A 230047-nucleotide genomic window follows, 5' to 3' on the forward strand; every position below is an offset into this window, starting at 1 on the left:
CCAATTCACCGCCTTCCAGCTGAACCAGTTCCAAAACCGCTTCCTGATTTCCAAATAATTCTTTCAATTGCTCTATAGACATAGTTCCTTCCTCCATGTGCACCATGGTGGCAAAGGCATGAGCGCTTTGCATTGCTTAGACTATTATATATCGGGATAAAATCTGCGAATTCAAGAGCCGCGCATCGGCTTAAAATTCGACCATCTCATTGCGGAAGCCGTCAATCAGCTGAGTCAGCGCGCGGTGCCACTCGCGCAGGATTTTGGTATCCGGCAGCCAGGCCTGAGGCGTTTGCGTCACTTTAATAATCAGGCTTGAAGAAGTTTCGTCTTCCGGCTCCGGCGCGCTCGGTTCCGGCGCATACTGGCACATGCGGTAAGCGCGCTTCAGTTCAGCGATGAAGCCGCGCTGCGCCAGCTGCTGCATCACCGCGACTTCAGGCGACACCTGACCTTTGGCCGCCATGCTGTCCTCAATTGACTTCAGGGTCGGCGCAGCGTCATTCAGGCGGTAGTAGCGCACCAGTTCCTGCAGAAAGGCCAGAACAGCGCCCTGCAAATGAAATACTGCAGATTCGCGCAGCGCCTGCGCCTGCTGCACATGCTCTGACTGCTCAGCCTGCTGGCAGGCAAGGCGGGCAAAATACAGCTTCTGATTGGTGCGGTCAGCATGAAAACGGGCAACACGGGACATGAATAGATTTCCTAAATTTTGGCTTTTAGTGCGTTATTTAGCTTAAACGCAATTCTCAGAAAATCACAATGAATATTATGGATGAGCGATTTCAATAAAATAAATCTTCCGCTTGGCCATCACCGCAGCCGGCGGATTGATCGGCCGGACATTGCTGATTTCCCAGGCAAAATAGCCTTCAGCCCAATAGCCTGCGCAAGCCGCCTCAAGCTCATCCTTGCGCCATGGATGCACTGCGAGAATATCGGCAATTGCCACCGCCAATCCCGGCTCTTCATCGCCGTCCTGAGTCAGATAATTCTGATTCTCTACAATCACAATATCCTTCAAGGGCAGCTGTTCAGGCTGCCAAGAGCGGACTTCCAGTGTTTTTCTGCCTTGCGCAATGCGAGTGCCGTTTGGCGCCACAATGGAGAGGGCAATATAGGGCTGATTCATAGCGTGCATTAAAAAGTTTCAGGCCTGCTGCCCTGCAAATTGAATGTGCATAAAAAAAGGAGCAGTCACTGCTCCTTTCCATTATTCCGCCGGCTTGTCTTCAGCCTGCTTTACGCGGATGCCGTGGCCATGCAGGCGCAGGGTGTTCAAGCCCTTAATCGCTTTGACCGCTTCACGGGCATGCGGCATTTCAACAAAGGCGAAGCCTTTGGATTTGCCTGTTGATGCGTCAAGCACCAGCTTGCATGACTCGACCGTGCCGTATGCCTGAAACAATTCAAGCAATTCAGCTTCAGTCACGGTGCGTTCCAAACTACGAACTAAAATTTTCATCTTACAACCTTAAAATAGGCAAAATCATCAAAAAGCGCTTGCCTGCCCTGCTTTTTGAACTTCGCAATCAATATACAATTGCTATAGTTTAATCGAGATCGATGCCAAAATCTAAATTAATCGACTGGCGCTCAATCAATGCGCTTTTCACGGTCTGCTCGCGCTGCCGGTAATGGGTTTCTGACGCGCACAGATTGCGGGTTAAATCGCTCAAGAAATAGCTTTCCACTTTGCGCCCCTGCTCATCCACCGTGTCGCGCGCCCACATATTCAGATTCTGCTTGGTCAAAATCAGTTCATTTTTGGCGCGGGTTAAAGCCACGTACAGCACGCGGCGCTCTTCTTCCACCTCATCAAAATTGCCCTGCGCGCGCGCATGCGGGTACTGCCCGGCAGAAACATTCGCCACGTAGCAGACCTTCTGCTCTGTGCCTTTGGCCGAATGAATGGTGATCAGCGTCACCACATCATCTTCAGACTGGCGTTCAATTTCGCTGATGGAAACCGGATCAAGCACATATTCTTCAAGGAATTCGCTGAGCTGGCCATGCTTCGACGCCAGCTGCTTGACCAGCTCAAAATCGCCCTGGCGGCGCTGCCAGTCTTTCTTGTAGTTTTCCGCCAGCTGCTCTTCAATGGCTTGCACCGCAAGGCTGACGCAGGCCTGCACTTCATGGCGGATCAGGGCCATCTGCTTCAGCAGCAGAATCGCCTGCTCCGGCACTTTGCCGAATTTTTCCAGCTTGGCGGCGATTGCATCCATTTCAGGCTCCAGCAGCAGCTGATGCGACAGCTTGCTGGCGCCGGCATCGCCGACGCCATTCCACAGCGTCAGAAAGCGCATCCAGGCAATATCATCCAGCGGATTGGCCGCCACGCGCAGCAGGCTGAGCAGGTCTTTGACATGCGCGGTTTCCAGCAGCTTCATGCCGCCGATAAAGCGGTACGGCACATTGGCCGCTATGCAGGCCGCTTCAATATGGCGGGCGGCGAAGCTGGAGCGCACCAGCACCATATGCTCATTCCATTTGGCGCCGCCAATGTAATGGCGCTCCTTGATGTCGATGGCAATCCATTTCGCCTCATCAAATTCATTCGGAAAAATATGCATTTTCGGCTTCGCGCCTGCGCCACGGTAAGCCTGCAGATGCTTATCATATTTGATCGGGCTTTGCTCCAGCAGCCAATTCGACAGGTCGAGAATTTCCTGCGTGGAGCGGTAGTTTTTTTCCAGCTTGAAAATCCGCGCATCCGGCACGCGTTCTTTAAAATGGTGGATATTCTCAAAGTCGGCGCCGCGGAAGCCGTAAATCGACTGCGCATCATCGCCCACGCAGAATAAGTGCACGCGGTCTGTTAAAGGCTCCAGCAGCGCCCACTGCAAAGGGTTGGTATCCTGCATTTCATCCACCAGCATGTGCCGGCAGATTGAGGCGACATAATCCGCCAGGCCTTCAGACTGCACCAGAGCGGAAGCCACCACCGCCAGAATATCGTCATAGTCCAGAAAGCTGCGGGCGCGCTTGCGGTTTTCATATTCCTTCATGATCTCCGCAATTTCATCTTTCATGTCCAGAAATTCAGGCAGCTGCTTTTCCAGCGCCAGGCTGAGCTTTTGCCGGGTATTGCGCGCAAAAGAATACAGGTCGCACAGCTCTTTCGGCTTCGGCAGCTGATTGGGGTTTTTCTTGTCGTCTTTGCCGCGAATCAGCCTGAACAGCATCATCTGATCATCGCGGTCAATAATTGAAAACTGCTCCAAGCCAAACGCATTGGGAATGCGGCGCAGCAGGTACATGCAGAAGGTATGAAAGGTCGATGCGCGCAGGCCTTTGGCTTGAGCGCCCAGCGCCAGTTCCACCCGCGCCACAATTTCACTGGCCGCGCGGCGGGTAAAGGTTAAAATCTGAATTTGATTGGCCGGCACGCCCTGATCAATCAGGTAAGCCGCCCGCGCCACGATGGTTTTGGTTTTGCCGCAGCCCGCGCCCGCCAGCACCAGACTGTGCTTGCTTTCAGTGGTGGCGGCTTGTTTCTGCTGAGGATTTAATTCATCAATCAGGCTGGCTAAACTCATCTCTACTCATCATTTTTTGAATGACGCTAGTTTAGCAGAGCTGACTGCAGAAAACTTGATATGAAGCTCCCCGAAGGCATTCAGATGCCGCCGCTATTCAGTGATGCATGGACGCATCACTGGCGAGGGTTTCTTGCAAAGTTTTCACTTTTCACAGGCCCGGTCAAAGCAGCACGCCGCCTGCGCACAGGCATGCATCGCTTATCTTCATGCTGCGGCAGCGGAAATCCATATTTTAAAATTAATCATGACCGGCTAAATCATCAATGAATGCTGCCGCGGTATTTTCCAAATGCATCTCCGCATTGTTCAGCGCATCTTGCAAAGCGCAGCCGGGCGGGTTAATGCCGATAATCCGGGTAAATCCTAAGGCATATAATTCTTCAATGCCTTCACCAACCAAACCAGCAAAAGCAATCACTGGCTTATTCAGCTTGGCCGCCGCCTGCGCCACACCGAACGGCGTTTTGCCGAATTTGGTTTGAAAATCTATTTTGCCTTCGCCGGTAAAGACATAATCCGCCTGCGCAATTTTCTCAGCAAGCCGGCACTGCGCAATGACCAGCTCCACGCCCGACTGGATTTTTGCGCCGGCAAAGGCCATCAGGCCAAAGCCCAGCCCGCCGGCCGCGCCTGCGCCAGCAATATGCCGGTAGGAATGGCTGGCGGCCTTTTCAACAACATCGGCAAAATGGCTCAGGTTCTGATCTAAAATTTGCACCATCCCTGCATCTGCGCCTTTTTGCGGGCCAAAGACCGCAGATGCGCCATTGGCGCCGCAGAGCGGATTATTGACATCTGAAGCAATCAGGATCTCTGCGGACTTTAAGCGCGGATCCAAGGCGCTTAAATCAATGCTCTGAATGCGCCCCAGCTGCCCGCCGCAGCCCTGCACTGCATTTCCGGCAGCGTCATAAAATTGCGCCCCCAGCGCCTGCGCCATGCCCGCGCCAGCGTCATTGGTCACGCTGCCGCCTAAACCCAGAATGATTTTATTCACGCCCAGGTCCAAAGCATGGCGGATCATCTCGCCTGTGCCGAAGGTGCAGGTTAATAAAGGATTGCGCTGCGGTTTTTCCAGCAGATGGATGCCGCTGGCTTTGGCCATTTCAATCACAGCCGTTTTGCCCTCATCAATCAGGCCGAAATAGGTCTGGATTTTCTGCGCAGGCAAAGGCCCGGTCACTTCGCACTCAATGCGCCGGCCCTGCAGCGCGGCAATCAGCGCATCTACGGTGCCCTCGCCGCCGTCCGCCATCGGCACATGAATGCACCGCGCATCAGGCATGGCTTTTTCAATGCCGCGCTGCATGGCAAAACAGGCCTGCTCAGCGCTCATGCTTTCTTTGAATGAATCTGGCGCTAAAACAAAAATCTTCGGCATCGGCTTCAGCCCTCCATAGCTGCGCGGCTTCTTCCGGCTCCGCTTCCGGCATGCAGCATGAAACACAGCGCGGAAGCTGATTCAGTGAAAATAAAAAACAAATCGTGTACTTTTCTATTCATTTTAAAATGCCTTGCATCAGTACTGCCCTGTTTCAGGCATCCGCCGAGCTTTTCGGCACTTCGCGCTTAATATAGGACGCCAAGGTCAGATAGTTAATGCCCTGGAATAAGATATCCACCGCCAGGAACAGGCCCAGCACCCAGAACGGCGCATCCGGCGACATTAAAATCATCACCCCGGCAGCCAAAGTCAGCAGCCCGGAGAATAGCGTCCAGCCCCAGCCCTGAAAGGCGCGGAACAGAAGCGCGCTGAAAATGCGGATCAGCCCGGCAATGATCAGGATGACGGCTAAGATGCTGGTCAGCACCACCGCGGTTTTAACCGGCGCGGTAAACGCATAATAGCCCGCAGCGGTATACAGCAGCCCGAACAGCGCCCAAAGCCAGCGGAAGCCGCCGTCAAATATTTTAAAGGCGGCGATGAAGTGCAGCGCACCGCCCAGCATCATCAGCCCGCCGAACATAAACACTACGGATAAGGTGGCGAAGGGCAAAGCGGCCAGCAGCAGCAGGCCAAAAGCGCTCAGCAGCAGGCCTAAGCCTAAATACCATTTGCGGTTTTCATGCAGTTGATGGCGGACTAAATCATTTCCTACTGTTTTCATGTTTTTTCTCAAGTGTCATATAGGCATAGCTTATTTTTAGCATGATCCGCCGCCCAGCTGAAGCCTAAATTTATTTACAGGGCCTATTCAGCTGCGGATAAGTTTTGAGTTATCCGCACAGCAGCGCCTCCGAATTATTTAATCCAGCCCAGCTCTCTGGCGGTCAGCTCATTGATTAAAGTCTGTTCCAAATGGTTCGGCATTTTGCTTTTGGCTGCAGACAGCGGAATATGCCCGGCCATCAGCTCAGCCTTGGCCTGCGGAAATAAGGGCTGCTGATTGGGGAATGCATAGCCGATAGGATAAACCGGCTGGCCTGTGGCGAAGTCATATTTGTCCGTAGCGCCGAAGGCATGCAGCAGCTCATGCACCAGCACGATCTTGTTCTGCACAGCCTGCTTTTTGGAAGCGAATAAATTCACCGAACCGATGCGCCCGTTTTCCAGCGCGGTGGAATGCTTCAGCACTCTGCTGCTTTGCGGGTCATAATAATTCAGGAACAGCGTCACGCTAGGCGCGCCGTCTGCGCCTTGATGCTGGCGCCATGCATAAAAGCGGAATTTCAAGCTCCATAAAACCACCTGCAGCATATTGGCCTGTTCAGGCACTTTAGGCGGAGGCTGGCGCAGTTCACGGCCCAGATTGAAATAAAAATAGCTGGGCTTGCCGCGGTACTGTTGCGCATAGGCCTGCAGATACTGCTGCGCGCCCTGCAGGTCCTGCGCGGTCAGCTGCTGAATATACTGCTGCGTCGCAGGCAGGCCATCAGCATTGATGGGATGCAGCAGCACAAAGACCGGCTTGCTCCAATCCTGATTTTTATCTTTCCATGCATTGACTGCGACAATCAGCAAAATCATCAGCAGGCACAGAATCCGTATTTTTTTCCACATTTGTTTCAACAATTATCAGAAATTTAATTTAAGCCATAACTTTGTTTACTTTTACAAATTTTTTCTTACCAACAAGCTTAAATTCAAGCCATCCTGAATGAATGGATTCAATAGCTTCCTCATAGTTTCGAACATTCAAATCTGTTTTTTCTAAATATTTCATTATATCTTGAATATTGACCCAATCATTTTGATCCGAATGTGAATATATAGCCTTTTGTACAAGTTTTATAAATGAACTAAAACTACTCTTTCTTAAATACATTTGGCTTCCTTGCAATTTAGTTTCAAATACCCCTAATGCTTTCACCAATCCCGATAATTTATCATGTCCATAGTTACGGGTATCAAAGTCAGGTTTCACTGCATTAATATATGCCCCAACCAAACCCAAATATGCCCATCCGCTATCATCTGAATTATCTTTAACTGCTTTATAAATTAGGTTTAAGGTTGCTTTATCAATCTGCTGTTTAGATAAGTCTTTTTCAATAACTTCACCTTTTATTATTTCCTTTACATCAAGCGTTTTCTCGTCAGAGAAATTCTGTTTTGATTCGTCTTTTTCTTCAACTACCAAATTTTCAATAGAAATGAATTTATCACATGCTTTTTTAAATGGTTCAGGAGTCGTTTTTCGCCCAAAGCCATAAACTATTAAGCCATTTTCGCGAATCCGAGATGCCAAAGGCGTAAAGTCACTATCACTAGACACAATACAGAAACCATCTAATGCCCCTGCATACAATAGATCCATGGCATCAATAATTAAGATCATATCTGTAGCATCTTTACCTTTCGTATAAGCAAATTGCTGTACAGGAGTAATCGCATGTGGAAGCAATACTTCTCTCCATCTCTTTAGTGCTTCACTGCTCCAATCCCCATAAACTCTTTTTACACTTGCTATTCCATATTTGGCAACTTCTTCCAATACGGAAGAAATTGCATGAATAGATGAATTATCTGCGTCAATTAATACGGCAAATTTTTTAGTTTGAATTTCCACTACCACCCCAAATAATTTTATTTTTCAACATTATTCTGACATAAAAAATGCCGGCTTACGCCAGCATTTTCTCAGTTTATTTTCTACAAATCAAAGCTTAAGCTTCAACCCATTTGCCGTCCTGATACACCAGCGACCATTTGGTCTGCTTGCCTTCAGGGGTTTCCGAGCCAATATATTGCGCCTGATTCTTGCGGCTGAATTTCACCAGCGTTGGATTGCCTTCAGGGTCAGCATCCGGCGCCTGCAGGATAAACTGATATTTAGGGTCCAGCTGATCCGCCACAGTGCGCAGTTCCGCGACTTTCGGCGCGCGGGTTTCACGGATTTTCGGGAACTTGCTGGCCGCCAGGAACAAGCCGGCAGCGCCGTCACGCAGCACAAAGAAATCATCATGCTTGGCCGAGCGCAGATGCTCCATTTTAATTGGATCGACCCGCGGCGGCGCAGGCTGGCCGCTCTTCAGAACTTTGCGGGTATTGCTGCAGCTGGTGCAGGCGAAGTACGGGCCAAAGCGCCCAGTTTTCAGCTGCATTTCGCCATCGCACTTATCGCATGGAATGGTCGGGCCGTCATAGCCTTTGATCTTAAACTCGCCTTCTTCCAGCTCAAAGCCGCTGCAGTCCGGATTGTTGCCGCAGATATGCAGCTTGCGCCCGCCGTCAATCACGTAGCTGTCCATTGCCGTGCCGCAAACTGGGCAGCGCTTTTTCGACATCAGGTCTGCAGTTTCAGCAGCTGCGTCATCGGATAAAGCCGCCAAAGATTCGACCGGCGTCAAATTCAGCGTGCCTTTGCAGCGCTCTTTCGGCGGCAGGTTATAGCCTGAACAGCCGAGGAATACGCCGGTTGTGCCGGTGCGGATCTGCATCGGGCGGTCGCATTCCTTGCAATGCACGGCCGCGACTTCCACCGGCAAATTGCGGCGCATGCCGCTTTCGCCCTGCGCCGTGGTTAAGCGCTGTTTGAAATCGCCGTAAAAATTGTCCAGCAGCTCTTTCCAGTTGCGCTCGCCGTCCGCGACTTTATCCAGCTGGCCTTCAAGGTCTGCGGTAAAGTCATAGTTCATCAGGTTATTGAAGCTTTCATCGAGGCGGTCGGTGACGATTTCACCCATCTTTTCCGCATACAGGCGGCGGTTTTCCAGCTTCACATAGCCGCGGTCCTGAATGGTGGAAATAATGGCGGCGTAAGTCGAAGGGCGGCCTATGCCGCGCTTTTCCAGCTCTTTCACCAGTGAGGCTTCGGTAAAGCGCGCTGGCGGCTTGGTAAAGTGCTGCGACGGATCCAGCTTTTCCAGCTTGAGGATTTCGCCGGTTTTGACTGCAGGCAGTAGCACATCATCATCAGATTTGTTCTGGCCGCGCACTTTGGTAAAGCCGTCAAAGACCAGGGTGCGGCCTTTGGCTTTCAGCTCTACGCCATTGGCATCGACTAAAATCGTTGAGGACAGATATTCCGCCGGCGTCATCTGGCAGGCGACAAACTGGCGCCAAATCAGGTCATACAGGCGCTGCGCATCGCGCTCTGCGCCCGCAAGCTGATCGCCTTTCAGCGCGACATTGGACGGCCGGATCGCTTCATGCGCTTCCTGCGCGCCGGCTTTGCTGCCGTAACGGTTCGGCTTGGCCGGCAGGTATTTTCCGCCGAATTCAGTTTCGATATGCTGGCGCACCATATTGACCGCATCATCGCTCAGGAAGGTGGAGTCGGTACGCATATAGGTGATGAAGCCGGCTTCATACAGGCGCTGCGCCAGCATCATGGTTTTCTTCACCGAGAAGCCCAGGCGGGTGCTGGCCGCCTGCTGCAGCGTTGAAGTGATATACGGCGCGCTTGGGTTGACCTTGGTCGGCTTGTCTTCACGCGCCGACACTTTGTATTCCGCATCCTTAATCAGGTCCAATAAAGCGTCTGTTTCCGCCTTATTGCGCAGCTTGAGGGTTTTGCCCGCCTGCTTGACCGCTTCCAGGCGGATGTCATCTTTTTTAGACTTGGTGTCGGCAAAAACCTGCCAGTATTCTTCCGGCACAAATTTGCGGATATCGCGCTCGCGCTCCACCACCAGCTTGACCGCAACGGACTGCACGCGGCCGGCCGACAAGCCGCGGGCAATTTTTTCCCACAGCAAAGGCGAAATCATAAAGCCGACAACCCGGTCCAGAAAGCGGCGCGCCTGCTGCGCATTGACTTTATTGGTATCCAGCCGTGACGGATGCTTAAACGCTTCCTGAATGGCATTTTTGGTAATTTCGTTGAACACCACGCGCTGATAGCGTGAATCATCGCCGCCGATCACTTCTTTTAAATGCCAGGCAATCGCTTCCCCTTCACGGTCCAAATCCGTTGCGAGGTAGACTTCATCGACCTGCGATGCCAGCTTTTTCAGTTCTGCAACAACATTTTCCTTGCCCGGAAGCACTTCATAATGCGCTTTCCAGCCATGCTCAGGGTCTACTCCCATGCGGTTGACTAAAGCGGACTGGGCCTTTTCGGCCTTCTGCGCTTCAGTCAGCTTCGCGCGGGAGGCTGGCTTTTTTTCTGCGGTTTTAGACGAGCCGCCCGTGGGCAAGTCACGGACATGGCCGACCGACGATTTTACAATGTAGTCTGAACCGAGGTATTTGTTGATTGTTTTCGCTTTTGCAGGCGACTCCACAATCACTAGGGCACGTTTTTTCCCAGCATCAGAAGATTTTGCTGCCGCGCTTTTGGATGTGGACCGAGGAGCGTTCGCCATAATTAACCGTTAATCCTGTTTTTTAATGGGTATAAAATTAAAGTTCAGCCAAAGAATGCAAGCAGGCTTTGATCTCTTCCAACTGAGCAGCTCTTAAATCAGATTCTTCGTCCCAATAGAGTCCTACACAGTTTGCCTGCATATCAATAGCATAAATGCCCTTTAATGCAATGGGAAAATCTTTAAACTTGTCATCGCCATGTACAAGCTGTAATTTCTGATCAGCCACGCGGGCGCGCATTAAAGGCAGGCGGGCGTCCGGAAGCAGTACGCTGTAGTAAGCCACCATGCTGGCGCGCTTTTCAGAGGCCATCGGAATTTTTGTCCAGTCCGGCGCAGCCACTAAGCGCGGATGCAGCCCCATCTTGCGGGCTTTGTCACGCATGATTCCCAGCGCTTTTTCTCTTGGGCTTACACGCAGTCCCAAAATAGAGCCCAGCACAAATACAATAATGATGACTGCAACCCAAATTCCAGTATTTTCCATAGTCCAACCTTTATGTTCCTTTATTAGAGTTGCATAAGCGCAATATAAAAGGCAAGTTGCGCCGATAAAAATTAATTCAGAAACATTTCATGGCTGTACAGCACTTCATGGCCATTCCAGTAAATATAGCCTTTATCAATCAGCTCTTTCAGCAGCAGGCGGATGTCGGATTTCGGAAACAGCTGTTCCAGCAAGTCGCGCAGGGCATAAATATCTTTAGGCTTTTTCTGTTTTAATTCATGCAGTTTTTTAATCACTTCCAGCTGCACCGGATCAATCTGATGAAAATCGGCATATAAGCCCTGCTGCGGATTCTGCGCCGCCGCATCCGCCTGCGCAGCGCTGTCTTGCGGCGCATTCAGCTGCGCCAAGGCATCCTGCATATTTTGCGCCAAAGGCGCGGCGTCTTCATCCAGGCACAGCTGCACCCACTGCTTCAGCACCTTTTTGCGGAAATTCACCTGATCATCGCAGCGCTTCACAATCTTCAAATTGATCAGCATGCCGACCACATGCTGCGCTTTTTCAGGCGCCAGCTGCAGGATATTCGCCACTGAATTCTTCAGCGATTCAACGCTATGCGGCTTGCCTGCCATTTTGGCCAAGGCATCGCAGTATTTTTTCACCATCAGCAGGTAAGGCGCGGCTTTAATTTTTTCCAGGCTGGGAATTCTATATTTCGGCCGGCAGGCTTCCGCCTCAGGCTGAATCTGTATCAGGCTGCAGCTGATGCCGGAGCCCCGCATCAATTCCAGCAGCATTTCACAGCCGGGCATGGCTGAAATAACTTCTACATGCGCGCCCGCTTCCAGCAGCGCCAACAGCTGTCCCGCCACCACGGCGTATTCAAATTCTTTCTGCTCGGTTTCCGGAATGTCTAAAATCACCACCTGCCCGCTGCTGATCCAGCCGGAAAGTTCCGTTAAGTCTTCCAGCGAATATTCAAAACGGCCTTGGCAGTTAAACAGATACAGCGCAGGATAGTGTCCGACGATATCCCGCAGCAACTGCGCTGTCGGCATATTATTTTCAAGATCGAGCAGTACGGCTTTGGCAATCATAAATTCTGAGTATTCGGCAGGTCAGCGGGATGCTGTGCATTACAGCGGGAACAGGGCGAAAGGTCAATACAGAAAAGGGCTTTCAGCGCATGGCTGTCCCGCTGCCGCCTTAAATCAGCTTCAGATATGCGGGCGCGGCAGGAATGCCGCACGCTGCCCATGCACGGCGTCTTTGCCGTGAGGGACAGCAAAAGGCTTGCCTGTTTTTAAGCAGCGGGGCTTTTCAAAGCAGGGCCTTGCCTGCGCAAAGGCATTTAAGCCTTTAAATGCCGAAAGAGGCATTACAGGCTCTGAAACCGAAGGGAATATGAACCATCCGCCTGTTCAGCGCAGACTTTTACTGCAAAGTCAGCGCGCGCAGGAAATCTCAAGCCGGCCGGCGCAAAAGCGGGAAAAGCATTAATAATGTGGCGGGCGGTTGGTCAGCGGGTCAAACTCGGCAATTCCTTCAGATAAATCAGACGCGTCCACGCGGCGGTACAGCAGCTGCATTTGCTTCTTTAAATCAGTAATTTCCGCGTTCTGCAGCGCAACCTGATTATTCAGCTGCTCAACTAATTCATCTAAAAATGCAATTCGCACTTGCAAATCTTCAATGAGTGCGGACAATGACCCCTGATCATCAATATTTTGCTGTTTAGTCACTTTAAGTCCTCATTTAAGATTTTTCTGGAAACATTATGGCCTACATTACCTTAAGGGATGTCCAACTCGCGTTTGGCGGACCTTCCCTGCTCGACGGCGCGAATTTCAACTTAGAACGCGGTGAACGGGTATGTTTGATTGGCCGCAATGGTGAAGGCAAGTCTACTTTACTTAAACTGATCGAGGGAAGCCTCTTGCCGGATTCCGGCGAAGTATCGCTGCAGAACGGCATCACCATTTCCATGCTGGCGCAGGATGTGCCGATGGACTCAGGCAAAGTCGCTGACATCGTCGCTGACGGCGCAGGTGAAGCAGCTGAAGTACTCAGAGCCTATCATGAAGCCAGTGATGCCTGCGTACTGGGCGATATGGAAGCCTGCGACCGCATGGGCAACCTGCAGCATAAAATGGATATGCTGGACGGCTGGGCCTTAGAAACCAAAGTCAACTCGATTTTAAGCAAAATGGGCCTGGACCCGGAAGCCGATTTGGCCGATTTATCCGGCGGGCGCAAGCGCCGCGTGCTTTTGGCGCGCGCGCTGCTGACCCAGCCAGACGTGCTGCTGCTGGACGAGCCGACCAACCATCTGGACGTTGAAAGCATTGAATGGCTGGAAAAATTCCTGCTCGATCAGAATAATTTAACCTTATTGTTTATTTCGCATGACCGTTCATTTGTCGACAGCATCGCCACCCGCATTGTAGAGCTTGACCGCGGCATTTTGCGCAGCTATGAAGGCAACTATTCGCGCTACCTCGAACTGAAAGCGATGCAGATGGAAGCGGAAGAAAAGCAGAATGCGCTGTTTGATAAGCGCTTAGCTGAAGAAGAAGTCTGGATCCGCCAAGGCATTAAAGCCCGCCGCACCCGCAACGAAGGCCGTGTCCGCGCCCTAAAAGAGCTGCGTGAACAATCTAAAGCGCGCCGTTCACAGCAGGGCAAAGTCAGCATGGCAACACAAGATGCCAACCGCTCCGGCAAGCTGGTGTTCGATATTGAGCATCTCAGCGTGGCTTTCGGCAATCAAGAACCGATTATCAAAGACTTCTCTGCATTGGTGCTGCGCGGCGACCGGATTGGCCTGGTCGGTGACAACGGTGTCGGCAAAACCACGCTCATCAAAGCCATTTTAGGCGAGATTGAGCATGGCGGATCGGTTAAAACCGGCACGCAGCTTGAAGTGGCGTATTTTGACCAGTTGCGCAATGCGCTTGATCTTGAAAAATCGGTAAAAGACAACGTATCTGAAGGTTCAGATTTTGTCGATGTCAATGGCGGCCGCCGCCACATCTACAGCTACCTGCAGGACTTCCTGTTCTCGCCGGAACGCGCGCGCACCCCGGTAAAGGCATTGTCGGGCGGCGAGCGAAACCGCATCCTGCTTGCGAAATTATTGCTGAAGCCATCAAATTTAATTGTGATGGATGAGCCGACCAATGACCTGGATATGGTGACGCTGGAGCTGCTGGAAGAAATGCTCGGCGGCTACAAAGGCACATTGCTGCTGATTTCGCATGACCGCGCCTTTATGGACAACGTGGTGACATCAACATGGGTGTTTGACGGCAAAGGCAACATTGACGAATACATTGGCGGCTATCAAGACTATCTGGAACAGCGTCCAGATCAAACTGCTGTAGATCAGAAAAGCGATGTGAAAAAAGCCTTGGCTAAAGCTGAAGCAGCGGCTGCCGCCTCAGCACCGAAAAAAGTCAAGCTCAGCTATAAGGATCAGCGCGCTTTAGAGCAGCTGCCGGCTGAAATGGAAGCGCTGGAAAAAGAGCAGGCGGATATTAATGCGCAGCTGGCCGATGGCTCCCTGTTCATTTCCGATGCCGATAAAGCCATGAAGCTTTCCAGCCGCTTAAATGAAATTGACGAGCTGCTGCTGGAAAAGCTGGAGCGCTGGGAAGAGCTGGAAAACCTGGCTAAAGGCTAAGCGCCCCCGCAAATTAAATGCCGTATTCCGATACGGCATTTTTTATGCCTGATTTGCAGCTTCCGGCTGCCGAATCAGCAGGCGATCCTTGCTGGCGAAAAATCGGATCGGCGGCGGCCTTCACAGGCTAACGGTAGACGCCGCGTTACCAGCATCATACAGGCTGAACTTTCTCTTTCAATTCAGCTTCATGCTAAACTGAGCGCTATTTTTCAGTATTTGATTTAGCCCTTATGAGTCAAAAGCCAGATTATCAGCCCGGTGTCTTTCAATGGTCATTTCTGCTGCCGCAGTACTGGGGCATCGGGATTGGCATTGCATTTCTGATGATTCTGGCGGTTTTGCCGTGGGCTGTTCAGCGCCGCCTGGCCGCGTTTTTAGGCAATGCGGCATTTAAATATTTAAAATCCCGGCGCAAAACCGCCGTGCGCAATCTGGAAGTCTGCTTTCCCGAATGGCCGGCCGAACAGGTGCAGGACAAGGCGCGCCAGGTTTTTATCGACCAGATGATCGGCATCTTTGAAACCCTGAATGCATGGTACTGCCCGCAGTGGTTTAAAGACCGCGTCAGCATCGAAGGCCTGGAGCATCTGCAAAAGGCGCAGGCCGACGGCGCAGGCGTGCTGCTGCTCGGCACGCACTCCACCCTGCTGGATGCCGGCGGCTACCTCTGCTCCCGCTATTTTGCGCTGGGCGCAGTCTACCGCCCGCAGAACAACCCCTTGCTGGACCTGCTGATTTACCGCTGCCGCGATGCCATTTACAGCTGCCAGATTGATCATGACGACATGCGCGGCCTGATCCGCCAGCTGAAAGACGGCCAGGCCATCTGGTACAGCCCGGATCAGGACTTTGGCCTGAAGCAGGGCGTAATGGCGCCGTTCTTCGGCGTACCGGCAGCCACAGTCACCGCGCACCGGCGCCTGATGAAAATTTCCAAAGCCGCTGCAGTGCCGCTGTATTTTTACCGCAGCGGCGATATCCGCGACCCGCGCTACCATGTGCTGCTTGAGCCGGCTTTAGACAATTTCCCCAGCGCAGATGAGGCCGCCGACGCTGCCCGGGTCAATAAAATCATTGAAAATCAGCTGCGGATTGCCCCGACGCAGTACATGTGGTTTCACCGGCGCTTTAAGACCCGCCCGGAAGGCTATGAAGACATTTATTAAGCCCCATACAACTGAATAAGAAAGAGAATTTTAATGAAAGTCATGCAGCTTTTACCCGAATTGAACAGCGGCGGCGTGGAACGCGGAACCCTGGAGATTGCCCGCGCGCTGATTGCCAATGGCGATGAATCGCTGGTGGTGTCAAATGGCGGCCGTCTGGTGGCGCAGCTGGAAGCGGAAGGCTCAACGCATTTAACCCTGCCGGTGCATAAAAAATCGCTGTCCAGCCTGTGGCAGATCCGCCCGCTCCGAAAGCTGATTCAGCAGCATCGGCCGGATATTCTGCATGTGCGCTCGCGGGTGCCGGCATGGCTGGCGCATTTTGCGCTGCGGGGCATGCCGGCAGGCCAGCGCCCGCATCTGATCAGCACGGTGCATGGCTTTTATTCCGTCAACCGCTACAGCCAGATCATGACGCAGGCGGAAAAAGTCATTGCGGTGTCGGACAGCGTGGTGAAATACATCACCGATCACTATAAAAACTGCCCGCCGCAGGATATCGTGCGCATTTACCGCGGCATTGACCCGCAGGCCTTTCCGCACGGCTACCAGCCTTCGGCGCAATGGCTGAATCAGACCTTTAAGGACTTTCCTGAACTGGAAAATAAATTTGTGCTGTGCCTGCCGGGCCGCATCACCCGCCTGAAAGGCCATGAAACCCTGATCGCGCTGGTGCAGCAGCTGCAGCAGCAGTATCCGCAGCTGCATGCGGTGGTCGTCGGCGGCGCAGATCCGAAAAAAGCCGCCTATTTAAAAGAGATGCAGAACAGCATTCAAGCCAAGGGCCTGAGTGAAAAAATCACTTTTGCCGGCCACCGCGCGGATATCCGCGAATGGCTGGCGTTCAGCGATGCCGTGCTGTCGCTGTCCAATCAGGCGGAAACTTTCGGCCGCACGGCTCTGGAAGCGCTGTCTGTCGGCACGCCGGTGATCGGCTGGAACCGCGGCGGCGTGGCGGAAATTCTGTCCAACATCTATCCGCAGGGCCTCATTGAGGCTGATGATCAAACCGCATTATTGAATGCGGTGAAAAAGCATATTGATGCGCCGCAGCCGGTTGCGCCTGTCACGATGTTCAGCTTGAAGGATATGTGCGATCAGACCCTGAGCCTATACCGGCAGGTTGCGCAGCAGTAGCGCCCCTGTTTTGCGCGGAAACTGCGGCTTGATTCTGCGCAGCCTCAGCAGTTCAGGCCTGAGTTTTTTAGTTTTCCGCGGCTGAATAAAGCCCAGCCCGGATTCTGCATCCTGCAAAATCCGGGCCGATGAGGTTTGTGCTTTCACAAGTCTTATTATTCTTTTCGGTGGCTTTCCTTCGCCGCATCATATCCATGATGATTCCTGCCGGCGCCGTCTTCCTTAATGGGATATTCCGTTCCCTGCTCCATGCGCCGATGAAGCTAGGATAGGCGGTTTCCTCAAGCCTGGCTATGCGCCATCAGCCGAAATCGCTGTAAGCCATTTCTTACACTTTTCCCTTAAATCCGCATCGGGCTGCGGCATTAGTCCGCCGCCCATGCAATCCTGCGCAGTTTCATCCGCCACAGTTTTCAGCCGGCAAGCCAGCGCCACAATAAGCTCCGCCAAAATGATTTCAGTGGCAGGCATCCCACGGCGGCGGCCAAAGCAGCAGCGCAACTCCAATAAAATCAAGAATTAAAACCTGCAAGCGCAGCAGCGCCGTTCACCGCGCGCAAGCAAAGCCCGGAATGTCAGCCGGATAAGCATGCCAGACAGAGCCTTAATCCCAATCATTCTGCCCTTCCCGCTTTATATTCTTAATTTTTGATTGATTCATAAATTTATATCAATTTTTCATCTAACATAAACAAGATATATTGCACAATATAAATGCTGTTTTCATTCTGCAGCGCTTGCAGTTATGCGCTCTTTTGATACACTCGAACCCCCTTTTTATTTTTTAACGCACCGAGGCAAAGTGACATGAAAGTAGGTCTGGTCGGTTGGCGCGGGATGGTTGGTTCCGTCCTTATGCAACGTATGGTTGAAGAGAATGATTTCGCTCATTTTGAGCCATTCTATTTTTCTACCAGCAACGCAGGCGGTGAAGCGCCTGCGTTTGGCGGCAAGACCGCCCCAGCACTTATGGATGCATCAGACATTAGCAGTCTGAAGCAGATGAATGTCATTATTACCTGCCAGGGCGGCGACTACACCTCTGCAGTGTTCCCGCAGCTGAAGGCCGAAGGCTGGAACGGCTACTGGATTGACGCGGCGTCTACGCTGCGCATGGACGATGAAGCGATCATCGTGCTTGATCCGGTCAATATGCATGTGATTAAAGACGGCTTAGTCAAAGGCACAAAAACATTTGTCGGCGGCAACTGCACGGTTTCCCTGATGCTGATGGGCTTAGGCGGCTTATTCCAGAACAATCTGGTGGAATGGGCCACCTCCATGACCTATCAGGCGGCTTCCGGCGCGGGCGCGCAGAACATGCGCGAACTGATCAGCGGCATGGGCTACCTGTACAACAACACCAAAGAACTGCTGGATGACCCTAAATCGCCGATTTTAGACATCGACTCTAAAATTGCTGAATTGCAGCGCGGCGAAGGCTTCCCTGCGGCCAACTTTGGCGTGCCTTTAGCCGGTTCACTGATTCCGTACATTGACAAGCAGCTGGAAAGCGGCCAGTCAAAAGAGGAATGGAAAGGCCAGGTTGAAACCAACAAAATTCTGGGCAACCAGCAGATTGTTCCGATTGACGGCCACTGCGTGCGCATCGGCGCGATGCGCTGCCATTCTCAGGCGCTGACGCTGAAACTGAAAAAAGATGTGCCGCTGCACGAAATTGAAGACATGCTCCGCGCTTCAAATCCGTGGGCGAAAGTGGTGCCGAATACCCGCGAAGCGTCAATGACTGACCTGACGCCGGTAGCGGTAACCGGCACACTGTCGGTGCCGGTCGGGCGCCTGCGCAAGCTGAACATGGGCAAGGAATACCTGGGCGCATTCACTGTCGGCGACCAGCTGCTGTGGGGCGCGGCCGAGCCTCTGCGCCGCATGCTGCGCATCCTGATTGACTATAAAAATGCCTGAAGCCATGCAGATGGCCTGAAGTGTTAAAAAAAGCCGGTCTTCATTGATCGGCTTTTTTGTGTAGTATTCTTGTTTATATTTTACTATTCTTAAACATGCCGTTAATCTATCATTTCCGCTATGCGGCATCGCCTGAGCTATAAAGATTAAGATGAATGTATATAAAAAATTAAAGATCGCCATTCTTGCCATTCTTGCCTCGCAGAACATTCATGCGATTACGCTTGACCCTATTCAAATTCAGTCAGCGCCCGGGGAGCTGCTGTATGCGGAAATCAATTTCCGCAATTCAGACCCGAATTCAGCCCTGCAGGCCGGCCTCGCCTCTGCAGAAGACTTAATCGCCATCGGGACAGGCCATCAGCCCCCCGGCCATTTGAATTTCTTTACCCGCAGGGACGGTTCCGGCAATGGGGTGATTACCATTACTTCATCCCGCCCGATCACCGATGCCGAACTCAACATTATTGTCAAAATTACCGAAGGCAATGCCGCCCGCCTGCAGCAGGTGAAAATACCGCTGAAGCGCAGCCCTGCCGCCGGCAGAATCACGGCCGCGCGCAATGAGCGCCCGCTGGCGCCGATGCGGATTGTCAATGAAAAAGATATTGCGCTGAACCTGCCGGTCAGCACGCTGTACGCAGCTGCCCCGCCTGCCGGAGCAGCCAAAGCCGGCGAACTGCCGCTGTCCATCAGCCGGTCTGCGCCGCCGGGCTTAATCAAAAGCAGCCCAGCCGCGCCGGCCATTGCCGCCACAGCCTTAAGGCCGCAGCCGCTTGCGGTCTCTGTTCCAGCGCAGCCGCCGGCCAAAGCTGCAGCTGCCGTTCAGGCAAAAGCAGCAGCGCCTCAGCCAGAAACGGCCAAGGCCCAGCCTGCGCCGCAGCGCGCCAAAGCAGCGCCGGCACCGCCTGCCGCGCCAAACGGCATTTCCAGCGATCCGCTGGCCAAAAAATTCGCAGCGGAAATGGCAGCGCAAAAAGCGCAAGCGCTTGCCCCTAAAGCGCAGCAGGCAGCGGTCAAAGCGCCGGCGCAAAGCCAGGCGCCAGGCAGCCAAACGGCAGCAGCGCAGCAGTATGTAGTGCAGTCTAATGAAACGCTTTGGGGCATTGCTTCACGCATGGCGGCGCAGCAAAACAGCCCGGTCAGTGAAGTCATGAAGCAGATCAAGGCCAGCAATCAGCACGCCTTCATTCAGGGCGACGCCAACCGCCTGCGCCGCGGCGTAGCGCTGAATTTAGGCCCAGCAGCGCCGGCTAAACAGCCAGTGCGGATGCCGGCCGCGGAACTGGCGAAAATGCCGTCTGCGCAGTCCGGGAAAACCAAATACCGCCTGAATCAGGCGGAAATGAGCCTGGTGGCAGAGAAAGCGCAAGATTCAGCCCGCGCTTCTGCAAACGAGGCCACAGAAAAAAATCAAACTTCGAACGAGTTATCATTAAAAGTTATGACATCTCGTGAAAAAACCGTTAAATTACAGAGAAACGTAACCCAATTAGAGTTGGCGCTAAATCAGAAGGATCATAGAATTCAATTATTAAATGCTCGGCTTGCACAGCTGCAGCAGCAGCTGAAGGCGCGGCAGGCAGAGAAAAAGCCAATCAACTAAAAAGTTACATATGATGATTTAAAAAGGATGAGCGGATCCTAGCAACGCTCTATCCTCAAGGGGTAATAACATGCTGATTTATGTGATTCCATTTGTGATACTGCTGATTGTTCTGGTGGTGCTGAAAAAGCGCCAGGACGCGCAGGGATCAGATAAAGCAACCGCTGCAACACCGAAAGCCAAGGCAAAAAAAGCCGGCTCATCGGCTAGAGCTGCCCCGAATAAAACCCAGCCTGTTAAAGACACGGCGCCGGAAAAAAAGCAGACCACGCCTTTATCTGATGATGTGCGCAGCAAAATTGAGTCACTGACGCAAGAGCGCAATTTCTTTTCGGCGGAAGCGCAGATCAATCAGGCGCTGAAAAAAGACAATACGCAGCATGAGCTTTATCTTTACCTTTTAGATATTCATATCCTGCAGAAAGATGAATTCGCCATCAGCCAGCTGCTGAACCATTTGCGCTCGCTGGAGCTAGACAGTATTCTGCAGCAGGCCGAAGCGAAAAAAGCCGATTTTGACAAATCGCAGAATGCAGCGGATGAAGCGATTGCCTTTACCCGCACTTCTTTCAGCCCTGAACCGGTTCCAGAAGCCCCGAAAGCGCAGAATAATGCCGATTTTGACGCATTGATGGCGGGCGCTCCTGCTGCTGAAACCAAAGCCGGCTTGGCCTTTGACCAGCTGCATCTAGACCCTGCGCCGCAAAAAGCGCAGCCTGCACAGACGGCAAAAACCGCGGAAGAAATCAAGCCGCTGGATTTTGACTTGTCTTTTGACGCTGCGCCGAAAGCTGAAGCGCCTGCGCCGGAACAGGCAAAGCCGCTGGATTTCGGCTCATTTTCTCTGGAAAATGCGCAGCCTGAAATTAAGGCGGAAGCGCCTGAACCGGCAGCGCCGGCCGAAATTCAGCCTTTAGACTTCGCTTTGGATTTCGCGCCTGCAGCCAAAGCTGAAGAAGCGCCTGCTCCTGCAGCAGCGGCAGAGATCAAGCCTTTGGACTTCTCCCTGGATTTCGCGCCTGAAGCCAAAGCTGAAGCGCCGGCAGCCGAAGAAATCAAGCCGCTGGATTTTTCTTTCGCAGTCGATGCGCCTGAACCAGCGGAAGCGCCGCAGGCCGCTGCGCCGCTGAGCTTTGACTTGGTGGCTCCTTCAGAAGAGGCGCCTGCACAGGCTGCGCCAGCTGCTGAAGCGCCTGCAGCCCCGGCTGGCGTCAGCTTTGACCTCAGCGCTGCTTCTGCGCCGGCCACTCCGGCTGCCGGCAAGAGCGACCCGCTGCTTCAGTCTTTCCCGGAACTGGCTGAAGTCAATGAAATCTCCTTGAATTTAGAGCTTGCGCAGCAGTATATTGAGCTGGGCTCATTTGAGGCGGCCCGTGAATTGCTGGCTGAAAAAGAAGCTGAGTATTCACCGGAACAGCACCAGCAGGCAGATCTGCTGCTGAATCAAATCGCTTCTTAAGCAAATTCGATTTAAACTAAAGCAGTCATCCTTGACTGCTTTTTTTATGATGAAAAGAATAGCCTTGATTTATATGGGCGGCACTTTCGGCTGCGTCGGCGAACCCTTAAGCCCGATGCCTGCTGAACAGTTTATCCCCAAGCTGAAGCACCTGCTGCCGGTGCATTTTGCAATTGAATGCTTTACCGCGCCGGCCATCCGCGACAGCAGCGCCTGCACCGCCAGCGACTGGCTGCTGCTGCTGGAGCAGATTCAGCAGCTTCAGCTGCAGCAGTACCGGCATTTTGTCATTATCCACGGCACAGACACGCTCAGCTATGCCGGCGCCGTGCTCGCCCGCTTTATGGCGCAAACCGCGCATGTTGTGCTGACCGGCAGCCAGTATCCGCTGCTGAATGTGCAGGGCACAGACAGCCGCGAATTTACCGATGCCATTGATAATCTGAATTTTGCGCTGGAATCTGCGGCGGCTGCGCCCGCCGGCGTCTATCTGGCTTTCCACCGGCAGCTGATTCACGCCTCATCAGCGCTTAAAATGCATACCACGGCGCTGGATGCCTTTGCCGGCACAGCAGCCGCCGAGCCGCTGGCGCATGATCCGCACCCGCTGATTGTGCATGAGCAGCACATCGAAAAGGCGCGCAGCTTCAACTGCGTCAGCCTGATGCTGCAGCCGGCGGCGCCCGCCCTGCTGCTGGCAAACCTGCAGGCCATTGCGGAACAGCCGCCGCACGCCTTGATCATTCAAGGCTTCGGCACAGGCAATTTGGCAGTCAATGACGCCATCATTGAGCTGTTTCAGGCGCTGCAGCAGCGCGGATGCGCCGTCATCATCACCACGCAAGTGCCTTTCGGCGGCGTTGACCAGCGCTATGCCGTCAGCCAGTGGATTCAGGATGCGAAAATTCTGGTCAGCCATTGCCACAGCCATGCAGATCTTTATGCAAAAGCCCTTAAAATGTATTTACAATACGACGCTGCAGGCCAATGGCAGATGCATTGGCAAGACTGAAATCCAAACTGAGGTGAATATGCAGCGTTTTGCAATCGGTATAGAGTTCTGCGGCGTCAGCTACAAAGGCTGGCAGGCGCAGCAGCCTGGCGTGCCAAGCGTGCAGGAAACCCTTGAAAAAGTCCTGAGCAAAATTGCCAATGAGCCGGTGGCTGTGCATGGCGCCGGACGCACCGATGCCGGCGTGCATGCCACCAATATGGTCGCGCATTTCGACACCAGCGCCATCCGCCCAATCCGCGGCTGGCTGATGGGCGCCAACAGCACCCTGCCGAAGGATATATCCATACAGTGGATTAAGGAAATGGATGAAGGCTTCCATGCCCGCTTTAAGGCGCAGGCGCGGCGCTACCGCTATGTAGTCTACAATAATCCGCAGCGCCCGGCCCTGCTGCACAAGCAGGTCACGCATGCCTACTATCCGCTGGATGCGGATAAGATGATTGAAGCCGCCAGGAAATTTGAAGGCACGCATAATTTTGAAAGCTTCCGCGCGGCCGCCTGCCAGTCCAATCAGCCGGTGCGCCATGTCAGCCACTGCCGGCTGATCCGCCACGGCTGCTATTTAGTGCTGGATATTCAGGCGGACGGCTTCCTGCACCATATGGTGCGCAACATCATGGGCTGCCTGCTGGAAATCGGCCAAGGCATGCATGAAATTGACCATATTGACAAAATCTTCGCTGCCGAAGACCGCAAGGCGGCCGGCGTCACTGCCCCGCCGGATGGCCTGTATTTCATTCAGGCGCATTACCCGGAGCATTTTGATTTGCCGAAAGTCCCGCTGGGGCCGCACTGGCTGAACATGCCGGAATGATTTCTGCTTTCAGCGGCTAAGCCCAGGCAAAACGCGCTGACTTTGGAGTGAAGTGAATTGAAGCTTCACTCCATTCTTTGCCCTTTAAGATTGTTTCAATGCATTGGATGGGATACAGATAGTCAGCTGGCTCAAACTGCTCGTCTTCTGATTCCGCTTCAAGCTTGACCAAATAGCTTGTCTGAACAGTTTTCCGGCCTTGCTCATCTGCCGCCGGCTCACATGAACAGATTATTTTCGCTTCAAAAAAATCATCCGCTAATCCCTCCAGCATGCAGCCGACCGCCCAAGTGATCAGCTGATCATCCGAATAGTCTTCCTGCTGGGGTTCATTCTGTTCCTGCTGCCCCAAAAGCCGCTTTAATGTATTGAAAAATGTTTTCATGCGATTCCAATTATCCTATTTTTTTCATTCATTATTCAGCTCAGCGGCATTTGTATAAGGCAGCATTTCATCTTTGCTTGCGCTTTCTGTACTCCACCGGCGTTTCATTGGTCCAGCGCTTAAAGGCGCGGTAAAAGGTGCTAGGCTCTGAAAAGCCGGTCAAATATACAATCCGCTCGACGCTTTCAGCGGTATTGGCCAGCAGCTTTTTCGCCAGGCGGCAGCGGTAATCCGACAGGATCTGCTGAAAGCTGGTATTGGCCTCGGACAGCTGGGTGCGCAGGCGGCGCGGGGTAATATTCAGCTGCGCCGCCACCGTTTCCAAAGTGGTTTCGCCGCTTTCCAGCGTAGAGCCGATGGCGCGGCGCACCTCGCCGACTAAATCATAGCGCGCCAGCTCCTGCAGTTTTTCAATCGCCAGCTGCTCATGCAGCTGCAGCAGCTCAGGCTCCGCCTGCCACAGCGGATGCTCCAGAATGGCCGGATCAAAATACAGGCGGGTTTCCCTCTGGCCTAAGCTGACCGGGCATTCATAGACCCGGAAATACTCATCATCCGGCGCGCCCTGGCTGAAGTTGAAGTCGATGTAAATCGGCTGAAAGCGCCCTTCGGTAATGAATTTAAAGAAGCGCAGCACGCCGGACATCGCGCACTCGGAAAAATGCCGGTTGACCAGATTTTCCGCCCACGGCTGCACGCCATTGGTCAGATAGCAGCGGCCGTCTTCCAGGATCAGCTTGGCATGAAAGGCGTCGCTGATCAGGCGCTGATAGGCCAGTGCCCGCTTCAGGCCTTCACCGAAGTTTTCAGATGAAACAAACAGATGCTCTATCACCTGCCCGCGGTATAAAGGCAGATGCTCGCCCAGATGCAGGCCAATATCTGAGTCCTTGCTGACCTCTTCAGCCGCCACCCAAAAAGCGTACTGCGCATTCAATGGCGTACGCTCATTGGTTTCGACCTGCCCCAAAGCCACGCCAGCTTTTGTTAAAATTTCTTCCGTTGGCAAACCGGCGCGACGAATCGCCTGGTAACCCAACCGCAGTACTACGGATGCATCGGTTAGCTGACCCACTCAAGAACCTTCCTTGTATGTACTTCATTTATACCCAAAAAGATTAAAATTAGATTAACTGCGATTGACCGAACTGACAACAGGCCGCGCCACTTTTTTACAGAAAAATTTAGCCTGCGTGTTCGCTTATTTTACTGGCAGATGGTTATTCTGACGGCCATTTCATCTTGTTTTTAGCAAAAAAATTGACTATAATTTGCGCCTTTCCAATTTAATCATTCAGGTAGGCTATGGCCAATAAAGAGGAACTCATCGAGTTCGAAGGCGTTGTCACCGAGACGCTTCCTAATACTATGTTCCGTGTGCGCCTAGAAAACGGCCACGAAGTAATTGCCCACATCTCCGGCAAAATGCGCAAACACTATATCCGCATTTTGACTGGCGACAGTGTGAAAGTTGAGATGACTCCTTACGATTTGACTAAGGGCCGTATCACTTACCGCGCACGCTAAGTTTTAACGGAAGCAAAAAAAGCCGCATATTCTGCGGCTTTTTTTATTGCTTGCCGTTTGCCATTGACGGCAATAGCAAATCCGCTGCGGCAGCTGCGCCGTGTATCAGAACACTACAATCCCGCTGCAGAGTTCCGCCTACACTGAATTTATTTGCTGGAGCAAGCTGATGAAACTTCAGTTACCTTTTCTGCTGCTGGCGGCGCTTTCTGCGCTGTATGGATGCGCAGCCTCCCCTTCCATGAATGCCATGCAGCGCGAAGCCTATTTGCAGCAGTTTATCGGCAAATCCAGCGATGACATCCGCGCGCAGCTGGATTTAAAGCGCCTCGGCTATCAGCAGCTCAGGGCGCCTGAGCTTAGGGGCAATGCATTAATCTATACCGCAGCCCGCGCCATCAGCATTCCCGTGCCTATGGCGCAGAATCCTGCGCTGGGCATGGGCGCCGGAAGCGCAGTGCCGGTTCCGGGCACGGCGGCCAATAGCTATGATGTGAATTTAAGCTGCCAAATCCGCTTTCAGCTGGAACAGAATATCGCCAAAGCAGTGCATCTGACAGGGCGCACCTGCTGAGCCGTGCCTTGCTGCGCGCTGACAGAAAGCTTCATTGAGCTGCAGCCATGCAGCTCAGACTTATGTATTAAGAATAAAGTGCTTTTGGGTATATTTCAGCCGCCAAGTTATTGCTAATATATTCAAAAGCATCAACACATTATAACAATGAACCCGATACAGCATGCCCGCATTTCACAAAAGCGCCGCGGTGGCGAACTTGAAGACTATTTAGGCATTCATGCCTTAATTGACAGCACAAAAATGCTCTGCACCGACAATCGGCATCGAATTCTACATACCTTTTGGGGCGTGCAGGAAGTCATTCTGCCGATCTTCGGGCATCACTTTCAGAACAGCGCAGGTCAAAGCATTGAAGTCAAAGACCTCTGTGAAAAAGACCATCTTCTCGTCGATTTCCATCACCGCTTTATTCCAACACTCGCCGACTTTGTCAGCGCCATGCAGGATATTCCGGCCCAAGGCTTAGCCAAGCGCCTGGAACAGTTTCATGCCGATGTAATTGATGATCCCCGGCTCTCCGCAACCCTGCTTTCCCCTTTAGCGGTCACTGGACAGTTGAAATCGCTGCTCATTACGCATAACAGCTGGTTCATTAACAGCATTTTACCCATGATGGGCAAAGCGGATGCCAAATTCATTGAATTTGACATTACGCCTGCCATGTTCTTCAACCCGATGCGTTTTGAACTGTGGATGGACAATGGCGCTGTTTTCCCGCCAAGCGCACAGAAACTGCAGCACATGCAAAGCTTTGCGGAGTAGGCCATGCCAGCGGAAAAGCTCTATGTAATCCGTGTCTTATCGTATTGGTACACGGACGAGCATTATACCCATCTCTACGGCGCTGACTGCCACTTCGGCCATATGCAGTCAATTTTTGCAGATAAGGCTGCAGCTGCCGCGCAGTGGAAACAGCTCGAATACGATTTTTGCCATCATGCCGCTATTCAGTTCAATCATCTGATCCATTCCCCTTGCTCAGCTGCTGATCCTCATGCTGCAAACCGGGAATTTCTAAAATCATTGCCGGCGGATGCTTTATTTGAGCAATTGCAGCAGCTCGGTCAATGCATGTATGCCCTGTATGAGTACCCAAAACATCAATCACTCTGCGCACTTCAGCATTTGCCGATAACCGATGCGCAAATGGAAGAGGATTTCCGGCAGAACAAGTTTCTTGAATACTATTTCACTGCCGAATGCAATGCCGCAGATGGATTGAATCCGCCCGTCAGCCATGACCGCTATATTGAAAATGCCAGCCATGTTTTACACGGCGATTTGGCGGACTTAAGCGAGGCGCCCCGCCTATTGCAAAACTTCATTGCACAGCAGCCGCAGCTGCGTTATGACGCAGAGCGGAAACAGCTCCATCTCCTGCTTCAACCTGATTTGGTCACCGCACTGAATGCCTTGCTGAAACACCCTATTGAATTGGCGCAGCTCAGCCTGATGGATGTATTCCAGCTCGAGCAGCGCGCCAATCAAGCGCAGTAACAGATGACCAATCAAGCCTATATCATCCGCCAGCAGCGCTTTGCCTATAACGATGAGTTTTATCTCAGGGATGAAGCGTATGTAACGCAGATTCATGCGGTTTATGCCGACCGCGGAAGCGCCCATCAGGCCTGCAAGCAGCTCAATTTAGAGGTTTTGCCGCGTGAAATTCTCGGCAATTATTTTGCGCCTGAGTATCAGCAAGCAGATATTGAACTGCTTCAGCAGCTGAACCGATTTTGCTTAGAGCGCTGCGGTCAGTCACTGCTTGATGAACGCGGCCGGCATGAAGATTATATTCCGGCCGCCTTAAGCCCTGATGATTATTTTGAGTTTGCTCAGCGCGCAAATATGCTGCGCTATGTCGTGATTGAAGTGAGCAGTGACTGCCTGTTTTATTTGCTCTGGATGAATGAGGAACAGGCCTATTTTGACGGCTTGCAAGGCGATTTGATTGAAAGCAGGCATCCTGACTTTCCAGAATATGACTGGTCAGAATTAATTTATGCCTTTGAACTATTACTTGAAGACACGCTGCGCCTGCATGCTCCTGAAATGCTGACCAGTCAGCCCAAATTATGGGAGGCATTATTCAGCAGCATCAGCGCATTTGAATTCGATACTCAGCGCCGCATTGCCGCCATTGACATAGGGCAGCTGAGTTTTACCCAGCTTTCAGCCATCAACAGCCTGCTGAAAACGCCGATCTTTGAAATACGCGCGTTAAGCCTTCAGCAGCTTCAGGAGATTTACAGCGCATGAACCATTACATCATCCGCAAAAAACTATTCGACTATGACAATGAATACTACGATGTAAAACAATTCCAGCTCGGTGAAATTGCCGGCGTTTATGATGACTTGACTGCAGCTGAACAGGCGCTGCAGCAGCTCACCATCACAGCAGTGCGCGATCAGGATTTGTATATTTACAATGTGCCTGCCTATACCCCAGCCGAAGTGATTGAAGCGGTGCATCAGCGGATTTTAGACCATAGCGGCATTGCGCTTTATCAGGACGGCTGCTTAAGCGATGTTGTTCCCGATGCGTTGAGTGATGAAGACACCCTGCATCTTGCTGAACAGTTCGGGATTTTGCCTTATCAGCTGGAATGCCTGAATGATGAAAATTATGTGATTTGGGATGCAGAAAACCAAGCCTATTTGCGTTTGCCAGACCCTTATGGCAATCCTGATGAAGAAGATGACTTTTGCGGTGAATTAATCTGGGGCACATCCGCCAATTTTCCAGAAACACATCCGCGCGCTGAAGCCTTTATCCAGCATTTGCTGCAGCAGATTTTCCCCTCTTATGCGCGCCGCCGCGGCAGTATCGAAGAGCTGAGCGCCTCGCCTGCAGAATTTGAGCAGCAATTGGCGCAAAGCCAGGCAGCCTGGGCTTATCAAGAGCATAAGCTCAGTCCGAAAAGCTGCGTCAGCGTCCGGGATTTTGCCGCCCTGAAAGCTGTGAATGATTTACTCTAGCAGCCCTTTTTCGAGATTCATCAAATTGATTTTCATGCTTTAAAAGCATTGATTGAGCTCGAGGAAACCCGAGAAGTCCGCTAACCCTGAAACTGCAGCAAGAAGGAATAATATGAGCAGCAAATTTGTCATTCGCCGTGTTGACTTTGGTTATAACGATGAATATTTCCAGACCCATTATGCGCATCAAGGCGCAATCCAGCAGATTTATGCAGATAAAGCTGAAGCTGAGCAGGCCTATAAAAACCTGATCATTGATGAATTGCAAAACATTGATTTAGAAAGCTATGACTTCGGCTACGGTGAAGCTGATGAAGAAGCCTACGAGGCTGTTGAAGCCCTGGTTTTAGAGAAAACCGGGGAAGCCTATGACAAAGATGACGGCATTCCCAAGCTGGAGCCTGATGATTTATTTGAGTTCGCCAAGCTCACCAAAATCATGCATTATCAATTGCTGGAAGTTGATGACACGCAAAAAAACTATGTGATTTGGCTTAATCAGCAAGATGAATATATGACGGACTATGATACCGGCAGCATTATATATGGCCATAAGGAAAACTTTATTGCGCAGCATCACTTCAACTGGCACTTCCTAGATTATTTGTCCATGAGCCTGCAAGGCAACTTAGCGGATTTAAGCGATGCGCCAAGCCTGCTTGAACAAGTGATTCAAAAAAACAATGGGCTTCACTATGATGCAGACAAGCAAAACTTAAGCATTGAAGGCAGCCATGCCGGTTACGATGCTGTCACTGAATTGAACGCCCTGCTCAAGCAGCCATTATTTGAAATACAAGAGCTAAGCCTTGATGAATTGCAGGCCTTAAGCCAGTAAGTCAGGCAATAAAAAAACCGGGCGCTTAGCGCCCGGTTTTTTTATTGGAACAGCAATCAGCCCAAGGCAGCGACAACCGCCTGGCCCATTTCCGCTGTGCCGACTTTCTTCATGCCTTCAGACATGATATCCGCTGTGCGCAGGCCCTGATCCAGCACATTGCCGACTGCATCTTCAATGGCTTGAGCGGCCGCTTCCTCACGGAAGGTATAGCGCAGCATCATCGCCACAGACAGCACTGTCGCCAATGGATTCGCGATGTTCTGGCCGGCAATGTCAGGCGCAGAGCCGTGGCAAGGCTCATACATGCCTTTGCCGTTTTCATCCAGAGAAGCCGACGGCAGCATGCCGATGGAGCCGGTCAGCATGGCTGCTTCATCAGACAGGATGTCGCCGAACAGGTTGCCGGTGACAATCACGTCAAACTGCTTCGGCGCGCGCACCAGCTGCATGGCGGCGTTGTCGACATACATATGCGATAAATTAATTTCTGGATACTGCGCTTCTTTCAGCGCGGTCACGGTCTGCTTCCACAGCTCGGTCACTTCCAGCACGTTGGCTTTGTCTACCGAGCAGACTTTGCCGCCGCGCAGGCCAGCCAGCTCAAACGCCACTTTGGCAATGCGCTTGATTTCAGATTCCGAATAAACGTCTGTGTTGTAGCCCTGCTTTTCGCCGTTTTCCAGCTCACGGATGCCGCGCGGCTGGCCGAAATAAATCCCGCCGGTCAATTCGCGCACAATCAGAATATCCAGGCCGGCGACAATTTCCGGCTTTAAGCTGGATGCATCCGCCAATTGCGGATAAAGGATGGCCGGGCGCAGGTTGGCGAACAGGTTCAGCTCAGAGCGGATTTTCAATAAGCCGCGTTCCGGGCGGATGGAGCGCTCAATCGCATCCCATTTAGGGCCGCCGACAGCGCCAAGCAAAATGGCATCGGCTTTTTCCGCCTGCGCCGCGGTCACTGCCGGATACGGTTCGCCATGCGCATCAATGGCCGTGCCGCCCAATAAGCCCTGTTCCCATGTCAAACCCAAATTGAATTTTTCATTTACGCGCGCCAGCACCTGTTCGGCCGCTTTTACAATTTCCGGACCAATGCCGTCGCCAGCTAAAATCAAGATTTGTTTTGACATGAGGGTTTCCATTTTATGAAGTCAGTTGTTGAGCCAACAGGATTTTTACAATTTTTTTTCCGCAAACTCGCCCAGCCCATTCAGGACATTGTACGGCTTGCAGAAACGCCGAATAGTTTTCTGCTCCTGCATCAGGTCCACACAGAGCGGATCCGGCGCAGAAACATTCAGCAGGCTGCCCTGCTGCTTGCTGCGGTTGCGGTACATCTTAAAGGTATAGCGCTGGTGGGCATTAAACTGATGAATCACATGCAGGCGTTCCGCTTTATCCCTGGAAATCGGATAAAAGCGGATCACCACTTCATGCTGGCCGGGAGGAACGGAAAGGTACACGGCATTCGGCTCGCGGACTGATTTGGCCTGCAGGCGCAGAATTCCGGCATGCAGCGCCGACCTGTCCAGCTGCCGATTGTCAGCATCGACGATGCGGATCTTATCCAGGCGCTCAAATTCGCAGTCTTCGGTTCCCGCGCAGTAAATCAAGGCATTGCGCTTCGCGCTGGCGCCTTCACTGGCATGCTTAAGGCGCGCGGCATCCATGCTCTGGCATGCCGCCAGTGACGCTGCTAAAGCTCCGAGTAAAGCAAATCGTCCAAACAGCTTATCCATGACCCAAACCCAGCCTGACAAAATCCGGCAATATCTGACTATAATTATGCCCCGATATTAGCAAGTCTTATGCATGGTGACTATAGCTTAATGCGCGAATTTACTTAGGCTTTTAACTCAGTAAACACCCACGGGCGCGCCGCTTTGGCCCGCTCTTCATAAGCGCGGATATCGTCCGCCGCCTGCAAAGTCAAGCCAATGTCATCCAGGCCATTCAGCAGGCAATGCTTGCGGAACGGGTCAACTTCAAATTTGAATGCCTCGCCGCTTGGCGTGCGCACTTCCTGCGCTGCCAAATCAACAGTCAGCTGATAGCCTTCGGCAGCTGCGCATTCCTTAAACAGCTGATCGACCGCCTCTTCAGGCAGAATGACCGGCAGCATGCCGTTTTTAAAGCTGTTATTGAAGAAAATGTCGGCATAGCTTGGCGCAATCACGGTGCGGAAGCCGTACTCATCCAAGGCCCACGGCGCATGCTCGCGGCTTGAACCGCAGCCGAAATTGGCGCGGGCCAGCAATACCGATGCGCCCTGGTAGCGCGGCTGGTTCAAGATGAAATCCGGATTTTTCGGGCGCTTGGCATTGTCCTGCCCCGGATAGCCTTCATCCAGATAGCGCAATTCATCAAATAAGTTTTCGCCGAAACCGGTGCGCTTGATGGATTTCAAAAACTGCTTGGGAATAATCAAGTCTGTATCGACATTGGCACGGTCTAATGGCGCAACGATACCCTGTTCTACGGTATAAGCTTTCATGTTTTGCTCCCGGTTAACCGATTAAAATGAACGAACATCAACGAAGTGGCCGGCAATCGCGGCGGCGGCAGCCATCGCCGGGCTCACCAAGTGCGTCCGGCCGCCGTTGCCCTGACGGCCTTCAAAGTTGCGGTTGGAGGTCGATGCGCAATGCTCGCCCGGCTGCAATTTATCCGCATTCATTGCCAGGCACATGGAGCAGCCCGGCTCGCGCCATTCAAAACCGGCTTCCACCAAGATTTTGTCCAAGCCTTCAGCTTCCGCCTGCTGCTTCACTAAGCCGGAACCCGGCACCACCATCGCCTGCTTAATGCTCGGCGCCACTTTGCGGCCTTTGACGACTTCCGCAGCCGCGCGGATATCTTCAATGCGCGAGTTGGTGCAGGAGCCGATAAACACGCGGTCCAGCTGAATGTCCGCCAAAGCTTGGCCGGCGTTTAAACCCATGTACTGATAAGCGCGGGTCCAGTCGCTGCGCTGCACGTCATCCTTGGCCTGTTCCAAAGTCGGAACAGCCTGGGAAACCGGAATCACCATTTCCGGCGAAGTGCCCCAGGACACTTGCGGCTCAATGTCTTCGCCCTGCAGAACCACGACAGTGTCAAAATGCGCACCGGCATCTGAATGCAGGGTATTCCAGTAGGCAACGGCTGCATCCCACTGCCCGCCTTTAGGCGCGTAGCTGCGGCCTTTGACGTATTCAACGGTTTTGTCATCCACCGCCACCATGCCTACGCGCGCGCCGGCTTCAATCGCCATGTTGCAGACCGTCATGCGGCCTTCAATCGACATGTCGCGGAACACCTGTCCGCCGAATTCAATGGCATGGCCGGTGCCGCCGGCTGTGCCGATTTTGCCGATAATCGCCAACACCACGTCTTTAGAGGTCACGCCCTGGCCCAGCTGGCCGTCAACGCGCACCAGCATGTTTTTCATCTTCTTTTGAACCAGGCATTGGGTGGCCAAAACGTGCTCAACTTCAGAGGTGCCGATGCCGTGCGCCAGACAGCCGAATGCGCCATGCGTTGCGGTATGCGAATCGCCGCACACCACAGTCATGCCCGGCAAAGTCAGGCCCTGCTCCGGCCCGACCACATGCGCAATGCCCTGGCGGATGTCATTGATGTCGAACTGCACCACATTAAAGGCTTTGCAGTTGTCATCCAAAGTCTGCACCTGAATGCGCGATGTATCATCTTCAATGCCGGCGATCCCTTCAGAGCGCTCTTTGGCTGAGGTCGGAACGTTATGGTCTGGCGTGGCAATGTTCGCGCTTAAGCGCCAAGGCTTGCGCCCAGCCAGCTGCAAGCCTTCAAAGGCCTGCGGAGAAGTCACTTCATGCAGCAAATGGCGGTCGATATACAGCAAAGCGGAGCCGTCATCGCGCTGCTTAACCAAATGGTCATCCCATAATTTGTCATACAGGGTTTTTGCATCTGCGCTGCTGTCATTTTTTGCTTTTTGGGTTTCGCCTGCCATGTCGATTTGCTCCACTGGACTGGGTAATTCTGTCATTAAATTGATTATAGCCACGATTTTACATAAATCTAATTTATCATTTTTATTAGTTTGAAAACTTTTTGGAATTAAAAATCCTTAAAATCGCCTGCCGCAGCGCTAAGGATATTCAGCGCTGAATATTTACTGTGAATCAGTCATTTAACACCTTCACATTCCATCCTGCCCGCCCCGCAGCCAGGCAGCTCAAATCAGCTATTTTTCGACAGCCCATTCATGCCGGTGATCTTTTTATACTCATCGCCATATTTTGAAAAATCCGGCTGTATTTTATCGTCCAGGAAATCCTGCATCAGCTTTTCGCACTTTGCAGCGATGGCTTTATTTTTTTCATGCAAAGCCTGCATAATGATTTCCGAATTTGGATTCAGCCTTGAGAAATAAGTCAATTGATTGTCTTGAGACAAGGCTTCCTTAACATCCCTGCTGTCCGCGCCAAAATATTCAGCAGCAGCTAAACGCGCAGGCAATAAGTTCAGCTGAAAGTGCGCATTATCCGCCTGCTGCCGCAGTTCAGGCGCAGCAAGATACTGATCTTGATAATCGCGCAGATAGCGCCGGACTTTTTTATTAAATGCCCGCGTCTGATTTTCATAATAGCTGTAAGCCCTTCCAAGTTCACGCTGGAACGCGATGGCTTCCATTTTAGATCCCATTTCCTGCGGCGCATAGGCATGGCAAATTTGCATCTTCAAGGTCATTTCACTTTCGATGCGCTGTGAGCTGATGGCAGCTTCAAGCAAATCATTCTCAGGAAAATCCTTTAATAAAGGGCTTTCCCCGCATCCGATCATCCCGAATGACGCCAACAAAGCAAATATTTTAGTTTTCAAACAGCCCTCTAAAAACTATTAAAAATTATAATCTTAGATTAAAACAAAAGCTCAAAAAAATACAAGATTAATTTTTCCGATGATCAAATTTAAAATATCCGCTTGTACATCATAGATGATAATAATTATTATTTACATCTTAGGCTTCAATTGAGGAACATTAACATGGCAAACATCCAAAAATTTGTAGAAACCAACCGGCGCATGTTTAAAAAAACCTTAAGCTACTACATCATGCACATTACGGTAGCGATGCTGGTTGGCTATTTCGTCACCGGCAGCCTGAGCATGGCCATCGCTTTAAGCTTATTGGAACCGACCGTGCAGGCGGTGGCGTTCTTTTTCCACGAAAAAGCCTGGGAAAAGAAAACTGCGCAGCAGAATGAGAAAGTCGCCGTTTAAAATTTTCTGCCAATGTTCCTCAAAACCGCCCGCCGGCGGTTAATGTTTTTCTGAAGCTGATTCTTTTTCTGAAAAAAGTATTCAGCGCTTTTTAGCGCGCTGCCGTGCAGGCCATGAAGATTTCAGCTTGCTCTGCGCCTGATCAAGTCCGCCGCCCCCTGCGCTTCAGGCGGCCAAACGCCTTTTCTTCCATAAATCAGCTCCAAAGGCTTGGCGATCCGCAGCGCGGATTTCTGCATGAATCTTCAGCTTTAAGTCAAATAATGCAACTTTCCTTTGATTAATTCTTAAAACTTCTAAATAATAAAATTACCATAAAAAATCTTTATAGGTAATTTAAGATGAATCTCGCAGCCTTTGAAGCCTTTGTTAAAGTCATGGAAACTGGATCGATTTCTCTGGCCGCCGATCAGCTTTTCATTACCCAGCCCGCAGTCACCAAGCGCATTCACAGCCTGGAAGACTATTTCGGTGTCAAGCTGTTTGAATCTGCCGGGCGCGGCATTCAGGCGACCCATGCCGCCCATTCACTGCTGCCTAAAGTAAAAAACTGGCTGAATGAGCTGGGCGATATTCACAATACCCTGAGCCATGAGCAGGGCCAGGTGCAGGGCAAGCTGAAAATCGGCACCAGCCATCACATTGGCCTGCATCATCTGCCGAATCATTTGCGCCGCTATGTGCAGAATTTTCCCGAAGTGACTCTGGATGTGCATTTTGTCGATTCCGAGCAGGCGCATGAACAGGTGCTGGCCGGCGATCTGGAGCTGGCGTTTTTAACCTTGCCGCCGCAAGGCGACAGCCGCCTCAACTATGTCACGATCTGGGATGACCCTTTGGTCTTTGCGGCGGCGCCGTTCCATCCTTTGGCGCAAAAGCGCAATCTCAGCCTGAAAGATTTAATTGAATACCCGAGCCTGCTGCCGGCTTCGCAAACCTATACCAGCCAAATCACCTTAGCCGAGTTTGAAAAGCAGGGCGTCAAGCCGAAAATCACCATGAGCAACAATCCGCTGGAATCCATCCGCATGCTGGTGTCGATTGGGCTGGGCTGGTCAGTCCTGCCCAAAACCCTGCTGAATCAGGACTTGAAGCAGCTGGATGTTCTGATGGAAATGACCCGCAAGCTGGGCATGGTCTGGCACCCCGGCCGCACCCAGTCCAAGGCGGCTGAAGCGCTGGTGCAGTATATGAAGCAGCAGTAAGGCAGCCATGCACGCATTGCGGCCTCATTGCTGAGTAAAATAAACTTCGGATAATGCGTGCGGCAGGAATGCCGCAGGCTGCCGCAAAGGCCTTGAAAGCTTTAAAGCAAAAACGAGGCAGTGCAGCTAAAAAGTGCGGGACAGCGCTGACCATGCCCTGCCTTTTTCAGCTTTCAAAGCGCTTAAATGGTCATGGAAAAAATCCGGCTTTCCGGCACTTTGCGCTTCAAGTGCAGGTCAAAGGCCATGCAGATATTGCGCACAAAGGGCTTGCCCCGCTCGGTCACGCGGATGCCGTGATCATGCAGCTGCAGCAGGCCGTCCTGCTGCATTTCCTGCAGCTGCGCCAGCACCTGCGGCAGTTCCGGAAAAGACTGCGCCGGGTTTTCCCACGATGCCTCAAAGCTGCACATTAAATTTAAAATATGCCTGCGGATAATCAGGTCTTCCTGCGACAGCACATGGCCGCGGTACACAGGAATTTCATCCTGCTCCAGGCGCGCATAGTAGTCTTCCAGCTTCTTTTCATTCTGCGCAAAGCTGTACCAGCTGTCACTGATGGAAGACAGGCCCAAGCCGATCATCAGCTGGGTTTTAGAGGCGGTATAGCCCATGAAGTTGCGGTGCAGCGCGCCCTGCTGAAAGGCCCGGTGCATGCCGTCGGACGGCAGGGCGAAATGATCCATGCCGATTTCATGATAGCCCTGCGCCAGCAGCTGCTTTTTGCCTTCTTCATAGCAGCGGCGCTTCATCTCATCTTTCGGCACATCGGCATCTTTAAAGCCGCGCTGGCCGTTGCCTTTAATCCACGGCACATGCGCATAGCTGTAAAACGCCAGGCGGTCAGGCATCAGGCGGGTGGTCTGCTGAATGGTGTGCAGCACATCATCCAGGCTTTGAAACGGCAGGCCAAACACCAGATCATGCGAAATGGAGGTGTAGCCGATTTCACGCGCCCACAGGGTTGCGCGCTCGACATGCGCATAGGGCTGAATGCGGTGAATGGCTTTCTGCACGGCTTCATTATAGTCCTGCACGCCATAGCTGACCCGGCGGAAGCCCAGATCATACAGCGCCTGCAGATGCTCGCGCGTGGTGTTGTTCGGATGGCCTTCAAAACTGAATTCATGCTGCGGCGCCACTTCTGCTTTATCAAGAATGCCTTGAATCAGCTGGGTTAAATGCTCCGGCGAGAAAAAAGTCGGCGTGCCGCCGCCCAAATGGATTTCCTTAATCAGCGGCCTGCCTTCAAGCAGCCGGCAGTACAAGTCCCATTCCTTCAGCACCGCCTGAATATAAGGCTGTTCCACCTCATGGCGCCTAGTCACCTTTTTATGGCAGCCGCAGAAGGTGCACAGGCTTTCGCAGAACGGCAAATGAATATACAGGCTGATGCCTTCGCTGCGGTTTGACTCATCAAAAGAGCTCTTTAAAGTCCGCTTCCACGCCTCCAGCGAAAAGGACTGCTCATCCCAGTACGGCACGGTAGGATAGCTGGTATAGCGCGGCCCCGGCACATTGTATTTCTGAATTAAAGAATCCGCCTGCTTTATCAACGCTGTCCCCATTTGAACTGATCATATTCACCTAAGGCATATTCTGCTGAGCTTAGGCGGGGATTTCAACCTAGGCTTTTGGTCGGAATAAGCCTGCGCGTCATCCGCCTTTGGCAATCCCGCGCCGGCGGAAAAAGCCCTTAATCTTTTCAGCATTTTATGCTTTGATGTAGGCAGTTTTGATTTTCCCCATGAGGGCCCTGATGCAGCATCCAACTTCAGCAGACATCCAGCGTGTCCGCGACTTTCTCACTGATTTGCAGGCCCGCATCTGCGCTGCCTTAGAGCAGCAGGAACGCGCCGGCGGCGGCACGGCGGAATTCATTATTGATGACTGGCAGCGCCCCGAAGGCGGCGGCGGGCGCTCGCGCGTGCTGCAGAATGGCGCGGTGATTGAAAAAGGCGGGGTCATGTTCTCGCATATCAATATTTCCCAGCTGCCGGCCTCCGCTACAGGACGCCATCCCGGCATTGCCGGCGCCAAAGCGCAGGCCATGGGCGTGTCTTTGGTGATTCATCCGAAAAACCCGAATGTGCCGACCTCGCATGCCAATGTGCGCCTATTTGTGGCGGAGCCGGAAGGCCAGGACCCGGTCTGGTGGTTTGGCGGCGGTTTTGACCTGACGCCTTTTTATCCCAATGATGAAGATGTGCTGGCATGGCACCAAACCGCGCATGACCTGTGCGCGCCATTCGGCGCTGAAGTGTATGCTGAGCATAAAAAATGGTGCGATGACTATTTTTGCCTCAAGCACCGCGATGAGCAGCGCGGCGTCGGCGGCTTATTCTTTGATGATTTGAACCAGTGGGATTTTGAAACCTGCTTTAAATACATGCAGGCGGTCGGCAATGGCTATCTGAACGCTATCCTGCCGATTTTCCAGCGCAATCAGCACAAGCCTTATACTGAAGCGCAGCGCGAATTCCAGCTCTACCGCCGCGGGCGCTATGTGGAATACAACCTGGTGTATGACCGCGGCACGCTGTTCGGCCTGCAGACCGGCGGGCGGATTGAGTCGATTCTGGTCAGCATGCCTCCGCTTGCCGGCTGGTCGTACCGCCCGGAATGGGAGGCAGATTCGGCGGAGAACAAACTCACCGACTACTATTTAAAGCCGCAGGACTGGCTGAAGCTGTCCGGCTGATTTTTTACCGATGAACCGCAAAAGCCTTCACCCGCTGAAGGCTTTTTTCATTCAGATGCAAACGGCCGCATGAATCCGCTATTTTCCAGCCCGGCAGCATAAGCTCATGCAAGGCGGCAGCCGACATTTTAATGACATAAACATCCGCTACATTAAATTCTTTACTGCTGAGGTCAAGCCCGATGCGCACCCTGAAAATCAGCGCAAACGCCTTGCGCTTCTGGAGCTTCATGCTGGCGCTTTTCAGCTCAGTCAGCACTGCCGTTTTTTCTGAAAGCGCTTTTCACGACAATTTTGCATTAGCCGTGATGGCCATTGCGCTGGCCGGCATGATTGTCAGCGCGGCTTTCTTAATGCTCGATGCGGTTTTAGCTGTCTGCAACCCTTAAACGGGCGCTTTCAGCGCAGGGGAAATTGCAGTTAGCGCTTTAGAGCGCGGAAAATTTGCCGTATATTGATGCACATTTCTCCACATGGATCCTGTGCGATGAGCAAGCAATTTGCCGTGATCGGCAACCCGATTGAACAGTCCCGCTCGCCGGAACTGCACCACGCCTTTGCCGCCAAAACCGGCGTGCAGCTGAACTACGCCAAGCGTCTGGCGCCTTTGGACGGCTTCAGCGCCAGCATTCATGACTTCTTCAGCCAAGGCGGCGCCGGCATGAACGTCACCGTGCCATTTAAGGAGCAGGCTTTTGCTGAATGCGCCGTGCTGACCGAGCGCGCCAAAATCGCCAAAGCCGTCAATACGCTGTGGATGCAGGACGGCCAGCTGCATGGCGACAATACCGATGGCCAAGGCCTGGTCGAAGCGATTAAAGCGCTGGGCTGGACACTTGAAAATGCCGAGCTGCTGATTATCGGCGCAGGCGGCGCCACCCGCGGCGTGATTTATCCGCTGGTGCAGGCCGGCGTGAAAAAAATTGTCATCGCCAACCGCACCTTGGCCCGCGCAGAGCAGCTGATTGCCGATCTCAAGCAGGCGGTGCCGCAGGCGGAACTGTCCGCAGTCAGCCTGGACAATCTGGCGGGGAACTTCGATATCGCCATTAATGCCACCTCGGCCAGCCTCAGCGGCGATGCCCTGCTTTTGCCGCAAGCGCTGCAGTTCAAGCAGGCCTATGAAATGGCTTACGGCAAGCCGTCGAGTTTTTTAGATCAGGCCAAAGCGCGCGGCGTGCCGGCATCTGAAGGCTTCGGCATGCTGGTCGGGCAAGCCATTGAATCTTTCCGGATCTGGAATGGCGTTAAGCCCAACCTGAAAGATTTCCTGTAGGCAAAAAAAGAACCTCATCTGAGGTTCTTTTTCATTTCAAGCTGCCGTTATTTCGGCATATGCTTGAGCACGCCTTGATAGGCTGTGCGGTAAATGGCATCGTCAAATAAATCCGCGCCATCTTCCGGCAGCTTCTGCAGCGACTTTTCTGAAAGCTTGCCTTTCAGGTCGTCGGCGAAGGCCTGCGCAAACACCTGTGAAGCTTTCGGCAGCAGGCGTTTCTGCTCATCGCTGAGCGAGTATTCCTGCTCAAAAGTTTCCGCATAGTACTGGGCAAAAACCGCCTGCCGGGTTTTGTGCTGCTTGATCCGCTTGGCCCACTGCTGCTGCGCCTGATAGTCATTGACCGCTTCACTCACCTTGCGGCTGACGGCATAGCCAATCGCATCAAAGCTGTCTGAATGCTTCAATTGATGCTTGGCAATCAGCTTATTCAGGCGGGCAAGCGCTGCGCCCTGCGGCTTAGGCAGGTTCTGATTGAAATGATAGGCATACACTTCCGCCATTTCATTCAGCTCAGCAGTGCTGTAATGCCGGCTCAAATCTGACTGGCTGATCGGCGCGTACAGCACAAAAACCGCCTGATAGGCCTTCAGCCAAGAACCTGTGCGCTTGTATGTGTCCAGCGCGATTTTATTCAAATACTCGTCAGCGCTTTGTTCATCTTCAGATGCCTGCGCTGCGGCTGCGTCCGGCCCTAAAGCGCGCAGGAAGCCTTTGGAAACTTTTTCCAGCAGAGAGCCTTTGGTTACTTCTTCAATGGACTTGGCTTCTTTTAAAAGCTCGCGGTCAATCGGCTTGGCTTTGCCGTAATTTGAAATCTGGTTGGTGCTGATGAAGCGGAACTGGCCTAATTTTTCATCTTTCTTCTGCACATCATAGCTAAAAGTCTGCAGGCGCCCGGCCTTGTCCAGTCCAATATCCATGATAAGCGGCGTTGGGCTGGACTGCTCCGCTTTTAAAGCCTGCTGAATTTCAGCATCATGCTTCTGCCAGAGCTGCTTAAAGCCCTGCACATCGGTCAGCTGCTCAGACTGGTATGCAATGAACACCGGCGTCAGCTGCTCCAGCGCGGACGGCTGCGCGGCGGATTCGCCGCCATCTTTTCCTGCAGCCGGCTCAAACAGATCCAGGCCGTACCATTCGCGGCACAGGGTAAACTGGCCGGCCGGCACTTTGGCCGCATTGATTAAGGCTTCGCAGGCTTCCTCAGACAAGGCGGAAGCTTCGTCCTCAGCGGATTCCGGCGCATCTGAGTCTTCCTTCAGCGTAGCGGAGGCTGCATCGCATGCATCGTCGGATCTGCAGGCTGCATCCGCTGCCATTTCCGCGTTATCCTCTGCCCCTTCCTGCTCAGCATCGGCAGCTTCATGCTCATGCTCAGCGCCATGCTCATGCTCAGCGCCATGCGCCTGAGCCTGCACCAGCTCGCTGACCCGCTCTGCGGAATTGTAAGCGTCGACCTCCAGCAGACTTTCAACGGACGCATCTTCAGCTTCGGCAATATCCGCAGCTTCAGCTGTAGGCGCAGCGGCTTCTTCGGCTTGCAGCGCCTGCTTCTGCCCGGCAACTTGTGCGCTGTAGTACGGCGTATTCACCAGTTCAAATAAACTCATCTGCAGCATCAGGCCTTCCAGCGTGCCTTGATAGCGGATTTTACTGTGCACGCCCAGCTGCTTGTCCTGTTCGGTTAAAGCAGCCGCGCTCACCTGCTGCGGTTCAGCCAAGGCATACGGTAAAGCATTCATCTGCTTCAGGTAATTCGCCAGCTGCTTGAAGTCGATCTGATTGAAATCATCTTTATATTTGGAAAAATCAATATAGGCGAAAGAGGCCTGGCTTTCGCGGTTCACCATAAACGGCATGAAGGCAAAATAGTTGGCATACAGCCTGAAATTGTTGAAATCCACAACCATCGGCAGCTGCGCCTGCACCAGCAGGGTCGGTTTCTGATATTTCAGGTTCAAATTCAGGGCGGCCATTTTCTGGCGGTAATGCACCGAGGCATCGTAGCTGAACTGCAAGTCATTCAGCAGATTGGCCATGCTGTCGGCCATGCCGGCTTTTGCGTCCGCGTGGAGCCCTGCTTCAGGATGATGCTGCCTGGCGATGGCGGCATACAGCTGGCTTTTTTCTTTGGCGCTGAGCTGAATTTTCTGCGCCTTAATGGCCTGATCCAGCTGCTTTTTCACTTCAGGATCCAGCGCCGGCGGCTGGCCGGCAGCTGCAGAGGCGCCTTTGGCCGCCTTGCTGTTCGGCTGGATTTGAATGGAAAGCTGTCCCTGCATATCGTAGCTGGAGGTTTCAAACACCGCGTTGAGGGCGCTGGAGGCGCGTTCACCTAAAGGCTGCTGCTGGCCGGCAGTGGACTTAATGACATGCTGGCTGCAGGCGCTCAAGCTCAGGCCCAAGACGCAGAGAGTTAAATATTTCAAACGCATAAAATTCTTTTTAATACCCGATTTAGTTATACTTTAATTGTAAAGACTGACCAAAGGATCAGCGCGTACTTTAGCAGAAACAGCAGAAAACCCTGATAGCCTTAACTGCCAAATTCGCATTTCTGACAATTTTATCAGTCTGCGGCATCAATGCAATTTCACCATTATTGTGAATAATAAAATCATCGATTCGGACAGGGTTTGCCGGCAAGCCGCCGCCGCAAGCATAGAAGAATTGCCGACAGCCCCTTATCCAAAACTATTTTCAAATTAGGATTAACGCCATGCCTGCTTATAAAGCTCCTTTGCACGACATCCGCTTTTTGATGAATGAAGTGCTTGACTACCCTGCACACTATCAGACTTTGTCCAACGGCGAAATCGCCGATGCCGATACGGTAGACATGATTCTTGAAGGCGCAGCCGATTTCTGTGAAAACGTGCTGTCTCCGCTGAACCAGTCCGGCGACGCTGAAGGCTGCCATTTTGAGAACGGCGAAGTAAAAACCCCTAAAGGCTTCAAAGAAGCCTACGACCAGTTTGTGCAGGGCGGCTGGCAAGGCCTGTCTTTCCCGGAAGAGTTCGGCGGCCAGAACCTGCCTCAGTCGCTGAACCTGATTAAATCTGAAATGATGGGCACGGCAAACTGGTCATTCCAGATGTACCCGGGCCTGAGCATCGGCTGCATCAACACCATCATGCAGTTCGGCACAGATGAGCAAAAAAGCATCTACCTGCCGCATCTGGTTGCCGGCACCTGGTCGGGCACCATGTGCCTGACCGAGCCGCAGTGCGGAACCGACTTAGGCCAGGTCAAGTCCAAAGCGGAACCGCTGGCTGACGGCTCTTATGCAATTTCCGGCACGAAAATCTTCATCTCTGCCGGCGAGCATGACCTAACCGACAACATTGTGCATATTGTGCTGGCGCGCCTGCCGGATGCGCCTGCAGGCACCAAAGGCATTTCACTGTTCATTGTGCCTAAATTCCTGGTAAATGCCGACGGCACCGCCGGCGAGCGCAACCCGGTGACTTGCGGCTCCATTGAGCACAAGATGGGCATCCGCGCATCGGCAACTGCGGTGCTGAACTTTGACAACGCTGTGGGCTACCTGATCGGTGAGCCGAACAAAGGCCTGCACGCCATGTTCACCTTCATGAACACCGCGCGCATCGGCACGGCCATTCAGGGCATTGCGCATGCTGAACTGGCATTCCAAGGCGCTTTGCCTTATGCCAAAGAGCGCATGTCCATGCGCGCGCTGTCCGGCAAGAAAGATCCTGAAAAAGCCGCTGACGCCATCATTCACCATGCCGATGTGCGCCGCATGCTGCTGACCCAGAAAGCCATTGCCGAAGGCGGCCGCGCCATGATTTATTACGCGGCCCAGCTGGCGGATAAAATGGCCGATGCCCTCACCCGCGGCGATACCGCAGCCTTTGAAGCGCATGACGACCATTTGGGCTTCTATACCCCGATCCTGAAAGGCTTCCTGACCGAACTGGGCTATGAAGCAGCCAACCACGGCATGCAGGTATACGGCGGCCACGGCTATATTAAAGAATGGGGCATGGAGCAGATTGTCCGCGACTCGCGCATTTCCACGCTGTACGAAGGCACAACCGGCGTGCAGGCGCTGGACCTGATCGGGCGCAAAGTGCTGCTGACCTCCAAAGGCAAGGTGATCCGCGACTATACCGCTGAAATCCTGAAATTCTGCGGCCAGCATGCGCGCAATAAATACATGCGCCGTTTCGCCTGGGACTTAACCAAGCTTTGCGCGCAGTGGAATGCGCTGACTGTCCGCATTATGCTGGCAGCCCGCAAAGACCGCGATATCGTGTCTTCCGCTTCGGTCGATTTCCTGATGTTCTCCGGCTATGTGATGATGGCGTATTTCTGGGCGCAGCAGGCTGCTGTCGCTTCCGCCAAACTGGCGTCCGGCGAAGGCCAGGAAGTTCCTGAGTTCTATAAAGCCAAAATCAAGGTGGCGGACTTCTACTTTGAGCGCATGCTGCCGCGCACGCAGGGCCATGCCGAAGCGATGGTGAATCCGTCGAAGACCATGACCTCTTTGGCTGCTGAACATTTCAGCTTCGATTACTGAGTTTTAAACTCTAAGTCAGAAAAAGAGCGCTCCGGCGCTCTTTTTTACAGCAGATACTTCACTTTTTTATTCAGCTGCACCAGAAGCAGCCCGGCGAAAATAGAGCACAGCAGAACCGCAATGCTGAGTAATGTCTGCTGGCCCGGGAAATAATGCTTCAGATGATGAATAAACAAGGGATGAATTAAAAATATCGCCGTAGACAGGCTCGCAATATTTTTGCTTTCTCCGATGATTTTCCGGTTCAAGGCGTACCAGAAAATGACAGGGGCCGCGAAAAACAGCGAAAACATTTGATCCAGGCTTTCGGTTTTGCTGACAAAAAAATAATTCAGCAGGGATTCAGCAAGCACAAGGCCGATCAGCAGGCCGACATGGCGCAGCTTTATTTCCATATGTCTGAAAACAGCGCCGTCCAGCTTGTTTAATAAAAAGCCCAGCGTCAAAAATGGAAAGCTGACCAGCAGAAAATTGCGGTGCGTGGTATAGCTGTTGAATTTCCAGTCCAGATAGCCGTCCAGCAGATGCAGATTTCCGATCTGCTGAATCAGCGTGCCGAGGGCAAATAAAACAGCCACAGTGGCGAAGAGCTTTTTTTCACCAATATTCCTCAGCAGATAAAGCAGGGAGCCGCCCAGCAGCACGCCGATGATGTACCAGAGCACAAAATAGCCGTTATAGATCACCGAAAACTTATAGGCTGCGTCCGCAGCCCACCAGACCGGCAGGTAAAATACCATCCAGACCGCATAGAGAATGAAAATCCGCGTCAGCCAGCGCTTGAATTTTTCCAGCGTATCGATATAGAAAAAATAGTATCCGGTGATGACCAGGAAGACCGGAACCGCGAGGCGGAATACGCCCTGAACCAGGCTGTGCCCCAGCAGCGCTGAAAAGTCATAGAAAATATGCGTATGCAAGAATACGACAGATACCGCCAGCAGCAGTTTCAGCAGATCAATTGAAATATTTCGCTGCATTGGATTCCTGAAGGGAAATTTTTGCTTAATTTTACAGGATTGCAGTCCCCTGCGCGCCGGCTTTTTAAAATATCCGCCGGCTGCAGGCGCGGAGCTTTCTCCCGCCGGCAGCGGCTGCCGGGCTATTCAGCCAGATTTTTATAAATCAGCCCATCCTTCATAATCACCAGCAGATTTTTCGACGGGTTCGCAATCAGCTGAATATCCGCGATGGGGTCGCCGTCAACCAGCAGCATATCTGCAAGCGCGCCTTGCTCAATCACGCCGAGCTTGCCTTTATAAGGGCTCCTTTCTCCAGAAAGGCTGAGCAGTTCGGCATTTGAAGATGTGGCCATTTTCAGGACTTCTGCCGGGCTGTACCAGCGCGTCATCGTGGTCAGAAGCGCGCCCTGATTCCTGGTCATTTTCGGGTTGAACAGAATATCGGTGCCCCATGCGACTTTCAGCTTGTATTTGCTGGCCCATTTGAACGATTCATCTGTTCCGGCCTGAACCTGCTTCTGCTTTGCCCGGTTTTCTCCAGCTTGCGGGTTGGCATATTCATTATCAATAAACGCCTGCGAACTCAGCCATGCGCCTTTTTTTGCCATCATTTTAGCGGTGTCTTCATCCAGCAGCTGGCCGTGCTCAATGACTTTCACCCCGCCCTTTAAAGCCGTCTGTATGGATTTCGGCGTATATGCATGCACCGCAACATAGGTTCCCCAGTTGTCCGCCGCGCTGACCGCGGCGCGGAATTCATCTTCCGTATACTGCGCGACATCAATCGGGTCATAATGCGAGGATACGCCCCCGCCCGCCGCCAGCTTAATCTGCGAAGCGCCGAGCATCAGCTGTTCCCGCGTCCGCTTCAGCACTTCATTGGTTCCGTCAGCGACAATTCCCCCGCCAATGGCTTCGCCGCGGCTCAGCGCGGCATTGCCCGAAGACGGAATATCGTAGGTCATGCGGAAATCTGCATGGCCGCCGGTCTGAGAAATGATTGAGCCGGAAGGCCAGATTCTTGGGCCATTCACCATATTGGCGTCAATCGCCCGCTTTAATGCAAAAACCGGCCCGCCTAAATCGCGGACGCTGGTAAAGCCGCGCATCAGCGTATTGTTCGCTTCCTGCGCGGCGATGAAATTCAGGTCTGCGACTTCCGCCGTCATCATCCGCGCCGGAGGCAGCGCAGCCATCATTGCATGCCAGTGCGCGTCAATCAGGCCCGGCATCAGCACTTTTTGCCGGCCGTGAATAATCTGCGCGCCCGTGGCCGTCCGGATCGGGCTGGCTGAAATTTCCTGAATTGTATTGCCGCGGACCAGCACATTGACCGGAGCGCTGATGCTTGAAGATTTACCGTCAAATACCCGGACATTCTGAAACAGCACTTCATCCGGCGCCTGAGGCGCATTGGCTGCAGCGTCGGCCTGAGGCGGAGAATGGGCGGATGCGCTTGAAATAATGCCAAAAAATATGAATGAGCCATTCCGAAGATGCCTGATAATTTCCATTATAGTTTTCTCTCAGCCTGCTGAAATCAGTTTAGTTATTCGCCATCCAGTATTTTATAGTTAATTAATTTAAAAAAATCAATAATTAAGATTTAGCAAACGGTAATCTTCCCTGCAGCGGGCGCTTCCGCGCTGCGCATAATGCAAAAAGCTGAATATCAAATTCAGCTTCTTGCTTGGCCTGATGCCGTGAATTGGGCAAGTGACGCAAATGCCTGATTAACGGCTTGAATCCAAGGCTTCCTGCAGGCAGGGAAGATTTGCGCCGGCTTCGGCTTTAGGCGCATGCTGCCACGGGCAAGGCACATAAAAAATCATGCTGAAACATAATAAAAAAACCTTCATATCTCGATCAAATCAAGATTGCTAATTCATAAATTTTCTACCTATTATGTATGAATAATAAACTTGAATAGAGGGCAATTAGAATGGAAATTATCATCTTAATTATTATTGGTTTAATTTGTTTAGCTTTAGGATTCTTTATTGCTAAGGCTGTGCTTAGCAAAGAGACCGTCACACTCCAAGTAAAAGTTGAAAGCTTTGAAAAAAATATAACAGAAAAGGCTGCTGAGATATCTTCACTAAAACAGAAATTTGAAGATATTCAGGCGCAGCAGCATCAGAAAGATATTAATCAGCAAAGAATTACAACTGAACTGAATGAAAGGGATAAATCTCTAGTTAATTTAAATAATGAACTGCAGCGAGTTTCTAATGAAAAATTAGCAATAGAAAATCTTAAAAATAAAAATGAACAAGAATTTAGCGGTTTAAACGCTGCGTTTGAAGAAATAAAAAAATCTCATAATAAACAGCTGGAAAGCTTAAATACACAGCATTATGAAAAGCATCAAGATTTATTAACTCAGCATAATGAATTAAAAATCCAGCTTAAAACTCAAAAAGAGCATTTGGATGAAAAATCTCAACAGTATTTAGATTTGTCTAATAATTTCTCTAAGCTCAAAACATCATTAGAAGAAAGGGAAAAGAATTTTTCAGAACAAATAGCTAATTTTGATAAACAAAAAATGGAACTGAGCAATCAGTTTAAAGCATTGGCAAATGACATTTTAGATGCCAAGACTATTTCATTACAAGAAACGAGTAAAGTTGGCATCTCAGCAGTTATTAATCCATTCCAGCAGTCCATAGATAACTTTAAGAAAGAAGTGCAGGATATTCATCATAGAGAAACGAAGCAACAAGGAGAACTGCGCCAAGAGCTTGCGCAGTTAAAAGAGCTGAACCAAAAAATCACCTTAGAAGCGCATCAATTAGCAACGGCATTAAAAGGTCAAAAGAAAACTCAAGGGAATTGGGGCGAGCTAATTTTAGAAAATGTTTTGGAACGATCCGGGCTTCAATTAGGCACAGACTTTAAGCGCGAGGTTTCTGTCACTATGGAAGATGGCCGGCTTAGACCTGATGTTGTTGTATATCTCCCGCAAAATAAACATTTAATTATCGACTCAAAAGTATCATTAAATTCTTATACTAAATATATTAATTCTGACAATGAGCATGACAGAAAAGTTGCATTAATCGAGCATGTGAAAGCGGTTTCAGACAGAATAAATGAATTATCGGTGGTGTATCAAAAAGTATGCTAAAAAAAAGCAGGTTGAATTTTGATAAAATAGAGAAATGCAAATAACTCTAGAAATCAAATGTCCAACCTGCCTCAGTGACAGTATAAAGAAAAATGGCATCAAAGTAGATGGGAAACAAAACTACCAATGCAAAGACTGCAAACGTCAGTTTATTGGTGACCATGCTCTGAGCTATCTAGGATGTAATTCTGGCATTACTCGTAAAATATTACAGTTAATGGTCAGAGGCAGCGGTATACGAGATATCGCTGAAGTTGAGCGCATTAGTATCGGTAAAGTCTTACGGACTTTAACTGAATCGGCCTATCAAATTCAGCCTAAACAAAGTCATTATGAATCTCTCGAAGTAGATGAATTCTGGACTTTTGTTGGAAATAAAAATAATAAACAATGGCTTATTTACGCCTACCATCGAGAAACAGGTGAGATTGTTGCTTATGTTTGGGGTAAGAGAGATTTAGCTACAGTCCAAAGGTTGAAGACAAAGCTTAAACAATTAGGTATTCACTACACCCGAATTGCAAGTGATCATTGGGACAGTTTCATCACTGCTTTTAAAAACTGCAAGCAAAGTATTGGTAAGTTGTTTACTGTAGGAATTGAAGGTAATAATTGCAAAATAAGGCATCGAATAAGGCGTGGTTTTAGAAGAAGTTGCAATTTCTCCAAAAAGCTTGAAAACCATTTTAAAGCCTTCGACTTAACCTTCTTTTACATCAATAATGGCTTCATTTAATGTCAGCATACTTTTTAAAACACCACCGAATTATCTTCTAAGGAGTATCATAAGATTAAAGGCATTAACTCTCCTGAAATTATATTTATGTTTATTCCGATAGAATCTGCTTTTGTTGAAGCGCTAAAAGCAGATGAAAGTATTTTTCAAAAAGCGCTGGAAAAAAATGTTCTTGTCGCAACGCCTACTACGCTATTAACCAGCTTGAATATTGTGCGTCAATTATGGCGGTTCGAAGAGCAGAATAAACATACCGCGGCCTTAGCCAGCAAAGCGGATGATGTCTTTCAAAAATTACGCGTCTTTCTTGATAGTTTTAAAGATATTAGAAAACATTTAGATAAAGCAATGGAAACCTATCAAAAATCTGAAAATCAATTGGTCAGCGGCCGGGGAAATCTTGTGAAACAGGTGAATGATTTTAAAATCCTAGCTCCGGCCATTCAAGGCAGCCTTGCTGCAGATTTGGTTGAAAAAGCAAACTTAGAAATAGAATATGCAAAAATATCTGACTAAGCAATTTCTAGAATTATCCTGAATTAATAAGACTTACAGAGATAGGTATTTAAGGCCTTTATCCAGCAGATTAAACTGTCCGCTAAGAAAACTTATAGAATAAGCGCTCTAAAAGCGGACTTTTTACCTTCTTAGATTAACAATGCAGAAAAATTTATTGAAATAAAATAAAAAGCCCAGTTTCTGAACTGGGCTTTTCCTTAAATATCCTGCCGCATGCATTCATCCGCTGAAATGCTTCAAGGTAAAGCCCTTCAGCATCACAGAAACTCTTCCAGCACCGAATTTAAAAACACATGCCCCTGCTCCGTGCAGGCTAAGCGGCTGTGATCCGCCGCCATCCATTTGCGCGCGCGCAGTGAAGCCAGCAGCTCATCCAGACTGTCCAGGCTCAGGCCGGTGCGCTCGGCATAAAGCCCGGCATCCACGCCTTCATTCAGGCGCAGGGCATTCATCATAAATTCAAAAGGCAGCTCTGCATCATCAATGCGCTTCAGCTGCAGATGCTCTGCCGGCACTTTGGCTAAATAATCCTTCGGCAGGCGGGTTTTCTGAAAGCGGTACACGCCATCCGGCCGGGTGACTTTGCCGTGCGCGCCCGCGCCGATCGCCAAATAATCGCCGAACTGCCAGTAATTTAAGTTATGCGCAGACGGCCGCTCCTTGCGCCAGGCCGACACTTCATAATTCACAAAGCCGCTGGCTTTTAAATAGGCTTCGCCCTGCTCCTGAATGTCTTCCAGAACCTCATCCCGCGGCAAAACCGGCTGGGTGCGGAAGAACACCGTATTCGGCTCAATGGTCAGCTGATACCATGACACATGGGTTGCGCCGCTTTCCACCGCCAGCTTTAAATCCAGCAGCGCCTGCGCCAAAGTCTGTTCCGGCAAGCCATGCATCAGGTCCACATTGATCCGTTCAAAGCCGGCTTCTTTGGCCAGCTGAATGGCGGACACTGCGTCCGTATTGGAATGAATGCGCCCGAGCTTTTTCAGATGTTCAGTATTGAAGCTCTGCACGCCTATCGATAAGCGGTTAATCCCCGCCTCTAAATAGCCGGCAAAGGGGTCATGCTCTACCGTTCCGGGGTTGGCTTCCAAGGTGATTTCACAGTTTTCGTCAAAAGGAATCAGCGCTTTCAGCTGCGCAAACAGCCATTGATAGCCCTGGGCGGAAATTAAAGACGGCGTGCCGCCGCCGATAAATACGCTGTGAATGGCGCGGCCCTGGGCAAAATCAATCTGGGTTTTAAAGTCTTCCACCAAAGCCTGCAGGTATTCCCGCTCCAAATCCAAAGACAGCTTGCCGTCTGGAACGGCATGCGAATTGAAGTCACAGTACGGGCATTTGCGCACGCACCACGGCATGTGAATGTATAAAGACAAAGGAACCAGTGCAGGATTTAATTCAGCCAAGGAAGATGCTCAAAATAAAAAAAGAGGAGTACCGGCGCATTTTAACATGAGTGCATCAAGACGCTTATGCATTCTGCGCGCCAATCCGCTAAACTCAATAAAATCAGACCGGATTGAGGCGCAGGCAGAATGAAAATAAGTTCTCAGCTCCTGATGCTGATGCCGCTGGCCATGGGCATCGGCATTGCCATGACTTTTCAGACCGCAATCAACAGCCAATTGCGCGAATATCTGTATTCGCCGCTGCAAGCCGCCCTTTTATCCTTTTTGGTTGGTACAATAGCGCTGGCTGCCATGGTGTTTTTTCAGCCTGCAGAAAAGCCGAATCTGGATACGCTCCAGCAAATTCCCTGGTTTTTATGGCTGGGCGGATGCCTCGGAGGCTATGCCATCAGCGTCAGCATCTATACGGCGCCGAAACTGGGCTTTCTGACTTTATCTGGACTGATCATTTTTGGACAGATTGTAACCTCGATGATTGTTGACCAGTACGGCCTGCTGGGCACTGAAAAAACGCCGGTCAACTGGCAGCGCCTTTTAGGCGGCGTGGTGATTTTTACCGGTGTGCTTCTCACCCTACAGCGCTAAACCGTTTTCCGAAGCACCGGATGAAATAGGTATTTTTGTGCAGAATGCTGCGTATGCAACAACCAACCGTTATGAAATAAAAAAACTGCTGCACCTGATGCTGCCAATTCTGGTCACTCAGTTTGCCCAAGCCGGCTTCGGCCTGATTGACACGGTGATGGCCGGGCATTTATCCGCCAATGACCTGGCCGCCATTGCAGTCGGGGTCGGACTGTGGATTCCGATCATGCTGCTGTTCAGCGGCATCATGATTGCCGCCACTCCGCTGGTGGCCGAAGCCAACGGCGCGCGCGCGCCTGAAAAAATTGCCGTGATTGCGCGCCAGTCGCTGTGGGTTGCATTGATTTTAGGCATCATTGCCTGCCTGATTCTGCAGATTGCGCCCTTGCTGCTGCCGGTTTTAGGCGTGCCTGAAGCCCTGCTGCCGAAAGCCAGCCTGTTCCTGCATGCCATTGGCTTCGGCATGCCGGCCGTCACCATGTATGCGGCGCTGCGCGGCTATTCCGAAGCGCTGGGTTTTCCGCGCCCTGTGACCGCAATCAGCCTGATTGCCCTGCTGCTGCTGATTCCGCTGAACTTTGTTTTCATGTACGGCTTAGGGCCAATTCCTGAACTGGGTTCCGCCGGCTGCGGCTTCTCCACGGCGATTCTGCAGTGGCTGATGTTCTTCGCCTTGGCCAGCTATATCTTTAAAGGCAGCGCCTATCAGAAGACCCAGCCCTTTGCCGTGTTTGAAAAAATTGACGGCTACTGGGTCAAGCGCATCTTAAAGCTCGGCCTGCCGATTGGCCTGGCGATTTTCTTTGAAGTCAGCATTTTCAGCACCGCGGCCATTATCCTCAGCCCGCTGGGTGAAATTACCGTAGCGGCCCATCAGATTGCGATTTCCATTACCTCGCAGCTGTTTATGATTCCCATGTCCCTGGCGATTGCCCTGACCATCCGCGTCGGCACCTATTACGGCGAAAAGAATCTGCCGGCCATGCGCAAAGTGCAGTTTATCGGGCTGATGACGGCAACCGTTTTGGCTTTCATTTCCATGACGCTGCTCTGGCTGCTGCGCTATGAAATTGTCGCACTGTATACCAGTGACTATGATGTCGCGGTGGTGGCTGTGTATCTGGTGCTGTTTGCGATTGCCTACCAGCTGATGGATGCATGGCAGGTCAGCGCCGCCGGCTGCCTGCGCGGCATGCAGGACACCAAAGGCCCGATGTGGATTACCATGATTGCCTACTGGATTATCGCTTTCCCGGTCGGCATTTACCTTGCGCGCTTTACCGCAATGGGCGCTGCCGGCGTCTGGGTCGGGCTGATTGTCGGGCTTACGGTCGCCTGCATCCTGCTGCTGACGCGGCTGTTTATGAACAATCAGCGCCTGCGCAATGGAGCCGCATCCTGAATCAGCTGCATCTAAGCCCTGCTCCGGCGCGATGCTGAAGCCAGAAAAAAGCCTTTCAAAACTGTTTTTGAAAGGCTTTTTTCTTTAAAGGCGCCGGCAAAGCGCTTTGCCTGAACGAATAAAACTGATCCTACTGCAAATTGCCGATGGCCTTTTTCAGGCCTTCCGGCATTTCCGACTCATCTGCCGCTTCCTTGGTAATCACCTGCCCAACAATCACATCGGCGCCGTTAAAGGTCATGGTCGGCGCGCCATACAGCTCATAGCCTTCATTCAAGGCCTTGGTCACGCGGGCGCAGAAATTCACATCATCTTTGCCGGTTAAATATCTGTAAATTTTCATGAAAAATCCGCTTTAATGCTGCTCTTCAGCTTATCTTAAGCCGGTTCGGGAAAAATGTAACGGCAGAATAAGGCCGGAAAACTGATTTTATGCAAAAGAATCAAATAGAAACAAAGATTTAACATTTTAAAGTAGGCAGTGTTGCAATAAGCGCCTATGATCAGAAGCATATTTAAAAAACGAACCTGAGGCATATCACATGGCAAAAACGGCAAGCACGCCAGGCCGCCGCTTTATGAAGCTTGCCGGCATGACCGCAAGCATTGCAAGCAAAACAGTTTCCAATTCAATTAAAAATTTAACTGCCGATGAAGAGCAGAAAAATGCCTCCCGCAGCAAATTATTTCAGGATATTGGCCTGCAGATTGCCGACACACTGGGCGAAATGAAAGGCGCAGTGATGAAAGTCGGGCAGATTGCCTCGCAGTACAAAGATATTTTCCCGCCCGAAGTGGCCAGAGCCATCAGCAAGCTGCAGCGCCAGGCGCCCGCCATGCCGTTCTCGGAAATCAAGGCGCAGGTTGAAAAAGCGCTGGGCAAGCCTCTGCTCAGCATTTTTAAAAGTTTTGACGAAACGCCTTTCGCCGCCGCCTCTATCGGTCAGGTGCATAAGGCGGTGCTGCCGGATGGCCGGCAGGTGGTGGTGAAAGTGCAGTATCCCGGCGTCGATGAAGCCTGTGAAAGCGATCTGAAGCAGGTGCGCCTGGCGCTGCGCCTGATGGGCGTGCTGAAAGTCGACCGCAAGCTGCAGGAACGCCTGTTTAAAGAAATTCAGGAAAGCCTGGACAATGAGCTGAACTATCAGGTTGAAGCGCAGAATTTAGAAGTGGCCCGCGCCTTTCATGAAAAGCTCGACAGCAAAATTGTTATTCCCAAAGTCTTTCCCGAATATTCTTCGCGCCATGTGCTGACCCTGAGCTTTGAGCAGGGCGAAAGCATTGAAACCGCCAGCGCCTGGCCTTTAGAAGTGCGCAATGCATTGGGCCGGCGGCTGTTCCGCGCCATGGGGCAGGAAATTTTCTACCTGAAGCGCTTTCACTGCGACCCGCATCCCGGCAACTTCGCTTTCCGTGAAGACGGCACAGTGATTATTTATGACTTTGGCGGGGTGAAAACCCTGTCCAGCGAAATTGTGCATCATTTCAAGCAGCTGATTCATGCCTCGCGCGAGCGCAATGTGGCTGAAATTGAAGATCAGCTGGATGCCCTGCATGCGCTGGCGGAAAAAGGCAAGTTCCCTGCCGGGCTGTATCAGCAGTGGCTGGACGTGCTGATGCGCCCGCTGACCACCCATTACGATTTTGCCGAAAACTCCGCGCACCATGACGGCGTGGAACTGGTGAAAGCCTCATTGAAATACTGGGATGTCTTCAAGCCCTCGCCGGACACGCTGATGGTCAACCGCACCGTTTCAGGCCATTACTGGAACATGATTCATTTAAAAGTGCATGATGACTTGTCCGATGTATTTGAGGAGCTGGTGCCTCCCCGCAGCGCCTAAGGTCCGGAATGCCCGGCCAGCTGTTCCGGCTGGGCATGCTTTGTTTTGCGCTGTTTGATGGCCGTATTTGCATTTTTAATTGTTATGTTATAACATTTATATTAATTATTTTACATTGATGCGGAGAAAAACCATGCGCGCCAACATCCATCCCGAATACCGTGAAGTGCTGTTTCATGACACCAATGCTGACGCGTTTTTTGTCATCGGCAGCACCTTAAACACCGCGCAAAGCCGCGAATATCAAGGCAAGACTTATCCTTATGTAAGCCTGGATATTTCCAGCGCTTCGCACCCGTTCTACACCGGCGAACAGCGCCAGGCCAGCAACGAAGGCCGTGTAGCCAGCTTCAACAAGCGCTTCGCACGTTTCAAACGCTCACAATAAGTTCATATTCAGTTAAGCTTTGACTTTTAAAGTCTAACTATTCAGAAGCCTAAGCCCCTATCCTCCAGCTTAGGCTTCTTTTTTTTGCCTGATGCTTTCAGCCTGTGCGTTCCGGCTGATTAATGCTTCAGCAGAGCCTGCAGCAGATAAAAGCCGGCAGCCAGCACCGCCACGCCCATAATCAGGCTGGAAAATGCATAGCCGAAGGCCAAACCGCTGTGGCCCTGCTTCAGCAGCTGAAACGTTTCCAGGCCAAAACTGGAAAATGTGGTGAATCCTCCTAAAATGCCCACCATGAACAGCAGGCGCGCTTCCTGCTGCAGCACGGGATATTTCTGGCTGAAGGCAAAGAACGCGCCGGCGAGAAAGCAGCCCAGCAGATTGACCGACCAGGTTGTCCACGGAAACAGGCCGCCCGGCTTCACCAGCCAAATGCTGGCGCTGTAGCGCAGGCTTGCTCCAATTGCGCCGCCTAAGGCGACCAAAAGCCAATTCATCTTGATTCCAGAGATTTAAATTTCAAAAAAATTGCCTGCAGGGCGCAGGCAGCGGATTTACTATAGCGCATAAATTCATAGAAATTCTAATGAAGCGGGGCGCTGAAACTTGCTATATTGGCCCAGTTTTCATTTATTTTTTATGCATTGAGGATCTTATGGCTCAACAGTTATTAGCCCGTCTGCAGGCAGGCGAAGCGGAATTTTCCGATGTCATCGCGTTCATTGAAGCGCGCTATGCGCATACGCCCACCGCATTTCAAAACGGCCAGCAGGCCAATGGCGCCCATGAAAATCAGGGCAGCGCCAAAGTCTTTTCCTTCGCGCAATTAAATGGCCTGGATCAGGCGCAAACCTTAAGCCTGTTTGCCGAACATTACGCTGCCGTGCTGGCTACGCCTGAAGGCGCAGACCATCAGAATATCCGCCAGTTTATGCAAAATGGCTGGGATGGCATGCAGTTTGCAGGCCAGGCTTTAACTGCAAAATAAATTGCAGCGCTTCATGCGGTTAAACAATGCATTTATTGAACATTAGCTTGCATAAAATCACATGACGCCGGCAGGGATGCCGGCCGTTTTTCTGTACTGCAGGGATGCAGCATCAGAAAAATACAGGGCTTTTGTTGCTTTTGGCTCAGTCAAAAGTAAAAAGCGCCTGCTCAAAGCAGATTGAACCCTTAATGCAAAGCGGGGCTGTGCCGTTCCGGCGGCAAGCATGCCAATTTAAGAAATCCGCACCCTGCATACCCACTCATCAACCGGCTGCTTTTCCCAAGCCCGCGCATGCTTCAAATGCAGCACACCCTCACCGGCCTGAAGCGCAGTAAAGTGGTAGGTTTTCTTTCCGCCCGCGCCTACTATCGGCGCATCGGACGGCTGCCGGTCAGGCTGATAAGTTTCTTCCACCTTAAACAGCTGCGGATTTTCCGCCAATGACCATGCATAGCCTGTGCTTGGATTCTCATCCAGCATCAGCTGCAGCGTTTGGCCGCGCTCCATTTCCAGCAAGGCCGGACAGGACTGCTGGCCGCTGAATACATGGGTTTTGCCGTCAATGGTTGAGCTCATGCTGGCGCAGCCGCTGAAGCCCAGGCCTAAAATTGTCGCCAGCCCAAACGCTTGTATCTTCATTCTTTCAGCCTTTTCTCTGTTCTTAACTCTATCGCCGCATGCTGCCTTCAGCTTTTCACCCGCTCAATCCACTGGATTGAGCTGACGCGGAACACTTCGCAGGCGCCGTCACCGCTGTCTGTGGGGGTCAGCGAAGACGTCCACACCAGATCCTTATCTTTAATTTCAACCAGCTCGCCTTTCAGGCGCACCAAATCGCCACGCTTGACGGTTTTAATCTTTTTGGCGATTTCCGGACTGGAAGGAATGATGTGCATATTCGACACCATCATCATCGCCTGCTTTGCCGGCACCGGCACTTTGTCCATTTTCCAGTTCAAATAGCGGTCGTATTGATTGACGCTGATATGGCGGGCGATTTCCGGCTCCGCAAACAGGCCCCAGCTCACCGCATAGTCAATCGGCGAAAACTTGGCCTGCTCATCATCGGTATAAATTTTTGAGCCCAAAATGCGGAAGTCGCCGTTGAAAGGCTGCAGCACCGAAACCAACTGCCCTTTCGCAGCCGGCGCCAGGCCTTTGGCGATGTTGTAGTCTGCCGATGCATGCACTCCTGCATTCAGCAGCATGGCCGCGGCAGCACTGAATAAAATACGCTTGATCATCGGTTTGCCTCTTTAATGTTGTCCTGCATCCGCCTGCGCTTCAGCCTTGATCAAAGGCTGTTGATCAGTTTCGCCCGGCAGGCTGAAATGCAGCTTAAATTCACGGGTTGATGCTTAAACTGTAAGCCTATATTACGCAAGAAGCCTGAAGAAACTTTAGCAACTTGGTAACAATGCCGCATTCCGCGCCAAGCCTGCGCTTAAACTCAGGCCAAACTTCGGCTAAGCTGGGGAAAACCGCAATAGAAACAGGGCAATAATGATCTACAAATTTTACCGGCAGCGCATTTTTCCGCATCTGCTCAATCAGGTCATGCAGACCGCCAGCCTGATGGACAAGCGCCGCGAGCTGCTGCTGCCGGTTGCCGGCGAAGTGCTGGAGATCGGTTTCGGCACCGGCCTGAACCTGCCGTTTTACCAGCAGGTCGATACGCTGTATGCCTTGGAACCGAACCCCGATATTTACCGCCTGGCCGCGCAGCGGGTGCATGAAGCGCCCTTTGAAGTGCAGCATATTCAAGCCAGCGCGGAAAAGCTGCCCTTTGCCAGCGCCAGCCTGGATCATATTGTCAGCACATGGACGCTGTGCAGCATTGCCAGCCTTGAACAGGCGCTGGCTGAAATTTGCCGCGTGCTGAAGCCCGGCGGCGCCCTGCATTTAGTTGAACATGTGCTGCACAGCGACAGCCGCAAGATTCAGTACCTGCAGCAGGCGCTGACCCCGGTTCAAAAGCGTATTGCCGATGGCTGCCACTTAAACCGCAATATTGAGCGCGCCCTGAAAGGCGCCGGGCTGGAGCTGGCGGAATGCCGGTATTTTGATGCGGAAGGTATTCCAAAAATTGCGCAGCGCATGCTGCTGGCGCGCGCGGTGCGGCCTTAATTCAGCGCCTGAATGGAAGTCACTTTCACAATTGCGCAGCTCGGCCTAGGACGCGGAATGCTCATGCCGACAATAAAAGGCTGCTGCGATTTGCGCAGCGTCACGGCAGCATATTTGCCCTGAATCCGCACAGTTTTCCCGGCTTTCAGCCTGCGCAGCTGGTCCGCGGCCTGCGCACTGCCGGCAACCGCGCTGATGCTTAAGCTGTCTGCGCGGATGGCCTCATCCGTCAGTCCGGCGCCGGGTTCTGCTGTGAACTGATAGCAGCGCATTTTCTGATCAAAATCAATTTTCTTGGCCAGATACGGATTCTTCAGCTGCCCCTGCCCCAGCAGCAGGTCAATGCTGCTGGCATAGGCGAGATCATTGAATTTTCCGCTCCGAGGCGAAGTGGCGTATAAAGCTGTGCGCGGCGGCCCGTAATAGCGCTTGCCCAGCACCCTGAACTCGCCGGAAAAATCGGCCTGCTCCTCAACCTGAAAATTTTTCACCACGCCGGCCTGCTCCAGATGCGGGATTTCGCGGAAATATTCCGCCCACACCCAGATCATGGCCGCCAGCGCGGCCAATGCGCCAAGCAGCTGCTTCATTGCCCTCTCCCCCGCTCGCCATCCGCTAATCGTTAAAGTCTATCCGCACCGTTTCAAAGCGGATCCGCCCTGCGTCGATGGCTTTGGCGATTGCCTGCTGCCCTTTGCTCAGGCGCGCCCCGCCGCTTTTAATATCAATCAGCACCACTTCAATGTCTTCAGGAGATCCATCACCGTCACGCAGGTCAGTGTAGCCGTCAAAGACAATATAATCGACCGGATCGCCTAAAAACTTGGCGTCGCTGGGCAGGTACTGGAATTCCGGCAGCATCGGCGCCAGCTGCTCGGCCATTTTGCCTTTCAGCACGGCGCGGCTGGTATTGACGCTGCGCTTCTGCGCCTGCGCCAGCGCCTGCTGATGCTCCAGCTCCAGCTCCGCGATGTATTGCTCATACTCCGCCCGGATGCGCCCATTGCGGGTATTGCTTAAAATCAGCGTGGCCAGCGCCACGCCGATGCAGGCGCCGATCAGCATTGCCATCCATACCGACATTTTATTTTCCTAATCTAAAATCCAGCTTAAGCTGCATTCGCGCTGCGACTTTTGTCATGCGCGCTATTCAGCGCAGAAAAGAATGATATGCTAGGGGCGAGCAGAATAAAATCATTTATAGGGTCATGAAAACAATCTTAGTTGCCAATCAGAAAGGCGGATGCGGAAAAACCATTACAGCCATCAGCCTTGCTTCCGCTTTAGCGCAAAAAGGCTATAAAGTCGCCCTGGCCGATGCCGACAATCAGAAATCCGCCTTGCAGTGGCTGAAGCAGCGCCCTGAAAGCTCAGCCCCGATCCAAAGCCTGGACTGGCGCCATGAAAAGTCGATTGGCGACGCCCCGAAAAGCATCGAATATTTGATTATTGACGCGCCGGGCGCGCTGTCTGGCGAGCATGCCGAACAGCTGATCAGCGAAGCGCACGCGATTATCACCCCGCTGCAGCCCTCATTTTTTGATATTGATTCGACCCGGCGCTTCCTCAAGCATCTGCAGGATATTAAGCGCATCCGCAAAGGCAAGGTGCAGATTCTGCTGCTGGCGAACCGGGTCAAGCCGAACTCCGCCAGCTCCAAGGACATTCAGGAATTCTTCAATAAAATTGAGCAGGAGCCTGCCGTCTGGATTTCCGAGCGCGCAGCCTACGGCCAGCTGGCGATGCAGGGCCTGAGCATTTTTGATAAAAGCCAGAAAAACTATTTGAGCATGCAGGCGCAGTGGCAGCCGCTGCTGAATGCGGTAATTGATGATCCAAGCAATTGGTTTTAATTTAAAATCATATGTTTAAGCATTCAATGGCAATAATTGCCCAATACTTGGCGGGCGCGCGTTCTCGCGCGCCGGTTTTTCAGTTAATATGGGTTTCCGACCCTCGCCAGTGATCATGAATTCAGTGCAACAGTACGCGCCTACCTTACAGAAAGTCTTATTGTTCGGGCTGTTTTTCGCCCTGATCTTCCTGAGCTTCAGTGTGCTTAAGTACTTTATTGTCCCTGTGGTGTGGGCTTCCATTATTGCCTACATGACCTGGCCACTGTATCAGTCGGTGCAGCGCTTTTGCGGCAGCCGCCCGACCCTGAGCGCCACGCTGATGATCCTGCTGGTGATGCTGGTGGTCGGCCTGCCGGTAATTTTCGCGATTTTCCTGCTGCAGCACGAAGGGCGCAATTTATACTATGAACTGCAAAAGCAGGTCTTTTCCGGCCACCTGAATGTGCCGGAATTCATCCGCCAGCTGCCGTTTATCGGCAAAGAAGTTTCACGCACCCTGCGCGAGCTGAACAATGACCCGAACAGCATGATTCAGTCGGTGCAGCTGTGGATTCAGGGCCATTTAAACTACGGCAAAGTGCTGCTGAATGAAGTCAGCAAAAACATCTTCAAGCTGTGCTTTGCCATCATGTCGCTGTTTTTCTTCTACCGCGACGGCCCAATGATTTTAGGCCAGGTAAGCAGGGCGCTGGAAATGGTGATTGGCCCGCGCGTGCATCATTATCTGGCCACCATTTCAGACACCACCCGCGCGGTGGTCTACGGCATCGGCCTGACGGCAATAGCGCAGGCCATTCTGGCCGGCATCAGCTATTTTGTCGCGGGCGTGCCGAACCCGATGGTGCTGACCATTATCACCTTCCTGCTGGCGCTGATTCCTTTTGGCCCGCCAGTCGCCTATACCTCCGTCGCGCTGTGGCTGTTTTCGCAAGGCCAGACCATTGAAGCGGTTGGCGTAATGGCCTGGGGCGTCTGCATTGTCAGCACCGCAGACAACGTGATCCGCCCTTTGGTGATTTCCGGCGCAACGCAGATTCCGTTCCTGCTGATCATGTTCGGCGTGCTCGGCGGCATTGCCAGCTTTGGGCTGGTGGGCCTGTTTATCGGCCCGGTGATTCTGGCGGTGCTGCTGGCGATCTGGCGCGAATGGCTGCATGAAGCCAGCATTGAACCGCTGATGATGCCGAAAGCCACCTTGGCGCATGATCTGGATGAGCCAGACGGCGGCGCCCCGAAATAAGCCGGGCCGGCGCTGAAGCGGCGCGGCAGGCTTTACAATCAAACACTGAATTTCCTTGGCATTGCGGTTAGGGGTCTGCTTCAATGGTTCAGACTTATAAAAACCGATAGGATGCCATGATGTCCCCGTTATTTAAGCTGTTTAGGCTCAGCGCTGCCGGCGCGCTGACTGCTGTTCTGGCCGCCGGATGCGCCACCACAGCGCAGCTTCCGGCTGCAGCCAGCCAGCAGGTTGTAGCCATCAATGCGGTCAGCGCGCAAGGCATCGGCGAGAAAATCGGCACCGTGGCGCTGCGCGACAGCACCGCCGGCTTAGTTATTACAGCCGATCTGAGCCATCTGCCGCCCGGCCCGCACGGCTTCCATATTCATGAAAAAGGCTCCTGCGCGCCGGCTGAAAAAGACGGTAAAATGGGCGCAGCCTTAGCCGCAGGCAGCCACTACAACCCGGCTCAGGCGCCGCACCACGGCAACCCGCTGACCGGGCATCTGGGCGATTTGCCGCTGCTGAACGCAGCTGCCGACGGCACAGCCAGAGCCGCCATGCTGGCGCCGCGCCTTAAAGTGGCGGATATTCAAAACCTCGCAATTATGGTGCATGCCAGCGGCGACAACTATTCAGACAGCCCGAAACCGCTGGGCGGCGGCGGTGAGCGGATTGCCTGCGGGGTGATTAAATAATCCGGCAGGCCATTTTCAAGCGGAACTGCGGATAAGCTGCGGGAAATTAAAATGCTGAACGCTCGCAGGAAGATCTGTCCAGCCATCTGCAGCTGGTGCTGAAGCAGATCAGCCTGCTGCCGGAAACCTTGCCCGGGCTGCGGCAGCCCGGGACGGAGCCGCTGCTTCAGGAAATTAAGCCGCAGAGCATTCGGGCCATAGCCTGCCCCGCCCAGCAGCCTTTGCTAATATCTGATTCCTATCATTTTATAATCAATCTTTCAGTTCATTTTCAGCGCAATCTTCAGTACACTCAAGATTCATTCTCATTAATTTAATACGTGACCATGAATATTCAAACTCTACGCGCTGTCGGATTTCTGGAAGGAATGTCTTTCCTGCTTCTGCTGTTTATCGCTATGCCGATGAAATACATGATGGGCAATCCAATTTTAGTGAAATATGTCGGCATGGGGCACGGCGTATTGTTTATTGTGTTTTTAGTGGTGCTGTTTGCGGTATGCGAAAAGCAGAAATGGTCGCTGAAAGTTTTCATACTGGGTTTAATCGCTTCCATCCTGCCTTTTGGGCCATTTGTTTTTGACCGCAAAATTAAGCATTTAGAGCAGCCGGAAGCCGGGGCTTAAAGCCTTCGAAACGCTCCTTGCACAGCATTGCTGTCCCATAGTTTATTTCAATTATCGGACAGCAAGCGGCTTAGGAGCGATTTATTAATAAGCAAGAATGCACTTGCGCATCACCGGGGCAATTGCACAGGCCTTAAAACTGCCCTTCCGCCTTCCGCTGCTGCAGCACCTTGTTCAGCATGGCCCGCGGGAAACTGAACCACAGCGCGATCAAGGCAAAGCAGGACACGCCGTACGCCCAAATATGCAAGTATTCATACAGCACGCGCACCAGCTCAATCACAAAGAAAAAGCTGAACATCATCAGCACCGAAACTGAAGCCGCCACCGTGCCTTTCGACACCTCAGAGGACATCAGGGCAAAGCGGTACAGCACTGAAAAGCTGATGCCTTCGCCAAAACTGACCAGCGTCATGCCTAAAATAACGCAGTGCAGGAAATACTGCGGGAAGATCAGGCCGGCGACGACAACCGCGGTGCCTGCAAGCATCAGCGGCAGGCCGATCAGCACAGTTTTGCCCAAAGGCAGCTTGTCGATGATTTTAATCAGCACAATATTGCCCAGAATCAGGCCGCCCAGCACCGGGAACTGCGCCAAGCCGTACTGCAGGCTGCTCAGGCCCAGCTCTTCCACCAGCATCACCGGCGACAGCGCAATCCACAGCATCAGCGGCATCGCCACCATCGGCAAGCCAATGGTCAAGCCAAGAAAGCGCTTATTTTTAAAGACCCGCTTAAAATCATCAAAAATATGGCTGAAAGGCTGCTTCGGCAGGCTGGCCTGCTGCTGCGGCATTTTGGCTTTCAGGCCGAACCAGCTGAGAAAGGACAGCAGCGCAATGCCGATAAAGCCCCAATGCCAAGATACATGGTCAATTAAAAAGGCGCCCAGCACAGGGCCAAGCAGCGGCGCAAGCAGGGAAATATTCGCCATCAGCGCCATGACTTTAATGGCATCGCGCTCTTCAAAGGTTTCCTGAACGGCCGCATATCCCACAGCGGAAATCACCGACAGCCCAAAGCCCTGCAGAAAACGCAGGGCCAGAAAGCTTTCAATATTATGGGTCAGTAAAATCAGCAGGCAGCAGATAGTGAAAAACGCCACGCCGCCGAGCAGCACTTTTTTGCGGCCCAGGCGGTCTGACAATGGCCCCAGCAGCCAAGCCACGCAGGCGCCGCCCAGCAGATAGAAGGACATGGATGATGGCGCCCACGCGCTGCTGACGCCAAAGTCTTTGGTAATGGCCAGCATGGCGGGCTGGACCAGATCGTTGCCGATATAGACAGAGAATTCAAATAATACCAGCGCCAATGGAAACATCAGCGTGGCGCGGCTGAGAACCGCAGTTTGTACCTTTTGCATTGTTATCTACATATATGATTGCGTACAGGATTGGGCACGGTCTAATTTCGGGGAGAGACGCGTCGGCCCAATGACAAGCACTGTAAAAAATAATTAAAATTTTCAGAAAATCGCGAGGCATTCGCGCAGTTTTTACGCCGTATTCACAGGGCGCTTATAAAGGCATACAGATGTTTTGGGTGAGTTCAATACACTTAAGCCTGTACACCCGCAGGTTTAAGTACGTGCATTTTAGCAGTGTTTGGCGCAATTGTGTTGCTGATTTTTGATGCGTTATTCTGCAATGGCTTAAGCTGGGGCCAGCTCAGCATTTCAAGCTGCGGTGCGGATGCCCGCCTGCACTTTTAGGCAATGCAGCGGATTTTAAATATTCGGGCCGATGCGGTTGAGCAATAAAAATGCTGAAATGGCATTTCCTGATTAATGGGAAATGCCGGGATTGATGGCGCAAAGCCACCTGTAGCCACACATGTATTTTCTAAGTGAATAAAAGCAAGGGATTTCATTTTATTCTGCTTATCATTTGAATAATTTAATCATAGCCTAGCAAACAACTCTGTTCGCTAGGCTAGATAAGTTGCAGTGTTTTAAATTTAGGATGCTTTAGCAATGATTTTAGGTAAATCGACAGGTTTTATACCATTAATTTCAGCAATGTCAGGATTTTTCTCAAATTTGAGCCAGCCTTTTTTCATCCATAATTCAACTTTTTCTTTTCCTAAAATGTGAAGCAAATTACATAAGTGATCAAAATATGCTTGCTGGCTAAAAGAATAAATAACGATTTCAAAATTCTTATGTTTTTCAAAGTTTACTGAAAAAATTTCTTTTATGTAATTTTCATCAGAAATATCTAAAGAATGCCCCCATATGTATATACATCCTTTTATTTCCTTAAGTTCATTTCTTAATAAATGTATAGTGTGTTGATCACTTGATATTTGTTCAGAATTTTTCCATGTATCTGCAATAGTTGAATTACTCCAAAATTCTATATTTTCTATAATTTCATTAATTTTAGCCAAGTTTTCATATAAAAATTTGTAATTTGTATTTTTGAAAATTTTTTGATGATATTTAGTAAAACCATAGGCCTTTAATTTTTTTAAATACTCATTTTTTAAATCTGAAATACCTAAAACAATATTTTGTGTTAAACCAGACTTTCCATGCAAAAATTGACTGTCAGTTAAATCATAAAATCTACCAAATGTATTAGTATAATTAAATGAATATACTTTATCTATCAGAATAGGAAGCTTACAAAACTTTACATCCAACTCCATTATATCGATTAAAATTATATACTTATTAAATATCTCAATAAAACTAGCCAATTCATCATTCAGTCTTTCAAGTGCCTTATTTTGATCATATACATCATAATTAGTAAACTTTTTTACATTTTCATTGACTATAAAATATGTAAAAAAATTAGAATTATCGTCATCAAAACTATAATCTCCTTTTTTTATATTATCTTTTTTCTTATGGATTAAATTAAGTAGACATAATAATTGACACACTCTTTCACTCAATGAAATAACCTCTCCGAAGAATTTTTGTTTCTTAAAATTTATTGGAGAAACCTCACAACTCAATACATCATGACCTAAATAATAGTCAGATATCTGTTGAAATAATTCAGAAACACTATCCAATGCGTCCTCAATTTTATTTTCAAAATCAATCCAAGTTTTAACTTCTCTAACATGATCTGAAAAGTACTGATACCAAACATTTTCTTTTAATTGTGCTTTCAATTCTTTAACTTGATCAACTGATATTTTTATCTCATCAGTTTTATACATTGCTTTTGTATGTTGAAAAAAACTGTTTTGCCATTCCTCACCTGTTTTATCATTTTTGTGCCAATAATCTTTCCCAAAAAGATCATCAAATCTCATATCACCTTGAGATTCATCCCAATTTTCTATCGCATCCATTGCTACCATAAAATGATCATACTTCGTCGGCAAATAATGCGACAAATCAAACCCGTTCCCAACAATCAAAATATTCATTTTTATAAAGCCTCAAAAGCAAAAAAGCGCATCCACCGATACGCTTTCCATGAGGCCTCACAGCTTAATTTTCAACCATAAATCAAATATTTATTAAGGGCACAGCGCTGTTTGAAAAGCCTTGGTATTTTTGCCGCGCTGGCACTGATATTCCTTCTGCGTGCTGGTGCGCTCCCAGTCACCCTCTACATTCTTAAAGCGGTAAATGGTGCGGACTGAACGTACAGAATCATCCAGCAAGCCTGTTTCAGTCACTTTCACTTCAGCAGCTGTCGGCGACTCCACGCGGTTGAAATACTGGCGGATTTCTACCGTCGCCAATTCCTTGCGCAAATCCGGGCGCTCTTTCAGCACCTGCGCAAGCGGCGTATCGGAACCGCCGGCTTTATTTACAATTTTCTGCGTCGCTGCGCAGCCGGACAAAACGCTCAGGCACAGCGCAGAAACCGCCAATAGTCGCAACATCATCTTTTTCCCCAATTTCCATTTTCCCGGCTCATCATGCCGTTTTAATCCGCATTACACTATAAGCCAAATGTAAGCCTGTTTTTATGGCATAAAAAAGCGCATCTTCCGATGCGCCCTTAAGTTCAATCTTAAAAATTAAAGATCAAACAATTTGCCCGGGTTCATAATGCCCTTCGGGTCAAATACTTGCTTCAGCGCCTTCATGTATTCAATTTCCTCAGCTGAACGCGAGTATTCCAAATACGGCTTTTTGGTCATGCCCACGCCGTGTTCCGCAGAAATTGAACCGTCATATTTTTTCACGGTATCAAACACGTATTTATTCACCACTTGGCATTTGGCAAAGAATTCGTCTTTGCTTAAGTCTACAGGCTTCAGAATATTCAAGTGCAGGTTGCCGTCGCCGATATGGCCGAACCAGCAGATTTCAAAGTCCGGATAATTGGATGCCACAATTTCATCAATTTCTTTAATAAATGCAGGCACATGAGTAATCAGCACAGAAATGTCGTTTTTGTACGGCGTAAACGGCGCAATCGACTCGGAAATGTCTTCGCGCAGGCGCCATAAGCTTTCAACCTGATCCAGGCTTTGGCTCAGCACGCCATCCAGCACCCAGCCCTGCTCCATGCAGTGCTCAAAAATTTCCATCGCCTTGTCCATGATCGGCTCAAACGGCGCTTCAAATTCCAGCAGGACATAGAATAGGCATTCGGTTTCAAACGGGCGCTGCACATGGCCATTCGCCAAGACTTTCTGCATCGCCAATTCGCCAAAGAACTCAAAGGCGGTCAGATCAATTTTGGCCTGGAAGGCATGCAGCACCGGCATCACCGCCTCAAAATCCGGCACGCCCAAGACCATCACCTGCAGATCCTGCGGCTGGCGCTCCAGCTTGATTTCAGCTTCAGTCACCAGACCCAAAGTGCCTTCACCGCCAATGAATAAATGCTGCAGCGCATAGCCGGTGGCATTTTTAATCATGCCTTTGTTCAGGCGCAGCACATCGCCTTTGCCTGTTACCACAGTCAGGCCCAGCACCCAGTTGCGGGTCATGCCGTATTTAATCACTTTAATGCCGCCGGCATTGGTGCCGATGTTGCCGCCGATTTGCGATGAGCCTGCAGAGGCGAAATCCACCGGATAATACATGCCCTGCTCTTCAGCATAATTCTGCAGCTGTTCCGTCACCACGCCCGCCTGCACGCGCACCATGCGGTCGGCCGGGAAAAATTCCAGAATCTGGTTCATCTTGTCCATGCTGACCACGATTTCGCCATTGGCCGCGACCGCGCCGGCAGACAGGCCTGTGCGGCCGCCGCTTGGGGTAATGGCCACGCTGAACTGGTTCGCCAGCTTGACAATCGCCTGCACTTGTTCTGTTGAGGAAGGAAAAACGATGACTGACGGGTTCGGGTCGAAGTGCTTGGTATGGTCACGGCCCCAATTTTCGAGGCTGTCCGCATCGGTTTTAATGCGGTTTTCACCCACAATAGCGGTCAATTGGGTCAATAACTCTGGGGTTAAAGCGACTGGAGCGTTCATCGTTTTCAGACCTTGCAAGAAGTAAAACAAGTTGTAAATGGTCTATAAATCATTCAGTTGTGCAAGCATGACTACTGAACAAGACTTAGACAACCGTGAGGATTAAAGGCGCGCTGGGCTGGAAACCTTTTTTCACGAATGCGCATTATAAGGCATTTTTCAGCAAATCCTGCAGAAATTACGGCTTTTGCAATGTCGCCTTTGAAATTACAGGCTTAATTAGACCGCACGCGACAAGTTTTGACACATATTCCGCCAAAATACCCGGCGCGCCCGCCATAAAGGAAATGTATATCGGGCATAGTCCTATGCTATTATACCGCCACTAAATTTGGCCTTTGTAGCGGAGCCGTAATGAGCCAACATCTTTCCCTGCCTAAAGATAAAATTCGTTTCTTGCTGTTAGAAGGCGTTCATCAAAACGCCATCGACACTTTAAATGCTGCCGGATACACCAACATCGATTACCGCAAAACTGCGCTTGAAGGCGAAGCGCTGAAAGAAGCGGTAAAAGATGCGCACTTCATCGGCATTCGTTCGCGCACTCAATTGACTGAAGAAGTTTTTGAAGCGGCGAATAAGCTGATTGCCGTGGGCTGTTTCTGCATCGGCACCAACCAAGTGAACTTAAATGCCGCCATGATCCGCGGCATTCCAGTATTTAACGCGCCGTATTCCAATACCCGTTCAGTAGCTGAACTGGTCTTGGCGGAAGCGATCCTCCTTCTGCGCCGCGTGCCTGAAAAATCGACAGATACGCATGCAGGCGGCTGGAACAAGTCAGCTGTCGGTTCATTTGAAACACGCGGCAAAACTTTAGGCATCGTGGGTTACGGCTCAATCGGTTCGCAGCTTTCTGTACTTGCTGAAAGCTTGGGCATGAAAGTCATCTACTTTGACACAGTGACCAAATTGCCTTTAGGCAATGCGCGTCAAGTCGGCAGCCTAAACGAACTTTTAGCAAATGCTGACGTGGTTTCTTTGCATGTGCCTGATGTTCCGTCTACACGCAACTTCATGACCAAAGAAAAATTTGCGCAAATGAAAGAAGGCGCAATCTTCATCAATGCTGCCCGCGGCACCTGCGTAGTGATTGAAGACTTAGCTGATGCCTTGAAATCAGGTCATGTTGCCGGCGCTGCGGTAGACGTATTCCCGAAAGAGCCGAAAGCCAATGGCGAAGAATTCATTTCTCCGCTGCGCAATTTGCCAAACGTGATTTTGACCCCGCACGTTGGCGGTTCAACCATGGAAGCGCAAGCCAACATCGGCCTTGAAGTGGCTGAAAAATTCGTGGCTTACTCAGACAAAGGCATGACCCTGTCTGCGGTGAACTTCCCGGAAATCGCGCTGCCATTGACCGAAGGCAAGCACCGCCTGCTGCACATTCACCGCAACGTGCCGGGCGTCCTGTCTAAAATCAACAACCTGTTTGCTGAACACGGCATCAACATCTCCGGCCAGTCGCTTATGACTAAAGGCGATGTCGGCTATTTAGTGATGGACGTTGATGCGACGGCCTCTAAAGAAGCGCTGGATACCTTAAACGAAGTTGAAGGCACAATCCGCGTCCGCGTATTGTTCTAATTCAATCCGTATTGAAAGCCACAGTCTTTGGACTGTGGCTTTTTTATTTTAAAGCTTTTATTTCTCCCCTTCCGCTCCCTGAGAAATCAAAACCAAATTTAGACTATGCCAAATTTTAACACTAGGCCGCATGCGCAGGCGCTGATTCTGCTGTTTATCGCCATGATCAGCATGCAGGGCAGCGGCTCGCTTGCCAAAATCCTGTTCGGCCAGTTTTCGGTGCTGACTGTATCAGTCATGCGCCTGCTGTTAGGCGCGCTGATTCTGGCGCTGCTGTTTAAAATCTGGCAGATTAATTTTAAGCAGGTGAACTGGAAAGCCATTATCAGCTACGGCGGCGCCTTAGCCGGCATGAATGCGCTGTTTTACCTGTCGCTTGACCGCCTGCCGCTCGGCATTGCGGTTTCTTTTGAATTTATCGGGCCATTAAGCGTTGCGCTGTACCACGCGCGGCAAAAGTTTGATTTTGTCTGGGTGGGCCTGGCTGTTGCAGGCCTGGCGCTGCTGTTTCCTTTTGATCAGGCTGCCCAGTCGCTTGACCCGCTGGGCATTCTGTTTGCGCTAAGCGCGGGCGCCTGCTGGGCGCTGTATATTATTTCCGGGCAGAAGCCTTCCGGCGTTTCCGGCAACCATACGGTATGCCTGGGCATGTTCGTCGGCATGCTGTGCCTGATGCCGGTTGCGCTGTTTTCCGGCATGACCGCTGCGGTTTTTGAGCCTGAAAATTTAGCCTATTTCCTGGCGCTGGCTGTTATTGCCAGCGCCCTACCTTTCTCTTTGGAAATGATCGCGCTGCGCAGCCTATCGCCGCTGATTTTCGGCACACTGACCAGCCTTGAACCGGCAATTGCCGCGCTTTCAGGCTTTGTTTTCCTGAATGAGCAGCTGCTCTGGACGCAATGGCTGGCTTTGGCTGTGATCATCAGCGCATCCATCGGCTGCACCTTTACCACACAGCGGGCCAAGAAGCTGGCGGAAGAAAAGCTGCGCCAGTAAAAAACCGCGCGGATGCGCGGTTTTTTTACTAGCCTAATTCATTAGGCAGGCTGCTGGCAAAAATACGCTGGATCATTCGATGGCGTTCCGCCGCCCCAAAGCCTTATCAGGAACATTGGCTGCTCATCATGGGAAAACCCCTCACTGCTATTAGCGCTGCCACAATAAACACCCTTCAGCATACGGCCCTCGACAAAAAAATACGAAATATCGCCTTCGCCTAACCACGCGAAGCCGCTATACTGATTTGGCAATGCAATCAGCTTTTTCTCGCCATAAGCTGCCGTAAACCTCAGCAGGTCTGGCTGTTCTTTATTCTCCATATGCACTTCAATTTGAATTTCGCACGGCTGAGCTTTCAATTCTGCATTCTCTGTATCCCATGTACCCGAATTGTAGTCATAATCAGCAACACACTGGACAAAAAATCTTAACCCCTTATCCGAAGCAATCACTTCCTTATCTTTTAAAATAATTGTAACTGCGGAATTTGAATCAGAAATAGCCGTTCCTGTATAGCGCACCCACTGATCATTAACTAAGATAGCTGCTGTATGCGCAGACCAATTCAGCTGATTATTGTCTGCCTGCAGCCCAGTCAGCATCCGCGCGCCGCTCTTATCGGCAGTAAACTCTGCCGTTTTCTCATCACCCTGCACTTGCGCAGCAAACGAGCCGCTGCAGGCTGCTGGTGTTCCATCTTCCAGTTCACATTTAACAAAGTTATTGGTTTTAGGCGTGCCCAAATCAATAACGACTGTTCCTGAAGTTCCTGATACTTCGGAACCGATCAGCGTGCCTGTACTGTCTTTTGCGCTCCAGTGAATTGCCCCTTTAGACGGCATGTTCACAATCTTTGTGCCTTCCGCCGGAATTGAATTTACTTTGGTTAAGCCGGAACCGTCTTCCAGTTCAACTTTTGCCGTAATGTGGCACGGCACAGGCTGGGCGGCAGCCTTGCACTGTACTGTTACAGAACCTGGATTATCAAATTTAAAATCCCAGTTCCACGTGGAAAAATGCGAAACCTGAGCATGAACCGCAAAGCCGGTTGCAGAACTTGAATCTGCAACAACCGTTCCCGCGCCCTGTTCTTCCCATAGGCCTTTGGCTTCATTGAAATGCCACATTGGAATGGATGCGCCAACCGCCATCGCCTGATTATTGATGCTGCTCAGCGGAAGGTGCATTTGAATATCGGCTGTTTTACCTTGAGCCAGCTGCAGCCGATTGCCCGCCTCATCGGTAAAGATGGCTGTAATCATGCCGGCGCTGATCAGGCTGGCCGGATTGCCCTGCGCATCCACCGCTGCGCCGTTGGCCGGCATTGCATTCAGGTCACTGCCGGTAATGTCCCACGGCGTGAACTTCACCCAGGCTTTTCCTGCTGCCGGCTGGCCGTTTGGCAATACAAAAGCCCCTGCAGGAATGCTGATGCTCGCCCCTAAAAAGGCCGACTGAATCACCTGCTCTTCTTCAATTCTGCTGACCTCAATTGTTTGCTTTACCGCAAGCAAATTGGCCGCCACGCGCGCAAGGCTGGCAGCGTCATAAACCATCGACTGAGTGATAAAATCTTCTTTTTCAAAGCTGACCACGACATTTTTAGCGGATTGCGGCAGGCTGACCCTAAAAGAAGCTGCTCCATGCTCATCTGTCACCGCAGACTGGCCAGCAACCGTTACTTTAGCGCCTTTCAGCGCAGTGCCATCCGCAGCCTGAATCAATGCTGAGACTGATCTTTCAACCATAACTTCCTGATTTTGCGTGCTGGAAGTTGAATCATTATCCGATCCGCATCCCGCAAGAGAGGCGCCCAAAACACAAGCCGCAAACAGCGCCCGAAATTGTAATTTTGATGTCATTATTCTTTCCCAATGTTCAAATTGAACAAAAAAAGTGCAATATATTATTAATTTAATTTGCCGGGTTTTCAATTTAATAGCACTTTTCACATGAATTCATCTTGGTATCAGAGCGCGCAGATGATCTTTTTATTCCGCAATTGCTGCTATAATCCAGTGACTCCTCTGCCCAGCCTGAACTGCCGACCGTCCTATGCCAAATGCCCAATTCATAGCCGTGCTGTACATGGTGCTGTCAATGATCTCCTATCAAATCAGCGCATCTTTCGCCAAGCAGCTGTTTAGCGTGATGGACCCGCTGAGCGTCACGATTTTAAGGCTGTGCTTCGCCGCGGTCATTGTCTGCGTGATGTTCCGTTCATGGCAGGTTTTCAAGCGCCTGCCGTTTTTAAAATGGCGCGATTTGCTGTGCTACAGCGCAGCGCTGTGCGTAATGAATGTGCTGTTCTATATGTCGCTGGGCAAACTGCCGCAAGGCATTGCAGTGGGGCTGGAATTTATTGGCCCCTTAGGCTTGGCGCTGCTGTCCATTCAGCGCCGCAGCGATTATGTCTGGGTGCTGCTGGCGATTGCCGGCATTGCCTTAATGGTGCCGTGGGGGCAGGCGGCAGGCGCAGATTTTTCTATTTTTGGCGCGGCCTGCGCCTTAGGCGCGGGGCTGTGCTGGGCTTTTTACATTTATTTCGGCCAGAAAGTCGTGCATCAGAATATCGGCATGCATGCGCTGACCATCGCCATCTGCCTCTCCGCCCTGATTCTGCTGCCGATTGGCTTATACCGCAATGCGCCCGCCCTGCTGGAAACCCAGTACTGGGGCAAGGCTCTGGCGATTGCGGTATTGGCCACAGCAATTCCCTACGCTCTGGATTTAAAAGCCTTGAAGCAGCTGAATAAGCTCAGCTACGGCACGCTTTCCAGCCTCTCTCCGGCTTTAGCCGCCTTAGCCGGGCTGCTGCTGCTGGGTGAAAGAATCGGCGCATTGCAGTGGCTGGCGCTGCTGTGCGTCATGGCCGCCTCTGTGGGCGTGACACTCAGGTCATCATCCGGCAAGGCCGCTGAATCCGCATAAAGCAGAACAGCGCCCTTGCTCCAGCCGCATGCCTGTTTTAATGCCTTCGATGGCAGTATCCGCCTGTACAATGCGGTTCAGGCTTGGCCGGTCAGCGTCTGATAGCCCAAGCGCACAATCAGCACGCTGACCAGAATCAGGAACAGGATGCGGATAAAGCCGCTGCCGTATTTCAGCGCAGCCCGCACGCCGACGATGGAACCCAAAACGTTTGCTATGGCCATCATGCCGCCAACCGCAAATAGCACATGCCCCGTCGGCGCAAAGAAGCTCAGCGCTGCGACGTTGGTGGTTAAATTGGCGATTTTAGACAGCGCCGATGCATGCAGAAAGTCGGCTTTCAGATAGCGGATGAAAAAGAAAATAAAAAAGCTGCCGGTGCCCGGGCCGAAAATCCCGTCATAAAAGCCAATCGCCAAACTGCCGGCGGCGGCCAGCAGCAGAATCTTAGGCGTCAGCTCCTGATGGGTATGCACCTGCCCGAACTGCTTTTTCATAAAGGTATAGATGGCTATTACAATCAGCATCACCAGCACAAAGGGGCGCAGCACTTCTTTCGGAATCATGGAAACGCAGGCCGCGCCGGCAAAGGAGCTGACAAATGCGCAGCCGGCAATCACCGCCAGCAGTTTCCAGCGCAGCCTGACTTTGCGCAGGAATGAATAGGCCGCCGAGGCCGTGCCGCAAATAGACGACAGCTTATTGGTGCCGAACACGGTTGCAGGCGCCAGCTGCGGCATGGCATTCATAATCGCCGGAATTTGAATCAGCCCGCCGCCGCCTACCGCAGCATCAATTGCTCCGGCAAAAAATGCAAAGAACAGCAGGCTTAAGATTATTTCAATTTCCACAGTTTTGGCCTTAAAGATAAATAAGCAGGTCTTGCGGGCTGCAGATTACAGGTTCAGCACCCGTTTCGGCACAAGGCGCTTGCGTTCGGTGATTTCCGCCAGCCCTAAGCATTTGCCGCCGTCAAACACCAGCGCTTCAGGCGCAGCTTCATGTTCAATATTGCTTTCCATGCCGCGGCTGAAATATTCCGCGCGCCCTTCCGGCACCTGCACTTTCGGCAAATGCTCAACCGGCGCATAGGCCGGCAGCAGCAGCGCTTCACGCTCGGCTTCGCTCAGGCTTTCCAGATATTCAATGGTATAGCTTGGAATCAAGGCAAAATGCCCGGTCTGAATGCGGTGCAGATAGGTCAAATGGCCCTGCGTGCCCAGCGCCTTGGCGATATCCTCGCCCAGCACGCGGATATAAGTACCCTTGGAGCAGGTGACATCCAAAGTGATGCTGTTTGCAGTAAACGCAAGCAGCTGAATAGCTTCAATCGTCACCGGGCGCGCTTCGCGCTCAATTTCAATGCCCTTGCGCGCCAGCTCATACAGCGGGCGGCCTTCTTTTTTCAGCGCCGAATACATCGGCGGCACTTGCATAATCCCGCCGGTGAACTGCTGCAGCGCCTGCAGCACTTTTTCTTCGCTCAATTCAGGCACGGCCTGCTCCAGCAGCGTTTCGCCTTCAGTATCGCCGGTGGTGGTGCTGCGCCCTAAAAACACTGTGGTCTGATAGCGCTTGACCGAGTCCAGCAGGTAATGCGAGAACTTGGTCGCCTCGCCTAAGCAGATAGGAAGCAGGCCGGAAGCCAGCGGGTCTAATGCGCCAGTATGCCCCGCTTTTTGCGCGCGGTACAGCCAGCGGACCCGCTGCAGGGCCGCATTCGAGCTGATGCCCAGCGGCTTGTTGAGCAGAAAAACACCGCTGATATGACGGCGCTGAATTTTAGGGGAAGATGATTTCATGGCAGAAAATAAGCGAGAGGAAACAGCGCAATGGTAACTGAATCTTTACAACATTTCTGTGATTTTGTGCTTCATTTATGGCATATTCAGACCCATTGCATGAATTATAAAACCAATAAAACAGAAAAAAGGTGCATGAGGATATGCCGAAATATAAGTTATGGATAAGCGCCGCAGCGGCTGTTCTGATCATTGGCGCATTGGTATTTTGGCTGATGCCGCAGGATGGGCAAGCCTCCGCCGCGCAAAACGCAGGCCAGCCGGCCGCGGCCGGAAACAACCATGCCATGCAGGCGCGCAATCCGGATGGCGCGCCCTATTTCAGCCCCAGCCAGCAGGATACGGAAATCAACTGCCAGATCAGGCTCGACGGCGCACAGCGCCTGATTGTAAATGAGCAGACCCGCAACTGTTTCGAGTATTTCATTACCCAGTACGGCGAAAAATCCATTGATCAGATCAAGCAGGACTTTGGCGCCTACATCCGGCAAAGCTATAAGGAGCCTGCGCTGACGCAGATTTTAGCGCTGTGGTCGCGCTATATCGATTACCGCGAGCGCCTGGGCGGCCTGCAAGCGCCGGATCTCAGCCAGGACGACCCGCAGTATTACCGCGCCATTTACGCCGGCATGCAGAACCTGCGCAAGCAGTTTTTCTCCGGCTATGAAATAGAAGGCCTGTTCGGCGCCGAAAACACCTACCATGAATATACCCTCAAGCGCATGGAGGTGATGAATGACAAAACGCTCAATGAAGGCGAAAAAGCCGGCCAGCTGAAGGCGCTGTTTGATGAGCTGCCGCAGGACTGGAAAGAAAATCTGGAGCAGCTGAACAAGCTGGAAGACCTGCGCAAGCTGACTGCAGATATTAAAGCCCGCGGCGGTTCGGCCGAGGAAATCCGGCAAATGCGCACCAGCCTGGCCGGCCCGGAAGCCGCGCAGCGCCTTGAAGCGCTGGACATGCAGCGCGCCGATTGGAAAAACAAGGTCAATGGCTATCTGGCGGAGCGCGACAGCATCATGCAAAGCGGCATGAGCGATGACGCCAAGCGGAAAGCCGTACAGCAGCTGCGCGGTCAGCATTTCCAGACCAGAGAAGAGCAGCTGCGGGCCAGCACTTTTGAATCCGTTCATGACCAGGGAGGAAAACTGCCGTACGGCGAATAGTAAGCATTAAAAAAACATTTCCAATAATTTTGATTCAGGATGAAATCAATGAAGAATAAAAATACCCTGCTGGGCGCAGCCCTGCTGGCCGGCGCCGGTTTAATCGGCCTGCAGTCCGCTCAGGCAGCTGAAGGCCTGCAGCATGTCACCGTCAGCGCAAAATCGGACTATGCCAAAACCAAATACCCGATTCTGTTTACCCACGGCATGTTCGGCTTTACCCGCGTCGGCTTCGACAGTTTCGGCATGGACTACTTTTACCAGATTCTGCCGGATTTGGCCCGCAATGGCGCAAACACCTTTGCGGCCCAAGTCTCTCCGCTGGAGTCCACTGAAGTGCGCGGCGAGCAGCTGCTGGCTCAGGTTGAAGAAGTCCGCGCCCTGACCGGGCTGGATAAAGTCAATTTAATCGGCCACTCGCACGGCGGCCCGACCGTCCGCTATGTGGCTGCAGTCAAGCCGCAGTATGTCGCGTCAGTGACCGGCGTGGCGGGAACTTTCCGCGGTTCGCTGGTTGCGGATAAAATTCAGGACAGCAAAGGGCTGAATTCCATCTTCGGAGTACTCGGCGGCCAGCTGCTGGGGCCTGTCATCACCTGGGCGGAAGGCAATTCCACGCTTCCGGTCAATATGGATGCTTCGCTGGCGTCAATCAGCGAAAAAGGCGCGGCGGCCTTTAATCAGAAATTCCCAACCGCGGCCTTGGCCTCCAGCTGCAGCAGCTCTGGCGCGGCGCTTGAAAAAGGCGTCCGCTATTATTCATGGACCGGCACCGCGCAAACCACCAACCTGCTGGACGTTCTGGACACCATGATCAGCCAGCTGGCGCCCCTTGCTTACGGCAATACCGACAATGACGGGCTGGTCTCGCGCTGCAGCGCGCATCTGGGCCAAGTCATCCGCGACAACTACAGGCACAACCATCTGGATGAAGTGAATATGGTGTTTGGCCTGCGCAGCATTTTCTCGCCGGACCCGGTGGCGCTGTACCGCCAGCATGCCAACCGGCTCCGCCTGCAGGGCCTCTAAGGCGCATGAAGGCCAGTAAAGGGCGCAGCAGCGCCCTTTATTTTTTGCCGGCAGCGCAAGCCCTCCTCCCCACTTCTCCTTTCTCAAACAATCAGCAGCCTGCGCCGCTGAAGCGCGCCGGCGCCTTAAAATATGACATCTGCGCGCATTTCCTGACCTGAATTGACATGGAATTAATTCAATGCCATGAAAAAATAGCCTGGCGCCCGCTTCATTGAATTAACAGGCGGCAATAACAATAACAATAACAGCAGATAAAGGAATGCAGGATTTTCAGGTGCAAGCCGATAAGGCAGGCCACATCACTTATCTCAAACTTAAAATAAAAACTGAGGATTGTTTATGAAATATGGATTTCTGCTTGCAGGCCTGCTGTCCGCAGCCGGCATGAATACCGCAATCGCGTCGCAGGCGGTGCAGGCCGCTGCGGGCCAGGTCAGCTCAAGCTACGCCAAGACCAAATATCCGCTGGTGTTCAGCCACGGCATGGCCGGCTTCATTACCGTTGGAGCCGATCCGCTCGGCCTGGATTACTGGTATCAGATTCTGCCGGATTTGGCGCGCAACGGCGCCAGCGCCTGGGCGACCCGCGTTTCGCCTTTCAACTCGACCGAAGTGCGCGGCGAACAGCTGCTGCTGCAGGTGCTGGAAATCCGCGCCATCAGCGGGGCAGCCAAGGTCAATCTGATCGGCCATTCGCATGGCGGGCCAACCATCCGCTATGTTGCCGGCGTGCGCCCGGATGTGGTCGCGTCCCTGACCAGCATCGCCGGCCCGCATAAGGGCTCGCCGGTGGCGGATCTGGTAATGAAAGCCGAAGGCACGCCTGCTGAAGCACCTTTGGCCGGCGCGGTGAACCTGTTCTCCAAAGCCATTACATGGGCGCAAGGCCTGGACCCGGACAGCTATCCGCATGACGCCTTGGCCGGAGGCAAAAGCCTGACGCTGGCCGGCGCAGCCCAGTTCAACGCCAAATTCTCCTTAGGCATGCCGGCAGCCGCCTGCGCGGACGGCAAGCTGCTGGATCAGGGCGTTTACAGCTATTCATTTGCAGGCGCGGGCACCGTGACCAATCTGCTGGACCCGGACTCCGTCCTCAAGCTTACCAGCCTGCTGATTGACGGCGGCAAAGATAACGATGGCTTAGTCTCCAAATGCAGCGCTAAATTCGGCAAAACCGTCCGCGATGACTACAACTGGAATCATTTGGATGAAGTCAATCAGGTGCTGGGATTAAAAGCGCTGTTTGCGCCCGACCCTGTGGATGTTTACCGCCAGCATGCCAGCCGCCTGAAGCTGCAGGGACTGTAAAAATAGAACTGCAAATATAAAAAATGCGCCAAAAGGCGCATTTTTTAACTCGAGCAAAAACTTAAAATTAAGCTTTAACTTTGCGAGCTGGCAATTTTTCACGAATACGTGCAGCTTTACCAGACAGTTCGCGCAGGTAGTACAGCTTAGCACGGCGAACGTCACCGCGGCGTTTCACTTCGATGCCGGCAACGATTGGCGAGTGAGTTTGGAATACACGCTCAACGCCAACACCGCTAGAAATTTTACGCACTGTGAACGCAGAGTTCAAGCCGCGGTTTTTCTTCGCGATTACAACGCCTTCAAAAGCCTGAAGACGCTCACGCTCACCTTCTTTTACTTTTACTTGAACGATTACTGTATCGCCTGGCGCAAAAGCTGGAATATCTTGTTTCAGCTGTGCATTTTCAACAGCTTGTACTAAAGGATGCTTACCGCTCATGGGGTATCTCCAATATGTGCGGGTCAGAAGAGGTCTGAGATCCGCTGGGCATAGAGGCTAAAGCGCATAGACCCGATTATCTTTCCCTTTATGCCTGACCACTTCAATGCATAAAGAGCCTATTAAAAGGATACTTTTATTGGGTATCCAAATCTTTTAGCCATTTTTTTTGCTGCTTCGTCAACTCAACATTGTCCGCCAGCTCAGGCCGGCGTTCTTTGGTTCGCTGATAACGCTGCAAAAACCGCCATTTTTCAATATTGGCATGGTGTCCTGACTTTAAAACGTCTGGAACATCCAAACCTTCAAAATGGTCTGGCTTGGTATATTGCGGACAGTCCAAAAGGCCGTCCACAAATGAGTCCTGCACATGAGACTGCTCATCAGACATCGCGCCCGGAAGCCTCCGGATAATGCTGTCCAATAAAACCATCGCAGGAAGTTCACCGCCGGATAAAACGTAGTCTCCAATTGACCATTCCTGATCAACATATTTCTGGATCAAACGCTCATCGACCCCTTCATAGCGCCCGCACAGCACAATCAGTCCGTCATATTCGGCAAACTGCTGCACTGCAGGCTCATTCAAGGTTTTTCCTTGCGGCGACATATACACCACAGGAACATGAACCGCTCCCGCTTGCTCTGCAAGCTGTTTGGCATGCTGGATCGCTTTCGCCAGAGGCTCAGCCATCATCACCATGCCGGGGCCGCCGCCAAACGGGCGTTCATCCACCCGCTTGTAGCTACCCTCAGCAAATTCCCGCGGATTGATGCAATGAACTTGCACAATCTCACGCTTCGCTGCGCGCCCGCTGATACCGTAGGCTGTAATCGCTTCAAACATTTCAGGAAAAAGCGTTATGACTGCAAAAAACACCGCAGACTCCTCTATTTTCCTGCTGCGTCAATCCTTAAAGGATTAATAATCTACGCCCCAATTCACGTAGATGCGACCAGCTTCGAGATCAACCCGCTGCACCACATCTTTATGCCATGGAATCATGCGCTCTTCGCCGTCAACGCTGTCAGGTGTTGCGCGAACCACCATCACATCGTTAGCGCCTGTTTCAAACAGTTCATGGATTTGACCGAGATTGACTTCCTGCTCTTCTTCGTCCAGGCCCAACACGGTTAAGCCCTTCAAATCTGACCAGTAATACTCATCCACGCCCGCCTGAGGCAGCTGCGATTTTGATATCCAGACATTTGCGCCAACCAGATTATCCGCTGCCGTGCGGTCAGCCACACCTTTCAGCGAAACAACCAGGCCTTTGCCATGCGGTTTCCAGCGTTTTACATCTGCTGTTTGCCAACCCGCTTTGGTTTCTATGTACCAAGGCAGGTAGTCAAAGATGTTGCTCATAGGTTCTGTATTGGAATAGACCCAGAGCCACCCATTTAATCCATATGCTGAACGCAGCTGTCCAATCTGAATTCGATCTTCGGGCACATTCTGTGTTGGTGTCATGGGCTTGCCTGCTACGTTAATTTGCAAAAATTATGCAGCAGCTGCAGCTTTTTTAGCTTGAGCAGCTAAAGAAGCAACGCGTTCTGAAGGTTGAGCGCCTTGAGCAACCCAGTGAGCAAAACGGTCAGCGTCTAAACGGAGTTTTTCTGCTTTACCTTGAGCTGTCGGGTTGAAGAAGCCAATACGTTCGATGAAACGGCCGTCACGCGCATTGCGGCTATCAGTTACAATAACTTGATAGAACGGACGTTTTTTAGCACCACCGCGTGCTAGGCGAATAACTACCATGATACAACCTTATAGTTTTTACGGATTATCCCTGCCCCGACCACCGGAACACTTCAAACCCCTTTCATAGAGGGCAATATTTTACGTTATCTTTACAACGAAAGAAAGATCAAAATTTGTTTATCCACAATTTTGAATTTGGGCTCAGCGGCCGTCCCAGTTTGTTGTGGCTGATGGTGTACAGCTGGAAGCGCCTTTCGTCCAGCATCTTTCACCGCGGGAATTCAATACAATTGCGCCATCAGGTGCCTGCATTGTATTTGTTTTAGGTTTCGCTTCCAGCAGCCAAGACCCAGCAGTTACATTTTTCAGCTCAATATCGTAAAGTTGCTGGCCTGATATAGGATAAGCGCTTGCAACACCAATATCGCTCAGCGTAATAGCTGTCGTTGTTCCTGGCTTAAAAAATGTAAAATTGGCAATTCTATATTTTTGCATTTTTGCCGCAGTATCCAGCAATTGCGACTGCATGTCTGCGCGCTTAGACTTCCGGACAGACTCCTGATAGGAGGGATAAGCTATGGCCGCCAATATTCCGATAATAGCTACAACGATCATTACTTCAATTAAAGTAAAGCCTTTCATTACCATTTCTCCGAATCTGCGCCTGTACCGCAATTGCTGTAAGTGACATTAGCCGCCGTTTTGCTTTTGCACCGGAAACCTGTACTGACCATTAAATAAGTATAGTTCTTAGGGTTTTTAGATTCAGCCCGAATCACCCACTCTTGCCCCAAAGCAGCAGCATCAGTCAATTTAAGGCTTGTACTAGTACCGTCACGTACGGTTATTTCATACTTCACATTATTTCCAGAGCTGTTCACAGGCAATACCATCGGATCTGGCGTCAATGCAAAACCTCGGAAGTTGAAATTTCGAGTTTTGTGCTTATTAAGATTCATAGCCAAATCCTGTATTGCCTGCTCTGCACTCGATGCACTCGCTCTGAGTGCATAGCTTTGATAGCTGGGTATAGCTATTGCAAGAATAATGCCCAAGATTACTATGACAAACATCAGTTCAATTAAGCTAAATCCCTTATTAAACACAAACGTTTTTGTATTATTCATAAGTATTTACCTTATTTATATTTTTCGTACCAGCGCTGAGCCACCAGCTTCATGCCAGTATCATAGCGTGCGCCTGTAATTGCAGAACCACCTGTCAGTCCTGCTGTATCTGTATTGACAACGATTAATCGTGCTGTGCCTTTCTCACCGGCTCCCACAGAACCGCCTGTTATGCCTGCGCCAATATTCAGTTTATATGCACCGGCTTGGCCAGCTTGAGCGCATTGGCCAAACGGCATGCAGAATTTTGTCAAAAAGCTTTCCCCTTTCACCCCAGCGCCGCAATCACCGGATAAGCCAGGCTTGCTTCCATCAAATGTTGTTACATACATATCATTATTAATAACAATTGGCGTTGCATAGACTTTTTCGCTTTGCAATAGATTTGACTTAAATTGATAATACCAGCCGCTTGATGAATAAGGAGCTATTAAATTTACATACTTTGATACGCTAAAACGGTTGGTATCCACAATAGCCTTTAAGCCTGTGGACAAATTTAAATCAATATCCTTTGTGACAAACTTGTTATCAGTCATTGTATACAGTTCGGGATTAGTTACATCCTTATCATAAATATTGTAAATTGCATCATAATCCCGGCCCGAAGCTCCTACGGTATATTCCTGCAATGGAGCACTTCTGTTTCCGCTGCCAATAGAAATCACAGCAAAAGTTTTTCCTTCCACATCATAAATGGAAAATGCTGGCGCTTCATAAAAGCGTGGCGCTTTCCCATCTGTTTGAGATAAGTTAAAAATGCGGTGAGATCTTGCAAAGCCTCCTTGAGCAGCCGCTTTATTATTAATATCAATACGGAAAACTTGCCCGCCTAAATCACCAAAATATAGGTGATCTATTAAGCCATCAGAATCTCGGTCTGCTGTAGTAATTTCACTAACCACACTGTATTTCATATTGGAGTCTTTCAGACCAATTGTTCCTGAATCAGCAGTACTGTCACTTGTTGCAGCTTTACTGCTTGCCCACCACAAATGCTCACCGGTCAGTGCATCAAACATATAGACACCTGCCCCGCGGCCATTAGTTCCCTGATTGTAGCCATCCCCCTCATAGCCAGCATAAGTACCTTTTACACCATTAGATCCTTTTGCATTGCCATCAACGCCGCCAGCGTCATAACCGCCTCCAACAAACATAACCAATCTTTTGGTTTTCCCCCATTTAACCCAGCCAATTGCTGGCTTAGACCAGCTTTGCCCCATATAGCTTAAAGGCCCGCTGCTGGCTCCATCTGGATTAATATTAAACAATAATTTTGGCGAATCCATATTGCTTAAATCAAGCGCATAATAGCCACGGCCGCCCATACGCAATCCGCCGTAAACATTTTGCGCGCCTTTCTCAGAATTCAGTCCAGTGCCCACAGTTAGCTTGCCAGAATTATCCAGCACATATTCAGAATAGACAGTCCATGGTGCATCAATTCCATAGAACATGCTTCCAAGCCCTGCCGAACCCATCTCCGGCTTTAAAAATGCAAGCTTTTGATTTTCAATAATCTCATTCGGAACAAATGCAAATTTTTCTATGCCAGTATCCGCATCTACCGCATGCAGAACTCCCTGCGTAGTGCCAAATACAACATAATCATTGCGCTGTTCTGAGCCCAGTTCGCCTGTTGAATCGTTATACGTAATTTTTCCCTGGCTGGTCAGCAACAAAGGGGAAGAGTGCATGACTGCTCCAACCTGCCTTAATTCAGCAGGCTGCGCTGCAGCGGAGAGCTTCGCTTTTGTAATATTCGCTAACCCTGCTGGTGTTGTAGGATCAACATCATAGCCAAGCAATGCCATTAAATGACCGCGGGCCGGATCTAAAGCAGCAGTCGTTAAATAATCCAGCGTAATGGCTTGCAGCTGGGTATTGCCTGAAACAAAACCAGCTCCAGAGGAAATACGGTTAGTCAGCAGTTTACGGTTAACTGTCGTGCCTGTTGCTCTTAATAACAGCTGTGATTTAACCCCTCCCATAAAGCGGTTTAATTTACTGCCTTTAGTGCTTATATCCCCCTCCGCCACAGAAGCATCTAATGCCGGCGCCCACAGATCCACACGCTCAGCCAGAATTTCGCCTTTACTGCTTACAATCAAATCCTTATTGCTGTCTGTTAAGCGGCCTGAGCTATTGACGTTGTATTTTTTCAAGTTCCCCAGCCACAGCTGGTAAGTTTGACCTGGTGTAGGCTGAAATTGCGGATAATAAGCAAATTTTTGAAGGATGGAAGGATTTAACTCATCATTAGGAATAGTCGGAGTTCCTGTCGTAACTGAGGGAATATCTTTGCCTAAATTACTGATAAAGTCATTTACACTGTTAACAACATCTTCAGAATTATTGCCAGAATACCAGCCACCTTGCCCGATAATCCCCCAATAGGCTGCTCTCTTAACATCAGTATTTATACTCCCTAAAGCATTAATGTTCTCTTCCTGAGTTTTATTTTTGTCATAAGAGGCGACATTATTAAAATCTTTACCAAAACCGACTACTGCTGTTTTAAATTTCAACTGCTGAGGATTCGCTGTCGGATCCAGTAAAGCCTGGCTCATATTATGCGTACAGTTCCATCCAGAATCGCTATCCGAGCAAGCAAAAAGACTCCCTTTAGTTCCTAAAGCTGCTTTCATAAGGCCTGAACTAGAACTATTATTATTGGGTTCACCATCTGTCAATACATAAACCCCTTGCCCGCTGCACTTCTGCTGATCCGCTGTTTGCGCCAAACTCGCTGGGGCTATATAGTTATTAGCATCTTTAGTTTCACTCCAAGAATAGCTATAACCATTTCCTGTCTTGCCTTTTGTGTTAGTTCCCATTAAGTAGGATACAACTTCAGCATATGATCTTGCTGTTGGAGTAGCAGTATTTGCACTCAAGCCGCTGATTGCATTTAGCAGGATTTGACGCTGAGTCGCTTCTCCTACTTTTTCATCCAGCCGCCTGGCTGGAACCAATATAGCCCCTGTATTTGCTGTATTATTATAACAATATCCATAATAATCACACTTCTGATAAACAGCTCCTAAGGTTGACAGTCCAATGATTTTATCATCGCTTATCCTTGTGATCCCTGCGGCTGCATTCCCTGCCAGCAAATCCTGCATTGCCGTCTTAACACGGTTAATTCTCGTTATCTTCCCCCCGTCTTTATTTTCCATACTTCCGGAAATATCCAACATAAACATCAAAGTAATATCGCCAGACTTTGCTGTCTGGTACACATCAACATCACTGGCCTGAGCAATGCCGGATGCCAATCCCCCTGTCAAAATAGCACTTACTGAGGCTGCCAATATTTTTTGGCGTAAAGCTGACAAGTCTAATTTTTCTCTCATCTTTTTCATTGTCTTTATCCTAATCAGTTAAATGCTTGAACAATGGTATATTCGGCAACTTGCGTGGTAAAAGGCACATTTAAGCGCGTTAAGCAGGCAGTCACACTCTCCCTGCTGGAAGCCGGAATAGTGGCAGCAGCGTCATCAGGCTCACTGACTTCATTCATTTGCATCGATAGGCAACCATTAATTTTGCTAGCCGAAGCAGAGCTTAAATTTGGCATAAGAGAAACCGAATAAACATTCACTTTTTCGGTCTCCTCAACTTTTGCAGTTTTGGCATATGTACCCCGCGCGGAATGCTGGAAAGGCTTTTCACTTGGCAATGAACTGTATTTGACTGAAACTTGCGTCATCACCACCTTGCGCCCGCTGGTAAAAAAGTTAGCGGAACTGTCTGCTGCTTTGCAGAAACCGTCTCCGCCTAAAGCCGTATTTCTGGGCGCAAGCTGCCCTGGAACCCAGTCCACAAGGCTTGCGCGCTGAATTTTAAAAAAATCTTTTTTTCCCTGATCCGCCCGATAGCAGAAAACCAATTCCTTATTTTTATTATTCACACCGCGTAAATATCCAAACATTCCGTCTCGCGCCATGTTGCGGATCACACTTTTCTGATCTTCCACCCTAAATAATGCAGCATCCGAGTTTTGCACCAAAAGCTGCTGCACCTGAGCATTTGTTGCAACATTTAACGAGACCATGCCTTGACGGATGGCCATGGTTCCAATAATGGTAATGATCACCAATAAAACCAGCACAACCATTAAAGTTGCGCCTTTTTGTGAAAACCTGCTCATGAACCGCGCCCTCCCAAAGCATTCCTCAAGGCTACTTCTTGAGATACAACCTGACGAACATATTTATTCTTATTTGCAGCTGATTTGACTTTAACTGCCTTATCCAATACTTGAAACTCCTGATCATTTTTTATAAGTTGATCAACGCCAACATTTGCATTTGAACGCACCAGCATGCCGATTTGCACCGCCATAATGCGGGGGCCTGTTGAAGCAAAGCCTGAAGTACCATCCAGATAATCTTTTACGGAAAGATAGCGGAATGTTCCATCAGCATTTTCAACACCTAAAAGAAAACGCAAATAATCCACCCGCTTCATGATGATTTCCCCAGCATCCCCATAACTACTGACCGCCACAGGACTGCCGGCAATTGGATAAAATCCCGCATCGCAGGCCAATGCTAAAGCCTTATTCGGTTCGCCAGAATCTTTATTAGCATCTTCCCTTAAAAAATAACGCTGAACAATAACTTGATTTGTTGTCGTAATTTCACGCCCTTCACAGTCAAAACCGCCGGCCTCTACTGGACGGTATTGAATCACTAGCTGATCACTGGCTAAATCTGCACCATTTGCCTGAACATTGCTTGCGCCACTCCAAGCCGGCGCTGTGCCTGCTGCCTGTCCAGAACTTCTGCTCAGCAAATTAACTTCAACACTTGGCCCAATTAATTTTTCATCTAAATTACTGAAAATATTCAATGTTCCAGTGCTATCAGTAATGCGCGCCGAAAATGAAGATGAAGTTAAAACCACCCCGCCTATATAAGATCGGTCATTTAAAACTGCATCCACAGCATCTAAATTTGCCAGCCGCACATCTTTAACTATATAGTCCAAACCGAAATTTGCATTGTCCTGAATATCTCCCGATCCCTGCTGAAGCATGTAGCTTTTTTGCCCAGTAATAAACAGCATACTGGCAGCAGCAACAATAATAAGCCCCAACATTAAAGAAATCATTAACTCGAGTAAGGTAAAACCTGCTTGCAGCTGCTTCATCAGTAAGACTCCATCACAATACAAGTTGAAGCTGCAACATAGCTTGTTCCGGTAGTGCAATTACCCTGACCATTGCCATCAGTTGCTGCTGTTTCTCCCCAAGCAACATAAATGCAATTTCGCGCATCACTGTTGCCTTCACAGGTGCGCATATTAATGCTCATCCCAACACTTGAAGCTTTTTTATACACCTGCTCCACATCAAAGTCCGCCAGTTCAACTTTACTGCAATTTTGCGTATAGCAATTTTTGGCGGAAACTTTCTGCTTGGCCGCATCTGAAGTTTCAGTTTGATATGTATCCGCCTGATCACGGTTCACACGAACCCTTTCAGATAGATCGCGCGCTAAATTCATAGCCTGCACCCGGTAAACAGCCTCCGTTGTTGCCTCAATTGACCTATACTGAAGCGCGACAAAGCCTAAAATCCCTACAGCCAGCAGCAAGAGTGCAACCAGCACTTCCATTAACCCCAGCCCTCTCTGACTTCCATATGAAGAATTCATGTGCAGCTCCCCTCGGCAACCAGCTGAATCGTGCCCATTCTTGTAATCGTAACTTTTTTAGAAGTATTGCCAGAAGCTTGATTGCAAATTTCAAATGTCATGTCAGCAGCAGAATTTACTAAACCATTTGGCCTAAATTCCACAGTATTGAGCGCAACGTTTTTTAGAACGGCTTTATCAGAAGGCTGCCAGCAATCTGGCTGATCTTCTGGAGCACACTTTGTTTTCAGCTTAACCGTAACGATTCTTCTCTCAAGAACCGCTTTAGCTTTCGCCTCTGTAAAGGTAGCAATCAAATCTCGGGCGCTTTTATTCATATTCTGCTTTATAAGCATATTGTTAAATGATGGAGCCGCCATCATCACAACAACCGCCATCACCGCCATCGTCACCATCAGCTCGATTAAAGTAAATCCCCCGCTTTTATGCATATGCCCCCCCAAAAACGCCAGCAAACTTTCACCCTATTGAAAATAATATCTATTAATTTTACAAAACAAACACAAATAAGGATGAAAGGTATAAAAAAACAGATCATTGCCAAAAAGCAATGATCTGTCAATTTTTTAAAAATATCAGAATGTTAAATACACTGCACTTTAGGCCTGAGTTATAGGAATGCGCAACTCTTTCGGCAAACTGAAGGTGATATTTTCTTCACGCCCGGACAGCTCCTGCGATGCAGATGCGCCCCAGTCCTGCAGGCGCTGAATCACCTGCTTAATCAGAATTTCCGGCGCTGACGCGCCCGCGGTTACGCCAATTTTTGCATTTTCCGCAAACCATTCCCGCTGCAGCTGATCAGCGTTATCGACCAAATAGGCATGCCTGCCCATGCGCTCCGCCAGCTCGCGCAGGCGGTTGGAATTTGATGAATTCGGCGAGCCCACCACTAAAACCACATCGCATTGCGCCGCCAAGTCGCGCACCGCATCCTGGCGGTTCTGAGTCGCATAGCAAATGTCATCTTTGCGCGGGCCTTGAATATGCGGGAATTTCTGACGCAAGGCGTCAATCACTTTGGCTGTATCATCAATTGACAAAGTAGTTTGGGTGACAAAGGCGACTTTTTCAGGATCGCGCACATTCAGCTCCGCCACATCCTGCTCATCTTCCACCAAATAAATAGAGCCGCCCTGCTTGACATCATACTGCCCCATGGTGCCTTCCACTTCAGGATGCCCTTCATGGCCAATCAGAATCGCTTCCACGCCTTCACGGGCATATTTAGTGACTTCAATATGCACCTTGGTCACCAGCGGGCAGGTCGCATCAAACACTTTCAGGCCGCGCCGCTCCGCCTCCAGCTGCACCGCTTTGGACACGCCGTGCGCGCTGAAAATCACAATATTGCCGTCCGGCACTTCATCCAGCTCATCGACAAAAACCGCTCCGCGCTGGCGCAAATCATCCACCACAAACTTGTTGTGCACCACTTCATGGCGCACATAAATCGGCGGATTGAAACACTCAAGGGCGCGGTTCACAATCGCAATGGCGCGGTCTACCCCTGCACAAAAACCACGCGGATTGGCCAATACAATTTCCATAGAACCCTCAATGTTCAATTCAATGCGGCAGACGGATGCAAAATAAATGCAAACAAAAGGACGCTTGGCTATTTTGTTTGCCGGCCGTCTGCTCTAAAATAGAGAAGATATTTTATCATATCAGGAAAAATATCATGTCGGGTCTCTTGTTTGTCGTTTCCGCTGCGTCGGGAACAGGCAAAACATCCCTCGTTAAAGCCCTACTTGAACGTGTCAACAATTTGCATGTTTCAGTTTCCCACACAACGCGCGGCCAGCGCCCTGGCGAACTCGACGGCGTCCATTATCATTTTTCCCAAAAAGAAGACTTTCTGGCTTTGGTCCAAGAAGGCGGATTTATTGAATATGCTGAAGTTTTCGGCAACTATTACGGCACGGCGCAGCGCACGGTAAAGGAACAGCTGGCCAAAGGCCATGACGTGCTGCTGGAAATTGACTGGCAGGGCGCTGAGCAGGTGCGCAGGCTTTTTCCTGAATCAAAGCAGATTTTCATTCTGCCGCCCAGCCAGTTTGACTTGCGCCAGCGCCTGTCCAACCGCGGCACAGACTCCGTAGAAGTTATTGAGCGCCGCCTGAGCTGCGCGGTTGAAGACATGCAGCAGTATGTCAATTTTGATTTCGTGATCATCAATGATGATTTCAACAAAGCCCTGCATGACCTGGAAGCGGTGATTATCGCCAACCGCCTGACGCTGAAGCAGCAGGCTGAGCGCCATCATGAGCTGATTCAGAAGCTGATTACCCCGGCCAGCGTTTTGTGATTAAAACTTGAGTCTGCAGGCAAAGCCTTTTATACTGCACAGTCTGTTAAAATTTACTGTTCAAACGAGAATTCTTATGGCACGCGTAACCGTTGAAGATTGTTTAGACCATGTAGACAACCGCTTTGAGCTTGTACTGGTGGCAAGCAAGCGCGCGCGTCAATTGGCACGTCAGGGCATTGAGCCGACTGTAGAGTGGGATAACGACAAGCCTACAGTTGTTGCGCTGCGTGAAATTGCTGAAGGCCATGTATCTAAAGATATTTTGAAACAGCGCGATCAGGACTACCAAGCTTCCAGCCTGGATCTTGCGCTTTCTGCAAATAACCTGAATTTAGACGGCTTTTCTTTCCAGTAAAATTGGCCGCCTCAAAAAGCCTAGTTTCAAACTAGGCTTTTTTTATTGCCCCGCCTTTTATATTTGCGCCGGAACAGTTATAAAGTAAGTCTAAAATGGTTTTCCTTTCCAACTTTTTTCACTTTTTTAAATGAAAAAATTGACAAGCTGTGCAATATGCATTTCATTAGAGGATTAGCTATTTCATTTGTAAAACTCAGCAGTAAAAGGTGTTCTATGCCAGGCCCAGAGGTCAGTCAAGCCAAGCAGCAGCTCAAAATGATTATCGGCGCTTATCTTTCTGAAAGCGAGGCCGATCGCGTGCTCGAAGCTTGCAGCTATGCCGATGCGGCGCATGACGGCGTCACCCGCAAAAGCGGCGAACCCTATATCCTGCACCCGATTGCGGTCAGCTGCATTCTGGCGCATATGCGCCTGGACGCTGAAACGCTGATGGCTGCGCTGCTGCATGATGTGATTGAAGATACCGATTTCAATAAAGACGACATCGCCGCCAAATTCGGCAAAACCGTTGCTGAACTGGTGGATGGCGTCACCAAGCTGAGCCACTCCAGCGACAAGGAATACAATAAGGCTGCCTCCTTCCGCAAAATCCTGCAGGCCACCCTGCAGGACCCGCGGGTGATCATCATCAAGCTGGCTGACCGCTACCACAACATGACCACGCTGGATGCCCTGCGCCCGGATAAGCGCGCCCGCATCGCCAAAGAAACCTTTGAAATTTTTGTGCCTATGGCGCGCCTGGTCGGCATGAATGAAATGGCCGATAACCTTGAGCACCTGTGCTATCAGAATCTTGATTTGGATATGTACAATAATGTTCAGGACGCCCTGCTGCAGACCAAGCCCAAACGCTGCGAATACCAGACCAAATGGGAAAATAACCTCGCCGCGCTGCTGCAGCAGCACCGCATTGCCGGCAGGATTAAAAAGAAAAACAACAATATTGAGCTGCTCCGGCACTTTGTGAAAAACGACATTGACCTGCAGGAACTGACCCACAGCCACGCCTTTGAAATCATCCTGCAGAGCATTGCCGACTGCGACCGGCTGGCGGATATTCTGCGCGGCAGCTTTCAGGTGCTGCATTACGAAGACCACATCCGCCGGCCGCTGCCGGGCGGCAACCAGTCCTTAATGATGCGCCTGAAAGGCGAAGAAACCACGCTGTCGCTGACTATTCAAACCGAATTGATGCGCAAGGCCGCCCGCTTTGGCGTGGTGCTGGGCGAAAATGCGCCGCAGGCCTGCCGCTCAGCCATTCAGGCCTCCATGCAGAATCTGAATGTGCTGGCGGGCGGCGAATGCGCCAAAACCACCTTCAATGAGCTGCTGGATTACCTGCATCAGGAAAAAATCTGGGTCTATACTCCGCATGGCCACCTGCATGAGCTGCCGCAGGGCGCGACAGCCGTGGATTTCGCCTATTCCGCCAGCCTGTTCCTCGGCAACCATGCCGTCGGCGCGAAAATCAACGGCGAAACCAAGCCGTTGTCCACCCCCCTGCAAAGCGGACAGGTCGTCGAAATCATTACCGATGTCCTGGCCACGCCCAATCCGGACTGGCTCAGCTTCATCAACACCCAGAAAGCCCGGCGCGCGCTGCAGAACATTCTGCGCGATCAGGACATTGACGAGCAGCGCCTGGTGGGCCAGCAGGCGCTGAACAGAGCGCTGAAGCTGTTCAACCGCTCAGTGAAGGATCTGACCGCTGCCGACTGGAAAAATCTGCTGGAATGGCGCCATCTGGACAATCCGGACCGCCTGTATGAGCAGATTGCGGTGGGCGACCTGCTGCCTCAGCTGGTGGCCAACCACCTATTCGCGCAGGATGCACCGCAGCAGCCGGCAGATTCTGACCGCCTGATTCAGGGTACGGAAGGCATTGACGTCAAGTATGCGCACTGCTGCAATCCTGTGCTGGGCGACCAGATTCAGGGCCATTTATCGCGGCGCGGCCTGATTGTGCACCGCACCCGCTGCCGCAACCTGCTGCATGAGCAGCACCTGCATCCTGAAAATATCATGCCGCTGCAGTGGAATTCGGAAGATATTGACGATATCAGCTTCAGCGCCTATCTCAGCATCAATATCCATATGAATGACGAGCAGATTTCCGAGCTGATCTACCAGTGCCGCAAGGAAAAAGTCGGCGTGGAATCGGTGCGCGCGCATGAGGACAAAACCTATGTCAATATTGTGGTGCATGACCGCAAGCAGATTGCCGAAGTCATCCGCAATTTGCGCATGCATTTCGGCTTTCCGCGCGTCACCCGCCTTGCGCAGCCCCTGAACGCTGCCGAAACCCCTATAGCCAGTTGATTATTCCGATTAAGCAGGCGCATCGCCTGCCGATCGGGTATGATATCTGAAGAGAATATAAGGAGAAATCAATGTCCCGCCAAGTTATCCATACTGAAAATGCGCCCGCTGCGATCGGCACGTATTCCCAGGCCATCCTCGCCGGCAATACCCTGTATCTTTCCGGCCAGATTGGCTTAGACCCGTACAGCATGGAACTGGTGGAAGGCATTGAAGCGCAGATCCGGCGCGTATTTGACAATTTAAAAGCGGTCTGCGAAGCAGCCGGCGGCGCCTTGGCGGACATCGCCAAGCTGAATATTTTCCTGACCGACCTTTCGCACTTCCAGCTGGTCAACCAGATTATGGGCGAATACTTTGCGCAGCCTTACCCTGCCCGCGCTGCGCTGGGCGTGGCCAGCCTGCCTAAGGGCGCGCTGGTGGAAATGGACGGCATCGTTATTATCAATCAATAACTTAAGCCATGCACAAAAATACCGCCGATCAGGCGGTGTTTTTTTATTCAAAATCCCAATCGCGCTGATGGATTTTTAAAATGATTTTTATTGACAAACGATAACAATTATCAATAATATTACTTATCCTATTTAATCATTGTGGCTGTGTATCCATGTACGTTTGCCTGTGCCGCGGTATTACCGATCAAGACATTAAAGACGCTGTTGCCAATGGCGCAGAGAGCTACCGCGAAGTGCGCGATATGCTTGACCTAGGCACCTGCTGCGGGCGCTGCGCGCCGGAAGCGCGGGCAATCATCAGCGATGAAGTTTCCCAAATCGCCGCGCGCCTGGCGGTTGCAGCCTGATTCTATAATCATCATGATAAATTCAATGATCTGATGATCATCCTTTCTTTCCCGCTCCAAACCGCTTTATATTCTCCTGCCCTCCCGTTGCACCTCAACCGCCTTGCAAAGCTATGGTTTTGATTGCGATTTTCATTTGCTGTTCAATAAATTACTCGCCATCAGCGCTGATCTTGTTTAAGATTATTCCAATACAGTTTTGATTGCCTTAGACTTTTAAGGCAAAGTGTCTGATGGAGCAAGTCAATGAAAGGCAATCGCGATGTAATCAATCAGTTGAATCAGGTGCTTTACCATCATTTAACTGCAATCAACCAGTATTTTCTGCATTCGCGCATGTTTAATGACTGGGGCATTGAGCAGCTCGGTTCAGCGGAATACAAGGAATCGATCCGCCAGATGAAGCATGCGGATAAAATCATTGAGCGCATTTTATTTTTAGAAGGCCTGCCGAACCTGCAGCATTTGGGTAAGCTGTATATTGGCCAGCACACGCTGGAAGTTCTGAATTGCGATGTGCGCAAAGTCAAAGAGAACATCGACGCTATTCAAAAAGCTGTGGCTTTGGCTGAACAGACGCTGGATTATGTGACCCGTGATCTGGTTCAGGAAATTTTAGAAAAAGAAGAAGAGTATCTGGACTGGACCACAACGCAGCTGGATTTAGCGGAGACTGTGGGGATTGAGAATTATATTCAGAGCAGAATTTAAGCCGATATAAAAAATGCCAGATCGGTCATCTGGCATTTTTATGCATAAAGCTCAATTCCACGGCCTTAAATCAACAATCTTTATAACCTCTGCATTTTCTTTATTTATTAATACAACCATATCCGTATCTACTGCAGAAAGTGGCAACCAAGCATTGGCCTGAGGATATTGAATTAAAATATTATTAACCTCTTCTTCCTTATTAAACTTATTTAATATTGATAACTCTTGCGCCCCCTTAATTAAACGATCTTTTTCATTCTTCAGTGCAGTATATCTTTCTGGACGATATGAAGCGGATATACCTGTTTCCAGTTCTTCAAATAAATATTTATTTTGTTCTTCCACTGTCTTACCTGATACCGCTGCCACAAACTGAGGGGTAAACCAAGATGGAGCTTTATAATCAGATTTTATATTCCGATCAGAATTAATATCATTATTTCTGACTAACTCAAAACGGTCTCCCGTCTGAACAAGCCATACGGGCCGTGCCTGTGTGATATTGTATAGACCATACATTAGCGCTACAATTTGTACAATTATAATAATTGCCAAATCCATTTTTAAAGTCTTCTTGCCTTCTTTATAAACAATAAAACCCAAAACTGGCCCAAGAATTACATCAATAACTAATAGCATAAAAAAAATATGCGTCACTCCAACTGCTTTTGCAAGTGGAGTCGGATACCATATAAAAAAAACACATAAAACAATAAGCAATGCAATAGCAGAAGATACTAGAAGATGTGACAAAAAAAACTTTAAGCGCTTTGACATGAGATAAAAAACATCACAAAAAACTTTAAATAGAATAATATACTGAACTGCGTAAATTTTTAAATACAATCTATAGGTTTAAAGCGATTTTCTACGTTAGCTGAAGTTCTGCATTGCCACACACCAGCAGCATCTCTATTCAAATATACAACCCCGCCACTCAATATTGGTGCTACATTTTTAAGTTCACAAACCAACGCCTGATCAGCATTACCTAAATTATTAGGTGCATTCACTGCATATTTACACCTATGTGATTGCTGATCAGAGAAAAACATATTTGGAACTGTAAAATTACTGCTTCCAGATGCAGAACTATTATTAATAATTAATTCATATTGCGGTTTTGCTCCATTCAGTTCTGCAACAGCAGCCATCACTTGAGATTTAGCAATATAATTCTGATAAATTGGTACAGCTATAGCCGCAAGAATACCAATGACTGCGATTACAATCATTAATTCTATAAATGTAAAGCCCTTATTCATCTTAGAACTCAACCAGAAGCTATTTAGTTAAACTAACAAAGCAAATAGTATGCCTAAAAAAATTTTATAAAAAAAACAAATATTTAAAAAATAAAGAATCTAAACCTTATATAAGTCCTAACAATTTTACGCACATAGTGCCAATAATTATTCTTCAGCGCGACTCTAGCTAAATATTTTATAAAAATGCTTCTCTAATAAATTTTCATCATAACCATGATCATACAAAGACGAACCATTACCAACCCAGACAATCACTTCATTATTTTGAGTTATCATGGCCAAAGACGTAACTGCAGGCAATCCCCCATTCCTAAAATATAAAACAGGTGCTTTCTTACTGGCACGATACTGCCACATAGCATAACCATTGCATGATTTGAATAGATAAATATTGCAGTCAGCTAAAGTTTGTGAATCTATAGAAAGTAGATTAAACGGTTTATTATGCAACATCTCACTCATTAGAAGTGCTAATTGTTTAGCACTTCCCGATAAACCAGCAGATGAGGAAAGTGCCTTAAAATCAAAATTATTATCATCTGATTCCATCCAAAAATCATTATTTCTGAAATCATATTGCACTTCATCTAGAAAATAGGCCCCATCAACAAACTTAATATTTCTAGCATTAAGCGCGTAATGCTGATTTATGTAACTGCGATAATCCTGTTTCACTGTGCGCTCAAGCACCACCCCTAAAAGGCAATAATTCCTATTATCATAAGCATACCGTTGCTTTGGCTCAAAATCCAGTTTCAACGTCGCTAATTCAGCTAATCTATAAGGGCACCATGATCTTTTATTCTGGGAAAAAACTACATCTTCACTGCGCATCCGATCAAATCCAGAACGGTGTTCCAATAAATCAGCTATGGTGATCTGCTGAATTCGCGGATCCCTAAATACTTGGTATTTTAATTCAGGAAAAAAATCAATCATTTTGTCAGTAAGTTTAAGCTGTCCCTCATTTATCAACTGTAATATCGCATTACTCGTGACAATCTTAGTAAGGCTTGCGTACCGAAAACGATTATTTTCTGAAAGGTATTCAGAAAATAAAGCTGTTTTTTTCCAACCGCTTTGACAAGCATGAAGTTGATTATTTTGATCTATATATGCCAGCTGATTTGATAAATTCTTCTGATTTATAATAATATATTCAAGGCTATTGAACATCCATTCTGGCGCCTTCCTATCGCAACTAATACTATATACAGCTAACCGTGCTTGAAATGGATAAATCAATCGCCAAAATCCTACACGATCAATAAGAGTGAAGTGTGCTGTTAAAAATACAGCTATAATTAAAATTACAACAACAGTTGCTTTTTTTAAGACTTCAGATAAAAGACATCTATTCATAATCTGCACTAAAAGACTAAACAGACTTAAACTTTAAATATTTTCGAACATTAGGATTATCCCCTCTCCACATTACACTATCTATAAAATAATGATGTATATTTATAAAAAAAATAAATGATATCAAAAATAAATTAGGTGTAATATTAGGCGCCAAAGGTAAAAATTTATCTAGAGCACTTGGTATAAATTCAAAAAATAATGCACCAAGAATGAATGCCCCCCCCCACCACGACAACCAGCCTTTTAGTCCTGATTGATCTTTTTCAATTTTATTCTTTGTATAAGCTCCTGAAAATAAAAAATATTGCAATGAATGAAAAAAAGGAATCATATAAAAATATATTTCATTCCAAAAAACTGGAGAGAGCCAGACAAATATAACAATAATAGGAGTTAAAGCAATTATATTTGGAAGTGCTTTTTTTGAAAAATAACGATACCCCATTAATCCTAAAAAGGCCATAATACCCAGCAAAGAGAGCCATTTCATTAGCGTTGCAAATGGTAATAAAATTGGGAAAAAATGATACTCCAACCCCCAGTAATTTTTAAATTCTCCAGATGTAAATAACTTCAAAAATGAAAAGAACCATAATGGATATAATGAGTATTTTATAATATTTTTCTCAGTTTCACTGTAATATAAATTATTACCTGCAGAATACACAATAAAACATCCATATGCCTGCTTAATATAATGCCATCCAACTAAAAAAAACATAGTAAATAGCATAAATAAAAAAGAAATTTTACTAGAAAAAATAAAACCATATATCAAAATAAAAAATAAAAATACAGGAACAACAATTCCAGCAAATAAAAATTTATCGGGTTTTAATATATTAATTTCTGCAGAACTATAAAATAACTCATAACTTATCATAAAATGTGGTGAGTTTACAAAAAAAGCCAAAACAAACACCCAAAATACAATATCAAATGTAGCAGGAATATCTAATAATAAAGTTAGAAAATATGCAAATAATGCTCCGCCACCTATAAGAAAAAAATCAATTTTAGGCGAAATCAAAAAATATTTTTTCATAGATTTTAAATTCCCAAATAGAGAAAAAGCAGTCTAAAAGACTGCTTTTTCTCTATTTAAATAACTGCTTCTATTTTTAAGAAGTCGGAGCAGCAGCAGTACCGCTACAGCCAGCTGGCTTATATTTAGCATCAACATCTGTCGTACAAGTCCAAGTCCCTGTTGCACCAGCTCTGGTCCATGTTAACTTTTTAGTTTTAATTGCTTGTGCTGCATTAGCACCAAAAGTTGCAACAAGCGTCGAATCCGCTGCTGCAGTAGCACCGAATGTAGCCACTAAGCCAGTTTGCAGTGTTTTCGCACCCAACAAGTTACTACTTGTCCAACCAAATTCACAAGCATTGTCAGCAATACCGTCATTAATGCAAGTTTCAGCAGCTGTCTTCATTGCCCCCACTTCAGACATCACACGGCTAACTTGAGATTTAGCGATATAGTTTTGGTATTGAGGAATCGCAATTGCAGCAAGAATACCGATAATCGCAACAACGATCATTAATTCAATAAGAGTGAAACCCTTTTGAGCGTTCATAACATTCTCCACAAATGTTTATATTTAATTATTAAGCTTAAAAAAGCATGTTAGCTTGTTTTATAAAAAGCACTATTCATGCCAAGAATGATTATAAATAAATTATCAAAAAAAACAGCACTTTAAAAAAATATTTTTCTTTTTATAGCTTTTTTGTTGTTTTATGTGTTTAAAAGTGACAACGAATGTCACTATTTACCCAATATTAACACTCATCTTAGAATAATCGGCGAATCTGACAGCTCATTTTTCTGATCCGGAACTGCATGCTGATAAAACTCAGCCAGTACTTTGCCGATTTCAAACACCCCCTGCACCATGGCCTTGCGGTACTGCTGCTGCTTCATCTGCTCAACCACTATAAAACAGATGCCATCCCAGACCGGCTGCTGCGTGGCTTTTTGGATGCCCCGGTCAATCACTATTTCCACTTTGCGCTCGCATAGGTTCAGATACAGCAGCACGCCGCTGTTCAGCTCAGTATCCCAGACACCCAGTTCAGCAAACAGCTGCTCCGCGCGCCCCCGCACATCCTGATAATAGGCCTGATGCGCAGGAATATGCCCTTCAATCACCACCTGAATTTCGCCAATATGGCCCTGTTCCGCCTGCTCGACTGCATGCGCAATAGCATGCTGATCCTGCTTGCTGAAATAGCGCTTGGCTGCAGGCATATACATGAAGTGCCTGAACCAGCGCTTGAAGCTGGGCCTGCTTACTTCCTCAGCCTTCGGCTGCGTGACAACCGCTGTTGTTTCTGATTTGGTTACCATGAGCCCGATGCGCCTCCTCCGCCAAAACCGCCGCCCCCGCCGCGGTAGCCTCCGCCGCCGCCAAATCCGCCACCCGAACCGCCGCCGCGGCCTCCGCCGGAAGCCAAAACTGCCTGAAAGATGACTTGCGCAAGCGCAGTAATCAATAAAAAGAATATTCCGCCGCCAATCAGCAGGCTGGTGAGCAGGCCAGCGCCATTGACCAGTCCGGCAGTCACGCCGGCAACCGCAGCCGTGGCTGCGCTCAGGCGCCTGCCGAAAATATATGAGCCGATAATGCCGGCTATCAGAATGAACAGCGCGGTGCTGAAGGTTTTTTCTCTGGCCTGCTGCTCATGCAGCACCTGCTCCTGACGCTCTTTCAGCGCCTGAGCCGCTTGGGCCGCCACCTCAGGGTCCATATTCAGGATTTTTTCAATTTCATCCAGCCCGGACTGAATGCCTTGCGCATACTGATTCTGCTTAAAATACGGCGTGATCTGATTGCGGATGATCCGGCTGAGCACAATATCCGGCAGCACGCCTTCCAGGCCGTAACCGGATAAAATCTGCATGCGGCGGTCATTGACCGCAACCGCCATCAGCAGGCCATTGTCCTGCTTGGCCGAACCGAGCTGCCACTGTTCAGCAGCCCGCATGGCAAAGCCGAAGATGTCTTCCTGCCCTGTCGTTGGAACAATAATAATGCCGACCTGCGCTTTGCCTGATTCATGCAGCTGCAGAATTTTCCGGCTGATCGCCTGCTTTTCCGCAGCCGACAGCAGATTGGCCTGATCAATAACCGGCTCATTCAGGGTCGGCAAAGCGCGGATGGATTGCCCATCCGCCATATCATCAGCAATTTCAGGTGAAGAAGCCACTGCAGCCGGATTGGCCGGCGCTGGCTGCGCGTTCTTGCCCTGCTGCGCTTGAATGACTGCTCCGGCAGCTGCAGTTTCAGCCGCGCCATCCGCGGCCGCGGTTTCACTCCAGGCAGAACCGCTCAGGCTCAGCAGGCAGGCTGCAAAGATCAACTGTAGCCCGGTTGCCCTGCTGCGCAGCTTCAATCCTTCAAGCATCAGCATTCCTCATGATGGGATCAATCAGTCAAATGAAACCTTCGGCGCATTCTGCGCGCCCTGCTCCGCGCTGAAGTTCGGCTTGGTGTCCATGCCGATGACTTTAGCCGTCATCACTTGCGGGAACTGGCGCGCATAGGAGTTGAAATCCTGCACTGTGGCGATATAGCGGTTGCGCGCGACCGCAATCCGGTTCTCGGTGCCTTCCAGCTGGGCCTGCAGGTCCCTGAACTGCTCATTGGCTTTTAGATCCGGATAATTTTCAGAAACAGCAATCAGGCGCGACAGCGCGCTGGTCATCTGCGCCTGCGCTTCCTGATATTTCTGGAATAAGGCCGGATCTTCCAGCACCTGCTTATCGACCTTCAAGCCGGCAACATTGGCGCGGGCCTGCGTCACTTCCGTCAGCACCTGCTCCTCATGCTTGGCATAGCCTTTGACCACATTGACCAGATTCGGCACCAGATCGGCGCGGCGCTGATACTGGTTCTGCACCTCAGACCAGGCCGCCGTCACCGCTTCATCTTTGACCTGCAGCGTGTTGTAGCCGCAGCCGCTCAATGTCAGCGTGCCAGCCAATGCAATGGCCAATGCACTGTTTTTTATTAAGTTCATCTGCCTTTTTCCTCGAGCATTTATTTGTATTTGTTTGAGTATTTTTCCATTCTAGCGCTATTTCCTGCAGATGCTGTTTCTTTTTTTTAATGGCTTTTCATTGAATTGGCCCCAAATATCCTGCTTCAGCCGCATGGCGCAGGCCTCAGCTCCTGCTGAAAGCTTTCGAGCTGATAATCATCCGCCAGCCGTGCTTTCCAGTACTGCAGAATTTTGCCGTAATCAATTTCAGCCGGGTGAAAGCCTTTTTTATAATAGGCCAGATATTCAGGCATCAGCTGAATCAGCATTTTTGCCAGAAAATAACCGCCAAAAAGATTGCCGCCGATTTTCGGCAGGCTGTTGCGCTTATCCTGCATGAATAATCTGGCAGCCGAATACAGCGCGAGGCTGGCAAAGCCGGTGGTAACGCGGCGCATCATCCGCCGGCGGATCTGATCATCGCCATACACCGCCTGATAGACATCAAATGCGACCGCGCGGTGCTCAATTTCTTCAATCGCGTGCCAGATCCAGAGCTTGGCCGCCTCATGATCCAGTGCGTGCAGCGCATCCGGATGGCGCAGGATATAGCCGCCCAGCAGCGCGGTGAAATGCTCAAAGGCGCAGGTAATGGCCAGCTGAATTTCAGGAGGCAGGCTTTTCACGTAGCGGTCTTTGCGCGCCAGCCATGCCTGAAAGCGGTCTAAATTGTAGTCATCGCTGCGCCACGCCGCATTAAATTCCGCATGCGCTTTGGAATGCATAGCTTCCTGGCCGATAAAGGCCGCGATTTGCGCCTGCAGCTGCTGATCCTGCACCTGGGCGCGCACGTTGCGCACGCTGTGCACAAAAAACTGCTCGCCAACCGGAAAGGTCGAGGACAATGCGGTAAAAAAATGCGACAGCAGCGGCGAGTTGGCAAAATAATGCCGCCGGATCGCTTTGGGATTGAAGCGCAGCCGGCGCACGCTGATGCCGATGGCGCTGGGGCGGTTTTGATAGGGTTTTCGCGCTGCTTCAGTCATCTGCTGATTCCTGAATTTAAATCCGGATGCCCAGTATGCGTCCGGGCTGCGGCTTAAGATATGGCGGAAGCGCTTGCCGGATTAGCGGAAAAGCTCAAAAAGCCCCATTAAAAAAACCCGCCGAAGCGGGTTTTTATTGAAGGCTGGAAATCCGGATCAGAGATCCAGGTAATCCAGAATGCCTTCAGCAGCCTGGCGGCCTTCCCAGATGGCTGTCACCACCAAGTCTGAACCGCGCACCATATCGCCGCCGGCAAAGATTTTCGGATTGGAAGTCTGGAACTTGAATTCCTGCTGTTCGGCAGCCACAACACGGCCCGAACCATCCAGATTCACCTTCACATCGGCAAACCAGTCCGCTGGGCTGGTGCGGAAACCGAAGGCCAAAAGCACCGCATCCGCAGGCAGAATTTCTTCTGAACCCGGAATCGGCTCCGGGCTGCGGCGGCCGCGGCTGTCCGGCTCACTCAGCTGCGTAGTGACAAATTTAACTCCGGTCACTTTGCCGTTTTCGCCGACAATTTCGATAGGCTGACGGTTAAAGAGGAAATTCACCCCTTCTTCATAGGCATTTTTTACTTCACGCGCGGAACCCGGCATATTGTTCTGATCGCGGCGGTATGCGCAAGTGACTTCCCGCGCACCCTGGCGCAATGAAGTGCGGTTGCAGTCCATTGCGGTATCGCCGCCGCCGAGAACAACAACTTTTTTGCCATCGACACTGATGTATTCGCTTGGGTCTTTCTCCCAGCCTTGGCAGCGGTTGACGTTGGCGATCAGGAAATCCAGAGCGTCATAGACGCCGTCCAGATCTTCGCCCGGGAAACCGCCTTTCATGTAGGTGTAGGTTCCCATCCCCATGAACACGGCATCGTATTCCGCCAGCAATTGCTCGATGGTGACATCTGCGCCGATTTCAGTATTCAAGCGGAATTCAATGCCCATGCCGGTGAAAATTTCACGGCGGCGCTTCATCACGTCTTTTTCCATTTTAAATTCAGGAATGCCGAAAGTCAGCAGGCCGCCAATTTCAGGGCGCTTGTCAAATACCACCGGCTTAACCCCGTTGCGCACCAAAATATCCGCACAGCCCAGGCCGGCCGGGCCGGCGCCGATAATCGCAACCTTTTTATCGCTCCATTTCACCGCAGACATATCTGGACGCCAGCCCAAAGCAAAGGCGGTGTCGTTGATGTATTTTTCCGCATTGCCGATGGTCACTGCGCCAAAGCCGTCATTCAGGGTGCAGGCGCCTTCACATAAGCGGTCCTGCGGGCAAACGCGGCCGCAGACTTCCGGCAGAGTATTGGTTTGATGGCAAAGTTCCGCAGCCTGGAAAATCCGGCCTTCCGCAATCAGCTTCAGCCAGTTCGGAATATAGTTATGCACCGGGCATTTCCATTCACAGTACGGGTTGCCGCAGCCCAAACAGCGGTGGGTCTGATTGGCGGCGATTTCCGCGGTAAATGGCTTGTAGATCTCCACAAACTCTGCTTTGCGGACAGTAATATCTTTTTTCTCTGGATCTTGGCGTGCTACATCCAGGAATTGAAAGTCATTGTTTAGGCGTTCTGCCATGTCTCTCTCCGTGGGTAGGCGCAGGCATTTTCTGCTCTGCCCGCGCCTGCCTATGTTTCTGCAGTAGTGGAATTATTGCGGATCAGCTTGAGTTGTTTTCAGCAAAGTCTGCAAATTGGCAGCTTTCGGCTTCACCAGCCAGAACTTGCGGCCGTAGAAATCAAACTCATGGCGGATCTTATACGCCCAAGCACTACCTGTTTCTTTAATATGCTCATCCAGGATGCGGCACAGGAACTCTTTGTGTTCTTCCATCGCTTCTGTAGAGATGCGGTTCAGCTCGATCAGCTCATGGTTGTAATGATCTACAAAGTCATTATCCAAATCAAGAACATATGCAAAACCGCCGGTCATGCCCGCACCGAAGTTGTGGCCCACTTTACCAAGAACGGTCACAATGCCGCCAGTCATATATTCACAGCAGTGGTCGCCCGCGCCTTCAATCACCGCAAATGCGCCGGAGTTGCGCACCGCAAAGCGCTCGCCCGCAGTGCCGGCTGCGAATAATTTGCCGCCGGTTGCGCCATACAGGCAGGTATTGCCGATGATTGCGGTATTCTGCGTCTGGAAAGGCGAACCTTTAGGCGGGAAGATTGAGATGCGGCCGCCAGCCATGCCTTTGCCGACATAGTCGTTGGCATCGCCTTCCAGGCGGATATGCAGGCCGCCCGCGTTCCACACGCCCAGCGACTGGCCGGCCGTGCCGGTCAAGTTCACTTTAACCGGATGCGCTTCCATGCTCAGGTTGCCGTAACGCTTGGCGATTTCACCGGAAATGCGCGCGCCGATTGAACGGTCGCAGTTGCCGATCCTGAAGCTGTATTCGCCGCTGGCGCCCGCTTCAATCGCCGGCAGCATTTCCGCCACCATCTGCTCTGCCAGCAGGCCTTTATCGAACGGCGCATTGCCTTCAACCTGGCAATACTGCGCTTTGCCGGCAGCTGCGGGATGAGATTCCAGCAGCGCGCTGAGATCAAGGTGCGCATGCTTTTCAGTTTCACCCGGCAGCACTTCCAGCAAATCGGTGCGGCCAATCAGGTCTTTCAGGCTGGATACGCCTAACGCCGCCAGCCATTCACGGGTTTCTTCCGCAATGAAGTGGAAGAAGTTAATCAGCATTTCCGGCTCGCCGATGTAATGCTCCTGGCGCAGATGATCCTGCTGCGTTGCAACACCGGTTGCGCAGTTGTTCAAATGGCAGATGCGCAGGTATTTGCAGCCCAGCGCGATCATTGGCGTGGAGCCGAAGCCGAAGCTTTCCGCGCCCAGAATCGCCGCTTTCACCACATCCAGGCCGGTTTTCAAGCCGCCGTCGGTTTGCACACGCACTTTGCCGCGCAGGTCATTCACCCGCAGCGCCTGATGCGCTTCAGAAAGGCCCAGCTCCCAAGGCGAACCGGCATGATGAATGGAGGAAAGCGGAGAAGCCGCTGTGCCGCCGTCATAGCCTGAAATGGTAATGAAGTCAGCGTAGGCTTTCGCCACGCCGGCTGCAATTGTGCCGACACCCGGCTCTGAAACCAGCTTAACCGACACCATCGCCTGCGGGTTGACCTGCTTCAGGTCAAAAATCAGCTGCGATAAATCTTCAATCGAATAGATGTCGTGATGCGGCGGCGGCGAAATCAGGGTGACGCCCGGCACCGAGTAGCGCAAGCGCGCAATCAGGCCATTCACTTTGCCGCCCGGCAGCTGGCCGCCTTCGCCCGGTTTGGCACCCTGCGCCACTTTAATTTGCAGCACTTCTGCTGAGGTTAAATATGCAGGGGTCACGCCAAAGCGGCCCGATGCAATCTGCTTGATTTTCGAGTTGCGGATGGTGCCGTAACGCGCCGGATCTTCACCGCCCTCGCCTGAGTTTGAGCGCCCGCCAATGGTGTTCATTGCAATCGCAATCGCTTCATGCGCTTCCGGCGACAATGCGCCCAAAGACATGCCGGCGGAGTCAAAGCGCGGCAGGATTTCCTCAACCGACTCAACCTGCTCCAGGGCGATTGAATTATCAGTTTTCAGCTTGAATAAATCACGGATGGTCGCAATTGGGCGGTTATTCACCAATTCCGCATATTCTTTAAAGTCCGCATAATTGCCAGAGCGCACCGCCTTATGCAGCGAATTGATCACATCCGGGTTAAATGCATGGTATTCCTTGCCGAAGACGAATTTCAGCAGGCCGCCCTGATCGATCGGCTTGCGGTTTTTCCACGCCAGATCGGCCAGTTTTTTCAGGTCATTTTCAAGATCAGCAAAAGTTGCGCCTTTAATACGGCTTGGCACGCCGGTAAAGCATTTGCCGACCACTTCATCAGACAGGCCCACCGCTTCAAACAGCTGGCCGCCGCGGTAAGACGCAACCGTGGAAATCCCCATCTTGGACAGCACTTTCAGCAGGCCTTTCTCAATGCCTTTGCGGAAATTGCCTTGCGCATGGATTGGATCGCCCAGCAGCTCGCCTTTGGCGATCAGGTCATTGATCACGTCATAGGCCAGGTATGGGTAAATTGCGGTGGCGCCAAAGCCCAGAATCACGGCAAATTGATGCGCATCGCGCGCCAAGCCGGTTTCCACAATAATGTTGGCGTCGGTGCGCAGGCCGGCATTAATCAAATGATGATGCACCGCGCCGGTCGCCATCAAGGCATTCGCCGGCAAATAGCCTTCGCGGATTTTCTTGTCCGACAGCACCAGCAGGGTTTTGCCATTGCGGATGGCTTGCGCCGCTTCTTCACAGATGCGGCTGATGGCGGCTTCAAGGCCTTCAGCTTCCGCATAGTTCAGGTCAATATCGGCAATCTCATAGCCTTTGCGACCGATGGTGCGGATCTGATGCATCTTGGAATTGGACAGCACCGGGCTGGACACAATCAGGCGGTCCGCATGTTCCGGGCTTTGCTCAAAGACGTTCTGCTCGCGGCCGAAACAGGTTTCCAAAGACATCACAATCGATTCACGCAATGGATCAATCGGCGGGTTGGTGACCTGCGCAAACTGCTGGCGGAAGTAATCCGATACATGGCGCACTTGGCGCGACAGCACCGCCATCGGCGTATCATCACCCATGGAGCCGACGGCTTCCTGGCCGCTTTCCGCGATTGGGCGCAGCAACTGATCGCGCTCTTCAAAAGTCACCAGAAACATTTTCTGCGCCGCTTTCAGGTCATCGCCTTTCAAGCCTTGGTCGCACAGGTATTCCTCAAGCTCAGGGCTGCCCTGAACGCGCACTGAATTTTCACGCAGCCATTCACGGTAAGGGCGCATGCGCTTCAGATGATTGCTGACATCATTGGTGTCCAGCATCTTGCCGGTAAAGGTGTCAATCACCAGAATCTGGCCCGGGCCGACACGGCCTTTGGACACCACATCTTCAGGCTCATAGCCCCATACGCCGATTTCTGACGCCAGAGTAATGTAGCCGTTTTTAGTGATGACCCAGCGCGCCGGGCGCAGGCCGTTGCGGTCAAGCATGCAGATCGCGTGGCGGCCGTCCTGAATCACCAGGCCGGCAGGGCCATCCCAGGCTTCCATATGCTTAGAGTTGAATTCATAGAATGCGCGCAAGTCGGCATCCAGCGTTTCCACGTTCTGCCAAGCCGGCGGCACCAGCATGCGCAGCGCTCGGAACAGATCCATGCCGCCGCCCACCAGCAGCTCCAGCATATTGTCCAGGCTGGATGAGTCCGAACCGGTGCGGTTGACAATCGGATTCAGCTCGGTAATGCCCGGCAGCAGCGGGTTTTCGAATTTCGGCGTGCGCGCCATGGCCCAGTTGCGGTTGGCGGTAATGGTATTGATTTCGCCATTGTGCGCAAGATAGCGGAACGGCTGCGCCAGAGGCCAGCGCGGCAGCGTATTGGTTGAGAAGCGCTGATGGAACACCACAATATGCGACGCCAAGCGCTCATCGGCCAAGTCGGTATAGAAGTCTGCAATATATGCAGGCATCATCAGGCCTTTGTAGCTGATTACAGTTGAGCACAGCGTAGTGACATAGAAGTACGGGTCAGCGGTCAGCTGCTGCTCTGCGCGGCGGCGCGCCATGACCAGCTTGCGGTTGAACTCGACTTCAGTCACGCCCATCGGGCAATTGACAATAATCTGCTCAAATCCAGGCAGCGACTGCATTGCGATAGAACCCAAGGCGTCATTATTGGTCGGCACAACGCGCCAGCCTAGGACTTTGCAGCCTTCAGATTCAATTTCCCTGCTTAAAATTTGTTTTGAGTGCGCTGCTAGAGCCGGATCCAGATTAAGGAAAACAGTCCCGACAGCAAAGACTTCACTAAGCGTAATGTCGCTGATTTTTTTGGCTTCTTCGCGGAAAAACTGCTTCGGCATAGCCAAAAGCAGGCCGCATCCGTCCCCGGTCTTGCCGTCAGCGGCTATGCCGCCGCGGTGCGTCATGCAGCTTAAGCTGTGAATGGCGGTCTTGAGGAGGTCATGGCTTGCATCACCCTGCATGTGGGCGATCAGGCCGAAGCCACAGTTGTCTTTAAACTCATCCGGTTGGTATAAACCTTGAGCGGGAGCTGCAGTATTAGGCGATGGCATGTGCATAGCGTACCCTTCTTTTTTACACTGCTCTTTCGAGCCACTAACAATCTAATTTCTTCTTTGCGATTTAGCCTTAATCCGCTCACATGAATTGTTATGCTGAGCAAAATTATTTCTTCTTCACGCACTTAAGATAAACTGAATTTATCATTTATGCATGAACATCGGGACATAATTTGCTGATTCATCAGTTCAGGTCAGTAGGTCAGCTTGACTGCTTCGCACACTCATCGAATCATTTTCGCGCCAAAATAGGGAGACTAATTCAATTCACGCACCAATAAAGCAAATAACATGCCAACTTGATGCAGGCTGAGTAGAGACAGCTGATTTAAAACAGGTTTAATGCACTGAACTGTGAAATATGTTTTATTTTTAGCCATTATTGCACTACAAAAGCGCATTTTTATATTTTAAGCATCCACAGATGCGCTATTTTAGAACCCGCTAGTTAAACGGGTCTGCAACTTCCTGCTGCGCTGGCGCTTTCGGATGCGCCGGCTGCTCTGCAGAGCTCTGCGAACGCTGCACATTCACCACATTGCCGTCCGCATCGCGCTGCGTCACCGTGGTGGTAGTCGTGGCCGCTTTAGCAGGCGGTTCCGCGGCTTTCTGCTGCGCTTTCGCCTTCGCCTGCAGCGCCGCCATTTGCGCCTCATCTATTTTAGGCAGTGGCGCGGTTTTTAATTTCACTTCGTACAGCTGGCTGCTTGCGCTAAGCTCATCTGAGCCCAGATCATTGACCAAGGGCTGATACTTCCCGATTTCAGCCGCAGCCGGCTTGACCGAAGCCGGCAAGTCCAGCTTCAAGTCCGCCAGCGCGCTTTCTGCGCCGGCGGCATTGCGGTAGATCCCGTAAAGCAGCACATACTGCTCAGGGTGGCCCTCGCCCGATAAGCGCAAATAAGTGAAGCCCTTGCGGTCCGGCTGCTTTTTCAGAAAGTTTTTCAGAATGGCTTCATCCGTGACCCGGAACAGCTCAATCGCGTAAGCGCTTTTCTGCTCATTAATGAACTTGGTGCCGCGGAATTCCGCCTCATGCTGGGCAGCTGTCACCACCCGCGTTGTCATATCCAGCGGCTTCACTTCATCAAATAACGCACCAAGATGGTTCATTGACGCCACTTTTTCGGGCTGAATCTGCAATTCAACTTCCGATTCAGCCTTTTTTTCCACTTCAACCAGTTCATCAGAATCGGTAATGGCCCAGAACACCAGCGCAAAAAACAGGCAGGCGCCGCCAAACGCGAGCCAAATATAATTCTGCATCTGCTGCCAATGTGTACGCCAAGCCACTGTATGTTCCTTCTAAACTACTGCTGATTCGCCAGAATTGCCTGCTTCATCAATTCCGCATCAAATTCTCTGGTAATGACCGCCTGGCCCAGCCGCTTCAGCAGCACCAGGCGCAGCTGGCCATTCAGCACTTTTTTATCATGCGACATATAAGCCAGAAATTGATCCAGAGGAATTTTAGGGCATATTACCGGCAATTTGGCGCGCAGAATGATTTTTTTTGTACGCTGCAAATCCTCCGCGGAGATCCAGCCCATGCGGTATGACAAATCCGCAGCCATGACCATGCCGACCGCAACCGCTTCGCCGTGCAGCCATTCGCCGTAGCCTAAATAGGATTCAACCGCATGGCCAAAGGTATGGCCCAAATTCAGCAATGCGCGCTCGCCCTGCTCTTTTTCATCATTTGCCACAATCCGCGCCTTATGCGCGCATGAACGGTAAACCGCTTCCGCCAGCAGCTCCGGATCGCGGGCAACCAGGCCGTCCATATGCGCTTCAAGCCAAGCCAGGAATTCAATATCGCCTAACAGCGCGTATTTAATCACTTCAGCCAAGCCTGCGGACAGTTCGCGCTCCGGCAACGTCTTCAGCTGCGCCATATCCGCCAGAACCGCCTGAGGCTGCTGAAAGGCGCCAATCATGTTTTTGCCCAAAGGGTGGTTGATGCCCGTCTTGCCGCCCACACTGGAGTCGACTTGGGACAGCAGCGTGGTCGGCACCTGAATAAAATGCACGCCGCGCTGGAAGCAGGCCGACGCAAAGCCGGCCATATCGCCAATTACGCCGCCGCCCAAGGCCAAAACCGTGCAGTCGCGGTTAAATCCGGCTTCCAGCAGCGCATCAAAGATTAAATTCAGATGCTCTATATTTTTGTATTTCTCGCCGTCGGGCAGCACGCAGACGGAAACCGCTTTGCCCAAGGCCCGCACCGCGCCTTCATAATGCGCCAAATACAGCGGTGCGACCGTTGCATTGGTCACAATCATTACCTGCTTGCCGTGAATATAAGGCGCTAAAAGCGCCTGCGGGTCGAGCTGACTGCCGATGAAAATAGGGTAACGGCGTTCACCGAGTTCAACATGTAAGGTTTGCATGACTTTAACCAGCTTGTTCACTTAGGTAGGTTTTGGGCAATAATCAAATTGAATATTCTTTGCGCCAGATCGCGGGCAGCCCCTTGATTAGTTTCAATAACGTAATCAGCCACTTCCCGGTACAGCGGATCGCGGATCTTCAGCAGGTCCTTCAGCTTTTTTTCCGGATTTTCAACTTGAAGCAGCGGGCGGTTTTTGTCCCGGCAGGTCCGCAGCAGCTGGATTTCGACAGGAGTATACAGATAAACAACGATGCCCCGCTGTTTTAAGAATGCCCGGTTCGAGGCTTGAGTCACTGCACCGCCGCCGGTGGCGATCACCAGCTGCTTGCGCGCAGTCAACTCGTCAATCACCACAGTTTCCCGGCTGCGGAATCCCTGCTCGCCTTCTTTTTCAAAGATCCACGGAATTGTTGCGCCGGTCTTGCGCTCAATTTCATGGTCGCTGTCAACGAAATCGCGCCCCAGCAATTCAGCCAAATGCCGGCCCACTGTTGTTTTTCCCGCCCCCATCGGCCCCACCAAATAAATATTGGGCAGGGTCTCAAACTCTTTGCTTGGCAAGGAGTCACCTATTTATTCTGCTAAATTCGAAATATATTAATGATTTCCAGCCATACTGTCATTAACAATTCGCGGCGTAACAAAAATCAGCAGCTCACTCTTTTTATCCGTCTTCGCGTCTTTACGGAATAAGCGGCCAATATAAGGTAAATCGCCAAGGAAAGGCACTTTAGTCTGATTAGAGGTTGTCATTTGCTCAAAGATACCGCCGAGCACAACGGTCTCGCCATTATCCACCAACACATTAGTATTGATTTCATTCTTATTAATTGTATATTGGCCGGTCGGTGTAGGCGTACCCACTGAATCATTTTTAATTTTCAGCATCATCTGGATCTTACCGTCAGGCGTAATGCTAGGAGTTACATCCAAGCTTAGGGTTGCATCGACAAATTCCGTTTTAGAAACTGTATTTACACCGCCGCTTTCCGCAGACTGATATGGAATTTGCGTACCTGATGCGACTTTAGCAGGCTGCTTATCCGCAGTTAAGACTTTCGGCGTGGAAATCACCTCGCCATAGCCGTCCGCCTGCAAAGCGGAAAGCTCCAGGTCCAGCATGAAATCTGACAGGCTGATTAAGCCAAAAGCGATACTGCTGGCCCCCTGCGCTGTCACACCTAAATCCACATTCAGGTTATCAGGGCGCTGGATATCATAAGTCGCCGTCCCGGTTGTTGTATCAATAGTAGGTTTTCTTAAATTCCATAGCGTTGTATCGCTTCCGCCAACCAGCAGGCTATCATTATTGGTAACCCCCTGCGACAGTATTCCCCATTTCACCCCCATTTCTTTGGTGAAATCTGTAGTTGCCCGCACAATGCGCGCCTCCACCATGACCTGCTTTACTGCAACATCCAGCAAGTCAATCATTTTACGGACTTTATCAATATTCTGAGCGGTATCATTGACAATTAAAGTGTTGGTGCGCACGTCAGCAACAGCGCTGCCCCGCGGGCTCAGCACGCTTTCCAGCGCCAGCGAGTCGGAATTCGCAGTGCGGTTTGAGATGCTGCCCTTAGCGTCGCGGGATTCTTCCAGCAGCTTTAAAACATCCGCCGCTTTGGCATAGCTTAATTTGATGTATTCCGTTTGAATTGGAGCAAGCTTGATGCTTTGCGCAATTGCTTTCGCTTCTTCATCTTCAGCTTTGATCAGTTCAGCAACCGGCGCGATCCAGATCACGCTGCCATTGCGGCGCTTATCCAGATTCTTGGTCTTCAGGACAATATCCAGCGCCTGATCCCAAGGCACATCCTTCAAGCGCAGGGTAATATTGCCTTGCACGGAGTCGGCTGCCACCATATTGATTTCGGTAAAATCCGCCAGCAGCTGCAGCACGCGGCGCACTTCGATATCCTGGAAATCTAAAGAAATCTTTTTGCCCGTATAATGATTGGCCGCTTTCGAACGCAGCGGATTCTTGTCTTCCGGGCGCTTCAGGCTGACTGTCAGCTTATTATCGGTCTGATACGCCATATATTCATAGCTGCCGGAAGACTGAACCGTAATCACGCCGTTGCCGCCGTCATTCTGCGCATCAATTGTCGCAACCGGCGTGGCAAAGTCATTGACATTCAGGCGCCGGGCAAGATGCGCCGGAACCTTATTGCCCAAAGTGCGGATCACGATTTTGCTGCCCTGCTGCTGCACATCAACAGGGGTATTTCCGCCCAGCAAGTCCACAACAATCTGGCCTTCGCCGTTTGAGCCACGCTGAAAACCGATGTTGGAAATGCCTTGCGCCTGCCTTTGCACTGCAGGCTGCGCAGCTTCAGCAGCCGACGCGGCATTAATTTTCAGGATAAAGGTATTGCCCTCAACGCGGGTTGTAAATGCGCCGGCATCGGCCAAATTGACCGTTAAGCGCGAACGCTGCGCATCTGACGCAACTTCAACAGAGCTGGCTTCATTTGTCGCAACAGGAATGGAAGTCTGCTTGATATTCGGCTGCGCTTTATCAAAATCCAGCACCAGGCGGGATGGCTGCTCCAGCTGATACGCCTGCGGCTGCGGCGGCAGGCCATTAAACATCACCCGGATTTCAGTGCCCTGGCCCGGGATCTGCATCGGCACGATGCCGGTCATGCTGACCTGAGCACTGGCCGCCTGCATGACCGCCATAGCGACTGCACCCATTGCAAACTGACGAAATACTTGATTCATTGTATTGCCATCCCCAAAAATAAAATCTTTCACACTATTTCTCATTTTTATTCCTTTAAGCTTAAGGTGCCGGTCCAATCAATATGAGGCTTCTAGGACGCTCAACATAGCCTTCCCGCCCATCTGGAATAATCTCAACCACATCAATTTGCGTCGGTGTAATTTTTACAATCCGGCCGTGATTGAGCCCCATATAGCTGCCGAGCTGAACCCGTTCAATCTGGCCATCCGGCGTCTGTATCAGCGCCAGAACATTGCCGGCCTGGCTGCGCAGGCTGCCTTTCATATTCAGGCTTTCCAGCGCATAGCTTTCCAGCGGCTGAGGCTGGCGGCTGAAATTCGGATAAACGCGCTTGCCCGCCATGATTTTCAGTTCCGTCGCCAAGGAGTTCGGCAGGAATGGGCTTTTCAGCTGCTGCGCTGCATAAATAAATGTTTCTGCCGGGACAAAATCCGGCGCCGGCTCAATCGCAATCGGCGGCTGGTTGCGGATATTCGCCATTTCCTGATTCACGGCGTCAATGCGTGACTCACAGCCTGCCAAAGCAGCGCCAAGCATCACAAACATAGAAATTTTTTTAATTTTCATCAGTTTGCTCCTCCTGCTGGGGCAGCTGCCGCAGCCTGACTTCCTGAGGCTGCCGGCGCGGCGCCCGCTGCATTTTCAGCATTGCCGACATAGCGGTAAGTTTTCGCTTTCAGGCTGTAGTCAACCTTAGGTATATCGGTTTTTTTCTCTTGGTTTTCTGATGCGGTGATTTCAAAATCATGCAAAGTCACAATGCGGGATAATCCGGCAATACCGCTGACAAAGGCGCCAAAGGAGTGATAATCGCCTGTTGCCTCAATCGCGATCGGCTGCTCGATAAAGAATTCCTGCTTCACCTCATTTTCCAGGCGGATATTCTTGAATTTCAGCCCTGAATTCACGCCTGTCACGTTAATGTCTTCAACAAGTCCAGGAATTTCAGTTTCCTTCGGCAGCTGCTCCAGCTGCTGATTGAAGCGGGCTTCCATTTCCTGAAGCTGCATCTGGTACTGCTGCAGGTTGCGGAGCTTGGAGTCTTTTTCCCTGAATTCATTCAATAAATTCTGTTCCTGCGCATTGGCGTTGGAAATCGAATCCATCGCGCCCTTAATCACGGCAAAGTAGCCCAGCAGCAGCACCAGAATAATGATGAAAATCCAGCAGGTGAGCTTAACCGACAGCGGCCAGCTGCCGTAATTGTTGGTATCTAAGGTATTGAACTGCTGCAGGAATTTATCCAAGGTCATTTTTTTCTTTGGCAGCGCTGCGGCTTCTTTATTCAAGCCTTCAAATTCGTCGTAACTCATTTTGCCGCCTCCGCTGCAGAAGTTGCTGTATTTGCTGCCGGGACAGCAGCCTTAGCATCCGCCTGGCCTGTTAATTCCGGCTCGGCAACCGCGTCCAAGTCCGCTGTAACCACAAAAACGCCATAGCCTTCTTCAACCCGTGGAACCACTGAACTTGGCGCCTGATCCTTTTTCTCTTCCGCCACCAGGAACGAATTCATGAATGCATTGCGGTACCAAGGCGATGCTTCAAGATTGCGCAGCAGCTCCGCAACAGTATTCGGGCTTTCAGCTTTGCCTTCCAGGGTAAACTTATCGCCTAAGCGGCTGAATTTAGTGATATACATATTGCTTGGCGTGACGCGGACCAGCTCATCAAGCAGATGCACGGCGATTGGGCGCTGGCCCTGCAGGCCCTGAATCAGCTTCATGCGCTCTATAATGGCATTGCGCTGCTCCTGCAGGCCTTCCAGCGACTTCAGCTGCACATCCAAATTCTGATTGGTGCTGACGATCAGCTGATTCGCCTGTTCCTGATCCTGCAGCTTGTTGTCAAAGAATAGCCAGGTTGCACCTACCCCGAGTACCCCGATAAAAAAAGCCCCGATGCAGACTGCGATGAATTCTTTTTTCCGTTTCTCCCTCAGCTCATCGCGCCAAGGGAGCAGGTTTATTTTCGCCATTAATCAAAACTCCTCAATGCCAAGCCGCAAGCCGCCAAGAGCGATGAAGCGTCATTTTCAATTTTTTTAATATCAATTTGAGGTGAAAAACCCATCTGCAGAAATGGATTGGCAATGGTCACGCGGTAGCCCAGCTTCTGCTGCAGCAGCTTGGCCAGGCCGGGAATATTGGCATTGCCGCCCGCCAGCAGAATATGATCGATCTCATTGAATTGGGATGATGAAAAGAAAAACTGCAGCGAGCGCGCAGCCTGTTGCACCACCGCTTCCAGGAAGGGCTCAAGCACTTCAATGTCATAGTCATCCGGCAAAGCTCGGGTTTTTTTCGCGCGCCCGGCTTCTTCAAAAGACAGGCCATAACGGTTCTGAATTTCCTGCGTCAGCTGCTTGCCGCCGAAAACCTGCTCGCGGGTATAAATCACTTTATTGTTCTGCATGACCGAAAGCGTGGTCATGCTGTGGCCGATGTCCAGAATGCCGACGGTTTTCACCCCCATCGGCAAGGTGTCTGAAAACACCTTGAAGGCATTTTCCAAAGCGAAGCTTTCCACATCGGCAATTTTAGGGGTCAGGCCAGCCAGCTCCAGCACTTCTGCGCGCGCTTCGACATTTTCAATGCGTGTAGCAACCAGCAGGACATTGACGCGGCCGGGGTTGGATAAGCGGTCTGGAAGAACTTCAAAATCCAGGCTCGCCTCATCCAGCGGGAAAGGAATATACTGCTCGGCATCCATGCGGATCTGAACTTCACGCTCATCGCTGGTCATGTCTGCATCCATTTCAATGACTTTAGTAATCACCATTGAAGTAGGCACAGCAAGCGCGGCGTTTGAAGTCTGCGCATTGGCTAAGTTAATCGCGCGCTCCAAGGAGTCGCCGACTGCTTCAGGATTTAATATGTTTTTTTCAACAACGCTTCCTTCCGGCAAAGGCACCAAAGCATAGCTTTCAACCCAATACCGTCCGCTTTTTACAGAAAGTTCCAAAACTTTAACAGAAGTTGAACTGATATCTACTCCCATTAACCCCTTATTTGGCTTACGATGGAAACTGAACACTATATAATTCCTATTATTTTTTTATCCCCAATAAAATTAACCCACTAATCAGAGCCGGTCTATAATTTTGTGCAGATACAATATCTGATAACAATCTGCACGTCTTAAGGATATACTGACCGCTAATTAGTTTGCCATTAGCTCTTATTAAAACTTACTTGTTATGAAAAAGCTATCTTGTTCAGGCCTTGTCCATCCATTTTTTTTGATCCTAATTATTATTCTGGTCTCAATTCCAATGGGTTTCTATGGCATGTATCTCTATATTGCCCCATCTTTGCCTGAAATGTCCACCCTGAAAAAGGCGCCATTGCTGAAGCCTTTGCAAGTGTACAGTGCTGATAATGAGCTGATTGCGGAATACGGCGGCAAGCTCTCCGTGCCGGTTGAATATGACCAGATCCCGCCGGCCTTTATTCACGCCTTTCTGGCGGCTGAAGACTCATCGTTTTTTGAACACAGCGGAATCAGCTTCAAGGGGCTGGGCCGCGCCGTCAGCGAAAGCATTACCGGATCAAACGTGCAGTCCGGCGGCTCCACCATTACCATGCAGGTGGCGAAGAACTATTATTTAAGCCCTGAACGCACGCTGAAGCGCAAGCTGACTGAAATTTTCCTGGCGCGCAAGATTGAGCAGAATTTAAGCAAGGAAGAAATTTTAACACTGTATGTCAATAAGATTTTCTTAGGCAAAAACGCCTACGGCATCGCGGCGGCCGCCAAAATTTACTACAACAAGAACCTGAATGAACTCAGCACGGCGCAAATGGCGATGATTTCCGGCCTGCCGAAAGCGCCTTCAAAATACAACCCGGTGGCGAACCCCAAGCGCGCGCTGGAGCGCCGCAACTGGATTTTAGGGCGCATGCTGCAGCTGGGCTACATCAATCAGGCCGAATATCAGAAAGCCATTGCCGAACCGGTCAGCCTGGATATGCCTGAGCGCGGGGTAAATAACCGCTTTCCTTACGTCGGCGAGATGGTGCGCTCGGAACTGGTGCAGACTCTGGGCGAACAGGCGGTTGACTCCGGCTACAAGGTCTACACCACGATTAACAGCAAGCGCCAGGCCTATGCTGAAGAAGCGGTACAGAATGGGCTGGAAGACTATGACCGCCGCCACGGCTGGCGCGGCGCGGAAGCGCATGATGAGCCTTTGTCCCGCTTTATGGCCTATGCCAATACCTTCCCCGCAGAAGTGACCAAAGTCGGCGCATCCAGCTTTGATGCGCTGATGCAGGATGGCACAACCGTGACCGTGCCCTGGTCCGGCATGTCATGGGCCCGCCCCTACCGCAATGCCAACAGCGTAGGCAATGCGCCTGGCAAGGCCTCGCAGATTGTCAAAGTCAAAGATATTATCCGCCTGCGCCCGAATCAGGACAAAAGCTCCTGGTCGCTGGTGCAGATTCCCAAAGCGCAGGGCCAGCTGATTGCGATGAATCCGAACAATGGCGCGATTGAAGCCATTTCAGGGGGCTATAATTTTTACCAGTCCAAGTTCAACCGCGCGCTGCAGGGCTGGCGCCAGCCGGGCTCGATCATTAAGCCTTTTGTCTATGCGCTGGCTTTAGAGCGCGGCATGACTCCGTTCAGCATGGTCAATGACAGCCCGATCACCATTGGCAAATGGTCGCCTAAAAACGCTGACGGCCGCTATCTGGGCATGATTCCATTGCGCCGCGCGCTTTACCTGTCTCGCAATACCGTATCTGTGCGCCTGCTGCAGACCGTCGGCATTGAGCGCACCCGCCAGCTGTTCATGGACTTTGGCCTGCAGGAAGATCAGATTCCGCGCAATTACACCATCGCCTTAGGCACGCCGCAGGTTTTGCCGGTGCAGATGGCCACCGGCTATGCCACTTTCGCCAATGGCGGCTACCGCATTCAGCCGCATTTCATTGACCGCATTGAAGACGCCTACGGCAAAGTGATTTATCAGGCCAACCCTGACTACGCCTGCATTTCCTGCATCAATGAGAAAGAGCCGCCAGCGGATTCAGCCGAGCCTTCAACGCCGGATGATGAAGCCTTTGCAGTAGCCGGCGCCACCCTGCCGGAAGCGCAGCCGGCGGATGTTGACACTGCGGATTACCGCCAAGCACAGCGGATTTTAAAATCCAGCTCCGCATTTGACATGGCCAATATCCTGCGTGACGTCATTCAGCACGGCACCGGGCGCGCGGCCCTGAAAATCGGGCGCAATGATCTTGGCGGCAAAACAGGCACCACCAATGACGCCAAAGATGCATGGTTTGCAGGCTTTAACGGCAAGCTGGTGGCGATTGCATGGGTAGGCTTTGACCAGCCTACCACGCTGGGGCGCCGTGAATACGGCGGCGTAGCGGCCCTGCCGGTCTGGACCAGCTTTATGGCCAATGCCTTAAAAGGCACGCCTGAAGCCTGGGTGCGCCTGGATAAAAACGCCAAAGCGCCGCTGAACCGCAATCAGGTGACCATCAAGGTCCTGCCAGGCGCTGAAGTGCAGGACCGCGCTTCGCCACCGCTGGCTCAGCCGCTGTACCGCCCGGCGCCTGTGCCGGCAGTACGCCCGGCGCAAAATGACTTTGAGGACTTGCCGGGTGAAGAAGAGGCGCTGGCGCCGAAAAACAGCGCGCCGCCGGCCCTGCAGAACCATCCAGCGCCCGCGGGAGCGAAACCCCGCTCTGATGCGCTGGAAAACTTAATCGAACAGGTTCAATAAAATAAAGCCCTCGCAAGAGGTAATGCCTGTTAGTTAAGCATTTTTAATCCTCCCCAACCCTCCTTTTTCAAAGGAGGGAGCGTTTCGAAGTTCAATATGGTATTGAATTCAAGGGTGTTCCCCTCTTTTTCAAAGAGGGGTTAGGGGAGATTTATCAATCAGTAATAATGAAATTACGCTTAACTGATCAGCATTACCCGCAAGAGGGCTTTATTGATCCAGCGCAGGCTTTATTTCTTCTGAAAAATAAACATCTGGAACTGCGCATTCAGCGCAAATTCCGCCTGGCTTTCCAGAGCCTGCCTGCGCTCCGGCTTGGCCTTATAGGCATAAGGCGTCATCGCGATCAGGTTTTTCAAGTCCTGCTGCCCCAGCAGCATCGGCGCATCAATCACCTGCTCTTCCAGCAAGTCAAAGGCATCCTGCAGCTGATGGACGAATTTGCGCGGATCATGCGCCTGCACTTCTTCAAACAGCGCTTCACGCATGGCGTAAAGATGCTGCGGCGCCGGCGTGACCACCATCAGATAGCCCTTCGGCTTTAACACCCGCAGGATTTCTTCTTTCGGAATCGGGCTGAACAGGCTGCTGCACAGATCAACCGACTGATCCAGCACCGGCAGGGTCGCGCCGGTTCCCACCACCCACGTCACGCCTTTATTCAGCTTGGCCGCAGCCTGCACGGCATTCTTGGCTATATCCACCCCGGCGCACTGCATCACTTCCCGCTGCATGGCACCGGTGTAATAGCCTTCGCCGCAGCCGATATCCAGCAGATTTTCAATCCGCAGCCCGCAGATCTTTGCCACAGCGGCCTGCTGCAGCGGCGCATAGTGCCCGGCGCTTAAAAAAGCGCGCCGCGCCTGCACCGATTCCGGGGTATCGCCCGGGTTCTTGCTGTGCTTATGCTGCACCACATGCAGGTTGACATAGCCCTGCTTCGCCACGTCATAACTGTGACTGTTTTCACAGCGCCATGTTCTGTCCTCAAGCGCCAATTGCTTCTGGCAAACCGGGCACATCAGCAGATTCATCATTTTCTCCAAAGCCGTTCAGGCATTAAAAAAGCCGGCAAATGCCGGCTTTTCACATTCTATTCGCTTAGCGCAATTTTAAGGTCATCAGACCTAAAACTACCAGCATAATTGTGATAATCCAGAAGCGGATCACCACCTGGGTTTCGCGCCAGCCTTTTTTCTCATAATGGTGATGCAGCGGCGCCATCAGGAATACCCGCTTGTTGCGCATGCGCAGTGAGCCGATCTGCAGGAACACAGACACCGCCTCCACCACAAACACCCCGCCCATAATGGCAAAAACGATTTCCTGACGCACCATCACGGCAATGGTGCCGAGCATCGCGCCTAAAGACAGCGCGCCGACATCGCCCATGAACACCTGCGCCGGATGCGCGTTGTACCACAGGAACGCCAGGCCGGCGCCGATCATGGCCGCGCAGATCACCACCAGTTCCGAGGCGTATTTCACATAGGGAATATGCAGGTAGTCGGCAAAACGCACATCGCCGGCCAGATAGGCGAATACGCCCAAGCCGGCAGCCACCAGCACAATCGGCATAATCGCCAAGCCGTCCAGGCCGTCGGTTAAATTCACCGCATTGGATGCGCCGTTGATCACCAGATAAGTGAAAATAATAAAGCCGATGCCAAGCGGAATCACCGACAGGGGAATGCTGATTTCCTTAAAGAACGGAATCAGCACATCCAGCATGTCTGCGGTATGCACCGGGTTGGCCTGCTGGGCGGCAATCACGTACAGCGCGATGCCGGCGCCCAGAGAGCCGACCGAGGTCCAGAAGAATTTCTTCTTCGCCGGCAGGCCGGCATTGTCTTTATAGCGGATCTTGATCCAGTCGTCGGCCCAGCCGACCGCGCCGAAGATCACCATCACCGCCAGCACAATCCACACATAGGGATTGGACAAATCAGCCCAAAGCAGGGTGGAAATGCCGATGGACAGCAGAATCAGCACGCCGCCCATGGTGGGCGTGCCCATTTTCTTGGCATGCCCCTCAGGCGCAAATGAGCTTACGGCCTGGCCGTACTTCAAGGCCTGCAGCCTGCGGATCATCACCGGCCCCAGCACCAGGCCGATGGTCAGTGCGGTCAATACGCTCAGCAGCGAACGCAGCGTCAAATAGCGCACAACTTGGAATGAGCTGTGATAGCCCGCAAGCTGTTCAAATAACCATAACAGCATTTAAATTTTCTCCATCAAGTCAGCCATCAAGGTTTCCATATGGGTAAAGCGAGAACCTTTGAACAGGAAACTCATGGACTGAGGCTGATGCGTCTCAGCGAGACTGATTAAAAGCGGCAGGGCCTGTTCCTGAGTCAGGAACGCCTGCAGTTTCTTTCCGTACTGGGTGCTGCGCGCGCCTTCCTGCACAGCAGGCGCAAATCCGCCCACAGCAACCACAAAATTGATGCCTTTGACCGAGACCAGATCGCGGCCCAGCATATAATGCTGCTGCGCTGCGCTGGCGCCCAGCTCGCCGATATCGCCGATCACCATCACCCGGATGCCGTCCTGCTGCGCCAGCACCTCGGCGGCGGCGCGCATTGACGCCGGATTGGCGTTATAGGTGTCATCAATGAATAAATGCTGCTGATACTGGATGAAATTCAGCCGGCCTTTGGCGCCTGCGGCGTTCTCCAGGCCAGCAGCAATATCATCCAGGCCAATGCCGATGGCCAGCGCAAAAGCGGCCGCAGCGGCGGCGTTCTGCACATTGTGTCCGCCGGCAAAGGGCAAACTGATCCGGCGCGCGCCGGCCGGAGTATGCAGCGTAAACACCGCAGACTGCGGCTGCAGCTGAATATCCGCGGCGTACACATCGCCGCCGGGACCAAAGCTCAGCAGCTGTTCCGTCTGCACCGCGCTGCGGATCGCATCCGCAAAGTCATCCGCAGCCGGCACAATTGATACGCCGGTTTTGGCGACATGCGCATAAATTTCTGATTTGGCGCGGCAAATCCCTTCACGGCCGCCGAACTCGCCTAAATGCGCCGTTCCGACATTCAGGATGCCGGCCACATCCGGCTGCACCAGATTTGAGGTGTAGTCAATTTCACCGACATGGCTGGCACCCAGCTCCATCACGGCATACTGATGCTCACGGCGCAGCTCCAGCAGCATCATCGGCACGCCTAGGTCATTGTTCAGGTTGCCGCGGGTAATCAGCGCCGGCGCAATGCGCGACAGAATGCTGCCGAGCATTTCCTTCACCGTGGTTTTACCGCTGCTGCCGGTCAGGGCGATGACTTTCAGCTGCGGATGCTGCGCGCGCCGGTAAGCGCCGAGATGGCCCAGCGCCAGGCGGGTATCCGCAACCACCAGCTGGCAAATATCGGCATCGACAGGATGGCTGACAATTGCTATTTCACAGCCGCTAGCAGCCACCTGGGCAATAAAGTCATGCGCATCAAAGCGCTCGCCCTTCAGCGCCAGAAATGCATCGCCGGATTCGGCATGGCGCGAATCGGTCAAAATGCGCTTGACTGCGCCCTGAGGCGCTTTTGCATTATGCCAATGCCCTTGCGTGGCCTGCACCAGCTGCTCTGCGGTCCACGGCTCTAAAACTGCCGTACTGGTTGTAGAAGTATGCATGTTGTTTCCTATGAAGCCGGCTTAATGCGCTGGATATGCTGAATCTGTACTGTGATGCTGCGCGTCAATCGCCGACTGCACTTCCACCGCATCATCAAACCAGTGGCGCACGCCGTCAATTTCCTGATAATTTTCATGGCCTTTTCCGGCAATCACCACAATGTCGCCGCTTTTAGCCTGCGCCACGGCGAATTTAATCGCTTCACGGCGGTCATGAATCTCATGCGCCTGATGCTGCGCAAAGCTGATGCCGGCCTTCATGTCGGCAAAAATCTGCGCAGGATCTTCAGTGCGCGGATTGTCCGAAGTAATTAAGGCGATATCGGCATGCGCCAAAGCGGCCTGCGTCATCAGCGGGCGCTTGCCGCGGTCTCGGTCGCCGCCGCAGCCGAATACCGCCCATAAATCATGCGCGGCATGGCGCCGCAGTGTCTGCAGCACCTGAATTAAAGCATCCGGCGTATGCGCATAATCGACAATAAACAGCCGGTCCGCATCGCGGATCACCTGCATGCGCCCCGGCGCGCCCTGCAGCTGCGGCGCAGCGGCGATTAAGTCCGGCAGCGCAAATCCGGCCTGCTCGGCAGCGATGAAGGCCGCCACAATATTTTCCACATTGAAATGGCCCAGCAGCGGACTGCGCACAGCAAATTCGCCTTGCGCCGTCGCCAGCTTAAACTGCACGCCGCTCAGGCTGTATTGAATATCGCGCACCTGATAATCGGCGTCCTGCGCAGCGGCCGAATAGGTCAGAATTTCCGGCTGCGCCGGATTGCTTTGCGCAGCCTGCAGCATCACCGGCGCATAGGCGTCATCCAGATTGATAATGGCCGCTTTCAGTGACGGAAACTGGAACAGGCGCGACTTGGCCTGCGCATAGGCTTCCAGGGTTTTATGATAGTCCAGATGGTCGCGGCTTAAATTGCTGTAGGCGGCGATTTCAACCGCGCAGCCATTCAGCCGGCCCTGCTCCAGCCCGTGCGAGCTGGCTTCAATTGAAGCGAATTCTGCGCCCTGCTGCGCATAGCTGTGCAGCGCATTCTGCATCTGCAGCGCATCCAGCGTGGTATGCGTAGAGGCTTCCAGATTCGGTAGAATGCCGTTGCCTGTAGTGCCCATCACCGCGCACTTTTTGCCCTGCTGCGTCAATAATTCTGCAATTAGGCGCGAAATGGTGGTTTTGCCGTTGGTGCCGGTCACCGCAATAATCCGCGCCGGATGCACCGGCTGCGCGGCCTGCAGGTACTGCTTCTGCCACTGCCCCATCAGCTGGCGCACATCCGCCACTGCAAAGCAGTTTTCCAGGCCCAGATCCGTTTCAGAAATCACCGCCAGCGCGCCTTTATCCAAGGCGGCCTGCGCAAACTGCGCGGTTTTTTCCGGCTGGGAAAGCGATGTCAGCGCAATGAAAATCTGCCCCGCCGCTACTTTCCGGCTGTCCAGGCTGAAGCCGCTGAACGGCTGCAGCATCCATTCAGCCGGCTGTTCAGCGCTGCAGAGCTGTTGAAATGTAATTGGCATGCATCACCTATTTGCTGGATTTAGGAGTATCTAAAGGTTTGTCTAAAGGCACGTTCATCAGGCGCAGGGACTCCTGCATGACGCGCGCAAAGACCGGCGCGGAAACTGTGCCGCCGAAATAAGTGCCTTTCGGGTTTTCAACCACCACCACCATGGCGATGCGCGGATCGCTGACTGGAGCAACGCCGGCAAACAGGGCGCGGTATTCTGTAGTTGAATAGCCTTTGCGGTCCGGGCGCAGCTTATGCGCCGTGCCGGTTTTGCCGGCAACGCGGTAGCCTGAAATATTGGCGCGGGTGGCCGTGCCGCCCGGCATGGTGGCCGATTCCATCATCAGCAGCACCTGATCGGCAATCGCCGGGCTGATCATCTGCTCGCCTTTCGCCGGCGCTTCCAGCTTGTACAGGCTGAGCGGCATTTTGACGCCCTTGTTGGCGATCATGGCATAGGCGTCCGCCATCTGCAGCACCGTCGCGTTCAGGCCGTAGCCGTAGGCCATGGTGGCGACTTCAGACACATTCCACTTGCTTTTCGGCAGGATCAGGCCCGCGCTTTCGCCGGGGAATTTCACCGCTGAGCGCTGGCCAAAGCCTAAACGCTGATAGAAAGTCGGCAGGGTTGAATAAGGCAGGGACAGCGCGATTTTCGCCACGCCGACGTTGGAGGATTTCTGAATGATCCCGCCGAGGGTCAATGCGCCGTAATTATGCGTATCGCGGATAGTGTGGTTGCCTACCCGCATTGAGCCCGGCGAAGTATTCACCACGGTGTTCGGCATATACTTGCCGCTTTCCAGCGCCATCGCCACAGTCAGCGGCTTCATGGTTGAACCCGGCTCAAAGGAGTCCACCGCCCCGCGGTTGCGCATGGCGTCTTTATTGCCCAGGCTGTTTTTGTCATTCGGGTTATACGATGGCCAGCTGGTCATGGCCAGAATCTCGCCGGTTTTCACATCCACTGCAATCGCGGTGGCGGAACGGGCATTATTGGCTACGCCGGCGGCGGTCAATTCGCGGTACATAATGTACTGCAGGCGTGAGTCAATGCTCAGCGTCACGTTTTCGCCCGGCTCCACTTCCTTCACCACTTCCGGGTCTTTAACGCGGTTGCCTTTTTTGTCGCGGACAATCTGCTGCTCGCCGTCAGTGCCTGCAAGGCGCTGATTCAGCTGCATTTCCAGCCCTTCAATCCCGCTTCCTTCACTGTTGGTCAGGCCGATGATCTGCGAGTTGGGCTGCGGCTGCGGATAGTAACGCTTATAGTTCTTTTCGGTATAAACCCCCTGAAAATCGCGCTTCGCGATCAGCTCGGCCTGCTGCGGCGGCACTTCTTTCTTCAGCACCAGATAGCGCGAGCGCGGGCGCTCATAGACTTTCTTGCGCAGTTCCGCCCGGTCCATGCCTACGGCATCCGCCAGCTCATCCAGGTTCATATTTTTGTCGGGCAGCTGGCGCTTCAGCTTGCGGCTGTTCGGCTCTTTTTCCAGCTGCGCCATGATGTCTTCATACAGCTTCTTATTGTCAAAATAATCGCGCGGGTCCATCACTACTTTCATCACCGGCGTGCTGATGGCCAAAGGCACGCCGTGGCGGTCATAAATCACGCCGCGCATCGCCCGGATTTTTTCCGTTCTTAAAATATTGGCATTGGCTTTATTCTGCAGAAAGTCCTTATTGATGACCTGCACATAAAAAGCGCGCCCGACCAGGGCGAGAAAACACAGCAGCACCACGCCCCACATCAGGTAAAAACGCCACATTTCAACATTGATGACATGCTTGCCTGTCACTGACTGCTTTTTCCGCACTGCCTGCTTAATTCTCTTATCCACCATGGTACAGCTAGCCTTATTTTTTCTCTTCTGAAGTCTGCGGTAAAGATATAACAACCGTTTGCGCCACTGGCGGAGAGTACATCCGAAGCTGGGTCACCGCCCGCGTGCCGATTTGCGCGGTTGCGCCGAAAGTCTGCTGCTCAATCAGCAGGCGCCCCCATTCCGCATTCAGGTCATCACGTTCACGCAGGTAAGTGCTGAGCTTGCGGTAATCCTGACGGTATTCAAAGACCTGAAAAACCACCACCACAGCGCTGCTGAACACCAATGCCAGCAGAATGGCATAGGCCACGGTTTTTTTCAGTTTCAGATTGTCAGCTGTTTTTTCTATCGCTTCAGTTTTCATTATTCGCCTTTTAAGCTAAACGTTCTGCCACGCGAAGCCAAGCGCTGCGTGAACGCGGATTGGCTTTAACTTCCGCATCGCTGGCGCGGATGCGCGCGATTTTTTTCAAGCGGCGGGTATCTTCCCGCTTTTGAGGCAAGCCCCAGCCGGTATCTTCCGCCAAGGTCGATTCTTTTTGAATAAACTGCTTAATCAGCCGGTCTTCCAGGGAATGGAAGCTGATCACCGCCAAAGTCCCTTCCGGCTTCAGCACATCCACGGCTTGAGGCAGGAAAATTTCAATATCTTCTAATTCTTTATTAATGGCAATACGGATGGCCTGAAAAGTCCGCGTGGCGGCGTGTTTATTTTTTTCCCACTTGGGATGCGCCACTTTGACAATTTCCGCCAGCTTGCCGGTGGTTTCAATATAGCCGGCATTTTTAATGGCTTTGGCAATGCGGCGGCTGTAGCGCTCTTCACCGTATTGATAGATGTAATTCGCCAGCGCTTCTTCTTCAATTTTCAGCAGCCATTCCGCCGCGGTCTGGCCTTGGGAATTGTCCATGCGCATGTCCAGCGGGCCGTCATTCATAAAGCTGAAGCCGCGCTCCGCCTGATCCAGCTGCGGCGATGAAACCCCTAAATCCGCCATGACGCCATCCACCGACTCTATGCCCCGCGCCTGCAGTTCCTGCTTCAGGTCGGCAAAGCTGGCATGGATGATGCTGAAGCGCGGATCTTCCTGCGCCAAGGCAGCAGCGGTTTCCAAAGCCTGCGGGTCTTTGTCGAAAGCGTACACCCGCGCCGAGGCATCCAGCTTGGACAGCAATAAGCGGGTATGCCCGCCGCGTCCAAACGTGCCGTCCACATAAATTCCTGTATTGCGCCCGGCAAGCAGGGCATCAACGGTTTCGTGAAGTAATACAGAAATATGCGACATATGGATGGGTTCAGTACAGTAAAAAAGTAACTGCACATTATTACCTTGTTTTAACAAAGCTCCAAACGTCTTTTTGTACAGAAATATTACTTTTCATAGAGAAAACCGTTTTAAAGTTTGCCGGATGGCCTTTTCCGGCGCAATCCGGCTAAATTTGCAGCTTTGGCCGAAAAAGCCCGCGCAATCCAGCCCGTCTTTTTTGCCTGTTCAGCGCTTTCCTGCGCCCGGATAAGCGCTGCATTCAGCCAAGCCCGGGAGCAAGCAGGCCCTAAAACAGATCATCTGAAAAGCTGAATGCCGGCCAGTTTCTTAACTGGCCGGCATTCAGTCTGTCAGCGCGGCTTTTTTACAGCCTGAAAATCAGCGTTTTGTATTATAGATCTGATCAAATACGCCGCCATTCACAAAATGCGTCTGCTGCGCTTTGGCCCAGCCGCCGAACACTTCATCAATGGTGAAGGTTTTCAATGGCGGGAACTGCGCCTTGTATTTGGCCAGCACTTTTTCATTGCGCGGACGGTAGAAATGCTTGGCGGCCATTTCCTGCCCCAATGGCGAGTACAGGTAATTGATATAGCCTTCAGCCAGCCATTTGTTGCCATTTTTTTCTACGGTCTTATCAACAATCGCTACAGAAGGCTCAGTCAAAATAGAAACGGACGGGTAAACGATGTCAAATTTGCCCTTGCCCAGGGTTTTCTGCGTCACCAGCGCTTCATTTTCCCAGGTCAGCAGCACGTCGCCTATGCCGCGCTCGGCAAAGGTGGTCATCGACGCGCGGGCTGCCGAGTCCATCACCTTGACGTTGCGGTACATTTTGCCAACAAAGTCTTTGGCCTTGGCGTCATTGCCGCCCGGCTGCTGCAGCGCATAGCCCCATGCCGACAGGTAGACCCAGCGCGGCAGGCCGCCGGTTTTCGGGTTTGGGGTAATGATCTGCACGCCCGGCTTGGTCAGGTCTGACCAGTCCTTAATCTTTTTAGGGTTGCCCTTGCGCACCATAAAGACAATGGTCGAGGTATAAGGCGCGGAGTTGTAAGGAAACTCTTTCTGCCAGCCCGGCTGGATCTGCCCGGATTTGACAATTTCATCAATATCGTTGGCCAAAGCCAAAGTCACCACATCGCCTTTTAAGCCGTCAACCACAGAACGGGCCTGCTTGCCTGAACCGCCGTGCGACTGCTTGAAGTTTACAGTTTTACCGGTGCGGGATTCCCAGTAGGCGCCGAAGGACTGGTTGAATTCATCGTAAAATTCACGGGTTGCATCATAGGAGACATTCAGGAATTCACGGTCAGCCGCCTGCGCAGCCGCGCTGAATGCGAAGCTGGCCGACAGCACCGCGGCGCTGAAAAAAATTTTCAATTGGGTTTTCATGAGCGTATTAAAAAATTGATCTGCAATGCTGCCCAATATAAAAAATAAAGCCGTCAACATCAATGCGCGCCGGCGGCCAGTACGGCCGCCGCCGCCGGGCGCATTCTATCTTAATACCTTGTTTTTGCGCATAAAAACCCATATAACACTTTACTTATTCAAGATATATAGCGTTTTCATCTTTGCATATAATAAAAATGCATAATCAGGTTCAGCTGCTGCATGCCGCCAGCTTTAAGGCATGCAGGCTTAATTTTTCCCGCTGTAGATCTGGTCGAAAATGGCGCCATTCGCAAAATGCGCATTTTGCGCCTTGGCCCAGCCGCCAAAGACTTTATCAACCGTAAAGGTCTGCACTTTCGGGAACTGCGCCGCATATTTGGCTGCAGCCCTGCTGTCGCGCGGGCGGAAATAATGCTTGGCCGCCAGCTCCTGGCCTTTCGGCGAATATAGATAGTTGAGGTAGCCTTTGGCCAAATTGCGGCTGCCGTTTTTATCGGCGGTTTTATCGACAATCGCCACGGACGGCTCGGCCAGAATGGAAATTGACGGATACACCACATCAAACTTATCTTTGCCTAAGCCCTGCGACGCCAGCAGCGCTTCATTTTCCCAGGACAGCAGCACATCGCCTATGCCGCGCTCGGCAAAAGTAGTCAATGAGCCGCGCGCGCCCGAATCCAGCACTTTCACATTCTGATAAAGCTTTTTCACCAGCTCCCTGGCCTTGGCGTCACTGCCGCCCGGCTGCTTCAAGGCGTAGCCCCATGCCGACAGGTAAATCCAGCGCGGCGCGCCGCCGGTTTTCGGGTTTGGAGTAATGATTTCCACGCCCGGCCGGCTTAAGTCATTCCAGTCCTTAATCTGCTTGGGATTGCCCTTGCGCACCAGAAATACGATGGTTGAGGTATAGGGCGCGGAATTATGCGGAAATTCCTTCTGCCAGTTCCGGTCAATCTGCCCGCTGCGGACAATTTCATCAATATCATTGGCCAGCGCCAGCGTCACCACATCGGCCTGCAGCCCGCTTGCGACCGCCCGCGCCTGCTTGCCTGAACCGCCGTGCGACTGCTTGAAGCTGACCTCCTGCCCGGTGCGCTTTTTCCAGTAGGCGCCGAACTCTTGATTATACTCCTGATAAAACTCGCGGGTCGGATCATAGGACACATTTAGAAACTCCCTGGCGGCGGCCGCTTCAGCCGCAGCTGCGCTTAACAGCGCCAGCGCGCCGGCAGCGATGGTTTTTTTCATGGCATTGCACTCATCTGTTCAGTTAAATGCACTATATGAATATAAAATACTTTTAACAATCAGCTGTTTATACTATTAAATGGCTTGCATTCCTGTTTTATGCATATGCATAATCCTGCATTGATTTGCGCGATTGATGCTAAATCAGGCGGCTGAAGGCATCCGCCTCCACGCTGTCTCCACAGTTGTCTGCTACAAATAGGCCAGTCAAGGAGAAAGCTCCTGGATTTGGCAGCTTGCCGGCCTGATTTTTAGCCTTTTTGTAAAAAATGTGACGCAGTTCCTGAAATTTACCGCAAAAAATGCTTAAATGGCTGCATTACTACTAGAAAACAGCCAAATCGCTATGATTTGAACATCAGCTTAAGGGGAAGTTTGAAAATGAAATCACCTTTATTTTCTGCAATATGCTTAGGCTTAGGCCTGACTTTCGCAGCCCAGGCCGGCCATGCCGCCGCCATCAGCAAATCAGCCAGCAGCAAAGCCGCTTTGCCTGCTGAAAAAGGCTCGCTGATTGAAAAAGCCATTCATCAGCAGAAAAATGCGGGCCAGCTGCAGCTGGACGGCAATTTAAAAATGCTGACCGCGCTGAAAGCCGCGCCGACACAGAATTTCCTTGCATCGCAGAACCAGAGCTTCACCCGCTTTGTGCAGGCGCTGTTCCCGCAGCACAGCTCCTGACTGCCGGGCGCAGGCCATCCCCCGCTTTGAAGCCTGAGCGCAGCCTCATTACTGAATGTTGAATTAAGCATTAAGTGATGGGGCTTTTTCGTTATAATAGCTGCAATTTACACTTTGAATATTATCCGGTTATGACAGTCCGTACTCGCATCGCGCCATCTCCTACTGGCTTTCCCCATGTAGGCACAGCTTACATCGCTTTATTTAACTTATGCTTCGCCAAGCAGCATGGCGGCGAGTTCATCCTCCGCATTGAAGATACCGACCAGCTGCGCTCTACGCCGGAATCCGAAAAAATGATTCTGGACTCATTGCGCTGGCTGGGCCTGAACTGGTCTGAAGGCCCGGATATAGGCGGCCCGCACGCGCCTTACCGCCAGTCGGAGCGCATGGGTATTTACAGGCAGTATGCGCTGGAACTTGTGGAAAAAGGCCATGCCTTCTACTGCTTCGCTACGGCGGAAGAGCTTGATCAGATGCGCGCAGAACAGCAGGCGCGCGGCGAGTCGCCGCGCTATGACGGCCGCGGCTTGAACTTGGCGCAGGACGAAGTCGAGCGCCGCCTGGCTGCCGGCGAAGCGCATGTCATCCGCATGAAAGTGCCGGCTGAAGGCGTTTGCAAATTCAATGACATGCTGCGCGGCGAAGTGGAAATTCCATGGGCGCAGGTCGACATGCAGATTCTGCTGAAAACTGACGGCCTGCCGACCTACCACCTCGCCAACGTGGTGGATGACCATTTGATGCAGATCACCCACGTCATCCGCGGCGAAGAGTGGATTCCTTCCGCGCCGAAGCACCAGCTGCTGTACCAGTACTTCGGCTGGGAAATGCCTGCGCTGTGCCACATGCCGCTGCTGCGCAACCCGGACAAATCCAAGCTGTCCAAGCGCAAAAACCCGACTTCAATCAATTATTACAAAGACATCGGCGTGCTGCCGGAAGCCCTGCTGAACTATCTGGGCCGCATGGGCTGGTCAATGCCGGACGAAAGCGAAAAATTCACCTTGGCGGAAATGGTGCAGCACTTTGACATTCAGCGCGTGTCGCTGGGCGGCCCGATCTTTGACGTGGAAAAGCTCAACTGGCTGAACGGCCAGTGGATCAAGGGCCTGACGCCTGCTGAACTGCTGAATACCTTGCTGGCCTGGAAGTCTGACCGCCAGACCCTGGAAGACATCGCCGCAGCCATCCAGCCGCGCATCAACCTGCTGTCGGAAGCGGTGAACTGGGCCGGCTTCTACTTCAACCAGTTCCCTACGCTGTCGAAAGAGCAGTTCGAAAGCAAGAAGCTCAGCGAAGAACAGGTGCGCCAAAGCCTGCAGTTCGCCATCTGGCGCCTGGAAAGCCTGTTCACATGGAACAATGACACCGTCAGCCAAACCCTGATGGACTTGGCGAATCAGATGGAAATCAAGCTGCGCGACTTCATGCCGGCGTTCTTTATCGCCATTGCCGGCTCAACCTCATCTACGCCGGTGATGCAGTCCATGGTTACCCTTGGCCCGGATCTGACCTTCGCGCGCCTGCGCCACGCCCTTGAAATTGCCGGCGGGCCGAGCAAAAAAGAAGCGAAAGTCTGGGAAAAGCTCAATGAAAGCCTGAAATTGCCGAAAAATGATGCAGTTGACAGCATTTAATTGATTTTTTAGTTGACGCGTGAGCGCGATATCCATAATATAGCGCTCACACACAGACTGGGGTCATAGCTCAGTTGGTAGAGCGCTACAATGGCATTGTAGAGGTCAGGAGTTCGATCCTCCTTGACTCCACCAAAAAATGTTTTTTTACCTGTGTTTGCCTCACTTGTCCCTATCGTCTAGAGGCCTAGGACATCGCCCTTTCACGGCGGTAACCGGGGTTCGAATCCCCGTAGGGACGCCATATTCAAGGCGGCTTTAATTGATTTAAGGCCATCTTATAAAAAACCCAAGCATTGCAGCTTGGGTTTTTTATTGCCTGCAATTCAGCCGCCGGCGCATTTTTCTTCAGGCGCTTTTTGCTTTCTGCGCCATTCCGATTAAAATAAGCGGTAAATTAAAATTATGGAGTTGCAATGCAATACCGCTGCCCTCAATGCCAAAGCCCGAAAATCATGCCCGTTGCGCAAGCCGGCGCGCCGGCCGCACGCCCGGTTGTGCCAAAGAGCCTGGTGTTTTTAATTCCAGCCATCTTCGTCCTGCTTCTTCTGGCGCTGATCAGCATTGCGATGTGGATTTTCGGCGACGGCGCAGGCTCCGGACTGCAGGCGGCGACCGTTGCGGTATTCGCGGTCTGCCTGATTGCCGGCTTCCTGTTTTACCGCGACCTGCCGGATTTTAAAATTTCCATGCAGGCCTTCATGCAGTCGCAGAAAAAATGGAAATGCCGCGACTGCAGCCACGAATGGGAAAGCTGATCCGCGCCTAGCGCCGATGTGAATCCGCAGCCATCTCCTCCTCATGCGCATCCCCTTCATGGCGGTGCGCATCCGCCGCGCAGGCGCCCTCTTCAATCTGCAGGGTCATTTCGGTAATGCCGTGCTGATGGCTGAGCATTTCCAAGGCCTCGCGGTACAGGGCATTGCGGTCTGCGCAGGGCGCAAGCAGGTGCACGGTCAAATGCACATTCTTGGAGCTGATGGCCCAGACTTTCAGCTGATGAATGCTTTCAACGCCGTTTAAATTCAGCAGGTCATTGCGCAGCTTTTCAATGTCAATCTCCTCCGGCACGCCTTCAAGCAGAATATTGATGCTCTGCTTCAGCAGAATCCAGGTCCGCGGCAGCACCCAGAAGCCGATCAGCACCGCAATCAGGGTATCCACCCACATCCAGCCGGTAAAATAAATCACCGCCGCGCCGATAATCACCCCGACCGAACCCAGCGCATCGCTCAGGACTTCAAGATAAGCCCCTTTGACGTTCAGGCTGTCCTGCGCGCTGGAAAATAAAATCCGCATCGAAATTAAATTAATGATCAGGCCGATAACCGCCACAATCATCATGCCCGCGCTCTGGATTTCAGGCGGCTGGCTGAAGCGCAGATAGGCCTCATACAGAATGTACATCGCTACTGCAAACAGCATTGAGGCGTTAAATAAAGCCGCCAGAATTTCAAAGCGCTGATAGCCGAAAGTGCGCCGGTCATCCGCAGGCAGCTTGCCGATTTTAATGGCCGCCAGCGCAATCGCCAGAGCCGCCGCATCGGTAAACATATGCGCAGCATCCGACAGCAGCGCCAGGCTTTGCGTCATAAAGCCGGCAATGACTTCAATCACTAAAAAGCTCGATGTCAGAATCAAGGCAAAGGTTAATTTTCTGGCATTGCCTTCGGTCACAACAGCATGACTGTGATCATGCCCATGCTGGCTGTTCATTGTTTCCCCCCGCTTTATCAAGCCGCGCTGAAAATTCAGCTGATTCGTGTTATAGACTTATTGATAATAGTAATTATTATCAATAAAAGCCATTCCCCGATATAATCGCTTTCACTCAAATTTTATTCAAAAGCTTGCCTCATCTTCAGGATAACCCTTTATGAAAAAATATCTAGCCTTAGCTTTGCTCGCCTGCGCGCAGGCCCAGGCGCATGCGCCTTATGTGGCCCCGCTGGCCTATATCACGGACAATACGCAAATTACCGTGCTGAGCGCTTATGCGGAACAGGCGCTGCAGCCGGAATACGCCCTGAAAGATGTTCAGTTCAGCATCATCCAGCCGGATCAGACCCAGCTGACGGCGCAGCCGCAGCCGGGCTTGAAATCCGCGGCGGCCTTTGACCTGAAGCTGCCCGAAAAAGGCACCTATACGCTTTATGCCAAAGCCGCGCATCCGGTCCAGTATGTGCAGCACAACAAGCAGTGGAAGATTTTTGCCGATGTAGCCGCGAACAAGGTTCCTGCGCTGAGTGAACGCGATTTTGTAATTCCGGGCGACTTTAAAGGCAAGCTTCCGAAGAAGCTTGATACCGTGCGCGAATGGAGCATCCAAAGCTATGTCAGCAAAGGCGCCGCCTCTGCCGTGGCCGTGACGCCGGCGCCGATTCAAGTCAGCTTCCAGACCCACCCCAATGAAATTCAGGCGCAGCGCCCTGTGCAGCTGCAGCTGAGCAAGGCCGGCAAGCCGCTGGCGCAGGCTGAAGTGCTGATCCGCACCCAAGGCGCTTCTGAACAGCAGGCTCAGTCCGCCGCAGTAAATGCTGACGGCACAGCCAGCGTGACTTTCCCGCAGGCCGGCAGCTATTTGCTGGAAGTCAGCGAGGCTATTGACCCGAAAGCCGCTCCTAGAAACCGGCACTACACCATTATCAGCCTGGGCGTCACGGCTCCAGCCTCCTGATGCCTGCCGCAGGCTGAATCCACAAAATCCGCGCATAAAAAAACCAGCCCGGGGGCTGGTTTTTGCTTGGCATCAATTCAGCAATCAGCTGCCGATTTTCTTATACTTGGAACGCTTCACCACCGCAGCGTCGCCTAAGCGCGCCTGGCGGTATGCTTCATATTCAGCATAGTTGCCTTCGTAGAATTCAGGCTGTTCATTTTCAAATGACAGGATATGCGTCGCGATGCGGTCAAGGAACCAGCGGTCATGCGACACCACCATCACGGTGCCCGGGAACACCAGAATGGCATCTTCAAGCGCGCGCAAAGTTTCGATATCCAAGTCGTTCGACGGTTCATCGAGCAGGATGACGTTTGCGCCCATCTGCAGGATCTTCGCCAGCTGCAGGCGGTTACGCTCACCGCCGGACAGCTCGCCGACGCGCTTCTGCTGATCCTGGCCTTTGAAGTTGAAGCGGCCGATATAGGCGCGGGATGCAATTTCGTAATCGCCGATTCTCAAGATGTCCAAACCGCCGGAAACTTCTTCCCAAACCGTTTTGTTGTTGTCCAGAGTATCGCGGATCTGGCCGACATAAGCCACTTTAACCGATTCGCCCAGAGTGACCGTGCCGGTATCCGGCTGCTGTTCGCCGGTCATCATGCGGAACAGCGTAGTTTTACCTGCGCCGTTCGGGCCGACAATGCCGACAATCGCGGTAGGCGGCACAGTGAAAGTCAAATCCTTATACAGCAGGCGGCCGTCAAATGACTTGCTGATGCCTTCAACTTCCACCACTTTGTTGCCTAGGCGCGGGCCAGGCGGAATGTAGATTTCAGAAGTTTCATTGCGCTGCTGGAATTCGCGCGAGTTAAGCTCTTCAAAACGCTCCATGCGCGCTTTGTTTTTCTTCTGCTGGCCTTTGGCATTTGAGCGAACCCATTCAAGTTCTTTTTTCAATGCTTTGGCAAAAGATTCTTCCTGCTTGTTTTCCTGCTCTAAGCGGGCATTTTTCTGCTCCAGCCAAGAAGAGTAGTTGCCTTGGTAAGGAATGCCCATGCCGCGGTCAAGCTCCAGAATCCACTCAGCCACGTTGTCCAGGAAGTAGCGGTCGTGCGTAATCGCCACGATGGTGCCCGGGAAATCTTTCAGGAAGCGTTCCAGCCAAGACACAGATTCCGCGTCCAAATGGTTGGTCGGTTCGTCCAGCAGCAGCATGTCCGGCTTAGACAGCAGCAGGCGGCACAGCGCGACACGGCGGCGTTCACCGCCTGAAAGCAGGGTGACGTCAGCATCCCAAGCCGGCAGGTTCAGCGCTGCCGCTGCCTGATCCATCTGGTTGCTTAAGTTATGCGCATCCCATGAGTGGATAATGGCTTCAAGCTTTTCCTGCTCTTTTGCCAGCGCGTCAAAGTCGGCATCTTCAGCGGCGTATTCAGCGAATACTTCATCCAGGCGCGCCAAGGCATCCAGCGGTTCACGCAGGCCGTCTTCGACGTTGCCGCGGACGTCTTTGTTTGGATCCAGCGGCGGCTCCTGCTCAAGGTAGCCGATTTTAATACCCGGCTGCGCGCGCGCTTCGCCTGAGAAATCTTTATCTACGCCAGCCATAATGCGGAGCAGGGTAGATTTGCCTGCACCGTTTAAACCAAGCACGCCAATTTTCGCGCCCGGGAAAAATGATAAAGAGATGTCTTTTAAGATTTCGCGCTTCGGCGGAACCATTTTCGACACACGGTTCATCGTGTAAATATATTGGGCCACGCAGGACTCCTCAATTGAAAAACCAAAATTCACCCATAATCACAACATCGGGTGAACAAATAACCGCAGGCATTATACGATGAAAGCGCTGAAAAAATAAGGCATAGCCCGCATCTTCAATAGAATGTTACAACTAACGGATAGTTTAAATTTCAGGCAGGCTTGCGCATGCTTGAATCCGCTCAGTTTTGAGCTGAAAAACTTTCAGCCATATCAGTAAACAAGATATTTATTTCGGTAAATATGCGCTTTTATTCATATGCATAACTGATAGACTGATCAAATAGCCAACTCACGAAGATGATGCAACATGACTTATAAAGATGAAACTTTAGCCATTCACGCGGGGTATCAGCCGGAAGCCACCACCAAAGCCGTGGCCGTTCCTATTTATCAAACCACATCGTATGCCTTTGACAATACTCAACATGGGGCCGATTTATTTGATTTAAAGGTGCAGGGCAATATCTACACCCGCATCATGAACCCGACCACTGCGGTGCTGGAGCAGCGGGTCGCGGCGCTGGAAGGCGGGATTGGCGCATTGGCTCTGGCTTCAGGCATGGCGGCCATCACCTACGCCATTCAGACCATTACTGAAGCCGGCGACAATATTGCATCGGTTTCCACCCTCTACGGCGGCACCTACAACCTGTTTGCGCATACCCTGCCGAAGCAGGGCATTGAAGTGCGCTTCTTTGACTATCAGAATCCGGAAGCGCTGCGCGGCCTGATTGATGAAAAAACCAAGCTGGTATTTGTCGAATCAATCGGCAACCCGCTGGGCAACATCATTGACCTGGAAGCCATCGCGGCCATCGCGCATGAATACGGCGTGCCTGTAGTGGTTGACAACACCGTGGCGACACCTGCCCTGCAGAAGTCCTTTGATTTCGGCGCTGACATCATTGTGCACTCGCTGACCAAATACATCGGCGGCCACGGCAACTCCATCGGCGGGATTATTGTCGACAGCGGCAAATTCCCCTGGGGCAAATATCCGGAGCGCTTTAAAGTCCTGAATACGCCCGATCCGAGCTATCACGGCGTCAACTATGTCGAAGCCCTCGGCGCAGCCGCCTATATCGCCCGCGCCCGCGTGGTGCCGCTGCGCAATACCGGCGCAGCCATCAGCCCGCTCAGCGTGTTCCTGATCCTGCAGGGCCTGGAAACATTGAACCTGCGCATGGAGCGCCATACTGAAAATGCGCAGAAGGTCGCCGAATACCTCAAGGCCCATCCTAAAGTGAAATGGGTGAATTACGCCGGCTTGAAAGACCATCCGCAGCATGCGCTGGCGCAGAAATACGTCAAAGGCAGGCCTTCCGCGATCCTGTCTTTTGGCGTGCAGGACGGCCGTGAAGGCGGCACGCGCTTCATTGACGCGCTGCAGCTGTTTACCCGCCTGGTGAACATCGGCGACGCCAAAAGCCTGGCCTGCCACCCGGCCACCACCACGCACCGCCAGCTGAACGAAGCGGAGCTGAAAGCCGCCGGCGTCAGCACCGACATGGTGCGCCTGTCTGTCGGCATTGAGCATATTGATGACCTGATTGCGGATCTGGAGCAGGCGCTGGCCGCGGTCTGAGGCCCTGAACGCCGGGCAGCCTTGCGGCGCAAGCGCTGAAGGCTGCCCCGGATGCGGAAATTTTTCTTCAGCATTTCCTTGCTTTATTGCTGATTCATAGTGAATAATGGGTATAAAGATGATCCATTTTAGAGCAATAACTCTAAATTCATTTTTAAATTCAACAAGTTAAAATTATAGCTTTTCGGCATAAATCCGCTATCATAGCCGCACGGAACATTACTGAATTTCAGCAAGAATGACGGTATGCTCAGGCAATAAAAACAAATGCACTGAATCACATTTATTCAGATCAGGGAAACTAACTGTGAAACAAAGATTAGAAAAACTCTTTAAAGAAAAAGTGAATGGAAAAGTCGTCTTAATTACAGGCGCTTCCAGCGGAATCGGCTTAACTGTTGCGCACCGCCTGGCCGGCGCCGGCGCGCATGTGCTGCTGGTTGCCCGCACCAAAGAGACGCTGGACCAGGTGAAAGCTGAAATTGAAGCCAAAGGCGGCCAAGCCTCTGTTTTCCCTTGCGACCTGAACGACATGAATTCAATTGATGAAGTGTCCAAGCAGATTCTGGCTGCCGTCGATCATATTGATATCCTCATCAACAACGCCGGCCGCTCAATCCGCCGCGCCGTGCATGAATCCACCGAGCGCTTCCACGACTTTGAACGCACCATGCAGCTGAATTACTTCGGCGCAATCCGCCTGGTGATGAACATCCTGCCGCAGATGATGATCCGCCGTGACGGCCACATCATCAATATCAGCTCGATCGGCGTACTGGCGAACGCCACGCGCTTCTCAGCCTATGTGGCGTCTAAAGCCGCGCTGGACGCTTTCAGCCGCTGCCTGTCCGCCGAAGTGCATTCGCATAAGATCGCGATTACTTCGGTTTACATGCCGCTGGTGCGCACGCCGATGATCGCGCCGACCAAGATTTACAAATATGTGCCGACGCTGTCGCCGGAACAGGCTGCCGACTTAATCGCCTACGCGATTGTCAAGCGCCCGAAAAAAGTCGCAACCAACCTCGGCCGCCTTGCATCGCTGACTTACTCGGTTGCGCCGGACATCAACAACAAGCTGATGTCCATCGGCTACAACCTGTTCCCAAGCTCTTCAGCCTCTGTCGGCCAGCATGAAAAGCTGAACTGGGTGCAGAAGGCCTATGCCCGCCTGTTCCCGGGCGAGCACTGGTAAGTCCAGCTTAATTCCGCCAGATTAAAATAAGCCCGGTCAAGGGCTTATTTTTATTTCAGCCGGCGCAGCCGCCGCCATATGAAAAATTGATCAAGATTTAATGCCTCAATGCCGGCGCGATGCCGTACACTATGCCGTGCGCTGCAAGGCGCAACTTTTCAATTGAATACAATTTTGGGTGAAATCCACATGAACAACTTGCAATGGCTCGATGAAGTAAAATTTAACGAACAAGGCTTAGCGCCTGCTATTGCACAGCATCATCAAACCGGCCGGATTCTGATGGTGGCGTGGATGAACCGCGAAGCTCTGGCTTTGACTGCGGAAAAAAAACAGGCGGTGTATTTCTCCCGCTCGCGCAGCAAGCTCTGGCACAAGGGCGAAGAATCCGGGCATTTCCAAACCGTGCATGAAATCCGGCTGGACTGCGATGCCGACGTGATTGTGCTGCAGATTGAACAGCACGGCGGCATTGCCTGCCACACAGGCCGCGAATCCTGCTTCTACCGCAGGCTGACGCCAAACGGCTGGGAAATTGCCGATGCGCAGCTGAAAGACCCGGAGCAGATTTACGGCGGAAAATCCGCCAATCCGCATACGCTGGCAATGAATGCCTCTGCGGCGCAGTCAGAACAGGTTGAAGTTTTAGATTATTTAGGCCAGATGATGGCGGAGCGCAAAGCCGCTGACCCGGATTCGTCTTATGTCGCCAAGCTGTACCACAAGGGCCTGAACAAAATTCTGGAAAAAGTCGGCGAAGAAAGCATTGAAAGCATTATCGCGGCCAAGGACTTTAAAGCCGAAGCCTCAGAAGACCATAAAAACGATTTAATTTATGAAGTGGCGGATTTATGGTTCCATACCATTGTGATGCTGGGCTACTTCGACCTTGAACCGCAATTGGTGCTGAATGAATTGGCGCGCCGCCAGGGCCTGTCCGGCCTGGCGGAAAAAGCCAGCCGCGCGCACTGACTGTAAGCCGGCACGCAGCCTTGACTGAGCGGAACAGACCCGGCGCGACCTATGAGCAGGCCACTGCCATTGACAACGCGCGCCTCGGCAAATCCTTTAAAGTGATTGCCTACGCCGGCACCGGCAAAACCACCACGCTGCAGATGATCAGCGACGCCATGCCGCAGCGGCGCGGCATGTACCTGGCCTTCAACAAGGCCATCGCGGCCGAAGCGCAGGCCAAGTTTCACCGCAATGTCGACTGCCGCACCTTCCATTCTCTGGCTTACCGCAGCGTTCCGCGCGGCGTGACCGACAAGCTGCGCCTGCCGCGCCTCAGCCCGAGCTTCATGGCCAAGGAATACCGCCTGGCGCCGATTACGCTGCGGCGCATGATGGGCGGGCGCTATGAGCAGTATGTGCTGATGCCGTCGCGCCTCGCCAGCCTGGTGGCCAATGCGGTCAGCCATTTCTGCTCGACCAGCTCGCAGTATCCGGCGCCGCGCCACCTGCAGGCGCCAAGCTGGCTGCATCCCGATGATATTGACGCCCTGCAGAAGCACCTCTACCCCGCGGTGGAGCGGCGCTGGCTGGAGTCGATTGATCCGAATCATCAGGCCGGCATAGGCCACGACATCTACCTCAAGCTCTGGGCGCTGTCCGAGCCGAATATTCCCGCAGACTATGTGCTGTTTGATGAGGCGCAGGACGCCGACCCGCTGATGCTGGGCATTCTGCTGAAGCAGCGCAGCACTCAGGTGATTTATGTCGGCGACGCGCACCAGCAGATCTACGCCTGGCGCGGCGCAGTCAACGCCATGCAGCAGCTGCCGCTGCCGGAATCGCGCCTGACCACCTCGTTCCGCTTTGGCGAGGAAATTGCCCTGCACGCCAACGCCCTGTTAGGCGCGCTGCATGAAACCGTGCCCCTGCGCGGCAATCCGCTGCTGCAGTCCAAAGTGGTGAATAAGCCGCATACCAAGCAGCGCGATGCGATTCTGTGCCGCACCAACGCCCGCGCCATGGAGCTGCTGCTGGCCGGCCTGGTGCATGGCGAAAAAGTCAGCCTGCAGGCCGACCACGCCCGGCTGAACCGCTTTGTCGACGCCGCCGCCATGCTGAAGCAGGGCAAGCGCGTCACCGATGTGCCGGAACTGGCCTGGTTCAACTCCTGGCATGACGTGCATGAATACTGCGAAACCAATGACGGCAGCGACATTAAGCCGCTGGTCAAGCTGGTGGATGATCACGGCACCGATCCCTTAAAGCGCGCGCTGGCGAAAATCACCCCGATTGGCCAGGCAGACTACATCATCTCCACCGCGCACAAGGCCAAAGGGCTGGAATGGAACCGCGTGCATATTGAAGATGACTATCAGTTCCGGCTGAATGACAAAGACTATAAAATTAGTGACGAAGAGTTACGGCTGCTTTACGTGGCCTGCACGCGTGCTAAAGTAAGCTTAAATACCCACCACATTTATGACCTGATGCAGCGGCTGAAGCGGGAAATGCCGGCCTCGCTGCGCCGGGCCGCGGGCTGAAATCCCAAACCTTTCCAGCTGAAGGCGCCTTATGAGAATTGAATCCATCCGGCTGAAGCACACGCTGCACTTCAGCGACCTGCTGGCCGAGTTTAGCTATCATGATCAGCCCGTCACCCTGATTTTAGGCGATCAAGGCTCAGGCAAAACCGGCATTCTGCGCTTCAGCTATCAGGCCCTGACCTGGTTCGCTGCCCGCTGCAAAGACCTGCGCGCCGCCGGGCTGGTGATGCTGGATCAGGACATCATGCAGGCCCGCCTGCAGTCCAAAATTGACATCCGCGTCAGCTTTTCCGGAGAAGCCGGCACGCTGCTGGCCGGCGCAGCGCCTCCGGAAGAAGATGCAGGCTGCTGCAGCTGGCAGCTGTACAAGACCCTGAACAGCCAAGGCGCCGGCATAAGCAAAGCCGAAACCCGGCAGCTGGAGCTGCTGGCGGCCCGCTATCAGCAGGCGCAGCGCGATGATCCCCTGCTGGGCCTGCCGCTGATCGCCTACTACCCTGCCGAACGCTTTGTCAATGAAGTGAATATCCTGAATAAAAACAATCCCGCCATTTTTCAGCCGGCGCATGCCTATGAAATTTCAGCGATTCCATTCACCACCTTTTCGCGCTTTTTTGAGTGGTTCCGGGAAGTCTGCGATATTGAAAATGCGCAGAACGCGCAGATGGTGCAGGACATTTTAAATAGGCGCCGGCTGCAGGGGCCATCCGCGCCGCTGCCTGCCGACTGTCTTGCCGGCAGAATCGCGCAGGCGCATGCCGAAATCCGCGCGCCGGCATTAAGCTCTTTGCGCCGCGCCTTGGCGATTGTCCTGCCGGAAATCAGCGACCTGTTCCTGCTGTACCAGCCGAAACTGCAGCTGATGGTGACCTTTCAGGGCAAAGCCATGCAGTTCCAGCAGCTGTCCAACAGCCTGCGCAATCTAACCGCGCTGATTGGCGACATTGTGCGCCGGCTCTGCCTGCTGAATCCGGCCAGCCTGTACCCCTGCGAAGAAGGCGAAGGCATTCTGCTGATTGACGCGGTCGACCATCAGCTGGATCAGAACATGGCGCAGGCGATTCTGCCGCGGCTGCATCAGGCCTTTCCGCGCCTGCAGATTATCGCTTCGGGCAACCGGCCGGAACTGCTGGAACAGGCGGGCGGCTTTCAGTGCCTGCGGCTGGAAAACCGCCAGCTGCTGCCGTTTCAGGCTGCGCAGCTGCAGCAATTTGATGAAATCTACGCGCAGCTGCATTTAGCGGAAACCGGCCCGCCGGCAGGCGCAGAGGCTGAAATGCCGGCGCTGCGGGAGCCGGCTTTGGATGAGGACGCGGCGGAATCCATGCTGCTGCAGATACAGCAGCAGCTGAATGGCGAACAGCAGCGGCAGCTGATCCGCCTGCTCAACAGCAGTGATCCGGACAGCAGCCCCAATACGCTGCTTTAGCCAACAGCAGGCAATCGGAAGTATTGCGTTAAAAGCGACTGCAAGCGCGGCGGTGCAGGCAGACGCCTCATCCGCGGTTTCAGCCGGCGGATAATCTCCGGCATGTACACAAAAAAGATTGAAGTTGAGCAGCGCCTGTAATATGATCGGTTTTACTTGCAATTTCTATATCCACATCGGATTTTGCAATCGTTCATTTGCTGCGCAATACAGCTGAGTTTATTTTTTTGAACATTTTGGCTTTCAAGATCGAGTATTTTTGGACTGCTCCTTGCTGTCCTGTAATCCTTGAGGGCTTAAGATTCACCTTAGGTATAACCTAATCACGACAATGGATGCGAGTGTGCTGCCGATTATTATATTGTTACCGCTGGTACTAGGCACAACCCTTGTCCCGTGGCTGAAGCGATTTTCGCGCGGGGTAACGGCCTTAGGGGCGGTTGGAGTCAGCTTAAGCAGCCTGATTCTGCTGCTGACTCAAGCGAAAGATGTCTTCAGCGGCCAAGCCGTTGTGCAAAGCTGGCCATGGCTGCCGCAGCTCGGCATTGACCTGAGCTTCCGCCTCGATGCGCTTGGCCTGCTGTTTTCCCTGCTGATCAGCGGCATCGGCACCCTCATTTATATCTACGCCTATTATTACCTCAACGCCAAGAACTCCCTAAGCAAGCTGTACCTGCTGCTGATGCTGTTCATGGCGGCCATGCTCGGCATTTCACTGTCCAATAACCTGATCCTGCTGCTGATTTTCTGGGAACTGACCAGCATTTCATCCTTCCTGCTGGTCGGCTACTGGAGCAATTACGAAGCGGCGCAGCGCGGCTCACGCATGGCGCTGACCATTACCGGCATGGGCGGGCTGTGCATGCTGGGCGGCTTTGTGCTGCTCGGGCAGATTGCCGGCACCTATCAGATTGACCAGATTCTGGGCATGCGCGGGCAAATTCAAAGCCATGCGCTGTTTGTTCCCGCCCTGCTGCTGATCCTGATGGGCGCATTCACCAAAAGCGCGCAGTTTCCGTTCCACTTCTGGCTGCCGAATGCCATGGCGGCGCCAACCCCGGTATCCGCTTACCTGCATTCCGCCACCATGGTCAAAGCCGGCATCTTCCTGCTGGCGCGCCTGCTGCCGATTTTTGCCGGCGCAGCCCTGTACCATAATATTGTAACCTTTGTCGGGCTGTTCACCCTGTGCATGGCGGCCTTCTTCGCCATCTTCAAGGAAGACTTGAAGGGCCTGCTGGCCTATTCAACCATCAGCCATCTGGGGCTGATTGTCTGCCTGCTGGGCATCGGCTCGCCTTTAGCCGTGGCCGCAGCGATTTTCCACATCATCAACCACGCCACCTTTAAAGCAGCCCTGTTCATGATTGCCGGGATTATTGACCATGAAACCGGCACACGCGACTTGCGCAAGCTCAGCGGGCTGTGGCAGCTGCTGCCGTTTACCGCAACGCTGACCATGATTACCGCGGCCTCGATGGCCGGCGTGCCGCTGACCAACGGCTTCCTGTCGAAGGAAATGTTCTTTACCGAACTGCTGCGGGAACTCTCTGGCCCGGCGCTGATCGGCTCGGCCATCACCGCGACCTGCGCCGGAATTTTTGCGGTGGCCTACTCCATCCGCCTGGTGCATGGCGTATTTTTTGACGGCCCGGTCGGCAAAAATGTCCCGCATAAAGATGCGCACGAGCCGCCGTTCGGCATGCGCGCGCCAGCCACTGCCTTGGCGGTGCTGTGCATTTTAGTCGGCCTGCTGCCTGCCCTGCTGATTGAACCGATTGTCAACAGTGCGGCCCAGGCCAGCACGCAGAACTCCGCCTTTGAAGGCGCACATCTGGCCATTTGGCACGGCTTTAACCTACCCCTGGCTATGAGCGCCATCGCGCTGCTGGGCGGGGCGGTATTCTACTTCGCGCTGGCCAAAGGTGGCCGGCTCCGTGCCATTGACTTGGACCCGCTGCTGGGTAGGCTGCAGGGCAAGATCCTGTTTGAACTGTTTTTAAAGCACCTGCTGCTGAAGTCGCGCAAGCTCAAGCGCGCCACAGAAAATGGCTCGCTGCAAAGCTACCTGCTGTGGATTGTGCTGTTCAGCATTGCTCTGGCTGCCTTGCCGCTGCTGCCGCAGGGCATGTCCGCCGGAACCCGCGAGCTGACGCATGCGCCGGCAATCGCCATCGTGCTGTGGCTGCTGCTGTTCTCCGCCTGCTGGATGATGCTGTGGTTCCATCACGAGCGCATTAAAGCCGTGCTGATCAGCGGCGCGGTCGGCCTGGTCGTCACCATGGTGTTCGTCTGCTTCTCTGCGCCGGATCTGGCGCTGACGCAGATCACCGTCGATGTGGTCACCACCGTGCTGCTGCTGATGAGCCTGTCGCTGCTGCCGCAGCTTACGCCGTATGAATCCAGCGTTTCCCGGCGCTGGCGCGACGCTTTAATTGCGGTTGCCGGCGGGCTGGGCATCGCCTGGATCACCTGGCTGATCCTGACCCGTGACCATAATTCCATTTCATGGTTCTTCATGCAGCAGTCGATTCCGCTCGGCGGCGGCACCAATGTGGTCAATGTGATTCTGGTCGACTTCCGCGGCTTTGACACCTTCGGCGAAATCACCGTGCTGGGCATCGCGGCCATCGGCGCGCTGTGCCTGATGGACGGCATGCGCGCGCACGGCACCACCATTACCCAAGGCCTCACCTACCGCTTCAACCCTTCCCCGCTGATGTTCCGCATCACCGCGTCATGGATTCTGCCGCTGGCGCTGGTGGTCAGCCTGTACATCTTCCTGCGCGGCCACAACCTGCCGGGCGGCGGCTTCATTGCCGGCTTAATCACGGCGCTGGCGCTGATCATTCAGTACATTGCGCTGGGGCAGGATCAGGCGGAACGCCTGCTGCGCGCCAGATCCGGCCGGCTGTATGAAATCTGGATCGGCGCCGGCCTGGTGATTGCCGGCCTCACCGGCCTTGGCGCATGGTTCTGGGGGCGCCCGTTCCTCACCAGCGCGCACTTTTACGTTTCGCCGCCGCTGATCGGCGAAATGCATTTAGCGACTGCGGCCCTGTTTGATGCCGGGGTTTATATCACTGTGGTCGGCGCGGCCATGCTGATGATTTCCGTTTTGGGCGACTCGCGCCATTCCAGCATGGCTGGCCCACTGCCAAGAGGATAAGCATATGATCAGTTTAGAACTCTTACTATCTTCCGCGATTGGGCTGCTGGCGGCAGCGGGCATTTACCTTATCCTGCGCGCGCGCACTTTCCCGGTGGTGCTGGGGCTGGCGATGATCGGCTATGCCGTGAACCTGTTTCTGTTCGCGATGGGGCGCATTCATGTCAATGCCCCCGCCGTGCTGACCGAAACCGCCAAAGCCACCGACCCGCTGCCGCAGGCGCTGGTGCTGACCGCCATTGTCATCGGCTTCGCCACAACCGCATTCATTGTTCAGCTGGCGCTGCGCAGCCGTTTTGAATCAGGAACAGACCACGTTGATTCCAAAGAAGAAATACCGCAAATTGACCCGCGCGAGGATGAGCCTTGATGACTGACTTCATCCAGTTCTGGGCGCAGCACGCCCCGGTCTTCAGCATTCTAATACCGGCGTTTACCGCCTTCGCTTTAGTCCTGCTGGGCAATCCCGGCTCCGGCTCGCTGGCGCAGGACTGGCGCCAGCCTTGGCGCCGCGGCATCAGCCTGATCTCCGCGCTGCTGGGCCTGATCACCGCCGTCAGCTATCTGGCGATGGCCAGCCAAGGGCAAATCAGCGTATACAACCTCAGTGAATGGGCTGCGCCGTTCGGCATCGTGCTGGTGCTGGATCAGCTGTCGGCATTCATGCTGGTGCTGACCTATGCGCTGGCGGTGCCGGTGCTCTGGTACGCCAGCAAGGAATGGGATGAGCGCGGGCGCTACTTCCACGCCATGTTCCATTTCCTGCTGATGGGGCTATGCGGCGCCTTCCTCACCGGCGACTTATTCAACCTGTTCGTGTTCTTTGAAATCCTGCTGATGGCCTCCTATGTGCTGCTGCTGCACGGCCAGGGCAAGGCGCGCTTCCAGCTGGGCATTCATTACGTCACCATCAACCTGCTGGCGTCCGCGCTGTTCCTGATTGGCCTGGGCATGATTTACGGCAGCGCCGGCAGCCTGAATATGGCCGATGTCGCCCGGCTGATGCCTTTGCTGGAGCCAGATCAGCACCGCCTGGCCGCCGCCGGCGGACTGCTGCTGTTTGCAGTCTTCGGCATTAAGGCCGCCATGCTGCCGGTCGGCTTCTGGCTGCCGAAAACCTATGCTGTGGCCACCACGCCTGTAGCGGCCATTTTCACCATTATGACCAAAGTCGGCATTTACGCCATTCTGCGCGTGAACGGCACGGTATTTGATGATGAGATCAGCCGGGAAATCCTGCAAAACTGCCTGCTGCCGATCGGCTTAATCACCTCGCTGTACGGCGTGATCGGCGCGATTGGTGCAGAGCGCCTGCGCCGCTTTGTCGGCTTTATGATTTTATCCTCCATCGGCACGCTGCTGATTGCGATTGCCCTGTTCAGCACCGAAGCATGGGCCGCCAGCCTGTACTATTTAGTCCACAGCACCCTGATCGGCGCAGCCTTTTACCTGCTGTGCGGCTGGATTACTTCGCAGCGCGGAGAATTCAAAGACCACTTTAAAGTTGCGCCGCAGATGAAGCAGCACAAGGCCCTAGCCTTGGCTTATTTCGCCATTGCCCTGATGATGGCCGGCCTGCCGCCATTCAGCGGCTTTTTAGGCAAGGTTTTCATCCTGCAGGCAGCCGCGTCTTCGCCTTATCAGCTGCTGATTATTCTGACCATTTTAGCGGTCAGCCTGCTCAGCATCATCGCCATGACCCGCGTCGGCTTTATTCTGTTCTGGCGCGCCAGCCGGCCGGAAGACAATCCGCATGCGCCTGAATTCAAGACTTATCATGCGCTGCCTGCAAAAGCGCCAAAACGCAATGACAGCGCGGTCTACCTGCTGCTGGCAGGCCTGACCGCATACATGGTATTCGCCGCGCCCATTTACAGCTATGCGCGCAGCACGGCGGAGCAGATGCGCAGCAATGCCCTGTATGAAGAGGTTCTGCTGAAGAAAGATGAGCGCGGCAATGCCATCAGCGTGCAGCCGTTTGATCCGGAAAACCTGCCGGAAACCAAATACGGCGGCGAAACGGCTGACCCGAATGCGCATCTGATTCCGCTGCTGATTTCAGAAAACACCCTGCAGGGCGAGCATATTTCCGAATATAAAAAGCGCCAGATTCAGGGGCAGGAGCTGCACAGCCAGGCCCCCGATGATGCGCAGCTTAAACCGATGGAGGCGCCCTAAGCATGAAAACCGCTTCATTTTTTGCACGCTGGTTTCCGCATCCGCTGGTGTCCGTGATTGCCGGCCTCAGCTGGCTGATGCTGAGCTACAGCCTGGATGCCGGCTCCATTCTGATGGCCCTGATTTTGGCGGTATTCATTCCGCGGCTGGTGCATCCGTTTATTGCGCGCACCCCGAATATTGACTGGCTGCCTGCAGTGAAACTCTTTTTTGTAGTGCTGTGGGACATTATTGTCTGCAATATTCAAATCGCGAAGCTGGTGCTGGGGCCAACCCATAAGCTGCACCCCAAATGGTTCCGCGTGCCGCTGGAAACCCAGCATGAAGAAGTCAACACCCTGCTGGCGATGATCATCACCACCACGCCAGGCACGGTTTCGGCCGGCATTGATCAGGACCGCGGCGATATTCTGGTGCATGCCTTAAGTGCGGAAGACGCCGAGGCGGAAATTCAGAGCATCAAGAAGCGCTATGAAAAACCCTTGATGCAGATTTTTGGCGTAGATTCAGGAGAGCGCTCATGACCATTTTGCCCTATGCGCTGGGCATCTGCCTGGCGGCCGTGACCATTTCCATGCTGCTGTGCCTGATCCGCCTGATTGTCGGGCCGTCCATTGTGGACCGCCTGCTGGCTTTGGACACGCTGTTCCTGAACGCCACCTGCCTGATTGTGATTTTAGGCATTTACTGGGCCAGCACGTCGCTGTTTGAGGGCGCGCTGCTGGTGGCCATGCTGGGCTTTGTTTCCACCGCCGCCCTGGCCCGTTACTTCACCACCGGCCATGTGATTGATTAGGAGGATCCGCAATGCAGCTTGCCATGGAAATACTGGTTTCCCTGTTTTTAATCATCGGCGCATTCTTCATGCTGGTCGGCGGCATCGGCATGGTGCGCCTGCCCGACCTGTTCATGCGCCTGCATGCACCGACCAAGTCCAGCACGCTGGGCTTGGGCAGCTTTTTAATCGCAGCTATCCTCTACGCCGCATTTCACGGGCGCTTTGGCTTTGCCGAACTGCTGCTGACGCTGCTGGCCTTTATTACTGCGCCGGTTTCTGCAAATTTGATGGCGCAGGCCGCGCTGCATCTGCGCCTGCGCTCAATGGGCGGCGATGTGCCTGAAGCGCTGAACCGCCCGCTGCCGTGGCAGCGCACGCGCCGCCGCGCCTTCAGTAAAAAAGACCAGCTTTAGGCTGGTCTTTTTTATTTCAATACAGAAATAAATACATTTCCAATGCCTCAGCGCTTACATCATACCGTTTCGCAAGCAAATGCATCTCGGCATTATATTGGCAATAATTTTGAAACTTATCTGAAGGCTTCACGTCAATCAGATTAACCAAATTTGGCGGGCATGTTAATTTTACCAGCGCCGTGGCAACGCGGATATCAAAAATCAGATAATAATCAGAATGATTCAGAGCGCGCGTTGAAAAATACAGCAACTTTGAAATATAACTTATATTTAGCCCTTTGATTTTCTTCAATTCTTTATAAGATTTTTGAATATCCTTATTTTTTACATGCGCAAAAGCTGACTCCATCCTCCTGATATTTTCTGTATTATAATATGCATTAGTGCGGTATGTTCCATATCCAGTATCTGCAAAGCCCCAAATCATCGTCAGTACAAAGGGAAACTCTATGCCTATTTTCCGGTTAAAATAGTCCTGAAAACTGTTAATTACATCCTGCCTTGAAATATACTGATCGCCAAAATGCTTCACCACATTGCTCAGCTCTTGATGTAGCTTCCCCCATCGGCTGAGATCATATTTAAATTTAGAATCTTCCAATGGGGCAAGATTTCTTATTTCTATTAATTGAGATTCACTCAAATGCAGCATGGTTTAAGCTCCGATTAAAGGCATCTTATTCAAGTTCTTCAAGCCGTAAAAAAGCCGCCCTAAGGCGGCTTTTTTACGCGTCCAGACTGGACTTATTCTTCATCTTTTTTTGCATCTTCAGGAGGCAAATCCTTCACTGCTTCCGCAATCAGGCCAAACATATAGTTGCCGTATGCATTGGTTTTGTCATAGTGAAAACGCAGGCGGGGCGTAATGCGCGTCTTAATGCGGCGGCCCAGCTCATGGCGCAGGAAACCGGATGCCTTATTCAGAACATCCAGAGTTTCCTTATTAGCCGCTTCACTTTGCTCATCGCCCAGCTCACGGCCCATCACAGTAACATATACTTCAGCATAGCCTAAATCAGCACTGACTTTCACCGCAGAGATGGTCACAAGACCACCTAAGCGCGGATCTTTGAGCTCCTGGCGGATCAGTTCAGACAATTCACGCTGAACTGTATCGGCCATACGCTTAAGACGCTGACTACCCGCCATTAAAGACTCCGTTTAATCAATTGAACATCGTAGACTTCAATCTTGTCTTTGACTTTGATGTCTTTATAGCCTTTAACTGCAAGGCCGCATTCCATGCCGGCGCGGACTTCTTCCACCACTTCTTTATAGCGGCGCAGAGATTCCAGCTCACCTTGGAATACAACAACATCATCGCGCAATACGCGGATTGGCTTGTTGCGGTGCAGCATGCCTTCAAGAACCATACAGCCTGCAGCAGCGCCGAATTTGCTTGAGTGGAATACTTCACGCACTTCAGCAACACCCAGAATCGTTTCACGGTGTTCCGGCGCAAGCTTGCCGCTCATCGCCGCTTTCACGTCATCAATCAATTCATAAATGATGCTGTAGTAGCGGATGTCAATGCCGTCTGCATCAGCTTTCTGGCGCGCGGTGTTGTCTGCGCGGACGTTAAAGCCAAGCAGCACCGCTTCTGAAGATTCAGCCAGCGTTACGTCAGACTCAGTGATCGCGCCGACGCCTGAACCGATAATGCGGACTTTAACTTCGTCAGTCGCAAGGTCAGCCAGTGCAACGTGCAATGCTTCCAGCGTGCCGCGCACGTCAGTTTTCAGCACCACATTGACGATAGGCACATCTTTCTTGCCCATAGACGCCATGATGTTCTCAAGGCGCATTGCGCTCTGACGCTCAAGGCGCTTCTGACGCTCACGGTCCATGCGCGCATCGGCCACTTCACGGGCTTTCTTCTCGTCATTAACCACAAGAACTTCATCGCCTGCCATAGGCGCTTCAGGAAGGCCTAGAATTTCTACAGGAATTGAAGGGCCGGCCGATTTAATGCGCTGGCCGTTTTCATCAGTCATGGCGCGGACGCGGCCGTAAGATGAGCCTGCAAGCACAAGGTCGCCGACTTTCAGCGTGCCGTTCTGCACAAGAATAGATGTTACCGCGCCGCGGCTGTTGTCTACGCGCGCTTCAATCACTACGCCTTGCGCAGCGCCTTCTTCAGACGCTTTCAATTCCAGCATTTCAGCCTGAATTGAGATGAGGTCAAGAAGCTCGTCAATGCCCATGCCGGAGTGCGCTGAAACCATTGCTACAGGCACATCGCCGCCCCATTGTTCAGGCACGATCTGCTTGGAAGTCAATTCATTCAGTACGCGGTCCGGATCTGCAGACTCTTTATCCATCTTGTTGATTGCAACAATGATTGGCGTGCCGGCAGCGCGCGCATGGTCAATCGCTTCTGCAGTCTGCGGCATTACGCCGTCGTCAGCAGCTACAACCAACACCACGATATCGGTCGCTTTCGCGCCGCGTGAACGCATTGCTGTAAAGGCAGCGTGTCCCGGCGTGTCAAGGAAAGTAATAATTCCCTTATCAGTCGTTACATGGTAAGCGCCAATGTGCTGCGTGATGCCGCCGGCTTCGCCCGCAGCCACTTTAGAACGGCGGATGCGGTCAAGAAGCGAGGTTTTGCCATGGTCAACGTGACCCATGATGGTCACAACCGGCGCACGCGTTGATTGCGCGCCGCGCGCTTCTTCAGCCGCTTCCAGCAGATTGTCTTCCGCCTGGGTATCTGAAACAAGCACTGGATTGTGGCCCATTTCTTCAACAACCAGCGCAGCGATTTCCTGTTCAATCGCCTGATTCTGAGTAACCAACTCACCCATTTTCATCAGTGATTTAATGACTTCGCGCACTTTGATCGCCATTTTAGCTGCAAGGTCTGCAACCACAATGGTTTCACCGATTTCAACATCGTAAATCTGTTTTTTAACCGGTTTTTCAAAGCCGTGCTTGTTCGCCTGGCTGGTTTTCAAGCCGCGCTTATGCTGATTATGGCTGAAAGACTGCTCTTCCTGGCCGCGGCGGCCGCCTTTTTTCGGCGCGCGCGTGCTTGGCGTATTGGTTCCGCGCTTAATTTCGCGGTCTTCTTTGGCAAATGAATCTTCATAAGCCTGGCCAACCAGGCCGGCTGCCAATGGAGAATCATCCACGACGCGGATTGTTGCAGTTGTATCTTCCGCGCTGTACTTAGACGCCATTTGACGCATCTGCTCAAGCGTGCGCTGCTGCGCTTCTTCAGCTGCCTTGCGGCGCACGGCTTCTTCAGTCGCTTTCAGCTGCGCAGTCTGCGCTTCACGCGCTTTCTTCTGCTCTGCAGTTTCAGTCACTTTCACCGTTTGCTTGACAATCGGCTTATTGTTCGACTTGCGCTTGACTACAACAGCGGCTTTCGGCACTTCCTGCTTGGCAGTTTCCTGCTTGGCAGCTGCACGCATGGCTTCCAAAGCCTGCTTGGCTTTTGAAGCGCCTTGCTGCGGCGCATCTTCTTTAGCCGCAGCGGCCGGCTGCGCATTGCCTTCGCGCGCCTGCTGTTCCGCTTGAGCCTTCGCTAGCGCTTCCGCTTTGATCTGTTCTGGATCAGGCTTGGTAAACGTATGCTTCTTGCGAACTTCTACGTTAATGGTTTTGGCCTTACCTGATGTACTTGCTACTTTAGCTGTACTGGTCGTTTTACGTTTCAACGTGATTTTTCCTGCATGTCCATCGTCCTGGCCATGAATTTTCTTCAAATGGTTGACGAGTGCATTTTGTTGTTCGGCGGTAATAATGTCATCAGCATTACGCTGCGGTAAAGCTGCGTCACGAACCTGTTCCAGGAGCTTCTCAACGGGGGTGCCCACGCTGAGCGCCAACTCTTTAATCGACTTGTCCGTCATATATTACCTCCTAGTTAAACCATGATTCGCGCGCTTTCATAATCAGTTGACCCGCTTTTTCAGCGCCTAAGCCTTCAATATCTGCGATATCGTCAGTCGCCTGATCAGCCAGGTCATCTACAGTAACCACACCGCGGGCAGCCAGCGCATACGCGACCTCCTGCGTCATGCCTTCCATCGCCGCCAGTTCAGGGCTCGGCTCCTGAATGTCTTCCTGCTGCTTCAATGCATCCGCCAGCGCAACTTCTTTGGCGCGGGCCTGCAGCAGTTCAACAGTTTCAGCATCCAGTTCAATTTCATCAAATGTTTCCGCAGGAACATAAGCGATTTCTTCAACTGAAGTGAAGCCCATTTCAACCAGCGCCATCGCGAGGTCTTCTTCAATATCCAGACGGCTTACAAACATGTCCAGATACTGCTGCGCTTCATTCTGCTGGCGCGCGTAATATTCTTCTTCCAGCATCATGTCCAGCTTATAGCCGGTCAGTTCTGACGCCAGGCGCACGTTTTGGCCTTGCGAGCCAATAGCGCGGGCCAGCTGGTCGCTGGCTGCGAAGATAATGTCCGCAGTATGCGCGTCTTCATCAATCACGATGCTGGATACATCAGCAGGCTCTAAAGCGCTGGCGATATACTGTGCCGGATCGTCCGACCATACCACAACATCAATGCGCTCGCCGTTCAGCTCCTGCTGAACCGCCTGGATGCGCGTGCCGCGCATGCCAATACAGGCGCCCACTGGGTCAATGCGGTGATCGTTGGTTTTCACCGCGATTTTAGCACGAACACCCGGCTGGCGCGCTGCCGCTTTAATCTCAATGATTTCTTCAGAAATTTCAGGAATTTCCTTTTTCATCAAGGCAATCAGCATTTCCGGCTTGGCGCGCGACAGCAAAAGCTGAGCGCCACGGCCTTCGCGGTTCACGCTGTACAGAATCGCATTCACGCGCTGCTTAGGACGCAGAATTTCTTTTGCAATCATTTCTTCGCGCGCAAGATAGGCTTCCGCATTGTCGCCCAGGTCAATGATAAAGCCGTCTTTAGTCTGCTTTTTCACTTCGCCGTAAATCAGCTCGCCGACTTTAGATTCGTAAGCATCGGCAATCAGCGCGCGCTCCGCTTCGCGGATCTTCTGCACAATCACCTGCTTGGCGATTTGCGCAGCGATGCGCCCGAAATCAATCGATTCAACTTCAAGCTCGCGGATATCGCCAATTGACCATTTTGCTGGATCAACATCAGAAATTGCGTCCTGGCATGCAGGCATTTCATGATCTTCATCGGCAACCACTTCCCATTGGCGGAAAGTGCTGTAGTCGCCGGTGCGGCGGTCAATTTCTACGCGCAGGCGGGCTTCTTCTGAATGCGTGCCTTCGTAGAATTTCTTTTTCGTCGCAGCAACAAGCGCTTGTTCTAAGGCTTCGAAAATCGCTTCACGAGGTACACCTTTTTCATTACTAACCGTTTCAACTACGGTAAGAATTTCACGTGCCATAAGCCACCTATTCGTTCAGATTCTTATTTATTGAATTAATCTTGGTAGATTAAATGTGCTTTATCAATATTGTGACTGTCGATATCCAGAATTTGCTGCTGTTCAACTTCAACTTGAATCATTTCATTTTCAAGGTCTACTGCAACTAATTTCGCCTGGAATTTCCGGCGGTTCTCTACAGCGCTGATCAGGCGCAATGCAACCTGCTGGCCAATATAGCCGGACATCTGCTCAAGCTGGAAAAACGGACGGTCCCAGCCCGGAGAGGAGACTTCCAAAGCGTATTCGCCGGAAATCGGATCATGCACATCCAGCATCGCGCCGACCTGCTGGGTCACGCGCACGCAGTCCTGCACGCCAATGCCGCGGCCCAGTTCAGCCTCGCCGTCTTCATTCATGACCGGCTCAGCGCTTTCATCTACGGCCTTGTCAATATAAATGCGCAATAATGAGCGCTTGCCCTGAGGGATGAATTCGATCCCCCACAGGTCCACATCACAGGCCTGCACTGCCGGCGCAATTAAGTCCTGAAGTGCTTGGGTTTTATTTGATAGCTTCATTTACTCTCGTTTAAATTGTGCGATTTGATGGCCGGAATGGCCACTACAGGTCAATGCGAACGATTGTAGTAGCGGAACATGACGATTTGGCCAATTTAATGCCGACACTACACGATAGCCAATAAAAAAGGGCGTAAATCGCCCCAATTATGCACAGAAAACCATAGTCCACTGTGCAAAAAGGCCCACCTAGTTGTGAGCCTCTTTTAGAAACTTGGTAGCGGGAGCTGGATTTGAACCAACGACCTTCGGGTTATGAGCCCGACGAGCTACCAGACTGCTCCATCCCGCATCAACGTGCAAAAATTATATACAAAACCTGGAAGCTTTTCAATCAAAGTATTCAGGTTTGCCTGACTAAGTTGCACCTTAATCAGAATTGGTAGCGGGAGCTGGATTTGAACCAACGACCTTCGGGTTATGAGCCCGACGAGCTACCAGACTGCTCCATCCCGCATCAACATGCAAAAACTATCTGCCTTAAGCCGGCGCCTATTTCAGTCTGCATCTGAAATAAGATTGGTAGCGGGAGCTGGATTTGAACCAACGACCTTCGGGTTATGAGCCCGACGAGCTACCAGACTGCTCCATCCCGCATCAACAATATGCAAATTATTCATCCCACCTTAAAACTAAGGCGCCTATTTCAGTTTGCTTCTAAAATAAGATTGATTGGTAGCGGGAGCTGGATTTGAACCAACGACCTTCGGGTTATGAGCCCGACGAGCTACCAGACTGCTCCATCCCGCATCAACAGATTTTCGCCGCTTGCACCAACTTATGTTCTGGATTATAAGTTGGTGCGGAAGGGGGGACTTGAACCCCCACGCCCGAAAGCACTACCACCTCAAGGTAGCGTGTCTACCAATTCCACCACCACCGCAGCTGTGACGCATTCTAGACGCATCACCTCAAAAAAGAAAGCGCTAAATAAATTATTCAGCTGTTTTTGGCGCAGTTGGTGAAGTTTCAGCCGATTTCACCGGCGCTGCCGGCGCGGAAGAAATCGCTTTCAGGCTGTAGGCATCGGTGGTCTGCTTCTTAGCGTAAACCGCCAGCGTCAGGCTGGTGACAAAAAACAGCGCGGTTAAAATAGCCGTCAGCCGGGTCAGGAAATTCGCCGAACCTGAAGCGCCGAATACCGTGGCCGCGCCGCCGCCGCCGAAAGAGGCGCCTGCATCCGCGCCTTTGCCGTGCTGGACCAGAATCAAGACAATCATCAGTACGGCTAAGATTATATGTACCACCAGCACAAAAGTTTGCATGCTGAACTCCTAATTATTTTGTATTCGCAAATGCCTGAGCAATTTTATGGAAAGACACAGCATTCAATGAAGCCCCGCCAACCAGCGCGCCATTAATGTCTGGGCAAGCCGCCAACTCTACTGCATTTTCCGGCTTGACACTACCGCCGTAGAGAATCGCCATATTCTGGCCGGCAGGCGTAATCTGGCTCAGCCCTTCGCGGATTTTGGCATGCATCGCCTGCGCATCTGCCGGCGATGCGGTTTTGCCGGTGCCAATCGCCCAAACCGGCTCATAAGCCACAATAATGCTTTGCCATTGCCCTGCCTGCACAGCCGGGGCAATATCGCAGATCTGCTGCAGCACGGTCTGCTCCGCCTGGCCGCTTTCGCGCTGCTGCAGGCTTTCGCCTACGCAGTAAATCACGGTCAGTCCGGCATTCAATGCATTTTTCACTTTTTCATTAATGACTGCCGGGCTGTCGCCGAAAATTTCGCGGCGCTCAGAATGCCCGACCAGCGCAAAATCAATGCCGCTATCTTTCAGCAGTTCCGCGCTGATTTCACCGGTATACGCCCCAGTGCCGGCAATCCGCGACAGGTCCTGCGCTACCGTGCAAACGCTCCGGCTGCTGTCCTGCAGCTGCGCCTGAACGCTTTGCAGGGCCAGGGCAACGGGCGCAACAGCCATATGGCATTTAGACTCTTCAATGGGCTGATCCAGCAGCAATTGCTTTAATTCCTGAACCAGCTGCTTGGCGCCTGCCTGCATTGGGTTCATTTTCCAATTGCCAACAACCCAAGGTGTGATCGCCGAACCCGACATAGATAACCTGCAGAAACTTTGATGAAAACGGGCATATTCTACACGCAATTGCAATTTTTGATGATAGTTTTACACAGGCAATTTCAGCGGAAGAAATCCGCCAGGCGGTTTTCAGGATAATTTTGCAAAAAAACCGCAGGGATTTAAGGACTGGTTCAAGGTTTTGATCAATACTTAGCTAGTGACAACACTTTAAGATATGGTATTTTTATACAACAAAAGTATAATTTTAACATACCAATTATAAACAAACTGAAGCATAGGCATACTGAAGCATGACAGCATTACAGGGTTCTCCAAGATTTACAGGATTTATTCGGCGCCTGGTCGAAGAAGGACAGGTATCTGCCGCCAGCATGCAGCAGGCGCTGCTGAGTGCAAAAAAAGCCAATCAGGACATTGTCCCCTATCTGATCCACGAGTTGAAGATTCCGTCGCTGACCATCGCCGAAACCATTTCAGCTGAATTCGGCGAACCGATTTTTGACATTGCAGCCTATGACGCCAATCAGATTGTCCGCGAAGATATTGATGAAAAGCTGATTACCCGCTACCGCGTGCTGCCGATTTTCAAGCATTCCAATATCCTTTTTGTCGCGACCAGCAATCCGACGCATATTGAAGCAGTCGATGCGATCCGCTTCAGCAGCAAAATGAACACTGAGACCATCATTGTCGAGCACAATAAGCTGGAAAAGCTGATTGAGCAGAATTTTGCTGAAGACAGCACCTTTGATTTTGATGATGACTTCGATCTGGATATCGCCACGGATGCGCCCGATCAGAATGCCGATGACGGCGAAGAGGAAAAAGGCGAAGAGGCGCCGATTGTCAAGTACATCAACAAGCTACTGGTCGATGCGATCCGCATGGGCGCCTCGGATCTGCATTTTGAGCCCTATGAAAAAATGTACCGCGTGCGCTACCGCGTCGACGGCGTACTGCGCCAGATCGCCAACCCGCCGCTGCAGCTGGCCAACCGCCTGGCTTCGCGCCTGAAAGTCATGTCGCAGATGGACATTTCTGAAAAACGCGTGCCGCAGGACGGCCGCATCAAGCTGAAGCTGTCGAAAAGCAAGGCCATCGATTTCCGTGTCAACTCCCTGCCGACCCTCTTCGGCGAAAAGCTGGTGCTGCGTATCCTCGATCCGTCCAGCGCCATGCTCGGCATTGACGCGCTCGGCTATGAGCCGGAACAGAAAGCGCTGTTCATGGAGGCGCTGGACAAGCCGCAAGGCATGCTGCTGATTACCGGCCCAACCGGTTCCGGTAAAACCGTATCGCTGTATACCGGCCTGAACATTCTGAACCGTGAAGACACCAACATTTCAACTGCCGAAGACCCGGTCGAAATCAACCTGGAAGGTGTGAATCAGGTCAACGTCAACAATAAAGTCGGCCTGACTTTCGCCGCCGCCTTGAAGTCTTTCCTGCGCCAGGATCCGGACATTGTCATGGTCGGCGAAATCCGGGATCTGGAAACTGCCGAAATCGCCATTAAGGCCGCGCAGACCGGCCATATGGTGATGTCAACCCTGCATACCAACAGCGCGCCGGAAACCTTAACCCGCCTGCGCAACATGGGCGTGCCCTCATTCAATATTGCAACATCCGTCAATCTGGTGATTGCGCAGCGCCTGGCCCGCCGCCTCTGCCCGCAGTGCAAGCAAGCCGTAGAGATTCCGCAGCAAAGTCTGCTGGAAATGGGTTTTACTGAAGCGGACACGCAAAGCCCAGAGTTTCAGATTTACCAGCCTGTGGGCTGCTCAGAGTGCCGCGAAGGCTATAAAGGCCGTGTCGGCATTTATGAGGTAATGAAAGTGACGCCGGAGATTTCCCGTATTATCATGGAGGACGGCAACGCCATTCAGATTGCCGATGCTTCGGATAAAGCCGGATTCAGCAATTTGCGCCGTTCGGGCTTAATTAAGGTCATGCAGGGGGTGACTTCGCTTCAGGAAGTCAATCGCGTGACCAGTGAGTAATTGCTGCATTATTTAAAATAAGGATAAATTCATGGCTGTTAAAAAAGCGCAGATGATGCCAACCTTCAGTTATGAAGGGATAGACCGCAAGGGAGCCAAACTTAAAGGGGAATTGCCTGCGCGTAATATGGCTTTGGCCAAGGTGACATTGCGCAAGCAGGGCATCACCATCAAGAGTATTCGGGAAAAGCGCAAAAACATCCTCGAAGGCCTGATGAAAAAAAAGGTCTCAACCTTAGACATTACCATCTTCACCCGCCAGCTGGCCACCATGATGAAGGCCGGCGTGCCGCTGGTGCAGGGCTTTGAAATTGTTGCGGAAGGCCTGGAGAATCCAGCGATGCGCGAAGTGGTGCTCGGCATCAAAGGCGAAGTGGAAGGCGGCAACACCTTTGCCGGTGCCCTGCGCAAGTATCCGCAATATTTTGACAACCTATTCTGCTCTTTGGTGGAATCCGGCGAACAGTCCGGCGCGCTGGAAACCATGCTGGATCGTGTCGCCATCTATAAAGAAAAAAGCGAACTGCTTAAGCAGAAAATTAAGAAAGCTATGAAATACCCGATATCTGTTATTGTAGTTGCCATTGTGGTTACCATCATCCTGATGGTAAAAGTAGTGCCAGTTTTTGAAGGGCTTTTCAGCTCATTTGGAGCAGAACTGCCCGCTTTCACTAAAATGGTTGTAAATATGTCCAACTGGTTCCAAAGCTATTGGTTTATTTTCATCATTGCGGTTGCCGCCGTGGTTGCCTGCTTTTTAGAGGCTAAAAAGCGCAGCAAAAAATTCCGCGACTTTCTGGACCGGGCAGCGCTGAAAGCGCCGATCTTTGGCGATCTGGTATATAAAGCCATTATTGCGCGCTACAGCCGCACTCTTGCGACCACATTCGCTGCCGGCGTACCTTTGATTGACGCGCTTGAATCTACCGCAGGCGCAACCAATAATGTAGTTTACGAAACCGCGGTGCTTAAAATCCGCGAAGATGTCGCCACCGGCCAGCAGCTGCAGTTTGCCATGCGCATCACCGACAAATTTCCCTCCATGGCGGTGCAGATGGTCGCGATCGGCGAAGAATCCGGCTCGCTGGACGCCATGCTGGATAAAGTGGCCACCCATTATGAAAATGAAGTGGACAATGCAGTCGACGGCTTGACCTCGATGATGGAGCCTTTAATTATGGCCATATTAGGCGTGCTTGTCGGCGGCCTGGTGATTGCCATGTACCTGCCGATTTTCCAAATGGGTTCCGTTGTCGGCTAACATTCAAAAGGCTTAAAATTGTTTTCAGATATTCTCTCATATTTCATGCAGAACCCGGTGGCGCTTTATATTGCTATCGGGCTACTCAGCCTGTGCGTCGGCAGTTTCCTGAATGTAGTCATTTACAGGACCCCTAAAATGATGGAGCAGGAATGGCGCACTGACTGCCAGCTGTTCCTCCACCCTGAACAGCCGGTAGCCGAGGCCAGCAAGATTACCCTGAGCAAGCCGAATTCGGCCTGCCCGGAATGCCACAGCCCGATCCGCTGGCATCAGAACATTCCGGTCATCAGCTGGCTCCTGCTCCGCGGCAAGTGCGCTGCATGCCAGAACCCGATCAGCAGCCGCTATCCGCTGATTGAATTGCTGACCGCCGCCTGCTCTTTAACCGTTGTAGCGGTCTTTGGCCCAAGCCTGCAGATGCTGTTCGGATTAATCCTGACCTGGGTGCTGATTGCCTTAACCTTTATAGATTTTGACACCCAGCTGCTGCCGGACCGCTATACCCTGCCCTTGGCGGCTTTAGGCCTAGGCATCAACAGCTTCGCTGTTTACACCTCTCCGGCATCAGCCATTTGGGGCTATATTATCGGCTTCCTCTGCCTGTGGATTGTCTATTACATTTTTAAAATCGTGACCGGCAAAGAAGGCATGGGCTATGGCGATTTCAAGCTTCTCGCCGCCTTGGGCGCCTGGATGGGGCCGCTGATGCTGCCGCTGATTGTGCTGCTGTCCTCACTGGTCGGCGCCATCATCGGCATCATCCTGCTGAAAGTCCGCAAGGAAAACCAGCCCTTCGCTTTCGGGCCATATATCGCCATTGCAGGCTGGATCGCTTTCCTCTGGGGCGGGCAGATCATGAAAATTTACCTGGGTCAATAAGGAGCCGGCATGGCATTTGTAGTGGGCTTAACCGGCGGCATCGGCAGCGGCAAATCAGCGGCCAGCGCATGGTTTGAATCGCAGGGCATTGCCGTGGTTGATGCCGATGTGGTTGCGCGCGAAATTGTGCAAAAAGGGCAGCCTGCCCTCACGCAGATTCAGCAGGCTTTCGGCGGCTGGGTTCTGCTGGAAAATGGCGAACTCAACCGGCGCGCGCTGCGCGAGCATATTTTTAAAGCTCCTGAAGCGCGCAAAGTGCTGGAACAGATCACCCATCCCGCCATTAGAAGCTCGATTATCTGGCAGTTGCAGCAGGCGGCCAGCCCCTACGCGCTGCTAGCCTCCCCCCTGCTGTTTGAAACCAATCAGCATGAACTGGCGCAGCGCAGTTTGCTGATTGACGCTTCCGAAGAACTGCAGATTCAGCGGGCTTCGCAGCGCGACGGGCAAAATGCGGAACAGATCAAAAAGATCATTGCGGCGCAAATGCCGCGCGCGCAGAAACAGCAGCGCGCCGATGACATTGTGCTGAATGACGGCCATCTGGATCATTTATACCTGCATCTGCAGCCCTTGCATGAGAAGTATCTAGCTTTGGCTAAAAAACAGCTGCCCTAATCGGGCTGCTGTTTCTGCCGGTCAATTTGCCGCTGCAGCGGATCTTGATGCATCAGCCAGCGCCACGGCTGCAGCGCGCCAATACCCATCCCGATCAGGCCGAAAACCATGGCGCCGCTCAGCGGCTCATGCAGCAGCGGCACCGCTAAAATGGCAGCGATGAACGGCGCCAGAGTCACAATGCTGCCGGCTTTAAAGGCGCCCAGGCGCTTAATCGCTTCGATATAAGTTAAGGTCGCAATAATCACCACAAAAATGCCATGAAACAGCACCTGGGCAATCAAATGCACTGGAGCAGGCTCACTGAGATGCTTGGGCAGAAACAGCAGGTAAACCGGCACATAGATCACTGCGGACCAAATGGCGACGCCTGACATGGCATGCCAGGCGGACAGTTTCCATTGGCGCAGCAGCACGGTAAAGATGCCCCACCAGACCGCGCTGATGAAAAACAGCAGATCGCCCAGGCCGAAAGCCTGCCCTGTCTGCATGTACAGCAGCAGGCTCATGGCGCCAATCGAAGCGAGCATGATGATCAGGCTGATCCAGGTGTGGCGGTCAAAAGCCTGCTGAAACAGCACATAGGCCGCTGCAGCGGTGCACAGCGGAATGCAGCCGTTCAGAAAGATCGCCGCGTGGGCTGCCGGCGCATAATGAAAGGCGCTGTAAGCGCTCAGGCAGTAAATCACCCCGCCCAGCATGGCTAAAATGAACGGCTCCTTTTTCCAGAGGAAAGCCGTATCTTTTTTATAGATGAGAATCGGCATTAAAATGGCAAAGGCCAGCAGGAACCGCAGCGCGGTTAAATCCCATGCGCTGATGCCCCAGCTGGCGCTCAGGCGCGCCGCCAAGGTAAAGCCGCCCCAAATGCACATGGTGATCAGGACATACAGATAGCCTTGCTTTTGCGGCTGCATTTTAAACTTGCTGCTCAGGGCTGGAGAATTAACTGCTGCGCTGGCGGCAGGCCTCATACAGCGCCATGCCGGTGGCCACGCTGACGTTCAGGCTCTGCAGGTTGCCGGCCATCGGAATATAGACTTTCTGATCGCATTGCGCCTGGGTAATTGGGCGCAGGCCAGTATCTTCCGCGCCCATCACTACGCATACCGCAGTGCCGGTAAAATCAAACTGCTGAATCGGCAGCGCCTGCTCATCCAGCATAGTGCCGACCACGCGCACATTAAACTGCTCTTTAATCTGCCCCAAAGTGCGCGCCAAGTTGGTCACCTGAATGAATTTCACTTTTTCCGCGCCGCCGGCGGCTACTTTGCGCGCGGTCGGGGTCAGGCTGGCCGAGCGGTCACGCGGCACAATCACCGCTTCCACACCCATCGCCGCTGCGGTGCGGATGCATGCGCCCAGGTTGTGCGGGTCAGTCACCTGATCCAAAGCCAGCAGCAGAGGCTGCGCCGATGCCTGCAGCAGCTCTTCCAGATCCTTTTCATTCAGCGCCGGATGCGCGCGCACCGCCGCCACAACGCCCTGATGGAACGGCAGGCCGGCCAGCTTTTCCAAAGTATCGCGGCTGGCTTTCTGCACGCTGACGCCGAAAGGCTCCGCCAGCTCAAAAATGCGCTGCAGGCGCTGATCTTCACGCCCCTTCAGCGCAAATAAGGTTAAAACCCGCTCAGGCTCAAGCTCCAGCAATGACTCCACAGAATGAACGCCATAATAATATTCAGGTTTTGCCATGAACGACCTCTAACTTCAATTGACAATTCAAAAGAAAAATCCTGTAAAGCCGGCTTTACAGGATTGATGCTTGGCGCCTAGTTTAACTGATTTGGGCTGAAATTTCCTTGCCTAAGTCAGCTCATGCGCAGGAATAAATCAGCCTTCCAGATGGCAGACATAGTCCAGCACTTCATCGGTTTCAATTTTAAAGCGGCTGTTGCCCGGCACATAGAATGACTGGCCGGCGCGGAACAGTTCGCTTTCTTCGCTGTCGGCGATCTGCACGCGGCACTCGCCGGAAATGATTTCCATGCGTTCAGGAACATGCGTTTCAAAAGTCAGCGCTTGCTCAGTCGGCAAAATCACGCCCAGGGTTTTTTTAGTGCCGTCTGCAAACTGCACCGTATGGCTGATGCACAGGCCGCCGAAATACACATTTGATTTTTTAATGACTGATACATGATCAAACTGAGCTGACATGCGTATTTTCTCCAGATAAAGCATATTTATAATCTTCAGATTGAAGCAGTTTAATTGCGCTGCCGCAACTAATCAATCCATGTTTGCGCCGGATGAATCCGTCCTTGGCATTGTGTCCGCCAGCCCTGCGCTGCGCGTATAGCCGGCAGGCTGATGGCGGTCCGCATCGAGTCTAAAACAACTGCCGCAGCAGCACAATTTTCTTTTTGCATCTCATCGACTAAAGTTGATCAGCGGGCGGGCTGAAGGCGCGCGGCCCTGCTGCGCTCAGGCATTCGGCTGGATTCAGGCCCTGCGCTTTTTTTGCAGCGTAGAGCCGCCTGAAATTGCATGCTGATGCGGAAATTAAGATAGAATTACGCTGTTTACGGTCACCGAACAATAAAAACCGTCTTGTGGCGATAACAAAACTTGTCTATCTTAAACTCAAACTTTTCGCAGCCCGGATGCGTTTATGCTGACACATTTAACTCTGATCAATTTTGCCTTAGCTGAACATTTAGCCATTGATATTGAACAAGGTTTTAACGTTTTAACGGGTGAAACCGGCGCAGGGAAATCCCTGCTGCTGGATGCGCTGTCAGCCTGCCTGGGCGAACGCACCGACACCAATTATGTGCGCTATGGCGCGGATAAGGCCGATGTGACGGCTGCCTTCAGCTATCAGGACGGTTCGCCGGAAGCACTGTGGCTGAAAGCGCAGGAGCTGGATGATGAATCCGGCGAGATCCTGCTGCGCCGGGTGATTTTCGCCACAGGCCGCAGCAAGGCCTGGATTAACGGCCGCCCCAGCAGCCTGGCGGAATTAAAGGAAATCGGCCGGATGCTGGTGCAGCTTTACAGCCAGCACAGCCAGCAGCAGCTGCTGGAGCCGCCTTATCCGAGGCGCTGGCTGGACCGCTACAGCAATTTCCACGCGCCGGCCCAAGCGGTGCGCGACGCCTACGGCGCATGGCAAAAGAACATCCGCCTGCATCAGGCCGCGCTGGATGCGCAGGCAACCCGCAAGCAGCGCATGGAAACCTTAGAACTGCAGCTGGAAGAGCTGGAAGCGCCGGTGCAGGCTGACTATAAGGAAATTGAGCAGGAGTTTGACCGACTCAGCCATCATGAGCACATCATGCAGGACTGCAGCAGCAGCTTAGCGGCTCTGGATGATGCCGAGCAGAATATTAATCAGGAAATTTCCTCCATTTTGCGGCGCCTTGAGGCGCATGCCGGCCGCAGCGGGCAGCTTTCCGAAATTTACGCCTCGATGCTGAACGCGCAAAGCGAACTGGAGGATGCAACCGCCAGCCTGCGCCAGTTCATGGACCGGCAGAGCTTTGACCCGGAGCGCATGGAAGAGCTGAATGCGCAGCTGGAAGTTTTCCACCGCCTGGCGCGCAAGTACCGCACCCAGCCGGAATCGCTGAAAGAGGAATATGAAGCCTGGCAGGCGGAACTGCAGCAGCTGCAGCAGCTGGAAGATCCGGAAACTTTGGCGGAACAGGTTGAGGCCGCCCATCAGGACTTTTTAGGCAAGGCGCAGCATCTGGATCAAATCCGCCGCGAAGCCGCCGCGCCGCTGGCCAGGCAGCTGACCGCGCAGGTCAAGCAACTGGCGCTGCCGGAAGCCTATTTTGAATTTAAGTTTGAAGCGCTGGATGAAGCATCCAGCGAAGGCCTAAGCTTTATTCAGCTGCTGTTCAGCGCCAACAAGGGCATTCCGGCGCAGCCTCTGGCCCGCGTGGCGTCCGGCGGCGAGCTGTCGCGCATCGCCCTGGTCATGCAGGTGATGAATGCTGAAAAAACCGATGCGGAAATTCTGGTATTTGATGAAGTGGATGTCGGCATCAGCGGCGGCACGGCAGAAATGGTCGGCCGCCTGCTGGCCAGCCTGGCGCAGCATGTGCAGATCCTGTGCATTACCCATCAGGCGCAGGTGGCCGCGCAGTCTGACCAGCATCTGCTGGTGCAGAAGCAGCAGACTGACCCCGCCAGCAGCGCCATTATCAAGCTGCAGGAAGACGGGCGCATTCAGGAACTGGCGCGCATGACCGGCGGCGTTGAAATCGGCGAAACCACGCTGCAGCATGCCCGGCAGCTGCGCCAGCTGAAGTTCCAGAATGCATGAAAAAAGCCGGCAGATGATCTGCCGGCTTTTCACTGCAGCCTGAGCAAGCTGCTTTCAGCGCTATTGAAGCAAGGCTTACCACTGAACCGGCTTTTCGCTCGACCCCGGCGTCATCTCATAGGTCGGGCTGAAGCCTGCGTTCTGGCTTTGATAGGATGGAGGCTGCAGCTTCAGCCCCGCCAGCACTTCCTGGCTTAAGCCCTGCGCAATTTTGTCTGCGCTTGAATCATTCAGCGAGTTATTCAGCAGGTTCTGCACGGCGCTGTCGGCAAGGACGCGGTTGAATGCGCCCGAAGCAGCCACTTTTCCGGTATTGGCTTCAATCACGCGCCAGGTCAGGCGCACCTGATCCGCGCCCTGATTCATCCCGTACATCTGCTGGCCGCTGGCAACTGAAATATCATTGATGCGCCCCACCAGCAAATAATCCGCGCCGACTTTCTGGCCAATGCGCGCCAGTTCCTGCGGCGCGCCATCCCATTGCAGAAACTCGTTTTCAGACTGCATTTCGCTTAAATAGTGGCGGTCAAGCAGGCTCAGCTGCCCGCTTTGCGCCAAATACACGCCCAGCTGGTCAGACAGTTCCGATGCAAAATCCTCAGCGGAATCGACCTGGGCAGAGCGGTTATTCTTTTCATAGAACTGGAACGGCATCACTGCAATGCGGCGCAAATGCTGATCCTGAACCGATGACTGATACTGCACCACATGCGCGCGCACTTTCGCGCGGTAATGGCCTTTAGACCCGGACACGCTCAGCACCTGAAATTTAGTGACCGATCCTGAGCCGGCGCTGTCCACGCTGAACACAGGCGAAACTTTTCCGGTATAGCTCCACTGGTTATTGGAAGCCGTCATGCTGACGGTTTCTTCATAGTCTGTCCGTGAAGATACGGTCGCGCCGTTCACCGACTGCACCGCCACCAGCAGGGCTTCTGAAATGGCCTGATGCTGCGTCGCGCCGCTGCCTGAAGCTTCTTTAACGACTTCTTTCAATGCTGCAAAGGCTGAACTGGATGCGCACCCGGCAAGCAATAGGGCTAAAAATAGTTTATTCATTGTTATGATCTGCCGAAGCAGCTGCGCGGGCGCGCAGCTGCGGATTGGAATTACAGGCCGAAGGTCGAGCGTTTTGCTGACTTGCGGATTTCTTTTTCACTGGTCCATTCCACAATGCCGGTCTGCACATTCTGCAGCTTCAAAGTGAATTTGTAGTACACATCGCTTTTGCCGCCGGAGTTTTTCACAATGCTCGACAGGTTGCCGTTCAGCATGTATTCAGCGCCAATATGCCCGCCCGCTTTAACCGAAGTCGCCTGATTCACCATGCCGCTCTGCTTCTGGTAGGCCAGCTGCTGCGCCAGCGCATTTGCGGAAGTCATGTCGACAAAGCGGAATTTGCCGGAATTGATCAGCTTGTTCTGAATGGTGTCGGTAATCGACTCAGTATCAATATGCTCCTGGGTTTTATTGCGGATGCGGTCCACAAACATCACTGGGCGGCGGTTCTGCGTCAGCTGGACAATCACCGGGAAGGTCAGCATGTCATCCACCATTTTGTCCGCAATCATCTGCAGGTCGGTAGAGCCGAAATCCTTGGTCAGGGTTTCAACCGCCTGCGCATCGCCATAGCCTACCTTAGTGGAAGCGCAGCCGGTCAATACTGAAGCCGCCAAAATAGCAGCTGAAGCTAATTTCAATTTCATGGAACTGATCCTTATTAATCTTTTCTTAAATAAACCACGATATCAACCGCGGATGGGTTAGGCGCGATGGATTGAACGGTCTTGATTTCACGGCCTGTCAGCTGAATCGGCTTCCAGCGCGAGCCTTCAGGATTCACCTCAAAGCCGCTGGCATCGATCCAGACAATCTTGTATTCAAACGTGCGGCTGACAAACCAGCGGTCTTTAATCGCAATTGAGGCTTTTTTCAAATCGCCGGCATAGCCCATATTGATCCGGTCCACGGCAATCTGCGTGACCAGCTTCGGGTTGTTGCTGACCGTTTTCACGCTGTAGCTGCCATCCGCCGCAGTCTGGGTCGACAGCGAGTTCGGCGCGGTACAGCCGGCCAGCGCTACGGCCAGCAGGCCGGCCGCCGCCAGTTTCAAATTCATATTCATCACTACACTCTTTTTTAAATTAATGGGTTACAGCGCTTGTACTGGCTGAAATTTTATTGTTTACATCGCTGACATAGACAAAAACAGTTTGATTCGGATTGGCTTCGATATTGATGACCTGGCTGGCGGACTGCGGCCCGATCACCTGCAGGCTGTGCTTGCCCGGACTCACATCAAAACGCGCAGCCTGCGTATTGCTCGGCAGCGTCGACCATGCCCTTAAATCGGCGCGCTCGGTCGCCACATTCATTAAATTCCCCGCCATCTGGCCTAAAACGCCCAGCTGCTGGCCCAGCTGCTGCTGCGCGGCGTATTTAGTCGTGGCGCGCAGAATCTGGCTGGTGACGGTATTCAAAGTCTGCTCTTTCAGACTCTTTACCGCCAATGCGCCGATATCGCTGACCAGATAGCTCTGCTGCACCTGCCGCTCCCCCAGCTTGATTTTCAGGCTTTGCGGCGGCGCATAGCTGCTCGGCTCATAGCTTGCAAAGGCGATATTGACCAGCCCGTTCGGCATTGGAAAAGCCAGCTTATTTTCAATTTTCTGCGGCACAATGCCCTGCTCAATAAACACAATCACCGGCACGGACTTCGCATTGCCGCTGACGGCTTTATCCACGCGCGCCACGTCTTTGGCGAAGCTGGCGCTGCCCTGCAGCTCATAGGCTTTCTTAAAATCGACCAGGGCGCTGTTGTAGTCGCCGGTAGCTTCCCACAGATTGGCCGCCATGTAAAAGGCATAGCCGTTCTGATAGGTATTCTTGATGCGGCCTGCAATCGGGTCCAGCCCGGAAAAAGCCTCATCCAAGACCGAATAGTCAATGCTTGCGCCGTCATTCTGCTTGGCTTTTTTCTTTTCGAACTCTTTTTCGTGCTCCAGCTCAATTTCGCGCTGAATGCCCTGCGCAATGCGCATTTCCACACCGGCCGCTTCTGCATCATTTAAAAAGATGTAATTCTTAGCCTGCGAAATATGCGCCAAAACCTGTTCATAGGGCGGCACCAGATAAGGCACCACGGATTCATTGCTGACCATTGAAAGCGCTTTAAAGCCCACGCGCGTCATGCTGATTTTGCTGCGGTTATTTTGCTTATCCAGCAGTTCAAAGGCTTTTTTATAGGCATCCAGGCTTTCCGCATAGTTCTGATTCACCTGCAGAATCCTCGCCTGTTCCAGATGATACAGCACCGCGTCTTTGGAGTTTTTCTTGCTTTCAAACTTGGCAGCCGCCGATGGATTAGGCTCAGCATTCAAAGCGCTTCTGAACAGCGATCCGTCTTCTTCATAAGTTCCAAACGCGCCCGCATTCGCCTGCGCAGCCGCCAGGGAGGCTAAGCACAAAGCGGCGGCGGCCATGTTAATTTGAGTACGCATAATGCATTATTTTAACCAGTGTTACATATATGATACAAACAGAAATAATTCAGGTCAAAGCAATATATTCCTATAAAACAGCTAATTATTTTGATTTTGTTAAGCTAAACTGAACACTGTGCACAAAAAATCGCCTCAATGTTAATGATGATTGAAGCCGCCAGATCTGCAGCATTCCGCCCATGCAGCGCCCAGCCCAAGCGCGGCCGCAAAATATATTTATATCCTCAGCATATAATTCGTTGCATCAACTGGCCAAGTCAATGCTATAGTTCAATAAAGCTCTGGACAGAGCCGTAACCTACAAAATTTAAAACTATTCTTTAATGATGAGCTAAAGCCCGGAGACGCTTAGGTGAGCAAACAATATCTGACGCACCGATGCCTGATTGCTCCGCCAGATATGCAGGATGAATTTTTTGCAAATACGGTCATTTATTTGGCCCGTCATGATCAGGACGGCGCGCAAGGCATTATTATCAACCGCCCCTCAGGCATTCAGATTAAAGAACTGCTGAATGACCTGGAAATTGATGCAGACAATGTGCATCCGCATGCGGTGCTGCAAGGCGGCCCTTTGCGGCCGGAAGCTGGCTTTGTCCTGCATACCGGCCAGCCGACCTGGCATTCCTCCATCGCCGTGGGGGAAAATGTCTGCATTACCACGTCCAAGGACATTCTTGACGCGATTGCGCATAATGAAGGCGTGGGACGCTATCAAATTGCGCTGGGCTACGCCAGCTGGGCAAAAAACCAGCTGGAAGCGGAAATTGCCCGCGGCGGCTGGCTGATTTGCGAATCGGACATGGATTTGATTTTCAATTTGCCTTACGATGACCGCTGGGATGCCGCCTATAAAAAAATGGGGGTAGACCGCATTTGGTTATCTTCTGAGATTGGACATGCCTGACTTGAATGCGCCGCAAATGATTATGGCGTTTGACTTCGGTACGCAGAAAATGGGCATGGCCGTCGGCCAGTCCATGATTGAAAGCGCCAGCCCGCTGGCGCTGTTCCCAATGAAGGACGGCATTCCGGACTGGAATCAGCTGCTGAAAATCATCAAGCAGCACCAGCCGACTTTATTTCTGGTCGGCCTGCCTTTGAATATGGACGACACCGAATCCGAGCTTTCCGCGCGCTCGCGCAAATTCGCCCGCCGTCTGCGCCATCAGACCAATATTGAAACCCTGATGGTGGATGAGCGCCTGACCACGCGTGAAGCGCGCAGCGAGCTGGAGCAGTACCAGTCGCAGGGCCGCGGCAAAAAGCTGGCTGCCGACAGCATCGCCGCAGCCTTATTCATTGAAAGCTGGTACCGCAGCCCTGAAGGCCTCACCCCCTGATTGAAGCATTCACTCATGCAGCGCCGAAAAACCGGCCGGCGTCTGCATGAATACCAGCCTGCAGCCATGCGGAAAGTGGCATAAAACCGCCAATCAATCCCCGCTGAATTTTCCTGATTTACGCCTTAAATGCCCGAATGCAGGGCAGCAGAAATATCGCAAACTGATAAAAAACAGCAGACAGCAAGAATTCATTCAAGATTTCCATCGGTTTTTACCGCCATATGCTGAAACATGCCGAATGCAGCGGATGGCAGCATATTGCGCATAAAAGCCCAGCACGGCGCCAGACATTTTGTTATAAAGTAACCCTGTATAAAATTTTGATTTTTATTTAAACCAAGCAGGTTCATATGGCGCTCTCCAGTTTTGGTAAAATTCTTACGGTTTTGGATTTATTCTCTGTGTCACGCCCGGTGATTAATGTTGACGTCATCAGTGAGGAGCTGAGCCTTTCCAAGCCGACCAGCTACCGCTACCTGAAAGAGCTGGTTTCAGCGGAACTGCTGCAGCGCCTGAGCGGCACCTCCGGCGACTATACGCTGGGGTCCAAAATTGCGGTCTTAGACTACATTTCCCGCACCACCGACCCGCTGGTGCAGATCAGCATTCCCTTTATGCGGGAAATTGTCGAGCGCACGGAGTTTTCCTGCCTGCTGACCCAGTTAAATCATGATTCATGCATTGACCTGCACGATGAAGTCTTCAAGAACACCCCGCTGCTGTCTTACGGGCGCGGCTGCCCGCGCCCGGTATATATCGGCTCATCGGCAAAAATCATGATGTCCCACCTGCCGAAGCACAGTATTCTGGACTATTACCGGCGCTATGCAGCGCAGCTGGCGGAAACCGGCTTTTCCGGCAATGAAGCCGACTTTCTGGCGGCAATGAAAAAAATCAAGAAGCAGGGCTATTATTTTTCCAATGGCGAACTGGACCCGAATGTCGCCGGCGTCTCTGTGCCGGTTAAGTTTTCCAGCAAAGCGCCGCCGCTGGCTTTGACCCTGCTGGCGTCCAGAAACCGCTTCGAATTCGTCAACCTGCAGAAACTGATTGAAATCCTGCATGAAAATGCCAGCCTGATTGAGAAGAAATTTATGGCTTTGCCGGAAAACCAGCAGGACTGAGCGCTTCCGCTGCGGGGCTGTGATAAAAAACCGGACAGCGCCAGCATTGCGGCCCCATAGCTAAGTAAAGGAAACTCCGGATACGCGAGTGCGGCATGGATGCAGCACGTTGCCCATCCTTGCGCTGCGTTTAAAAGCAGTGCTTAAAACTGGCTCAGGACGCCGTGTATGGGCAACAAAAGACTTTTGTTTACTTGTATCTTAATTCACATAGTGATTAGCTCTCACTATACGCAAACAGCAGAGTTTGGTTGTTTACTAAAACTTAAAGTTTGGCCCAAAGATAAAACCTGCTGTTTGCCCTGACTGCCTGCACAACTCTGGACGGTAACTAAGCACCTCGATGCTGGATTCGCAAGAAAAGACGGCGGTTATGCTGAAAAAAATAATTGAATAAATAAGGCAGGTAAGATTATGTTTTATCTCGGTATTGATATTGCAAAAGCTAAAATTGACTGCTGTCTGATTTTAGAAGATTCTGCAGGCAAAAAGAAAACCAAAACCTTTCCGAATACGCCCAAAGGCTTTGAACAGCTTCAGGCCTGGCTGAATCATCATGCTGCAGGCCCTGCGCAGGCCATTGCCTTAATGGAAGCCACTTCTGTCTATCATGAACGCCTAGCTGGATATTTATTTGATGCAGGCTTTCAAGTCTGTGTGGCGAATCCCGCCAGAGCCCGGTATTTTGCTCAGAGCATGTCCAAGCTGAATAAGACAGACAAGGCTGACAGTGAAGTTCTGGCCCGGTTTGCGATGACTGCGGATCTGCATTTTTGGCAGCCTCTGCCTGGACATATTCAACTGCTGAATGCTTTGCTGGATCGAAGGGCTGTGCTTGGTGAAGATCTGCAGCGTGAAGAAAACCGTTTGGAAAAAGCGGAGTCTACCTTCACGATAGAACCGGTACTTCAGTCGATCCATAAGAATATTAAGCAGTTAAGCAGGCATATTCAGGATCTCGACCGGCAGATTGATGACCACATTGATCAGCATCCTGATTTAAAAAATGACAAGGCGCTGCTCAGCAGCATTCCGGCCATTGCAGACCGGACCAGTTTATTAATGCTCAGCTTCTTGCGCAGCCATGCTTTTGAAAGGGCGAGCCAGGCGGCGGCCTTTGCCGGCCTGGTGCCCATTCAAAGGCAGTCGGGCAGCTCCATTCACGGCAGGAGCCGCCTATCCAAAGCCGGCCCGTCGAAAATACGGGCCGGCTTATATATGGCGGCGATTGTCGCAACCCGGCATAATCCCCACATAAAGGGGATGAATGACAGGCTGCTGGCCAATGGCAAAACCAAGATGATGGCGGTTGGCGCTGCAATGAGGAAGCTGATTCATCTTTGTTATGGCGTACTCAAGCACCAGCGGCCTTATCAGGAGAATTATTGCGCCAATTCTCAATAATCCTCTTGACCTCTGAGACGGTATCTTTGGGTCTTTCCAAAGTAAAATCTTGCCTGCGCAAAGGCATCTAAATTTCTAAAGCAAAAGTGAGGCAGTGCAACCATCATCGTTATTGCCGAGATAGTTAACGTGGCTAAAACCCCGTGAAATCATATTTTATAGGTAATCATGCGTAATACAGACTTTATAGCTTAGCTATATATATTTGTTTTTAATTTATATTTTTTAAAAACCATACTATGACAGCGCAGGCGAAAACTTCGGTACAGAGCCGGCAGCCTCAACGGCTTTAAAATAAAAAGCCAGCCCGTTTCTAAACGGGCCGACTTGGCTGTTTGCGCCTCAGCGCTGCACTTTCAGCTCAATTTCTTCCACGCTGGTGTGGCGCACATCCAGGCCTTTCACCATATAAATCACCTGCTCGGAAATATTGCGCGCATGGTCGCCGATGCGCTCCAGAGAGCGCAGCACCCAAAGCACATTCATCACCCGGGTAATATGGCGCGGGTCTTCAATCATATAGGTCATCAGCGTACGGGTGGCGGACTGGTATTCGCGGTCAATGTCGGCATCCGCCAGCAGCACTTTCAGCGCCTGATCGACATCCAGGCGCGCAAAAGCGTCCAGGGCGTCATGAATCATCACCCGCACCTGATTGCCGATATGGCGGGTTTCCATATAGCCGCGCGGCGAACCGCCCTCTTCACAGAGGCTTTGCGCAATGCGGCCGATTTTGGCCGCTTCATCGCCGATGCGCTCCAAGTCGGTATTGGCTTTGGACATGGCAATCACCATGCGCAAGTCAATCGCAGCCGGATGGCGGCGCGCTAAAATCAGCGTCAGCGCCTCATCAATTTCAGTTTCATAGCGGTTAACCGTATTGTCCTGAAACTGCACATCCACCGCCATGGCGACATCTGTATCCAGCAGCGCATGAATGGCGTTCGCCACCTGCTGCTCAACCAGGCCGCCCATGGTCATGAATTTGGTGTTCACATCCTGCATGTCTTCATTGAATTGCGAAGAAATATGGTGACTCAGCACAGGATTATTTGGACTCACAGGGCGTACTCCACGGCAGCAGATTAAGGCAGATTGTTAAGCGGATATTAAAGCACATCCATTATGAAAGTTTGATGACGGCTGCATTTTTCTTTGCCGCCCCCGCTCCCCGGCTGCGCCAGCCATGCTCACAGCGCGGTAACAAACAACTGCACAATACTACACAGTACGGCGCAGTTTCGGCGATAGAATAGCAGCATTATCAGACTGCTATATTGCCATATTTGATTGCCGGGTGCCTGTGCCAAAGCCTTTTCCTTCCGCCGCAAAGCTCAGCTTTGCCTGTTTCTGCCTGCTCCTGACCGCAGGCTGCCAGCAGCAGCCTGAGCCGCAGCCTGCTAAGGAGCAGCTGGCGGGGGTGAATGTGCAGCATGAAGCCGCTGACCTCTCGCTGCTGTGCCAAAAGCTGGAACAGGATATGCTGGAGATCAATAATCAGCGCACAACCTTTGCTCTGGAACAGGTCAATCAGGACCTGAAAGTCTGCCTGCCCCTGCAGGACTTAGCCCAGCAGCGGCGCCTGCTGCAGCGCTCCAATGAAATGTATCAAAACTTCCTGCAGGCCGAGCGCAGCCCTGTGCAGCAGCTGGCGTTTGAACAGCACGCCTTTGACATGGCGCAGCATCCGACCATTCAGCAAAGCCATTTTGAACAGCTGGCGCTGCGCGACCAGTACCTGCTGAAGCATCAGGGGCAGGCCTATGTGGAACTGATTGATGCCGGCCAGAGCGGACTGCATTACCGGCGCAGCCCCGAATATCTGGCGAAAATCTTTGCGCCGTACATGCCGGAAGCCGAGCGCATATTCATTGAAAATTTAGCGCAGCAGAACCTGCAGCCGGCGTTCAGAGACCAGTCCCTGCTGATTGATGCGCCGGAAACCGCGCGGCGCGCGCTGTTCTGGGAAGACTACATTCAGAAATACCCGAAAAGCAGCTATCTGCAGGATGCGCAGCAGCTGCTGTACCAGTACAAAGTATTTTTATTCAAAGGCCTGAAAGATACCCCGGTTTCCGGCAGCTATGCCGGCCGCCTGGATGTGCAAGCCGGCACGGCCGAAGAAATGCAGAAAATCGCCAAGCTGAAGGATTCCGCCCTGGCTCTGCAGGCCGGCCGCTTCCTCAATTTTCTGGAGATGAGCCCGGAACAGCGCCAGCAGGCCGCCGGCGGGCAAAGCGGCCTCAGCCCCTGGCAGCAGCTGGAACTGCACCTGAATCTGCGCAATCCGGCGCCGCGCTATAAAAAAGACTGCTTCAGCGACGCCGTCTGCCGCTGACCAACTCATTATAAAATAATAAGATTTAAAGCATTTACCAATAAGCATCAGACTAAATTGCCCAGCTGACTATTCTTTAGCGCCAGACTGGGCTAAGATTTCATCACCGCTTGACGGAGCGCGGGTAACAACCCGCTGAGATCGCCTAAATTCTGAATGTGCAGGGTTTGATGGCGAGTACCGTTGAACCTGATCAGGTTAAGACCTGCGTAGGAATCAAGCCATCTGTAAGCCTCAAGCTTCCGATTGATCTGCCGCCGCTGCCGCCCCAAGCCAGCTGAAGGCTTCAGCAGAACAGTCCGCCAGGGTTTCCGGTCACGCTTGATTCGCTGATGACATTCATAAGGATCACTGCAATGAACCAGTTAACGAATCTTTCCTCAAATGACCTGTCTGCTCAGCATGAGCAAGACGCCAAAGATCTGACCCGCATCCTGCCCGCTTCATCTAAAGTGTATATCCAAGGCTCGCGCCCGGACATTCAGGTGCCGATGCGGGAAATTGCGCTGACCGATACCCCGACTGGCCTGGGCGGCGAAAAAAACCTGCCGCTGATGGTGTACGACACTTCCGGCGTTTACACCGACCCGAAAGTTGCCATTGACCTGAATAAGGGCCTGCCGAATGTGCGCGAAAGCTGGATTGAAGAGCGCGCGGATACAGAGCGCCTGGACACCCTAAGCTCGACCTTCGGCCAGGAGCGCCTGAAAGACATCCGCACCGCGGAAATCCGCTTTGCGCATATTCAGAAGCCGCGCCGCGCCAAGGCCGGCCAGAATGTCACCCAGATGCACTATGCCAAGCAGGGCATCATTACCCCGGAAATGGAATACATCGCCATCCGCGAAAACCAGCGCCAGCGCGAAGGCGCGGATATGCGCCAGCATGCCGGCCAGAACTTCGGCGCGCGCAACCTGACGGAAATCACCCCGGAATTCGTGCGCAAGGAAGTCGCTGAAGGCCGCGCGATTATTCCCGCCAACATCAACCACCCTGAAATTGAGCCGATGATCATCGGACGCAACTTTCTGGTGAAAATCAACGCCAATATCGGCAACTCCGCGCTGGGCTCTTCAATTGACGAAGAAGTGGCGAAAATGACCTGGGCGACCCGCTGGGGCGCGGACACCATCATGGACCTGTCTACCGGCAGAAACATCCATGAAACCCGCGAATGGATTATCCGCAACTCGCCTGTGCCGATCGGCACCGTGCCGATTTACCAAGCCTTAGAAAAAGTTGACGGCGTGGCCGAAGACCTGACTTGGGAAATCTTCAAGGACACGCTGATTGAGCAGGCCGAACAGGGCGTGGACTACTTCACCATTCATGCCGGCGTGCTGCTGCGCTACGTGCCGATGACCGCCAACCGCCTGACCGGGATTGTTTCGCGCGGCGGCTCCATCATGGCGCAGTGGTGCCTGGCGCATCATCAGGAAAACTTCCTGTATACGCATTTTGACGAAATCTGCGAAATTATGAAGGCCTATGACGTGTCATTCAGCTTGGGCGACGGCCTGCGCCCGGGCTGCATTCAGGATGCCAATGATGAAGCGCAGTTCTCGGAACTGCGCACGCTGGGCGAGCTGACCCACCGCGCATGGGAGCATGATGTGCAGGTGATGATTGAAGGCCCGGGCCATGTGCCGATGCATATGATCAAGGAAAACATGGATCTGCAACTGGAAGTCTGCCAGGAAGCGCCATTCTACACCCTTGGCCCTTTAACCACGGATATTGCGCCGGGCTATGACCACATTACCTCCGCAATCGGCGCCGCCATGATCGGCTGGTACGGCACAGCAATGCTGTGCTATGTGACGCCAAAAGAGCATTTGGGCCTGCCGAATAAAAAAGACGTGAAAGACGGCATCATCACCTATAAAATAGCAGCCCACGCTGCCGATTTGGCCAAAGGCCATCCGGGCGCGCAGGCGCGCGACAATGCCCTGTCCAAGGCGCGCTTTGAATTCCGCTGGGAAGACCAGTTCAATTTAAGCCTGGACCCGGACACTGCGCGCTCCATGCATGATGAAACCATGCCGAAGGAAGCGCACAAGTCCGCGCATTTCTGCTCGATGTGCGGGCCAAAATTCTGCTCGATGAAAATCACCCAGAATGTCCGTGATTATGCGCAAAATCAAAAGATTGCGGAATCAGCAGCAGGCGGCTCAGACATTGACGCCGGCATGGAAGCAATGAAGGCCGCTTATCAGGAACAGGGTCAAAAACTGTACCATAAAGTGTAACGCTGCAAAAAAAAGCGTTTGTGTTCCCTTAAATCTCAGTTAGGATGAAAACAGCCGTTTTCATCCTTTTACTTTTTATTAAGCTTATGAATATTATTAAACAAGCTTCCTATAACAATAAAGATTACGCCATTGAAGGGCGTGAGCATCTGTTCAGGGGCTTTATTCAGGTCGAGAAAGTCAGACTGCGCCACCGCCTGTTTGCGCAGGACGGCAGCACGCCGGTGCTTCAGCGCGAGCTGATTCACCGTCCGGAAGCCGCCGGCGTGCTGATTTACAGCCATGAGCAGCGGAAATTCGCCCTGATTGAGCAGTTCCGGATCGGCGCAATTGATGATGCCGATTCGCCTTGGCAGCTGGAAATTATCGCCGGCGTGCTGGACGGCGCCGAATCGCCTGAAAGCTGCATCCGCAGGGAAAGCCTGGAAGAATCCGGCTGCGAACTGCGCGGACTGCAGCACCTGTTCAGCTTTTACCCTTCCGCCGGCGCCTGCTCAGAGCTGTTCCACCTCTACAGCGCGCAAGCCGAGCTGCCTGAACATGGCGGCGTTTTCGGCATGCCGGACGAAGGCGAGAATATTCAGCTGCATATTCTGAACTACGCGGACTTGCCGGAACTGCTGGTCAGCGGTCGGTTAAAGAACGCGCCTGTCATTATGGCCTTGCAATGGCTGCAGCAGGAAATTCATACTATAAAGAATGTCTAAGGGGAAGGACATGCCTTTGCTGATGAATACAGAAACACCTCCGGACTGGACCATCGTCCAGATTTCGGATACGCATCTCATGGATCAGGAAGACCTTGAGTTTGCCGGAATGAATCCAGAACAGAGCTTTCATGAGGTAATGGCGCATATCACGCAGCGCCTTTCGCCTATTCACGCCATTGTGCATACCGGCGACTTGGCGCAGGTGCCGGTTCAGGCCACCTATGCGCGCTACCTGCAGCATATGCAGCAGCAGGGCCTTCCGCATTTCCAGGTTCCCGGCAACCATGACGATACCGCGCTTTTCCCCTTTCATCAGCAGCGCGATCAGGCGCATGTGCTCAGCTTCGGCGCATGGCGCATTGTGCTGCTGAACAGCGCCGTTGCCGGCCAGGTTGACGGCTGGGTCGCGCAGCAGCAGCTGCAACAGCTGGAGCAGATTCTGGCGCAGCAGGCGGATCAGCATGTGATTATCGCCTGCCATCATCATCCTTTCGCCATGCAGTCGCGCTGGATTGACCAGCACAAGCTGAAAAACGCCGAACACTTAATGGATGTGATTGCCAAGCACCGCAACGTCAAGGCCGTGCTGTGCGGCCATGTGCATCAGGACTCCTGCCATGAATGGCATGGCGTGCAGTTCCTGTCTACGCCCTCCACCAGCGTGCAGTTCAAGCCGCGCAGCGACACTTTCGCGCTGGATCAGTCCGCGCCGGGCTACCGCGTGCTGCATTTAAGGGAAAATGGCGAGTTTTCCACTGAAGTTGTGCGGGTGAAAATCAGCCAGCCTGAAATTAATCTTCAAATTTCAGGTTATTAACTTTTCATTTTAATTTTTTTCCATTAATTTATGGCATCTGATGGAAAAGTGATAGATCTAATCCGGCCATCTAAGACTATCAAAATCGAAAAAAAGTCTATATGATGACGGCCCTGCAGGAGGAATCTCCTCAAGGGTGGATAAAAAACTTGCATATCACCATATTTTTTGCTTATAGATATATGCATATGATGAGGAATGCCCTAAATGGCGAATGACAACCAAAATCAAGTCTTAGATGAACACGCTGATACCGCAGATGAGAAATCTGTAAAACGCGTCCGCAAAGCAAAGCCAAAGGCCTCTGAAGGCGGTTCTACTGCTAGCTTATTTGGTATTGAGCCTTATCAACCGAAGAAAAATGAAGAATACATGTCAGAAGGGCAGCTTGAGCATTTCCGCCGCATTCTGCTGGCATGGAAAGCTGAGCTGATGTCTGAAGTCGACCGCACTTTAAACACCATGCAGGACGAAAACACCGCGCTGCCTGACGTGAATGACCGCGCAACGCAGGAAGAAGAATTCGCCATTGAGCTGCGCACCCGCGACCGCGAGCGCAAGCTGATCCGCAAAATTGAGCAGTCGATTGAAGCCATCAAAAATGATGACTACGGCTTCTGCGAAACCTGCGGCATTGAAATTGGCCTGCGCCGCCTTGAAGCGCGCCCGACTGCGACTTTGTGCATTGACTGCAAAACCCTGGCAGAGATCAAAGAGAAGCAGAACAACGGTTAAGCATGTTCTCCAATAATCCACCCCTCACCCCTCCTTTACTGCAGGAGGGGGACAGCAGGATGGCTTATACGGGCCGGTTTGCGCCATCGCCAACCGGCCCTTTGCATTTTGGCTCTTTAATCACCGCGGTGGCCAGCTACTGCGATGCCAAGGCAAACGCCGGCCAATGGCTGGTGCGCATTGAAGACACCGACATTCCCCGCATCTATCCCGGCAGCGAAGCGCATATCCTGCGTTCAATTGACGCTTTTCAGCTGGAGCCGGACGCCGAAATCATCTTTCAGAAAGACCGCCTTGAAATCTATGAGTCGGTCATTGAGCAGCTGCATCAGCAGGGCTGGGTTTACGCCTGCCAGTGCACGCGCAAAATGCTTGGCTCCAATCATATCTATGCCGGCACCTGCCGCGCTTTGGCCCTGCCCTTCGCGGGTCAAGCCATCCGCGTTAAGGTGGATGATCAGGAAATCTGCTTTGACGACCGCCTGCAGGGCCGGCACTGTTCCAATCTGCAGCGGGATTTAGGCGATTTTGTGCTGAAGCGCCGTGACGGCATCATCAATTACCAGCTGGCGGTTGCGGTCGATGACTGCCTGCAGGGCATGACCCATGTGGTGCGCGGCGCCGACCTTCTGGACAATACCGAGCGGCAAATCTGGCTGGGCCGGCTGCTTGGCTGTCCGGAGCTGCAGTATATGCACCTGCCTCTGGCCATGAATGATCAGGGCCAAAAGCTGTCCAAGCAGAACATGGCGCAGGCGCTGGATTTAACTCAGGCGCCGCAGCTGCTGCAGCAGGCCTTGCGCGCGCTGCATCAGCCGGAAACTGAACTGGATGCGCCGGCGCAGATGCTGCGCCAGGCGGTTGCGCAGTGGGATATCCGCAGGATTCCGCGCGGCACAGCGCTGCAGGGCTGCTATCTGTAAATCCGCATTGCGCAGCAATGCTTCCAGCCCCTTCATAAGCAGATGCAAGGCTTTTTATTTTGGGATTCAGCCCTAAAAGAAAAGCCATCGGCAGCCATCCATTCCGCTGAATTTACTGTCAAAAACGCCAAATTAACCGGCAATTGGCCTGAACTGCAAAAAAAATGCCGGGCACAGCCTTAAACCATGCCCGGCGTGATGAATCGCATCAATCCGGTTTAGAAGCTGGATTCCTCTTTGCTCGGATTCACCTGATTGGTGGTGGCTTCAATTTTCAGAATCAGGCTGACCATCACCGCGCACATAATCAAAGACGAGCCGCCGTAGCTGATGAACGGCAGAGTCAGGCCCTTGGTCGGCAGCATGCCCATGTTCATGCCGGCATTCACCAGAATCTGCAGCAGGAAAATAATGCTGATGCCGTAAGCCAGATAGCCGGCGCGCAGGTACTGATGCTTCAGGGCGCGGTGCCCGATTTTAATGCAGCACACCACCATGGTGAAGGACAGCACCAGCACCGTGGTAATGCCGAAGAAGCCGAATTCTTCACCCAGAATCGCCAGCATAAAGTCGGTATGCGCTTCCGGCAGGTAGGACATTTTCTGAATGCTGTGGCCCAGGCCGACGCCAAACCATTCGCCGCGCCCAAAGGCCATCAGCGCATTCGAGAGCTGGTAGCCGGTGCCGAGCGGATCGGCCCAGGGGTTAGTGAAGGACAGCGCGCGCTGCAGGCGGTAAGGCTCAAAGACAATCGCCGCAGCCAAGCCCAGCACAATGGCGGCCAGAAACGCGATGAACTGAATCGGCGGCGCGCCGGCAAGGAAGAATACCCCCAGAATCATCAGGACAATCACCGCAGTTGCACCCAAGTCCGGCTCAGCCAGAATCAGGCCCACGGTGATGATCATGACCGCGCCTAAGCGGAACAGGCCGGACAGGTTATTGCGCACCTCTTCCGCCCTGCGCACCACATAATCCGCGGTGAAAATTGCCATCATGACTTTGGCGACTTCGGAGGCCTGCAGGGTAAAGCCGGCGATGCGGATCCAGCGGGTGGAGCCATTGACCTCGGTTCCGGCCACCAGCACCACCGCCAGCAGCCCGATGGTCAGCAGCCACAGCGGGAAGGTGTTGTTGAACCACACATTCATCGGCACCTTATAGGCCAGAAACGCCGCCAGGCAGGCCACCAGAATGGAAATGCCGTGGCGCGTCACATAGTGAAAGGCGTTTTCATGCAGCCGGTCTGCATAGGGCATGGATGCCGAAGCCACCATGATTGAGCCGATGCACAGCAGGGCCAGAACGCAGAAGATCAGCACATTGCGCATATTGACTTCGGCAGGCAGCTTGGGCGCCCACCGGCCGTAGGCTTCGTTTATTTTACTTATGGTCGTCTGAGCTAACCCAGCCATACAACTTTCCTTATCGTTCTTTTAAGCCAGTACATTGACGCAATCAACAAACTGCTGACCGCGCTCGCTGTAACCTTTAAACATATCAAAACTTGCGCAGGCCGGAGACAGCAGCACGACATCATGCGCCTGCGCCTGCTGCCGGCAGATTTCCACCGCCTGCTTCAATGATTCTGCATGCAGCAGTTCCGTGGTGCCCGCAACCGCCTTTTCAATCAGCGGGCGGTCTTCGCCGATCAGCACCGCAGCTGTGGCGTATTTTCTGAGCGATTCACGCAGCGCGCTGAAGTCCTGCCCTTTGCCCTGCCCGCCCAAAATAATCACCACTTTGCCGCCTTTGGCTTCAATGGCGGCGCCCAGGCCGTCAAGGGCAGCCAGCGTAGCGCCGATATTGGTGCCTTTCGAGTCGTTATAATAGCGCACGCCGTGCAGCTCTTTGACGAATTCACAGCGGTGTTCCAAGCCTTTGAAGGTCTTCAGGGTTTCCAGCATGCTGTGCAAAGGCAGGCCAATCGCTTCACCTAAAGCCAAGCAGGCCAAAGCATTCGCCACATTGTGCGTGCCTTGAATGTACATTTCTGAGCTTTTCAGCAGGCGCTCGCGGCCGCGCGCCAGCCACATGGTTCCGTCGTCATCCCTTAAAACGCCGTACTGATTCAAATCCGGCGCATTCAGGCCAAAGCTCTGCATCGGCGTTGCATCCGGCACCAGCGGGCGGGTCAGCGAGTCGTCACGGTTATGCACCACTTTTTTCACGCCCTGAAAGATGCGGTGCTTGGCGGTGTGATAGCCCATCATGTCGCCATGGCGGTCTAAATGATCTTCACTCATGTTCAGCACCACAGCCACTTCGGCAGCCAAATTTGAAGTGGTTTCCAGCTGGAAGCTCGACAGCTCCAGCACATACAGATCCGGATCATCCTTGATTAAATCTAGCGCCGGACGGCCCAAGTTGCCGCCGACAGCGGCTTTTCTGCCCGCATCTTCGGCCATCAGGCCAAACAGCGTGGTGACGGTGCTTTTGGCATTGGAGCCGGTAATCGCGACAATCGGCTTGTCTGTGGCGCGGCGCAGAATCTGAATTTCGCTGACCACGGGAATGCCTTTGGCGATGGCGGCCTGAATTTCAGGGAGCTTCGGGTCCAGCCCCGGGCTGATGATGATTTCATCGGCCTGCAGCAGCAGCTCTTCATCCAGCCTGCCGAAGCTGGTCTGCACCGCAGCGGGGATCTGATCATGGCCCGGCGGGGTTTGCCGTGAATCTGTTGCTGCAACGCGGTAGCCCTGTTCATGCAAGAAATTAACCGCGGCCACCCCCGAAATTCCAAGTCCGGCAACGACCTTTAAACCACCACGCTGTATTAACATTTTTGCCCCATTTTACGGTCTGTTTTTAAAACTGACAAAATGTTAGCACTTTGCTGTTTTGAATGCTTTTTCAGTTTTGACTTTCTGGCGGTTTTTTTGTGTCAGCGCGTAAAAAAACCGTCATAAAAATGACGGTTTGCAGTTTTTCTCCGGCAGCGGATTTTATTTCCACTTCACCGCCTGAACTTCAGGCTTTTTTTCGGCAGCATTGTCAGAAACCGCGCAGCCGCAGCCCCCGCCGCAGCCGGCCGCGGCAGACGGCTTCAGCCATTTGGCCAAAGCCGTCCAGCCCTGTCTGGCGCAGGCCTCTGAAAGCACCGTAAAGACTGAAGCCGCTGTTTTCGGAAATACTTTCTTAAACACCACGGCAGCGCTCCAGATCACCAGCGCAGCCACTATTAGAATTTCAATCATTGCAGTCTCCTCTTTTGCGGCTTCGCGGAAAAATCAGCCGAAATAATGCGAAGCAATTTGATAGGTCAGGAAAGACATCAAATACGCCAAGCCGAACAGGTACACGGTCATAAAGCCCACAGTTTTCCATGAGCCGGTTTCACGCTTCACGGTGGCCAGCGTAGCCAGGCAGTGCGGCGCATAAATAAACCATACCAGCAGCGACAGCCCGGTCGCGAAGGACCAGCCCAAGTCTCCGCTGCTGATTAAGGTGGACAGGCCTTGCGCGACCGCGTCATCATCGGCTGCCGACAAGGCATATACCGTGCCCAGCGCCGCCACCACCACTTCACGGGCAGCCATGGCGGGAATCAGCGCGATGCAGATCTGCCAGTTGAAGCCCAGCGGGGCAAAAATCGGCTGCATTACATGGCCCAGCATGCCGGCAAAGGAATAATCAATGGCCGGCAGCGTGGCGCCTTCCGGTGGCTGCGGGAAAGTGCACAGGAACCACAGCAGAATCGACAGCGCGAAGATAATGCCACCGACGCGCTTTAAGAAAATCTTGGCGCGGTCCAGCAGGCCAATCCAGACGCTTTTCACGTCCGGAAAGCGGTAGCTTGGCAATTCCATCAGCAGCATATGCTGGGATTTGTCTTTCTGAAAGAATTTCAGCACGAAGGACACCGCCAGCGCGCTGAGAATGCCCGCCATATACAGGCCGAACAGCACCAAGCCCTGCAGGTTGAACAGGCCCCAGACCATTTTTTCCGGAATAAAGGCCGCAATCAGCAGCGCATACACCGGCAGGCGCGCGGAGCAGGTCATCAACGGCGCGACAAAAATCGTGGTCAAGCGGTCGCGCGGATCACTGATGCTGCGGGTCGCCATAATGCCCGGAATAGCGCAGGCAAAGCTGGACAGCAGCGGAATAAAGGCGCGCCCGCTGAGGCCAGCTTTAAACATCAGCTTGTCCAGCAGGAAAGCCGCGCGCGGCAGGTAGCCCGACTCTTCCAGAACCAGAATAAAGAAGAACAGAATCAGAATCTGCGGCAGGAACACCACCACGCCGCCGGCGCCGGCAATAATCCCGTCCACAATCAGGCTGTTGAGGAGCGGATGCGAAATATGCGGGCCAAGAAATTCGCCCAGCCAGCCAAAGAAGCCTTCAATGCCGTCCATAAACGGCGCTGCCCAGGCAAATACCGCCTGAAAGATCACGAACATCATCAGCGCAAGGCTGACTAAACCCAGCACCGGATGCAGAAAAATCTTATCCAGAAAATCGGAGCGCTTGTCTTCCTGATCGGCAAAATGCACCACATCATGCAGCAGGGCCGCAACTTTCTGGTGACTATCGCCCGTCAGGCCGCTGAGTTCGGTATGCGGCGCCGAATACTTGCCCTGATCCAGCGCATTCATCAGATTTTCAATGCCTGAGTTGCGCACCGCAACCGTTTCCACCACCGGAATGCCGAGGCGCTCCGAGAGTTTCTGGGTATTGATCTGCATGCCGCGGCGGCGCGCTTCGTCCATCATATTCAGCACCAGCAGAATGGGACGGCCCAGCGCAATCATTTCCAGAACCAGGCCCAGATGGAGCTTTAAATTGGTGGCGTCAACAACGCACAGGAAGGCGTCCTGGCTGCCTTCATCAGCAATTTTTCCCTGCACCACGTCGCGGGTAATCGCTTCATCCGGACTGGTGGCGTCCAGGCTGTAGGTGCCGGGCAGATCCAGCACGCGCACGGCTTTGCCGGACGGCAGGCTGAAGCTGCCGACTTTGCGCTCCACCGTGACCCCGGCATAGTTGGCCACTTTTTGGCGCGTGCCGGTTAAATGGTTGAATAATGATGTTTTACCGCAGTTAGGATTACCGACTAGGGCAATACGCAGCGCCTCAGTCATGCCGGTGCTCCTTCTATTTCTATTTTTTCAGCTTCGGTTTTGCGCAGCGCGAAACGGGTAAAGCCGATTTGAATTAAAATCGGATCGCCGCCAAAAATGCCTTTGGTAATCACCTGCACTTCTGTACCTGGTATAAAGCCCAATGTTTCCAAACGGCTCGCCACAATATCAGCCTGGGAGTTTTGGCCATTCTGGATGCGGTGCACCTTTTGAATGATGGCTGACTGCTTGACTTTTAAATCAGATAAACGCACGCACCTAATCCTAAAAACTTTTATTAAACATTATACAGGCAAATGAGAATAATTACCAAATCAGGTTTGATTTCAATTCTCATTCCCCGCCTGCGCATCGACAGGCCGGGCAAATTGATTTACATTGCATTCAGCCTGAATTTCCCTGGGCTGAGCGGATAAAGTTGAAGATTGCATGCTGAATAAAAAGCCCCGTGTCCCGGCCCCAGTCGCCATTCCTGAACAGCTGAGCTTCCTGCAGGGCTTCCGCGACTACCTGATTGCGCAGACCGTCAGCCCGCATACGCGCAATGCCTATTTATCTGATTTAATTCAATGCAGTGAATGCTGCGCCCAGCCCCTGCCGGCATGGGGCAGCGATGACGTTTCCGATGCGCTTCTGGCGCTGACCAAGCAGGGCAAAAGCCCGCGCTCAATCGCCCGCGCGCTGTCCGCGCTGCGCTCCTTCTTTAAATTCCTGCGCGAACAGAAGCTGCGCAGCGACAACCCGGTCAGCGCGCATAAAACCCCAAAGCTGGGGCGCGCCCTGCCCAAGGACCTGTCCGAAGCGGACGTCGAAGCGCTGATTCATGCGCCGGACATCAGCACCGCGCTGGGCCTGCGCGACCGCGCCATGCTGGAAGTGCTGTACGCCTGCGGGCTGCGGGTTACGGAGCTGCTGAGCCTGCGCCTGGAGCTGATCAACCTGAAGCAGGGCTATTTGCGCATTGTCGGCAAAGGCAATAAAGAGCGCCTGGTGCCTTTGGGGCAGATGGCCCGCGAATGGGTTGAAAAATATTTAACCGAAGGCCGCGCTGCCCTGTATAAGACCTCGACCGACTACCTCTTCCTGACCCAGCGCGGCGGGGTCATGAGCCGGCAGAACTTCTGGTACGCCATTAAGCGCTATGCGCTGCAGGCCGGCATCCAGGCGGAGCTGTCGCCGCACACCTTAAGGCATGCCTTCGCCACACATTTGCTGAATCACGGCGCGGACTTGCGCGTAGTGCAGATGCTGCTGGGGCACAGCGACCTGTCGACCACGCAAATTTACACCCATGTGGCGCAGGTGCGCATGCAGCAGCTGCACGCCGCCCATCATCCGCGCGCTTAACGGCGCTAAATCCCGGATTAAGAAGTTTTATCGCCCCGGCTTTTTTTTGCTATGCTAACCCACCAGTTTTATAAAGCTAAAAGAAAAGGGTTGTTTATGCGATTTACCCGTTCACATATTTTTACCGCATGCGCGCTTGCTGCCGGGCTGAGCCTCAGCGCCTGCTCCAAATCCAATAATGATGCAGAAAAACAGGCGCCGCTGACCGCCAGCGCGCCGGCAACGGGAGAAGCCTCCACCCTTTCTGAGCGCAATGCGCTGCAGCGCCTGACCGCCACGCTGCAGGACGGCCTGAAAAAAGCCAACATCAGCGCCAAAATTGTTGACGTGAAGCCAACCGAAGTGCCGAACCTGTACTGGGTCAGCCTTGACGGCATGTCTTCGGTCTATGCCACTTCAGACGGCAAATACATCCTGCAGGGCGAAATCGTGCGCCTGGGCGGCAAAGAGCTGTACAACGTCAGCCAGAACCTGCAGGCCGCCAGCAACAAGAAAATCTTTGAGCAGCTGAAAGCCGAAGACCTGCTGATTTACAAAGCGCAGGGCAAAACCAAGCATGTGGTGTATGTGTTTACCGACGTCAGCTGCCCTTACTGCCATAAGCTGCATGAGCATATGGATGAAATCACCGGCAAAGGCGTTGAAGTGCGCTATATCGCCTGGCCGCGCGGCGAGCAGCATATTCCAATGATGGAAGCCATCTGGTGCAGCGCCGACCGCAAGGAAGCCTTCAGCAAAGGCATTGCCGGCGAACAGATCGCGCCTGCATCCTGCAAGAACCCGGTGCGCAGCATGTATGAAATGGGGCTGAATATCGGCGTCAACGGCACGCCTGCCATCTACAGCGCTGACGGGGTTTACCTGGGCGGCTACATGGAGCCTGGCGATTTGCTGGAACGCTTAAATAAATAATTTTTATTGATTAAATTACTGTTTTTTATAGATAGCGATAAAGTTGTGAATCTCCTAGAGTCATGGCATTTTTTTAGCTATGATCTAGGCTGGCTTAAAGTTGATGAATATTATGGAGTGTGACGTGAAACCAGTTCGCCTGGCAATCCTCGGTCTTGGTACTGTGGGTGGTGGTGCCCTTAAACTATTAAAAGAAAATGCTGCTGAGATTAAACGTCGCACCGGTCGTGAAATTCAAATTACCCATGTCGGCACGCGCCGCCCGCGTCCAGACCTTGATCTTCCGGCATCGGTAAAGCAGAGCGCTGACTTGATGTCGATTGTGCGTCAGCCGGACGTCGATGTGGTGGTGGAAGTCATGGGCGGCATTCATCCCGCTTATGACGTCATCATGGAAGCGATCAGGCACGGCAAGCAGGTGGTTACTGCCAACAAGGCGCTGCTGGCGGAGCACGGCAACGAGCTGTTCAAAGCGGCCGATGACCACAAGGTGCAGATCGCCTATGAAGCGGCGGTGGCCGGCGGCATCCCGATTATTAAAGTCATGCGCGAAGGCCTGGCTGCCAACCGCATTGACTGGCTGGCCGGCATCATCAACGGCACAGGCAACTTCATTCTGACCGAAATGCGTGAAAAAGGCCGCGCTTTTGCCGATGTGCTGAAAGAAGCGCAGGAGCTGGGCTATGCCGAAGCTGATCCGACTTTTGACGTCGAAGGCATTGACGCAGCCCACAAGCTGACGCTGCTGGCATCGATCGCATTCGGCATTCCGCTGCAGTTTGACAAAGTCTTCACCGAAGGCATCAGCAAGATTGCCGCGCAGGACGTGAAATACGCCGAAGATCTCGGCTTCCGCATCAAGCATCTCGGCATTGCGCGCCGCGCCGCCAAAGGCATTGAGCTGCGCGTTCATCCGACCCTGATCCCTGAAGACCAGCTGATCGCCAATGTCAACGGCGTAAAAAATGCGGTGCTGGTGCAGGCCAATGCCGTCGGCCCGACGCTGTACTACGGCGCAGGCGCAGGCGCAGGCCCGACCGCTTCCGCAGTGATTGCCGATGTGGTGGATATTGTCCGCGACATCTCCTATACCGAAGACGGCGCAGGCACCATTCCGCAGCTGGCTTTCGAAGCTTTGGCGGACTTGCCGATCCTGCCGCGCGAAGAAATGACCACAGGCTACTACATCCGCATCAACGCTGAAGACCAAACCGGCGTTCTGGCCGATGTCACTACAATTCTAAGCCGCGCCGGCATCAGCATTGACGCCATCATGCAGCAGCCGCGCCTGAAAGACCTTATTCCAATCGTGATTCTGACCGACCCTGTCGTGGAATCAAAAATGGATGAAGCGCTCGCGCAAATTCAGGCCTTGCCGGTCATTCATGGCGAGATTGTGCGAATTCGTTTAGAATCGCTGGATAATTAACCGGGCCGAGGGGAGCCGGCAACGCCCCCTCGCCAAGCTCTACACACCATTGGAACATCATCATGTCGAATGCCAATCGTTATACTGGTTTAGTTGACCGTTACCGCGACCGTTTACCTGTATCTGCAACTACCCGCGCAATTTCCTTAGGCGAAGGCAACACGCCGCTGATTAAGCTTGAGAACATTCCGCGCATTATTGGTAAAGACGTTGAAATTTATGTGAAGTACGAGGGCTTGAACCCGACGGGCTCATTTAAAGACCGCGGCATGACTATGGCGGTGACCAAAGCGGTTGAAGAAGGCTCTAAAGCCATCATCTGCGCGTCTACAGGCAACACCTCGGCCGCTGCCGCTGCCTATGCAGCCCGCGCCGGCATTAAAGCCTTTGTGCTGATTCCGGAAGGCAAAATCGCCATGGGCAAAATGGCGCAGGCGATGATGTACGGCGCAATCACCATGCAGATCCGCGGCAACTTTGACGACGGCATGCGCCTGGTGAAGGAAGTCGCAGATCAGGCGCCGGTGACGATTGTCAACTCAATCAACCCTTACCGCCTGCAGGGCCAGAAAACCATTGCTTACGAAATCGTCGAAGCTTTAGGCCGCGCGCCGGACTACCACTGCCTTCCGGTCGGCAACGCCGGCAACATCACGGCGCACTGGATGGGCTATACCGAAGCGGTCGCCAACCAGCCTAAAGATCAGTTTGAGCAGGTGGTTTATGACGCTGAAACAGATCAGTTCACCGGCCCTAAACCGGCTGGCCTGCCAGTCATGGCCGGCTATCAGGCAGCGGGCGCAGCGCCGTTCCTGCGCGGCGGCCCAGTGGCAAATCCGGAAACCGTAGCGACCGCAATCCGCATCGGCAACCCGCAAAGCTGGAACCATGCCAAAGCCGTGGTGCGCGACTCTAAAGGCTGGTTTGATGAACTGACCGATGCTGAAATTCTGGACGCGCAGCGCCTGCTGTCGATGTACGAAGGCGTATTCGTAGAGCCGGCTTCGGCAGCTTCTGTCGGCGGCGCAATCCGCGACATTAAAGCCGGCAAAATTGCTGAAGGTTCTGTGATTGTCTGCACAGTAACCGGCAACGGCCTGAAAGACCCGGACACCGCCATCAAGCAGTGCCAGGACGCGGTAATGCTGTCAATTGACGCAACCATGGATCAGGTCAAAGACTCAATTCTGTCCAATATGCAGTAACCGCGCTGCATAAATGAAAAAAACCAGCTGCCTCGGCAGCTGGTTTTTTTTGGCTAGAACACATGCGCAAGACTATTCATAATCTTCCTCATAGCTGTACAGTTTGGCCAGCTCTTTTTCAAGGCGCTGGATTTCTTCCAGCCCGATTTCCTTAATTTCGAACAGCGGCTGCTTAAGCAGGGCGTTGACCGCATATAAAGCCTCATCTTCCCAGGCGCCAATGTACAGCGCCTGCTTCTGTTCATCGTAGCCCAGCCCGCCCTGCGCAGCGACTAGCGCTTTCAGCAGCCCAGGCTGGCTTGACAACTCCTCGAATGAGCCCTGCAGGGCAATTTCCGAATGGCCGTAGTCCGCAAAAATATGCCCTACTTTGCCTTTCAGCTGTTCCGGATCTTCCGCATAGATCAGGCCGGCAAAAAACTCATCATGCTCTTCAGCCCACTGCTGCGTCTTCACAGACCATAGGCCATAGAACTTCGCTTCATGCTCAAACTGCACCAGCTGGAATTTCTGCATTTCAGCGCGCTGAACAAATGCAAAAGTGTCTTCATCGCTCAGGCTTTCAGGCAGCTCATCGCGGGAAAGCTCGCCATTTTCATAAATATGCGCGCCGCAGCGTGAAAAAACAAAATCGTCCAAAGCCTGCAGCTCTTTTTCACTGGCGTCAAATAAAGACTCCACTTCATGCAGGGCGAAATCGCGCGCGCTGTGAATTTCAAGCCGCTTATAGGCCTCATCGGCGGCAGCCTGATTGTCAAAAACATTGGCAATCCGGTTCCCCATAACATAAAACACTTCATCGTTATAGCCGAAGTATTTGGCGCGGATTACATAAACTGTCATCAAAAATCCCCTTTTTTGTCGTTGTTCGCTGTTAATTAAATGTTAAGCGCCCTGCCTGCGCTGCTGCAGGGCCTGGGCGCTGGCTGGAATCGCCATCCCGTTATCCATCCACAGTTCAAAGCGCATGGCGTTGAAAAAATCGGCCGGGCTGCAGGCGACATTCTGCAGCCGGAGCGGATGCCCCAGGCGCGGCAGAATGTCGCCGATAAACCAGCTGTTATGGGTCAGCAGCAGGGAATGCAGCTTGCCTGTCAGCGCCAGCGGCGAAAGCAGCAGCTGCGATATGGCCGGATCCTGCGAATAATGCTGATGCAGCTGCTCCACATGCCGCTCGAAGTCCGGCGGCAGCAGCCTGATGTCAATGGCGCTGACAAAATCGTTCAGTGTCGGAATAAAGCGCTGCTGGTAGTCCACCAGCAGATGGTCGCGCTCGCACAGATCCTTGACATCAACCGACTTGCCCGCGCTGTTCTGCAGGCTGTGCCCGAATACAGGGATCACCGCCACATTCACCCCCCACAGGGTATGCAGAATCCGGTGCCGCGCATCGCTGCACAGGCTTTTGGTGCTGTCAATAAATGCATGTATTTCATAATAGTCTTCGGGCTCGCCGCCCCAGCGCTTGGCGGAAATCCGCGCATGCTGCATTGCATTCATAAGCGCCATGCCGTCATTTTTGTTGTGGCTTAACATTAGCCTATTTCCAGCGGAAAAACGACTGGAATTTATTCATCCGCGACAAGCTGCGCCGCTTTAATTCAGGCATAAAAAAACTCTTCATATCGAAGAGTTTTTTCAGACCGCTGCGCTTAAATGCGCTTAGGCAGCTGCGTTACCCAAGTCATCAATCGGGTGGCATCGCTGGTGCGGGCCGCTGACGTGTCCGCGCCCAAAAGCACCACAACCGCCGGACGGTTGTTCAAGGTGGTATGCATCACCACGCAGCGCCCCGCCTCATTAATATAGCCGGTTTTGGAAATATTGATATTCCAGCCGCCGTTGCGCACCAGCGCATTGGTATTGCTGGATTTCAGCACGCGGTAGCCCAGATTGAAATCATAGCTTGGCGTGGTGGAGAACTGGCGGATCAGGCCGTACTGCGCTGCCGAGTTCACCAGAATGCCTAAATCACGCGCGGAAGACACATTGCGCGGGTCCAGGCCTGAAGATTCAACATAGCGGCTGCTGTTCATGCCCAGCGCTTTGGCCTTGGCATTCATGGCTGCGACAAAGGCTGTGCGGCCGCCCGGATAGGTGCGGGCCAAAGCCGCCGCTGCCGGATTCTCCGATTTCATTAAAGCAAACAGCAGCGCTTCCGCGCGGTTCATCGAATCGCCGGCGCGCAAAGTCGAGCTGGAGTTCTTGCCGCCTGCGCCGGCAAAATCAATCTGCTGCAGCGTAATGTTTTCCGACATATTCAGGCGCGCATCCGCAATCACCACCGCCGTCATCAGCTTGGTGATGGAAGCGATGGGAAATGCGGTATTGCTGTTCTTGCTGTACAGCACTTCGCCGGTTTGGCCATCCATCACCAAGGCCGCGCGGGCATTGACCGATGGCTGGTGCGAATAGCTGCTGGTATCAAAAATCTGCACGGTTTTGGCCGGCGCAGACAGCGCAGCGCCATTGGCGCTGCGGATTGAGGTGCTGACCTTGGTCGAGCCTTGCGGTGAAGGTTCATTTTCGCTGTATGCAGCAGCGGACACATCACCGTTCAGCAGCTGATTGGCTTCTTCAGAAGACCAGCTGAGGCTCGCCTGATTCGAACCGGGATTCATGATGATCTCGGCAAAACTCATTGAGCTCATGCCGAATAAAAATGATATTCCCAGTGCGCGCATTAAAGATTTATTTGAATTCTTCACGATGGTTCACTCAACTCAGGGGGGCAATAATTTGCGCCTTGCCTCTAATATGCCGTACATTTGCACAATAGAGCGCATTTTCCGCGCGCGGATTGCCCAACAAGTTTTTCATTTAAGATAAGAATAGCATTGCTAATTTTGCTGTTTCATTGCAAGCTTATTTTGCTTTATGTAACAAAAAAGACGTTTTTTAGACAGGGAGAATGCAGGTGATCACAGTTTTAGTGGTGGATGACCATGAATTGGTGCGTACGGGTATTTGCCGAATGCTCGAAGACCACGCGGATGTTCAGGTTATTGGTCAAGCTGAATCTGGTGAGGAAGCCATTGCCCTGGTCCGCCAGCACCATCCGAATGTGGTGCTGCTGGACGTCAACATGCCCGGCATCGGCGGCGTGGAAACCACGCGGCGCCTGCTGCAGACTGCGCCTGAAACCAAAGTGCTGGCGGTCAGCGGCCTGGCCGAAGAGCCTTATCCTTCCCTGCTGCTGAAAGCCGGCGCCAAAGGCTATATTACCAAAGGCGCGCCGGTGGCTGAAATGGTGCGCGCCATCAACAAGGTCATGCAGGGCGGAAAATATTTCAGCGCAGATATCGCCGAACAGCTGGCCAGCTCGTATTTGTCCGACACCCAGCAGTCGCCTTTTGATGCGCTGTCTGAGCGCGAAATGCAGGTGGCGATGATGGTGGTGAACTGCATCAGCGCGCAGGAAATTGCCGACAAGCTGTTTGTCAGCGTCAAAACCGTCAATACTTACCGCTACCGCATCTTTGAAAAGCTCAATCTCGACAGCGATGTCAAGCTGACCCACCTTGCGATCCGCTACGGACTGATCAAGCCCTAACCTCTTCAGCATGCAGGCCATATGAATCAGCGCGCCAGCCATTCAGAATTAAATCAGTATCATCTGGGCAGCTGGTACAGCGCTTACCGCTTCATCATCAGCTTCTGCCTGCTGCTGATTTTTCTGGCCACCTATACCCAGCTGGCGCCTGAATACCCCTACCCGCAGCTGTATCTGTACGTGCTGACGGCCTATGTGGTGATCACTAGCCTGCAGTATTTAGCCCTCAATAAAATCCAGGCGGCCGTTCCCAGGCAGCTGGTGCTGATTTTTTTTGCCGATGTCAGCGCGCTCAGCCTGCTGGCGCTGGCGCTGGACGGCCCGAACCTGCATTTAAGCCTGCTGTTTGTGATCACGATTTTCGCCGCCTCGCTGCTGCTGGATGCGCGGAAAGCCCTGATCATTACGCTGGCGGCCGTGATCAGCATTGTTTACCAGCTGTTTCTGGGTTCAATTTTAGACTTTGCTTCGCTGAAGAATATCGGCAACAGCGCGCTGCTGGCCTTCCTGTTTTTTGTGGTTTACGGCAGCGGCCAGATTGCGGTGCGGCGCTTCCAGATTCTGGAAAACCTGAACTTTTCCCAGTCGCTGGAGCTGAACCGGCTGCAGAATATCAACCGCTACATTCTGGAGCAGATTGAGACCGGCTATCTGGTTCTGGATGACAACTGCCATGTGGTGCTGAGCAATCCGGCCGCCTGCGTGCTGCTGGGCATGCCGCCGGCCTACAGCGCCGAAAAATACCCGCTGTACAAAGCCCAGCCGGACCTGTTTCAGCTGCTGAAATTTGAAGCGCTGCAGAACGGCGAAAAATTCCAGTTTGAATCACAGCAGAGCCGCTACCATATTCATGTGCATGTGCAGAAGCTGAATGTGCCGCATCAGACCCTGACGCTGCTGGTGCTGCAGGATGCGCAAAGGCTGAATCAGCAGGTGCAGCAGCTGAAGCTGGCGGCTTTGGGCCAGCTTTCGGCCAGCATTGCCCATGAAATCCGCAACCCGCTGGCCGCCATTGTGCAGGCCAATGACCTGAGCGCCGGCAGCGCGCCGGAACAGCAGCAGCTGCTGAGCCGCATGATTTCCAAACAGGCCAAGCGCATTGACAGCATCATTCAGGACACCCTGAATATGGTCAAGAATAAGGAAACCCATGCCGTGCTGCTGCGCCTGAATGACTTTATTCCGCTGCTGCTGCAGGAAGATCTGGCGGACATTCAGCATAAAATCCAGCTGCATATGCAGCAAGGCTGCTGCATTTACTTTGATGAGGCGCAGCTGCGCCAGGTGCTGATCAATTTAATCCGCAATGCGGTGCGCCATAATGACCCGGAAGCGCCGCATATTGAACTGAACATCTATCCGCATGAGCAGAAAATGCGGCTGGATGTGCGCGATTTCGGCCAAGGCGTTGCTGTTCAGCATCAGGCATCGCTATTTCAGCCTTTTTTCAGTACCGAAATTACCGGAACTGGTTTAGGATTATACCTTGCGCGCAGCTTCTGTGAAGCCAATCAGGCGCAGCTCACTTATGCAGAACAACAACGGGGAGCCTGCTTCCGGCTGACATGCCAGCGCGCAGAGCTTTAAATTTTTTTTGGGGTGAAATTGTGGAAAAACGGCCGCTGGTACTGCTGGTAGACGATGAAGAAGACTTGTGCCTGCTGATGCAGATGTCACTGGCGCGCATGGGCATAGACACCCACAGCGCGCACTGCCTCAATGAGGCGAAAAAATTCCTGAGCGGGCATCAGTATGATGCCTGCCTGACCGATTTGAACCTGCCGGACGGCAATGGCCTGCAGCTGCTGGAATGGATCAATGCGCATTGCGCAGGCTTGCCGGTTGCCGTGCTGACCGCTTACGGCAACATGGAAATCGCGATCGCCGCCTTGAAAGCCGGGGCTTTTGATTTTGTCAGCAAGCCGGTGAATCCGAAGCATTTAGAACAGCTGCTGCAGAAAGCGCTGAACAAGCCGGCTGCATCCAGCCAGCCGCAGGAAAACAGCCTGGAGCATAAAATGCTGATCGGGCAGTCGCAGCCGATTCAGCAGCTGCGGATCACCCTGAAAAAAATTGCCCGCTCGCAGGCGCCGGTGTTCATTACCGGCGAATCCGGCACCGGCAAAGAGGTGGTGGCCAATCTGGTGCACCGCCTCAGCAACCGCAGCGAAGGGCCTTTTATCGCCATCAACTGCGGCGCCATTCCGACTGAACTGATGGAAAGCGAACTGTTCGGCCATAAGAAAGGCAGCTTTACCGGCGCAGCGCAGGACAAGCAGGGCCTGATTCAGTCCGCGCACGGCGGCAGCCTGTTTCTGGATGAAATTGCCGAACTGCCGCTGAGCATGCAGGTCAAGCTGCTGCGTGCGGTGCAGGAAAAGCGCATCCGCCCGGTCGGCTCAGACGCCGAAGTCGATGTGGATTTCCGCGTGATCAGCGCCAGCCATCAGGATCTGGAAGCGCTGGTGCAGCAAGGCCGCTTCCGCCAGGATCTGTTTTTCCGCATTCATGTCATGGATCTGGTGCTGCCGCCGCTGCGCGAGCGCGGCAGCGACATTCTGCTGCTGGCGCAGCATTTTATCCAGAAAATCAGCGCGGAATGGGACATCCCGCCCAAGCAGCTCACTGCGCGGGCGCAGGACTTCCTGACCGGGCAGTATTATCCGGGCAATGTGCGCGAACTGCGCAATATTATTGAGCGCGCCATCACCCTCAGCGATGACGGCAGCATCGACCTGCCGCAGCTGCAAAGCGCGCCGCTGCGCCAGGCCGCTGCGCCGTTCGCGCCGGCTGCGCCAATGCCGGCGGGCGCGGTTCCGGCTGAACCGGCGCTGGGCGCCAGAAAGCTGCCGGAAGAAGGCCTGGAGCTGCATTTAGAAAAGATTGAAAAAGACATTCTGCTGCATGCGCTGAACCTGACGCATTGGAACCGCACCGTGGCGGCCAAAAAGCTCGGCATGTCCTTCCGCTCGCTGCGCTACCGCCTGAAGAAATTCGGGCTGGATGCCGACGAAGCCTGAAGCCGCTGCCGGCCTTATTTCTGCGCCAGCAGCAGGTCGGCAATATGCTCAACATAGCTGTCCTCCCGCATGTCGTGCGGGAGCGGATAGCTTAAATTCGGCTGCACGCCTGTGCCTTCAATCATCCGGCCGCTGGGCGTATAGTACTGCGAAACAGTCATTTGCAGGGCCGCGCCATTGCTGAGCGGAAACAGCTTCTGCACCACGCCCTTGCCGTAGCTTTTTTCACCGGCAACCCAGGCGCGCCCATGCTCTTTCATGGCGGCGGTAAAGACTTCCGCGGCCGATGCAGAGCGCTTATTCTGCAAAATGCCGACTTTCAGGTTCTGAAATTCCAAGCTTGGCAAAGCCTGAAACTGCTGATCGCCTTCCGAGCGGCTTTTGGTCGAAACAATCACCCCCTGATTCAAAAACAGGTCAGCCGACTCCACGGCAGCCGACAGCAGCCCGCCGGGATTATTGCGCAGGTCAAACAGCACAGCCTTCAGGCGCGGCGAGGCATGGCTTTCAATGAGGCGCTTCACTTCATTGGCGGTATCCTGCTGGAAAACTTTGACATGCAGCACCAGCACCTGATTATTCAACAGTCTGGATTCAATATCGGTTTCAATTTTGGTATTGCGCACCAGATTCATCGGCGCGCTGCCGGCGGACAGCTGCAGCGTCAGGGTGGAGCCGATCGCGCCGTCCAGCAAATGCTTGACCTGATCCTGATTGAGCTTTTTCAGCTCCTGATCTTCAATTTTATACACTGTTACGCCATTGATCAGGCCCAGTTTGGCCGAATCAGCATCCGGCTTTAGGCCATGAATAACCCAATGCTGCAGCGCCGGATCAAAGCGCAGGTTGAAATCGACCGAGGCCAGGTCGCCTTCGGTATACTGCAGCAGCTGCTTATAGTCTTCCGGCGGCAGGTATCTGGAATAGCGGTCCAGGCCGCTGACCAGGCCCCTGATGGCCTGCTGAAACAGCTCATCGTCGGTTTTTTCCTTGACATAATTGTCTTTGACGATGCCGTAAATCTGCACAAACTGCTGGATGGATTCAACCGGGATTTCCGCATAGCTCTGCTCATAGCCTCCGTCAAATTCATCGGCAGCCGGCGCTTTGCCGGCTCCCCATGCAAAATGGCTGGCGCAGCTCAGTGCGCTGAACAGTACCGCAGATTTCCAGTGCGCTTGCGCCATGCTTCCATCCCCTGCCTATGCTTAAGCTGTTAAATGAATCAGATTGCGGCCCTGCATTTCAGCGGGCACCGGCAGATTCATCAAGGTCAGCAGCGTCGGCGCGACATCCGCCAATACGCCGCCTTCATCAATCACCGCAGCAGCCGGACCGGCATAAATAAACGGCACCAGTTCAGTGGTATGCTGCGTATGCACCTGGCCGCTGACGTAGTCCTGCATCTGCTCGACATTGCCGTGATCGGCGGTAATCAGCATATGGCCTTTCTTCGCCATTACCGCTTCATACACCCGGCCCAGGCAGGCGTCTACCGCTTCAACCGCTTTCACCGCAGCCTCAAAGACGCCGGTATGGCCGACCATGTCGCCGTTGGCATAGTTCACCACCAGCAGGTCAAATTCGCCGGAATTGATGGCCGCCACCAGCTCATCGGTGACTTCATAGGCGCTCATTTCCGGCTTCAGGTCATAGGTCGCCACATTCGGAGACGGAATCAGGATGCGCTTTTCGCCTGGATATTCGTCTTCGCGGCCGCCGCTGAAGAAGAAAGTCACATGCGCGTATTTTTCAGTTTCCGCAATCCGCAGCTGGGTTTTGCCCAGGCCGGACAGGTATTCGCCAATTGAATTCACCAAGGTTTCCGGCATATAGGCCACCGGCGCATCAATGCTGGCCTGATAGCGGGTCAGCATGACAAATTTGGACAGGGCTGGAACCGTTTTTCGCTCAAAGCCGGCAAAATCCTTTTCCACAAAGGCCTTGGTGATTTCACGCGCGCGGTCAGCGCGGAAGTTCATAAAGACCACGCTGTCGCCGTCCTGAACTTTTGCCAGTCCGCCGATGCGGGTCGCTTTGACAAATTCATCACTTTCACCGGCGGCATAGGCCTGCTCCAGGCCCTCCACTGCCGTGGCCGCTGTGCGCGCAGCTTCGCCTTCGGTCAGCAGGCGGTAAGCCTGCTCTACGCGGTCCCAGCGGTTGTCGCGGTCCATGGCGAAGTAGCGCCCGATCAGGGTCGCGATGCGGCCCTGGCCCGGATACTGCGCAAACAATGCATCCAGCTTCTGCAGTGACGGCTGCGCGCTTTTCGGCGGCGTATCGCGGCCGTCTAAAAATGCATGCAGCAGGACTTTGGCGCCGCGCTTCAGCGCCAATTCCGCCATCGCCACAATATGGTCTTCATGCGAATGCACCCCGCCCTGCGACAGCAGGCCCATGATGTGCACCGCGCCGCCGGCCGCTTTGGCTTTTTCCACAGCGTCCACCAGCACTTCGTGCTCAAAGAACGCGCCGGTGCGGATGTCTTTGGTGATGCGGGTGAAGTCCTGATACAGCACGCGGCCGGCGCCAAGGTTCATGTGGCCGACTTCAGAGTTGCCCATCTGGCCGTCCGGCAAGCCGACATCTTCGCCTGAGCCGGAGATCAGGCTATGCGGATGCTTTGCCTGCATAGCGTTCAAATTCGGGCGCTGGGCCGCCAAGAAGGCGTTGTCTTTCACCTCTTCGCGGTGTCCGATGCCGTCCATAATCACTAAAACATGGGGAATTTTGCCAGCAGCTGCATCCGTCATTATTGCGCACTCTTCAGGTCTGTAAATTAATCCCGCTATCTTACCGAATTTTCACTCAAGACTCTATGTTCCGGGCAGCGTTAATCCTGTTCAGGCGGATTGCCCCGCCCGATGCTGCCCGCTATCTGGCGCGGTGCAGCAGGTAGCCGCCGGCCGCAAGAATCAGCGCAATCGGCACAAAAACAAACCACGCCGGCGACGGCGAATACACCAGGCTGGCATAGCCGAGGAAGTCCTGCAGGTAGAAAAACCCTAAGCCGGTAAACAGCGCGATCACCAGGCGGAAGCCCATGGACTGCTGGCGCAGCGGGCCGAAAATAAACGAGCAGGCAATCACCACCAGCGCAATCAGGGCCAGCGGCGAAGCCGCTTTCTGCCAGAAGGCCAGCTGATAGGTTTTCGGCACCTGGCTGTACTCATCCAGATAGCTCATGAAGCTGACCAGCTGGCTCGGCGACAGGTCTTCAGGGTCTAAAGTCACCATATGCACGTATTTCGGCTGCAGCGCCAAAGACAAAGGCAATTGGCTGCTGCGCTCCAGCACCGCATCGCCATTGCTCAGAATATCCATCTGCGCGGCGTTTTTCAGCGTCCAGCTGCCGTCTGAAACAAACTGCCCCTGCTCTGCGCCCAGGCTGCCGCGCAAGCGGTAGCTGTCATCAAAATCCACCACCTGCACATTTTTCAGCTGGCCCTGCGAGTTGGCGTAATCAATATAGATGAAGCGCTGGCCTTCACGGGTCCAGTAGCCTTTCACTTCGCCCAGTTCAGCGGCCGTGCGGTGGCTCTTGATGCTGTCGGCTTTTTCATTGGTATAGGGAATGACCCATTCGCTCAGGGCAAAGGACAGCACCACCAGAATCAATGCCGAGCGGATTACCCAGCCGACAATGCGCCACAGGCTGACCCCGACCGAGCGCATCACAATCAGCTCGCTGCTGGAGGCCAAAGTGCCCAAGCCCAGCACCGCGCCAATCAGCGCCGAGATCGGCAGGATTTCATACAGCGCATTCGGCGCGCCCCACAGCACGTGCAGGAAGGCATCCCATGCGCCATAGCCGTCCTTCAGCGAACCCAGTTCGCCCAGATAGGTGAACAGCACCTGCAGGCCGGACAGGACCGCGGTTGCGCCCAGCATGGCGAGCGCAGTGGTTTTGGTCACATGTTTGGCAATAATACGGCGTGCTAACATTGTTAAGACCTCACTCGCTGAATTTGCTTTTTAATTTTCGGCGCCAGCTTCTGCTTGCGCGAGAACAGCGCGGCAGCGATGGCATAGGCCAGTAAAATAGCCGGATAGGCCCAGATGCCCATCTCATCTTTGGAAATGCGGGTTTTCACCGCCATGAGCGCCACAATCAGGCTGGCGAAGATCAGCAAGGCCGGGAACAGCTTTAAATAGCGCCCCTGGCGCGGGCTGACTTCAGACAGCGCCACCGCCAGCAGCAGGGCCACGGCAATCGAAAACGGCACAAAGGCGCGCCAGCCCAGCTCGCTGGCCACCACCGGGTCGGCCCGGTTGGCCCACAGCTTGGCGGTCGGCAGGGCTTCAACTTCGGCGCTTTCAAACTTGGCTTCGGCATCATTTTCCAGGCGCAGGCGGTAGCTTTGGAATTCAGCCTGCGAATAGCGCGGCTGCCCCGGATAAATTTCGTAGCGCCGCCCTTCAACCAGATCCACCACATTGGCCGCATCATTCTGCATTTCAACCCGGGTGGCTTCTTTGGCCAGAATAATCACATCCGGCTTGCCTTCTTTTTCCGCGCGCTGATAGAAGAAAATATCCTTCAGATTTTTGCGGTCTTCGGACAGGTCGCCGGCGTAAATGGTATAGGGGCCGGAGGAAATGAATTCTTTCGGGCGCACCAGATCAAAGCCGGTGCGCACCGCCTGGCTGGTGGTCAGAGCCTCGAACTTGCGCAGGCCCCAAGGCGATGCATAAAGCATCAGAAAGGCCTGCACCGCCAGAAATACCGCGGTCATCGGAAGCAGCAGGCGCGCCAGCTGGTTGCGGCTGACCCCGCTGCCGTTCAGCACCGCCATTTCATGGTCCACATACAGGCGGCCAAACACCAGCATCAGGCCGATGAAGAAGCCCAGCGGCAGAATTAGCGTCAGAAATTCCGGCAGGCGGTAGCCAATGATACTGAACAGAATGCCGGCATCCAGGCGGCCCTGCGCAGCCACGCCAAAATACTTGATCAGCCGGCCGCCCATCATGATCAAGGTCAGTAAGGCAATCACAACCAGGGATGTCGACACCACTTGCTTGACCAGATAACGCCGAATAATCAAATTAATTCTTCCAAAAAAGAGAGGGAATAAAACTAGCGCTAGTTTACCCGAATGCGGAAAATATAAAACCTATACCCTTGCAGCACATTGAAATCCTATTCATTAAAATGTTTCAATGGTTTAATGGTTTGCAAATTTTAAAAGGCACGAATACCGTCTATGAAACTAACAATTAATACGTCATTCCAAGCGCATGCGTCCAGCCCATATTTGTTGATATTAGCCGATTCTGAACAGGTTCAAAATGCTGCCGACTTATATCAAATCAAAAACTTAGAAAGCATTATTGAGGCTGCGCAATTCAAGGCCGGCTTGAATGAAATTCTGGCGCTGCTGGATTCAGCCCCGGCCTGCCGCAGCAGCGCGCTGGCCGGCATCGGCAAAGCAGCTGAATTAAAGCCGGCGCAGTTAGCAAAAATTGCACAAACAATTATTAAAACGTCACAAAAAAAATTCCAGCAGATCAGCATTGATATTTCCGCGCTGCCGCAGGAGCTGCATTACCTATTTGCATTAAGCCTGACCCAGGCCGCCTACGCCTTTGATGAATACAAATCGAAAAAGAATGAATTCGCGCTGGAACAGGTCAATTTAATTGCCAGCCAAACCGCGCTGACTGAACAGCAGCTCAGCCTGATCACCGCCATTCAGCATGGCCAGAACTTCGCCCGCGACTTGGGCAACCGCCCGGGCAACATCTGCTTCCCGGAATATCTGGCGGAACAGGCGCTGGCTTTAGCCGCCGAATTTCCGGAGCAGCTGCAGGTAACGGTGCTGGATGAGGCGCAGATGGCGGAACTGGGCATGGGCGCTTTCCTTGCCGTCAGCAAAGGTTCGGAACGCCCGGGGCGCATCATTACCCTCGAATACTTAGCCTGCCGCCATGAAGCGCCGGTAGTGCTGGTCGGCAAAGGCGTGACTTTTGACACCGGCGGCATTTCGCTGAAGCCGGGCCTGGGCATGGACGAAATGAAATTCGACATGTGCGGCGCCGCTTCCGTGCTGGGCACGCTGCGCGCGCTGTGCGAAGCCAAACTGCCGATTCATGTAGTGGGCGCCATTGCAGCCGCCGAAAACATGCCGTCCGGCCATGCCACCCGCCCGGGCGACATTGTGGCCAGCATGAGCGGGCAAACCGTTGAAATTTTAAATACCGACGCCGAAGGCCGTTTAGTGCTGTGCGATGCCCTGACCTATATTAAGCGCTTCAACCCGGCGCTGGTGATTGATATTGCGACCTTGACCGGCGCCTGCGTGGTGGCTTTGGGCTCAGTGCTGACCGGCCTGTTTACCCCGGACGATGAGCTGGCGGCTGAATTGTCGGCTGCCGGCCAGACCGCTTTTGACCGCGTATGGCGCATGCCGGTGATTGACGACTATCAGGAACAGCTGGACTCGCCATTAGCCGATATCGCCAACATCGGCGGCCCGAAAGCCGGCGCGGTAACCGCCGCCTGCTTCCTGCAGCGCTTTACCCGCGACTACCGCTGGGCGCATCTGGACATTGCCGGCACAGCATGGAATTCAGGCGCGCAGAAAGGCGCAACTGGCCGTCCAGTGCCATTGCTGATGCAGTTCCTGGCCAGCCGTGCGCAAGCGAATGGCTAAGCTCAGCTTTTACCTGTTTGAAACAAGCCCTGAGCGGCAGGTCGAAAGCGCCTGCCGCCTGTGCCGCAAAATCCTGCGCCAGCCGGAGCGCATCTGGCTGTGGTGCGGGGATGCAGGCCTGCGCCAGCAGCTGGATGAGCGCCTCTGGAGCTTTGACGCCGCGGGCTTTATCCCGCACGGCATCGACCAGCAGGATGCGCCGGTCTGCATTTCCGCGCAGCTGCCGGACGCCGCAGACTGGATTGTGTTTAATTTTAACAATCAAGCGCTTGAACAGTATGCGAAATTTAGCCACATTATTGAAATTATTGAAAACAATGAGCCGGCTAAAATCATTGGCCGGGAAAAATTCAAGCAGTACCGCCGCTGGGGCATTGAACCGCAGACGTTCAAGCTCTAGGCGCCTGATTCATACTTAAGGAGATGCCGCCGTGGCATTAAATGTTGGTCCAGACTTCAAGCAGCGCTGGCTGAATGTGCCTGACGCGGTGCGCCAGACCTTTATTGATGACCTCGGGCGCATCTGCGAGGCGCTGCAGCCGGACAGCGATATTCAGCGCTGGCTTGAAGCCGATCAAAAGCAGCAGCAGCTGTCTTTCCAGCGGATTGAAGCGGCCTATGCGGCGCGCAAGGCGCAGCTGATTGAAGAGGCGCGCATCCGCAGGCAGCAGGCGCTGGAGCGTTCGCTGCAGGAAAAGCGCGCGGCGCAGCAGGCCTACGCGGAACAGCTGCAGCAGGATGAGCTGCGCCGCTTTGCCGAACAGGCGCAGACTTTGGCCCTGATCCGCCAGACTGTTGAGCGCGACACCCTGACCTACACCTCGCGCTACCATAAAAACCCGGAAGGCAGCCCCTTCAATTTCGCCAAAGGCTTGGCGGTCTCCGACCATCAGATGCTTTCCGAGCTGGAAAGCGTGCGCATCCGCCTGGAGCTGGAGGCGGAAAGCCAGATTGAGCAGGCGGTGGCAGCTTTCCGCGCCAAGCTGCAGGCCGCGGCGCAGGAAGAAATTGACTATATCCTGAAAAATTCCGGCTTTTCCAGTGAAATACCGGAAAATAAAACATAAGCTGCAGATTTATAAGCCAATGTCATAAAAATGACATGTTTTTGCAGCACGATGTTCATATCCGCCCGGCGCCGCCAAGCTCTGGGCTTTTTCCCCTTTATCGGCGAATGCACCGTTTTGATCAGGAAACTTCTATGGACATCTTGAACCGAATTACCCGCAAAATCGCAGCTTTGCCTGCCGGTGAAGAATGCATCATCAGCGCGCAGGACTTATGGCTCAGCCGCGCCGACTTTCAGTCAGTCTCGGTCTTTCTGTCCCGCGAGTCGGAAAAAGGCAGCTTTTCAATCGCGGCTGCGGAAGATGCGCCGGCCCGCATCGGCAGCGCTTCGCTGCTGGTGACCAAGCATTAACCATCTGAAAAGAATTTAACTGCTGCTTGAATGCTAAAAAGCCCGCTCGCGGGCTTTTTTATTGCGCAGGCGTGCAGTTTCAGACCAGATCCGCCACAGCGGAAACCGTATGCCCCAGGCCGTAGCCGATGCCGAGCAGCAGGCCCAGCCAGATCAGGCCGCCCACCACATTGTAAAAAGTGAAGGTGGCGAGGTTCATGTGCGCGGAGCCGGCCGCAAAAGGCGCAAAAGAGCGCACGAAAGGCACAAAGCGCGCCATTAAAATGGTTTTTCCGCCATGCTTGACGAAATAGGCATTGGTTTTCACCATATAGGCCGGCTTAAAGTAACGCGAATGCTTATTGAAAAATTTCAGCCCCAGCAGGCTGCCGGTATAGTAATTGACGGTATAGCCCAGCACCGAAGCCGCAAACAGCAGGCTGAACATGTAATGCAGATGCACGGCGTCCGTGGTGGAGCATAAGGCGCCGACAGCGATCAGCAGGCTGTCTCCGGGCAGGAAGAACATGAACACTGAGCCTGTTTCCGCAAAAATCACCAGGAATAAAATCGCGTAAATCCATACGCCATATTGCTCCAGCAGCATCGGCAGCCATTGCTCAAGGTTCATCAGGAAATCAATCATCGGCACCGATCCAAATCATCTGTTCAAGTTCATCACGTGCAGCATTATTACCCGAAAATAAAAAAACAGTCTAATTTTTCAACCAGACTGTCTGTTTTATTTGCAGTTCAGCTTATTTCAGGAAGCCATTTTCAGCCAGAAAATCCATGCTGATTTTTGACTGCTGGGTGGCTTCAGCAGCCTTGTCGCCCAGCAATAGGCGCTCAATATAGCGCGCCAGCACATCAACTTCCAGATTGACTTTGGTGCCGGCTTTCCAGGTGCCGATATTGGTGCGCTCAGCGGTATGCGGAATCAGGTTCAGGCTCAGCACGCTGCCACGCAGGTGGTTGATGGTGAGGCTGATGCCGTCTACCGTAACCGAGCCTTTTTCCGCCAGATACCTGGCGATTTCAGCCGGCGCGGCCACTTCGTAGTAGATCGAGCGCGCATCTTCGCGCACCACGGTAATCTCCCCCACCGCATCCACATGCCCGCTGACAATGTGCCCGCCGAAACGGGTGGTCGGCAGCATGGCTTTTTCCACATTCACCGGCTGGCCGACTTTCCACTGGCCTAAAGTGGTGCGGTTCAGGCTTTCGCGCGAAACATCGGCGGCGTACCAGCTGTCGCCCCACTCAATGACGGTCAGGCAGATGCCGTTGGTGGCGATGGAGTCGCCCAGATGCACATCCGACATATCCAAACCGGTTTGAATGCGCAGGCGCACATCGCCGCCAACGCTTTGCATGCTTTCAACTTTGCCTAAACTTTCAATAATGCCTGTAAACATAGCGGTACTCGATAATGTATGGGTTTACCACAGCGCCAGCTGCGTGCTGACCCCGGTGGTGTCTACGCCGCCTAGTTCCGCAAAATGATGCAGCTGGCCTAAAAGCTGGCGGATCGGCGGCCCTGATTTGGCGTGCGTATCGGTAATCACGATGAACTCCAGCACGCGCGCGCGCTCGGACTGGCGCTGCTTGCTGACCCGGTAGCGCGGCACATCCTGCGTCAGCAGCGTTACCCGGCCGCGCTTTAGATTGGCCTGCAGCAGGTCGGCCGCTTCAATATTGCCGTCGGTAGAATAGCTGGTCAGGATAAAGCGCGCATTAATTGTTTCCAGCAATTTTTCATAGGCTTCTTTGGCATGCTTGGAAGAATTATACGGGCTTGGGCGCTCTTTGCGCCATGCGCGGTCAATCCCGCTCTTAAAGCCTTTGGTGTCCGGGCTCGGCAAATCGGCCTGATCCCACAGCGTCAAGGCATTCAGCACATGGTAGTTGCTGCTGTAGGCATGCTGGTTATACGGCGGATCCAGATAAGCCACATCCACCTCAAAGCCGCTCATCTGATTGGCCAGATGCTGCGCATCGACGCACCACATTTCAGCTGCCGGGCGCTTGGCGTCGCCGGTTTCGCAGAAGCGGCTCGGGGTCAGCCACAGCAGCGATTCAATGCGCTCCAAAGCGGTTTGGGTTTTGCCGCCCCAGCCGTGGTGGAAGCTTTTAAAGACCCCGCTGGTGTTGCTGACAAAGCTGGCGGAATACAGCAGCGGCGCCAGCAGCGCGCTCATCTCAACATCATCAATCGCGCCCTGCGCCTGCCATGCGGCGATCTGCTGGCGGATCGCGTCAATGCGCATGCCGTTGCGGCGCTTGAAGAACAGGCGGTCGCGGGCCGGATCATAAATTTCGTCATTGCGCGGGCAGAGGTTGTGCGTCACCCAGCCTTTAACTTCCGGCAGGCGGTTCAAATAATCAATGGCTTTCTGATAGCCGCCCAGCTCCTTAAATGCCGGCGCATCGGTGCAGGATAAAATCGCGCTGTTCAGGGCATGGCTGTAGGGTTCCCAGTCATTGGCGATCACCCGGTAGCCGTTCTGCCGGGCAAGGCGCGAAACCACCCCGGAGCCGGCAAAAAAGTCGGCAAAAATCGGCGCGCGGCCATCTTCACGGTTCAGCGTTCCAGTGCTTTCCAGCGCCTCTAAAATCAGATGCAGCAAGCGGCGCTTGTTCCCCAGATAAGGAACCAGCTGATGGAACAGGTATTCATCGGTGGTGCGGGCCGCATGGCGGCGCTTGTGATAAACCGTAGACTCTGGATTCATAGCGTCTCTTGTGAAGGAATTAGCCTTAAGCGCACATCTTCACCCACTTGCGTGACCTCAATGAGCTTAAAGCGGAGCTGCTCTGCCATGCGGCTGAAATCCGCATTGAACATTGCGCGCGCTGAACGGCCTAAAAATGCCGGCGCAACATAGCTGATCAGTTCATCGGCTAAGTTTTCCTGCAAAAATGCAGTCGATAATGCCGCGCCGGCTTCCACCAGCACATCATAAATCTGATGCTGCTGCGCCAAAGCCTGCAGCAGCGCTTTCAGCGGCTGCACGGCAAACTGCGTGACGCCTAAATCGGCCAGCTCCTGGCGGAATGGCCCCATGACCATCACCTCTTCAGGCTGCGCTAAAATTTTTGCCGTCAGCGGCAGCCGGCCTTGGCGGTCTAAAACCAGCCGTTTCGGCTGCACCGCATGCGCAGCCGAAGCATGGCCTGGCAGCTGGCGCACATTCAGCTGGCAGTCATCGGCTAAAACGGTATTGATGCCGGTAATGACCGCGCCGGAAATGGCGCGCCAGTGCTGCACATCCAGGCGCGCTTCAGGGCCGGTAATCCACTTGGATTCGCCCGAAGCCATTGCGGTGCGGCCGTCCAGGCTGGAGGCGATTTTCAGGCGCACATAGGGCATGCCTTCGGCCATAGCCTTCAGAAAGCCCAAGTTCAGCTGCTGCGCTTCTTCCCGGCAGACGCCGCTTTCAACCGCAATGCCGGCGTCCTGCAGGATTTGCATGCCTTTGCCGGCCACCAGCGGATTCGGATCCGGGCAGGCCACCACGACCCGGGCCACTCCGGCCTCGACCAGGCCTTTGGCGCAGGGCGGCGTGCGGCCATAATGCGCGCAGGGCTCAAGCGTCACATAGGCGGTTGCACCGAGCGCCAAGGCGCCGGCCTGGCGCAGGGCAAAGACTTCTGCATGCGGCTGGCCCGCCTGAGGGTGAAAGCCCTCGCCGGCCAGCTGGCCGTCTTTAACAATCACGCAGCCGACATTCGGATTGGGCCTGGTGGAATACTGTCCAAGCCGCGCCAGCTCAATGGCGCGCTTCATCCAGATTTGGTCTTGGCTTAACTCAGTCATGCAAGGCGCTCATTCGTTGAAAATTCAGTGTTCACGCTGCTGCATCTGCTCAATCTGGCGGCGGAAGGCTTCGACATCCTGAAAATCCTGATATACCGATGCAAAGCGCACATAGGCCACATGATCCAGAGCGAACAGCGACTGCATGACAATTTCGCCGATGGTGCGGGATTTGACATCGCGCTCGCCCAGGCGGCGGATCTGCAGCTGAATGTCGCTTAAAACCGTTTCAATCTGTTCCTGCGTGACCGGACGCTTCTGCAGGGCATGCATCAGCGAGCGCCGCAGCTTGGCTTCATCAAAAGGCTCGCTTTTGCCGTCGGACTTCAGCACGCGCGGCATGACGACTTCATAGCTTTCAAAAGTGGTAAACCGCTCGCCGCAGCTGATGCACTCGCGGCGGCGGCGGATTTGGCAGCCTTCCGCCGCCAAGCGCGAATCTATCACTTTACTGTCTGCAGCGTTGCAAAATGGACAATGCATAGCGGTTTAATTGAACAAATCCTGATGGATTCAAAGTGTAGCAAAAATTATGCGCTTTGTAGAGCATTACGCAAGATATGGAAAAAAAACAGCCCTTTCGGGCTGTTTTACACAATATATTGATATTGCATGCAGAGCGCTGCGCTGAATAATTATTCTATGCGCTCGCCGTGCTGGCTCAAGTCCAGGCCCATGCGTTCATCATCAGACGCAACGCGGATGCCGATCGCCAGATCAATCACTTTCAGGATCACGAAAGTCAGTACAGCGGAGTAAGCGATGGTTGCCAAAACGCCTTCCACCTGAACCCACAGCTGATGCATCATGTCCGTTGGCGCCTTGTCGCCCATAATGAACGGGCTGGCGAAGAATGCGGTCAGGATCGCGCCGACAATGCCGCCGACACCGTGCAGGCCAAAGGCGTCTAAAGAGTCATCCGCTTTCAGGGCGCGCTTCAGCGCTGTAATGCCCCAGAAGCACACTACGCCGCCAATCAGGCCCATGGCCATCGCGCCGCCGACAGTGACAAAACCGGCTGCCGGCGTAATCACCACCAGGCCTGCGACTGCGCCGGATGCGCCGCCTAGGACTGAAGATTTGCCGCGCACCACTTTTTCAGTGATCAGCCAGGCCGCCGCCGCCGCTGCAGCAGCCACTTGCGTCGCCACCAAAGCATAGCCTGCTGAGCCGTTGGCGCCCAGAGCCGAACCGCCGTTGAAGCCGAACCAGCCAACCCAAACCAGGCTTGCGCCAATGACCGTCAGGGTTAAGTTATGCGGCGCCATCGACTCGCGGCCCAAGCCCATGCGCTTGCCCAGCATGTAGGCAGCCACCAGGCCGGCGACGCCTGAGTTAATATGCACCACCGTACCGCCGGCGAAATCCAGCGCGCCATCGCTTCCGAGCCAGCCGCCGCCCCATACCCAGTGAGTAATCGGCGCGTACACAACCACCGACCAGACGGTAATGAAAGCCACGAAAGCGCCGAATTTCATGCGTTCCGCAATTGAACCGGTAATGATCGCCACGGTAATGATGGCAAAAGTCATTTGGAAAATAACAAACAGAATTTCAGGAATAGTTCCAGTCAGCGCATCTGTGCCGATGCCGGCCAGCATCAGCTTATCCAGCCCGCCAACAAATGCATTGCCCCCGCTGAACGCCAGCGTATAGCCAACCGCCACCCAGGTAATGCTGACAATGGCCGCCGCCACAAAGCTGTGCGCCATTGTGCTTAAGACGTTTTTCTTGCGGACCATGCCGCCGTAGAACAGCGCCAAGCCCGGAATGGTCATGAGCAGAACCAGTGCGGTGGAAACCAGAATCCATGCGGTGTCGCCGGTGTCCAGTTTCGGCGCTTCCGCTGCAGGCGCTGGCGCAGCTTCAGCCGTAACGGCCGGCGCTTCCGCGGCAGGAATTAAAGCGGTGCTGTCAGCCGCTGCGGCAATTTCTGAAGAGGCTGGCGCTGTTGCGGCTTGTTCAGCCCATGCAGCAGAACCGCCTAAAAGTGCGCCAGATAGACTGAGCGCAATCAGTATTTTTTTCATTCGTGTCCCCCAACCTTATTTTGTGAGTTATTAGCTACTCAGCAAACTTCGTGCCAATGCCTTAGACAGCGTCAGCGCCTGTCTCACCGGTACGGATACGGATGACCTGCTCCAAATTGGTGACGAAGATCTTGCCGTCGCCGATTTTTCCTGTGCTGGCCACGCGGGTGATGGATTCAATCACTGAATCGACCATTTCATCGCTGATCGCAATTTCAATTTTTACTTTAGGCAGGAAATCCACGACATATTCCGCGCCGCGGTACAGTTCCGTATGGCCTTTCTGGCGGCCAAAGCCTTTGACTTCAGTGACGGTGATCCCTTGAACACCGATTTCCGAGAGCGCTTCGCGCACATCATCCAATTTAAAGGGTTTTACAATTGCAGTTACGAGTTTCATGTCTGGTTTCCTTCGGCTTATTTCACCTGTAAGGTTTTATGTTCAATTTTCATGCCAAAGCGGCTAAGGCCGGGGGAAATTAGCCGCCATCGGCATGAGTTTTATTTATAACCTATTTTCAGCTTCTAATGCGTTTTTTGGGCGCGAAAAATAGACATATTTATCATAAGAATTACCCTATTAGCGGCCGGACGCCACGATAATTTCATTTCAAATGCTATAGTCTCGCGCAAGGCAATGCTACACTGCCTGCTTATCTGCATCAGATGGACATAAAAAATGATTGAAACGCTACTGCACGCCATTTTGCAACAGGTTGAGCAGCCGAAAAAAGATCTGGAGCACAACCTGCGCGCCCTGCTGAACGAAGCGGTCAGCAAAATGGATCTGGTTTCCAAAGATGAAATCGAGCGCCAGCGCACGGCGCTGAATAACGCCAACCTGCGCCTGAACGAATTGCTGAAGCAGGTCGAAGCGCTGGAATTGAAGCTTCAGAATAAAAAATAAGCACCTCCTTGGTGCAGCATAAGACGCATAATGATTAAAAAAAATGCACTATAATGGAACAATAAAATGTCTTTTGCCAAAATTTATACCCGCGGGCTGTTGGGCCTGCATGCCCCGCTGATTGAAGTTGAAGTCCACCTCAGCCACGGCCTGCCCTCTTTAACCATTGTCGGCCTGGCCGAAGCGGCCGTGCGCGAAAGCAAAGACCGGGTCAGGTCAGCGATTATCAACAGCGGCTTCCAGTTTCCCACCAAGCGCCTGACCATCAACCTTGCGCCGGCGGACCTGCCCAAAGACGGTTCACGGCTGGACTTGCCCATTGCGCTGGGCATCCTGATCGCTTCCGGCCAGCTGCCGGAACAGGCGGCGGAACAGCTGGAATTCATTGGCGAACTGGCGCTGGATGGGCATTTACGCCCAGTCAGCGGCACGCTGAGCATTGCAATTGCCTGCCAGCACGCGCAGCACCAGCTGATCCTGCCCGAGCAGAATGCGCAGGAAGCCGCGCAGCTGCCGGATTTTACAGTCTTCGCCGCCCGGCATTTAAAGGATGTCTGCGAGCATCTGCGGCAGACTGCGCCGCTGGCTCAGTATGCAGCGCCCGGCAGTTCAGACATGCCAGGCTGCCGCTTTGATCTGGCCGATGTCAAAGGCCAGCTGCGCCCGCGGCGCGCTTTGGAAATCGCCGCTGCCGGCGGCCATTCCCTGCTGTTCAGAGGCCCGCCCGGCACCGGCAAGACCCTGCTGGCCTCACGCCTGTCCGGCATTCTGCCGCCGCTGAATATGCAGGAAAATCTGGAAGTCGCCAGCATTTATTCTATTGCCAGCGCCAAGCACGATTTTGGCCAACGTCCGTTCCGCGCCCCGCACCATACCGCATCCGCAATTGCGCTGGTTGGCGGCGGCTCCAACCCCAAGCCTGGAGAAATTACGCTGGCGCATTTGGGCGTGCTGTTTCTGGATGAGCTGCCGGAATTTGACCGGAAAGTGCTGGAAGTCCTGCGCCAGCCTTTAGAGTCGAAAGAAATTGTGATTTCCCGCGCCTCGCGGCAAATCACTTTTCCGGCCAATTTCCAGCTGATCGCAGCCATGAATCCCTGCCCCTGCGGCTACGCCTTTAATCAGGATGCGCGCTGCCAGTGTTCGCCGGATGCCATCAAGCGCTATCAGAACCGGATTTCCGGGCCGCTGCTGGACCGCATTGACCTGCATATTGATGTGCCGCACCTGCAGGCGCATGAGCTGCAGGATACGCAGCCGGCAGAACCGTCATCCGCCGTGCGCGGCCGGGTGCTTCAGGCGTATCAGCTGCAGATGGAGCGGCAGCGGATGGCCAATATGGCGCTCAGCCCGACACAGCTGGAACAGCATGCCGTTTTGGACAGCGCCGCCCAGCATATGCTGAAGCTGGCGCAGCAGCGCCTGAACCTGTCCGCCCGCGCCTACCACCGCGTGCTGCGCGTAGCCCGCACCATTGCCGATCTGGCCCAGGCAGAAAACATTCAAAATCAGCATCTTTCTGAAGCGCTTTCTTACCGCGGGCAAATGCCCTGACCGCTGCGGCGCGGAAATCACCCTGCGGCGGAATAAAAAAAGCCTCCAGAGCAGCGCTCTGAAGGCTTTTTCAGCATTCAGCAGTTTAGAAGGTTTTGGTCAGGGTAAATACCGCGCCGGTTTCTACGCCGCGGGATGTCGGTTCATAGGCGCCATCTGTATCCATATTGGTGCCCACGGCAGCCAGTTCAGCGGTTGCGCCGGGAACAGATTTAAAGCCGTAAGTTAGGCCGATTTTCCAGTCCACATAATTATCATCGCCATTGAATGAATATTTTGTTTCATCATCAACCGCTGTATAGCCGACATTTGCCACCCCGCCGAAACCGCTTGAGCCGAATGGAACCGAGTAGCCCACATTGACATTCCAGCTGTCTGTGCTCACGCCGCCATAATCATTGGTATAGTTCAGATTAGTCAGCAGGCTATCGCCTTCGGCAATTGCATTGGCGAAGGTCAGTTTTCCGTACAGCTCGGCCCAGTTGAGGTCATTGGCGCTTGGATAGTTATAGTACAGCACGCCGACGTCCAGCACCGGCTTGCTGCTGAAGCTTTCCAGCTTTACCGCATAGCCGATTGAAGGGTCAAGTTCCAGGCTTGGCGTGCCGCTGCCGAAATTCACATTGGAACCCCAAAGTCCAAAATATAAGCCCGAAGCATGCCCTAGGGTGAAGCCTCCCTGCAAAGCCGGATCATTTTGAGTTTGCGTTACGCCGCGGAAACGGTAGTCCGTTGTCACTGCAGCGCTTCCGCTGAAAGACAGGCCGAACGGCAATGCTGGCGCTTCCTCAGCAAATACAGCGCCAGAAGCAGCGGTTAAAGCCGCGGCAGCAAATATTTTCTTCAACATTTCAGAATCCCCCAATAGATTTTATTGACTTACTTTTGACTTGCTTAATAGTTATTAGCAAGCGCTGTGCCAACTTCAATTTTCCATGCAAGAAAGCCGCGCCCTTTGCTGAAAAAACAGCATATCATACAATTAAACCAATGTTTTTAATCTATTTATTTCAAATACAGGCATTCAAGGCATGCCGGCTGCCCTAAGCGCCGCTTCAGCCCTTCAGGTCCGGCGTCCTCCGGTTTCCATCCCGCTTCAGGCATGGGCGGCTGATGAAAAACGCCTCTTTTTGAGTATGTTTTTTCACCGCACCTTGAGGCGCTGCACAAAAAAAGCGCATAGCCCTGCATTGATGCATATGAGGCTGCTTAGCGTCCTGAATTCTGGCGGGGCATAAGAAATTGCCCTAAGGTATGGCCAGCCGCAGAATTCAGCCACAATTCACATAATTCATGGCCCGCAGCCAAGCGGCAGAATACAGCCTGCTGCAAACCTGAATTTTTATACCATTTTTTAAAATAACTTGTATCTGCTGGCTATTTCCAGGTTCATCCGCAGCTGCAGACCATAAGCCTGACGCATAGATTTCATGGCGATTTAATGTTCAGCTGAGCTGCGCTGAAAGCCCCGAAGTGCAGGCTTTTGATCAGATATTCGCCATTCAGTTGCGCCTGAACAGGCGCAAAACCGGGCAATTGTCAACCAAAAGTGAAAATTATGCTTTTGTTTTTACTAAAAATTCAAAGCAATAAATTTTTTTAAAAATTTCAGCAATATAAGCATGCGTGCAGTTCATCTGAAAAGCGAATAACTTTAGTGTAATAAAGTCAATAAAAATGGTATGTTTTTAATGGATACTTATACAATTCAACTGCTATTTTACTATATCTTTTTTGCATGAGGCGCTCTCCCAATGCTAAAACCGCAACAGCTTACACTCGCGTTACTCATTAACGCTGCTTTAATTTCTACTGTATATGCAAGTGAACAAAGCGAAGCTAAAGGCTTTGTTGAAGATGCTGAAGGCTCTGTGCTGTTCCGTACCGGCTATATCAACCGCGATAAAAAAACCCCAGGTGTGAAAGACCAAAGCTCATATGCGCAGTCTGCAATTTTTGATTTGGACTCCGGCTATACCAAAGGCGTTGTCGGTTTTGGCGTGGGCGCTGTAGGTGATGCGTCATTCAAGCTTGGCAGCAATAAAAACGCCGGCAACCAGATGATTCCGCGTGAAACATTGAATGGCAAAAAACAAGCTGGCGACACTTATGATCACTGGGCGCGCGGCGGCGCCAATGTAAAAGCGCGCATTTCCAATACTGAAGTGCGCTACGGTACCCAAGTTTTAGACTTGCCTGTCCTTGCCAGCAACACGGGCCGCATGGTGCCTGAATATTTTGAAGGCGTGCTGGCCACCAGCCGTGAAATTAACGGACTGGAACTGACAGCCGGTAAATTTACCAAAAACCAAATGTCGCACCAGATCAATACCGACGGCAACAATTTAGACCGCGCTGTAGTTTGGGGCGCAAAATACAAATTCAGCGACGCCCTAAATGCCTCTTACTATGGCCTGGACAGCAAAAATGCGCTAGACCGTCATTATGTCAATGCCAACTATAAGCAAGCTTTGGCTAATGGCAGCTCCTTGACTTATGATTTCAGCGGCTATCATACAAAATTTGATAAAAATGCTGTAACTTATTCTGCGACTGGTGAATTAGCATCAAATTACGCTGATACTGGCGTTGCTGGCGTAGAAAAAACCAATAATATCTGGGCTATTTCTGGCGCCTATAACCAAGGCCCGCATAACATCATGCTGGCTTACCAGCAAAACACAGGCAATGTCGGCTATGACTACGGCCAGAATGCTGACGGCTTCCAAAGCGTCTACTTGCCAAACTCATATCTGTCTGACTTTATCGGCAACCATGAAAAATCCGCACAAGTTCAATACAACTTGGATTTCGGCAAATTAGGCGTTCCGGGCCTGAACTGGACCACTGCCTATGTTTACGGCTGGGACATCAAAGTTGCCGGCACTGCGGAAGAAGGCAAGGAACAAGAGTTCTTTAACCAAGTGAAGTACACGGTGCAAAGCGGTTTTGCCAAAGACGCCAGCCTGCGTGTGCGCAACTCCTACTACCGCGCAAACGATGTTTATAACGGCCCTTACATCGGCGATACCAACGAATGGCGCTTATTCCTTGATATCCCTGTAAAATTGTTTTAATTCCCGGTGAATTAAGGCGGTAAAAAAACCTGCACACTGTGCAGGTTTTTTTATTCAGGCTTTGCTAAGCACGCCGGAATTCACAGCAATTATTTATTTGCTTCTTTATACGCTTCGATTGAGCTCAAAACTTCCTGCTTAGCGACTTCAGAACCTTCCCAGCCGCTGAGCTTAACCCATTTGCCCGCTTCAAGGTCTTTATAATGGGCAAAGAAGTGCTCAACTTGCTTGATCAGCAGCTCAGGAAGATCGGTATATTCCTGAACATCTTTATACAGCGGCGTTAATTTTTCGTGCGGCACTGCAATCAGTTTCGCATCAATGCCGCCGTCATCTTCCATATTCAGCTTGCCTACCGGGCGGCAGCGGATGACTGAGCCTGGCTCTACCGGATGCGGCGTTACCACCAGAACGTCCAGCGGGTCACCGTCAAGAGACAAAGTGTTCGGCACATAGCCGTAGTTCGCCGGGTAGAACATTGCTGTGCCCATGAAACGGTCTACGAATAATGCATCCGAATCTTTATCAATTTCGTATTTAATTGGCGCTGCGTTTGCAGGAATTTCAATGATGACATAGATGTCATTCGGCGCATCTTTACCCGCTGGGATATTGCTGTAGCTCATAGCATTGCTCTTTAACAAGTTAAGTCTTTTAAACCGGCACAATTATAACGGTTTTTGCGGATTTTTTTCTGATTTTGCATTTCAGCGTCAAAATTTTCGCCAAACTGTGGGCGCAGCTTAGGTTATTTTAATAATGATCAGCAGCAGGCAGACCGGGCAAAGCATGGACAGCGTCCAGATAATCGAGCGCAAAGCAGCCCAATTGGCCAGATAGCAAATGCCGTAAATAATCCGCAGCACAATATAAGCGATGCCCAGCGTCATGGTGAAGCTTTGCGGAATGACCATGTACTCCGCCATTAAAACCGCGCCTACAAATAAAGGCAGGCTTTCAAAACTGTTCTGCTGCGCGGCGTGCGCCCGGCTGGCCAGGCCCTCTGTGCGGGCTAAAAACGCTCTGGGGTTCTGATTGTCCCGCGCTGTAAAGCCTGCAGCCTTTTTTGCAATGAAAGTGAAAACATAAGGCAGTAAGCAGGCGCCTAAAATGAGATAGATGATCCCACTTATGCTGTGCATGCGTTTTTTCTCTGAAAGAATTTATAAGCGCCATCATAGCATGGCAATTCATCAATAAATTTTGTTAAATAGGGTGTTTTCATTAATTATGCAGGTAAGCCGGATATGGTCAGTCCAGATCAAAAAGAAATGCTCGATGTGCTGGAACAGCAGCGCCTGAATCAGCTGCAGGTTGACCGCGTTTTAAAAATTGTCATTCCGGTAACGGCTTTCCTGCTGACGGTAATTTGCGCCAATATGAATATCTGGTCCACCATTTTCACCTTCATTGTGCTGTGGGTTGCCTTCTATGCGGTCTCCATCAAGCGCTGGCCCCTGTGGCACTGGGTGATTGCGATTGCCGTCTACTGCATTATTGACAATGTACTCAGCCACGGCGAATTCCAGCAGCGCCAGTTCGGCCTGCAGTTCGGCGCCATGTTTATTTTCCTGGGCATTTTCGGCGTGGGCCGGCGCTATTTCGACCGCTGGCTGATGAAGAAATAAGCATAAAAAAAGCGCCCGGAGGCGCTTTTTTCATGCGGCATGAATTAGGCTGTTTTGCGCAGATCCTTGCGCAGGATTTTGCCTACGTTGGATTTCGGCAATTCATCCATAAATTCAACATAGCGCGGGCGCTTATAGCCGGTTAAGTTTTCTTTGGCAAACGCCAGCACTTCTTCTGTGGTCAGTGACGGATCTTTTTTCACTACAAACAGCTTCGGCACTTCGCCTGATTTCTCATCCGGAACTCCGATCGCCGCTACTTCCAGCACTTTAGGGTGCTGCGAAACAACTTCTTCAATTTCAGACGGATAAACATTAAAGCCGGATACCAGGATCATGTCTTTCTTGCGGTCAACAATTTTCACATAGCCGCGCGGGTCCATAACGCCGATGTCGCCGGTGCGGAAGAAGCCGTTGAACATGACTTTTTCAGTTTCGTCCGGACGGTTCCAGTAGCCTTTCATCACCTGCGGGCCGCGGATTGAAATCTCGCCCTGCCCGCCCAGCGCTACTTCATTGCCGTCATCATCCAGAATCGCCACTTCAGTCAGCGGAAGCGGAATGCCGATAGTGCCGCTGAACTCCATGGATGCAGGCGGGTTCGCTGTTGCCACCGGTGAAGTTTCCGACAGGCCGTAGCCTTCAATGATGTTGGTGCCGGTGACTTTTTTCCAGGCTTCCGCTGTGGAAGCCAGCACAGCCATGCCGCCGCCCATCGCCATCTTCATTTTGCTGTGGTCCAGCTGCTTGAATTCTTCATTGTTCACCAGCGCATTGAACAGGGTGTTCACCGCCGGGAAGAAAGTCGGCTGGTACTTGCGCAGCTCTTTGATTACTGCAGGCAGGTCGCGCGGGTTCGGAATCAGCACGTTGGCCTGGCCTTTGTACATGCCGTAAAGCGCGCATACCATGAAGGCAAAGATGTGGTACAGCGGCAAGGCGCAGAAAATCCGGTCGTCCGGCTGGCCGTCCTGCTTGCCGAATTTGCTCTGGAAAATGCCGTCGCACTGCAGCATGTTGGATACCAGGTTGCGGTGGGTCAATTCCGCGCCTTTCGACACGCCTGTGGTGCCGCCGGTGTACTGCAGCACTGCGGTGTCGCTGAGCGTCAGGTTCGGGCGCTTGTAATTGCCGGCGCTGACTTTAGACATGGCGGCGTTGAAGCGGATATGGCCCGGAATGTTCCATGCCGGAATCTGCTTGCGCACCGAGCGCAGCACAAAATTCACCAGCGTGCCTTTCAGCGCGCCCAGCATGTCGCCGACTGACGCTACAACCACATGCTTCACCGGAGTTTTTCCGATAATCGCCTGATAAACCGAGGCGAAGTTCTCAATAATCACCAGCGCTTCCGCGCCTGAGTCATTCAGCTGATGCTCCAGCTCGCGCGACGTATACAGCGGGTTGACATTCACCAGAACCAGGCCGGCGCGGAACACCCCTAAAGCCACAACAGGATACTGCAGCACGTTCGGCATCATCACGGCAACGCGTGTGCCTTTGGCCAGACCTAGGCTTTGCAGGTAAGTGGCGAATTTGCGGCTGGCTTCATCCAGTTCACTGAATGTCAGCACTTTGTCCATAAAAATGAAGGCTTCGCGTGAGCCAAATCTTTGAAAGTTGCGCTCAAAAATATCAATCAGCGATGTGTTTTCCGGCGGCAATTCTACAGTTTCCGGAATACCTGTTTTCCGGTATTCAGCGAACCAAATTTTTTCCATAGCGCCCGATTCTCCTGTCAGTAATCCTTAATAATTCAACTGTTTTTCTCAATATTAAGCAGCTCATTATTTAACTTGTTTGCGCCTAATATTGCATCCATTTCACGAATACTTTGCATATATAACGTATTTCGATCCATGGATGCTAGTATTATCTTTGAATGAACAGTTTATTTGCTTTTTGATAGCCGCGCGGCAGCAGCAGGCCCTTCGAAGCGCGCTTGCCGATGTATTTCTGCAGGTCATCGCCCTTCAGCTTCAGCTGCTGCTGGCCTGCAAACACTTGAATTATTTCATCTAAACTTAGAGCTGTCATGGACACAAGCTGATCATCCGCTTCTAGCTGCATCAATTTGTTGCCTTTGCCTTTATTCAGCGCCGGCAGCTCCGCCAAATCAATCAGCAGCAGGCGCCCGGCTGAACTGAGCAGCGCAAGATGCGTAAACTGTTCAGCTGCCTGCAGATTCATCGGCTGCGCGCCGTCAGATAAGCTTAGGAAGGCTTTGCCGGCTTTGGCATTGGTATCCAGCTGCTTGGCCTGGGTTTTAAAGCCGTAGCCTTTGCTGCTGACCGCCAAAAGCTCGGCGTCATCTTCGGCAATCAGCACCTGCCTGAAGCCGACGCCGCTGGCCGGCGCCAGTTTTGAACTGAGCGGTTCGCCCAGGCCGCGCGCCGAAGGCAGCGTATTGATGGCTAAAGCATAGCTGCGCCCGGCATCGTCCAGCACATATACGCGCTGATTGGACTTGCCCTGCGCATGGCTGAGGTACTGGTCGCCGGCGCGGAAATTCAGATTTTCAGCATCCACTTCATGGCCCTTGGCCGCGCGGATCCAGCCGGCTTCAGACAGCACTACGGTGACCGGATCGGCCGGCAGCATATCCTGTTCATTAATCGCCTGCGCGTCTTCGCGCTGCACAATAGGCGAGCGCCGGTCATCGCCGAATTTCTTCGCATCGTCTTTCAGTTCACCGATGATCAGGCCTTTCAAAGACTCAGGATTGGCCAGCTGTTCGCGGATAATGGCAGCCCTGGCTTCCAGTTCGTCCTGCTCGCGGCGCATTTCCATTTCTTCCAGCTTGGCCAAATGGCGCAGCTTGAGTTCCAGAATGGCTTCGGCCTGAATTTCATCAAGATTGAAGCGCGACATCAGAACCGGCTTGGGCTGGTCTTCTTCGCGGATGATTTGAATCACTTCATCGATATTTAAAAATGCGGTGATCAGGCCCTGCAGAATATGCAGGCGCTTTTCAATTTTACTGAGATGATGCTGCAGGCGGCGCGTCACAGTATTTTTGCGGATCTCAATCCATTCCAGCAGAATGCGGCGGATGGATTTCACCTGCGGGCGGCCGTCTGCGCCGATCATGTTCATGTTGACGCGGTAGCTGGATTCTAAATCTGTCGTGGCGAATAGGTGGCTCATCACCGCCTGCGCATCAATGCGGCTGGAGCGCAGCACAATCACCAGCCGCGTCGGGTTCTGATGATCCGATTCATCGCGCAGGTCGCTGACCAGCGGCAGCTTTTTGGCCTGCATCTGATCGGCAATCTGGGCAATAATTTTGGAGCCGGACACCTGATACGGCAATTCCGTAATCACAATTTCATTTTTTTCAATGCTGTACACTGCACGGGTGCGGTAGCTGCCGCGGCCGGCGGTTTGAATTTTCAGCAATTCTGCAGGCGCGGTAATAATTTCCGCCCTGGTCGGCAGATCCGGCGCGGGAATGTATTCCGCAACTTTTTCATCGCTCAGATTCGGGTTGCGGATCAGCGCAATGGTGCCCTTGACCACTTCGCGCAGGTTGTGCGGCGGAATATCCGTCGCCATGCCGACCGCAATGCCGGTGGTGCCGTTGAGCAGGATATTCGGCACGCGCGCCGGCAGATTCACCGGCTCTTTCATCGAGCCGTCAAAGTTGTCCTGCCAGTCGCAGGTGCCCTGCCCGAGTTCAGACAGCAGCAGGTCGCTGTAGGCCGACAGCTTGGCTTCGGTATAGCGCATGGCCGCGAAGGATTTCGGATCATCCGGCGAACCCCAGTTGCCCTGGCCCTCAATAAAAGGATAGCGGTAGCTGAACGGCTGCGCCATCAGCACCATGGCTTCATAGCAGGCGTAATCGCCGTGCGGATGGTATTTCCCCAGCACGTCGCCCACGGTGCGCGCAGATTTTTTCGGCTTGCCGGACGGCTTCAGGCCCAGTTCGCTCATGGCGTAGACAATGCGGCGCTGCACCGGCTTCAAGCCGTCGCTGATATGCGGCAAGGCGCGGTCCATAATCACGTACATGGCGTAATTAAGGTAAGCTTGTTCGGTAAATTCCGCTACGGAACGGTTTTCTGTCGCATGATGCGCAAGGCTCGTCATAACAACCTGCAGTCCTGATCAAATATTTTTTTCTTGGGTTCTTATGCTATGTCGCGCCTGCTCCCGGCACAAGGGCCGGAGCGGACGCGCCGCGACAAATCATGTCTTATGGCGGATCTACTGCCGTAAAATTATCCATTTTCCGGGAAATGTTCAACTGCTTATTTTGCTATTTTAACGGCGGAGGGCGGCGCAGGCGCAAATGCGCATGGCCGCGCCATTGCGGCTTATAAGCCAATCGACTCCAGCGTCTTGCCTTTGGTTTCCTCGCCCAGCACTAAAATCACCGCCGCCACCGCCAGCAGCACCGCGGTAAACATGCTGAATACATAGCTGAAGCCGTTTTCCAGCACCATCATATGGGTCACCGCCAAAGGCGCGGCGATGCCGCCGATGCGCCCGATGGCCGCCGCCCAGCCTGAACCGAAGGCGCGGATATTGGCCGGATACTGTTCCGGCGTATAGGTGTAGAGCACGCCCCATGCGCCGAGGTTGAAGAACGACATCAGGCAGCCCCAGAGCACAATCATCGCCACTGTATCCGCCTGCCCGAAGCAGTAGGCGGAAATGGCGCACATGCCGATAAAGCCGGCCAGCGTCGCCTTGCGCCCCAGCTTTTCCACCAGCCAGGCGGCCGCGATATAGCCCGGCAGCTGCGCCAGAATCATCACCAGCACGTATTCAAAGGACTGCACTATGCTGTAGCCCTGCTTCACCAGCAGGCTCGGCAGCCAGGTGAAAATGCCGTAATAGGAATACACAATGCCGAACCAGATCAGCCACAGCATGAGGGTGCGGCGCGCAAACACGCCGGACCAGAGCTGGCGGAATGAGATGCTGCGCTTTTCAGCAACCGGCTTGACCTGAAAAATTTCAATGACTTCCACGCCGCATTGGGCTTCAATCTTTTTCACCAAGGCATGCGCTTCATCCAGCCGGCCGCGGTTGATTAAATACGGCACAGACTCCGGCACCATTTTCCAGATCACAATCGCGTACAGCGCCGGCAGGCCGCCGACCAGAAAGGCCGCATGCCAGTCATAATGCGGAATAATAAAATATGAAATCAGCGCGGCGCAGAGCCAGCCCAGGCCCCAGAAGCTTTCCAGCAGCACGATGAAGCGCCCGCGCACCTGCGCCGGAATGTATTCGCTGACCAGGGTCACCGCCACCGGCAGCTGGCCGCCCAGCCCCAGGCCCACCACAAAGCGGAACGCCAGCAGCCAGGCCAGATTCGGCGCAAAGGCGCAGGCCGCGGTAGCGATGCTGTACAGCACCAGCGTGGCGGCGAAAACGGTTTTGCGCCCGATGCGGTCAGCCAATGCGCCGGAACACACGGCGCCAATCGCCATGCCGACAAAGCCGATGGACACCACCCAGCCTTTTTCTGCCGGGCTCATGGCCCAGTCTTCAGCCATTTTCGCCAGAATAAAGGAAATCAATCCGGTATCCATGGCGTCAAACATCCAGCCCAGTCCAATAACCCACAGCAGGGTGTAGTGAAATTTGCCGACAGGCAGGCGCTGTATCCGCGATACTAAATCCATAACGGTTTCTCTGCATCAGGTGAAAGTGGGAGATGCTGCTTTCACAACAGGAGTTATAGTTTTGCTTATTTTAATGCTGTTCAGGAAAGCCGGTGCGCATTCAGGAATTACGCGCCGGCCCGGCGCAAATCAGGCTTCATCCTTGGAAGAGGCCGACTGCGCATCATCATCCTTATAAATGAATTTCGGCATTTCCAGCCCGAAGTAAATCGCGATGCAGCGCAGCGAAAAGCCGAAGATCAGCGTTGAAATCACGGTGATTTCCAGCGACAGGCCGCCATTGATGCAGAGCCAGTAGAAAATCACCGCCACAAAGGAAATTGAGGCGTACAGCTCGCGCCGGAACACCAGCGGCACGTCGTTGCACAGAATGTCGCGCAGGATGCCGCCGGACACGCCTGTCAGCACGCCGGCAACCGCCGACACCACAAAGCCGTGGCCCATCTGCAGGGCAATCTGGCAGCCGATGATGGTGAAGCCGATCAGGCCCAAGGCGTCCAGCAGCAGGAAGATCGAATGCAGGTGCTTCATCCATTTGGCAATCAGAATGGTGACTAAGGCTGCGCAGCAGGTCAGCACCAGATATTCCGGATGCTTGACCCAGGTCAGCGGGTAATGCCCGAGCAGCACATCGCGCACCGAGCCGCCGCCCAAGGCCGTTACGCATGCAATCAGAATTACGCCAAACCAGTCCATGCTGCGCCGTCCGGCCGACAGCGCGCCGGTCATGGCTTCCGCCGTAATTGCAATAATATAGATAACCGTAAGCAGCATTTCCCTTCATCCGCTGATGGGTAAAAGATGTGCGCTATTTTAAGCCATCTTCAGAAAAAAACTACAGATATTGCGCGCAGCACTGCTTAAATTTTTTGCCTGAAGCGCAAATGCAGGGCTGTTTCATGCCGGTCTGCAGCGGCGCGGTCGGGTCCAGGAAGTACCAGGCGCCACCCTGCCTGACGAAATGCGAGACTTCATGATGCGCCTGCGCCTGCTGGCCGTCATGGTAATGCGCTTTAAATTCCACCTGCGCATGGGTTTTATCCAGCTTTTCATTGGCCTGAATAATCTCCAGCCGCAGCCAGCGGTTCGACTTGCTCCAGTCGGCAATGGCAGGCACATCCAGGGCCGGCTGCTGGCCCAATGCCGTGGTTTTCACAATGTAATCGATTTCCTGCTTGGCGAAAGCGCTGTAGCGCGAGCGCATCAGCTGCTGCGCGCTTTGCGCCTGAGCCAGCCCCGCATGCAGGGGCTGGCAGCAGCCGGCATAGCTGCCTTGGCCGCAGGGGCAGTGCATTTCCGGCATCATCATCTCAAATTTAAAATAGCCCGTATTACGGGCTATTTTAGCGCAATCCTGCGCCGGGTTCAGCCTGAAGGCTTAATTTGGGCGCAAATTGCCGCCAACCGGCGTGACATGGACTTTTTCAATCTTATGCCCATCCATGGTCACCACTTCAAAAATATGCCCGTCGGCGCTCAGCCTAGCGCCGTTTTCCGGCAGGCGCCCCAAATGGAACAGGATATAGCCGGATAAGGTTGAATACTGCTCCGATTCATCCACCAGATCGCGACCCAGCAGCAGCGACACATGGCGGATATCGGTCGAGCCTTCCAGCATCAGGGTGCCGTCTTCCAGGCTTTCCGCAGCGGTTTCCAGCTCGTCTTCATCCGGGAACTCGCCGGCAATCGCTTCCAGCACGTCAATCGGCGTGGCGATGCCTTCAATCGAGCCGTATTCATTCAGCACAATCGCCATCTGCAAAGGCGCCTGGCGCAGCTGCTCCATCACCATCAGCACTTGGGCGTTTTCATGCACAATCACCGGTTCACGCAGATGCTTTTCAAAGTTCAGCACGCCGGTTTCAATGTATTCATTCATGACTTTATGCGTCAGCACAATCCCTGCAATGTTGTCCAGCTCGCCGCGCGCGATGATCAGGCGCGAATGGGTCATGCCCAGCAGCTGGTGCTTAATCGCGGCTTCATCTTCTTCCAGGTCAATCCATTCCAGCTCCGGACGCGGCGTCATCACCGACTTCACCGGGCGCTCAGACAGGCCCAGCACGCCCTGCACCATCACGCTGTGGTACACGCCATTGTCTTCGGCAAAAACCTCATCAGCGAAAGCGCGGGTGGCCAGCACATCTTCCGGCTCATTTTCATGGCTTTCCGCGGTGCTTTTGCCGCCAAGCATGCGCATCACTGCAGAAGCGGTGCGGTAGCGCAGGTCGGTGGTGGTGACGGTTTTTTCCTGATTGTGGCGCATGGTCTGATTCAGGAACTCAATCAGCACCGAGAAGCCGATGGCCGCGTACAGGTAGCCTTTCGGAATGTGGTAGCCGAAGCCTTCCACCACCAGCGAGAAGCCGATCATCATCAGGAAGCACAGGCAGAGGATCACCACCGTCGGATGGCGGTTGACGAAATTCATCAGCGGCTTGGAAGCCCAGAGCATGATGCCGACGGCGATCACCACCGCAATCATCATGACTGACAAATGCTTCACCATGCCTACTGCGGTAATTACGCTGTCCAGCGAGAAGACCGCGTCCAGCACCACAATCTGGATAATCACCATCCAGAAGGCCGCATGCGCCGGGCTTTCTTCCTTATGCATCGGCCGGTGCTCCAGGCGCTCGCGCAGCTCCATGGTGCCTTTGAACAGCAGGAACACCCCGCCAAACAGCAGGATCAGGTCGCGCCCGGAGAAAGGCTGGCTGAAAATATGGAACAGCGGGCTGGTCAGCGTGACCACCCATGCAATTGAGGCCAGCAGCACCAGGCGCATGCACAGCGCCAGCAGCAGGCCGACAATCCGCGCGGTATTGCGCTGTTCCGGCGGCAGCTTTTCCGCCAGAATCGCAATAAAGACCAGATTGTCAATGCCGAGGACAATTTCCAGCACCACTAAGGTCAGCAGGCCCACCCAGGCCGAAGGATCAGACATCCATTCAAAGATCATGCGTTCTTCTCCTGAGCGCTGCGCAGGCTGGCATGGAGTTGCGGAATATTCAGATGAGGTAAGGCGCGCGCGAGGGCGCCGGCTGGATTAAGGTCCAGAAAATGCATTAATGCGGAGCGACAACAACCACTGCCCATGACGGTTCATTTGTTGAAAAACAGGAATTAAGTATAGCAAGCTGAGTCAGAATTTCATCTTTTTTTAGCGCGCCCGGGCGCAGGCCGGCAGCCAGAGCCCGCCGCGGGCAGCCGATGCATTATTCTGTCATATTTCTGCGCTAAGCTGGAGCGGCCAAAAATAAAATGCTAAGGTGAATAAAACAATATGAATAGTGCATTAAAAATGACAGAACAATTGAACCTCTCCTCTCCTCAGACTACCCAGCCGCTGATCGCCCTTTACTGCGGCTCGCGCTCCGGCAGCAACCCGGTTTACCAGGAAAAAGCCATTGCGCTGGCCAAAGGCATTGCGGATCAGGGCTTCGGCCTGGTTTACGGCGGCGCCAGCATCGGCCTGATGGGCCAAGTGGCGGATGCCGTGGTGCAGAACGGCGGCGAAGCGGTCGGGGTGATTCCTGAATTTATGCTGGACTATGAAATTGCCCACAACAGCCTGACCGAGCTGTATATTGTGCGCACCATGCATGAGCGCAAAGCCATGATGGCGGAGCGCGCCAGCGCCTTTGTGGCCCTGCCGGGCGGGCTGGGCACGCTGGAGGAAATTCTGGAAATCGCCACCTGGGGGCAGCTGAACCAGCACCAAAAGCCGATGATGCTGTACAACGTCAACGGCTTTTACAATGCGCTGATTGCCCAGCTGGATCATGCAGTGCAGGAAGGCTTCCTGCCGCCGCAGCACCGCGCCAAGCTGATTGTCTGCAATTCGTCTCAGCAGATTTTCAGCGCGCTGCGCAATCTGGATTTCCCGGAGCATTTCGTGGTTTAAGCCCGGCGCCGGAATTGAAAAACATAAAAACCGCGGCAGGCGCAGCTGCGCCTGCTTTGGCTGCCTTCAAGCTGCAGCTGCGCTTTGACAGGCAGGCGCCGGCAGATTGAGCTAAACTGCCTATAAATTTCAAAGTTCTGACGCTATGACCGCCGC

219 protein-coding genes, 7 tRNA genes and 1 riboswitch (2 of these 227 cut by a window edge) are annotated in these 230047 nt (G+C 52.6%); of the genes, 96 read left to right on the plus strand and 130 right to left on the minus strand.

Annotated features, from left to right (window positions below):
- The 13 genes from BEN74_RS08715 to BEN74_RS08780 form a co-directional block, all read right to left on the minus strand.
- A protein-coding gene (locus tag BEN74_RS08715; RefSeq protein ID WP_068909256.1) for a hypothetical protein crosses the window boundary here: on the minus strand, positions 1–82 show its 5' end (the start). 197 nt of this gene lie to the left of the window's left edge; the window shows 82 of its 279 coding nt (coding positions 1–82); the start codon lies at positions 80–82; its stop codon lies beyond the left edge, outside the window.
- Between the two features lie 108 nt (positions 83–190).
- Positions 191–694 carry a DUF6586 family protein gene (locus BEN74_RS08720; protein ID WP_068909163.1) on the minus strand — a complete coding sequence of 168 codons (504 nt, stop codon included), beginning with the start codon at positions 692–694 and terminating at the stop codon, positions 191–193.
- Between the two features lie 75 nt (positions 695–769).
- A complete protein-coding gene (locus BEN74_RS08725) occupies positions 770–1132 on the minus strand; it encodes an ASCH domain-containing protein (protein WP_068909165.1) in 363 nt (120 codons plus the stop codon).
- A gap of 81 nt (positions 1133–1213) precedes the next feature.
- Positions 1214–1465, minus strand: coding sequence for an RNA recognition motif domain-containing protein (locus BEN74_RS08730; protein WP_068909167.1), 252 nt, complete (start codon positions 1463–1465; stop codon positions 1214–1216).
- An 88-nt stretch (positions 1466–1553) separates the two neighbouring features.
- The gene (locus BEN74_RS08735; protein ID WP_068909170.1) at positions 1554–3542 is read right to left on the minus strand and encodes an ATP-dependent helicase; all 1989 of its coding nucleotides are present in this window, start codon (positions 3540–3542) and stop codon (positions 1554–1556) included.
- A gap of 241 nt (positions 3543–3783) precedes the next feature.
- Positions 3784–4926: a glycerate kinase gene (locus tag BEN74_RS08740; RefSeq protein ID WP_086374360.1), complete on the minus strand. Its 1143-nt coding sequence runs from the start codon at positions 4924–4926 to the stop codon at positions 3784–3786.
- Between the two features lie 154 nt (positions 4927–5080).
- Positions 5081–5653 carry an HdeD family acid-resistance protein gene (locus BEN74_RS08745; protein ID WP_068909173.1) on the minus strand — a complete coding sequence of 191 codons (573 nt, stop codon included), beginning with the start codon at positions 5651–5653 and terminating at the stop codon, positions 5081–5083.
- 134 nt (positions 5654–5787) lie between these two features.
- On the minus strand, positions 5788–6546 hold the full coding sequence (locus BEN74_RS08750) for a hypothetical protein (RefSeq protein ID WP_068909175.1): 759 nt from the start codon (positions 6544–6546) through the stop codon (positions 5788–5790).
- A gap of 28 nt (positions 6547–6574) precedes the next feature.
- A complete protein-coding gene (locus tag BEN74_RS08755; RefSeq protein ID WP_068909177.1) occupies positions 6575–7555 on the minus strand; it encodes an NYN domain-containing protein in 981 nt (326 codons plus the stop codon).
- 97 nt (positions 7556–7652) lie between these two features.
- A complete protein-coding gene (gene topA / locus BEN74_RS08760) occupies positions 7653–10295 on the minus strand; it encodes a type I DNA topoisomerase (protein ID WP_068909179.1) in 2643 nt (880 codons plus the stop codon).
- A gap of 37 nt (positions 10296–10332) precedes the next feature.
- The gene (locus tag BEN74_RS08765) at positions 10333–10782 is read right to left on the minus strand and encodes an ammonium transporter (RefSeq protein WP_068909181.1); all 450 of its coding nucleotides are present in this window, start codon (positions 10780–10782) and stop codon (positions 10333–10335) included.
- A gap of 71 nt (positions 10783–10853) precedes the next feature.
- Positions 10854–11843, minus strand: coding sequence for a hypothetical protein (locus tag BEN74_RS08770; protein WP_068909183.1), 990 nt, complete (start codon positions 11841–11843; stop codon positions 10854–10856).
- Between the two features lie 399 nt (positions 11844–12242).
- The gene (locus BEN74_RS08780; protein WP_068909189.1) at positions 12243–12488 is read right to left on the minus strand and encodes a SlyX family protein; all 246 of its coding nucleotides are present in this window, start codon (positions 12486–12488) and stop codon (positions 12243–12245) included.
- Positions 12489–12523: 35 nt separating this feature from the next.
- Between BEN74_RS08780 and BEN74_RS08785 the strand changes: the two genes are divergently transcribed.
- From BEN74_RS08785 to BEN74_RS08795, 3 genes are all read left to right on the plus strand, one after another.
- Positions 12524–14428 carry an ATP-binding cassette domain-containing protein gene (locus BEN74_RS08785; protein ID WP_068909192.1) on the plus strand — a complete coding sequence of 635 codons (1905 nt, stop codon included), beginning with the start codon at positions 12524–12526 and terminating at the stop codon, positions 14426–14428.
- Between the two features lie 233 nt (positions 14429–14661).
- Positions 14662–15597: a lauroyl acyltransferase gene (locus BEN74_RS08790; protein ID WP_068909194.1), complete on the plus strand. Its 936-nt coding sequence runs from the start codon at positions 14662–14664 to the stop codon at positions 15595–15597.
- Positions 15598–15630: 33 nt separating this feature from the next.
- Positions 15631–16734 (plus strand): glycosyltransferase, encoded by a 1104-nt coding sequence (locus tag BEN74_RS08795; protein ID WP_068909196.1) that lies wholly within the window; start codon positions 15631–15633, stop codon positions 16732–16734.
- A 291-nt stretch (positions 16735–17025) separates the two neighbouring features.
- On the opposite strand, the gene BEN74_RS08800 is transcribed toward BEN74_RS08795, so the two are convergent.
- Complete coding sequence (locus BEN74_RS08800; protein WP_162898164.1) at positions 17026–17205, minus strand: hypothetical protein; 180 nt, start codon at positions 17203–17205, stop codon at positions 17026–17028.
- A 336-nt stretch (positions 17206–17541) separates the two neighbouring features.
- On the opposite strand from BEN74_RS08800, the gene asd reads away from it, so the two are divergent.
- The 5 genes from asd to truA all read left to right on the plus strand — a co-directional run bounded on the left by asd (position 17542) and on the right by truA (position 23554).
- Positions 17542–18660 carry an aspartate-semialdehyde dehydrogenase gene (gene asd, locus BEN74_RS08805; RefSeq protein WP_068909200.1) on the plus strand — a complete coding sequence of 373 codons (1119 nt, stop codon included), beginning with the start codon at positions 17542–17544 and terminating at the stop codon, positions 18658–18660.
- 151 nt (positions 18661–18811) lie between these two features.
- A complete protein-coding gene (locus BEN74_RS08810; RefSeq protein WP_068909202.1) occupies positions 18812–20266 on the plus strand; it encodes a hypothetical protein in 1455 nt (484 codons plus the stop codon).
- Between the two features lie 70 nt (positions 20267–20336).
- Positions 20337–21725: a fimbrial protein FimV gene (locus BEN74_RS08815; protein ID WP_068909205.1), complete on the plus strand. Its 1389-nt coding sequence runs from the start codon at positions 20337–20339 to the stop codon at positions 21723–21725.
- 49 nt (positions 21726–21774) lie between these two features.
- Positions 21775–22737 (plus strand): asparaginase domain-containing protein, encoded by a 963-nt coding sequence (locus tag BEN74_RS08820; RefSeq protein ID WP_213072374.1) that lies wholly within the window; start codon positions 21775–21777, stop codon positions 22735–22737.
- A 19-nt stretch (positions 22738–22756) separates the two neighbouring features.
- A complete protein-coding gene (truA, locus tag BEN74_RS08825) occupies positions 22757–23554 on the plus strand; it encodes a tRNA pseudouridine(38-40) synthase TruA (RefSeq protein ID WP_068909207.1) in 798 nt (265 codons plus the stop codon).
- A gap of 16 nt (positions 23555–23570) precedes the next feature.
- Here truA and BEN74_RS08830 read toward each other — a convergent pair whose 3' ends face one another.
- Entirely contained in the window at positions 23571–23939 is a 369-nt protein-coding gene (locus BEN74_RS08830) for a hypothetical protein (protein ID WP_213072371.1), read from the minus strand.
- A gap of 67 nt (positions 23940–24006) precedes the next feature.
- Entirely contained in the window at positions 24007–25014 is a 1008-nt protein-coding gene (locus BEN74_RS08835) for an AraC family transcriptional regulator (RefSeq protein ID WP_068909209.1), read from the minus strand.
- Positions 25015–25244: 230 nt separating this feature from the next.
- Here BEN74_RS08835 and infA point away from each other — a divergent pair, with 230 nt between their 5' ends.
- The 7 genes from infA to BEN74_RS08870 all read left to right on the plus strand — a co-directional run bounded on the left by infA (position 25245) and on the right by BEN74_RS08870 (position 29862).
- Complete coding sequence (infA, locus tag BEN74_RS08840) at positions 25245–25466, plus strand: translation initiation factor IF-1 (protein WP_001284370.1); 222 nt, start codon at positions 25245–25247, stop codon at positions 25464–25466.
- A gap of 169 nt (positions 25467–25635) precedes the next feature.
- Positions 25636–26040 (plus strand): hypothetical protein, encoded by a 405-nt coding sequence (locus BEN74_RS08845; RefSeq protein ID WP_068909265.1) that lies wholly within the window; start codon positions 25636–25638, stop codon positions 26038–26040.
- Between the two features lie 147 nt (positions 26041–26187).
- A complete protein-coding gene (locus BEN74_RS08850; protein WP_068909212.1) occupies positions 26188–26805 on the plus strand; it encodes a DUF6915 family protein in 618 nt (205 codons plus the stop codon).
- 3 nt (positions 26806–26808) lie between these two features.
- The gene (locus BEN74_RS08855; protein WP_068909214.1) at positions 26809–27540 is read left to right on the plus strand and encodes a hypothetical protein; all 732 of its coding nucleotides are present in this window, start codon (positions 26809–26811) and stop codon (positions 27538–27540) included.
- 3 nt (positions 27541–27543) lie between these two features.
- A complete protein-coding gene (locus BEN74_RS08860) occupies positions 27544–28302 on the plus strand; it encodes a hypothetical protein (RefSeq protein ID WP_068909216.1) in 759 nt (252 codons plus the stop codon).
- Complete coding sequence (locus BEN74_RS08865) at positions 28299–29024, plus strand: hypothetical protein (RefSeq protein ID WP_068909218.1); 726 nt, start codon at positions 28299–28301, stop codon at positions 29022–29024. The genes BEN74_RS08860 and BEN74_RS08865 overlap by 4 nt, the downstream gene beginning before the upstream one ends.
- Positions 29025–29136: 112 nt before the next feature.
- Complete coding sequence (locus BEN74_RS08870) at positions 29137–29862, plus strand: hypothetical protein (RefSeq protein ID WP_068909220.1); 726 nt, start codon at positions 29137–29139, stop codon at positions 29860–29862.
- A 56-nt stretch (positions 29863–29918) separates the two neighbouring features.
- Here BEN74_RS08870 and leuB read toward each other — a convergent pair whose 3' ends face one another.
- The 5 genes from leuB to BEN74_RS08895 form a co-directional block, all read right to left on the minus strand.
- Positions 29919–30998: a 3-isopropylmalate dehydrogenase gene (gene leuB / locus BEN74_RS08875; RefSeq protein ID WP_068909222.1), complete on the minus strand. Its 1080-nt coding sequence runs from the start codon at positions 30996–30998 to the stop codon at positions 29919–29921.
- Between the two features lie 45 nt (positions 30999–31043).
- Positions 31044–31607, minus strand: coding sequence for a hypothetical protein (locus BEN74_RS08880; protein WP_068909224.1), 564 nt, complete (start codon positions 31605–31607; stop codon positions 31044–31046).
- Positions 31608–31711: 104 nt separating this feature from the next.
- Positions 31712–32362 carry a 3-isopropylmalate dehydratase small subunit gene (gene leuD / locus BEN74_RS08885; protein ID WP_068909226.1) on the minus strand — a complete coding sequence of 217 codons (651 nt, stop codon included), beginning with the start codon at positions 32360–32362 and terminating at the stop codon, positions 31712–31714.
- Positions 32363–32383: 21 nt separating this feature from the next.
- The gene (gene leuC, locus BEN74_RS08890) at positions 32384–33841 is read right to left on the minus strand and encodes a 3-isopropylmalate dehydratase large subunit (RefSeq protein WP_068909229.1); all 1458 of its coding nucleotides are present in this window, start codon (positions 33839–33841) and stop codon (positions 32384–32386) included.
- 230 nt (positions 33842–34071) lie between these two features.
- On the minus strand, positions 34072–34713 hold the full coding sequence (locus BEN74_RS08895) for a hypothetical protein (RefSeq protein ID WP_162898165.1): 642 nt from the start codon (positions 34711–34713) through the stop codon (positions 34072–34074).
- Between the two features lie 165 nt (positions 34714–34878).
- On the opposite strand from BEN74_RS08895, the gene BEN74_RS08900 reads away from it, so the two are divergent.
- Both BEN74_RS08900 and BEN74_RS08905 read left to right on the plus strand, forming a co-directional pair.
- On the plus strand, positions 34879–35115 hold the full coding sequence (locus BEN74_RS08900; protein WP_068909234.1) for a DUF2061 domain-containing protein: 237 nt from the start codon (positions 34879–34881) through the stop codon (positions 35113–35115).
- 341 nt (positions 35116–35456) lie between these two features.
- Positions 35457–36320, plus strand: coding sequence for a LysR family transcriptional regulator (locus tag BEN74_RS08905; protein ID WP_068909236.1), 864 nt, complete (start codon positions 35457–35459; stop codon positions 36318–36320).
- Between the two features lie 182 nt (positions 36321–36502).
- Here the strand turns inward: BEN74_RS08905 and hemN are convergent, their stop codons facing one another.
- The gene (gene hemN / locus BEN74_RS08910; RefSeq protein WP_068909238.1) at positions 36503–37888 is read right to left on the minus strand and encodes an oxygen-independent coproporphyrinogen III oxidase; all 1386 of its coding nucleotides are present in this window, start codon (positions 37886–37888) and stop codon (positions 36503–36505) included.
- 191 nt (positions 37889–38079) lie between these two features.
- Here hemN and hemF point away from each other — a divergent pair, with 191 nt between their 5' ends.
- The 3 genes from hemF to aroE all read left to right on the plus strand — a co-directional run bounded on the left by hemF (position 38080) and on the right by aroE (position 40297).
- On the plus strand, positions 38080–39021 hold the full coding sequence (gene hemF, locus BEN74_RS08915; RefSeq protein WP_068909267.1) for an oxygen-dependent coproporphyrinogen oxidase: 942 nt from the start codon (positions 38080–38082) through the stop codon (positions 39019–39021).
- A 182-nt stretch (positions 39022–39203) separates the two neighbouring features.
- On the plus strand, positions 39204–39410 hold the full coding sequence (locus BEN74_RS08920) for a hypothetical protein (RefSeq protein WP_068909240.1): 207 nt from the start codon (positions 39204–39206) through the stop codon (positions 39408–39410).
- Between the two features lie 98 nt (positions 39411–39508).
- Positions 39509–40297, plus strand: a complete 789-nt coding sequence (gene aroE / locus BEN74_RS08925) for a shikimate dehydrogenase (protein ID WP_068909242.1) — start codon at positions 39509–39511, stop codon at positions 40295–40297.
- 47 nt (positions 40298–40344) lie between these two features.
- On the opposite strand, the gene BEN74_RS08930 is transcribed toward aroE, so the two are convergent.
- Positions 40345–42738 (minus strand): hypothetical protein, encoded by a 2394-nt coding sequence (locus tag BEN74_RS08930; protein ID WP_068909245.1) that lies wholly within the window; start codon positions 42736–42738, stop codon positions 40345–40347.
- Positions 42739–43022: 284 nt separating this feature from the next.
- Between BEN74_RS08930 and BEN74_RS08935 the strand changes: the two genes are divergently transcribed.
- The gene (locus BEN74_RS08935) at positions 43023–44846 is read left to right on the plus strand and encodes an acyl-CoA dehydrogenase C-terminal domain-containing protein (RefSeq protein ID WP_068909247.1); all 1824 of its coding nucleotides are present in this window, start codon (positions 43023–43025) and stop codon (positions 44844–44846) included.
- 44 nt (positions 44847–44890) lie between these two features.
- On the opposite strand, the gene BEN74_RS08940 is transcribed toward BEN74_RS08935, so the two are convergent.
- Positions 44891–45826, minus strand: coding sequence for an acyltransferase family protein (locus BEN74_RS08940; protein ID WP_068909250.1), 936 nt, complete (start codon positions 45824–45826; stop codon positions 44891–44893).
- A 122-nt stretch (positions 45827–45948) separates the two neighbouring features.
- A complete protein-coding gene (locus tag BEN74_RS08945) occupies positions 45949–47322 on the minus strand; it encodes a metal-dependent hydrolase family protein (protein WP_068909252.1) in 1374 nt (457 codons plus the stop codon).
- Positions 47323–47750: 428 nt separating this feature from the next.
- Here BEN74_RS08945 and rmuC (BEN74_RS08950) point away from each other — a divergent pair, with 428 nt between their 5' ends.
- The 3 genes from rmuC (BEN74_RS08950) (at position 47751) to rmuC (BEN74_RS08960) (ending at position 50190) form a co-directional block, all read left to right on the plus strand.
- Complete coding sequence (gene rmuC, locus BEN74_RS08950) at positions 47751–48938, plus strand: DNA recombination protein RmuC (RefSeq protein ID WP_068909254.1); 1188 nt, start codon at positions 47751–47753, stop codon at positions 48936–48938.
- Positions 48939–48972: 34 nt separating this feature from the next.
- Positions 48973–49674, plus strand: a complete 702-nt coding sequence (locus BEN74_RS08955) for an IS1 family transposase (RefSeq protein WP_005005861.1) — start codon at positions 48973–48975, stop codon at positions 49672–49674.
- Between the two features lie 81 nt (positions 49675–49755).
- Positions 49756–50190 (plus strand): DNA recombination protein RmuC, encoded by a 435-nt coding sequence (rmuC, locus tag BEN74_RS08960; RefSeq protein WP_265936593.1) that lies wholly within the window; start codon positions 49756–49758, stop codon positions 50188–50190.
- Between the two features lie 260 nt (positions 50191–50450).
- Here the strand turns inward: rmuC (BEN74_RS08960) and hemW are convergent, their stop codons facing one another.
- Positions 50451–51605: a radical SAM family heme chaperone HemW gene (hemW, locus tag BEN74_RS08965; RefSeq protein WP_068912751.1), complete on the minus strand. Its 1155-nt coding sequence runs from the start codon at positions 51603–51605 to the stop codon at positions 50451–50453.
- A 129-nt stretch (positions 51606–51734) separates the two neighbouring features.
- Here hemW and BEN74_RS08970 point away from each other — a divergent pair, with 129 nt between their 5' ends.
- Both BEN74_RS08970 and BEN74_RS08975 read left to right on the plus strand, forming a co-directional pair.
- Positions 51735–52193, plus strand: a complete 459-nt coding sequence (locus tag BEN74_RS08970; RefSeq protein WP_068912754.1) for a DMT family transporter — start codon at positions 51735–51737, stop codon at positions 52191–52193.
- A 97-nt stretch (positions 52194–52290) separates the two neighbouring features.
- Entirely contained in the window at positions 52291–53595 is a 1305-nt protein-coding gene (locus BEN74_RS08975) for an MATE family efflux transporter (RefSeq protein ID WP_086374296.1), read from the plus strand.
- Between the two features lie 130 nt (positions 53596–53725).
- Here the strand turns inward: BEN74_RS08975 and BEN74_RS08980 are convergent, their stop codons facing one another.
- Complete coding sequence (locus BEN74_RS08980) at positions 53726–53938, minus strand: DUF1737 domain-containing protein (protein ID WP_068912758.1); 213 nt, start codon at positions 53936–53938, stop codon at positions 53726–53728.
- 199 nt (positions 53939–54137) lie between these two features.
- Between BEN74_RS08980 and BEN74_RS08985 the strand changes: the two genes are divergently transcribed.
- Complete coding sequence (locus tag BEN74_RS08985) at positions 54138–55439, plus strand: ABC1 kinase family protein (protein WP_068912760.1); 1302 nt, start codon at positions 54138–54140, stop codon at positions 55437–55439.
- A 133-nt stretch (positions 55440–55572) separates the two neighbouring features.
- On the plus strand, positions 55573–55827 hold the full coding sequence (locus BEN74_RS08990; protein ID WP_068912762.1) for a type B 50S ribosomal protein L31: 255 nt from the start codon (positions 55573–55575) through the stop codon (positions 55825–55827).
- 119 nt (positions 55828–55946) lie between these two features.
- Here BEN74_RS08990 and crcB read toward each other — a convergent pair whose 3' ends face one another.
- Positions 55947–56324: a fluoride efflux transporter CrcB gene (gene crcB / locus BEN74_RS08995; RefSeq protein ID WP_068912765.1), complete on the minus strand. Its 378-nt coding sequence runs from the start codon at positions 56322–56324 to the stop codon at positions 55947–55949.
- Between the two features lie 158 nt (positions 56325–56482).
- Between crcB and BEN74_RS09000 the strand changes: the two genes are divergently transcribed.
- Positions 56483–56815 (plus strand): HopJ type III effector protein, encoded by a 333-nt coding sequence (locus BEN74_RS09000; RefSeq protein WP_068912994.1) that lies wholly within the window; start codon positions 56483–56485, stop codon positions 56813–56815.
- A 234-nt stretch (positions 56816–57049) separates the two neighbouring features.
- On the opposite strand, the gene BEN74_RS09005 is transcribed toward BEN74_RS09000, so the two are convergent.
- Both BEN74_RS09005 and BEN74_RS09010 read right to left on the minus strand, forming a co-directional pair.
- Positions 57050–57457, minus strand: a complete 408-nt coding sequence (locus BEN74_RS09005) for a protease inhibitor I42 family protein (RefSeq protein ID WP_068912767.1) — start codon at positions 57455–57457, stop codon at positions 57050–57052.
- A 47-nt stretch (positions 57458–57504) separates the two neighbouring features.
- The gene (locus BEN74_RS09010) at positions 57505–58026 is read right to left on the minus strand and encodes a hypothetical protein (RefSeq protein WP_416240775.1); all 522 of its coding nucleotides are present in this window, start codon (positions 58024–58026) and stop codon (positions 57505–57507) included.
- Between the two features lie 295 nt (positions 58027–58321).
- On the opposite strand from BEN74_RS09010, the gene BEN74_RS09015 reads away from it, so the two are divergent.
- Positions 58322–58945 carry a class I SAM-dependent methyltransferase gene (locus BEN74_RS09015; RefSeq protein WP_068912772.1) on the plus strand — a complete coding sequence of 208 codons (624 nt, stop codon included), beginning with the start codon at positions 58322–58324 and terminating at the stop codon, positions 58943–58945.
- Here the strand turns inward: BEN74_RS09015 and BEN74_RS09020 are convergent.
- Positions 58942–59535, minus strand: coding sequence for a hypothetical protein (locus tag BEN74_RS09020; RefSeq protein ID WP_068912775.1), 594 nt, complete (start codon positions 59533–59535; stop codon positions 58942–58944). The genes BEN74_RS09015 and BEN74_RS09020 overlap by 4 nt on opposite strands.
- A gap of 25 nt (positions 59536–59560) precedes the next feature.
- The gene (locus BEN74_RS09025; RefSeq protein WP_068912777.1) at positions 59561–60028 is read right to left on the minus strand and encodes a Holliday junction resolvase-like protein; all 468 of its coding nucleotides are present in this window, start codon (positions 60026–60028) and stop codon (positions 59561–59563) included.
- A gap of 125 nt (positions 60029–60153) precedes the next feature.
- On the opposite strand from BEN74_RS09025, the gene BEN74_RS09030 reads away from it, so the two are divergent.
- The 4 genes from BEN74_RS09030 to BEN74_RS09050 all read left to right on the plus strand — a co-directional run bounded on the left by BEN74_RS09030 (position 60154) and on the right by BEN74_RS09050 (position 63347).
- The gene (locus BEN74_RS09030; RefSeq protein ID WP_068912780.1) at positions 60154–60798 is read left to right on the plus strand and encodes a ParA family protein; all 645 of its coding nucleotides are present in this window, start codon (positions 60154–60156) and stop codon (positions 60796–60798) included.
- A gap of 124 nt (positions 60799–60922) precedes the next feature.
- Positions 60923–62041, plus strand: coding sequence for an AI-2E family transporter (locus BEN74_RS09035; protein ID WP_162898219.1), 1119 nt, complete (start codon positions 60923–60925; stop codon positions 62039–62041).
- Between the two features lie 119 nt (positions 62042–62160).
- Positions 62161–62721 (plus strand): superoxide dismutase family protein, encoded by a 561-nt coding sequence (gene sodC, locus BEN74_RS09040; protein WP_068912996.1) that lies wholly within the window; start codon positions 62161–62163, stop codon positions 62719–62721.
- A gap of 326 nt (positions 62722–63047) precedes the next feature.
- Positions 63048–63347, plus strand: coding sequence for a DUF3817 domain-containing protein (locus BEN74_RS09050; protein WP_068912787.1), 300 nt, complete (start codon positions 63048–63050; stop codon positions 63345–63347).
- A 133-nt stretch (positions 63348–63480) separates the two neighbouring features.
- On the opposite strand, the gene BEN74_RS09055 is transcribed toward BEN74_RS09050, so the two are convergent.
- From BEN74_RS09055 to BEN74_RS09070, 4 genes are all read right to left on the minus strand, one after another.
- Positions 63481–64710, minus strand: coding sequence for an MFS transporter (locus BEN74_RS09055; RefSeq protein WP_068912789.1), 1230 nt, complete (start codon positions 64708–64710; stop codon positions 63481–63483).
- Between the two features lie 593 nt (positions 64711–65303).
- A complete protein-coding gene (locus tag BEN74_RS09060) occupies positions 65304–66734 on the minus strand; it encodes an AbiH family protein (RefSeq protein ID WP_068912792.1) in 1431 nt (476 codons plus the stop codon).
- A 93-nt stretch (positions 66735–66827) separates the two neighbouring features.
- Complete coding sequence (locus BEN74_RS09065; protein ID WP_068912796.1) at positions 66828–67199, minus strand: hypothetical protein; 372 nt, start codon at positions 67197–67199, stop codon at positions 66828–66830.
- A 138-nt stretch (positions 67200–67337) separates the two neighbouring features.
- Positions 67338–68747, minus strand: a complete 1410-nt coding sequence (locus BEN74_RS09070) for an FAD-binding oxidoreductase (protein ID WP_068912799.1) — start codon at positions 68745–68747, stop codon at positions 67338–67340.
- A 354-nt stretch (positions 68748–69101) separates the two neighbouring features.
- Between BEN74_RS09070 and serA the strand changes: the two genes are divergently transcribed.
- Together serA and BEN74_RS09080 are read left to right on the plus strand one after the other, a co-directional pair.
- On the plus strand, positions 69102–70334 hold the full coding sequence (serA, locus tag BEN74_RS09075) for a phosphoglycerate dehydrogenase (RefSeq protein WP_068912801.1): 1233 nt from the start codon (positions 69102–69104) through the stop codon (positions 70332–70334).
- Positions 70335–70439: 105 nt separating this feature from the next.
- Positions 70440–71330 (plus strand): EamA family transporter, encoded by an 891-nt coding sequence (locus BEN74_RS09080; RefSeq protein ID WP_068912804.1) that lies wholly within the window; start codon positions 70440–70442, stop codon positions 71328–71330.
- Positions 71331–71371: 41 nt separating this feature from the next.
- Here the strand turns inward: BEN74_RS09080 and BEN74_RS09085 are convergent, their stop codons facing one another.
- Positions 71372–73081, minus strand: coding sequence for a hypothetical protein (locus BEN74_RS09085; protein WP_228200411.1), 1710 nt, complete (start codon positions 73079–73081; stop codon positions 71372–71374).
- Positions 73082–73388: 307 nt separating this feature from the next.
- Here BEN74_RS09085 and BEN74_RS09090 point away from each other — a divergent pair, with 307 nt between their 5' ends.
- Positions 73389–74264: an EamA family transporter gene (locus BEN74_RS09090; protein WP_068912810.1), complete on the plus strand. Its 876-nt coding sequence runs from the start codon at positions 73389–73391 to the stop codon at positions 74262–74264.
- A gap of 77 nt (positions 74265–74341) precedes the next feature.
- Here BEN74_RS09090 and BEN74_RS09095 read toward each other — a convergent pair whose 3' ends face one another.
- Together BEN74_RS09095 and truB are read right to left on the minus strand one after the other, a co-directional pair.
- The gene (locus BEN74_RS09095; RefSeq protein WP_068912814.1) at positions 74342–75115 is read right to left on the minus strand and encodes a sulfite exporter TauE/SafE family protein; all 774 of its coding nucleotides are present in this window, start codon (positions 75113–75115) and stop codon (positions 74342–74344) included.
- Positions 75116–75160: 45 nt separating this feature from the next.
- Positions 75161–76066, minus strand: coding sequence for a tRNA pseudouridine(55) synthase TruB (gene truB / locus BEN74_RS09100; RefSeq protein WP_068912816.1), 906 nt, complete (start codon positions 76064–76066; stop codon positions 75161–75163).
- Between the two features lie 143 nt (positions 76067–76209).
- Here truB and BEN74_RS09105 point away from each other — a divergent pair, with 143 nt between their 5' ends.
- The 3 genes from BEN74_RS09105 (at position 76210) to BEN74_RS09115 (ending at position 79572) form a co-directional block, all read left to right on the plus strand.
- Positions 76210–77232 carry a lipase secretion chaperone gene (locus BEN74_RS09105; protein WP_068912818.1) on the plus strand — a complete coding sequence of 341 codons (1023 nt, stop codon included), beginning with the start codon at positions 76210–76212 and terminating at the stop codon, positions 77230–77232.
- A gap of 39 nt (positions 77233–77271) precedes the next feature.
- A complete protein-coding gene (locus tag BEN74_RS09110) occupies positions 77272–78261 on the plus strand; it encodes an esterase/lipase family protein (protein WP_068912821.1) in 990 nt (329 codons plus the stop codon).
- A gap of 342 nt (positions 78262–78603) precedes the next feature.
- A complete protein-coding gene (locus tag BEN74_RS09115; RefSeq protein ID WP_068912824.1) occupies positions 78604–79572 on the plus strand; it encodes an esterase/lipase family protein in 969 nt (322 codons plus the stop codon).
- Positions 79573–79639: 67 nt separating this feature from the next.
- Here BEN74_RS09115 and rplS read toward each other — a convergent pair whose 3' ends face one another.
- From rplS to ispH, 12 genes are all read right to left on the minus strand, one after another.
- On the minus strand, positions 79640–80014 hold the full coding sequence (rplS, locus tag BEN74_RS09120) for a 50S ribosomal protein L19 (RefSeq protein ID WP_068912826.1): 375 nt from the start codon (positions 80012–80014) through the stop codon (positions 79640–79642).
- Between the two features lie 136 nt (positions 80015–80150).
- Positions 80151–80894 (minus strand): tRNA (guanosine(37)-N1)-methyltransferase TrmD, encoded by a 744-nt coding sequence (gene trmD, locus BEN74_RS09125; protein WP_068912829.1) that lies wholly within the window; start codon positions 80892–80894, stop codon positions 80151–80153.
- 42 nt (positions 80895–80936) lie between these two features.
- Positions 80937–81485: a ribosome maturation factor RimM gene (rimM, locus tag BEN74_RS09130; protein ID WP_068912831.1), complete on the minus strand. Its 549-nt coding sequence runs from the start codon at positions 81483–81485 to the stop codon at positions 80937–80939.
- A 30-nt stretch (positions 81486–81515) separates the two neighbouring features.
- Positions 81516–81773, minus strand: a complete 258-nt coding sequence (rpsP, locus tag BEN74_RS09135; RefSeq protein WP_068912833.1) for a 30S ribosomal protein S16 — start codon at positions 81771–81773, stop codon at positions 81516–81518.
- Positions 81774–81917: 144 nt separating this feature from the next.
- On the minus strand, positions 81918–82364 hold the full coding sequence (locus BEN74_RS09140) for a type IV pilin protein (RefSeq protein ID WP_068912836.1): 447 nt from the start codon (positions 82362–82364) through the stop codon (positions 81918–81920).
- Positions 82358–82843: a type IV pilin protein gene (locus BEN74_RS09145; protein ID WP_068912839.1), complete on the minus strand. Its 486-nt coding sequence runs from the start codon at positions 82841–82843 to the stop codon at positions 82358–82360. The genes BEN74_RS09140 and BEN74_RS09145 overlap by 7 nt, the downstream gene beginning before the upstream one ends.
- Before the next feature lie 11 nt (positions 82844–82854).
- Entirely contained in the window at positions 82855–86211 is a 3357-nt protein-coding gene (locus tag BEN74_RS09150; protein WP_068912841.1) for a PilC/PilY family type IV pilus protein, read from the minus strand.
- Between the two features lie 14 nt (positions 86212–86225).
- Positions 86226–86999 (minus strand): pilus assembly protein PilX, encoded by a 774-nt coding sequence (locus BEN74_RS09155; protein WP_068912844.1) that lies wholly within the window; start codon positions 86997–86999, stop codon positions 86226–86228.
- A complete protein-coding gene (locus tag BEN74_RS09160) occupies positions 86996–88003 on the minus strand; it encodes a PilW family protein (protein WP_068912846.1) in 1008 nt (335 codons plus the stop codon). The genes BEN74_RS09155 and BEN74_RS09160 overlap by 4 nt, the downstream gene beginning before the upstream one ends.
- Positions 88003–88509 (minus strand): type IV pilus modification protein PilV, encoded by a 507-nt coding sequence (gene pilV / locus BEN74_RS09165; protein ID WP_068912849.1) that lies wholly within the window; start codon positions 88507–88509, stop codon positions 88003–88005. Before pilV ends, BEN74_RS09160 begins: the two co-directional genes overlap by 1 nt.
- Positions 88506–88964, minus strand: coding sequence for a GspH/FimT family protein (locus BEN74_RS09170; protein ID WP_322900142.1), 459 nt, complete (start codon positions 88962–88964; stop codon positions 88506–88508). Before BEN74_RS09170 ends, pilV begins: the two co-directional genes overlap by 4 nt.
- 144 nt (positions 88965–89108) lie before the next feature.
- Complete coding sequence (gene ispH, locus BEN74_RS09175) at positions 89109–90059, minus strand: 4-hydroxy-3-methylbut-2-enyl diphosphate reductase (RefSeq protein ID WP_068912855.1); 951 nt, start codon at positions 90057–90059, stop codon at positions 89109–89111.
- A 134-nt stretch (positions 90060–90193) separates the two neighbouring features.
- On the opposite strand from ispH, the gene gmk reads away from it, so the two are divergent.
- The 6 genes from gmk to bfr all read left to right on the plus strand — a co-directional run bounded on the left by gmk (position 90194) and on the right by bfr (position 95016).
- Complete coding sequence (gene gmk, locus BEN74_RS09180) at positions 90194–90820, plus strand: guanylate kinase (protein ID WP_068912858.1); 627 nt, start codon at positions 90194–90196, stop codon at positions 90818–90820.
- Positions 90821–90896: 76 nt separating this feature from the next.
- Complete coding sequence (gene rpoZ / locus BEN74_RS09185; protein ID WP_005013174.1) at positions 90897–91178, plus strand: DNA-directed RNA polymerase subunit omega; 282 nt, start codon at positions 90897–90899, stop codon at positions 91176–91178.
- Between the two features lie 216 nt (positions 91179–91394).
- Entirely contained in the window at positions 91395–93500 is a 2106-nt protein-coding gene (locus BEN74_RS09190) for a RelA/SpoT family protein (RefSeq protein WP_068912861.1), read from the plus strand.
- Positions 93501–93571: 71 nt separating this feature from the next.
- A complete protein-coding gene (locus tag BEN74_RS09195) occupies positions 93572–93955 on the plus strand; it encodes a RidA family protein (protein WP_068912863.1) in 384 nt (127 codons plus the stop codon).
- Positions 93956–94110: 155 nt separating this feature from the next.
- Positions 94111–94305 carry a bacterioferritin-associated ferredoxin gene (locus tag BEN74_RS09200; protein ID WP_068912866.1) on the plus strand — a complete coding sequence of 65 codons (195 nt, stop codon included), beginning with the start codon at positions 94111–94113 and terminating at the stop codon, positions 94303–94305.
- A gap of 246 nt (positions 94306–94551) precedes the next feature.
- On the plus strand, positions 94552–95016 hold the full coding sequence (gene bfr, locus BEN74_RS09205) for a heteropolymeric bacterioferritin subunit Bfr (protein WP_068912868.1): 465 nt from the start codon (positions 94552–94554) through the stop codon (positions 95014–95016).
- A 51-nt stretch (positions 95017–95067) separates the two neighbouring features.
- Here the strand turns inward: bfr and tfpZ are convergent, their stop codons facing one another.
- The 19 genes from tfpZ to BEN74_RS09300 form a co-directional block, all read right to left on the minus strand.
- Positions 95068–95796, minus strand: coding sequence for a TfpX/TfpZ family type IV pilin accessory protein (gene tfpZ, locus BEN74_RS09210; protein ID WP_068912998.1), 729 nt, complete (start codon positions 95794–95796; stop codon positions 95068–95070).
- A 59-nt stretch (positions 95797–95855) separates the two neighbouring features.
- The gene (locus tag BEN74_RS09215; RefSeq protein WP_068912870.1) at positions 95856–96284 is read right to left on the minus strand and encodes a pilin; all 429 of its coding nucleotides are present in this window, start codon (positions 96282–96284) and stop codon (positions 95856–95858) included.
- A 165-nt stretch (positions 96285–96449) separates the two neighbouring features.
- Positions 96450–97649, minus strand: a complete 1200-nt coding sequence (locus tag BEN74_RS09220) for a serine hydrolase domain-containing protein (RefSeq protein WP_068912873.1) — start codon at positions 97647–97649, stop codon at positions 96450–96452.
- 16 nt (positions 97650–97665) lie between these two features.
- Positions 97666–98697, minus strand: a complete 1032-nt coding sequence (locus tag BEN74_RS09225) for a hypothetical protein (protein WP_068912876.1) — start codon at positions 98695–98697, stop codon at positions 97666–97668.
- Between the two features lie 76 nt (positions 98698–98773).
- Complete coding sequence (locus BEN74_RS09230) at positions 98774–99229, minus strand: pilin (protein ID WP_068912879.1); 456 nt, start codon at positions 99227–99229, stop codon at positions 98774–98776.
- Positions 99230–99441: 212 nt separating this feature from the next.
- Complete coding sequence (locus BEN74_RS09235) at positions 99442–100002, minus strand: TPM domain-containing protein (RefSeq protein ID WP_068912881.1); 561 nt, start codon at positions 100000–100002, stop codon at positions 99442–99444.
- On the minus strand, positions 99996–101066 hold the full coding sequence (locus BEN74_RS09240; RefSeq protein WP_171404885.1) for a TPM domain-containing protein: 1071 nt from the start codon (positions 101064–101066) through the stop codon (positions 99996–99998). The genes BEN74_RS09235 and BEN74_RS09240 overlap by 7 nt, the downstream gene beginning before the upstream one ends.
- A gap of 18 nt (positions 101067–101084) precedes the next feature.
- On the minus strand, positions 101085–101675 hold the full coding sequence (locus tag BEN74_RS09245) for a LemA family protein (RefSeq protein WP_068912884.1): 591 nt from the start codon (positions 101673–101675) through the stop codon (positions 101085–101087).
- 125 nt (positions 101676–101800) lie between these two features.
- Positions 101801–102682, minus strand: coding sequence for a metal-dependent hydrolase (locus BEN74_RS09250; protein ID WP_068912886.1), 882 nt, complete (start codon positions 102680–102682; stop codon positions 101801–101803).
- A 156-nt stretch (positions 102683–102838) separates the two neighbouring features.
- On the minus strand, positions 102839–104260 hold the full coding sequence (locus tag BEN74_RS09255; protein WP_068912887.1) for a glutamate synthase subunit beta: 1422 nt from the start codon (positions 104258–104260) through the stop codon (positions 102839–102841).
- A gap of 72 nt (positions 104261–104332) precedes the next feature.
- Positions 104333–108808, minus strand: a complete 4476-nt coding sequence (gene gltB, locus BEN74_RS09260) for a glutamate synthase large subunit (RefSeq protein WP_171404886.1) — start codon at positions 108806–108808, stop codon at positions 104333–104335.
- A 450-nt stretch (positions 108809–109258) separates the two neighbouring features.
- Positions 109259–110080, minus strand: coding sequence for a hypothetical protein (locus BEN74_RS09265; protein ID WP_068912889.1), 822 nt, complete (start codon positions 110078–110080; stop codon positions 109259–109261).
- 44 nt (positions 110081–110124) lie between these two features.
- Positions 110125–111204 carry a 3-dehydroquinate synthase gene (gene aroB / locus BEN74_RS09270; protein WP_068913002.1) on the minus strand — a complete coding sequence of 360 codons (1080 nt, stop codon included), beginning with the start codon at positions 111202–111204 and terminating at the stop codon, positions 110125–110127.
- Between the two features lie 17 nt (positions 111205–111221).
- Complete coding sequence (gene aroK, locus BEN74_RS09275; protein WP_068912890.1) at positions 111222–111767, minus strand: shikimate kinase AroK; 546 nt, start codon at positions 111765–111767, stop codon at positions 111222–111224.
- Positions 111768–111803: 36 nt separating this feature from the next.
- The gene (pilQ, locus tag BEN74_RS09280) at positions 111804–113933 is read right to left on the minus strand and encodes a type IV pilus secretin PilQ (protein ID WP_416240769.1); all 2130 of its coding nucleotides are present in this window, start codon (positions 113931–113933) and stop codon (positions 111804–111806) included.
- A 61-nt stretch (positions 113934–113994) separates the two neighbouring features.
- Positions 113995–114522: a pilus assembly protein PilP gene (locus BEN74_RS09285; protein ID WP_068912893.1), complete on the minus strand. Its 528-nt coding sequence runs from the start codon at positions 114520–114522 to the stop codon at positions 113995–113997.
- The gene (locus tag BEN74_RS09290) at positions 114522–115268 is read right to left on the minus strand and encodes a type 4a pilus biogenesis protein PilO (protein WP_068912896.1); all 747 of its coding nucleotides are present in this window, start codon (positions 115266–115268) and stop codon (positions 114522–114524) included. Before BEN74_RS09290 ends, BEN74_RS09285 begins: the two co-directional genes overlap by 1 nt.
- A complete protein-coding gene (locus BEN74_RS09295) occupies positions 115265–115930 on the minus strand; it encodes a PilN domain-containing protein (protein ID WP_068912899.1) in 666 nt (221 codons plus the stop codon). The genes BEN74_RS09290 and BEN74_RS09295 overlap by 4 nt, the downstream gene beginning before the upstream one ends.
- Positions 115930–116952, minus strand: a complete 1023-nt coding sequence (locus tag BEN74_RS09300) for a pilus assembly protein PilM (protein WP_068912902.1) — start codon at positions 116950–116952, stop codon at positions 115930–115932. Before BEN74_RS09300 ends, BEN74_RS09295 begins: the two co-directional genes overlap by 1 nt.
- Positions 116953–117151: 199 nt before the next feature.
- Between BEN74_RS09300 and ponA the strand changes: the two genes are divergently transcribed.
- On the plus strand, positions 117152–119692 hold the full coding sequence (gene ponA, locus BEN74_RS09305) for a penicillin-binding protein PBP1a (protein ID WP_068912904.1): 2541 nt from the start codon (positions 117152–117154) through the stop codon (positions 119690–119692).
- A gap of 230 nt (positions 119693–119922) precedes the next feature.
- Here the strand turns inward: ponA and BEN74_RS09310 are convergent, their stop codons facing one another.
- The 9 genes from BEN74_RS09310 to BEN74_RS09350 all read right to left on the minus strand — a co-directional run bounded on the left by BEN74_RS09310 (position 119923) and on the right by BEN74_RS09350 (position 130573).
- Entirely contained in the window at positions 119923–120726 is an 804-nt protein-coding gene (locus BEN74_RS09310) for a putative RNA methyltransferase (RefSeq protein WP_068913004.1), read from the minus strand.
- Positions 120727–120793: 67 nt separating this feature from the next.
- Positions 120794–121912 carry a phospho-N-acetylmuramoyl-pentapeptide-transferase gene (gene mraY, locus BEN74_RS09315; RefSeq protein ID WP_068912906.1) on the minus strand — a complete coding sequence of 373 codons (1119 nt, stop codon included), beginning with the start codon at positions 121910–121912 and terminating at the stop codon, positions 120794–120796.
- Positions 121913–123322 (minus strand): UDP-N-acetylmuramoyl-tripeptide--D-alanyl-D-alanine ligase, encoded by a 1410-nt coding sequence (locus tag BEN74_RS09320; RefSeq protein ID WP_068912908.1) that lies wholly within the window; start codon positions 123320–123322, stop codon positions 121913–121915. It lies immediately after the preceding gene.
- A 21-nt stretch (positions 123323–123343) separates the two neighbouring features.
- Complete coding sequence (locus BEN74_RS09325) at positions 123344–124843, minus strand: UDP-N-acetylmuramoyl-L-alanyl-D-glutamate--2,6-diaminopimelate ligase (RefSeq protein WP_068912911.1); 1500 nt, start codon at positions 124841–124843, stop codon at positions 123344–123346.
- Between the two features lie 7 nt (positions 124844–124850).
- Positions 124851–126677: a penicillin-binding protein PBP3 gene (ftsI, locus tag BEN74_RS09330; protein ID WP_068912913.1), complete on the minus strand. Its 1827-nt coding sequence runs from the start codon at positions 126675–126677 to the stop codon at positions 124851–124853.
- A gap of 13 nt (positions 126678–126690) precedes the next feature.
- Complete coding sequence (locus BEN74_RS09335; protein WP_068912915.1) at positions 126691–127023, minus strand: cell division protein FtsL; 333 nt, start codon at positions 127021–127023, stop codon at positions 126691–126693.
- 10 nt (positions 127024–127033) lie between these two features.
- Positions 127034–127945, minus strand: coding sequence for a 16S rRNA (cytosine(1402)-N(4))-methyltransferase RsmH (rsmH, locus tag BEN74_RS09340; protein ID WP_068912918.1), 912 nt, complete (start codon positions 127943–127945; stop codon positions 127034–127036).
- A gap of 360 nt (positions 127946–128305) precedes the next feature.
- On the minus strand, positions 128306–129322 hold the full coding sequence (locus BEN74_RS09345) for a sulfate ABC transporter substrate-binding protein (RefSeq protein ID WP_068913006.1): 1017 nt from the start codon (positions 129320–129322) through the stop codon (positions 128306–128308).
- Between the two features lie 249 nt (positions 129323–129571).
- Positions 129572–130573, minus strand: a complete 1002-nt coding sequence (locus tag BEN74_RS09350) for a sulfate ABC transporter substrate-binding protein (RefSeq protein WP_068912920.1) — start codon at positions 130571–130573, stop codon at positions 129572–129574.
- A 381-nt stretch (positions 130574–130954) separates the two neighbouring features.
- Here BEN74_RS09350 and BEN74_RS09355 point away from each other — a divergent pair, with 381 nt between their 5' ends.
- The 5 genes from BEN74_RS09355 (at position 130955) to BEN74_RS09375 (ending at position 133652) form a co-directional block, all read left to right on the plus strand.
- Positions 130955–131254, plus strand: a complete 300-nt coding sequence (locus tag BEN74_RS09355; RefSeq protein ID WP_068912922.1) for a hypothetical protein — start codon at positions 130955–130957, stop codon at positions 131252–131254.
- A 131-nt stretch (positions 131255–131385) separates the two neighbouring features.
- A complete protein-coding gene (gene gltX / locus BEN74_RS09360; protein WP_068912925.1) occupies positions 131386–132894 on the plus strand; it encodes a glutamate--tRNA ligase in 1509 nt (502 codons plus the stop codon).
- A gap of 59 nt (positions 132895–132953) precedes the next feature.
- A tRNA-Ala gene (locus BEN74_RS09365) sits at positions 132954–133029 on the plus strand.
- Positions 133030–133062: 33 nt separating this feature from the next.
- Positions 133063–133138: transfer RNA gene (locus tag BEN74_RS09370), tRNA-Glu, on the plus strand.
- Positions 133139–133310: 172 nt separating this feature from the next.
- The gene (locus tag BEN74_RS09375; RefSeq protein ID WP_068912928.1) at positions 133311–133652 is read left to right on the plus strand and encodes a hypothetical protein; all 342 of its coding nucleotides are present in this window, start codon (positions 133311–133313) and stop codon (positions 133650–133652) included.
- 7 nt (positions 133653–133659) lie between these two features.
- On the opposite strand, the gene BEN74_RS09380 is transcribed toward BEN74_RS09375, so the two are convergent.
- Positions 133660–134610 carry a cation diffusion facilitator family transporter gene (locus BEN74_RS09380; RefSeq protein WP_068912930.1) on the minus strand — a complete coding sequence of 317 codons (951 nt, stop codon included), beginning with the start codon at positions 134608–134610 and terminating at the stop codon, positions 133660–133662.
- 160 nt (positions 134611–134770) lie between these two features.
- Between BEN74_RS09380 and BEN74_RS09385 the strand changes: the two genes are divergently transcribed.
- Complete coding sequence (locus tag BEN74_RS09385; RefSeq protein ID WP_068912933.1) at positions 134771–135571, plus strand: DUF4198 domain-containing protein; 801 nt, start codon at positions 134771–134773, stop codon at positions 135569–135571.
- A gap of 84 nt (positions 135572–135655) precedes the next feature.
- Here the strand turns inward: BEN74_RS09385 and ettA are convergent, their stop codons facing one another.
- Positions 135656–137317 (minus strand): energy-dependent translational throttle protein EttA, encoded by a 1662-nt coding sequence (ettA, locus tag BEN74_RS09390; RefSeq protein WP_068913008.1) that lies wholly within the window; start codon positions 137315–137317, stop codon positions 135656–135658.
- Between the two features lie 310 nt (positions 137318–137627).
- Between ettA and BEN74_RS09395 the strand changes: the two genes are divergently transcribed.
- From BEN74_RS09395 to BEN74_RS09445, 11 genes are all read left to right on the plus strand, one after another.
- Complete coding sequence (locus BEN74_RS09395; protein WP_068912935.1) at positions 137628–138905, plus strand: O-acetylhomoserine aminocarboxypropyltransferase/cysteine synthase family protein; 1278 nt, start codon at positions 137628–137630, stop codon at positions 138903–138905.
- Positions 138906–139212: 307 nt separating this feature from the next.
- A complete protein-coding gene (locus BEN74_RS09400; RefSeq protein ID WP_068913010.1) occupies positions 139213–140100 on the plus strand; it encodes an SDR family NAD(P)-dependent oxidoreductase in 888 nt (295 codons plus the stop codon).
- A 189-nt stretch (positions 140101–140289) separates the two neighbouring features.
- Positions 140290–141072, plus strand: a complete 783-nt coding sequence (gene hisIE / locus BEN74_RS09405; RefSeq protein ID WP_068913013.1) for a bifunctional phosphoribosyl-AMP cyclohydrolase/phosphoribosyl-ATP diphosphatase HisIE — start codon at positions 140290–140292, stop codon at positions 141070–141072.
- A 20-nt stretch (positions 141073–141092) separates the two neighbouring features.
- A complete protein-coding gene (locus tag BEN74_RS09410) occupies positions 141093–142595 on the plus strand; it encodes a UvrD-helicase domain-containing protein (protein WP_068912938.1) in 1503 nt (500 codons plus the stop codon).
- 31 nt (positions 142596–142626) lie between these two features.
- Positions 142627–144027 carry an ATP-binding protein gene (locus BEN74_RS09415; protein WP_068912940.1) on the plus strand — a complete coding sequence of 467 codons (1401 nt, stop codon included), beginning with the start codon at positions 142627–142629 and terminating at the stop codon, positions 144025–144027.
- A 331-nt stretch (positions 144028–144358) separates the two neighbouring features.
- On the plus strand, positions 144359–147196 hold the full coding sequence (locus tag BEN74_RS09420) for a monovalent cation/H+ antiporter subunit A (RefSeq protein ID WP_068912942.1): 2838 nt from the start codon (positions 144359–144361) through the stop codon (positions 147194–147196).
- Between the two features lie 4 nt (positions 147197–147200).
- Positions 147201–147566, plus strand: coding sequence for a Na+/H+ antiporter subunit C (locus BEN74_RS09425; RefSeq protein ID WP_068912944.1), 366 nt, complete (start codon positions 147201–147203; stop codon positions 147564–147566).
- Positions 147566–149374: a monovalent cation/H+ antiporter subunit D gene (locus BEN74_RS09430; protein ID WP_068912946.1), complete on the plus strand. Its 1809-nt coding sequence runs from the start codon at positions 147566–147568 to the stop codon at positions 149372–149374. The genes BEN74_RS09425 and BEN74_RS09430 overlap by 1 nt, the downstream gene beginning before the upstream one ends.
- A gap of 2 nt (positions 149375–149376) precedes the next feature.
- The gene (locus tag BEN74_RS09435) at positions 149377–149898 is read left to right on the plus strand and encodes a Na+/H+ antiporter subunit E (protein ID WP_068912948.1); all 522 of its coding nucleotides are present in this window, start codon (positions 149377–149379) and stop codon (positions 149896–149898) included.
- Positions 149895–150170 carry a monovalent cation/H+ antiporter subunit F gene (locus BEN74_RS09440; protein ID WP_068912950.1) on the plus strand — a complete coding sequence of 92 codons (276 nt, stop codon included), beginning with the start codon at positions 149895–149897 and terminating at the stop codon, positions 150168–150170. The genes BEN74_RS09435 and BEN74_RS09440 overlap by 4 nt, the downstream gene beginning before the upstream one ends.
- An 11-nt stretch (positions 150171–150181) precedes the next feature.
- Positions 150182–150565, plus strand: coding sequence for a Na+/H+ antiporter subunit G (locus tag BEN74_RS09445; protein ID WP_068912951.1), 384 nt, complete (start codon positions 150182–150184; stop codon positions 150563–150565).
- A 16-nt stretch (positions 150566–150581) separates the two neighbouring features.
- Here BEN74_RS09445 and BEN74_RS09450 read toward each other — a convergent pair whose 3' ends face one another.
- The 12 genes from BEN74_RS09450 to tpiA form a co-directional block, all read right to left on the minus strand.
- A complete protein-coding gene (locus tag BEN74_RS09450) occupies positions 150582–151220 on the minus strand; it encodes a hypothetical protein (protein WP_068912952.1) in 639 nt (212 codons plus the stop codon).
- A 92-nt stretch (positions 151221–151312) separates the two neighbouring features.
- Positions 151313–151717, minus strand: a complete 405-nt coding sequence (locus tag BEN74_RS09455) for a ribosome-binding factor A (RefSeq protein ID WP_068912953.1) — start codon at positions 151715–151717, stop codon at positions 151313–151315.
- Entirely contained in the window at positions 151717–154428 is a 2712-nt protein-coding gene (gene infB, locus BEN74_RS09460; protein WP_068912954.1) for a translation initiation factor IF-2, read from the minus strand. Before infB ends, BEN74_RS09455 begins: the two co-directional genes overlap by 1 nt.
- 10 nt (positions 154429–154438) lie before the next feature.
- The gene (nusA, locus tag BEN74_RS09465; protein WP_068912957.1) at positions 154439–155923 is read right to left on the minus strand and encodes a transcription termination factor NusA; all 1485 of its coding nucleotides are present in this window, start codon (positions 155921–155923) and stop codon (positions 154439–154441) included.
- A gap of 35 nt (positions 155924–155958) precedes the next feature.
- Positions 155959–156483, minus strand: a complete 525-nt coding sequence (gene rimP, locus BEN74_RS09470; protein WP_068912959.1) for a ribosome maturation factor RimP — start codon at positions 156481–156483, stop codon at positions 155959–155961.
- A 215-nt stretch (positions 156484–156698) separates the two neighbouring features.
- Positions 156699–156775: transfer RNA gene (locus tag BEN74_RS09475), tRNA-Met, on the minus strand.
- An 88-nt stretch (positions 156776–156863) separates the two neighbouring features.
- Positions 156864–156940, minus strand: a tRNA-Met gene (locus tag BEN74_RS09480).
- 63 nt (positions 156941–157003) lie between these two features.
- Positions 157004–157080: transfer RNA gene (locus BEN74_RS09485), tRNA-Met, on the minus strand.
- Positions 157081–157156: 76 nt separating this feature from the next.
- Positions 157157–157233: transfer RNA gene (locus tag BEN74_RS09490), tRNA-Met, on the minus strand.
- A gap of 48 nt (positions 157234–157281) precedes the next feature.
- Positions 157282–157366: transfer RNA gene (locus BEN74_RS09495), tRNA-Leu, on the minus strand.
- 52 nt (positions 157367–157418) lie between these two features.
- On the minus strand, positions 157419–157748 hold the full coding sequence (gene secG, locus BEN74_RS09500) for a preprotein translocase subunit SecG (RefSeq protein ID WP_068912961.1): 330 nt from the start codon (positions 157746–157748) through the stop codon (positions 157419–157421).
- A 13-nt stretch (positions 157749–157761) separates the two neighbouring features.
- On the minus strand, positions 157762–158553 hold the full coding sequence (gene tpiA, locus BEN74_RS09505) for a triose-phosphate isomerase (RefSeq protein ID WP_068912962.1): 792 nt from the start codon (positions 158551–158553) through the stop codon (positions 157762–157764).
- Between the two features lie 275 nt (positions 158554–158828).
- Between tpiA and pilB the strand changes: the two genes are divergently transcribed.
- Genes pilB through coaE form a run of 4 tightly spaced genes read left to right on the plus strand, consistent with a single transcriptional unit; the run spans position 158829 to position 163299 of the window.
- Positions 158829–160538, plus strand: a complete 1710-nt coding sequence (gene pilB, locus BEN74_RS09510; protein WP_068912964.1) for a type IV-A pilus assembly ATPase PilB — start codon at positions 158829–158831, stop codon at positions 160536–160538.
- Positions 160539–160569: 31 nt separating this feature from the next.
- Positions 160570–161799, plus strand: a complete 1230-nt coding sequence (locus BEN74_RS09515; protein WP_068912967.1) for a type II secretion system F family protein — start codon at positions 160570–160572, stop codon at positions 161797–161799.
- Positions 161800–161844: 45 nt separating this feature from the next.
- Positions 161845–162681 carry a prepilin peptidase gene (locus tag BEN74_RS09520; RefSeq protein WP_068912969.1) on the plus strand — a complete coding sequence of 279 codons (837 nt, stop codon included), beginning with the start codon at positions 161845–161847 and terminating at the stop codon, positions 162679–162681.
- Between the two features lie 9 nt (positions 162682–162690).
- The gene (gene coaE, locus BEN74_RS09525; RefSeq protein WP_068912971.1) at positions 162691–163299 is read left to right on the plus strand and encodes a dephospho-CoA kinase; all 609 of its coding nucleotides are present in this window, start codon (positions 162691–162693) and stop codon (positions 163297–163299) included.
- Here the strand turns inward: coaE and BEN74_RS09530 are convergent.
- The 3 genes from BEN74_RS09530 to BEN74_RS09540 all read right to left on the minus strand — a co-directional run bounded on the left by BEN74_RS09530 (position 163296) and on the right by BEN74_RS09540 (position 165456).
- Positions 163296–164216: a DMT family transporter gene (locus BEN74_RS09530; protein ID WP_068913015.1), complete on the minus strand. Its 921-nt coding sequence runs from the start codon at positions 164214–164216 to the stop codon at positions 163296–163298. The genes coaE and BEN74_RS09530 overlap by 4 nt on opposite strands.
- A gap of 28 nt (positions 164217–164244) precedes the next feature.
- Positions 164245–164994: a 23S rRNA (guanosine(2251)-2'-O)-methyltransferase RlmB gene (rlmB, locus tag BEN74_RS09535; protein ID WP_068912973.1), complete on the minus strand. Its 750-nt coding sequence runs from the start codon at positions 164992–164994 to the stop codon at positions 164245–164247.
- A gap of 138 nt (positions 164995–165132) precedes the next feature.
- Positions 165133–165456 carry a pyrimidine/purine nucleoside phosphorylase gene (locus BEN74_RS09540; protein WP_068912975.1) on the minus strand — a complete coding sequence of 108 codons (324 nt, stop codon included), beginning with the start codon at positions 165454–165456 and terminating at the stop codon, positions 165133–165135.
- Between the two features lie 454 nt (positions 165457–165910).
- Here BEN74_RS09540 and recN point away from each other — a divergent pair, with 454 nt between their 5' ends.
- A complete protein-coding gene (gene recN, locus BEN74_RS09545) occupies positions 165911–167572 on the plus strand; it encodes a DNA repair protein RecN (RefSeq protein WP_068912977.1) in 1662 nt (553 codons plus the stop codon).
- A 75-nt stretch (positions 167573–167647) separates the two neighbouring features.
- Here recN and BEN74_RS09550 read toward each other — a convergent pair whose 3' ends face one another.
- Genes BEN74_RS09550 through BEN74_RS09565 form a run of 4 tightly spaced genes read right to left on the minus strand, consistent with a single transcriptional unit; the run spans position 167648 to position 171072 of the window.
- Positions 167648–168631, minus strand: a complete 984-nt coding sequence (locus tag BEN74_RS09550; RefSeq protein ID WP_068912979.1) for a CsgG/HfaB family protein — start codon at positions 168629–168631, stop codon at positions 167648–167650.
- Positions 168632–168681: 50 nt separating this feature from the next.
- Positions 168682–169278 (minus strand): penicillin-binding protein activator LpoB, encoded by a 597-nt coding sequence (gene lpoB / locus BEN74_RS09555; protein ID WP_068912981.1) that lies wholly within the window; start codon positions 169276–169278, stop codon positions 168682–168684.
- A gap of 14 nt (positions 169279–169292) precedes the next feature.
- A complete protein-coding gene (locus BEN74_RS09560) occupies positions 169293–169697 on the minus strand; it encodes a DUF1425 domain-containing protein (RefSeq protein ID WP_068912983.1) in 405 nt (134 codons plus the stop codon).
- Between the two features lie 19 nt (positions 169698–169716).
- Positions 169717–171072: a hypothetical protein gene (locus BEN74_RS09565; RefSeq protein ID WP_228200413.1), complete on the minus strand. Its 1356-nt coding sequence runs from the start codon at positions 171070–171072 to the stop codon at positions 169717–169719.
- A 355-nt stretch (positions 171073–171427) separates the two neighbouring features.
- On the opposite strand from BEN74_RS09565, the gene BEN74_RS09570 reads away from it, so the two are divergent.
- Positions 171428–171982: a YqgE/AlgH family protein gene (locus tag BEN74_RS09570; protein ID WP_068912988.1), complete on the plus strand. Its 555-nt coding sequence runs from the start codon at positions 171428–171430 to the stop codon at positions 171980–171982.
- Positions 171975–172418, plus strand: a complete 444-nt coding sequence (gene ruvX / locus BEN74_RS09575; protein ID WP_068912990.1) for a Holliday junction resolvase RuvX — start codon at positions 171975–171977, stop codon at positions 172416–172418. Before BEN74_RS09570 ends, ruvX begins: the two co-directional genes overlap by 8 nt.
- Positions 172419–172609: 191 nt before the next feature.
- On the opposite strand, the gene BEN74_RS19410 is transcribed toward ruvX, so the two are convergent.
- Positions 172610–172771, minus strand: coding sequence for a hypothetical protein (locus BEN74_RS19410; protein WP_162898166.1), 162 nt, complete (start codon positions 172769–172771; stop codon positions 172610–172612).
- On the opposite strand from BEN74_RS19410, the gene BEN74_RS09580 reads away from it, so the two are divergent.
- Positions 172772–173545, plus strand: coding sequence for an IclR family transcriptional regulator (locus BEN74_RS09580; RefSeq protein WP_068912992.1), 774 nt, complete (start codon positions 172772–172774; stop codon positions 173543–173545).
- 414 nt (positions 173546–173959) lie between these two features.
- On the plus strand, positions 173960–174949 hold the full coding sequence (locus BEN74_RS09585; RefSeq protein ID WP_119285037.1) for an IS110 family transposase: 990 nt from the start codon (positions 173960–173962) through the stop codon (positions 174947–174949).
- A gap of 342 nt (positions 174950–175291) precedes the next feature.
- Here BEN74_RS09585 and phoU read toward each other — a convergent pair whose 3' ends face one another.
- Entirely contained in the window at positions 175292–176011 is a 720-nt protein-coding gene (gene phoU, locus BEN74_RS09590; protein ID WP_068908084.1) for a phosphate signaling complex protein PhoU, read from the minus strand.
- A 235-nt stretch (positions 176012–176246) separates the two neighbouring features.
- Between phoU and BEN74_RS09595 the strand changes: the two genes are divergently transcribed.
- The 6 genes from BEN74_RS09595 to gluQRS all read left to right on the plus strand — a co-directional run bounded on the left by BEN74_RS09595 (position 176247) and on the right by gluQRS (position 182721).
- Positions 176247–177287 carry a hypothetical protein gene (locus BEN74_RS09595; RefSeq protein WP_213072373.1) on the plus strand — a complete coding sequence of 347 codons (1041 nt, stop codon included), beginning with the start codon at positions 176247–176249 and terminating at the stop codon, positions 177285–177287.
- 104 nt (positions 177288–177391) lie between these two features.
- Positions 177392–177520: riboswitch (TPP riboswitch) on the plus strand.
- A gap of 123 nt (positions 177521–177643) precedes the next feature.
- On the plus strand, positions 177644–179536 hold the full coding sequence (thiC, locus tag BEN74_RS09600; RefSeq protein ID WP_068908083.1) for a phosphomethylpyrimidine synthase ThiC: 1893 nt from the start codon (positions 177644–177646) through the stop codon (positions 179534–179536).
- Between the two features lie 86 nt (positions 179537–179622).
- A complete protein-coding gene (locus BEN74_RS09605) occupies positions 179623–180243 on the plus strand; it encodes an NUDIX domain-containing protein (protein WP_068908128.1) in 621 nt (206 codons plus the stop codon).
- A gap of 10 nt (positions 180244–180253) precedes the next feature.
- The gene (gene cpdA, locus BEN74_RS09610; RefSeq protein ID WP_068908123.1) at positions 180254–181063 is read left to right on the plus strand and encodes a 3',5'-cyclic-AMP phosphodiesterase; all 810 of its coding nucleotides are present in this window, start codon (positions 180254–180256) and stop codon (positions 181061–181063) included.
- A 207-nt stretch (positions 181064–181270) separates the two neighbouring features.
- On the plus strand, positions 181271–181798 hold the full coding sequence (gene dksA, locus BEN74_RS09615; protein WP_068908080.1) for an RNA polymerase-binding protein DksA: 528 nt from the start codon (positions 181271–181273) through the stop codon (positions 181796–181798).
- A gap of 2 nt (positions 181799–181800) precedes the next feature.
- Positions 181801–182721, plus strand: a complete 921-nt coding sequence (gluQRS, locus tag BEN74_RS09620; RefSeq protein WP_068908077.1) for a tRNA glutamyl-Q(34) synthetase GluQRS — start codon at positions 181801–181803, stop codon at positions 182719–182721.
- A gap of 218 nt (positions 182722–182939) precedes the next feature.
- Here the strand turns inward: gluQRS and ftsW are convergent, their stop codons facing one another.
- The 5 genes from ftsW to BEN74_RS09645 all read right to left on the minus strand — a co-directional run bounded on the left by ftsW (position 182940) and on the right by BEN74_RS09645 (position 188059).
- Positions 182940–184136: a putative lipid II flippase FtsW gene (gene ftsW / locus BEN74_RS09625; RefSeq protein WP_068908074.1), complete on the minus strand. Its 1197-nt coding sequence runs from the start codon at positions 184134–184136 to the stop codon at positions 182940–182942.
- A 21-nt stretch (positions 184137–184157) separates the two neighbouring features.
- On the minus strand, positions 184158–185504 hold the full coding sequence (gene murD, locus BEN74_RS09630) for a UDP-N-acetylmuramoyl-L-alanine--D-glutamate ligase (protein ID WP_068908071.1): 1347 nt from the start codon (positions 185502–185504) through the stop codon (positions 184158–184160).
- 162 nt (positions 185505–185666) lie between these two features.
- Positions 185667–185918, minus strand: coding sequence for a DUF6587 family protein (locus BEN74_RS09635; protein ID WP_068908069.1), 252 nt, complete (start codon positions 185916–185918; stop codon positions 185667–185669).
- Positions 185919–185951: 33 nt separating this feature from the next.
- A complete protein-coding gene (gene feoB / locus BEN74_RS09640; RefSeq protein WP_068908066.1) occupies positions 185952–187805 on the minus strand; it encodes a ferrous iron transporter B in 1854 nt (617 codons plus the stop codon).
- A complete protein-coding gene (locus BEN74_RS09645) occupies positions 187802–188059 on the minus strand; it encodes a FeoA family protein (protein ID WP_068908063.1) in 258 nt (85 codons plus the stop codon). The genes feoB and BEN74_RS09645 overlap by 4 nt, the downstream gene beginning before the upstream one ends.
- Before the next feature lie 175 nt (positions 188060–188234).
- Between BEN74_RS09645 and xerD the strand changes: the two genes are divergently transcribed.
- The 4 genes from xerD (at position 188235) to thrC (ending at position 192698) form a co-directional block, all read left to right on the plus strand.
- Positions 188235–189152, plus strand: a complete 918-nt coding sequence (gene xerD, locus BEN74_RS09650; RefSeq protein WP_068908061.1) for a site-specific tyrosine recombinase XerD — start codon at positions 188235–188237, stop codon at positions 189150–189152.
- A 96-nt stretch (positions 189153–189248) separates the two neighbouring features.
- Positions 189249–190064 carry a DsbC family protein gene (locus tag BEN74_RS09655; protein ID WP_068908059.1) on the plus strand — a complete coding sequence of 272 codons (816 nt, stop codon included), beginning with the start codon at positions 189249–189251 and terminating at the stop codon, positions 190062–190064.
- A gap of 124 nt (positions 190065–190188) precedes the next feature.
- A complete protein-coding gene (locus BEN74_RS09660; RefSeq protein WP_068908118.1) occupies positions 190189–191493 on the plus strand; it encodes a homoserine dehydrogenase in 1305 nt (434 codons plus the stop codon).
- 62 nt (positions 191494–191555) lie between these two features.
- Positions 191556–192698: a threonine synthase gene (thrC, locus tag BEN74_RS09665; protein WP_068908056.1), complete on the plus strand. Its 1143-nt coding sequence runs from the start codon at positions 191556–191558 to the stop codon at positions 192696–192698.
- A 72-nt stretch (positions 192699–192770) separates the two neighbouring features.
- Here the strand turns inward: thrC and BEN74_RS09670 are convergent, their stop codons facing one another.
- From BEN74_RS09670 to BEN74_RS09680, 3 genes are all read right to left on the minus strand, one after another.
- On the minus strand, positions 192771–193541 hold the full coding sequence (locus BEN74_RS09670; RefSeq protein ID WP_068908054.1) for a hypothetical protein: 771 nt from the start codon (positions 193539–193541) through the stop codon (positions 192771–192773).
- Positions 193542–193583: 42 nt separating this feature from the next.
- Positions 193584–194198, minus strand: a complete 615-nt coding sequence (locus BEN74_RS09675; RefSeq protein WP_068908112.1) for a DUF6915 family protein — start codon at positions 194196–194198, stop codon at positions 193584–193586.
- Between the two features lie 152 nt (positions 194199–194350).
- Entirely contained in the window at positions 194351–195406 is a 1056-nt protein-coding gene (locus BEN74_RS09680) for a serine hydrolase (protein ID WP_162898167.1), read from the minus strand.
- Between the two features lie 209 nt (positions 195407–195615).
- On the opposite strand from BEN74_RS09680, the gene BEN74_RS09685 reads away from it, so the two are divergent.
- Genes BEN74_RS09685 through BEN74_RS09695 form a run of 3 tightly spaced genes read left to right on the plus strand, consistent with a single transcriptional unit; the run spans position 195616 to position 199271 of the window.
- Positions 195616–196251 (plus strand): response regulator, encoded by a 636-nt coding sequence (locus BEN74_RS09685; protein ID WP_068908108.1) that lies wholly within the window; start codon positions 195616–195618, stop codon positions 196249–196251.
- Between the two features lie 21 nt (positions 196252–196272).
- Positions 196273–197838: a sensor histidine kinase gene (locus BEN74_RS09690; RefSeq protein WP_068908052.1), complete on the plus strand. Its 1566-nt coding sequence runs from the start codon at positions 196273–196275 to the stop codon at positions 197836–197838.
- Between the two features lie 20 nt (positions 197839–197858).
- Entirely contained in the window at positions 197859–199271 is a 1413-nt protein-coding gene (locus tag BEN74_RS09695; protein WP_068908105.1) for a sigma-54-dependent transcriptional regulator, read from the plus strand.
- Between the two features lie 14 nt (positions 199272–199285).
- Here the strand turns inward: BEN74_RS09695 and BEN74_RS09700 are convergent, their stop codons facing one another.
- The 4 genes from BEN74_RS09700 to lptF form a co-directional block, all read right to left on the minus strand.
- On the minus strand, positions 199286–200458 hold the full coding sequence (locus tag BEN74_RS09700) for a S41 family peptidase (protein ID WP_068908050.1): 1173 nt from the start codon (positions 200456–200458) through the stop codon (positions 199286–199288).
- A 21-nt stretch (positions 200459–200479) separates the two neighbouring features.
- A complete protein-coding gene (gene gpmI / locus BEN74_RS09705; RefSeq protein WP_068908048.1) occupies positions 200480–202027 on the minus strand; it encodes a 2,3-bisphosphoglycerate-independent phosphoglycerate mutase in 1548 nt (515 codons plus the stop codon).
- Between the two features lie 121 nt (positions 202028–202148).
- Entirely contained in the window at positions 202149–203219 is a 1071-nt protein-coding gene (lptG, locus tag BEN74_RS09710; RefSeq protein ID WP_068908046.1) for an LPS export ABC transporter permease LptG, read from the minus strand.
- Positions 203220–203221: 2 nt separating this feature from the next.
- On the minus strand, positions 203222–204322 hold the full coding sequence (lptF, locus tag BEN74_RS09715; protein WP_068908044.1) for an LPS export ABC transporter permease LptF: 1101 nt from the start codon (positions 204320–204322) through the stop codon (positions 203222–203224).
- Positions 204323–204481: 159 nt separating this feature from the next.
- Here lptF and BEN74_RS09720 point away from each other — a divergent pair, with 159 nt between their 5' ends.
- The 4 genes from BEN74_RS09720 to BEN74_RS09735 all read left to right on the plus strand — a co-directional run bounded on the left by BEN74_RS09720 (position 204482) and on the right by BEN74_RS09735 (position 207350).
- The gene (locus tag BEN74_RS09720; RefSeq protein ID WP_068908042.1) at positions 204482–205930 is read left to right on the plus strand and encodes a leucyl aminopeptidase; all 1449 of its coding nucleotides are present in this window, start codon (positions 204482–204484) and stop codon (positions 205928–205930) included.
- On the plus strand, positions 205923–206330 hold the full coding sequence (locus BEN74_RS09725; protein WP_068908040.1) for a DNA polymerase III subunit chi: 408 nt from the start codon (positions 205923–205925) through the stop codon (positions 206328–206330). Before BEN74_RS09720 ends, BEN74_RS09725 begins: the two co-directional genes overlap by 8 nt.
- 31 nt (positions 206331–206361) lie before the next feature.
- The gene (locus BEN74_RS09730; RefSeq protein ID WP_068908038.1) at positions 206362–206997 is read left to right on the plus strand and encodes a hypothetical protein; all 636 of its coding nucleotides are present in this window, start codon (positions 206362–206364) and stop codon (positions 206995–206997) included.
- Positions 206998–207131: 134 nt separating this feature from the next.
- Complete coding sequence (locus BEN74_RS09735) at positions 207132–207350, plus strand: hypothetical protein (protein ID WP_068908102.1); 219 nt, start codon at positions 207132–207134, stop codon at positions 207348–207350.
- Between the two features lie 79 nt (positions 207351–207429).
- Here BEN74_RS09735 and BEN74_RS09740 read toward each other — a convergent pair whose 3' ends face one another.
- From BEN74_RS09740 to glnK, 7 genes are all read right to left on the minus strand, one after another.
- Complete coding sequence (locus tag BEN74_RS09740; RefSeq protein ID WP_068908036.1) at positions 207430–207975, minus strand: VTT domain-containing protein; 546 nt, start codon at positions 207973–207975, stop codon at positions 207430–207432.
- 112 nt (positions 207976–208087) lie between these two features.
- Positions 208088–208747, minus strand: coding sequence for a riboflavin synthase (locus BEN74_RS09745; protein ID WP_068908033.1), 660 nt, complete (start codon positions 208745–208747; stop codon positions 208088–208090).
- Between the two features lie 24 nt (positions 208748–208771).
- Positions 208772–210064 (minus strand): DNA adenine methylase, encoded by a 1293-nt coding sequence (locus tag BEN74_RS09750; protein ID WP_068908031.1) that lies wholly within the window; start codon positions 210062–210064, stop codon positions 208772–208774.
- Positions 210061–211149 carry a bifunctional diaminohydroxyphosphoribosylaminopyrimidine deaminase/5-amino-6-(5-phosphoribosylamino)uracil reductase RibD gene (ribD, locus tag BEN74_RS09755; protein ID WP_068908029.1) on the minus strand — a complete coding sequence of 363 codons (1089 nt, stop codon included), beginning with the start codon at positions 211147–211149 and terminating at the stop codon, positions 210061–210063. Before ribD ends, BEN74_RS09750 begins: the two co-directional genes overlap by 4 nt.
- Positions 211150–211173: 24 nt before the next feature.
- Positions 211174–211632, minus strand: a complete 459-nt coding sequence (gene nrdR, locus BEN74_RS09760) for a transcriptional regulator NrdR (protein ID WP_068908026.1) — start codon at positions 211630–211632, stop codon at positions 211174–211176.
- 152 nt (positions 211633–211784) lie between these two features.
- On the minus strand, positions 211785–213179 hold the full coding sequence (locus tag BEN74_RS09765) for an ammonium transporter (protein ID WP_068908024.1): 1395 nt from the start codon (positions 213177–213179) through the stop codon (positions 211785–211787).
- A 61-nt stretch (positions 213180–213240) separates the two neighbouring features.
- The gene (glnK, locus tag BEN74_RS09770; RefSeq protein WP_004650081.1) at positions 213241–213579 is read right to left on the minus strand and encodes a P-II family nitrogen regulator; all 339 of its coding nucleotides are present in this window, start codon (positions 213577–213579) and stop codon (positions 213241–213243) included.
- 279 nt (positions 213580–213858) lie between these two features.
- Here glnK and BEN74_RS09775 point away from each other — a divergent pair, with 279 nt between their 5' ends.
- On the plus strand, positions 213859–214086 hold the full coding sequence (locus BEN74_RS09775; protein ID WP_068908021.1) for an accessory factor UbiK family protein: 228 nt from the start codon (positions 213859–213861) through the stop codon (positions 214084–214086).
- 66 nt (positions 214087–214152) lie between these two features.
- Positions 214153–215640, plus strand: a complete 1488-nt coding sequence (locus BEN74_RS09780) for a YifB family Mg chelatase-like AAA ATPase (RefSeq protein WP_068908019.1) — start codon at positions 214153–214155, stop codon at positions 215638–215640.
- A gap of 85 nt (positions 215641–215725) precedes the next feature.
- Here BEN74_RS09780 and BEN74_RS09785 read toward each other — a convergent pair whose 3' ends face one another.
- The gene (locus BEN74_RS09785) at positions 215726–216490 is read right to left on the minus strand and encodes a TorF family putative porin (RefSeq protein WP_068908099.1); all 765 of its coding nucleotides are present in this window, start codon (positions 216488–216490) and stop codon (positions 215726–215728) included.
- Between the two features lie 904 nt (positions 216491–217394).
- Here BEN74_RS09785 and BEN74_RS09795 point away from each other — a divergent pair.
- Positions 217395–218717 carry an OprD family outer membrane porin gene (locus BEN74_RS09795; protein ID WP_068908015.1) on the plus strand — a complete coding sequence of 441 codons (1323 nt, stop codon included), beginning with the start codon at positions 217395–217397 and terminating at the stop codon, positions 218715–218717.
- A gap of 89 nt (positions 218718–218806) precedes the next feature.
- On the opposite strand, the gene ppa is transcribed toward BEN74_RS09795, so the two are convergent.
- Together ppa and BEN74_RS09805 are read right to left on the minus strand one after the other, a co-directional pair.
- A complete protein-coding gene (gene ppa, locus BEN74_RS09800) occupies positions 218807–219343 on the minus strand; it encodes an inorganic diphosphatase (RefSeq protein ID WP_068908012.1) in 537 nt (178 codons plus the stop codon).
- A gap of 117 nt (positions 219344–219460) precedes the next feature.
- Complete coding sequence (locus BEN74_RS09805; protein WP_068908010.1) at positions 219461–219859, minus strand: MAPEG family protein; 399 nt, start codon at positions 219857–219859, stop codon at positions 219461–219463.
- A gap of 105 nt (positions 219860–219964) precedes the next feature.
- On the opposite strand from BEN74_RS09805, the gene BEN74_RS09810 reads away from it, so the two are divergent.
- Positions 219965–220345, plus strand: coding sequence for a hypothetical protein (locus tag BEN74_RS09810; protein WP_068908008.1), 381 nt, complete (start codon positions 219965–219967; stop codon positions 220343–220345).
- Positions 220346–220389: 44 nt separating this feature from the next.
- Here BEN74_RS09810 and BEN74_RS09815 read toward each other — a convergent pair whose 3' ends face one another.
- From BEN74_RS09815 to BEN74_RS09840, 6 genes are all read right to left on the minus strand, one after another.
- Positions 220390–222066, minus strand: coding sequence for an AMP-binding protein (locus tag BEN74_RS09815; RefSeq protein ID WP_068908007.1), 1677 nt, complete (start codon positions 222064–222066; stop codon positions 220390–220392).
- Positions 222067–222217: 151 nt separating this feature from the next.
- Positions 222218–224437, minus strand: a complete 2220-nt coding sequence (parC, locus tag BEN74_RS09820; RefSeq protein WP_068908004.1) for a DNA topoisomerase IV subunit A — start codon at positions 224435–224437, stop codon at positions 222218–222220.
- Positions 224438–224664: 227 nt separating this feature from the next.
- Positions 224665–225984, minus strand: a complete 1320-nt coding sequence (locus BEN74_RS09825; protein WP_068908002.1) for an MFS transporter — start codon at positions 225982–225984, stop codon at positions 224665–224667.
- Between the two features lie 129 nt (positions 225985–226113).
- Positions 226114–226758 carry a trimeric intracellular cation channel family protein gene (locus BEN74_RS09830; RefSeq protein ID WP_068907999.1) on the minus strand — a complete coding sequence of 215 codons (645 nt, stop codon included), beginning with the start codon at positions 226756–226758 and terminating at the stop codon, positions 226114–226116.
- A gap of 61 nt (positions 226759–226819) precedes the next feature.
- Positions 226820–227287: a YchJ family protein gene (locus BEN74_RS09835; RefSeq protein ID WP_068908097.1), complete on the minus strand. Its 468-nt coding sequence runs from the start codon at positions 227285–227287 to the stop codon at positions 226820–226822.
- 75 nt (positions 227288–227362) lie between these two features.
- Complete coding sequence (locus tag BEN74_RS09840) at positions 227363–228946, minus strand: TerC family protein (RefSeq protein ID WP_068907997.1); 1584 nt, start codon at positions 228944–228946, stop codon at positions 227363–227365.
- A 324-nt stretch (positions 228947–229270) separates the two neighbouring features.
- Here BEN74_RS09840 and BEN74_RS09845 point away from each other — a divergent pair, with 324 nt between their 5' ends.
- Both BEN74_RS09845 and mdtD read left to right on the plus strand, forming a co-directional pair.
- Positions 229271–229891 (plus strand): TIGR00730 family Rossman fold protein, encoded by a 621-nt coding sequence (locus BEN74_RS09845; protein WP_068907995.1) that lies wholly within the window; start codon positions 229271–229273, stop codon positions 229889–229891.
- Between the two features lie 145 nt (positions 229892–230036).
- Positions 230037–230047, plus strand: partial view of a multidrug transporter subunit MdtD gene (gene mdtD / locus BEN74_RS09850; RefSeq protein ID WP_068907992.1) — the start only. The gene runs 1381 nt beyond the window's last position; 11 of the gene's 1392 nt are visible here — the first part of the coding sequence; its start codon is at positions 230037–230039; its stop codon lies beyond the right edge, outside the window.

This window comes from Acinetobacter sp. WCHAc010034, assembly GCF_001696615.3.
In the GTDB taxonomy this organism is placed as follows: Bacteria; Pseudomonadota; Gammaproteobacteria; order Pseudomonadales; family Moraxellaceae; genus Acinetobacter.

Excerpts from the sequence above, each read along its gene's own strand:
- BEN74_RS09265 (WP_068912889.1), bottom strand. The coding sequence starts at position 110,080 with ATGCAGAATTATATTTGGCTCGCGTTTGGCGGCGCCTGCCTGTTTTTT.
- BEN74_RS09090 (WP_068912810.1), top strand. The coding sequence starts at position 73,389 with ATGCCAAATGCCCAATTCATAGCCGTGCTGTACATGGTGCTGTCAATG.
- BEN74_RS09250 (WP_068912886.1), bottom strand. The coding sequence starts at position 102,682 with ATGACTGAAGCAGCGCGAAAACCCTATCAAAACCGCCCCAGCGCCATC.
- lpoB (WP_068912981.1), bottom strand. The coding sequence starts at position 169,278 with ATGAAATTGAAATTAGCTTCAGCTGCTATTTTGGCGGCTTCAGTATTG.
- pilB (WP_068912964.1), top strand. The coding sequence starts at position 158,829 with ATGACAGCATTACAGGGTTCTCCAAGATTTACAGGATTTATTCGGCGC.
- BEN74_RS09580 (WP_068912992.1), top strand. The coding sequence starts at position 172,772 with ATGGCGCTCTCCAGTTTTGGTAAAATTCTTACGGTTTTGGATTTATTC.
- BEN74_RS09080 (WP_068912804.1), top strand. The coding sequence starts at position 70,440 with ATGCCAAATTTTAACACTAGGCCGCATGCGCAGGCGCTGATTCTGCTG.
- BEN74_RS08860 (WP_068909216.1), top strand. The coding sequence starts at position 27,544 with ATGACCAATCAAGCCTATATCATCCGCCAGCAGCGCTTTGCCTATAAC.
- secG (WP_068912961.1), bottom strand. The coding sequence starts at position 157,748 with ATGCAAACTTTTGTGCTGGTGGTACATATAATCTTAGCCGTACTGATG.
- BEN74_RS09345 (WP_068913006.1), bottom strand. The coding sequence starts at position 129,322 with ATGAAAACCCAATTGAAAATTTTTTTCAGCGCCGCGGTGCTGTCGGCC.
- BEN74_RS09085 (WP_228200411.1), bottom strand. The coding sequence starts at position 73,081 with ATGGTTGAAAGATCAGTCTCAGCATTGATTCAGGCTGCGGATGGCACT.
- tpiA (WP_068912962.1), bottom strand. The coding sequence starts at position 158,553 with ATGTCGGGTTCGGCGATCACACCTTGGGTTGTTGGCAATTGGAAAATG.
- BEN74_RS08720 (WP_068909163.1), bottom strand. The coding sequence starts at position 694 with ATGTCCCGTGTTGCCCGTTTTCATGCTGACCGCACCAATCAGAAGCTG.
- gltB (WP_171404886.1), bottom strand. The coding sequence starts at position 108,808 with ATGCCATCGCCTAATACTGCAGCTCCCGCTCAAGGTTTATACCAACCG.
- ponA (WP_068912904.1), top strand. The coding sequence starts at position 117,152 with ATGAAAAAGCTATCTTGTTCAGGCCTTGTCCATCCATTTTTTTTGATC.
- BEN74_RS09375 (WP_068912928.1), top strand. The coding sequence starts at position 133,311 with ATGCAATACCGCTGCCCTCAATGCCAAAGCCCGAAAATCATGCCCGTT.
- pilQ (WP_416240769.1), bottom strand. The coding sequence starts at position 113,933 with ATGAATCAAGTATTTCGTCAGTTTGCAATGGGTGCAGTCGCTATGGCG.
- BEN74_RS08970 (WP_068912754.1), top strand. The coding sequence starts at position 51,735 with ATGAAAATAAGTTCTCAGCTCCTGATGCTGATGCCGCTGGCCATGGGC.
- leuB (WP_068909222.1), bottom strand. The coding sequence starts at position 30,998 with ATGTCAAAACAAATCTTGATTTTAGCTGGCGACGGCATTGGTCCGGAA.
- topA (WP_068909179.1), bottom strand. The coding sequence starts at position 10,295 with ATGGCGAACGCTCCTCGGTCCACATCCAAAAGCGCGGCAGCAAAATCT.
- BEN74_RS09235 (WP_068912881.1), bottom strand. The coding sequence starts at position 100,002 with ATGGTAACCAAATCAGAAACAACAGCGGTTGTCACGCAGCCGAAGGCT.
- BEN74_RS09635 (WP_068908069.1), bottom strand. The coding sequence starts at position 185,918 with ATGATTGAAATTCTAATAGTGGCTGCGCTGGTGATCTGGAGCGCTGCC.
- BEN74_RS09030 (WP_068912780.1), top strand. The coding sequence starts at position 60,154 with ATGAAAACAATCTTAGTTGCCAATCAGAAAGGCGGATGCGGAAAAACC.
- BEN74_RS09740 (WP_068908036.1), bottom strand. The coding sequence starts at position 207,975 with ATGATTGATTTCCTGATGAACCTTGAGCAATGGCTGCCGATGCTGCTG.
- BEN74_RS09670 (WP_068908054.1), bottom strand. The coding sequence starts at position 193,541 with ATGACAGTTTATGTAATCCGCGCCAAATACTTCGGCTATAACGATGAA.
- BEN74_RS09700 (WP_068908050.1), bottom strand. The coding sequence starts at position 200,458 with ATGGCGCAAGCGCACTGGAAATCTGCGGTACTGTTCAGCGCACTGAGC.
- BEN74_RS09840 (WP_068907997.1), bottom strand. The coding sequence starts at position 228,946 with ATGATCTTTGAATGGATGTCTGATCCTTCGGCCTGGGTGGGCCTGCTG.
- BEN74_RS09725 (WP_068908040.1), top strand. The coding sequence starts at position 205,923 with ATGGCTAAGCTCAGCTTTTACCTGTTTGAAACAAGCCCTGAGCGGCAG.
- asd (WP_068909200.1), top strand. The coding sequence starts at position 17,542 with ATGAAAGTAGGTCTGGTCGGTTGGCGCGGGATGGTTGGTTCCGTCCTT.
- BEN74_RS08785 (WP_068909192.1), top strand. The coding sequence starts at position 12,524 with ATGGCCTACATTACCTTAAGGGATGTCCAACTCGCGTTTGGCGGACCT.
- recN (WP_068912977.1), top strand. The coding sequence starts at position 165,911 with ATGCTGACACATTTAACTCTGATCAATTTTGCCTTAGCTGAACATTTA.
- crcB (WP_068912765.1), bottom strand. The coding sequence starts at position 56,324 with ATGAATTGGCTTTTGGTCGCCTTAGGCGGCGCAATTGGAGCAAGCCTG.
- rimP (WP_068912959.1), bottom strand. The coding sequence starts at position 156,483 with ATGAAGCTATCAAATAAAACCCAAGCACTTCAGGACTTAATTGCGCCG.
- BEN74_RS09775 (WP_068908021.1), top strand. The coding sequence starts at position 213,859 with ATGATTGAAACGCTACTGCACGCCATTTTGCAACAGGTTGAGCAGCCG.
- BEN74_RS09050 (WP_068912787.1), top strand. The coding sequence starts at position 63,048 with ATGAATATTCAAACTCTACGCGCTGTCGGATTTCTGGAAGGAATGTCT.
- feoB (WP_068908066.1), bottom strand. The coding sequence starts at position 187,805 with ATGACTGAGGCGCTGCGTATTGCCCTAGTCGGTAATCCTAACTGCGGT.
- BEN74_RS08905 (WP_068909236.1), top strand. The coding sequence starts at position 35,457 with ATGAATCTCGCAGCCTTTGAAGCCTTTGTTAAAGTCATGGAAACTGGA.
- hisIE (WP_068913013.1), top strand. The coding sequence starts at position 140,290 with ATGAACAACTTGCAATGGCTCGATGAAGTAAAATTTAACGAACAAGGC.
- BEN74_RS09240 (WP_171404885.1), bottom strand. The coding sequence starts at position 101,066 with ATGCTGATGCTTGAAGGATTGAAGCTGCGCAGCAGGGCAACCGGGCTA.
- BEN74_RS09055 (WP_068912789.1), bottom strand. The coding sequence starts at position 64,710 with ATGCAAAAGGTACAAACTGCGGTTCTCAGCCGCGCCACGCTGATGTTT.
- BEN74_RS09005 (WP_068912767.1), bottom strand. The coding sequence starts at position 57,457 with ATGAAGATACAAGCGTTTGGGCTGGCGACAATTTTAGGCCTGGGCTTC.
- BEN74_RS09220 (WP_068912873.1), bottom strand. The coding sequence starts at position 97,649 with ATGAATAGATGTCTTTTATCTGAAGTCTTAAAAAAAGCAACTGTTGTT.
- BEN74_RS09025 (WP_068912777.1), bottom strand. The coding sequence starts at position 60,028 with ATGTCGGTATGGATGGCAATGCTGATCGGCGCCTGCATCGGCGTGGCG.
- BEN74_RS09325 (WP_068912911.1), bottom strand. The coding sequence starts at position 124,843 with ATGCCAATTACATTTCAACAGCTCTGCAGCGCTGAACAGCCGGCTGAA.
- aroB (WP_068913002.1), bottom strand. The coding sequence starts at position 111,204 with ATGCAAACCTTACATGTTGAACTCGGTGAACGCCGTTACCCTATTTTC.
- xerD (WP_068908061.1), top strand. The coding sequence starts at position 188,235 with ATGCTGAATAAAAAGCCCCGTGTCCCGGCCCCAGTCGCCATTCCTGAA.
- BEN74_RS09150 (WP_068912841.1), bottom strand. The coding sequence starts at position 86,211 with ATGAAAAAGATGAGAGAAAAATTAGACTTGTCAGCTTTACGCCAAAAA.
- BEN74_RS09445 (WP_068912951.1), top strand. The coding sequence starts at position 150,182 with ATGCAGCTTGCCATGGAAATACTGGTTTCCCTGTTTTTAATCATCGGC.
- gpmI (WP_068908048.1), bottom strand. The coding sequence starts at position 202,027 with ATGACGGATGCAGCTGCTGGCAAAATTCCCCATGTTTTAGTGATTATG.
- nrdR (WP_068908026.1), bottom strand. The coding sequence starts at position 211,632 with ATGCATTGTCCATTTTGCAACGCTGCAGACAGTAAAGTGATAGATTCG.
- ispH (WP_068912855.1), bottom strand. The coding sequence starts at position 90,059 with ATGGAAATTGTATTGGCCAATCCGCGTGGTTTTTGTGCAGGGGTAGAC.
- BEN74_RS09070 (WP_068912799.1), bottom strand. The coding sequence starts at position 68,747 with ATGAACGCTCCAGTCGCTTTAACCCCAGAGTTATTGACCCAATTGACC.
- gluQRS (WP_068908077.1), top strand. The coding sequence starts at position 181,801 with ATGTTCTCCAATAATCCACCCCTCACCCCTCCTTTACTGCAGGAGGGG.
- BEN74_RS09835 (WP_068908097.1), bottom strand. The coding sequence starts at position 227,287 with ATGCCGGAAATGCACTGCCCCTGCGGCCAAGGCAGCTATGCCGGCTGC.
- BEN74_RS09845 (WP_068907995.1), top strand. The coding sequence starts at position 229,271 with ATGAATAGTGCATTAAAAATGACAGAACAATTGAACCTCTCCTCTCCT.
- serA (WP_068912801.1), top strand. The coding sequence starts at position 69,102 with ATGAGCCAACATCTTTCCCTGCCTAAAGATAAAATTCGTTTCTTGCTG.
- BEN74_RS09720 (WP_068908042.1), top strand. The coding sequence starts at position 204,482 with ATGAAACTAACAATTAATACGTCATTCCAAGCGCATGCGTCCAGCCCA.
- ppa (WP_068908012.1), bottom strand. The coding sequence starts at position 219,343 with ATGAGCTACAGCAATATCCCAGCGGGTAAAGATGCGCCGAATGACATC.
- rlmB (WP_068912973.1), bottom strand. The coding sequence starts at position 164,994 with ATGGCAAAACCTGAATATTATTATGGCGTTCATTCTGTGGAGTCATTG.
- ftsI (WP_068912913.1), bottom strand. The coding sequence starts at position 126,677 with ATGGTGGATAAGAGAATTAAGCAGGCAGTGCGGAAAAAGCAGTCAGTG.
- BEN74_RS09675 (WP_068908112.1), bottom strand. The coding sequence starts at position 194,198 with ATGAATGCAATGCAGCATGCGCGGATTTCCGCCAAGCGCTGGGGCGGC.
- dksA (WP_068908080.1), top strand. The coding sequence starts at position 181,271 with ATGGCGAATGACAACCAAAATCAAGTCTTAGATGAACACGCTGATACC.
- ruvX (WP_068912990.1), top strand. The coding sequence starts at position 171,975 with ATGCCTGACTTGAATGCGCCGCAAATGATTATGGCGTTTGACTTCGGT.
- BEN74_RS09605 (WP_068908128.1), top strand. The coding sequence starts at position 179,623 with ATGAATATTATTAAACAAGCTTCCTATAACAATAAAGATTACGCCATT.
- BEN74_RS09585 (WP_119285037.1), top strand. The coding sequence starts at position 173,960 with ATGTTTTATCTCGGTATTGATATTGCAAAAGCTAAAATTGACTGCTGT.
- BEN74_RS09285 (WP_068912893.1), bottom strand. The coding sequence starts at position 114,522 with ATGAAAATTAAAAAAATTTCTATGTTTGTGATGCTTGGCGCTGCTTTG.
- thiC (WP_068908083.1), top strand. The coding sequence starts at position 177,644 with ATGAACCAGTTAACGAATCTTTCCTCAAATGACCTGTCTGCTCAGCAT.
- BEN74_RS08990 (WP_068912762.1), top strand. The coding sequence starts at position 55,573 with ATGCGCGCCAACATCCATCCCGAATACCGTGAAGTGCTGTTTCATGAC.
- BEN74_RS09550 (WP_068912979.1), bottom strand. The coding sequence starts at position 168,631 with ATGAATAAACTATTTTTAGCCCTATTGCTTGCCGGGTGCGCATCCAGT.
- pilV (WP_068912849.1), bottom strand. The coding sequence starts at position 88,509 with ATGAATTCTTCATATGGAAGTCAGAGAGGGCTGGGGTTAATGGAAGTG.
- BEN74_RS08930 (WP_068909245.1), bottom strand. The coding sequence starts at position 42,738 with ATGCGTTTGAAATATTTAACTCTCTGCGTCTTGGGCCTGAGCTTGAGC.
- BEN74_RS09455 (WP_068912953.1), bottom strand. The coding sequence starts at position 151,717 with ATGGCGGGTAGTCAGCGTCTTAAGCGTATGGCCGATACAGTTCAGCGT.
- BEN74_RS09200 (WP_068912866.1), top strand. The coding sequence starts at position 94,111 with ATGTACGTTTGCCTGTGCCGCGGTATTACCGATCAAGACATTAAAGAC.
- BEN74_RS08880 (WP_068909224.1), bottom strand. The coding sequence starts at position 31,607 with ATGGATAAGCTGTTTGGACGATTTGCTTTACTCGGAGCTTTAGCAGCG.
- BEN74_RS09105 (WP_068912818.1), top strand. The coding sequence starts at position 76,210 with ATGCCGAAATATAAGTTATGGATAAGCGCCGCAGCGGCTGTTCTGATC.
- BEN74_RS09140 (WP_068912836.1), bottom strand. The coding sequence starts at position 82,364 with ATGGTAATGAAAGGCTTTACTTTAATTGAAGTAATGATCGTTGTAGCT.
- rimM (WP_068912831.1), bottom strand. The coding sequence starts at position 81,485 with ATGACACCAACACAGAATGTGCCCGAAGATCGAATTCAGATTGGACAG.
- BEN74_RS09565 (WP_228200413.1), bottom strand. The coding sequence starts at position 171,072 with ATGCGTACTCAAATTAACATGGCCGCCGCCGCTTTGTGCTTAGCCTCC.
- BEN74_RS08795 (WP_068909196.1), top strand. The coding sequence starts at position 15,631 with ATGAAAGTCATGCAGCTTTTACCCGAATTGAACAGCGGCGGCGTGGAA.
- BEN74_RS08955 (WP_005005861.1), top strand. The coding sequence starts at position 48,973 with ATGCAAATAACTCTAGAAATCAAATGTCCAACCTGCCTCAGTGACAGT.
- BEN74_RS08855 (WP_068909214.1), top strand. The coding sequence starts at position 26,809 with ATGCCAGCGGAAAAGCTCTATGTAATCCGTGTCTTATCGTATTGGTAC.
- BEN74_RS09415 (WP_068912940.1), top strand. The coding sequence starts at position 142,627 with ATGAGAATTGAATCCATCCGGCTGAAGCACACGCTGCACTTCAGCGAC.
- truA (WP_068909207.1), top strand. The coding sequence starts at position 22,757 with ATGCAGCGTTTTGCAATCGGTATAGAGTTCTGCGGCGTCAGCTACAAA.
- BEN74_RS08745 (WP_068909173.1), bottom strand. The coding sequence starts at position 5,653 with ATGAAAACAGTAGGAAATGATTTAGTCCGCCATCAACTGCATGAAAAC.
- BEN74_RS08870 (WP_068909220.1), top strand. The coding sequence starts at position 29,137 with ATGAGCAGCAAATTTGTCATTCGCCGTGTTGACTTTGGTTATAACGAT.
- BEN74_RS09530 (WP_068913015.1), bottom strand. The coding sequence starts at position 164,216 with ATGCAGCCGCAAAAGCAAGGCTATCTGTATGTCCTGATCACCATGTGC.
- BEN74_RS09805 (WP_068908010.1), bottom strand. The coding sequence starts at position 219,859 with ATGCACAGCATAAGTGGGATCATCTATCTCATTTTAGGCGCCTGCTTA.
- rsmH (WP_068912918.1), bottom strand. The coding sequence starts at position 127,945 with ATGTCGCATATTTCTGTATTACTTCACGAAACCGTTGATGCCCTGCTT.
- BEN74_RS08740 (WP_086374360.1), bottom strand. The coding sequence starts at position 4,926 with ATGCCGAAGATTTTTGTTTTAGCGCCAGATTCATTCAAAGAAAGCATG.
- BEN74_RS09420 (WP_068912942.1), top strand. The coding sequence starts at position 144,359 with ATGGATGCGAGTGTGCTGCCGATTATTATATTGTTACCGCTGGTACTA.
- BEN74_RS08985 (WP_068912760.1), top strand. The coding sequence starts at position 54,138 with ATGGCAAAAACGGCAAGCACGCCAGGCCGCCGCTTTATGAAGCTTGCC.
- BEN74_RS09145 (WP_068912839.1), bottom strand. The coding sequence starts at position 82,843 with ATGAATAATACAAAAACGTTTGTGTTTAATAAGGGATTTAGCTTAATT.
- glnK (WP_004650081.1), bottom strand. The coding sequence starts at position 213,579 with ATGAAACTCGTAACTGCAATTGTAAAACCCTTTAAATTGGATGATGTG.
- BEN74_RS08790 (WP_068909194.1), top strand. The coding sequence starts at position 14,662 with ATGAGTCAAAAGCCAGATTATCAGCCCGGTGTCTTTCAATGGTCATTT.
- BEN74_RS09395 (WP_068912935.1), top strand. The coding sequence starts at position 137,628 with ATGACTTATAAAGATGAAACTTTAGCCATTCACGCGGGGTATCAGCCG.
- BEN74_RS09450 (WP_068912952.1), bottom strand. The coding sequence starts at position 151,220 with ATGCTGCATTTGAGTGAATCTCAATTAATAGAAATAAGAAATCTTGCC.
- BEN74_RS09515 (WP_068912967.1), top strand. The coding sequence starts at position 160,570 with ATGGCTGTTAAAAAAGCGCAGATGATGCCAACCTTCAGTTATGAAGGG.
- BEN74_RS08750 (WP_068909175.1), bottom strand. The coding sequence starts at position 6,546 with ATGTGGAAAAAAATACGGATTCTGTGCCTGCTGATGATTTTGCTGATT.
- BEN74_RS09020 (WP_068912775.1), bottom strand. The coding sequence starts at position 59,535 with ATGAAGCAGCTGCTTGGCGCATTGGCCGCGCTGGCGGCCATGATCTGG.
- BEN74_RS09825 (WP_068908002.1), bottom strand. The coding sequence starts at position 225,984 with ATGGATTTAGTATCGCGGATACAGCGCCTGCCTGTCGGCAAATTTCAC.
- BEN74_RS08850 (WP_068909212.1), top strand. The coding sequence starts at position 26,188 with ATGAACCCGATACAGCATGCCCGCATTTCACAAAAGCGCCGCGGTGGC.
- BEN74_RS09745 (WP_068908033.1), bottom strand. The coding sequence starts at position 208,747 with ATGTTTACAGGCATTATTGAAAGTTTAGGCAAAGTTGAAAGCATGCAA.
- BEN74_RS09735 (WP_068908102.1), top strand. The coding sequence starts at position 207,132 with ATGGACATCTTGAACCGAATTACCCGCAAAATCGCAGCTTTGCCTGCC.
- infB (WP_068912954.1), bottom strand. The coding sequence starts at position 154,428 with ATGACGGACAAGTCGATTAAAGAGTTGGCGCTCAGCGTGGGCACCCCC.
- BEN74_RS08765 (WP_068909181.1), bottom strand. The coding sequence starts at position 10,782 with ATGGAAAATACTGGAATTTGGGTTGCAGTCATCATTATTGTATTTGTG.
- rpsP (WP_068912833.1), bottom strand. The coding sequence starts at position 81,773 with ATGGTAGTTATTCGCCTAGCACGCGGTGGTGCTAAAAAACGTCCGTTC.
- BEN74_RS08770 (WP_068909183.1), bottom strand. The coding sequence starts at position 11,843 with ATGATTGCCAAAGCCGTACTGCTCGATCTTGAAAATAATATGCCGACA.
- bfr (WP_068912868.1), top strand. The coding sequence starts at position 94,552 with ATGAAAGGCAATCGCGATGTAATCAATCAGTTGAATCAGGTGCTTTAC.
- BEN74_RS09690 (WP_068908052.1), top strand. The coding sequence starts at position 196,273 with ATGAATCAGCGCGCCAGCCATTCAGAATTAAATCAGTATCATCTGGGC.
- BEN74_RS09830 (WP_068907999.1), bottom strand. The coding sequence starts at position 226,758 with ATGCTGCTTACGGTTATCTATATTATTGCAATTACGGCGGAAGCCATG.
- BEN74_RS09160 (WP_068912846.1), bottom strand. The coding sequence starts at position 88,003 with ATGAAGCAGCTGCAAGCAGGTTTTACCTTACTCGAGTTAATGATTTCT.
- BEN74_RS09310 (WP_068913004.1), bottom strand. The coding sequence starts at position 120,726 with ATGAATCTGCTGATGTGCCCGGTTTGCCAGAAGCAATTGGCGCTTGAG.
- BEN74_RS09155 (WP_068912844.1), bottom strand. The coding sequence starts at position 86,999 with ATGAGCAGGTTTTCACAAAAAGGCGCAACTTTAATGGTTGTGCTGGTT.
- BEN74_RS09190 (WP_068912861.1), top strand. The coding sequence starts at position 91,395 with ATGCCAGGCCCAGAGGTCAGTCAAGCCAAGCAGCAGCTCAAAATGATT.
- BEN74_RS08815 (WP_068909205.1), top strand. The coding sequence starts at position 20,337 with ATGCTGATTTATGTGATTCCATTTGTGATACTGCTGATTGTTCTGGTG.
- BEN74_RS09425 (WP_068912944.1), top strand. The coding sequence starts at position 147,201 with ATGATCAGTTTAGAACTCTTACTATCTTCCGCGATTGGGCTGCTGGCG.
- BEN74_RS08940 (WP_068909250.1), bottom strand. The coding sequence starts at position 45,826 with ATGCAGCGAAATATTTCAATTGATCTGCTGAAACTGCTGCTGGCGGTA.
- coaE (WP_068912971.1), top strand. The coding sequence starts at position 162,691 with ATGGCATTTGTAGTGGGCTTAACCGGCGGCATCGGCAGCGGCAAATCA.
- BEN74_RS09385 (WP_068912933.1), top strand. The coding sequence starts at position 134,771 with ATGAAAAAATATCTAGCCTTAGCTTTGCTCGCCTGCGCGCAGGCCCAG.
- BEN74_RS09255 (WP_068912887.1), bottom strand. The coding sequence starts at position 104,260 with ATGGCAGAACGCCTAAACAATGACTTTCAATTCCTGGATGTAGCACGC.
- BEN74_RS09115 (WP_068912824.1), top strand. The coding sequence starts at position 78,604 with ATGAAATATGGATTTCTGCTTGCAGGCCTGCTGTCCGCAGCCGGCATG.
- parC (WP_068908004.1), bottom strand. The coding sequence starts at position 224,437 with ATGACGAGCCTTGCGCATCATGCGACAGAAAACCGTTCCGTAGCGGAA.
- BEN74_RS08810 (WP_068909202.1), top strand. The coding sequence starts at position 18,812 with ATGAATGTATATAAAAAATTAAAGATCGCCATTCTTGCCATTCTTGCC.
- nusA (WP_068912957.1), bottom strand. The coding sequence starts at position 155,923 with ATGGCACGTGAAATTCTTACCGTAGTTGAAACGGTTAGTAATGAAAAA.
- BEN74_RS09815 (WP_068908007.1), bottom strand. The coding sequence starts at position 222,066 with ATGGAAAAAATTTGGTTCGCTGAATACCGGAAAACAGGTATTCCGGAA.
- BEN74_RS09295 (WP_068912899.1), bottom strand. The coding sequence starts at position 115,930 with ATGGCGAAAATAAACCTGCTCCCTTGGCGCGATGAGCTGAGGGAGAAA.
- BEN74_RS09195 (WP_068912863.1), top strand. The coding sequence starts at position 93,572 with ATGTCCCGCCAAGTTATCCATACTGAAAATGCGCCCGCTGCGATCGGC.
- cpdA (WP_068908123.1), top strand. The coding sequence starts at position 180,254 with ATGCCTTTGCTGATGAATACAGAAACACCTCCGGACTGGACCATCGTC.
- BEN74_RS09765 (WP_068908024.1), bottom strand. The coding sequence starts at position 213,179 with ATGAAAAAAATACTGATTGCGCTCAGTCTATCTGGCGCACTTTTAGGC.
- infA (WP_001284370.1), top strand. The coding sequence starts at position 25,245 with ATGGCCAATAAAGAGGAACTCATCGAGTTCGAAGGCGTTGTCACCGAG.
- BEN74_RS08975 (WP_086374296.1), top strand. The coding sequence starts at position 52,291 with ATGCTGCCAATTCTGGTCACTCAGTTTGCCCAAGCCGGCTTCGGCCTG.
- BEN74_RS09430 (WP_068912946.1), top strand. The coding sequence starts at position 147,566 with ATGACTGACTTCATCCAGTTCTGGGCGCAGCACGCCCCGGTCTTCAGC.
- BEN74_RS19410 (WP_162898166.1), bottom strand. The coding sequence starts at position 172,771 with ATGAACCTGCTTGGTTTAAATAAAAATCAAAATTTTATACAGGGTTAC.
- mraY (WP_068912906.1), bottom strand. The coding sequence starts at position 121,912 with ATGCTGTTATGGTTATTTGAACAGCTTGCGGGCTATCACAGCTCATTC.
- BEN74_RS09655 (WP_068908059.1), top strand. The coding sequence starts at position 189,249 with ATGCGATTTACCCGTTCACATATTTTTACCGCATGCGCGCTTGCTGCC.
- hemN (WP_068909238.1), bottom strand. The coding sequence starts at position 37,888 with ATGGGGACAGCGTTGATAAAGCAGGCGGATTCTTTAATTCAGAAATAC.
- BEN74_RS09780 (WP_068908019.1), top strand. The coding sequence starts at position 214,153 with ATGTCTTTTGCCAAAATTTATACCCGCGGGCTGTTGGGCCTGCATGCC.
- BEN74_RS08845 (WP_068909265.1), top strand. The coding sequence starts at position 25,636 with ATGAAACTTCAGTTACCTTTTCTGCTGCTGGCGGCGCTTTCTGCGCTG.
- BEN74_RS09440 (WP_068912950.1), top strand. The coding sequence starts at position 149,895 with ATGACCATTTTGCCCTATGCGCTGGGCATCTGCCTGGCGGCCGTGACC.
- BEN74_RS09010 (WP_416240775.1), bottom strand. The coding sequence starts at position 58,026 with ATGCTGCTGAATGCAGGAGTGCATGCATCGGCAGACTACAACATCGCC.
- BEN74_RS09435 (WP_068912948.1), top strand. The coding sequence starts at position 149,377 with ATGAAAACCGCTTCATTTTTTGCACGCTGGTTTCCGCATCCGCTGGTG.
- rpoZ (WP_005013174.1), top strand. The coding sequence starts at position 90,897 with ATGGCACGCGTAACCGTTGAAGATTGTTTAGACCATGTAGACAACCGC.
- BEN74_RS09065 (WP_068912796.1), bottom strand. The coding sequence starts at position 67,199 with ATGTTGCGACTATTGGCGGTTTCTGCGCTGTGCCTGAGCGTTTTGTCC.
- BEN74_RS09300 (WP_068912902.1), bottom strand. The coding sequence starts at position 116,952 with ATGGGAGTAGATATCAGTTCAACTTCTGTTAAAGTTTTGGAACTTTCT.
- murD (WP_068908071.1), bottom strand. The coding sequence starts at position 185,504 with ATGTTAATACAGCGTGGTGGTTTAAAGGTCGTTGCCGGACTTGGAATT.
- ribD (WP_068908029.1), bottom strand. The coding sequence starts at position 211,149 with ATGACTGAGTTAAGCCAAGACCAAATCTGGATGAAGCGCGCCATTGAG.
- BEN74_RS09795 (WP_068908015.1), top strand. The coding sequence starts at position 217,395 with ATGCTAAAACCGCAACAGCTTACACTCGCGTTACTCATTAACGCTGCT.
- BEN74_RS09520 (WP_068912969.1), top strand. The coding sequence starts at position 161,845 with ATGCAGAACCCGGTGGCGCTTTATATTGCTATCGGGCTACTCAGCCTG.
- BEN74_RS09540 (WP_068912975.1), bottom strand. The coding sequence starts at position 165,456 with ATGTCAGCTCAGTTTGATCATGTATCAGTCATTAAAAAATCAAATGTG.
- BEN74_RS08980 (WP_068912758.1), bottom strand. The coding sequence starts at position 53,938 with ATGAAAATTTACAGATATTTAACCGGCAAAGATGATGTGAATTTCTGC.
- rmuC (WP_068909254.1), top strand. The coding sequence starts at position 47,751 with ATGGAAATTATCATCTTAATTATTATTGGTTTAATTTGTTTAGCTTTA.
- aroE (WP_068909242.1), top strand. The coding sequence starts at position 39,509 with ATGAGCAAGCAATTTGCCGTGATCGGCAACCCGATTGAACAGTCCCGC.
- BEN74_RS09785 (WP_068908099.1), bottom strand. The coding sequence starts at position 216,490 with ATGTTGAAGAAAATATTTGCTGCCGCGGCTTTAACCGCTGCTTCTGGC.
- leuC (WP_068909229.1), bottom strand. The coding sequence starts at position 33,841 with ATGGCAGGCGAAACCCAAAAAGCAAAAAATGACAGCAGCGCAGATGCA.
- BEN74_RS08900 (WP_068909234.1), top strand. The coding sequence starts at position 34,879 with ATGGCAAACATCCAAAAATTTGTAGAAACCAACCGGCGCATGTTTAAA.
- BEN74_RS08735 (WP_068909170.1), bottom strand. The coding sequence starts at position 3,542 with ATGAGTTTAGCCAGCCTGATTGATGAATTAAATCCTCAGCAGAAACAA.
- BEN74_RS08945 (WP_068909252.1), bottom strand. The coding sequence starts at position 47,322 with ATGGAAATTATCAGGCATCTTCGGAATGGCTCATTCATATTTTTTGGC.
- BEN74_RS08730 (WP_068909167.1), bottom strand. The coding sequence starts at position 1,465 with ATGAAAATTTTAGTTCGTAGTTTGGAACGCACCGTGACTGAAGCTGAA.
- BEN74_RS09215 (WP_068912870.1), bottom strand. The coding sequence starts at position 96,284 with ATGAATAAGGGCTTTACATTTATAGAATTAATGATTGTAATCGCAGTC.
- ftsW (WP_068908074.1), bottom strand. The coding sequence starts at position 184,136 with ATGGCTGGGTTAGCTCAGACGACCATAAGTAAAATAAACGAAGCCTAC.
- BEN74_RS09320 (WP_068912908.1), bottom strand. The coding sequence starts at position 123,322 with ATGCATACTTCTACAACCAGTACGGCAGTTTTAGAGCCGTGGACCGCA.
- tfpZ (WP_068912998.1), bottom strand. The coding sequence starts at position 95,796 with ATGTCAAAGCGCTTAAAGTTTTTTTTGTCACATCTTCTAGTATCTTCT.
- BEN74_RS08725 (WP_068909165.1), bottom strand. The coding sequence starts at position 1,132 with ATGAATCAGCCCTATATTGCCCTCTCCATTGTGGCGCCAAACGGCACT.
- BEN74_RS08800 (WP_162898164.1), bottom strand. The coding sequence starts at position 17,205 with ATGCCTGCCACTGAAATCATTTTGGCGGAGCTTATTGTGGCGCTGGCT.
- BEN74_RS09350 (WP_068912920.1), bottom strand. The coding sequence starts at position 130,573 with ATGAAAAAAACCATCGCTGCCGGCGCGCTGGCGCTGTTAAGCGCAGCT.
- gmk (WP_068912858.1), top strand. The coding sequence starts at position 90,194 with ATGTCGGGTCTCTTGTTTGTCGTTTCCGCTGCGTCGGGAACAGGCAAA.
- BEN74_RS09000 (WP_068912994.1), top strand. The coding sequence starts at position 56,483 with ATGGCTCAACAGTTATTAGCCCGTCTGCAGGCAGGCGAAGCGGAATTT.
- sodC (WP_068912996.1), top strand. The coding sequence starts at position 62,161 with ATGTCCCCGTTATTTAAGCTGTTTAGGCTCAGCGCTGCCGGCGCGCTG.
- BEN74_RS08935 (WP_068909247.1), top strand. The coding sequence starts at position 43,023 with ATGCCTGCTTATAAAGCTCCTTTGCACGACATCCGCTTTTTGATGAAT.
- BEN74_RS09355 (WP_068912922.1), top strand. The coding sequence starts at position 130,955 with ATGAAATCACCTTTATTTTCTGCAATATGCTTAGGCTTAGGCCTGACT.
- BEN74_RS09810 (WP_068908008.1), top strand. The coding sequence starts at position 219,965 with ATGGTCAGTCCAGATCAAAAAGAAATGCTCGATGTGCTGGAACAGCAG.
- BEN74_RS09225 (WP_068912876.1), bottom strand. The coding sequence starts at position 98,697 with ATGAAAAAATATTTTTTGATTTCGCCTAAAATTGATTTTTTTCTTATA.
- hemF (WP_068909267.1), top strand. The coding sequence starts at position 38,080 with ATGCAGCATCCAACTTCAGCAGACATCCAGCGTGTCCGCGACTTTCTC.
- BEN74_RS08865 (WP_068909218.1), top strand. The coding sequence starts at position 28,299 with ATGAACCATTACATCATCCGCAAAAAACTATTCGACTATGACAATGAA.
- BEN74_RS09380 (WP_068912930.1), bottom strand. The coding sequence starts at position 134,610 with ATGAACAGCCAGCATGGGCATGATCACAGTCATGCTGTTGTGACCGAA.
- BEN74_RS08830 (WP_213072371.1), bottom strand. The coding sequence starts at position 23,939 with ATGAAAACATTTTTCAATACATTAAAGCGGCTTTTGGGGCAGCAGGAA.
- thrC (WP_068908056.1), top strand. The coding sequence starts at position 191,556 with ATGTCGAATGCCAATCGTTATACTGGTTTAGTTGACCGTTACCGCGAC.
- gltX (WP_068912925.1), top strand. The coding sequence starts at position 131,386 with ATGACAGTCCGTACTCGCATCGCGCCATCTCCTACTGGCTTTCCCCAT.
- BEN74_RS08820 (WP_213072374.1), top strand. The coding sequence starts at position 21,775 with ATGAAAAGAATAGCCTTGATTTATATGGGCGGCACTTTCGGCTGCGTC.
- BEN74_RS09015 (WP_068912772.1), top strand. The coding sequence starts at position 58,322 with ATGATCTACAAATTTTACCGGCAGCGCATTTTTCCGCATCTGCTCAAT.
- BEN74_RS09230 (WP_068912879.1), bottom strand. The coding sequence starts at position 99,229 with ATGAACGCTCAAAAGGGTTTCACTCTTATTGAATTAATGATCGTTGTT.
- BEN74_RS08920 (WP_068909240.1), top strand. The coding sequence starts at position 39,204 with ATGCGCACCCTGAAAATCAGCGCAAACGCCTTGCGCTTCTGGAGCTTC.
- rplS (WP_068912826.1), bottom strand. The coding sequence starts at position 80,014 with ATGAGCGGTAAGCATCCTTTAGTACAAGCTGTTGAAAATGCACAGCTG.
- BEN74_RS09750 (WP_068908031.1), bottom strand. The coding sequence starts at position 210,064 with ATGAATCCAGAGTCTACGGTTTATCACAAGCGCCGCCATGCGGCCCGC.
- truB (WP_068912816.1), bottom strand. The coding sequence starts at position 76,066 with ATGAAATCATCTTCCCCTAAAATTCAGCGCCGTCATATCAGCGGTGTT.
- BEN74_RS09335 (WP_068912915.1), bottom strand. The coding sequence starts at position 127,023 with ATGAAAACTGAAGCGATAGAAAAAACAGCTGACAATCTGAAACTGAAA.
- BEN74_RS09110 (WP_068912821.1), top strand. The coding sequence starts at position 77,272 with ATGAAATCAATGAAGAATAAAAATACCCTGCTGGGCGCAGCCCTGCTG.
- BEN74_RS09060 (WP_068912792.1), bottom strand. The coding sequence starts at position 66,734 with ATGAATATTTTGATTGTTGGGAACGGGTTTGATTTGTCGCATTATTTG.
- BEN74_RS09560 (WP_068912983.1), bottom strand. The coding sequence starts at position 169,697 with ATGAATATGAATTTGAAACTGGCGGCGGCCGGCCTGCTGGCCGTAGCG.
- leuD (WP_068909226.1), bottom strand. The coding sequence starts at position 32,362 with ATGAAAGCTTATACCGTAGAACAGGGTATCGTTGCGCCATTAGACCGT.
- BEN74_RS09290 (WP_068912896.1), bottom strand. The coding sequence starts at position 115,268 with ATGAGTTACGACGAATTTGAAGGCTTGAATAAAGAAGCCGCAGCGCTG.
- lptG (WP_068908046.1), bottom strand. The coding sequence starts at position 203,219 with ATGTTAGCACGCCGTATTATTGCCAAACATGTGACCAAAACCACTGCG.
- BEN74_RS09245 (WP_068912884.1), bottom strand. The coding sequence starts at position 101,675 with ATGAACTTAATAAAAAACAGTGCATTGGCCATTGCATTGGCTGGCACG.